Origin of the sequence: Ectothiorhodospira mobilis, assembly GCF_900114895.1 — a bacterium.
GTDB lineage: Bacteria > Pseudomonadota > Gammaproteobacteria > Ectothiorhodospirales > Ectothiorhodospiraceae > Ectothiorhodospira > Ectothiorhodospira mobilis_A.
In genome coordinates this window covers 1-208002 of the sequence record NZ_FOUO01000004.1, presented here as the reverse complement: position 1 = coordinate 208002, position 208002 = coordinate 1, and the positions used below count along the sequence as shown (strand labels likewise).

The following is a 208002-nucleotide window of genomic DNA, read 5'->3' as shown; positions in this document are numbered from 1 at the left end:
GGGGCGGGCTGGGGCCTGGCGGTTCCGGGGGGATCGCTGGGAGCGCCAGGCACCCGCTTGGCTCTGTTCTGCCGAGCTGGGGCTCGGCGTTCCCAGGGGGCGGGCTGGGGCCTGGCGGTTCCGGGGGGGGATCAGCTGGGAGCGCAAAGCCCCAGCTTGGCTCTGTTCTGCCGAGCTAGGGCTCGGCGTTCCCAGGGGGCGGGCTGGGGGCTGGCGGTTCCGGGGGGATCGCTGGGAGCGCCAGGCACCCGCTTGGCTCTGTTCTGCCGAGTTGGGGCTCGGCGTTCCCAGGGGGCGGACCCGGAGTCTGGCAGGCCCGGGGGATCGCTGGGAGCGCCAAGCCCTAGCTTGGCTCTGTTCTGCCGAGCTGGGGCTCGGCGTTCCCAGGGGCGGGCTGGGGCCTGGCGGTTCCGGGGGTCGCTGGGAGCGCCAAGCCCTAGCTTGGCTCTGTTCTGCCGAGCTGGGGCTCGGCGTTCCCAGGGGGCGGGCTGGGGCCTGGCGGTTCCGGGGGATCGCTGGGAGCGCCAAGCCCCAGCTTGGCTCTGTTCTGCCGAGCTGGGGCTCGGCGTTCCCAGGGGGCTTCTCGCGCAACATGGTGATCGGGGCCGGGACCCGGCGGGTTTGGGCGGCCGGTGGCGGTTGGCCTATACTCCCGCGGCATACTGACCTATCCACAAGGATCACTGCATGGAATACAGCCTCACCCCCGCCACCTGGTTCTGGCTTTTGGTGCCCATGCCGGCGCTGGTCCTGCTCTCCCTGATCAGCCTCCTCCTCCACGGGCTGCGGGGGATGCGGTCATGAACGCCGGGGTGGACGTGAACTTCGCGCTGCTGGCCACCCTGGTGGCCTACCTGATCCTGATGGTGCTGGTGGGCCTGGCGGCCTACCGCTTCACCCACAGCCTGGCGGACTACATCCTCGGGGGCCGCCGCCTGGGGGCGGGCACCGCCGCCCTCTCCGCCGGGGCCTCGGACATGAGCGGCTGGCTGCTGCTGGGCCTGCCGGGCGCGGTCTTCGCCTCCGGCATGAACCAGATCTGGATCGCCGTGGGACTGACCATCGGCGCCTATCTCAACTGGCAGTTCGTGGCCGACCGGCTGCGGCGCCTGACCTTCGCGGCCCGGGATTCCATCACCATCCCCGCCTATTTCGAGAACCGCTTCCGGGATGGCACCTCCGCCCTGCGGGTGGTGGCGGCGCTGGTGATCCTCATGTTCTTCACCTTCTACACCTCCGCCGGTCTGGTGGCGGCGGGCACCCTCTTCGAGGGCACCTTCGGTATCGACTACCGCATCGCCCTGGCGGTGGGGGCCGCGGTGATCCTGGTCTACACCCTGCTGGGAGGATTCCTGGCGGTGAGCTGGACCGACTTCATCCAGGGCGTGCTCATGTTCATCGCCCTCATCGTGGTGCCCGTGGTCACCCTGAGCCATGTGGGCGGCTGGTCCGGGGCCACGCAGCAGGTGGGCGAGATGGATCCCGGCGCCCTGGACGCCCTGCACAGCATGGGGGCCTTTGGCATCGTCTCCCTCATGGCCTGGGGCCTGGGCTACTTCGGCCAGCCCCATATCCTCACCCGCTTCATGGCCATCCGCAGCCCCGGGGACATCCCCCTGGCCCGGTTCATCGGCATCACCTGGATGGTGGTGGCCCTGTTCGGGGCCATCTTCACGGGCTTCGTGGGCATGGCCTATTTCGGCGAGGCGGGCCTGGACAACCCCGAGACGGTGTTCATCCTGCTGATCCAGTCCCTGTTCAACCCCTGGGTGGCGGGCGCCCTCATCGCCGCGGTACTGGCGGCCATCATGAGCACCATCGACTCCCAACTGCTGGTGTCCTCCTCGGCCCTGTCGGAGGACTTCTACAAGCGCTTCCTGCGCCCCAGGGCGAGCGATACCGAACTGGTGTGGATCGGCCGCGCCACGGTGCTGGGCATCGGTGTGGTGGCCACCCTGCTGGCCCTGGACCCGGAGGCGGCGGTACTGGATCTGGTGGCCTATGCCTGGGCCGGCTTCGGGGCCGCCTTCGGTCCGGTGATCCTCCTTTCGGTATTCTGGCGCCGGGCCACCCGCAACGGTGCCCTGGCGGGGATCATCACGGGCGCCCTGACGGTACTGGTGTGGAAACCCCTGGAGGGGGGGATCTTCGACATGTACGAGATCCTGCCCGGCTTCATCCTGGCCACCCTGGCCATGATCGCCTTCAGCTTCGTGGGTCGCGGCCCCTCGCCGGAGATGCTGCAGGAGTTCGACGGGGTGCGCAGGGACATGCGGGCCTCATAGGTCCGCTTCCACCCCTTGCGCCGGGTACCCGGCCAGGGGGCGATAACGGGGACCGTCATGGGTGTCCACCGACTCCACCAGGCAGAAGCGCCGCACCCGCCAGGTGAGCGGCGCCACCGGCGTCGGCGGCGGGGGACGACGCACACGCCGGGCCAGGGTGACATGGGGCCGGTAGGGGCGCGTCTCCGGGCGGTGGTTGCAGTCCTTCGCCAGGATCTCGGACAGTTGCCCCGCCAGGGCGGCCAGGGGGGCCTCGGGTTCGGCCTCCCCCAGCCACAGGATCCCCGGCCCTGGGAAGGACCCCAGGCCCCGAAGCTGGAACGAGAAGGGGCTGAAGACCACCCGGCGGGCGGCCGTATCCAGGCAGCGGATGCGCGCCGCGTCGGCCCGGCCCACGAAGACCAGGGTCAGGTGCAGGTTCGCCGCCGGCACGGGACGGCCGCCGTGCTCCGCCCGCCCCGGGGCCCGGGCCAGGATCTCCCGGCGCAGGGCGTCGTCGGGCCAGAGGGCGAAGAAGACCCGCCGGCCGGGTGCTCCGGCGGGCGGTACGGCATCCCCTGGGGGGCGGCTTACGTCTTCTGCCATGGTCTCGTCTCCCTATCGTGTTCGCCGGGCCTGCCCGGCCCCATGCTCCCTCAAGGAGGACCCGCATAGATGATCCGGCCCAAGCCCACCTCCCGCACATTCAATCGCCTGGCCGGCGCCGCCACGGCCCTGGTGGCCCTGGCGGCCATCGGTCTCTCCCTGTGGATGCTCGGCGCCGACACTCGGCCCCTGGACATCCGCCACACCCAGGCCCAAGGGGTGCCGCTGACGGTATTCGCCCCGCCTGGGGCGGAATCCGCCCCCGTGGCGGTCATCGGCCATGGCTTTGCCGGTTCGCGGCAGATGATGCAGCCCCTGGCCATTACCTTGGCCCGCCATGGCTACCTGGCGGTGACCTTCGACTTCCCCGGCCACGGCGGCAACGCCCGGCCCTTCGTGCCGGACTTAAGCGACGAGACAGAGCGGCGGGCGCGCCTGCGCCGGGCCCTGGATGCGGCGGTGGCCCATGCCCGCAACCTGCCCCAGGCCGGCGCAGGGCTGGCCCTGCTGGGGCATTCCATGGCCGGGGATATCCTGCTGGACTATGCCGGGGATCATCCCAGGCAGGTGGCGGCCAGTGTACTGGTGTCGCCGTACATCTCCGAGGATACCCGGCTGGAGGGGCTGTCGAACCTGCTGTTCGTGTTCGGGGAACTGGAGCCCGCCGCCCTGCGCAGGCCGGCCCTGGCCGCCTTCCCGGTGGCCCCGGAGGCGGTGCGCCCGGGGGTCACCTACGGCGATCCGAGGCAGGGGGATGCCCGCCGCCTGGCCGTGGCCCCGGATGTGGAGCACATCGGCGTGCTCTACGCCGGGGCCATGCAGGAGGAGGCCCTGTCCTGGCTGCAGGCCGCCCTGCCGGTGTCCGCCCCGGCGCAGACCGCAGGCCATGTGACCCACTGGGGGCCCTGGCTTGGGCTTTTGTTCGGCGGCATCCTGCTGCTGGCCCGGCCCCTGTCCGCCCTGCTGCCCCGCGTCGCCTCGCCGCCGGCGGGGGCGGGCCTGCCCTGGCGGCGGCTCCTGCCCCTGGCGGGGATCCCGGCGCTGCTCACCCCGCTGCTGCTGTGGCCGGTGCCCCTGGGGGGCCTGCCGCTGCTGCTGTCGGACTACCTGGCCCTGCACTTTGCGGTCTATGGCGCCATCACCTGGCTCCTGCTGATGGCGTGGCAGCGGCGCACCGGGACCGTGTTCCCCTACCGGGGACCACGGCGCAACGGGGGCCGGCTGCTGGTGGCCGCGCTCGCCGCCGGCCTCTATGCCATCTTCGCCTTCGGGCTGCCCATCCATGTCTTTGTCACCGGGTACCTGCCGGGGGCGGAGCGCCTGGCGGTCATGCCCCTGATCCTGGCGGGGACCTTGCTGTTCTTCACCGCCGATGCCTGGCTCACCCGCGGCGCCGGGGCCGCCCCCTGGGGCTACGCCGGCACCAAGGTGCTGCTCCTGATCTCCCTCATGGTGGCGGTGGCCCTGCGCCTGGAGGATCTGTTCTTCCTGGTGATCATCCTCCCGGCCATGGCGGTGTTCCTGCTGGTGTACGGCCTCATCGACCGCTGGACCTGGCGGGCCACGGGGCATCCGCTGGCGGGGGCCTTCGCCGTGGCCCTGGCCCTGGCCTGGGGCATGGGGGTGACCTTCCCCCTGGTATCGGGGTGAGGCGCGGCGGCGGGCTTTTCCCATGGGCCGGCCTGGGTTAGTTTCGATACCTGCAAGTCCGTTGCCATCGAATCCGGAGCCCCTCCATGCACAAGCGAATCGTGACCCTCACCCTCAATCCGGCGGTGGACGCCTCCTGCACCACGGACAAGGTACGGGCCGTGCACAAGGTGCGTACCACCAACGAGCGCTACGATCCCGGTGGCGGCGGCATCAACGTGGCCCGGGTGCTGAACGAGCTGGGGGCGGGGAGCTTCGCCGTCTACCTGGCCGGGGGCAGCCCCGGGGATGTACTGGACGAGCTGGTGGCGGACGCCGGGGTCATGGCCCACCGGGTGCATATCCGCGAGGACACCCGGGTGAGCCATGTGGTGTACGAGTCCAGTTCCGGCCAGGAATTCCGCTTCACCCCGGAGGGCCCCGGCATCCACCCCCAGGAGTGGCAGGCGGCCCTGGAGTTCATCGACATGCTGGACTTCGACTATGTGGTGGCCAGCGGCAGCCTGCCCCGGGGCACGCCGGTGGATGTGTATGCGCGCCTGGCGACCCTGGTGAAGCGCCGCGGCGCGCGCATGGTGCTGGATACCTCCGGCCCGGCCCTGGAGGCGGCCCTGGAGGAAGGGGTGTACATGGTCAAGCCCAGCCGCGGTGAGTTCGCCGCCCTCATGGGGCGCAGCCTGGAGGACCCCGCGGAACTGGAGGCGGCGGCCCGGTCGTGCGTTGCCGGCGGCGGCACGGAGATCCTGGCCATCACCCTGGGGCACGACGGGGCCGTACTGGCCACTGCGGACGCCTTCCTGCGCCTCGCCACCCCGAAGGTCACGGCGCGCAGCGCCGTGGGCGCCGGGGACAGCTTCGTGGCGGGCATGACCTTCGGCCTCTCCCGGGGCGAATCCATCCGCCGCGCCTTCGCCCTGGGGGTGGCAGCGGGCACCGCCACCGTCCTCACCTCCGGCACGGAGCTGTGCCACAAGTCGGACATCGATCACTTCTGGCACATGCTGTGCGAGGAATGCGGGGGCTGAGGCCCCCTCACCCGCCCCTACCCCGGTTCCGGGTGGGCACCGGTCAGGGCCTCCCGGCGTCGGTCCCAGTCCTCCATCCAGGCAGGGAAGGCATCGGCCGGCATGGCCGGGGCGATGAAATGCCCCTGGGCCCGGTCGCAGCCCATATCCCGCAGGAGTTGCCAATCCTCCGCCCGTTCGATCCCCTCGGCGGTGGTCTGCATCCCCAGCTTGCGGGCCATGCGCAGGCTGGCCTCGGCGATGGCGAGGCGGGCGGGATCGCGGGTGGCCCCGTGGACGAAGCTGCGGTCCAGCTTGAGTTCGTCGAAGGGGGCCTGCAGCAACTGGGCCAGGGAGGAGTGCCCGGTGCCGAAGTCATCGATGGACAGGCTCGCCCCCTTGAGCCGCAAGCGGGTGAGGATATCCAGGGAGAGCAGGCGGTCTCGGGCCAGCATGCGCTCGGTGAGTTCCAGGCAGAGGCAGTTGATGGGCACCCCCGCCTCCCGGGCGGTGTGCTGCACCACATCCGGAAGCCCCAGGACATGCAGGTTGGTGGCGGAGATGTTCACCGCCATGTGCAGATCCAGGCCCTGCTCCAGCCAGCCGCGGCAGGTGGCCAGGGCCCCCCGCAGCACCCGCATGGTGAGCTCGTCCATGAGGCCGTGGGCCTCCATCAGGTCCAGGAAGCGGTCGGGCATGAGCAAGCCGTGGCAGGGGTGATCCCAGCGCACCAGGGCCTCCGCCCCCACCAGGGCCCCGGTGTCCATGCGCACCTTGGGCTGGAAGTGCAGCACCAGCTCGTCCTCGTACACCGCCTGCCACAGGGCCTCCGCCTGGGGCGAGATCCGGGGATCGTCGTCGCCGCCGCCAGTGTCCTGCCCCTTGGCGGAGTCCAGCACCTCCCGCAGTTGTTCCAGATGCACGGGTTTGCTCAGCGGCGGCAGCAGGTTCAGCCCCCGGGCGGCGGCCACGTTCTGGGCCGTGCGCAGGATGCGCTCCTCCGTACCGCTCACCAGGATCACTGACCCGGTGAAGCCGATGCAGGCCAGGTTGCGCACCAGCTCAACCCCGTCCATCTCCGGCATCTGCAGGTCCAGAAAGATGAGTTCCGGCCAATCCTCCCGGGCGTCCAGGGCCAGGAGGAGCTCGTGGGGCTGGCCGAAGGCGCGCACTCGGGTATGGCCCAGCTCCCCCAACTGATGGCTCAGGAGCCGGAGCACAAAGGGATCGTCATCGACAATAAACACCTGCATCAGGGAGACTCCTTCTGGCCTCGGGGGCCGGTTCCATGGGGATGATCATCGATCCACTGCTCCAGTTCGCGCACGGCCCGGCCCAGTTCCCGGATCTGCCGGTCCAGGACAGCGCCATCACTCCCCTCCTCCAGGGATTCGATGCGTGCGCACAGATCGGCGATACGCGCCGCCCCCACGGAACGCGCCGCCGATTTGAACTGGTGGGCGGTGGCGGTGAGGGTGCGGGTGTCTCCCTGCTCCAGGGCCGCCCCGAGCCGCTCCAGGCGCTCGCGGCAGGTGCCCCTGAACAGTTGAATGAATTCCTGCAATGCGGCCGGGTCGCTGCCCACCACCGCGCGCAGCACCTCCAGATCCATCCCCGGGCCCTCCGGGGTCGGGGGTGCCGGCCCCGTCGATGGCGGCCCCGGGGGGGGGATGTTCCCCACAGGGGCGACATGCCGTTTCAATGCATCGTGCAACTGGCGCAGGGTGATGGGCTTGCGCAGATAGCCGTCGATATCGTGCTCACCGCTGGTCCAGAGGCTGGGGACACGGGCGTCGGCGGTGGTCATGAGGATCGGGGTGCGGGTGTGCCCCCCTTGGGCCTCTCGGTCACGGATGGCGCTCACCAGGGCCCAGCCCTCCATGCCCGGCATATGCAGATCGGACAGGACCGCGGCGAAACGGCCCGGGGACCAGAGCCGCAGGGCCGTCTCCCCGTCCGCCGCCACCTCGGCGGCGTAGCCCAACATGGCCAGTTGCCGCAGGAGCACGCTCTGATTGATGCGGTCGTCCTCCACCACCAGCACCAGGCGCCCTTCGCGGCGGGCCTGGGCCCGGTCGGGGATCACCGGCCGGCGCATCTCCAGGGCATCGCTGAAACCCTGGCCCTCCGCCGAACGCCCCGCCAGCAGGGTCACCGCCCGCAGCAGGGTCCGGCGCCGGGGGATGGCCCCCTCCTTCAGGGTGAGCTTCACCCCCACGCCCTGCACGTACAGGCCCTTGCCGGGCACGATCAGGACCCGTCCGGCGATGCCCCCGGCGGCGGGCATGGGGGGATGGGCAGTGGACCGCCCCCCTGGATCCAGGCGCTGCACCAGGACACGCACCCCCGCCGGGGGCGGCAGGCTCTCCAGGGTGTTCAGGTCGGGGATCACCCGCACCGCCGCCCCGGCCCGGGCCAGGACCGCCCGCTTCTCCGCCAGGGCGGTTTCGCCGGGGAAATGGAGCAGGCATTCCACCCCTTGCAGCGGTGCGCTGCCGTGGGCGTCGCCGTCCCGGGCCACCACCTCCAGGGGCAGCCCCACCCGGAACTCGGCCCCCGACCCCGGGGCGGTCTCCACCCGGATCTCCCCCTCCATGAGCCGCACCAGGCGTTCGCAGATGGCCAGCCCCAGGCCCGAGCCCCCATAGCGGCGGGTGGTGGAGGCATCGGCCTGGGTGAACATGGAGAACAGGCGCTGCACCCCTTCGGGGTCCATGCCGATGCCGTCATCCCGCACCGCGAGCAGCAGCCGGGGCCTCCCGTCCTCGCCCTGGTCCGTGTCCAGGCCCACCTTCACCCGCCCACGCCCCCCGTCCCGGCGGGCGCTGAACTTCGCCGCGTTGCCCACCAGGTTGTACAGGACCTGGCGCAGACGCACGGGATCGGACCAGATCCGGTCGGGCACCTCCGGGGCCACCGTCAGTTCCAGGTCCACGGCCTGCTTGGCCGCCACCGCGGCCATGGAGACGCAGACCCCTTCGGTGAGTTCCACCACCGCCACCGGGACACGCTCCAGTTCCAGCCGGCCCGCCTCCACCCGGGAGAAGTCCAGGATGTCGTCGATGAGACGCAACAGGGAAAAGGCGGACTCCCGGGCGGTGGCCACCACCTCCCGCTGGTCCTCGTCCAGGCGGTCCGCCGCCAGCACGTCCAGCATGCCGATGACCCCGTTCATGGGGGTGCGGATCTCGTGGCTCATGGTGGCCAGGAAGGCGGTCTTGGCCCGGTCCGCCGATTCCGCCTCGGCGCGGGCCTGTTGCAACTGCGATTCCGCGTCCTTGTGGCGGGTGATGTCCAGCACGTAACCGTCCAGGAGGGGCAGCCCGTCCTCCTCCACGCCCGCGGCGGTACCCCGTTCGTGGACCCAGCGGATGCCGCCGTCCCGGTGGTAGATGCGATATTCCAGGTCCCAGCCCTGACCCGACGCCACCGCCGCCTGGATGACCTCCTGCACCCGGGCGCGGTCCGCCTCATGGATGATTTGGGCATAGCTGAGCACACGGTTGTCGATGAAGTCCTGCGCCGCATGGCCGGTGAGTTCCCTGGCGTTGGCCGTCATCAGACGCATGGTCCAGTGGGGGTCCATGACACAACGGTAGACGACACCGGGCATATGGCTCAGCAGCGGTTCCAGCCCCTCCCGCTGGTGGCGCACCGCATCCCATAGGGAGAGCACCTGCCATGTATCCAGATGCCCCTCCCGGGCCAGGTGGGCGGCCAGATCCGGGAAGCGGGCCCGGAGATCCTCCCATAATTGCGCTGTGCGCGAGCTCTCCATCTCATCCCCTGCCCCGGGGCCCAGGACCCGGGACGGCTTGTATCCAGTGGCGGCGATGACGCCGTTCCATGATCATGATCAATTCAACCCCGGGGAGACAACCCCCGCGCGGTCCCACCATGCCCCGGGGGCCGGATCAATCCATGGCGATGCCATCCACCTGGGCCTCCAGGGCCGAGGCGTCGGCCAGGCCCAGATAGTCCGTCAGGGGCTCAGCAAGCTGCTCCCATTCGGTATAGGTCAGCCGGGTATTGTCCTCCGCCGCCAGGGCCCGCAGGGCCAGCTTCAGGGCCACCACCAGATCGGGGGCGTCGGCATGGTCCAGGGTCTCCAGGTGCGCCACACGATACTGCCCCTCGATGGCCGTGCTCACCGCCGCAGGGACATGCCATTGCCGCGTCACCAGGGCGGCGATGCGGGCATGGTGGACACCAAAGCTGGCCTGCTCCGCCTGCAGGACACCGGACCAGCCGTGCACCGCGGCCTCCCGCAGCATGGGGTCGTAGGCCTCCCCAAAGACCCCCCGCAGGGCCGGCACCCCCACCAGATGGAAGATCCCCAACAGATAGGCGTCGTCCACCAGATCCGGCCGGCGCAGGGACTGTACGGCCCTGGCGCAAGTCTCCCCCACGCGCACGCCGGTCTTCCAGAAGCCCCCCATCTCCGGCAGATGGGAGAGGGCATTGCGCAAGGCCACGGTGCGTACCACCGCACGGGTGCGCTCAAGGCCCAGGAGCAGGACCGCCTCCCGTATGGCGCTGATCTCCCGGCGGCGCCGGAACAGCGGGGAGTTGACCACCCACAGCAGACCGCCGGCCAGGCTCGTATCGGCGGCGATCCACTCCGCCACCCGGGACAGATCCACCTCCTCGCGGCGGGCCTCCTGGGCGATGCGGCGCAGCGCCTCCGGCTGCGGCGGGATGGCGAGCCGCTCCAGCAGGGCGCTTTCCTGGGGGGAGGGATCCGTTGGGTCCATAGGAATTTCTCGCTTCCAAAGGACATCCGCTTGCGCCGAATCCTGCCGGAGCCACGGGGCAATACGTCAAATATTCGTCACCGCCACCCGGCCCATCTCCGATCCCAGGGGACCGGGAGGAGGACGCGAAGATGGCCCGATTTCTGCTTGTTGATTCCGGAGTCGCCTCGCGGTACCGCCCCCGAGCAGGTACCAGTCCTTTCCGACAATCCCCTTGGACCGGCCCAAAGCCCTTGAGCCATGATGGAACGCATGCAACCCCACGACACCGAGGACGAACAGCAGTCCCACAACATCCCCCCAAACGGGGTGGTGCGCGATCAGCGCCTCATCACCCAATGCGCCCTGGAGGTAATCCAGGACATCCAGCGCCAGCGCGGGCGGGCCATGCAACCCCGGGACCGCATGGCCCTGAAGCTGCTCACCCCCAGGAACGCGGCGCTCATGGTGAAGGGTGCCCGAAGGCATCTGGGATGTCGACAGGTGAGCTTTGACATCCTCACCGACGATCCGGGACTGGGCGCCTACCGTCTGGTGCCCGTGGGATTGCACGTGCGCAACCCCGAGACCGGCTGGTGGAGCGACGATTACGGCATCGGCCGCTTCCTGTGGAACCTCTATCTGGGGGAACCCCCGGAGGATGGCATGCAGCGCATCCTGGAGCGCCTGTTCGGACTCCCCGCGAAAGAACTGGGACCGGCCTGCACGCAACTGGCGGTGCGCCGGCAGGAGCACGACATCCAGGCCGTGGTACGCCCGGACCTGGCCCTGTACATCCGCCGCCACAAGGGCAGCATCGAGACCTCCCTGAGGCGGCTGCACCGGGCCCAGGGCCTGCACCGGGCCGCGGACCTGGGCCTGGACACCGGCGGCCAGGGCCGCATGGCCCTGGTCTTTGGCAAGAGCCGGCGCTATGCCATCACCTTCAGCGTGGAGAGGGCTTGATACCGGGCCTCTCAGGGGGCATCATCCCCGCCGCAGGCGGCCCCTTTTCATGGCTTTGTCACCTCCCGGGGGCACCCTGAAGGGCACAGCGGGGCATCCCCGAAGCCGCCCACGGATCATCACTGACCCCAAACCCCAGTATCGAGGCCTATGAGCAAAGTCCTGATCATCGGCGCCGGCGGCGTCGGCGGAGTCGTCACCCACAAGTGCGCCCAGCATCCGGAGGTCTTCTCCGAGATCTGCCTGGCCAGCCGCAACGAGGACAAGTGCCGGGCCATCGCCGCCCAGCTGGACCGGCCCATCCGCACGGCCCGGGTGGACGCGGACAACGTGGAGGAACTGGTGCGCCTCATCGAGGCGGAACGGCCCGACGTGCTGGTGCACGTGGCCCTGCCCTACCAGGACCTGACCATCATGGAGGCCTGCCTGCGCACCGGCACCCCCTACCTGGACACCGCCAACTACGAGCACCCGGACGAGGCCAAGTTCGAATACCGGGAGCAGTGGGCCTTCCAGGACCGTTACCGCGAGGCAGGCCTCATGGCCACCCTGGGCTGCGGCTTCGACCCGGGCATGACCAACATCTACTGCGCCTGGGGACAGAAGCACCTGTTCGACGAGATCCACCACATCGACATCCTGGATGCCAACGGGGGGGACCACGGCTACCCCTTCGCCACCAACTTCAATCCCGAGATCAACATCCGCGAGGTGACCGCCAACGGCCGCTACTGGGAGGACGGCCAGTGGAAGGAGACCCCGCCCCTGGCCGAGAAGCGGGTGTTCGACTTCGACGGCATCGGCCCCAAGGATCTCTACCTGCTCTACCACGAGGAGCTGGAATCCCTGGTGCAGAACATCCGCGGGCTCAAGCGCATCCGTTTCTGGATGACCTTCTCGCAGCAGTACCTCACCCACCTGAAGGTGCTGGAGAACGTGGGCATGACCGGCATCGAGCCGGTGGAATACGAGGGCAAGGAGATCATCCCCCTGCAGTTCCTGCGCAAGCTGCTGCCGGACCCGGCTACCCTGGGACCGCGCACCCAGGGCAAGACCAATATCGGCGTGATCCTGGACGGCATCAAGGACGGCCGGCGGCGCAAGGTGCACATCTACAACATGTGCGACCACCAGGCCTGCTACCGCGAGGTGCAATCCCAGGCGGTGTCCTACACCACCGGCGTGCCCGCCACCCTGGGGGCCATGCTCATGGCCCAGGGGATCTGGAAGGGCGAAGGGGTGTTCAACGTGGAGCAGCTGGATCCGGACCCGTTCATGGAGCGCATCGGTGACCTGGGCCTGCCCTGGCAGGTGAAGGAACTGGATCCGGACAGCGATCCCCTGGGCTGAGACCACCATGGACCTGCCCGCCACGCCGGACTTCGATCCCCGGGACTGCCCCTCCCCCGCCTTCGTGGTGGACGACGCCCTGCTGATCCGCAACCTGGAGCGCCTCGCCCGGGTGCGCGAGGCCAGCGGGGCGCGCATCCTGCTGGCCCTGAAGGGGTTCGCCATGTGGGATACCTTCCCGCTGCTGCGCCGTTACCTGGACGGGACCACCGCCAGCGGCCAGCACGAGGCCCGGCTGGGGGCCGAGCAGTTCGGCGGCGAGGTGCACTGCTTCAATCCGGCCTTCTCCGACGCGGAGATGACGAAGGTGCTGCGCCACGCCGACCACATCAGTTTCAACTCTCCCGGGCAGTGGCTACGCTTTCGCGAGCGGGTCGCCGGCGCGGCGCGCCGCGTCTCCCCGGGGCTGCGGGTAAACCCGGAACACTCCGAAGGGGCGGTGGCCCTCTACGACCCCTGCACCCCGGGTTCCCGCCTGGGTACCCGCATCCGCGATCTGGAGGGGGTGGATCTCACGGGGCTGGAGGGGCTGCATTTCCACACCCTGTGTGAGCAGAACAGCGATGCCCTGGAACGCACCCTGGCGGCCTTCGAGGCCCGTTTCGGCCACCTGTTGCCCGCCCTGAAGTGGGTGAACTTCGGCGGCGGGCACCACATCACGCGGGAGGACTACGACGTGGACCGCCTGGTGCGCATCGTGCGCGGATTCCGCGCCCGCCACCCGCACCTGACGGTCTACCTGGAGCCCGGGGAGGCCATCGCCCTGAACGCGGGCTTTCTCGTATGCACGGTGCTGGACATCGTGGACAACGAGGGGCCCATCGCCATCCTGGACACCTCGGCCACCGCCCACATGCCGGACGTGCTGGAGATGCCCTACCGGCCGCAGGTGGTGGGCGCGGGCCAGCCCGGGGAGAGGCCCTATACCTACCGCCTGGGGGGGCAGACCTGCCTGGCGGGGGACATGATCGGGGTCTACGCCTTCGACGAACCCCTATCCATCGGACAGCGCCTGGTGTTCACCGACATGGCCCACTACACCATGGTGAAGACCACCACCTTCAACGGCATGCCCCTTCCGGCCATCTGCCGGGTGGACGCACAAAGCCGCCAACTGCGGGTGGTGAAGGCCTTCGGCTACGAGGACTACAGGAACCGGCTGAGCTAGGGCCATCCCCCGGGGGGCCGAACTCCATTCCTGTCCCGGGCGGCGGCCTCAGGCCGCCGGGGACTCCTCGATGCCCTCCAGACGGTCCTCCAGCTCCTCACCGGCACGGCGCAGGGCCTCCAGGGTCTCCTCGTCCGGATGCCAATAGTTGCGGTCGGAGGCCTCCAGCAGGCGGTTGGCCATCTTGGCCGAGGCCGTGGGGTTGAGCTTGGCCAGCCGCTCGCGCATCTCCGGGTCCAGCACGAAGGTCTCGGAGAGCTTCTGATACACCCAGGGCTGCACCTGGCCGGTGGTGGCGGACCAGCCCATGGTGTTGGTGATGTGCACCTCGATCTGCCGCACCCCCTCGTAGCCGTGCTTCAGGGCCCCCTCGTACCACTTGGGGTTGAGCATGCGGGTGCGGGTCTCCAGGGATACCTGTTCCGACAGGGTGCGCACGGTGCCGTCGCCCTTGGTCTGGTCGCCGATGTACACCGGGGTATCCTTGCCGCCCCGGGCCTGGCGCACGGCGCGGCTGATGCCGCCGAGGGTGTCGAAGTAGTTGTCGATGGTGGTCACCCCCAGCTCCACGGAGTCCAGGTTCTGGTAGGTGAGCTGCACGTCCGCCAGCATGGTCTTGAGCAGGGCGTCCTGCTTGCTGGGCCGCCCGTTGCGGCCGTAGGCAAACCCCTTGCGCTGGGTATAGGTGTTGCCCAGTTCGTCCTCGTCGTCCCAGCGCCCGTTCTCCACCAGGCTGTTGACGTTGGAGCCGTAGGCCCCGTCGGCATTGCCGTAGACCCGCAGCGCCGCCGTCTCCAGGTCACAGCCGTGGGCCTTCTGATAGGCCAGGGCGTGGGCGCGCACGAAGTTCTGCTCCAGGGGCTCGTCCTCGGCGGCCGCCGCCAGGTAGGTGGCCTCCGCCAGGAGCTTGATCTGCAGGGGCAGCAGGTCGCGGAAGATGCCCGAGAGGGTGAGCACCACGTCGATGCGGGGGCGGCCCAGCTCCTCCAGCGGGATGAGTTCCGCGCCGGCCAGGCGGCCATAGTTGTCAAACCGCGGGCGGGCCCCCACCAGGGCCAGGGCCTGGCCGATCTGGCTGCCCTCGGTCTTGAGGTTGTCACTGCCCCAGAGGACCATGGCCACGGACTCGGGCAGGCCGTTGCCCTCCTGCTGATGGCGGGCGATGAGCCGCTCCGCCTGCTGCGCGCCATCCTTGAGGGCGAAGGCGCTGGGGATACGGAAGGGATCGAAGCCGTGCAGGTTGCGCCCGGTGGGCAGCACGTCCGGCTGGCGCATGACATCCCCCCCCGGCGCGGGGCGGATGAAGCGCCCGTCCAGGGCCCGCAGGATGCCGTCGATCTCGTGGTCCCGGGACATGAGTTCGTTGGCCCGCAGCAGTTGCTGCAGGCGTTCCCGGTTCTCCTCGGTGTCCTCCAGCCCCGCCTGCTCCAGGGCCGGTGCCACCTCGCCGGTCCGCACCAGGGTCTGCACCGCCTCCCGCTCCAGACGCATGGACTGGCCGGCATCGGCCATGGCCACCAGCATATCGACGCGCTCCTCCTCGTCCGGAGGGGTGCCCACCACGTGCAGGCCATGGGGGATCAGGGTGTATTCCAGTTCCAGCACGGCCTCGCCCAGGCGACGCACCTGCTCCTCGGCCTCGCCGCTGCCCACGTCCCAGAGGGGTTCGGCGGGGGCCAGTTCCAGTTCCGCCGCCTGGGACTGGATCAGTTCCGCCAGTTCGGCGCGCTCGTGCTCGCGATCCGGTTCCAGCCCGCGCCAGCGGTCGATGGAGCTCTTGAGATCCACCAGGCCGCGATAGAGGCCGGCATGGGCCACCGGCGGGGTCAGGTAGCTGACGAGCGTGGCCGCGGAACGGCGCTTGGCCAGGGCCCCCTCCGAGGGGTTGTTGGAGGCATAGAGATACAGGTTGGGCAGATCGCCGATGAGGCGGTCGGGCCAGCAGGCGCCGGACATGCCCACCTGCTTGCCCGGCATGAACTCCAGGGCCCCATGGGTGCCGAAATGCAGCACGGCGTGGGCGGCGAAGTCCTCCCGCAGGTAGCGGTAGAAGGCGGAGAAGGCATGGGTGGGGGCAAAGCCGTGCTCGAAGAGCAGGCGCATGGGGTCCCCTTCATAGCCGAAGGAGGGTTGCACCGCCACCAGGACATTGCCGTACTGCCGACCCATGACGAAGATGGAGCTGCCATTGGTGAGCACCTTGCCCGGGGCCGGGCCCCATTGGGCCTCGATCTCCTTGAGATGCTTCTCGCGGCGCACGTGGTCCTCGGCGGGGATGAGGGTATGCACGTTGGCATCGGCGCCGTACTGCTCCCGATTGCCGTTGATGATCTCCTCCCGCAGGGCATCGGCGCTCTCGGGCAGATCCACATGGTAGCCCGCGGCCTGCATCTCCCGCAGGGTGTTGTATAGCGACTCGAAGACCCCCAGATAGGCGGCCGTGCCGGTGTTGCCGGCGTTGGGCGGGTAGTTGAACAGCACCACCGCCACCTTGCGCTCGGCCCGCTCGGCCCGGCGCAGTTCCACCAGGCGGCGCACCCGGGCCACCAGCATCTGCGCCCGCTCGCGGCAGGTGAACATGTCCTGGGTGTTGTCGCTGCCGCTGAAGGTGCAGCCCAGCTCGCAGCCCTCGCAGACACTGCCGGCCGGCCCCGGGCGGCCACCGAAGACCATGGGGGCGATGCTGCCGTCCAGTTCCGGGATGGCCACCATGATGGTGCTCTCCACCGGCAGCAGACCCCGTTCGGAGCGGCCCCACTGGTCCAGGGTCTGGAATTCCACCGGGTGGGCCGCGATGTAGGGCACATCGAGGCGGGTCAGGATCTCCTCGGCGGCGCGGGCGTCGTTATAGGCCGGCCCGCCCACCAGGGAGAAGCCGGTGAGGGAGACCACGGCGTCCACCGTGGGACGGCCGTCCTCCATGAAGAAGGCCTCGATGGCGGGGCGGGCGTCCAGGCCGGCGGCGAAGGCGGGGATCACCTCAAGCCCGGCCTCCTCCAGGCCGCGGATGACCGGATCGTAGTGTCCCGCGTTACCCGCCAGGACATAGGAGCGCAACAGCAGCAGGCCGACGCGCCCCTGCCCCTTGTTTCCCCGGCGCGGCAGGTCCTGCAGATCCGCCGAGAGCCGGGGGGTCATGTCCGGGTGGTAGACCCCCACCTCGGGGTACTCCACCGGCGACGCCACCTCCAGGCGGCCCCGCAGGCCACGGCGCGGGCCGTCGGCATAACGGTCCACCAGGAAGCGGATCATGTTGGCCATGTTTTCCTCGGACCCGCCGAGCCAGTACTGGAGGGTGAGGAAGTAGGCGCGCACGTCCTGGGCGGTGCCGGGGATGAAGCGCAGCAACTGGGGGATGCGGCGCAGCATCTTCATCTGCTGGGCACCGGCGCTGGCGGGGCTGTCCCCCTCCTTCTGCTGGCCCCGCAGCTTCTTGAGCAGGGCCATGGGACCGCTGCTGGGCTTGGACATGTCGAACTGGCCCATGCGCGTCAGCTTGGTCACGTCGCCGGCGGACATGGCGCAGATGAGGGCATCGCAGTCGTCCCGGCGCGCCTTCAGGTCCTCGAGGATCTGCTGGTACTGGTCCTCGAGAAAGAGCATGGTGACCACGAGGATGTCGGCGGCCGCCACATCGGCGCGGCATCGCTCCAGGGCCTCGGCGTCCCCCGCCCATTCGGAGGCGGCGTGGAGCGAGAGCTCCAGCCCCGGCAGCTGGCGCTGGAGCGTGGCCCTGGCCCGGTCCGTGGCACTGGCCAGATGGGTGTCCATGGTGACGATGACCACCCGGATGGGGGTTGGATCGGCTGCAGACGTGGGCTTGGATGCCATAGGATTTCGTGCCTGTAATGGGGTTTCCGGAACGGCCGGCTGGCGCCTCCCCGGGATCCGTGTCAAATTAGTTCGGCCCGGGCCGGGTGTCAACCAAGCTGGACAGGCCCTTGCGGGGGCCCCACGAGCCACCGGACACCCCGGCGCGGTGCGCCCCGAAGCGCCATGCATACCCCCATGCGGAGGTGCGGTTTGAAAGGCCTGACGCGCACATTTCTCACCGGTCTTGCGGCCATCTTGCCGATGGTGGTCACCCTAGCCCTTGTCCTTTGGCTGGGCAACACCCTGGAGGCGGTGCTCGGGGGCCTGCTCAAGCTCCTGCTCCCGGACACCCTCTACCTGCCGGGGCTGGGGCTGGTGACGGGCGTGGGCCTGATCTTCGCCCTGGGCCTGCTCATGCGGGCCTATGTGGTGCAGGGGCTGCTGCAATGGGTGGAGGGCTGGATGCAGCGCATCCCGGTGGTCAAGACCATCCACGGCATGGTGCGGGACGTGACCCGGCTCTTCTCCGGCGAGATCCACGAGCGCTTTGGCGAGGCGGTGCTGGTCACCCTCCCCGGCCTGGACGCCCGCGTGGTGGGCTTTATCACCCGGGAGGACTTCGCCGGGCTGCCGGCGGCCCTCGGCGATCGAGACACCATCGCCGTCTACCTGCCCATGAGCTACCAGATCGGGGGCTATACCCTGATGCTGCCGCGGGAGCGGGTCCAGCCGCTGGACCTGTCCCTGGAGGACGCCATGCGCTACACCCTCACCGCCGGGGTTTCGGCACGCAAGGATGAGCGGGGCGATTCCGCCCCGTCCCCGCGCCCCTGAGGACGGGGGACGGCGGCCGGGATCAGCGCACCCGCCCCTGCTCCAGCGCCTCCAGGGTGGTCGCCACGGCGACGCCCACCCCGCGGCTCAGGCGGGAGAGCAGGTCCTCCCGGGGGGTGAAGTCCACCACCTCGGGTTCTCCCACCACCTCCCGGGCCACGTCACCGGCGCTGGCCAGTCCATCCACCAGCCCCAGTTCCAGGGCCTTTTCACCGGTCCATACCAGGCCGGTAAAGAGTTCGGCATCCTCCTTCAGACGCTCGCCGCGCCCCTCGCGCACCGCTTCCACGAACTGGCGGTGGATGCCATCCAGCATGCGCTGGATATGGTCCCGCTCCTCCGGATCCACCGGCTGGAAGGGGTCCAGCAGCCCCTTGTGCTCCCCGGCGGTGAGCAGGCGCCGCTCGATGCCCAGGCGCTCCATGGCCTCGGTGAAGCCGAAGCTGTCCATGCGCACGCCGATGGAGCCGACGATGCTGGAGGGGCTGGCGTAGATGCGGTCGGCGGCCACGGCGGCATAGTAACCGCCGGAGGCGCCCATATCCGAGATGACGGCATACAGCGGCACCTCCGGATGCGCCTTGCGCAGGCGCTGGATGGCATCGTGGATATAGGCCGCCTGCACCGGGCTGCCCCCGGGGCTGTTGATCCGCAATAGGACGGCCCGTGTGTTGTCATCCTCGAATGCCTTCTCCAGCCCGGACACCACCCGGTCGGCGCTGGCCGGGGTCTCGTCGGCGATCATGCCCTTGAGATCCACCAGGGCGGTATGGGGCCCCCGGGCCGGGCCTTCCCCCGTGGGCAGGGCGCCCATGAGCACCAGCAGCAGGAACAGCAGGTAACCAAAGCCCAGGAGCTTGAAGAAGATGCCCCAGCGCCGGGCAGTGCGGCGCTCCTTGAGCCCCGCCAGGGCGATGTCCCGCAGGGCCTCGCGCTCCCAGGGCTCCGGGGTGCGGGCGTTGCCGGATTCGGATTGCGCATCGGGTGTGTCGGTCATGGTCTTTCGTTCTCCTTGGCGGGGCGGATCAGGGGGTCAGGAGGCATCGGACGGGGCACGGACCCCGCCCGTGGCCAGCCAGTGGGGTAGTTGCCGCAGGTCGTCCAGCAGGATCCGGGGGGCATGGGATGCCAGCCAGCCGGCATCATGCACCCCGGTGGTGACCCCCACGCCGTCGGTGCCGGCATTGGCGGCCATCTGCAGGTCCAGGACGCTGTCGCCGATCATGAGGGTCTCCTCCGGGGGCACCCCGGCGTAGTCCATCACCGCCTGCAGCAACGCGGGGTGTGGCTTGGAGAAGGCCTCCTCGGCGCAGCGGGTGACCAGGAATCGGGACCCCAGGCCCGTGGAGGTCAGCTTGCGGTCCAGCCCCTTGCGGGACATGCCCGTGGCCACTCCCAGCCAGTAGCCCGCCGCCTCCAGGTCCGCCAGCACCTGGGGCACCCCAGGGAACAGGGGGGAGGGGGTGGGATCATCCCCCAGGTAGCGTTCCCGGTAGGCATGGGTAAAGGCCTCGCACAGGGCCTCGTCGGCCTCGGGATAGAGCTGCAGGATGGCATCCTGCAGTCCCAGGCCGATGACATCCTTCAGGGCCTGCCGCGGGCGTTCCTCCAGCCCCAGGGCATGGATGGCCCCCTGCAGGCAGTGGACGATGCGGCCGATGGAGTCCATCAGCGTACCGTCCCAGTCGAATACGAGGAGTTGGTAATTCCGGATCTGTTTCATGTCGTGGGTCAGACGGGGATCACGGGGTTTCGGGGTCGCCCAGGCGCTCCAGCACCCGGGCGAGATCCGGGTCCAGGGGGGCATCCAGGTGGTAACTGTGCCCGCTGGACGCCAGGGTGAAGGACAGGGAACGGGCATGCAGGAAGAGCCGCCGCAGGCCCAACCGGCGCAGGCGGCGGTTGAAGGCGAAGTCACCGTAGTGCCGGTCCCCCGCCACCGGATGGCCCTCATGGGCGGCGTGTACCCGGATCTGGTGGGTGCGACCGGTGCCGATCTTCACCTCCATCCAGGTGGCCCCGTCGTAGTGGGCCAGGGGCGTGAACAGGCTGTCGGCGTCCCGCCCCTCCTCGTCCACCCGCACCAGGCGCACCTCGCCGCGGCGGGCATCGCGGGTCAGCCCCTGCTGCACCCGGCGGGGACCGCCGCGCCATGACCCGGCCACCAGGGCCAGATAGGTCTTGTCCATCCCGCCCTCCCGCAGGCAGGCATGGAAGGCCTGCAGGGCCGGACGGTTGCGGGCCAGCACCAGGCAACCGCTGGTCTCCCGGTCCAGGCGGTGGGCCAGTTCCAGAAAGGGCTCCTGGGGACGCAGGCGGCGCATGGCCTCGATGACCCCCACCGGCACGCCGCTGCCCCCGTGGACCGGAAGCCCCGCGGGTTTGTTCAGCACCAGCAGGTCCTCATCCTCCAGGAGCACCGCCCCGGCCAGGGTCTGCGCCAGCCCCTGCGGCAGGGGCAGATCCTCCAGGGGGCGGGGTGTCCCCCGGGCCACGGGGGGAAGACGCACGCAATCGCCCTGCTCCAGGCGGTAATCCGGCTTGCTGCGCCGCCCGTTCACCCGCACCTCCCCCTTGCGCAGCAGGCGGTAGATGCGGCTGCGGGGCACGCCCTTGAGCTGGCGCATCAGGTAGTTGTCCAGGCGCTGCCCGGCCTCGCCGGGGGTGATCTCCCGATGTTCAACGCCGGCCTTGGATGTGGAAGGGCTCTGCGGCATGGGCGCATCATACCAGTTCATTCAAGCATTTGATGGACTTTTACAACATTGCTATGATGACGTGTCGCGCTCGGTAGAAGCGGCCCGCCGGTGAGACCCGGAACTACCCGTTCCGGCCCACCCCGGCGCCCGGACCCCGCGACCGAAACGAACACCACCGGGGAATGCCTGCCCCGCGGCAGCGCCCGTTCCCCGTCATGGACCCTCGCTCCAGAAGCACCACACCGGTTTTGATGATTCTGAGCGGATTACTGCCCAACCCCGCCCCCACGCTCCGGCAAGCGGAAACCGAGGGCGTCGTGCTTCCATGGCTGTGCGCCTGTGCGCTGCTCCTGAGCGCCGCGCGCCCCTGGCCTGCGACACCGCAGACGCCCGTGAAACGCCCGGGCATGGCTGGGCCCTGCATTCGAGACCGTATTCATGAAACGCATCCTCATCAACGCGACGCAGCCCGAAGAGCTGCGCGTGGCCATGGTCGATGGCCAGAAGCTCTACGACCTCGACATCGAGCTGCCCTCCCGCGAACAGAAGAAGGCCAACGTTTACAAAGGGGTGGTCACCCGGGTTGAACCCAGCCTGGAGGCCGCCTTCATCAACTACGGCGCCGAGCGCCACGGCTTCCTGCCCTTCAAGGAGATCGCCCGCAGCTATCTCACGCCCGACGAGAACGGCGACCTCTCCCCCAAGACCGGACTGAAGGAGGGCATGGAGCTCATCGTCCAGGTGGAGAAGGAGGAACGCGGCACCAAAGGGGCCGCCCTCACCACCTTCGTCAGCCTGGCGGGGCGCTATCTGGTGCTCATGCCCAACAACCCCCGTGCCGGCGGTGTCTCCCGGCGCATCGAGGGGGAGGAGCGCAGCGAGATCCGCGAGGCCCTGGCCCAACTGGAGGTGCCCCAGGGCATGGGCCTGATCGCCCGCACCGCCGGGGTGGGCCGCAGCGTGGAGGAGCTGCAGTGGGACCTGGAATACCTCAAGACCCTGTGGCAGGCCATCGCTGACGCCGCCGAGAGCCACAAGGCCCCCTTCCTCGTCTACCAGGAGAGCAACGTGATCATCCGCACCCTGCGGGATCACATGCGCAATGACATCGCCGAGATCCTCATCGACGATGCCAAGGTCTTCCAGCAGGCCCAGGACTTCATGCAGCAGGTGATGCCCAACAACCTGCGCAAGCTCAAACGGTATGAAGACCCCGTTCCCCTGTTCAACCGCTACCAGATCGAGAGCCAGATCGAGGCCGCCTTCCAGCGGGAGGTGACCCTGCCCTCCGGCGGGGCCATCGTCATCGACCACACCGAGGCCCTGATCTCCATCGACGTCAACTCCGCCCGCGCCACCAAGGGCAGCGACATCGAGGAGACGGCCCTCAACACCAACCTGGAGGCCGCGGACGAGATCGCCCGCCAGCTGCGCCTGCGGGACCTGGGTGGCCTGATCGTCATCGACTTCATCGACATGGCCCCCAACCGCAACCAGCGCGAGGTGGAGAACCGCCTGCGCACCGCCCTGGAGATGGACCGGGCGCGGGTCCAGGTGGGGCGCATCTCCCGCTTCGGCCTGCTGGAGATGTCCCGCCAGCGCCTGCGCCCCTCCCTGGGGGAATCCAGCCAGATCGTCTGCCCCCGCTGCAACGGCAGCGGCCACATCCGCAGCGTGGAATCCCTGTCCCTCTCCGTCCTGCGCCTGCTGGAAGAAGAGGCCATGAAGGACAAGACCGGTCGCGTGCTGGCCCACCTGCCGGTGGACGTCTCCACCTTCCTGCTCAACGAGAAGCGCCCGGTGATCTCCAGCATCGAGTCCCGCTACGGCGTGGAGATCACCCTGGTGCCCAGCCCCGCCCTGCTCACCCCCCACTTCACCGTGCGGCGGCTGCGCAGTGACGAGACCGAGGAGGAGATCGGTGAACGCAGCAGCTACCAGCTGCTCAGCGAGGAAGAGCCGGAGCTGGTGGACCAGCCCCGCAAGATGCGTCTGGAAAAGGCCCTGGTGCAGACCATAACCCCGGCCACCCCGGCCCCCGGCGCATCCCGCGAACCGGAACAGGCGGCGCGCAACGACCACGCCTCGGTGCGTGCCGCATCGCCCGTATCCCTGCCCGGCCTGTTCAGCCGCATCTGGAACAGCCTCTTCCCCAACCCGGCCACCACCCAGGACGGGGATGGCTCCACCCAGCGGGGTGAGGGCCGCACGGAGACCCCGAAGGGGCGCGCACCGACCCGCAGGGGCAGTACCCCCCGCTCCGGCGACGACGAACAGGAGGAGAAGGACAAGGGCAACGGCCGCAGCCGTTCCCGCCGCAGCAGCAGCCGCGGCCGGCGGGGCAGTGGCCGTGGCACACCCAGCGGCGACGGCGGCGCCGAGAAGCAGGACAACCGGGAGCGGTCCTCCAGCGCCCGCGGCGAGGACAGCGACAGCGGTCAGAAGGGCCCCGAAGAACGCACCAAGGCCGGCAAGGCCTCCCCTGCCCCGGCCACAGCCGCAAAGGACAGCACTCCCGGCGAGGAAGGCGGAGAAGCGGCGGCCGGCGAGGGCAATGGCAACGGTGGCGGCAAGCCGGAAGGCGGCAACGGCAAGAGCACCGGCCGCAGCCGGGGACGCCGGGGCGGACGCCGCCGCCGGCGTACCCCCTCCAGCAACGGCGGTGAGGGGCGTTCTAGCGAAACACAATCCGAGGCAGCGGAAGGCGGCCCATCCCCGGAGGCCGGCCAGGACAAGGCGACCCAGGCAGCCTCCGCTGCCCCCTCCAAGGGGGAAGACACCTCCAAGCAGGGGGGAACGTCCCCTGGCCGGGAAGGGTCCACGGCCCCTGCCGAGGAACCGGGGACCCGCGAGGATTCCCGCAGACGCGGAGGCAGCACCTCCGCCGAGGCCAAGAAGGACGGCCAGGCGAACGCCACGTCTGCCCAGGGTGGGGAAGCAGGGGGCGATACCGGCCCCAGCGCAGGGCAGAACGCCCGCCGTAGGCCCCGGGGCGACCAGCAGGTAGACAAGAAGTCACCGGCGCCGGCCCCGTCCCCCGCAAACCAGGACGAACAGGCCGCCCCTGAAAAGGCCGCCCAAGGGAAGGCAGGTCAGCCCCCGGAGGACGGCCCGGGGGATGCAACCCCGGCAACCGAGGATCGCACCCCTTCCGGCCAGAAATCCGGGGGAGGCGGCCGCCGCCGCCCCGGCGGGGCCCCTACCTCGGGCAGCCGCAGCCTCTCCCGGGAAGAGATGGAAAAACTGCAGGCGGTCACCCGCCAGGCACGGCAGGAGCCGGATGCTCCGGACACAACGGCGGCGAAGGCCCAGGCTAAGGCAAAGGGCCAGGATCCGGCTGAAGCGACGAGGGAGCCGGCCGGCGGCGACAAGGCGGCGCAAAGCGGCGGGGATTGACCCGCCCCGGCCCCCTGAAACGAGAGGCCCCCGACCGACGCTCGGGGGCCTTTTCTTTGGGGGATCCCCTACCCCCGGACGCCCTGGCGCTCGCGGATGCGCTGCAAGAGCCCCTGGGAGGCATCCTCCACCATATCCAGCACGCGGTCAAAACCCCGATCCCCGCCATAATAGGGGTCCGGCACCTCCTGCTCCTCCCAGTTGCGGGCAAAGGCCATGAACAGTCCCAGATGACCGCGCACGGCCTGAGCCGGCGCCAGGGCCTGCAGATGGGCCAGATTCTCCCGGTCCATGGCCAGGACGTAGTCGAAACGCTCCAGATCCTCCCGTTCCACCCGCCGGGCCCGCTGCCCACTGAGATCGATGCCCCGCTGCAGCGCGGCACGGCGGGCACGGGGATCCGGCGGCTCGCCCACGTGATAGGCGTGGGTGCCAGCGGAATCCACCAGGACCCGCTGCTCCAGGCCTTCCTTGGCCAATAACCATTGCAGCACCCCCTGGGCCGTGGGGGAACGGCAGATGTTCCCCAGGCAGACCATGAGGACCGAGACCTTCTCTTCCTGCATCATGAAACGACCATCGCATTCTGGGTTGGACATCCCGGGGGGCCCCGGTGCCGGGGCATGATACACGAGCCCACAGTGCTTGACAGGCATGTCCCCGGGCGGGCATGAGCGGGTACCATCGGCAGAAACCCATCCCGGACGGGCACCCCATGAGTCTCCCCCCCCTGCGCAGTGGTGATCTGCACATCCAGCTGACCCAAGGCGGGCAGAGTGCCCTTCGGGGTCTGCAGCCGGGGCAGATCCTCCAGGCCCGGGTGCTCACCTCCGCCCAATCCGGCGGCGACACCCTGCTGCGTCTGGGGGGTACGGGGGTGGAGGCCCGCCTGCCGGTGCCCGTACGGGCAGGACAATCACTGACCCTGCAGGTGACCGCCGTCCATCCCCGGTTGCAGTTGACCCTGCTGCCGGCATCCACGGGCCAGGTCTCCATGGACGGACCTCAGGCGGGTACACCGGCCACGACATCCCCCCCTTTCTCCACCCCACAGGGCCCCGCGACCGGCTCCCTCCTCCCCGCCGGGCCGCCCGGGGGACCCACCTCCGGGGCGGCCCACGCCCCCCTGCTGCGCCAGTGGGCCCCGGTCCAGGCCTCCCAGGCCCCACTCATGGCCACCCTGGCCCGGCTCCAGGGCCAGGAGTCGGCCTCCATGCGCCAGGGGCTGCCGCCGGCGGTACGCCAGGCGATGGAGGCCCTGTGGATGAACCTGCCCCGGGTGGAGGGCATCACCACGGGGCCCGGACTGCGCCGGGCCCTGCTGGATTCGGGCCTCTTCCTGGAGGCGCGCCTGGCCCGGGCCGCCGAGGATGGGAAGCCCCCCCCCGTGGGCCGGGACCTGAAGGGACGGCTCCTTTCCCTGGCCCGGCAGTTGCGCAGCCTGCCCCCGGCCTCCCGCGGTGGCGGGGATGCCCCCGCACCGACGCGGCAGGATCCGCCGCCCCCCTTTCGGGAGGCGCAGCCCGTACCCCAGGGACGCCCCCAGGGCGCGCCGCTACAGGCGGACCAGTGGCTCGCCACCCTGCAGCGCCAGGTGGAGGGCAGCCTGGCGCGCCTGGTGATGCACCAGCTGGCCAGTGCAGAGAAGCCGGAGGAACCGGGGCAGTCCCCGCGCTGGTTCCTGGAACTCCCCCTGAAGGGGGAGGACGGGGTGGATGTGGTGCACATGCGCCTGCAGCGGGAGGGGGGACATCGCGGGGGCCGGGAGGACGCGGATCACCCCTGGCGTGCAGACCTGGCCCTGGACCTGCCGGGGCTGGGCCCCCTCCATGTGCGGGTGGTGGTGCGTGGTGATCAGGTGACCACCCAGTTCTGGGCAGAGGCGGCGGCGGGGAGCGAGCGCCTGCAACAGGCCCTGCCCCGGCTGCGGGAGCGCCTGCAGGCCCGGGACCTGGAGGTGGTGAACCTGCAGTGCCGCAACGCCCCGCCCCCGCCGGAGCCCCCCGCACGGGGGGATGGCCCCATCGTGGACGGACGGGCATGAGTAAGGACCGCAGGCCACCGCGCAGCGCCATCGCCCTGCAGTACACGGGCCGTGGCGCGCCGCGGCTCACCGCCAAGGGCCGCGGCGAGGTGGCCGAACAGATCGAGGCCCTGGCCCGGACCCACGGGGTGGCCATCCACGAGGATGCCGCCCTGACCCAGGCCCTTTCCCAGATCCCCCTGGGGGAGGAGATCCCCGAGAACCTGTACGTGGCGGTGGCAGAGGTACTGGCCTTTGTCTACTGGCTCGGCGGACGCCGCCCCGGGGATGAGAAAGACCAAGACCGCGGAGAGGCGGATACAGGGGAGGCAGAGCGGGGGGGATGAGAAGCGGGGTACGGCCTCAATTGGCCGGGGGATTGCGCCGGTGCATGGCCAGAAGCAGGTCCGCCTCCCCCCGGGAGAGGCCGCACTGCTCCATGAGTTCTTCCCGGCCCGCCCCCTGCTGCAGCATGCGCACGGCGTGGTTGTAGGCCCCCTCCTCCGGCGCCTGCAGGGTCATGCGCTCCTGCTGCTCCGTCAGGCGGCGCAGCTGGCGCTGCAACTGCTCCCGTTCCTCCTCCGCCTGCTGGGCCTGGGCGTGCAGGGCGCTCAGGGCGCCGCGCAGGGACAGCAGGCCCGCCTCCTGTTCCCGCAATGCCGCCCTCAACTGCCGCACCTGCCGCAGCAGCCCGATGCTGGCGGCCAGGGCCACCAGCCCCGCCAGCGATGCGATTGCCAAGCCGATGTATACGATCATGCGTACTCGTCGATTTGATCCGGGTCATCCGGCAGACCCGGACGCTCTCCGGGGCCCCGGTCCTGGGGCGGTTCTTCGCAGGTGGACCCGGTCTCCCCTTCCTCCCGGTCCTCCTGCGGTTCTCGCTCCTTGCGGCGCCTGGGCCCCCGGGGGAAACGCCGCGCGTCATCCCCCTCCTCGGGTACGGGGCGGCCGGGGATGGAAGGGTGGGTCGGTGGGATGGGAAGATCGGCCGCCATCGTCATCCTCCTGTCTCCGGGCCCCGGCCTAGAGGTTGGCCACCTCGGCCCATTCCTCGTCCGTCAGGAGCTTGTTCAGGTCCACGACGATGGTCAGCTCGCCGTCGCGGCTGGCCACGCCCTGGATGTACTTGGAACTCTCGTCGTTGCCCACGTTGGGGGCCGGATCCACTTCCTTGGCCGCCAGTTCGATCACCTCTGCCACGCTGTCCACCAGGATGCCGATTACCTGGCCGCTCACCTCGATGATCACCACCCGGGAGGCATCGTCGGGCTCCTTGTCGGACAGTCCCATGCGCCGCCGCGCGTCGATCACCGTCACCACGTTGCCCCGCAGGTTGATGATGCCCAGGACATAGTGGGGTGCCCCCGGCACCGGGGCGATCTCCGACACCCGCAGCACCTCCTGCACCTGCATGACATTGATGGCGTAGGTCTCTTCGGCGAGCCGGAAGGTGACGTACTGGGATGCCTCGGGGGCGGTGGACACGGATTCTTTGGCCATGAAGCTCTCACCTCCATCTAGGGAATCGAACGACCGACGTTGCCTGGCGGTTCATACCGGCCCGGCCACGGCCTGTACCCGACGCACCCCCCCTGCCCGCCTGGCGGAGTCCAAGGATACACGGGATGGGACTCAATCCCAACGACCGCTGGCCAGGGCCTGGGCCAGGTAATCCACGTCCAGGATGGCGCACAGCTGCCGCGTGACCGTGCCCGCCAGCCAGGGACGCCTGCCCTGGGGGGTGCGCCAGCGCACCGATTGGGGATCCAGGGTCAGGGTCTCCTCCACCCGGTCACAGGCCAACCCCCAGCGGGCCTCGTCGATGAGGATGAGATGCCCCGGGGACGGGCGCTGCTCAGGCAGCCGGTCGGCGGGCAGGACCAGGCGGGCGATGTCCACCACCTTGACCTGCTGCCCCTGGTGCTGGGCCAGCCCCATGAACAGGGGGCCATGCCCGGGCATGGGGGTGATCTGCTGCGGCATCTTCAGGATGCCGTTGAGCTTCACCAGGGGGACCGCCAGGGGCAGGCCGGCGACCCGGAAGATCAGACATTGAAAACGCTCCGCGGCCCATGGCGGCGGCCCATGGTCCTTCTTCTCCGGGGGGGGCGGGGCCGGCACCGGCCGCACAATGGGTTGGGGTACCCGCTCTTGCGTCTCTGGAGCCGCAGCGGGCGGCTTCTCCTCCTCGGCGATCTCCTGGAGCAGGCCATCCAGGTAGGCGGTGAGGGCCTGCTGTTCCTCCATGAGGACAGGTGGCTGGCGTCGCGCGCTCATGAGACCGCCCTGTGCCGGTAATCGTTGGTGCCCAAAAGGTCATCCAGCAGGCGCTCGTAGGCCTGGGTACCCTGGGCATCGGGGTACATGATGGGCAGGGGCTGCCCGGCGACACTGGCCTCCCGGAACAGCGGGTCCACGGTGATCACGCCGCGCCAGAGGCGGTCACGGTAACGCTCCCGCAGCTCCCACAGGGCCTGGGTGGCGGACCGGTTGCGCTGGTCATAGAGGGTGGGGATCACCAGTGCGTCCAGCTCCTGCCCCCGGGAGCGCTGCACCATCTCCAGGGTGTGCAGCATGCGGTCCAGACCGCGGATGGCCAGGTATTCCGTCTGCACGGGGATCAGAAGCCGCTCGCAGGCGGCCAGGGCGTTCACCATGAGCACCCCCAGCATGGGGGGGCAATCCAGCAGGACATGGTCGAAGCGGTCCGACAGGGCCTCGATGGCGCGGCGGATCACCAGGCCCATGCCCTGGCGGGTGCCCAGTTGCCGGTCCAGGGTGGCCTGGGCCGTGGAGGCGGGCAGGATCCAGAGGTGATCGAATGGGGTGCGGCGCAGGGCCGCCTCGGGCTGCATGGGGCGGCGGTCCCCCACCCGCTGGAAGAGGCTGTAGACGCCGCCGGTGGCCCCCTCGGGGTCGTGCCCGAAGTAGGCGGTGAGGGAGCCGTGGGGGTCCAGGTCCACCAGCAGGGTACGCCGCCCCCGCTGCGAGAGCAGTCCGCCCAGGGTGACGGTGGTGGTGGTCTTGCCCACCCCACCCTTCTGGTTGGCCACGGCCCAGGTCAGGGTGGTCATGGCACATCCTCCTCGCCGGGATCCCGCCCCCGCTGCAGCAGCAGTTCCATATCCTCCTGCAGGAGTTCCGGCGGGGCCCCCTGCCCGGTCCGCGGGCGCTGACCCGCCAGGATGACGATGTTCACCCGGCGGTTCTTCATGCGTCCCTCGGGGGTGTCGTTGCTTGCAATGGGCCGATACTCACCGAACCCGATGGCGGCCATCTGGTCCGGATCCACCCCGTTGCGGGCAAACAGGTTCACCACGGTGGCGGCCCGCCCGGCGGAGAGTTCCCAGTTGGAGGGGTACACCGAGGTGTTGATGGGCACGTCGTCCGTGTGTCCCTCCACGTGCACGCGCACGGGGAACTGGCTGAGGATCCCCGCCAGGCGCTCCAGGATGGGGACGGCATCCGGGGCCAGTTGCGCGCTGCCGCTGTCGAAGAGGATGCTGGTGTTGATCTCCACCTCGATCCACAGCCGGTCGCGCCCCACGTCGATCATGCCCGATTCGATGAGCGGGGCCATGGCCCGCTCGATCTCGTCGGCCATGGTATTGATGCCCAGGATGGCCTCGGAGAGGCCCTGCATGTCCAGGTCCCCGAGGATCTCCTCCAAGCTGCGGCTCATGGGTTCCCCCAGGTCGATGGGGGCGGACTCGGGAGTGCTCTGCACCATGGAGGGGGTGGGGGTACGGATGACCTCGCCCACCTGTACGGGATCCACGGCCTTGGGGGGGGCCTTGAAGGCGGAGATCAGGGATTCGGAGAGGATGCGGTATTTCCCCTCGTTCACCGACGAGATGGCGTACATCACGACGAAGAAGGCCAGCAGCAGGGTGAGCAGGTCCGCATAGGGGATCGCCCAGGCCTCGTGGTTCTGATGCTCCTCGTGTTTTTTCTTGCGTCCGGCCATGGCTCGGCTGGCTGCCCCCTGGCATCAGCGCTGCAGGTAGCCCTGCAGCTTGGTCTCGATATTGCGGGGATTCTCGCCCTCGGCGATGGAGATGATCCCCTCGATGATCATCTCGCGATAGGCGGCCTGGTGCTTGATGGTGGTCTTGAGCTTGTTGCTCACCGGCAGGAAAAACAGGTTGGCCGAGGAGATGCCGTAGATGGTGGCCACGAAGGCGGCGGCGATGCCCGAACCCAGGCGGCTGGGATCGGCCAGGTTCTGCATCACCGCCATCAGGCCCATGACCGCGCCGATGATGCCCATGGTGGGGGCATAGATCCCCATGCCCTCGAAGACCTTGGCCCCTTCGGTGTCGTATTCCTCCTGGGTGCCCATATCCACTTCCAGGATGGTGCGGATGCCCTCAGGTTCGGTGCCGTCCACCAGCAGCTGCAACCCCTTGCGGGCGAAGGCGTCCGTCTCCTCCTCGGCCATGGATTCCAGACCCAGCAGCCCCTCCTTGCGGGCCACCTGGCTCCAGCCGACGATGCGCTCGATGGTGGCCTCCGGTTCCAGCCGCGGCTGCCGGAACACCCAGGGGAAGATGCGGATGGCCCGCAGCATGGCCCCGGGACGGGTCTGCACCAGGGCCGCCGCCACCGTGCCCACACCGACGATGAGGAAGGCCGCCAGGTTCCACAGGGCCGCCAGACCGCTCCCCTTGGCGATGCTGCCGCCGATGATGGCCACCAGGGCCAGGAGCATGCCGATGAAGCTCAGGATATCCATGACTCAGCAGGCCTCCGCAAGGATCTTGCCGATCTGCTCCAGGGGCAGCACCCGGTCCGCCAGCCCGGCGTCCACCACCGCCGCGGGCATGCCGTAGACCACGCAGGTCTCCTCGTTCTGGGCCCAGACGGTGGATCCGCAGCGCTTGAGCAGCTTCGCCCCCTCGCGCCCATCCGCCCCCATGCCGGTGAGGACGATGGCCAGGGCGTCCCCGCGGAAGGCGGCGGCGGCGGAGTTGAAGGTGACATCCACACAGGGGCGGTAGTGCTGGTCCGGCGTGGCCTCGGTGATGCGCACCCGGCTGCGCCCGCCCCGGGACTCCACCTGCATCTGCTGCCCCCCGGGGGCCAGCAGGGCCAGACCGGGTTCCAGGGCATCGCCATCCTGGGCCTCCCGGACACGGATGGCACAGAGCTGGTCCAGGCGCTGGGCGAAGGCGGGGGTGAAGCTGGCGGGCATGTGCTGCACCATCAGCAGCGGCAGGGGGAATCGGGCCGGCAACTGCACGAGGACCTTCTGCAGGGCCAGGGGACCGCCGGTGGAGGTGCCGATGAGCACCACTCGGAAATCCCGCAGGTTCAGGGCAGGGGCACGCTCCCCCTCCGGGCGGGCCCCGTGGGCCGGCTCCGGTCGCGGCCGCGCACCGGCCCCGGGGGCCGGGCGGGTTGCGGGCGCGGTGGGGGCGGCGGGGGGAGTGGGCGTACGCCCGACGCGGCCACGACGGGCGATGTTGCGCACGCGCCGGCAGAGGACATCCTTGGCCTCCTGCTGCTCCCGGGCGATGTCCTCGAAGCGCTTGGGCAGGAAGTCCACCGCCCCCGCCTCCAGGGCATCCAGGGTGGCCTTGGCCCCCTCGAAGGTGAGGGAGGAGAACATGAGGATGGCCACGGGTTGGCGTGCCATGATGCGTCGCACGGCGGTGATGCCGTCCATCACCGGCATCTCGATGTCCATGGTGATGACATCGGGCTTCAGGGCCAGGGCCTGGTCGATGGCCTCCTGCCCGTTGGCGGCCGTGCCCACCACCTCCAGGGCGGGATCCGCATTCAGGATATCCACGATGCGGCGCCGGAAGAACCCGGAATCATCGACCACCAGAACGCGAACTGCCATCAACTCTCTCCGATCTTCACACGCGCGCGCTGCGGCGCGCCTTGGATCCCGTCCGCCAGCGGGGGCGGATGGGCCGTTCAGCCCCGGCGGGCATAGCTGTTGAGCAGACCGGGGACATCCAGGATCAGGGCGATGCCGCCGTCGCCGGTGATGGTGGCCCCGGCCAGACCGGGCACGCCGTGCAGGACATTGCCCAGGGGTTTGATCACCACCTCCTCCTGTCCGATGAGGCTGTCCACCACAAACCCCACCCGCTGGTTGCCGGAGAAGACCACCACCACATGGCCCACCCCGTCCGGCGGCGGCGCGTCCCCCGACACGAGCCAGCGACGCAGATAGTACAGGGGGATGGACCGGTTGCGCACCATGATCACCTCCTGGTCGTCCACGCGGTTGGTGCGCGACAGGTCCAGGTCGAAGATCTCACTGACATTGGCCAGGGGCAGGGCGAACCGCTGTTTGCCCAGCACCACCATGAGGGTGGGCAGGATGGCCAGGGTCAGGGGCAGGCGCACCCGCAGGGTGCTGCCCTTGCCCAGTTCGGAGCTGATCTCGATGCGGCCGTTGAGCTGGGCGATGCGGGTCTTGACCACGTCCATGCCCACACCGCGACCGGAGACGTCGGAGATCTCCGTCTTGGTGGAGAACCCGGCACGGAAGATGAGGTTGTAGGCATCGTGGTCCGACAGCCGTGCCGCGGCCTCCTCGTCCATGAGCCCCTTCTCCACCGCCTTGCTGCGCAGGATATCGGGATCCATGCCCTTGCCATCGTCGCTGATGGTGAGCAGGATGTGATCCCCCTCCTGGGTGGCGGAAAGCACCACGTGCCCGGCCCGGGGCTTGCCTGCCGCCTCGCGTTCTTCCGGGGATTCGATGCCGTGGTCCACGGCGTTGCGCACCAGGTGTACCAGGGGATCGGACAGGGCCTCCACCAGGTTCTTGTCCAGGTCGGTGTCCTCGCCCTGCAACTCCAGGTTCACCTCCTTCTTCAGGCTGCGGGCCAGGTCGCGCACCACCCGGGGGAAGCGTCCAAAGACCTTCTTGATGGGCTGCATGCGGGTCTTCATGACCGCCGTCTGCAGATCGGCGGTCACCACGTCCAGGTTGGTCACCGCCTTGGAGACCTGTTCATCCCCCATGCGCGAGCGCAGGGTAGCCAGGCGGTTGCGCACCAGCACCAGCTCCCCCACCAGGTTCATGATGTCGTCCAGGCGCTTGGTGTCGACCCGCACCGAGGTCTCGGCCGGGGCGGAACGGGCCGGGGCACCCCCCTTATCCCCTTCCTTGCCCTTGCCCTTACCCTGCTCCTTGTCCGGCCCGCCGGAGGGGGCCGCCGCCGGCTGACCCCCTCCCTGGGCGGGGGGCTGGGCACCGCCCGCGCCCCCCGGGGCAGGCTTCGGTGCCGCCTGTCCTTCCACGGGACGGGGGGGATGCCCCTTGCCATGGAGATTGTCCAGGAGTTGCTCGAACTCCTGGTCGCTGATCTCATCCCCGCCCTTGCCGGCATCCGCTCCCGTGCCGCCGGTGGTACCTGGGCCATTGCCCTTGCCCTGGAGTTCATCCAGGATCTGTTCGAACTCCTCGTCGGTGATCAGGTCGCCACCGCCGGTGGCTTGGGACGGGGCTGGGGATGCAGACGATGCGGCCCCACCGCCCCCCTGCCCTTTCTGGTCCTGCATGGCATCCAGCAGGGCCTCGAACTCCTCATCGGTGATATCCCCGCCACCGGTCTGTCCGGAGGCCTGTGCCGGGGCGGACGCGGAGGTCGCTGCAGGCTCCGGGGATGATGCCGAAGACGGCTCCGGGGCCGCGGCAGGGGCCATACCGGCGGGTTCCTCCCCCGGGGGATAGGTCAGGGGTTCCAGGGCATCCAGCAGGGCCTGGGGGGCCGGGGCGGGCTCCTCGCCGGAGCGGATCTCGTCGAACATGCGGTTGAGCACATCCAGCACCTGGAGGATGATGTCCATCAGGTTGCTGTCCACCTGCCGCTGCCCCTGGCGCAGGAGGTTGAAGACATCCTCCGAGCGGTGACAGATCTTCACCAGGTTCTCGAGATTGAGGAAGCCGGCCCCGCCCTTGATGGTGTGAAAGCTGCGGAAGACGGCGTTGAGCAGATCCTTGTCGTCCGGTGTGCGCTCCAACTCCACCAACTGTTCCCCGAGGGCATCCAATATTTCGGAGGCCTCCACGAGGAAGTCGTTCAGGATCTCGTCGTCGGTGTCCAGGCTCATGTCGATCTCTCGCGCGTCATGCGATTACCCCGTCTACCCCGAGGTTTGCGGCCGGTGCGGGAAATTCTGAATGGCCGGCCCCACCTGCGGCGGGGCGGACCGTGGAGAGCGGTCTGCTCCGCGACGGGTGCGCGGGATCAGAAGCCAAGGCTGGACAGCAGCTCGTCCACGTCGTCCTGGCCGCTGACCACATCCCCCTGGTCCGAGGTGCCGGACACCGACGGACCCGTGCCGCGGTTGTCCTTCTCGCCGTCCCGGTCGGCCGTCTCCGGATGCCCCTCCTCCGGCTTGGCCAGACGCTGCCCGGAGACCCGCACCAGCCCCACCAGGTTGTCCTCCAGATCCTGTACCAGGGTGATCACCCGGCGGATCACCTGGCCGGTCAGGTCCTGGAAGTCCTGGGCCATGAGCACCTCGGAGAGGGCCTGGCGCAGCTTCTCGGCATCCCGTTCCGTATCCTCCAGGAAGCGCCCCAGGTGGGCACTCACCTCACGGAATTCATCCAGGGACATCTCCCGCTGGCGAAAACGCGACCATTCCGCCCGCAGATGCCCCGCCCGCTGCGCCAGGGACTCGGACAGGGGCAGGCTCTCCTCTACGGCATTGAGGGTGCGGTGGGCCGACTGTTCGGTCATGGTGACCACGTAATTGAGGCGTTCCTTGGCGTCGGGGATGTCCTGCCGGGTGAGTTCCGCAAGCCGGGTATCGCTGCGGAAGGCGTTGAGGGCCTCGTGCAGATCCCGGGTGAGCTTGCCCAGCTGGGAGAAGAGCACACTCTCGTGGGTCTGGCCCAGTTCCTCGATGAGGCGTCCGGCCCCCGCTTCATCCCCCGACTCCATGAGCTGCACCAGTTCCCGGGCGCGGGCCAGCTGCTCTTCCTTGAAGATGGCGGCGGTGTCTTCGTCTGAAGGGTTCATGGCGAGTCTTCAGGCCTGCTGCTGTTCCAGGCGTTCGAAGATCTTGTCGATCTTCTCCCGCAGGGTTTCGGCGGTGAAGGGCTTGACGATGTACCCGTTCACCCCCGCCTGGGCCGCCTCGATGATCTGCTCGCGCTTGGCCTCGGCGGTCACCATGAGCACCGGCAGGTCCTTGATCCGCGGATCGGCACGCACCGCGCGCAACAGGTCGATGCCGGGCATCCCGGGCATGTTCCAGTCCGTCACGAGGAAGTCGTAGTTGCCGTTCTGCAGCATGGGCAGGGCGGTATTGCCGTCATCCGCCTCGGCGGTGTTGTTGTAGCCCAGATCCCGAAGCAGGTTCTTGATGATGCGCCGCATCGTGGAGAAGTCGTCCACGATGAGGATCTTCATGTTCTTGTTCACGAAAGCCTCCCGATTCATGCGTAGCCGATCCCCGCAAGGGCGGCGGGGGATCGATATCCCGGTGAGTGGTTGACGGTGTCCTCAGACCCGTTCCCCGTCGGCAACCCACTCGCTCATGCGGGCCTTGAGGCGCATCAGCGCCTGGCCGTGGATCTGGCAGACGCGGGATTCGCTCACCCCCAGCACCTGCCCGATCTCCCGCAGATTCAGTTCCTCATCATAATACAGGGACAGCACCAGCCGCTCCCGCTCCGGCAATCCCTGGATGTTCTCCGCCAGGGAGGACTTGAAGTCTCCCCGTTCCAGGTTCTGCAGGGGATCCGGGCCGTGATCGGGGAAGGTGGGCTCGCCCCCCGACTCGGGGTCCCCCAGATCGTCAAAGGCCAGCACACGGCTGGTGACGGCGTCCCGCAGCATGTCCTGGTAGGTCTTCATGTCCACCCCCAGGCCCTCGGCGATCTCCGCGGCGGTGGCCTCCCGCCCCTCCCGGTGCTCGATCTCCCGGATGGTCTCGCTGATGCGGCGGGAATGACGGTGCACCGAGCGCGGGGTCCAGTCGCTGCGGCGTACCTCGTCCAGCATGGCCCCGCGGATGCGGATGCCGGCATAGGTCTCGAAGCTGGCCCCCTGGGACGGGTCGTAGTGGCGGGCCGCCTCCAGCAGGCCGATGATGCCCGACTGGATGAGGTCATCCACCTGCACGTTGGCGGGCAGCCTCGCCAGCAGGTGATAGGCGATGCGCTTCACCAGCGGCACGTGCTCGTCCACCAGACGGTTTTGGTCCAACTGTGGCGTGGCGTACATGGCTAGGCTGCTTATGGCACGGGCTCCGGATCGCCCTGGCCACTGGCCACCAGGCGTTCCACGAAGAATTCGATACCCCCCCGCGCCCCGCGCGGCATGGGCCACTGCTGGATGCGCCGGCCCAGGGTGGCGAAGGCCCGGGCCGAGGGGGAGGACGGGAATGCGTCCACCACAGAGCGGCGCCGCTGCACCGCCTTGCGCAGGTAGTCGTCGTGGGGGATCGAACCCAGGTAGTCCAGCATGACGTCATCCAGAAAGCGCTCGCATACCGCCACCAGCTTGCGGAACAGGCCCCGGCCCTCGTCCTCCTGCTCGTTGCGTACCATATTGGCCAGGATGCGGAAGCGCTGGATGCCGTGGTCCCGGTACAGGACCTTGATGAGGGCATAGGCGTCGGTGATGGAGGCGGGCTCGTCACACACCACCACCAGCACCTCCTGGGCAGCCCGGCAAAAGCTGGTGACGCTATCGTGCAGACCGGCGGCGGTATCCACCACCAGCACGTCCACGGACCGGGTGAGTTCGCTGAAGGCGTGGATGATCCCCACGTGCTGCGCCGGTTCCAGGTCCGCCATGCGGGCGATGCCGGAAGCGGCGGGCACGATGGCGATCCCCCCCGGCCCGTCGATGATCACCTCCTCCAGACCGCATTCCCCCGCCAGGACATGGGAGAGGTTGAGCCGGGGTTGCAGCCCCAGGAGCACGTCCACGTTGGCCAGGCCCAGGTCGGCGTCCATGAGCATCACGTTCTGGCCGGCCTGGGAGAGGGCGGCGCTCAGGTTGACCGAGACGTTGGTCTTGCCGACCCCGCCCTTGCCGCTGGAAACGGCGATGACGCGTACCGGCTTGAGACGCTCTCCGGGCCGCGTTTCGGCGGCCCGGCCTTCAGTGGCTGGAGGCATGGGCAAACCTGGTGCTGGGTTCGTGGATCCGTTCCCGGCTCGACGGGATGCTGAAGACCGGGGCCTGTTCCTCGTCGCGGCGGGCCACACGGCTGCGCTCCCGGCGGCGATGATCCACCATCTCGGCCGCCTGATGCATCAGCCGCTGGGCCTGCGCGGGGCGCAGGTCGTCCGGGATGCGCTGCCCCTCGCTGACGAAGGACAGGGGCAATCCGGCCCGGATGAGGGCGGACAGGGCCTCGCCCAGGCTGGCCGCCTCGTCCACCTTGGTGAGGATGCAGGCGTCGGGCTCCAACCGGCTGAAGGCCTGCAGGGTCTCCCCCAGGGCCGCCTTCTGCACATTGGCCGCCAGCACCAGCAACACCCGGGCCGAGGGGATGGAGGTCATGCCCGCCAGTTCATCCAGCATGCGCATGTCCCGCTGGCTGGTGCCGGCGGTGTCGATGAAGACCATCTTCTTGGACTGGAGCCTCTCTAGCATGTCGTTGAGCTGCCGCCCTGTCTGCGCGGCGTAGACGGGGACCCCGAGCAACTGGCCGAAGGTCTGCAACTGGCGCTGGGCCCCCAGGCGATTGCCGTCGGTGGTGATCAGGGCCACGGAATCCTGACCGTGGCGCAGGGTGTAGAGGGCGGCCAGCTTGGCCACCGTGGTGGTCTTGCCCACGCCGCTGGGGCCCACCAGAGTGATGATACCACTCTCATCCAGGAGACCGTCAGTGGCCACCGGCACGCGGTCGGCAAAGGCCGACAGGGCCTCCTCCCAGCCCTCCACCGGATCGTCGGGGGTGTCCACCTGCCGGGCGATGTCCCGGGAGAGTTCCTGTTCCAGACCGATCCACTGCAGGCGGCGGGCGATGGTGGCGCGCCAGGGCTCGGCGCGGGCGAACTCCTGGTTGGCCAGGCTGCTGAGCTGTTCCTGCAGCATGCCCCGAAGCCCCTGGATCTCCTTCTGCATGGCCAGCAGGGCGGGCTCACGCATGGGATCGCGCCGGCCGCGCCCGCCACTGCCCGCGGTGGCCTGGGGCTTTTCTCCTGCCTCTGCGTCCCGCGGCGGCTCCATCACCGGGGTGAGCAGGGCCCCCAGGGGGTCGTCGTCCTCGGGGGCGGCGGCGCCGTCCGGGGCGGACGCATACGCATCCCGCTGCATGCCCGCAGCCGCGGCGGGGGCCCCGGCAGGCTCGGCCGCCGAGGCCATGCGCTGCACCTCCTCCTCGTCGTAGTCGATGGCGGCGATGAGCTCGATGCCCCCCTCCACCTTGCGGCTGGAGAGGATCACCGCGTCGGGCCCCTGGGCCTCACGCACCCGGTTGATGGCCTGGCGCATGTCGGGGGCGAAATAGCGTTTGATCTTCATATCGATACCTGTCCGTCAGCCTGGTGGGCGGAGGTCCTTGAGTCCTCCCCCGCCCCTGTGTTCGGTCACTGGTCTTCCCGGCCCACCGTGGCCACCACGCGAATCTGTTTGTTGTCCGGGATCTCCGTGTAGGCCAGCACATGCAGTCCACGCACGGCGCTGCGCAGCCAGCGGGCCATCCAGGGCCGGATATCCGGGGAGACCACCAGTACCGCAGGTTCCCCCGCCCGTTCCTGGCGGTCGGCCGCCTCGGAAATGGAGCGCTGCAGGCGTTCCGCCAGCCCCGGCTCCATGCCGAGCCCCCCTCCGGATGTCCCCTGGGCAGATTTCTGCAATATCTGTTCCAACGAGGGATCGATGGCGATCAAGGGCAGCTCCGGCGCCGTGCCGACGATGTTCTGGACGATGGACCGGGACAGGGCTCCCCGTGCGGCGGCGGTGAGGACGTCGGGATCCTGACTCCGCACGCCGTGCTCCGCCAAGGTTTCGGCGATGGTGCGCATGTCCCGGATCGGGATCTGCTCCGCCAGGAGGTTTTGCATGACCTTGAGGATGCCCCCCAGGCTCAGGGTCTTGGGCACCAGGTTCTCCACCAGCTTGGGCGAATGCTTGGCCAGGGTATCCAGCAGGTGCTGCACCTCCTCGTGGCCCAGCAGCTCGTGGGCGTGGTCCTTGAGGATCTGGGAGAGATGGGTGGCGATGACGGTGCCCGCGTCCACCACCGTATAGCCCAGGCCCTGGGCCTCCTCCCGCTGCGAGGGGGCGATCCACAGGGCATCCAGACCGAAGGTGGGGTCCTTGGTGGGGGTGCCCTTGATCTCGCCGAAGACCTGGCCGGGGTTGATGGCCAGTTCCCGGTCCGGGAAGACCTCCCCCTCCCCCACGGTCACCCCCATGAGGGTGATACGGTACTGGTTGGGACCGAGATCCAGGTTGTCCCGGATGTGTACCGGCTGGATGAGGAAACCCAACTCCTGGGAGAGCTTGCGCCGCACCCCCTTGATGCGGCCCATGAGCTGCCCCCCCTGGGAACGGTCCACCAGGGGGATGAGGCGATAGCCCACCTCCAGCCCCACCAGATCCACCGGCGGCACGTCGTCCCAGGTGAGCTCCTTGGTCTCCGGACTGGGGGGGGGTGCCGCCTCCGCCTCCATCTGCCGGGACTCGGCCAACTCCGCCGCCGCCCGTTGCTGCTGCATGAGATAGCCACTGGCCGCCATGAGGATCGCCAGGCTCAGGAACACCAGGTTGGGCATGCCCGGCACCAGCCCCAGCAGGCCGATGATGCCGGCGGCCACGTACAGGGCCCTGGAGGCGCCGAACAGCTGGGAGAGCACCTGCTGGCCCATATCCTGGGCGGTGGAGACGCGGGTGACGATGATGGCCGTGGCCGAGGACAGCAGCAGCGACGGGATCTGCGCCACCAGACCATCGCCGATGGTGAGCAGCACGTAGTTGGTGGCGGCATCCCCCAGGCTCATGTCCTGCTGCAGGGTGCCGATCACCAGACCGCCGATGATATTGATGAACAGGATCAGGATGCCGGCGATGGCATCCCCGCGCACGAACTTGCTGGCCCCGTCCATGGAGCCGTAGAAATCCGCCTCCTGAGCCACCTCATCCCGCCGCCGGCGGGCCTCGTCCTGGGAGATGAGACCGGCGTTGAGGTCGGCGTCGATGGCCATCTGCTTGCCGGGCATGGCATCCAGGGTGAAGCGGGCGCTCACCTCGGAGACGCGGCCCGCCCCCTTGGTCACCACGACGAAGTTGATGATCACCAGGATGGTGAACACCACCAGGCCCACGGCGTAGTTGCCCCCCACGACGAAGTCGCCGAAGGCCTGGATGACATTGCCCGCCGCCGCGGTGCCGGTGTGCCCTTCCAGCAGGATCACCCGGGTGGAGGCCACGTTCAGGGCCAGGCGCAACAGGGTGGCCACCAGCAGCACCGTGGGGAAGACGGCGAACTCCAATGGCCGCGGGGCGTACACGGCCACCATGATCACCACCAGGGAGAGGGCGATATTGAAGGTGAACAGCAGGTCCAGGGCCAGGGGGGGCAGCGGGATGACCATCATGGCCAGGAGGGCCATGAGCAGCAGCGGGGCCCCCAGCCCCGAACGCTTGATCGTCTGCAGGGAGTCGGCCAGGGTCGCCATTTATGCGTTCTCCGAAGGCGTGGAATCGGGATTGGCCAGATCGTCCGGCACGGGCAGGTCCGTGGGCGGCGGGGGCGGTTCCCCCCCCTGACGCTGCGCGCTGCGCAGCTGATAGACATAGGCCAGTACCTGGGCCACGGCCACGTACAGGGCCGCAGGGATCTCCTGGTCCAGCTTTGTGCCAGAGTACAGGGCGCGGGCCAGCGGGGGCGCGGAGAAGACGGCCACGCCATGGCTGCGGGCCGTCTCGCGGATCTCGGCGGCCACGAAATCGGCCCCCTTGGCCACCACCCGGGGCGCCCGCATCTTGGATTGGTCGTACTTCAGGGCCACGGCGAAGTGGGTGGGGTTGGTCACCACCACGTCCGCCTTGGGCACCTCGGCCATCATGCGCCGGCGGGAGATCTCCTGCTGCGTCTGGCGGATCTTGCTCTTGACCTCCGGCTTGCCCTCGGTCTCCTTGTATTCATCCTTGACCTCCTGCTTGGTCATGCGCAGCTGGCGCTGGTGGTTCCAGATCTGGAAGGGCACATCCACCAGGGTGACGAAGACCATGGTGGCGCTCAGGGCCACGAAGGTCCAGGCGATGAGATAGCCGGCGTGGGCCAGGCCGGGCCCCATCTCCTGCCCCCCCAGGGCGATGATGCGGTTGGCAAAGGTCCAGAGGATGATGGTGGCCACGGTGGCGATGAGACCGAACTTGGCCAAGGTCTTGCCCAGTTCCATGGCCCCCTGGGGGCCGAAGATGCGCTTGAGTCCCTTCATGGGATCCAGCTTCTCCCCCTTGAAGGCCATACCCTGGGGCCGGAAACGCCCGCCCCCCATGACCACCGGACCGATCAGCGCGGCGATGGCCAGCACCCCCATCAGCGGGGCCAGGATCAGCAGCCCCTGGGCCAGGCGATCCTCCAGGGCGGTGAGCATGTAGGCGGGATCGAAGATGCGCCCCCGGTCGATCATGAAGCTGCGGCGGAAGAGCTCCTGGATACGGTCCAGCATGGCCCCGCCGAAGGTGAGCAGGGTCACCGACCCGGCCAGCAGCACCAGCGTGGTGTTCAGCTCCTTGGAACTGGCCACCTGCCCCTTGTCCTGGGCATCCCGCAGGCGTTTCGGGGTGGGTTCCTCGGTCTTCTCCTGGGAGGATTCATTCTCCGCCATGGCCTAGGCCCCCAGGATCCGTTGAATGGCCTCGAAGGCGGCCAGGACCAGGTCCTGCACCCGGGGGGCCAGGGCCGGCAGGCTGAACAGGATGAGCAAAAAGCCCAGCAGGATCATCATGGGGAACCCCACGGCGAAGATGTTCAGCTGCGGCGAGGCCCGGGTGATGACCCCCATGGAGAGGTTCACCATGAGCATGGCGGCCACCACGGGCAGCCCCACCAGGACGGCCCCCACGTACATGGTGGAACCGAACTGCACCACCGTCCACAGATCCACGCGGGTGAGCCCGTCCACCGCCACGGGCAGCAGCGTGAAACTCTGCACCAGCATGTCCAGCATGAACAGATGGCCGTTCATGCTGAGAAAGAGCAACGTCCCCATGATGACGAAGATCTGCGACACCACCGGCACCTGCACCCCCATGCCGGGGTCCACCATGGAGGCGTAGCCCAGACCCATGGACAGGGCGATGGACTCCCCTGCCATGGTGAGGGCGCTCATCACCATCTGCAGGATGAAGCCCATGCTCACGCCGATGAGGACCTGCTGCACGGTCACCGCCAGCCCCTCCAGGCTGAAGGGCTGGATGGCCGGCGGCTCGGGCAGTAGCGGGGCCACGAACAGGGCCAGCAACATGGCCAGCACGATGCGCACCCGTACCGGGATCATGCCGGCGCCGAAGATGGGGGCCGCCAGGAACATCCCGGTGATGCGCACGAAGGGCCAGGCGAAGGACCCGACCCAGGCCATCAGCTGTGCCTCGGTGAACTGGAACATGACCGCCCTACCCGATCAGCCCCGGGATGGCGTCATAGAGCCGCAGGACGTACTCCACCAACAGGTCCAGCATCCAGCTGCCGAAGACCATCAGGGCCACGAACATGGCCAGCAGCTTGGGGATGAAGGACAGGGTCATCTCCTGGATGGAGGTGGCCGCCTGCAGCATGCCGATGAGCAGACCCACCGCCAGGCCGGTGAGCAGCACCGGGGCGGAGAGCATGATGATGATCATCAGGGCATGCTGTCCCACGTCGATGACGATGTCCTGGTTCATGGAGGCCTCCCCGGAGGGCTAGACGAAGAAACTGCTGGCCAGGGTGCCCACGATGAGGGCCCAGCCGTCCACCAGCACGAACAGCATGATCTTGAACGGCAGCGAGATGATCAGCGGCGAGAGCATCATCATCCCCATGGACATGAGCACGCTGGCCACCACCAGGTCGATGATGAGAAACGGGATCAGGATCAAAAACCCGATCTGGAACGCGGTCTTGAGCTCGCTGATGATGAACGAGGGCACCAGGATGGAGAACGGCACATCCTGCGGGGTCTCGAAGCCGTCGCGGTCGGCGATGCGGGCGAACAGGGCGATGTCCGTCTCCCGGGTCTGTTCCAGCATGAAGTCCCGCATGGGGCCCCAGGCCCTTTGCACCATCTCGTCCTGGGAGATCTCCTCCGCCATGAAGGGCTGCACCGCCTCCTCATAGACCGCCTGGAAGACCGGGGCCATGACGAACAGCGTCAGGAACAGGGCCAGGCCGATGAGGATCTGGTTGGAGGGGGTCTGGGTGGTGCCGATGCCCTGGCGCAGGATCCCCAGGACGATGATGATGCGCGTGAACGAGGTGAGCATGATGAGCGCCGCCGGCAGCAGGCTCAGCAGCGTCATCAGCACCAGGATCTGCAGCGTCACCGAATAGGTCTCGCCGCCCTCCTCCCCGGGCTCCACCGTGAGGATCTCGAAACCGTTCTGGGCCAGGGCCGCGTCCACGGGAAGCAGCGCCAGCACCGCGGCCAACAGCGGCAGGATGCGGCGCAGCGGGCTCATGACGTGCCCCCCTTGGTGCCCATGGCCGCGCGCAGGCGGGCGGTGAAGCTCTCCTCCCCCGCCGGGGCCGCCGTCCCTCGGGGCTCCAGGGGCCGCGCCAGCACATGCAGGGTACGCACCTGGCCCGGGGCCACCCCCAGCACAAGTTGCTGCTCCCCCACCTGCACCAGCACCATGCGCTCCCGTGCCCCCAGGGAGACGCTCCCAAGGACACGAAACTCCCCGGAGAGGCGGCCGCCGATCCCGCCGGTGCGGCGCAGCACGAAGCCCAGCACCAGGATGGCGGCGATCACCACCGCCAATCCCAGCAGCAGCTGCAGCAGGTAGGCCGCCCCGCCGGAGGTGATACCCAGGCCCGGCGCCGGATCGGCCCCCTCCGGGGCCGCCGCCGCCAGCCCCGCCGGCAACAGCAGGCATGCGGCCATCACACTCGCCCTGATCCTGCCCATGGCGTGCCTCACTTGAGCTTTCTCACCCGTTCCGCCGGGCTGATGACATCGGTGAGGCGGATACCGAACTTCTCGTTCACCACCACCACCTCGCCGTGGGCCACCAGGGTGCCGTTGACCATCACATCCAGGGGCTCCCCGGCCAGGCGGTCCAGTTCCACCACCGAGCCCTGATTGAGCTGCAGCAGGTTGCGGATGGGGATCTTGGTGCGGCCGATCTCCATGGAGATGGTCACCGGCACATCCAGGATCACATCCAGGTTCACATCGGGATCACCGGTGCGGTTGGACTCGTCCATCAGGTCCTCGAACTCCGCCTTGGAGACATGGGAGGCCCCCAGGGCCGAGGCGCTCTCGTCCGCCCCGCCGCCGCGCATGCGCGACTTGTCCTTCTCCGCCGCGGCCTGCGCGGCGGCGGTCGCGCCGTCCGGCTTCTGGTCCTGTGCCGCGGCCGGTTCCGCCGCCCCGTCGCCTGCGGCCTCGCCCGCCTGCTGTGCAATGGTCTCCCCCCCGGAGGCGGGGGTGGACTCGTCCTCAGACCCCTCCTCGGCCTCGGCCTGCTCCGCCAGGGCCGCGGCCCAGACATCGTCCACGGATTCGGCGTTGGGATCCTGTTCGTTCTCTTCACTCATGGGTCGCTCTCCTCGTCATCAGTTCCAGAGCTTGATGCGCCCCGTCACCTTGACGGCGTTATAACCATCGGACGTGCCGAACCGGCCGCGGTATACGGGGATACCTTCGGCCTTGAGGGTGATGGTATCGGGCATCTCGAAGGGGATGATGTCCCCGGGCTTGAGATTGATCATCTCCGCCACGGTGAGGGTGGTCTCCGCCAGCCGGGCGCTGATATCCACCTCCACCAACTTCAGCTCCTCCCGCAGGGCCTTCACCCAGCGGTCGTCCACATCCGCCCGGTCGCTTTGCAGACCGGTGTCCAATTGCTCGCGGATGGGCTCGATCATGGAATACGGCAGGGTGATGTGGAACTCGCCGCCACCGCCGTCCAGCTCCACGTGGAAGGTGCATACCACCACCACCTCCGTGGGACTGACGATATTGGCGAACTGGGGGTTCACCTCGGAGCGGCTGAACTCGAACTCCAGATCCATCACCGGCGCCCAGGCCTTGCGGTAATCCTCAAAGGCCTGCTCCAGCAGCATGCGGATCACCCGCAGCTCGGTGGGGGTGAACTCCCGCCCCTCGATCTTGGCCTGATAGCGCCCGTCCCCACCGAAGAAATTATCCACCAGGATGAACACCAGCTTCGGGTCGAGCACGAACAGGCCGGTGCCCCGCAACGGCTTGACCCGCACCATGTTGAGGCTGGTGGGGAGATAGAGGGAGTGCACGTACTCCCCGAACTTCATCATCTTCACGCCCCCCACGGAGATCTCCGAGGAACGGCGCAGCATCTCGAACAGTCCGATGCGCATGTAGCGCGCGAAACGCTCGTTGATCATCTCCAGGGTGGGCATCCGCCCCCGGACGATGCGGTCCTGGGTGGTCAGGTCATATTGCCGCGCCACCCCGTCGTGGGACAGCAGCTCGTCCTCGGCGGAGGTATCCACCGCCCCACTGTCCACGCCGTGGAGCAGTGCATCGATCTCGTCCTGGGAAAGGACATCGTTCGCGCCCATGTACCCGCCTCACTGCATCACGAAACTGTTGAAATAGATGGCCTGCACGTCCGCCGGCTCCCCCCGGTCCATGAGCACCTGCCGCACCGCCTCCAGGGCCTCCTGGCGCACCGCCTCCTTGCCCTCCGGGGTGAGCAGCACCTCATAACGCTCATCCCCGAACAGGAGCATCAGGTCGTTGCGGATGGCCGGCAGATGCTTGCGTGCGGCCTCCAGGACCTGGGGATCCCGGGCCATGAGCACGATCCCCACCTGCAGGAAACGCACCCGCCCGTTGCCCTCGAAATTCACCACCAAGGGTGGATCCAGCGCCAGGTAACCGGGCTCCTTCGGCGCCGGCTCCGAGGGGGTCTGGGCCTGCATGCCCCCCAGCAAATACCAGGCGGCGCCCCCGCCCACACCTGCGGCCAGCAGCGAACTGAGGAGGATGAGGAGGATCAGCTTCAGCCGCCCCCCCTTGGGCTTGGCATTGCCTGCCTCCAGGTTCAACTTCTTTTCGGGTCTCTTGGCCATGACTGTCCCGTCTCCGTTTTGTCCAATGTTGCAAGCCCCATGCCATACAAGGAAAGGATATTTTTTCTTTTATTTTTCTTTGAGTTACAAGGATTCTCGCCGCCGGGCGGCGGATTCTTGACATCCCGGGCCGCCGCCGTTGGTCCCGGATGGGGGACGGGCGTCGGCGATCCGGCGCGGCGGGGGCGATGGTGGGGCATTATGACGCAGATGAAGCGCCGGATCGCCCCATGGATCCATCACCCCGCCCCGCCCGTCGCCGGCACGGACCCGTTGCGCAGGGGGAAGGAGGGAGATGCCGTTGGCATGGGGGGATCCCGGACCCGCAGCGGGGTCCGGGGAGAGGGAATCGATGCAGGGGTCAGGCGTAGGCGTCCAGGAGTCCGGAATCCCGGTCGGAGGCGGATGTGGCCTGCACACGGGCACCCGGGACCGCCTCCCCTTCCCCGCCACCCGCGCCGGGATCCTGCCGGCCCCCGCCTCCCCCGGTGCCGGTCTCGCCGCCCTGGGCCTGGCGTTGGGAGACATCCACATTACCCAGATCCACACCGTTGCCGGCCAGCATTTCCCGCAGGCGCGGGATGGCGGCATCCAGGGCCTCCCGGGTGGCGGGATGATGGGCCACGAACTGCACATGGGCCCGGTCCCCCTCCATGGAGATGCGCACTTCCAGGGGACCCAGTTGCGGCGGATTGAGCTTGAGCTCCGCCCCCTGCACGTTCTGATTCACCATCCAAAGGACGCGGTTGCCCACCGCCTCGTTCCAATTGGGCTGAGCGACGGGCGTCTCCAGGGTCAGGGGGCGCAGGACCGCCCCCTGGTTCGGGGTCTGGATCAGGGACCCCGGCTGCAGTCCCCCATCAGGGGATGCGCTGGAAAGGGAGGACTGTATCCCCTCCGCAAACCGCAGGATACGTCCCGCCCCCTCCCCCTGGACCAGGGGCGAGGCCTCCCCCTGCCCCCCCACGGCACGCAGCAGCAGGGCCTGTTGCCAGCCGGCCTCCGCACGGCCCCCGTTGGCCCCTTCCTGGGCCGGGGCGGCCGCACCCGCCAGACGCTGCCCCAGGAGGAGCCCCATCAGATCATCCGCCGCGGGGGGCTTGGCGGCGCCCGCCTCCGGCCGCCCCGCCGGCAGGATCCCGCCCTCCGATGGCAGGGGCCTGCCGCCTTCCCCCCCTTCTTGCATGGCTGCGGCCAGCAGCCCCATGAGCAGACCCGCCGGCGCCTCATCCTCTGCAGAGCCTTGGGAGCCCAGCAGGGCCAGGAGGCCCTCGGGATCCAGGTCCTCGGGCAGATCCGAGTGGAGCTGGCGCAGATGATCCAGCAGGCTGCTCCAGAAATCCCCGCCTCGTCCCAGTTCCTCGCGCAGCCCGGCGGGCAGGGATTCCAAGACGGCCGCACCCCCCGGCCCGGTGGCATTCCGGGGCAAAGCGGACCACTGAGTGAAGTTCATGTCCATGCCGGCGAACCCTGTGTCATCAAAGCCTGTGAAATTCCATACAAGAAACGCACCAGAATTGCATTATTCAAGGATCCATGGGGCCGCGGCGGCGGGGCCGGTCGTCCTGCTCCGCCTGTTCCCGGCGTTCCTGCTCGTGGCGCTCCTCCTGCCGGAACCGCTCCACCAGGCGGGTGAGCACCTCCGTGCGCCCCCGGGCCTGGACCCAGGTGCCGCGGCTGCGCTCCAACTCCTCCCGGGCGGCCGCCACCAGGCGGTCCTGCTGCTCGATGGCGGTGTTGAGCCGCTCCAGGAAGATCCGGTAGTCCCGCACCGAGACCGCCGTCATGGGCCCGGCGGTCTGATCCTGGAAGCGGCGGGCGTACTCATCCCGGTAGTCGCACAATTCGTGCAGTCGTTGCAGGCGTTCCTCCAGGGTCCGTTGCCAGCCCCCCAGTTGCCGTGCCGCATCCTGCTGGCGGTGATCCGCCAGCCGCACCACCGGTTCCATGCGTCGGGAACGATTCATGCCGATTCACCCTTCGCCGCCCGCAAGGGGACACCCGTTGCGCCGGATTTGCGGCGGGCCTCCCCGGCCTCCGCGGCGGGGGTCAGTTCCTGCAGGGCGCGGACGCTGTCCTCGAGACGCACGGACTCGCCCATATCCTGCTGTAGATACCCCTCCAGGCGGGGATACAGGGCCACGGCCTCGTCCACGCGGGGATCGGCCCCCTTCTGGTAGGCCCCCACGCTGATCAGGTCCCGGTTCTGCTGATACTGGGCATAGATCTGCTTGAACCGCCGGGCGGAGCGCAGGTGACCTGGCGCGGCGATGTCGGTCATCACGCGGGACACGGAGGCCTCCACGTCGATGGCCGGGTAGCGGCCCATGTCGGCGATGCGCCGCGACAGTACCACGTGGCCGTCCAGGATGGCGCGGGCGGCATCGGCGATGGGGTCGTTGGTGTCATCCCCCTCCGCCAGCACCGTATAGAAGGCGGTGATGGAACCCTGGCCATGGTCCCCGTTGCCGGCCCGTTCCACCAGCTGCGGCAGGCGGGCGAAGACCGAGGGGGTGTAACCCTTGGTGGCCGGGGGTTCGCCGATGGCCAGGGAGATCTCCCGCTGCGCCTGGGCGAAGCGGGTGAGGGAATCCATGAGCAGCAGCACGTTGCTGCCCCGGTCGCGGAAATACTCGGCGATGCTGGTGGCCAGCATGGCGCCGTGCATGCGCATCAGCGGGGGATGGTCCGCCGGCACCGCCACCACCACGGCCCGGGCGAGCCCCTCGGGGCCCAGGCTGTTTTGCACGAATTCGTTCACCTCGCGCCCACGCTCCCCGATCAGGCCCACCACGATGACATCGGCGGTGGTGTAGCGGGTCATCATCCCCAGCAGCACGCTCTTGCCCACGCCGCTGCCGGCGAACAGGCCCATACGCTGCCCCCGGCCTACGGTGAGCAGGCCGTTGATGGCACGCACCCCCACGTCCAGGGGCTCGCGGATGGGGGCCCGCGCCAGGGGATTGACGGGACGGCCATGCAGCGACACCCGGTCCTCGCAGCGGGGCATGGGTCCACCGTCCAGGGGCTGTCCGGAACCGTCCAGGACACGTCCCAGCAGGGCCTCCCCCACCTGGGTCTCACGGGCGTGACGGGTGGGGATGACGCGGGCACCCGGGGTGAGTCCGCCCACATCCCCCACCGACATGAGATAGGTGCGTTCCCCGGAGAAGCCCACCACCTCCGCCTCCACCTCGTGTCCGCCGGCACTCACCACACGGCAGCGTCCCCCCACGGAGACCTGACAGCCCTCCGCCTCCAGGGTGAGCCCCACCATGCGCACCAGGCGGCCCTCCGCCACCACCGTACGGGTGTGCTGCACCCGCTGGCGATAGCGATTCAGGCGCTGGGCCAGGACCTTCTGGCGCACCTCGGTGCGCAGGGCGGCGGGCAGGGCATCGACGGACTCAGTCATGACGACCCTCCCCTGCGGATGCATTCTCCGGCGCGGTGGGATCCGCATCCTGCAGCAGCGCCGCCCACAGGTCCTCTTCTTCCTCGGTGGCCTCAACGGAAGCGGCACCGGCATCCGCCCCGGGGGAGGACGGGGACTGGGACTGCGGGCCGCCGTCCACACCCTGCCCGGCCGAGGGATCGGCCCCGGTGGTCTCGTTATGGGTGGGGTCCGGATCCCGGTCCCCACGGCGCTCCCCACCCCAGACCGAGGCGATGACGGCATTCAGCCGCGTCTCCAGGGTGGCATCCACCCGGGAGGTATCCGTCTCCACGCGCACCCCGCCCCGGCTCAGGGTGGGGTCCTCCACCACCGACCAGGGCCGGTTCAGTTCCTCCACCTGCAGGGCATCGCGCACCACCCGTGCATCCTGGGGATGCAGATACAGGCGCACCTTGCGCTCGGCGCTGGGCAGGGCCCCCAGGGCCTCGCGCAGCACCGCCACCACCGCCGAGGGATCGGTGCGCAACTCCCGGCGCACCAGGTGCCGGGCCACGGCCATGGCCAGCTGCACCAGTTCCTCTTCCATGGCCTGGTCCAGTTCGGCATAGGGCGTGGCCAGGCCTTGCAACAACTGCTCCAGGGCCTGGATATGCGGCCGCATGGCGCGTTCTCCGGACCTGCGCCCCCGGGCCTCGCCTTCGCGGTGGCCGGCCTCCCGGCCCTCGGCACGGCCCGCCTCGTATCCCTCCCGATACCCCTGTTCGAACCCCTCCTGGCGGGCCGCCTCACGCAGGCGTTCCAACTCCTCCGGCGTGGGTCCGTCCTGGGGATCCTGCGCCTCCTCTCCCGCGGCCTGTTGCGGCTCCTCCGCCGCAGGTGCGGGCTCGGGGGGCGGCGGCGGGGCCCCTACGTCGGGGAGGTCCCAGCGCCGGTAGTCCCCGGCCCGTTCCTGCGGTATCACCCGTTCGATCATCGCCATGGCTACCGGACCTCGTCAGACCATCTGTTCCGCGCCCTTGTTGCCAAGGACGATCTCGCCCTCCTCGGCCATGCGCCGGGCGATGCTCAGGATCTCCTTCTGCGCCGCCTCCACCTCGCTCAGGCGCACCGGGCCCTTGGCCTCCAGGTCGTCCTGCAGCATCTCGCCGGCGCGTTTGGACATGTTCTTGAAGATCTTCTCCTTGAGGGTGTCGTCGGCACCCTTGAGGGCCAGCACCAGGGAATCGGTGGAGACCTCCCGCAGCAGGGCCTGGATGCCCCGGTCGTCGATCTCCGCCAGGTTGGCGAATACGAACATGAGATCCTGGATCTTCTGGCTGAGCTGCTCGTCCACCTCCCGCACCTTGTCCAGGATGAGGCCCTCCTTGGAAGAATCGACGAAGTTGAGGATGTTGGCGGCGCTCTTGACCCCGCCCACGGAGGAGGACTTGACGTTCATGTTGCCGGCGAACTGCCGTTCCAGGATCTCGTCCAGTTCCTGCAGGGCGGAGGGCTGCACCCCGTCCAGGGTGGCGATGCGCATGAGCACGTCCGGCTGCGCCCGCTCCGGCAGGAAAGAGAGCACCGCCGCGGCATGGTCCGGATCCAGGTAGGACAGGACGATGGCGATGATCTGGGGGTGTTCCAGGCGGATCACCTCCGCCACCGCCCGCGGGTCCATCCACTTGAGGGATTCCAGGCCCTTGGAGTTGCGTCCCAGCAGGATGCGGTCGATGACCCCGTCGGCCTTGTCCTTGCCCAGGGCCGAGGTGAGCACGTTGCGGATATAGTCATCCGAGCCCATGCCCAGGGCCGTCTGTTCCTCCACCGTGGTGACGAAGTCGTCCAGGACCTCCCCCACCTCGCTCTTGGAGACATTGCTCAGGGAGGCCATGGAGGTGCCGATGCGCTGCACCTCCTTGGGTCCCATGTGTTTGAGGACCTCGGCGGCGGCCTCTTCCCCGAGGCTCATGAGCAACACCGCCGCACGATCGGGACCTGCCAGTTTGCTTTTAGGCTCCATCTTCCGCCACCCAGTTCTTCACCACTTGTGCCACCAGTTTGGGATCGTCCTTGATCAGTTCCCGCACACGTTCGAGGTTGGCCTCGTAACTGGCGGGTTTCTTCCCGGGCAGGGCCATGGCCTCCTCGCCCCCCTCGTGGGTCAGACTCAGCTGATCCTCGCCCATACCTTCCTCGCCTTCTCCTTCCGCGCCGCCTTCGGCCTCCCCGGCGCCCCCCTGGGCGGCCAGGTTGCGCATGAGCGGACGTACCACCAGGAGGATCAGCAGCAGTCCCACCAGGGCCAGCAAGCCGGTGCGCGCCAGATCCTGGAACCAGGGCTGCTCCCAGAGGGCCGGTTCCGGCTTCGGTTCGGGCTCGGGCAGACCCACGAACGGGGCGGAGACCACCTCCACCGTGTCGCCCCGGGCGGGGTTGAAGCCCACGGCCTCACGCACCAGGCCCTCGATGCGGTCCAGCTCCTCCGGGGGCACGGGTTCGCTCACCGTCTCCCCATCCTCGTTCACCCGCTCCTGGAAATCCACCACCACGGCCACCGAAAGCCGGCGGATGGCCCCGGGGGCCTCCTGCACATGACTGACGGTACGGTCCACCTCATAGTTTCGGGTGGCCTGACGGCTGGAGGAAACGGGCAGCTGACCGGCCGGCGCACCCTCGAGCATGCCCTCCCCCTCGGCGCCCAGCTCACCGCCATCCGGGGGCTGGTTGGTCAAGGCCCCGGGGATCCCCATATCCTGCGGCCCGCCGCGGCGCTTCTCCTCGGAGATCTGCTCGCTGCGCAGGGCGATGGTCTCGGGATCGTAGTTCTCCATGGTGCGCTCGATGCGGGAGAAGTCCATCTCCGTGGACACCTGAGCGCGCACACCGTCCTTGCCCACCAGGGGCGTGAGCAGGTCCTCGATGCGCTGCCGATAGTCGGCCTCCACCTGCCGCCGGAACTCCAGGTTGCGGATGGAGAGATCCATGGAGCTCCCGGCCGGATCCTCCGGGGTCAGCAGATTCCCTCGCTGGTCCACCACGGTGACCCGCTCCGGCTCCATGTCCGGGATACTGGAGGCCACCAGATGCACGATCCCCGCCACCCGGTGTTCGGACAGGGTACGGCCGGGGTGCAGGGTCAGCACCACCGATGCGCTGGGCTGGCTGCGGTCGCGCACAAAGACCGATTCTTTGGGCATGGCCAGGTGCACCCGCGCCGATTCCACACTGGAGAGGGTGGCGATGGAACGGGCCAGTTCCCCCTCCAGGGCGCGATGGTAGCGGGCCGTCTCCACCAGTCGGCTGGTACCGATGCCCTGCTCCTGCTGCATGAGTTCAAAGCCGAAACCCGAGGACTTGGGCAGCCCCTCGGTGGCCAGTTGCAGGCGTGCCTCGTGGACCTGCTCCGCGGGCACCGTCAGGGCCCCCGTGATCGGGTCCACCTTGTGGGGGATGCCCCGGGCCTCCAGGGCCTGCATCACCTCCCCGGCCTCGCGCTGCCCCAGATCGGGATACAGGATGGAGTACTCCGGCCGGGTGAGCCAGATGAACAGGCTCACCACCAGTGCAACGGCGGCGGCGATGCCGACGATCAGGCCAATCTGGCTCTGCTTCGGCAGCTGGGTGAACCCCTGCATCTGCTGGTTCAGCGTGGCGGTCAGTGAAGTGGCCATGGCGGCTTCTCAATATGTCCTCAGACCTGCATGTTCATGATGTCCTGATAGGCGGACACCAAGCGATTGCGCACCTGCATGGTGGCCTCGAAGGCGACGCTCGCCTTCTGCTTGGCCACCATGACATCCACCAGATCCGTATCCGGATCCCCCTTCTCGAAGCGGGTGGTGAGCTCACCGCTGGTCTGCTGGTATTCGTTCACCTTGTCCATGGACTGGCGCAGCATGGCCGCGAAGCTGGGCTGTGCCGTGCCCTGTTGCTGCCCCGCGCCCTGTTCCAATCCGGCGCTGGCCGCCAGTACCCGCATCTGCTGCAGCACCTGGTCGATCTGTGTATTGCTCATGGCTTGATCCTCCTGAACGGGATGCCCTAGCTCTCGTGGATTTCTACAAAGGCCCTGCCGGCAACTGCCCGGCGGGCTCAGGGGATGCTCACGCCCGCCTCCCGCAGACGCGCCAGTTTGTAGCGCAGGGTCCGGGGGCTGATGCCCAACCGGGCGGCGGCCTCCTTACGGCTGCCCGCCTCCTCCCGCAGGGCATCGAGGATGAGCTGCTCCTCCCGGGAACGCAGGGTGTCCCCCAGACGTTGGGACCGCGGGGCGGATGGCATGAGGCCGCCGAAGTCCTCCCCACGGTCGTAATTCAATGGGGAACCGGTCTCAAAACGGATGTCATCGGCGTCGATGCTGTCGCCTTCGTGCAGGATCATGGCGCGTTGGACGACATTATCCAGTTCCCGCACATTGCCCGGCCAGGGGTGATCCACCAGCCGCGCCGCCGCCGTCTGGGTGAGCCGGACCCGGTGGATCCCCCGGCCGTACCGCTCGATCATGCGCCGCGCCAGGGGCAGGATGTCCCCCGGGCGCTCCCGCAGCGGCGGGATATGCAGGGGGAAGACATTGAGACGGTAGAACAGGTCCTCGCGGAACAGGCCTTCGGCCACCGCTGCCTGCAGATTGCGGTTGGAAGTGGCCAGGACACGCACATCCATGGCCATGGGGCGGCGGCCGCCGAGACGTTCCACCTCCCGCTCCTGCAACACCCGCAGCAGCTTGGCCTGCAGGGCCTGGTCCATCTCCGAGATCTCATCCAGCAGCAGCGTCCCGCCCTGGGCCAGTTCGAACTTGCCCGGCCGGGCCTCGACGGCGCCGGTGAAGGCCCCCCGCTCGTGGCCGAACAGGATGGCCTCCAGCATGTTCTCGGGGATGGCCGCGCAGTTGACCGCCACGAAGGGTCCGTCGGCGCGATGGGAACGGGCGTGGATGAACCGGGCGAAGATCTCTTTGCCGACACCCGATTCCCCGTTGAGCATCACGGTCACGTCCGAGGCCGCCACACGGCCGGCCAACTCCAGCAACTCCCGGCTCCTGGGATCCTCGGCGACCAGTTCGGTGGCCCCGTCCTCCGGGTCCGTGGTCAGTAGGGTCGATTGGGTCATTGCACCTGCTCCGAATATGGTCCGGTTGGGCCCCGGCTGGAACGCCTTGCGCCGGTGATCCGGCGGATAAAGGGGCGTCACCCGGAAGGAAGCAGGTTGTATGCCAGATTTATAAGCCCTTCAGAATCAAGAGCTTGGAAGGAAGGGAAGGCAGGGCGTCAGGTTTCCGTCGCATCCTCGGGGCGACTGATGCCGAATTTGCGCATGCGCTCCACCAGGGTGGTGCGGCGCATCCCCAGCAACTTGGCGGCGTGGGCCACCACCCCGTCGGCCCGCTCCAGGGCCTCGCGGATGAGCCGGGTCTCCAGTGCGCCGATATACTCCTTCAGATCCACCCCATCCTCGGGGAGCCCCCCCAGGGGAAACCCTCCGTCCGGGGCACCCCCGTCGCGGGAGAGATCCTCCAGTTCGGCGGCATCGATCCCGCCCCGGAACTTGGCCGGAAGGTCCGCGGGGGCAACCGTCTCCCCGGGATGCATGATGGCCAGGCGCTCCACCAGATTGGCCAGTTCACGCACGTTGCCCGGCCAGTCATGCTGCGCCAGCACCCGCAGGGCCCCTTCGGACAGGCGCACGCTGCCCCGCCCTTCCGCCTCCATGCGGTGGATCAGTTCGCCGATGAGCAGCGGCAGGTCCTCGATGCGCTCGCGCAGCGAAGGCACCTCGATGGGGAAGACGTTCAGGCGGTAGTACAGGTCCTCGCGAAAGCGCCCCTCGCCGATGGATTCCTCCAGATTGCGGTGGGTGGCGGCGATGATGCGGGCATCGGTGGTGAGGGTCTTGGTGCCTCCCACCCGTTCGAAGGTGCGCTCCTGCAGGACCCGCAACAGCTTCACCTGCATGGGCAGGGGCATATCGCCGATCTCATCCAGGAACAGGGTACCCCCCTGGGCCAGTTCGAAGCGCCCGGCGCGGCTGCTGATGGCCCCGGTGAAGGCCCCCTTCTCGTGTCCGAAGAGTTCACTCTCCAGCAGATCACCCGGGATCGCCCCGCAGTTCACCGCCACAAAGGGTTTGTCCCGGCGCGAGGAGCAGCGGTGCACGTTGCGCGCCACCACCTCCTTGCCGGTGCCGGTCTCCCCCAGGATGAGGACATTGGCCTCCGTGGCCGCCACCTGCTCGATGAGCTCGCGGATACGGCGCATGCGGCGGTTGCTGCCCACCAGGGAACGGGACAGGGCCTGACGGCTGGCCCCGCTGCCCCTATCCGTGCCATTCACCATCAGGTGCCGGGCCCGCTGCAGGGTATCGGCCAGTTGATGAAAGCGCGGGGGATAATCCAGGCGGCGCAGCAGCCACGGCTGCAGCGCCTCCGGAAGGGGGTCGAACTCCTCCGCCGCCCCCACCAGGGCCATGGGGGGGACGGGGCCTCCATCCCCGGCCAGGGCCTCCAGCACCCCGGGATCCGGCAGCCCCAGGCAACCGCTGGCCAGGACCATGAGCCAGTCCCCCTCCTGCGCCGACACAGGCCCGTCGCCGTGGAGCACGGGGGTGCATTCCAGAAACTCCAGCACCGTCTGCAGGCGGCGGGCCCGCTCCGCATCGTCGGCCATCACCAGGACGCGGCGGGGCATCCGCGGCCAGTGGACTTCCCCTGTGGACGTGGTGCTGGATTGTTCAGGTGCCATGGATGTGATCCGGTGTGTGAAGCTCGAACGGCGCGATGCCTTCAGTCCGTTCCCCTGCGGGCACGGGATTGGGCGATGCTGCGCCGGTGACGTCGGAAGATCATCTTCTGGATGCCGTCCTCCACCTGGGGGCTGAGCCCTTCGAACCGGGCCGTGATGCCCTCTTCCGGGTTCGCACAACTGCGGGCGAAGAGTTCCAGGGGACGGGGAAAATGGGGGCACAGATACCAGTGCAGTTGCAGTCCGGTCCCCGGCGGGACCCGGTCCCGACTCTCCCAGGCCAGCCCCGTCGAGGCGATGCGCATGGATACGGCCGGGGGCAGTTGCGCCTGACTGTGCAGCAGCGAACCCACCATCTCCACGAGGACGTTGAGCTTGGACTCGATGCGCTGCAACTCGTGGGAGAGCTCCCCGGCCTCTTCCACCGGATGGGGCGCGGCATCGTCCAGACTGGCACAGACCCGCAACAGGCTCTCATTGGCCTCGTTGATCCGGGCCATCCCCTCGTCCCCGGGCGGCTCGGCCACCCACCAGCGCAGGGGCAGACGGTCGCGGATGGACAGGACACTGTCGAAAGGATCGTCTTCACCCATGGGCGCATTGGATCAGGTAGCGCAAGGGCTTGCAAGCCAAAACGCGACGAACGCACCCCCAGGGCCGGCAAAAGCCGCTTCTGCAAGATACCGGGTACCCTCCCCTTGCATCGCAAGGGGAGGGTACCGTCCACGCCGCACCGGCGGCGCCGTCTACGGGCTCTCTTGTAGGGTCATGCGCAGGCCGACGCGGGCGGCCCGCCGGATGCTCTCCACCAGGGCCCCGCGGCCGGTACCGGTGCAGGGCACCCAGGGCCGCGGCGGGTCATTCAGGGCCTCCCGCAGGGCCCGTCCCAGCAGGGTGCGCATCATGGTCATGAGCACCACGGCATCGGCCTCGGCCGCCTGGCGCGCCAGGGCATCCACCTCCCGGCCCCAGTTGGAGGACCAGCCGGTGAGGCGGAAGATCACCCGCACCCCGGGCCAGTCCGCGGCCACGGTCCGGATCACCTCCTCGGCATGGCGTGCCTGGGTCTCGTTGCCCCCCACGAACAGCACCGTCACCTCGGCCCCCTCCTGCAGCCGCCGGTCCAGGTCCGCCTCCTGTCCCGTCTCGGCGGCCTCCCCTGCGGGCAGGGAGAGGTCGGCGTAGTGCTCCGGCGAGGCCCCGTACTCCCGGAACAGGCCCAGGATCTGACCCGCCTCCACCGGGCGGGTGTCCCGCAGGGCGAAGAACAGGGCGCGCAACTGGGCAAAGGCCTCCGCGTCCTTGCCCAGGCGGCGATAGAGCCGCACCCGGGCGCGCAGCACCTCCGTCTCCGACCAGGCCGGATCCACCCGTTCCGGGGCCTCCAGCCAGGCCAGCAGGGGCTGACAGAAGCGGCTGTCCGAGGCCAGGGACTCCAGGGCGTCCAGCCCCTCCTGGGCCATCTCCACGCGCCCGGCGGACAGGGCCGCGGACACCAGGGAAGACCACAGGCGCCACTGCCCGGCCTTGTCCCGCCCCGCGCTCTCCCGGCACAGGGCCAGGAGGGCATCCAGGAGATAGGCCGAGCGGGCGATCCACTCCGGCCGCTCCACGATCCCCGGGGCCGACTCCCCGTGGCGCCGCCACACCGCCTCGGCGATCTCCGCCGCCAGGGCGGGGTCCACCAGGTCGGCACATTCCATCAGCCGCTGCACCCCCAGGCCCGCCAGGGCGGGCATCTCCCCGGCGATGGCCCGCCAGGCCTCCATGGCGGCGCGGGCCGAACCCCGGTCCAGCCGCGCCATGAGGAGCACCGACTGCATGAAACGGCAACGGTCCAACAGGGCGTGGTGTTCCGCCGCCAGGGAGGCGGCATCGCTCATCAGGCCCACCAGGGCCTCGTTGACATGATCCAGGGCCTCCTCCCGGCCGGCATCCAGGCCTTCGGCCTCCACCCAGGTGAGATAGCCCATGAAACCCAGGGCGTAATGGGCCGCCACCGCGGCGCGGCCAAAGCGCTCCAGGGCCTGCGAGAAGTAGGGGCGGCCATTGCGCAGCTGGGCCAGGAGGTTGCGCCCCTGCTCGGCGTCCTGGGGCAATTCCAGCTCCTCCAGGCTGCGGAATCCCCCCAGTACCAGCCCCATGTCCGCCAGCAGTCCCGGATCCTCGCCGCCCCCCGACTCCAGCAGCCCCTGGTAGAGGGTCCGGGCCCCGGCGAAGTTGCCCCGGGCCTGCAGGGCCTGGCCCAGCCGGCGTTCCAGCAGGGGATGGAGTTCCCGTTGTTCCTCCGCGTCCAGGGCGGCATGGGGCATCCCCTCCTTGAGTTCCACCAAGAGGACATTGGCCAGTTCCGCCTCGCCGGCGTGCAGGGCGCGCGCAGCCGATTCCAGCACCCGGCGCACGGTGCGGGCCGTCAGGTGCCGCCGCTGGCCCCGCAGCAGGCGGATGGCCTCCTGGGTGAAACCCGCCTCCAGGAGATAGGGATAGACCTCGTTCACCAGGCTGGCCCCGGCCCCGCCGGGGATGGCGGAGGCGGCGCGCAGGGCATCGGCGTGGCGGCGCAGGCAGGTCTTGACCGCCTCGTGGTCGCGCTGGCGCACATGGCCGGCCAGCAGACCCGAGAGGTACCAGTGGCGGCGGCCGTCGTTCATCTCCGGCCGGTTCATCTCCGCCGCGCGCCCCGGCAGCAGGGCATCGAGAAAGCCCAGATGGAAATAGGTGCGCTGGCGCCCGGTATCCAGGGCATGGACCGACTCCACCAGGTCCACCAGCTCGTCCGGGGTCAGGGCCCGGTCCTGGCGGGACAGGGTGGCCAGGATCTGCTCGATGATCACCCGGTCCAGCTGGGTGAAGTCCTCGGACACGTCCAGGGCGCCCCCGCCTTCCCGGGCAGGGGTGGGGGCGCAGGAAACGGGACCGGCCCCCTCCTCCGGCTTCTCCCCCTGTGCCTCTAAGTCCTGCCACAGCCCCGGCAGGACCGGCTCCAGGAACTGCCAGAGCTCCGGGTCCATGAGCCGCAGGACCCCGAAATACAAGGCCACCTCCCGTACCCCGAAGGACTCCACCAGGGTGGCGGTGACCGCCTCCATGTCCCGGGGCGGGCGGATCCGCTCATCGCCCCCCACGACGAAGCCACGCTCGTCGTGTTCCACGCCGCACAGATCCAGGAACCGGCACATGATGGCGGTCTTGTAGTCCGCAAAGTAGCCGAGGAAGAGCAGGGTCCATTCCCGCGCCCCCAGGACGGCGGGGACATGGGGCAGCAGCACCTCCGCCAGCTGGGGGTTGCCCATGCGTTTGAGGGTCTCCACACGGAAGCGCTTGCGCCGGGCCAGGGTCTTGAGGGTGGCGTCACAGACCCGCTCCAGCCGGGCCGCCGGGTCCCGCAGACGCTCCAGGAAGGCGATCACCGCACGGCTGCGCTCCGCCGCGTCCAGCTGCTCCCAGATGGTGCGCCAGGCCTCGTGGCCCTTGCGCACGGCCGGCTCGATCCCGGCCCGGGACATCACCGCCCGGCCCCCGCCAGGACGGAACCCATGGACGCCCACCTGCGGGACGCAGGAGGGCTCGAATGCGGCTTCTGGGAAGACGGAGATTGCGGCATGGCCCGATCATACTCGGGGGGAGACGATCGAGGCCAGCCACCGGCCGGCGGCACCCTACAGCCCGGGGCGCCGGAAATCCTCCGCCCCGGCCACCGGTGGCGGCAGGGCATTGAGGAAGGTGGTGAACAGGTCCCGGCTGCCGCCGGTCTGCCCGTTGCGTTCCCGCAGCAGCCCCAGGACCAGCACCAGCATCCCCGCCCGGGCGGGCCAGGCCCCCTCCCCGTCCGCCAGCAGGTCCTTGAGATGGGTGCGGATGATCTCCTCCGCCTGACCATACTGTCGGTGCATGAGCAGCAGCACCACCAGGTCGTGCAGGAGGGCCAGCAGGAGCCCCTCGTCGCCCTCGTCCACCTCCAGCCCGCGCAACAGCTCATAGCCCTCCATGAAGGTATCCCGGGCCAGCAGGTAGTTCTGCGTCGTCTTGTAGAAATAGCCCAGGTCCATGAGGCTGTTGAACACCTCCATGTGCGCCTTGCCGAACCGCTTGCGGGCCTCCTGCACCATCTCCTTGAGCCACCACTCCGCGCGGTCGTAGTCATTGCCCTGGAAATGGGCCCGGGCCAGGTCACGGATCCACAGCACCACATTGCGGTCCTCCATGCCACGGGTGTCCCGGGCGTGGGCCAGCCCTTGGTTGAGGACCTCCAGGGCCGCCTCCCGCTCCTTTTCCCTGAGCAGACCCTGGGCCACCTGATGCATGGCCTCGGCCAACATGACTGGGTCCGGCCCCCGCACCAGCCGCACCCGGCCCAGGGGATGCGCATTCCCGCCCGGCGGGGGATCGCCGTGGAGGGATACCAGCCGGGGCCGGTCCTCCTGCAGCCAGAGGTTGTCGGCACGGGTCCAGTAGGGGGCGCGGTAATCCGGGGAGAAGACCGATTCGTCCAGGACACGCTTGAACGGGACCATGGAACGCTGGAAGAGCGAGCGCAGTTCGCGCTTGCTGGGCAGGCGCCAGGGGGTCTCCCGGCCGCAGCCATAGCGGTCGTTGAAGCGCCGCGCCGCGTCCTGGGCGCGCCCGGCATCGTAGAACTCGGGATGGCCACTGAAACGGCCGTCCCGCCATTCCTCCCCCACGGAGTGGGTCATCCAGTGCAGGGCCGTGCGGGTATCCAGCACGGTGCCGTCCTGCAGGCTGATGAAACGCCGCCCGGGTCCCACCAGGACCGGCTGCAGGCCCTCGGTGCAGCCATAGGAGAAGGTCCTTGCCTCGCCTGCGCCAGGGGAGACCGCCAGGGTCACGTCGAAGGCCAGGGCCCGGCGCTGATCGGCGATCCAGCGGTCGTGCTCCCGGCGCCGCTGCGGATCGGAGAGGACGGCATAGGCATCGTTGAGGATGCGGGTGATGCGTTCCGCCCGGGCCCGCTGATCGGGGTTCTTGTCCGGATGCCATTTCTGGGAGAGGAACTTGTACGCCCCCCGGATGACCTCCTGGCTGGCGTTCTCGCTCACCTGGAGATTGTCGTAATGGGTTCTCAAGCGCTTCATGGTACCCCGGGTGCCTTGGATGAACCGTTCCCTTTCCGCCAGCCCCCTATGGTAACGCGTCCGTGGCGAAAACCACGGGACCGGTACCGGATTCCCCGTCCCGAGGAACGGACACGGATTCTTGCAATCAAAATGAACATATACCCAAAATAAGCCGTGGCAGTTTCAGCGGGCGTCTCGTTCCCGGATCTTGAAAGGCCATGAAAAGACCCTATGAATGCGGCGGATCAGCATCTTCTAATGGACCCGTGCCAGGCCTCCTTTCATGGAGGACGGCCGGGATCCCGATCCGGTTGTGGAAACCCATCGATAGAGGCCCCCGGGCCCCGGAGGTGATGACGATGACCCAGCAGCAACCCCAGCTTAGCCGCAGGCGGTTCCTCACCGCCGCCACCGGACTGGTGGGCGGGGCCGGTGTCACGGCCCTGGCCTATCCTTACCTGGCCTCCTGGTCCCCCAGCGCCCGGGCACGCCATGCCGGCGCCCCGGTGGAGGTGGACATCAGCGGCATCGAACCCGGCCAGATGATCACCGTGGAGTGGCGCGGCAAACCCATCTGGATCACCCACCGCACCCAAACCATGCTGGAACTGCTTCCCAAAAACCGCCCGCGGCTGGCGGACCCGGACTCGGAGGTGACCACGCAACAGCCCGAGTACGCCCGCAATCCCCACCGCTCCCGCAAACCGGAGATCTCCGTGCTGGTGGGGGTGTGCACCCATCTGGGCTGCACCCCCATTTACCGGCCCGAGATCAAGCCCGAGGATCTGGGTCCCCATTGGTACGGAGGTTATTTCTGCACCTGCCACGGCTCCCGTTTTGACCTGGCCGGACGGGTATGGCGCAATCAGCCCGCCCCCACCAATCTGGTGGTGCCGCGCCATATGTACCTGGACGAGCATCGCATCGTGATCGGCGAGGACGAGGACGGCATCGCCGTCTGAGGCTCCTCAGGCATCCTCCAGGATCCCCTTGAGGGGGCGGGCACAATGGGGGCAGAGCATCCCCTCCAGGGCCGCCGCCTCCAGGGCCGCCTCGGCCACATGATCGGCCATACCGGTCTCGATGCGGATGGCCCGCCCCTGGAGGATGGCCATGGCCATCTTGCGCCGGGCCGACACCAGGGTGCGTGAGAAGGTGGAACGGGAAACGCCCATGGAACGGGCCGCATCCTCGTGGTACTGTCCCTCCAGATCCGCCAAGCGGATGGCTTCCACCTCCTCCATCTGCAGCACCGACTCCTCCAGGTCCCGCAGGGGCACGCCGGCGGGCTTGAAGTAGGTGCAATGGGGATGACAGACGATCCTTCTCGGGCCTCTGGGTCTTGGCATACTCGCCCCTGTTGATTCAGTCCGGGAAAATTATGAACATATGACCGACCAAGATTCACCCCCCGAGAGGATTTGCCATGCGCATCGCGGTGACCAGCCAGAACTTCCGCACCATCACCGGCCACGCCGGCATGACCCGGCGTTTCCTGATCTATGAGGCAGGCCCCGACGGCGAACCCGTGGAGCGGGATCGGGTGGACCTGCCCAGGGACCAATCGCTGCATGCAACCCTCGGCCAGGGCACGAACCATCATCCCCTGTTTCAATCCGGTGTCAACGCCCTGGTGACCCAGAGCGCCGGGCACAAGCTGCGGCAGCGTCTGGATGCCATGGGCATCCGGGTGCACCTGACCGGGGAGACGGACCCGGTGGCCGCCGCCCGTGCCCTGTTTGCGGGGCGCCCCCTCCCCGAACCGGCCCCCCATGATCATGGCCATGGCCATGGTCATGCCCACACTCATGGCGGCTGAGGGGGAGACCGGTATGATGGCACACCCCCGCATGGCATGGGTCCTGGCGGCGGCCCTCCTCCTGGCTGGCTGCAGTGGCAACACCACACCGCAGCCGGTGCCCCTCATGGCCCTGCACGCCCAGCCCTCGAGTTTCCACGGCGAGACGGTGACCACCGAGGGGGTGGTGCGGCGTTTCGAGGACCCCCTGCACTACTGGATCGAGGATGACCAGGTCCGCCGCGTGGCGGTGGTCCCCGGAGAGGCGGTGGCGGAGCATCTGGGGCAGCGGGTGCGCCTCACCGGGCGCTTCACCCACGATGCCGAACGGGGGCGGCGCCTGCAGGTGAAGCAGGTGGAGGTCCTGGGCGACGGATCCCGGGGCTCAGATCACCACTGAGAGTTCCAGATCCCCCCGGCGCTGCTCCACGTTCACCGCCACGTCCCGGCCATGGCGGCGCACCACCAGATCCAGGCTGGCGTCGCCGCAGCCCAGGCCGGAGATGCGCAGCCATCCCAGGTAATCCGGCAGACGCGGATGCCGGAGCCGGATCTGGCGCTCCCGCGGACTGAAATCCAGCCCCAGGATGGCCTCCAGCAGCATGTAGACCGCTCCGCTGGCCCAGGCCTGGGGCGTACAGGCCACGGGGTAGAGGGTGGGGGCCTGCCCCGGCAGGCGGTCAAAGCCGCAGAACAGCTCCGGCAGGCGGTGGATGTCGAAGAAGATGGAGGCGTTGAACAGCCCCTCCAGCAGTTGCATGGCCTCCTCCTTGAAGCCGTAGCGGGCCAGGCCCGCGGCGATGAGCGAAGTATCGTGGGGCCAGACGGAACCGTTGTGATAGGACATGGGGTTGTAACGCGGTTCCCCCGCGAACACGGTACGCACCCCCCAGCCATTGCAGGCCTCCGCACTCACCAGGGCCCGCGCCAGAGAGGCCGCACGGGCCGGCTTGACCGCTCCGTTGTAAAGCAGGTGGCCGGCGTTGGAGGTGCGCACGGCGCAGGGCCGGCCCTCCCCGTCCAGGGCCAGGGCGAAGGTGCCCATGGCCTCCATCCAGAACCAGCGGTCGATGGCCTCCAGCATCTGCCGGGAACGGGCACGCCAGCGGCGGGCCAGGGCTGCCTGGCCGAGACGATCGGCCATGGCCCCCGCCTGCTGGAAGGCCTCGCAGGCATAGCCCTGCACCTCACACAGGGCGATGGGCGGATCCGCCGGGCGTCCGTCCCGGTGGAAGACCGAGTCATCGGAGTCCTTCCACCCCTGCTGCACCAGTCCCTTGTCGCCGTGCCGCGCATAGGTGAGAAAACCGCGCTCATCCGCCTTCTCCTCCATCCACTGCAGCGCCCGGCGCAGGGCGGGCCAGATCTCCCGCACAAACCCCTCATCCCCCGTCCTGCGCAGATAACGTCCCGCCAGGAGGACGAACAGGGGGGTGGCGTCCACCGTGCCGTAGTAGCGCCGGAAGGGCACCTCGTCCAGGGCGGCCATCTCGCCGCTGCGCAGCTCATGGAGGATCTTTCCCGGTTCCGCCTCGGCCGCATCGTCATGGCCCTGCGCCTGGGTGGCGGCCAGAAAGGCCAGTACGCCGCGGGCGATCTGTGGCTGCAGCCATAGGGTCTGCAAGGCGGTGATGAGACCGTCGCGGCCGAAGGGGGTGGAGAACCACGGGAGCCCGGCGTAAGGATAGAGTCCGTGACGGGTATGGGTGAGGAGCATGCGCAGGTCCGCCTCGGAGCGGTTCACCCAGTCATTGAACTGCTCGTTGTCGGTGAAGATGCGTGCGAAGGCGGGGGGTTCCGTACCCCGCCCCGGCCCCCGTGAAGGCAGCAGGTTGGGCTCCGGGCGGGGATGATCCGCGGCGCAATGCACCTGCACCTCCAGTTCGAAGGTGGCCCCGGGTCCCAGTTCCAGATGAAACACCGCCGCCCCCCCATCCAGGGTATCGGGGGCTTGGGAGAACTGGATGCGGGTCCGCCTGAGGACCCCGTCCAGACCCTGGTAACGCCGCTCCAGGGCACAGGCCTCCCGGTGCGGTTCCAGATACTCGCCGCGGCGCTGGCGTTGTACCCCCCGCACCTCGAAGACATCGCAGAAGTCGGCATCAAATCGGTATTCCAGGGGGAGCCGTGCCGCTGTGTCGTGATAGTTGGTGATCTGCAGCCGCTCGGTCAGGGTCTCATCCTGCATGGCGGCCTCCCGCCGCAGGTGCAGCGTGCCCTTGGGCAGCCACAAGGTCCCGCCCCGGAAGAGATCAGGGGTGGTCTGATCCACCAGCAACCGGCCGTTGTCCAGGCGCACCGTGGAGTTGAGCAGCATGGGCTCCCGCTCCGCCAGCAGCACCTGCCAGCGGGAGAGATGACGGGTGCCGGCGAAGTAGAGCCCCTGGTCGCCCAGCCCCACACGGCCGATCTCACCGTGGCGGCTGAATACGGCAAAGGCATCGTCGGACTTGAGGATGCGGGTACGGTCGTCCCCCCGGGGCGAGGTGGCAGGGATATACCAGCGATTGTCCACCTGGATGGCGTCTTCCATGGACCCTCCTCAGGCGCTGCGGCTCATGCCCTCGCCCAGGGGGGCGGTGGCGTCGTTGGCCGGCCGCGTGGTCTGCAGCAGCAGGCGACGATAGAGGGTGACGTACTCCTCGGCCATGCGCCGGGCGGAGAAATGCGTCTCGAAAAGCCTCCGGCAGGCATGCCGGTCGATGGCATCCAGCCGGCCGATGGCCTCCACCGCCGCATCGGGGCCATCCACCACGTAGCCGGTCACCCCATCCTCCATCACCTCCGGCACCGATCCCATGCGGTAGGCGATCACCGGCGTGCCGCAGGCCATGGCCTCGATCATGACCAGGCCGAAGGGCTCGGGCCAGGCGATGGGGAACAGCAGGGCCCGGGCACCGCCCAGGAGTTCGTTCTTGCCCCGCTCATCCACCTCGCCGATGAATTCGATGAGGGGATGATCCAGGTGGGGACGGATGCGCTCATCGAAATAATCCCGGTCCACCCGGTCCACCTTGGCGGCCATGCGCAGCCGCACCCCGGCGCGCAGGGCGATCTGGATGGCCGTCTCCGCCCCCTTCTCCGGTGACATGCGGCCGAGGAAGGCCAGGTAGTCCTGCGGATCGTCCCGGAAGGTATAGTTCTGCGCGGGGATGCCGTTGTATACCGTGCCGATCCAGCGGGCCATGGGCAGGGGCTCGCGCTGATGCTGGGCGATGGACACCACCGGCATGTCCCCGAACTCCGCGAACAGGGCCTGCAGGTCGGGCAGATCCAGGCGGCCGTGGAGGGTGGTCAATTGCGGTACGCGCATGCGGCGCCACAACGGGAAATGCAGGAAATCGGTATGGAAATGCAGGATATCGAACTGCTCCGCCTCCCGTGCCACCTGGTTCAACTGGAGCAGATGCCAGGCCAGGGGGTCCCGCCGGGTGCGGGAGAGCCGAAGGGCCTCCGGCACGATGGGCCGCAGTTCGGCGCTGGTGCGGGAATCCCCACTGGCAAACAGGGTGACCTGATGACCCTGGGCCACCAGGGCCTCGGTGAGATAGTGCACCACCCGTTCGGTGCCACCGTAGGTCCTGGGGGGAACGCTCTCGTGCAAGGGGGCGATCTGGGCGATCTTCATGGTTGCAGCCTCCAAGTACAACCGGGACGAGGGGAATGGGTCGCCGGGCACACCCCGGCTTGCTTCCAATAGGGGCAGCGGGCGGGGTTTTCAAGGGGCTGAGGTAAAGAAGGGGGAGGCCGTTGCGGGGACCGAACGGTCCCCGGGAACGCCGCCGGTGGCCCCGCGGCCGGGGCCACCGGCGGGGCGTCAGAATTCCGCCGCCAGCTGCACCACCGCGCTTTGGCCGGAATCACCGGTGCCCCCGTCGGCCCGGTCGTAGTCCTCGTCGTGGGCGTATTCGAAGGCCAGACCCAGGCGATCCATCAGTTCCACGGACACGCCGGCGAGATAACGGGTCTCGGGCAGGTCCAGGGCCCGGGCCTCGTCGCTGCCCTGCACGGCGGCGGAGAGGGTCACCGGCCGGGCCAGGTCTTCGAGGCGATAGCCCACCTCCAGGCCCCAGGCGGCGGGTTCGGCCCCCTGGCCGTCGAATGCCAGCTGGCGGGACTCGAAGGCCTCGTCGGCGGCGACGTATTCCCCCGCCAGGGTCAGATCGCCCAGGCGGGCAGTGGCGTAGACGTTGTAAGCGCCCACGCGGGAGGTATCCGCCAGATCCACCGGACCCAGGTTTTCCGCCTGTAGATCCTGCAAAGAATCCGAATCCCCCAGACTGGTGAGGTAGCCCACCCCCAGGTCCAGTCCCCCCCCGCCCAGGGGCAACAGGACCCCGGCGTTGGCGCCGCCGTTGGAGAGTTCGTCCCGGGTATCCCCGGCGAAGGCCCAGACGGAGCCATAGACCCGCTCCCCGGACCAGCCCAGCACGGCGGCGGTCTCCCGGGTCTCGGCCAGTTCCAGGGCCAGGGGATCGGAGACCAGGCCGGTGTCGAAGCGGCCGAAGGGCACGTACTGGCGGCCGGCATCCATGTAGGCCCCGGAGCCGCCGGGGAACACCATGGAGAGGACGGCCTCGTCCACCTCCACCTCCGAATCCGGGCCCTCGTCCTCATAGAGCAGCACGCCCCGGGTGGAGACCCACTCGTTCAGCCGGGCCTCCAGGGCCAGTTCGAAGGTGGCCAGGTTCAGGTCGCTCTCGGAATCCCCCGCGTAGTCCTCGGCCCAGCCGGCCTCCAGCTCCACCGTACCGCCCCAGTCCCAGTCCTGCTGGGCCTGGGCGTTACCGGCCCCCAGGGCCAGCACCCCGCCCACCGCCCAGGCCAGGGGATGCCAGGTCCATGGCCCATGATTTCCAGCTTGCATCTTCTTTTGCATGGTGTGTCCTTTATGCCATTGATCGGGAATGTTGCTTTACGATGACGAATCAACGCGGGGTCAGTATAAACAACCGGATTGTTGTTGCAAGTGATAATCGTTACTGACTTTAGTCATCGAATCCCCGTACCCCCTCCCCCTGGGGGGATCCACAACGGACCGGCGGCGGGAGATGAGCCCGTCGCTTTTTCACACCCCCACCGAGGGGTATACTCCCCCCTCTGGGTAATCCCACCCCTGCCCGGATGGCGGAACAGGTAGACGCAAGAGACTTAAAATCTCTCGGCCGCAAGGCCGTGCCGGTTCGATTCCGGCTCCGGGCACCATCGAAGACCCTCGGGACGGTTCCTGCCCAGGGCCGTCCTGTTGCCGATCAAGCCCCATCCCTCCCGGGAGACCATCCCGTCCCGCTTGCGGTCCTTGGTCGTCCCCTTCCTGCGCCACGGGACCGGCAGCGGACCCGAGGGGTGAATCCCCAATGCAATACCATCACGAAAGGATGTGGCCGATCGCCATGAAGGCCACGAACCCCACCAGCACCCCCAGCGTGGCCTGGGTCTCATGGCCCTGGCGGTGGGATTCGGGGATGATCTCGTGGCTGACCACGAACAGCATGGCCCCGGCGGCGAAGGCGAGACCCCAGGGCAGCAGGAAGGTCATGAAGGTGATGGCGGTGGCCCCCACCAGGCCGCCCACGGGCTGCACCAGGCCCGTCAGCAGGGTCACCCCCAGGGCCGTCGCCTTGCCATAGCCCAGGGAGAGGAGCGCAACGGCCACCACCAGTCCCTCCGGCATGTTCTGCAGGCCGATGGCCACGGCCAGGGTCATGCCGTCGCTGAGGTCCCCGCCAAAGCCCACCCCCACGGCCAGCCCCTCCGGCAGGTGATGCAGGGCGATGGCCAGGACGAACAGATACACCCGGCGGACCTTGCCGGGATCCGCCCCGCTCTGGGGCCCGAGGATGAAGTGCTCGTGGGGCACGCGGTGATGCAAAAGGAGCAGGAACCCGCCCCCCAAGCCCACCCCCACGGCCAGCACCACCACCGCCAGGAAGGTGGGGCCGTACTGCGCCTCCGCCCCCTCCAGGGCCGGCAGGGCCAGTTCCAGGGCCGCCGCCGCCAGCATCACCCCCGCGCCAAAACCCATCATGGCATCCTCCACCGGGCGGGAGATGTGGCGGATGAGGAGGATCGGCAAGGCCCCCACCAGGGTGAACAGGCTGGCCACGAAGCTGGCCAGCAGGCCCATCTGGATGGTGCCCATGCCGGACACCCGTGCCTCGATCCAGGGCCAGGAGGCGGCCACTCCGGCGATCACCAGCACCAGGACCGCGAAGGAAACGATCATCGGCTTTCTGGAGGACGGCTTCGCCGCCTCCCTGGGGCCCTGCCCCTGTACCTCCCTCATTGCCCATCCCCTCGATTCGTGGACTGTCGCGCACCCTAGCGCATACCGGACGCGGCGGGAACGGCGCAGCGCAATCCGCAAGCCCGGCACCGGCCCGGGGCATGCCCGGATCCCTATCCGGGCTGCCGCCCCAGCCACCGGTCCGCCGTTGCTCGGGATGCCCCCTGTCGCGGTGAACCATGCCCTGGGGCGCAGGCCGTGAGCCGGCCGGGGTCGGGTGCTAAAATCCCGTCCGCCAACCACTCCACGGGATCCGCCCATGCGCATCGCCCTCATCCAGCAGACCTGCGTTGCAGACGCCCACGAGAATCTGGACCGCAACAGGGAGGCCCTGCGCACCGCCGCACGCCAGGGGGCGCAACTGGGCATCCTGCAGGAACTGCATACCGGCCCCTATTTCTGTCAGACGGAGGACACCGGTGTGTTCGACCGGGCCGAGCCCATCCCCGGCCCCACCACCGAGGCCCTGGGTGCGCTGGCGGCGGAGTTGGGGATGGTGATCGTGGCCTCCCTGTTCGAGCGCCGCGCCGCGGGGCTCTACCACAACACCGCCGTGGTACTGGATGCCGACGGGCGTCTGGCCGGGCGCTACCGCAAGATGCATATCCCGGACGATCCCGGTTACTACGAGAAGTTCTACTTCACCCCCGGGGACCTGGGCTTCGATCCCGTGGACACCCGGGTGGGCCGCCTGGGGGTACTGGTGTGCTGGGACCAGTGGTTCCCCGAGGCGGCCCGGCTCATGGCCCTGGCGGGGGCACAGATCCTGATCTACCCCACCGCCATCGGCTGGAACCCGCAGGACGAAGCGGACGAACAGGCCCGCCAGCGGGAGGCCTGGATCACGGTGCAGCGGGGTCACGCCGTGGCCAACGGCCTGCCCCTGGCCGCCTGCAACCGGGTGGGATTCGAACCGGACCCCTCCGGGGTCACCGCCGGCAGCCGCTTCTGGGGCAGCAGCTTCGTCTGCGGCCCCCAGGGGGAATTCCTGGCCCAGGCCCCCGAGGACCAGGAGGCGGTGCTGGTGGTGGACGTGGACCTGGACCACAGCGAGGCGGTGCGGCGCATCTGGCCCTTCCTGCGGGACCGGCGCATCGATGCCTACGGGGAACTTCTGCACCGTTTCCGGGATCCCTCGTGAGGCCCGGATGGGGAAAGACCGGACATCAAACTCGGCAATGATTGATCTACGCTACGGACACGGCGTTGACATGCCTATAGGATAGGTTACGAGTGACCACCACAGCAGAAGGAGTACGTCACATGAATGCGGAAAAGAACATGGGAACCAATGACCGCCTGATCCGTCTAGTCGTCGGGGTGGTGCTGATCGCCCTGGTCTTCGTCGGTCCCCAGACCCCCTGGGGCTGGCTCGGCCTGATCCCGCTGGCCACCGCCCTGATGAGCTGGTGCCCGGCCTACACCCTGCTGAACATCCGCACCAACTCCGACGAAGAGGCGTAACCGCGCCAACCGGGGCCCGGCCGGTCTTCCGGGCCGTCCGGGCCCCATCCCCTTCCTGCATCACGGTATAATCGGCGGTCCGCACGATCCCACACGGCCCGACCGAACGCATGTCTGCAAACCATCCGACGCTCCCCTTTGCCGACCTCCCGCTGCCCGCCAGGGGAGAGACCGCCCATTGGGGGAATCTTGCCGGTTCCGCCCTGGACCTGGCGGCCAGCACCGCCCTGAGGCGTCACGACGGATTCACCCTCCTGGTCACCCCCGACGTGCAGACGGCGGAACGCCTGGAGGCCAACCTGCACTTCTTCCTCGCCGGGGAAGACCTACCGGTGCTCTCCCTGCCGGACTGGGAGACCCTGCCCTACGACGTCTTCTCCCCCCACGAGGACATCATCTCCCGGCGCCTGCAGACCCTGGCCCGGCTCCCCGGCCTGCGCCGCGGCGCCCTGATCATCCCCATGAACACCCTGCTGCAGCGCCTGCCCCCTCGGGCCTGGCTGCAATCCGAATGCCTCGACCTGAGCCAGGGTCAGTGCATCGACCGGGAGGCCCTGATCCGGGGATTCGAGCAGGCGGGGTACCGCCACGTGACCCAGGTGGTGGAACACGGGGAATACGCCGTGCGCGGGGCGCTTTTGGACGTATTCCCCATGGGCAGCGAGGCCCCCTACCGCATCGACCTGCTGGACGACGAGATCGAGACCCTGCGCACCTTCGACCCGGAGACCCAACGTTCCCGGGAGACCATTGAGCGGGTGCGTCTGCTGCCGGCCCATGAGTTCCCCCTGAACGAGGCCGGCATCAAGACCTTCCGCCGCCGCTACCGCACCCTCATCGAGGGCGACCCCCAGGCCAGCGTCATCTACCGGGAGGTGAGCCAGGGCCACGCCCCGGCAGGGGTGGAATACTACCTGCCGCTGTTCTTCGAGGGCCTGGAGACCCTGTTCGACCACCTGCCGGCCCACACCCTGGTGCTGCGCCTGGGGGACGTGGACACCCCGGCCCGTACCTTCAGCGAGCAGGTGGCCCAGCGCTACGAGCAGCGGCGCCACGACCGGGAACGCCCCCTGCTGCCCCCGCAATCCCTCTTCCTGGAGGAGGAGGAACTGCTAGCCCGCCTGGAGACCTATCCCCGGGTGGATCTCTCCCCGGAGACCCTCGCACCACCCCGCGGCCCGTCAGACCGGGAGATGGATGCCCGCCCCCTGGAGGACCTGCGCATCCAGCCGCGTCAGTCCCGGCCCGCCGCCGCCCTCGAGGACTTCCTGACGCGGTTTCACGGGCGGGTCATCCTCCTGGCCGAATCCGCCGGCCGGCGTGAGGTGCTGCTGGATACCCTGCGCAATGCCGGGATCGTGCCCACCCCCGTGGCCGACTGGCCCGAAGCCCTGGCCAGCGACGCCTCCCCCGTGTTGCTCACCGGGCCGCTGCAGGAGGGGCTGTGCCTGCCCGCGGCGGGCCTTGCGGTACTCACCGAGTCCAATCTCTTCGGCGAGCGCGCCCGCCAGGAGCGGCGTCGGCGCAAGCCCACGCGGGACGCCGATGCCGTGGTGCGCAACCTCACCGATCTGCACCCCGGGGCCCCGGTGGTGCACGAGGAACACGGCGTGGGCCGCTATCTGGGGCTGCAGAAGATCGACGTGGGCGGACAGGACACGGAGTTCCTCACCCTGGAGTACGCCGGTGGCGACAAACTCTACGTCCCCGTGGCCTCGCTGCACCTGGTGAGCCGCTACACCGGCGCCGACCCGGAACATGCCCCGCTGCACCGCCTGGGCTCGGAGGCCTGGTCCCGGGCCCGGCGCAAGGCGGCGGAGAAGGCCCGGGACGTGGCGGCGGAACTTTTGGACATCCACGCCCGCCGGGCCGCGCGCAAGGGCCACAGCTACCGCACCCAGGGCGAGGAGTACGCCGCCTTCGCCGCCACCTTCCCCTTCGAGGAGACCCCGGACCAGCAGAGTGCCATCGAGGCCGTACTGGAGGACATGGCCTCGGAGCGCCCCATGGACCGGGTGGTCTGCGGGGACGTGGGCTTTGGCAAGACGGAGGTGGCCATGCGCGCCGCCTTCGTGGCGGTGCAGGACGGGCACCAGGTGGCGGTGCTGGTGCCCACCACCCTGCTGGCCCAGCAGCACGACCAGAACTTCCGCGACCGCTTCGCCGACTGGCCCATCCGCATCGAATCCCTCTCCCGCTTCGGTTCCGGCAAGCAGCAGCAGGAGGTGCTCCGGGGCCTGGAGGAGGGACGCGTGGACATCGTCATCGGCACCCACAAGCTGCTGCAGGACAATGTCCGGTTCAAGAACCTGGGGCTGGTGATCGTGGACGAGGAACAGCGCTTCGGGGTGCGCCACAAGGAGCGGCTCAAGGCCCTGCGCGCCCAGGTGGACATGCTCACCCTCACCGCCACCCCCATCCCGCGCACCCTGAACATGGCCCTGGCGGGCCTGCGCGATCTCTCCATCATCGCCACGCCGCCGGAGGAAAGGCTCACCATCAAGACCTTCGTCGGCCAGTGGAACGACACCCTCATCCAGGAGGCCTGCCTGCGGGAGATGCGTCGTGGCGGTCAGATCTACTTCCTGCACAACGAGGTGCAGGACATCGAGAAGACCGCGGAAAAACTCGCCCGGCTGGTCCCCTCCGCCCGCATCGGCATCGCCCATGGCCAGATGCGGGAGCGGGAACTGGAGCGGGTGATGCTGGACTTCTATCACCGCCGTTACCACATCCTGGTGTGCACCACCATCATCGAGACCGGCATCGACGTACCCACGGCCAACACCATCCTCATCGACCGGGCCGACCGCATGGGGCTGTCCCAGCTGCATCAGCTACGCGGCCGCGTGGGGCGCAGCCATCACCGGGCCTATGCCTACCTCATCACCCCCCATCCCTCCGCCATGACCAAGGACGCCAGCAAGCGCCTGGAGGCCATCGCCTCCCTGGAGGACCTGGGGGCCGGCTTCACCCTGGCCAGTCACGACCTGGAGATCCGCGGCGCCGGGGAACTCTTGGGGGATGAACAGAGCGGCCAGATCCAGGAGGTGGGCTTCTCCCTCTACAACGAGCTGCTGGACCGGGCCGTCCGGGCCCTGCGGGAGGGCCGCATACCGGAACTGGAACCCGCCGGGAATGAGGCCACAGAGGTGGAGCTGGGCCTGCCCGCCCTGCTCCCGGACGACTACGTGCCGGATATCCACAACCGGCTGATCCTCTACAAACGCCTCTCCGCCTGCAAGGATCAGGATCAGGTGCGGGAGATGGAGGTGGAGATGGTGGACCGCTTCGGCCTGCTGCCGCAGCAGGCGAAGCATCTGGTGGAGGCCACACGCCTGAAGCTGCGCCTGCAGCCCTATGGTGTGCGCAAGCTGGAGCTGGGCCCCCGGGGCGGGCGGTTGCAGTTCCTCCCCGACCCGCCGGTGGATGCGGCCAGCATCATCGAACTGGTGCAATCGGATCCCCAACGCTACCGACTGGAGGGTCAGGACCGGCTGCGTTTCGAGGAGGACACCCAGACCCTGGAGCAACGGGTGCAGGCCGTGCTGCGCCTGCTGGATCGGCTGAGCCTGCGGGAGGAGACCCGGGCGGCCTGAGCGCCCGGCACCTCAGTGGCGCCCGTAGGTGTCCTCGAAGCGGACGATATCATCCTCCCCCAGATAGCTGCCCGACTGCACCTCGATCAGCTCCAGCGGGATGCGGCCGGGGTTTTCCAGGCGGTGGGTGATGCCCAGGGGGATATAGGTGGATTCGTTCTCTGAAAGGATGAACTGCTCCTCCCCCCGGGTGATGCGCGCCGTCCCCCGCACCACGATCCAGTGCTCCGCCCGGTGATAGTGCATCTGCAATGAAAGCTGCTGCCCTGGTTTCACGGTGATGCGCTTCACCTGGAAACGGGAGGCGGTATCGATCTGCTCATAGGTCCCCCAGGGGCGGGCGACACAACGGTGGTTCTCCGACTCCTCCCGGCCATCGGCCCGCAGCCGGGCGACGATCTCCTTCACGTCCTGGTGGTGGTCCTTGTGCATCACCAGCACCGCATCCTTGGTCTCCACCACCACCAGATCCTCCACCCCCACGGCGGCCACCAGGCGGGCATCGGCATGCAGATAGCAGTTGCGGGTCCCCGTAAGCAGGACATCCCCCACCGCCACGTTGCCTTCCGCGTCCCGCTCGCCTGCGGACCACAGGGCGGTCCAGGAGCCCACATCGCTCCAGTCCGCCTCCAGGGGCACCATGACGGCGCGCCGAGTCGGCTCCATCACGGCATAGTCCAAGGACTCACTGCGACAGGCCGAAAACGCCTCCGGCTCCAGCCGCAGGAAGTCCAGATCCCCCCGTGCCCCCGCCCAGGCCCGCTCACAGGCCTCCAGGATGTCCGGCGCGTGGGCCTTGAGTTCCTCCAGGAAGCTGGAGGCCCGGAAGACAAAAATCCCACTGTTCCAGTAGTACTGCCCGCTGGCCACATAGGCACGGGCCGTATCCAGGTCCGGTTTCTCCACGAATTCCCGTACCGGCGCCGCCCCTGCCCCGGCACCGGCCTCCACCCGGATATAGCCGTAACCGGTATGGGGTTCGGTGGGGGGCACGCCAAAGGTCACCAGCTCCCCCGAACGGGCCGCTTCCACGGCCAGTGCCACCGAACGGCGAAAGGCGTCCACATCCTGGATCAGGTGATCCGCCGGCATCACCAGCAACACCGGATCCTCCCCTGAGGCGCGGGCGCAGAGGGCCGCCGCCGCCACCGCAGGGGCCGTATTGCGCCCCACCGGCTCCAACAGGATGCCCCCCGGGCGTACCCCCATCTGACGCAGCTGTTCCGCCACCAGGAACCGGTGGGCCTCGTTGCAGATTATCAGGGGCGGGGCCACGTCGGCCTCGGGCAGGCGGGCCAGGGTCGCCTGCAGCAGCGTGTGCTCGGTACCCGTCAGGTTTAGGAACTGCTTGGGATACAACTGCCGCGACATGGGCCACAGGCGGGTCCCGGCCCCACCGGACAGGATCACGGGAATCAGGGTCATCACATCTCCTCTTGGTTCGAATCCATGGCCGACGCATCGGACCTTTCTTCCATCCGCCCCTGCATTTGTGATGCACTTGGGGTAGCCACTCCGCCCTTGGCATTAAGGGAGGAACGCGCCGGTCAGTATCCTTCGGGATCATATCCTCCCAAACCAACCCCCGCCAGCAGACTGGACCCCGCTCCCCAATGGTTTCGAAGGCAGAAATGACAAGGGGACCCCGAAGGGTCCCCCTGCGATACTTCCCAGCAGGGCCGGTGATCATGACCGGCCCTTTAATAGCGCCGCAGGATCAGGCGTCTGCGGCATCCTGCGCCACGTCGGCCTTGGCCTCGGTGGTGGCCGCATCCCCCTGCACGGGCGTCCAACCCTCACGACGCTCCACCCGGTTCAGCTCCGGATAATCGTTGAGCATCGGAGCGCCATCCAGGGGCAACTGCAACCCATTGTGACAGGTGGCGCAGTTGGCCTTGGGGGCATCCCCCGAGGCACCCAGACGGTTGGCCGGATACACCGGCTGCAGCGGGTTCAGATAGTCCACGTTGAGCATGCGCACCAACTCGATCCCGTGCCAGGCGGTGACACGCTGCACCGGGCTGTTGGTCCAGTCCGGGAAATTGTTGGTGTTATGACACGTGGTGCAGGTGGCACCCAGGGCGTCGGAGAAGTGGATCATCAGACCGTGCACCCACTCCGCATCCACCAGGTTGTCCGGATCCTCGGGTCCGGGCAGCGAGGTACGTGGGGTGATCCGGATGTTCTTCGGATCCTCCTGCAGGAATGCGGAGAAGACATCATTGGGCAAGGAGGAGGAGGCGACGTTGTCCCCCGCCAGGTTCTGCCCCATGCGCAGGGCTGCAAACCCGCCGGCCTGCTTCATGCCCGGATCCTCATACCAGATGTTCTCCGGTACAGGATTACCCATATGGCAGGTATAGCAGGTGACGCCGGTCTGCCCCACGTGGGCATCCCACTCGGTGTTGATGGTCTTGGTCATCTCCAGCATGTTCCGGGAGACGATCTTCGTGTAGATGTTCTCATCCGCGAAGTTCCCCGGAACGTGGCAGTAGTTACAACCCTCTTCCGGCGCCACCCAGGCGGTGATGGCGTTCATCAGACGGTTGAACTCGCCGATGCTGAGATCCCCCAGCACCTCCACGTTCTCGTAGATATCCCCGGCCTTGGGACCGCCAGTCGATGCCGGCCCTTCCACCGGAGGGATCTCCATGTCGGCCCGTTTGCGGGCCTCCAGGTGGCGCTTGGTCACCTGTTCCAGGCCCAGGCCTCGATAGCCCTTCTGGTCCGTTTCAACCCCGACTGGCAGTTCACAGCCAGTCACCATGATCGCGGCGCCCGTGAGTGCCGCCGCTGTAAACACTTTGCGCTTCATCGTTTTCATTGCGACATCCCTTACTTGACCGGATCTTCAACACCCGGATGGACATCCGGATACGACGGGGCGACGCCATGGTCGATCGCCCACAGGTACCAGTTGTCCACGACCGTACCGGTGAGCAGGATGCCGATGCCGCCGGTGACCGGCACGAGCACGGCGAACCACCAGGCCCAGCGGTGGATGGATTCCATGGTGGCGTTGAAGCCCATGGTCCAGCGCCAGAACAGGGCGGCACGGTCGGAGGCGGTGCCCCGGTCCGTGATCTGCTCGATCTCGCGCTCACCACCGTAGCGGCCCACCGCCAGCACCGTCGCACCATGCATGGCAAACAGCAGGGCCGAGCCATACAGGAAGGCGATGGACAGCATGTGGAACGGGTTGTAGTACAGGTTGCCGTACTTCAGGGAGAACGCCGTGGTCCAGTCCAAGTGCGGGAAGATGCCAAACGGCACCGCCTCAGACCAGTCCCCCATGAGCAGCGGGCGGAAGAAGCCCAGGCAGAGGAACAGGAAGATGGCGGAGGCGAACGCCCAGGCCACGTGAGTGCCCAGTTCCAGGGCCCGCGCCCGGCGGTACATGCGTACCCACCAAAGCAGCAGGGAGGTCGTCAGGAAGAACCCGGCCATGAGCCACCAGCCGCCTTCCTGCAGGGGAGGAATCCCCAGACCGTACTCCGGCTGCGGAGGCTCCAGTCCCAGCCAGAAGAACTGGCGAATGAACTGGATGACGTCGTAGTTCACCTGTGCAAGGAAGTTGAAACCAATGATCAGGATTGCAGTCAGACCAAAGACGATGGAGAGCAATCCCGTCCAGCCTAGATAGATGGGTCCGAGCTGGGCGCTACCGATCTTGCCAAACCAGTAGACCAGCGTCGGTTTGCCGATGCGCTCGCGCTTACCGCCCTCGATCGGCACGCCGGCTTCAGGCTCTGCCTGAACCTGCACCCGATTGAATATGTTCTGATATTCGGCCATTGTGGGTCCCCTTTCATTAAGCCCAGATCGGAAGGTCAAGCCACCAGTTCCACCATTCCGGCCAACTGCGGGTCCAGAAGGGGCCGCTGATGATGATGCAGACCGCGCTCCAGAAGGCCGCGTTCAGCGCCAGGAAGAGGCCCAGACGGTGGATGCCGAGGGCACCGATGGAGTAGCCGATGGTGTCGCGGAAGAAGGTGTCTTCGTATTCGGGGGTCTTGACCGCCTGTCCCTTCTTCGGATTGGTCACCGACAGGATCAGGCCGCCGTGCAGAGACAGCGCCAGGGCCGTGGTGAAGAAGAAGGTGATGGCCAGCATGTGGGCCGGATTGTAGTGGAAGTGCAGGAACTGGTAACCGACGTTGGACACCCAGTCCAGGTGGCTCATGATGCCGTACGGGAATCCGTGGCCCCAGGCGCCCAGCAGGATCGGACGGAAGACCACCAGGGTGACATAGGCGAGCACGGCGAACCCAAAGGCGATCGGCACGTGATAGCCCATGCCCAGTTTGTTGCAGATCTCCACCTGGCGCAGCCCCCAGGACACGAAGGCGCCGATGGCACACATGGTGATGAACTGCCACAGCCCGCCTTCATCCAGTGGCGCAAGGCCCAGGCCATAGCTCAGATCGGGGGGATTGATGCTGATCTGCCAGATGTTCCAGGTCGGACCCATCGCCGCGCCCCAGACGATCAGGAGCGTCCCCAACAACGCGAAGACGGCCGTTAAAACCCCGAAAAATCCGACGTAGAAGGGGCCGACCCAGAAGTCGAATAGATCTCCCCCGATCAACGTCCCCCCGCGTACGCGGTACCTCTTCTCAAAGCTCAGCATGGACATTCCTAGAACCTCCGGTCAGAAAGGCTTCGGCCGGAGATTCCGGCCGTCGCCCTATACTCTCAACACGCCAACCAGCGCGCTGCTCAAGGTGCCGGGCGGGGCCGGCATATGCGCCTTTCCCCGCCCGATACCCTTGGCTGCAGACGCTGTTACGACAGTGTTGACGTGCCCGCCTGAGCCTCCACGGCGGTCGTGTCGACCGCGGCGGTCTGCATCCAGTTGAAGCGTTCGGTGCTCAGCAGGATGAAGTGGATCAGCAGCGCCAGCACGGCGAGGAAGGTGAACAGGGCAACCAGCGCTCTGCGCGGATCGAACAGCAGCCAAATACGCCACATGTTGAATTCTCCTATGCGATTTAGGGTGTACTACTTCGGGTACTACTCATCTAGGCTGTGGGGAAGCGCCAACTTGGCGCTTCACATCACACGCCCCAGGGGCGCCACATCCAGGCCAGGACGTGGGCCACAGCGGCCACGGCCAGGAAGCCCATCATGCTGGTCATGAAGACGCCGTGGAATTCCATGGCCTCTTCTTCGTTGAGCCCAGAGAGCGAACCTTTCGTTTCGTCAACCATTTACTTACCCTCCAATTGAGCCTTGTTGGCAAACACCGCGTTGACTCAACGCGATCACGGTCGCCGCGGTCGGTCTTGCACCACGACAAAATCAACGATCACGACCCTCGCAGCTAAAGCAGCGAGCCCGCGACCGATTCCCGATCCCCCAAGCCGGGGGACCCCGTCCCGTGGAGCGGTGCCCGATACAGGCCCTCCCCATCCACGGGACGCAAAGCGATCCTCTCTGCGGGGCATCATGCCGGTGCCCCCTCGCCGTTGCGCGCCTGGTGCACGCGTTCCACTGTCACCCGCTCCTCTCCCGCCTTGCGGGCAGCGGCCTCGATCCCATCCCGCAGCCGCTTGGCGGCGGAGATGCGCGTCACCATGGGGTAACGCTCCACCATCTGGTCCAGGACCCGCTTGGCCTCTTCATCCCAGGGCAGTTCGTGATGGGAGCGGGTGGGCGTGGCATCCACCCGGTCCAGATCCGTACCCAGGGGGAGGATGTGAAACAGGGCATCAAACAGGGCGTTGCACACCTCCTGCACCAGATAGGTGGCCCCGGCATAGCCCATGAACGGGGTCCCGGTATGCCGCCGCACGATGGCCCCCGGGAAGGAGGCCGGGATGTAGGCAGCGCGCCCCCCAGCTTCGGACAGGTACATGCGTTCGTTGTAACTGCCAAAGAGCACCAGCGGGGTCTTCGCGTGCACCGCCTGACGTACCGCCTGGTTGTCCGGTTTTTTCCCTGCGCTGCGGGCAAAGGCAAAATTGCAGGGCATGCCCATCTCGTCCTCGAGGAAATGACGGATTCCCCGGGTATAGGTTTCGGTGGCACTGATGCCAAAGCTGGCCGTACCGAAGAAATCCTGGGTCACAGAACGCCACAGATCCCAAAGGGGCTTGATGGTGGTGTGCTTCTCCTGCTCGATGAAGGGTTCCGGATCCAGGTCCAGGAGCTCTCCCAGTTTTCTCAGGAAACGGGTGGTGCTATGCAGGCCGATGGGGGCCTGCAGGTAGGGCCGCTCCAGGGTCTCGCACAGCATGCGCCCGAATTCCCGGTACATGCAGATATTGACTTCCGCCTCCGCCAGGCGCGGCACTTCGGCCAAGTGGCTGCCCAAGGGAAACACCATGTTCACCTCGGCGCCGATCCCTTCCACCAGCCGGCGCACCTCGGCCAGGTCCGACGGCATGTTGAAGATGCCGTAGCTGGGTCCGATGAGGTTCACCTTGGGGCGCTCCCCCGTCTTGCGGGGCTTCACCTCAGGCACCGTGCGACTGCCGTATTGGGTCCAGAGCCAGTTCAGCGCCCGGTCCGCGGACTCCCACTGATCCTCGTCGATGGTTCGGGGCAGGAAGCGCTGGATATTGGTGCCTTCGGGGGTCACCCCGCCACCGATCATCTCGGCGATGGATCCGGTCACCACCACGGCCGGCAGCTCCGGATCCAGGGTCTCGTGGGCCCGCTTCATGGCCTGCTCCGTACCACTCTGGCCCAGCTCCTCCTCACCCAGGCCGGTGACGACGATGGGCAGTTCGTGGGGCGGCAGGGCGTCGGTATAGTGCAACACCGAGGTCACGGGCAGGTTCTCGCATCCCACGGGACCATCGATGATCACCTGCAGGCCCTTGACGGCGCTGAATACGTATACCGCACCCCAGTAACCGCCTGCCCTGTCCAGATCCTGTATCAGCATCAGGATGCACCTCCCTGGCGTTTCATGCGGCGGCGCATCTTTTCACGAAATTCCGGATGATCCTTGGGCGTTTCCTCCCAGATACCGGCGCTGGCTCCGAAGCCCACCGAGCCGAAGAAGGCCTTCATGCGGTCGAAGCGCTCCCGGTTCCCCATCGCCGTATTGATCACCTGGGCCAGGGAGCCGGCCCCCGCCGGCCCCATGAGGGGACGAGCGGAGATGAGATTGGTGAAGTACAGGGCCGGGATACCCCGTTCCTTGGCGGCATGCACCACCGGCGTGGTGCCGACCACCAGATCAGGACCGAATTCCGCCATGGCTTCCAGGTCCTGCTCCAGGGTGCCCCGATACTGTACCCGCACCCCGCGGGCCTCAAGCCATTCCCGATCCGCGTCGGACCAGGGGGTACGCGGACAGGCGGTACTCACATACGGCACCTCGGCCCCGCTCTCGATGAGCAGGCGCGCCACCAGGAGTTCGGAACCCTCGTAGCCGGACAGGGTGATCCGCCCCTTCACCGGGGCGTCCGCCAATGCCTGACGGATGGCGGGCAGGAAACGGTCCTTGGCGGCGCCCACGGCCTCTGCCTTGACCCCGCAGGCCTCGCCTACGGCCTCCAGCCACGCAGCGGTACCGTCATAGCCCACGGGGGCGGAGCCCACCACCTCGCGCCCGGCCTCGTTAAGCTCGCGAATGGAATCGGTATAGAAGGGGTGGATGGCGGCGCCTACGGCGCAGTCCAGGGCGGCATAGAGCTCGCGCCACTCACGGGTGGGCACCACCGGACCGGTATCCAGCCCCAGCGGATCCAGCAGGGCCCCCAGGGTGACCGGATCGGCGGGGAACATCTCCCCAAGGAAGGTCACCGTGGGCCGGGCCTTGCGTCCTTCCCGCGGGGCCTGTACCGGCCCCTGCTCGGCCTCGCCTCGGGCATAGCGCAGCATGGCGCCGGCAAGGATGTCCTTGGCCTCGGCATGGGTGCCCACCCCGAAACCGGGGACATCGATGCCGATGATACGTACCCCATTGATCTGTTTAGGCAGCAGCCGCAACGGGACCCCGGAGGCGGTGGGCACGCAGAGATTGATGGCCACCACCACGTCATTGATTTCGGGATCCGCCAACTGCGCCACGGCGTCGCGGATGTCCTCGAACAGCTTGCCAGTGACCAGGGTCTCGGAGTCGAAGGGCACGTAGTTCACCGTGCGCCGGGCCCCGTAGAAATGGGAGGTGAAACTCAGGCCATAGACACAGCAGGCGGAACCGCTCAGCACCGTGGCGGTGCGGCGCATGCGCAGCCCCACTCGCAGGGAGCCGAAGGCGGGGCACATGGTCTGGGGCTGATCATGGGGGCCCTTCGGCGTATCCCCATCACGGCGCTGCAACACCGCCTCCCCTTGCCCATGGGCCGCGGCCGCCTGGAGGCGCACCTGGGCGCGTTCCCCTTCACACCGGGGGGCCTGACCTGCCGGGGAACCCTGGGGATTTTCCACGGTCTTTGGTGTCATGGGGTCGTGGTGGCGGCCTGGGGTCCTGGTTGCGCCGGAAAAATGTTCCGCAACCATCCCCCCCGTGGAGGCGTCCAGGACGCCTTCCACATCACCCGGGTGCCCGCGATATCCTTCAGACATCGTCATAGATCACCTCGAGGGATGGCTTCTTCACCGCCGCGCCACCACGCATGTCTTCCGGCGTCGCCGGCTCCAGCACCACATCCCGACCCACGGCCTCGCTCTTGAACAGACCCAGGAGTTCATCCTGGCTGAGCGGATTGGGCTGCTGCGGCGGGGCCTCGGCCACCTGGGTGGCCAGCTCCCGGAACAGCGGCCCCCACTCCCCATCGGGATGGGCCACGATCTGATAGTTGGCGCTCTTGCGCCGGATGTCGTCGTTGGCCGGGATGGAGGCCAGCACCGGGATCCGGGCCGCCTCGGCATAGGCCTGGGCCTCGCCGGTGCCGTCGTCCTTGTTGATGACGATGCCGGCGACACCCACGTGGCCGCCCAGCTTGCGGAAGTACTCCACCGCCGAGCAGACGTTGTTCACCACGTAGAGGGATTGCAGGTCGTTGGAACCCACCACGATCACCTTGTGGCACAGGTCCCGGGCGATGGGCAGCCCGAAGCCGCCGCAGACCACATCCCCCAGGAAATCCAGCAGGACATAGTCAAAGCCCCACTCATGGAATCCCAGCTTCTCAAGGATCTCGAAGCCATGAATGATGCCGCGCCCCCCGCAGCCACGGCCCACTTCGGGGCCGCCCAATTCCATGGCGAACACACCGTCGCGCTTGAAGCAGACATCCCCGATCTCCAGGGTCTCGCCTGCCTCCTTCTTCTTGGCAGCGGTGTCGATGATGGTGGGGCAGGCCCGGCCCCCGAACAGCAGGGAGGTGGTATCGCTCTTGGGATCGCAGCCGATGAGCAGCACACGCTTGCCCTCGCGGGCCAGCATGTAGGAGAGGTTGGAGAGGGTGAAACTCTTCCCGATGCCGCCCTTACCGTAGATGGCAATGATCTGGGTCTGATTGGCAGCAGGGGTTTGCACGCTGGTTTCACCTCTGGGCTGTTGGCCCTCGCGGCCACTCCCTTCGCGGAGTCGGTCGCGCAGGCCTTGCATGGACACCGGAGACTGGCCGATGGTGCGATTCACCGCCCACTCCTCCAGTCCAGGATCATCTTCAGGCAACGGGGATCACCGAAGGCCGTCTGATAGGCCTGCCGGGCCTCGCTCACCGGATGGCGGTGCGTGATCAGTGCGTGCAAGGATACGCGACCTGACCCGATCAGGTTGTTGATCTCCGTCAGATCCCCGGGCTGCCATTCCGCTGCGCAGCGCAGGCGCGCCTCTCGCATAAAGGCCGGGGGGAAGGCAAAATTCAGGGGCTGGCTGTAGAACCCGGCCAGCACCACTTCACCGCCACGGGCGAGACGGGCGATGAGGGTGTCCAGCAGGCCGGCATCGCCACTGACGTCGATGATCCGACCGTAGTCCCGGCGTTCATCCCGCTCGGGATGCAGCACCTCGTACCCCTCGGCCCCCTCCTGGCGCTCCGGGTTCACCTCCCAGACCACGGGGCTCCCCCCGGTGGCCACGGCGATGCGGGCCAGCAGCCGCCCGAGGACACCGTGACCCACGATGAGTTCGGGCAGGAGGTGGCCCTGGGGCGGCTGCCCCTGGAAGATGGCGTGATAGGCGGTGGCGGCCAGGGCCAGGAGGACGCCCTCCTCTTCCAGCCCCTGGGGCAGCGGTACCACCTTGGCGCCGGGGACCACCACACGGGAGGCCGCCCCGCCGAAAAGCCCCCGCACCTCTCCGTAACAGGCGGCACCGGGCACGAAGACCATCTCTCCCTCCTGGCAGCCAGAATCCGGCCCGGCGGCGGCGATACACCCCACGGACTCGTACCCAGGCACCAGGGGATAGCCCATGCCGGGGAAGTCGGGCATACGCCCGGTCCACAGGAGGCGTTCCGTGCCGGTACTGATGCCGCTCCAGAGGATATCCACCACCACATCGGCATCCCCCGGAGGAGTCAGCTCCAGTTCGCTGACGGCCAGGTGCTCAGGCTTTTCGATGACGACGGCGGTCGCTTTCATGGTAGTCGGACCCGGGGCGGGTTACCCCTGCGAAATATGCGTGTAAGTCTAGCGTGACCCTAAAGGTTGTCAACCCAAACTCACACCCGCCCCGGGTCACGGTTCGGCCAACATGACCCGCGTCAATAAAGGATTTCGCGTGGACAAAAGGCGCACCTGGGAGAACCCTGCACGGCGTAACAGGTCCTCCAATTCATCGGGGGTGCGGGGCCGGCCGCTGCCCATGGCGAAGAGATAGACACCGAAATAGGCATCCCCCATGGGCTCGGCCCCGGGGGTCCCGGCCATGGGTTCGGCCAGGAGCAAGGCCCCGCCGGGCTCCAGGGCCTGGCGCGCGGCACGCAGCAGCCCGAGGATGTCGGCGTCGTCATGGTCATGGACCACGCGCACCAGGGAGATCAGATCGGCCCCGGGGGGGAGCGGATCACGGAAGAAATCCCCACGAACGATCCGGGCGCGTGCGCCCAGGCCCGCGGATTCCAGCCGCCGGCGGCCCTGTTCCGCCACGGCGGGGAGATCATAGAGCACCAGCTGGATCTCCGGCACCCGCGCCCCCACGGCGGTGAGGAAGGTGGCGTTGCCACCCCCCAGGTCCATGAGGCGGCGGTAGCCCCGGGGAGTAAAGGCGTCCAGGATCTCCTCCGCCACCAACTGCTGGGAGACGGACATCAACTCGGTATAGGGGGTGACCTGATCCCCTGCCAGTTCCGCCGGGGACCGGCCCCCGGCGTAGGCCCAATAGGCCCCCAGACGGGTCTCCCCGGCCTCGCCGCGGAACAGGGCCACCGGATCGCGCAGATCGTCGTAGAGCATGGCGTGATGCGCCACCATGGCGGGGATGCCGGGATGGGCCATCATCGCCGCCCCGTGCATCCCCAGGCCGTAGCGGCCACGGCCGAAGGGCTGCAGCAGCCCCAGGGCGCAGGCGGCCTTGACCAGCACCAGGGCGTTCTCCTCGGGCATCTCCATCCAGGCCGCCAGCTGTGCCGGGGTCTGCGGACCTTCGCGGTGCACATGACCCAGGACGTCCAGGCGCACGCAGACATACAGGACTTGGGAGTAGACAAACCCCGCCACCAGATCGAACAGGGCACGGGAACGCCGCCGGGCGACGGGGCGTGTCAGGGGAAAGGCGGCCGCCCAACTCTGGAAACGCCGGCTGGCCAGGATGCGGTTGCGCAGGTGGAGCAGCCCGCCCCGCCAGCGGGCCTTGGAGGGTACGTCCTGGACCCTCCCTCTTGCGGGCCGTTGCATGGGGCGGGCTTCAGGCGGCCTGCTGGGCCAGTTCCTTGGGCAGGAAGCGGGCGGCCTGTTTCAGCAGCAACACCCGCAGCTCCTCCTCCCCGGGACAGGCGGGGATGGAGGCCATGGCCTCCTCCAAGAGCCGCTTGAGCCGCTCCGTGGCCCCCTTCACGCCCAGCTGGCGCACGGCATTGGGGCGGTCCAGAGCCTCGTCCTGCCCCACGGGCTTGCCCAGTTCCTCGGGGTTGGAAACGGCGTCCCGCAGGTCATCGGCCACCTGGAAGGCCTCCCCCAGCTTCTCCCCCAGGGCGCGCCAGGGGGCGGGGTCATGGCCGGCGGCCGCGGCCCCCGCCATGGTGGCGGCGGCAAACAGGGCGCCGGTCTTGGCCCGCTGGTACTCGGCCAGGTCCACCCGGGGCTCGCATTCCCAGGCCTGGCCGGCGATGATCCCGGAGGGCACGCTCACCCCCTGACCCACCGTGGTGAGCAGGGGCGCCAGGCGTTCGGGGGCCTGCGTCGCCCCCCGGGCCAGGGCCTCCATGGCCACGACGATGAGGGCGTCTCCGGCAAGCACCGCCAGACGCTCCCCATAGGCGGCATGCACGGAGGGCTTGCCCCGGCGCAGTTCCGCCCCATCAAAACAGGGCAGGTCGTCATGCACCAGGGAGGCGCAGTGCATCAGTTCGATGGCGGCGGCGGCGGCTTCCGTCACCTCACGGGCATCGTCCCCGCAGGCCTGGGCCACCGCCAGCACCAGTTGCGGGCGGATGCGGGCACCACCGGGGAAGACCGCGTAGCGAATCGCCTCCAGCAGCAGGGGGGGGCCGGCGGGGGATTCACCATGTGCCAGCGCCCGTTCCAGTGCCTGCTCGATTCGCGTCGTGGCTTCCATGGTTTACCTAAGCCCCCTGTGTCAGGTTTACTTGTCAGTATTGGATGCTGTCCAGCATAGACACAACCCCCGGCCGAGTCAAAGGCCGCCCAGGAGACAAGGAACGCCGTGAATTCCCCTAGAATCGTGATCATCGGAGCCGGGATCGGCGGCCTCTCGGCGGCCCTGGAACTGGCCCACCGGGGCCTGGACGTGACCGTGGTGGAGAAGGCCCGGGCCCCCGGAGGCAAGATCCGCGAGGTGGCGGCCAGCGGGGCGCCCATGGATGCCGGGCCCACCGTATTCACCATGCGCTGGGTCTTCGACGAGTTGCTGGAGGCCGTGGGGGAGTCCCTGGAGGCGCATCTGACGCTCCAACCCATGGGGGTCCTGGCACGCCACGCATGGGGTCCGGAGGAACGCCTGGACCTGCATGCCGACCCGGAGCGCTCCGCCCAGGCCATCGCCGAATTTGCCGGCGCCGCTGAGGCCGCCCGCTTCCAGGCCTTCTGCCAGCGGGCGAGGCGCACCTACCACACCCTCAAGGACACCTTCATCCGTGCCCCGCAACCCAGCCCCGCCGGGCTGGTGGGCCGCGCCGGCATGCGCGGGCTGGGGGACCTTTTGCGCATCTCCCCCTACGACACCCTATGGCGGGCCCTGGGGGAGCATTTCCACGACCCCCGCCTGCGCCAGCTGTTCGCGCGCTATTCCACCTACTGCGGCTCGTCCCCCTTCCAGGCCCCGGCCACCCTCATGCTCATCGCCCACGTGGAGCAGGAAGGGGTCTGGATGGTAGAAGGCGGCATGGCCCGCATCCCCCAGGCCCTGGCGGCGCTTGCCACGCGCCGCGGGGCGCGCTTTTATTACGGCCGCGCGGTGGCCGAGATCCTGGTCCAGGGCGGCCGCGCCCGGGGGGTACGCCTGGAGGATGGCGAGGAGATCCGGGCCGACGCCGTCCTCAGCAATACCGACGTGGCGGCCCTGCAGCAGGGGCTCCTGGGGCCTGCACCGCGGCGCGCCGTGCCCGCCGAGCGGGGACGGCAGCGCTCCCTGTCCGCCGTCACCTGGAACCTGCGCGTACCGGTCCAGGGCTTTCCCCTGCTGCGCCATAATGTATTCTTCTGTCGGGATTACCAGGCCGAGTTCGAGGATGTGTTCCAGCGTGGCCGCCTCCCGACCGAACCCACGGTCTATGTCTGCGCCCAGGACCGGGGCGATCGGGACATCGATGGGACCGGCCCGCACTCAGACCGCCTGCTCTGCCTGGTGAACGCCCCGCCCCTGGGCGACCGCCCTGCCCCCAGCCCCGAGGAGATCGCACGATGCGAGGAGACCACCTTCCGCCTGCTGGAACGCTGTGGACTGCAATTGGAACCCCCGGGAACGGAGGCGGTGGTGAGCGCCCCGCCCCAGTTCGAGACCCTCTTTCCGGGAACGGGCGGCGGGCTCTACGGCCAGGCGACCCATGGATGGCGGGCGTCGTTCCAGCGCCCCGGGACCCGCAGCCGGATCCCGGGGCTGTACCTGGCGGGGGGCAGCGTGCACCCGGGGGCGGGGGTGCCGATGGCGACCCTCTCGGGGCGGCTTGCCGCGTCGGCCCTGCTGTCGGACCTGAGTTCCCGGAGGCGGTAGCCCACGGCGGCTATCTCTGGTGGTACGTGGACGCCCTCAGCGACGACGGCCGCCGGGGGCTCACCCTCATCGCCTTCGTCGGCAGCGTCTTCTCCCCCTACTATGCCCGCGCGCGGCGGCGCGGGGCGGCGGACCCGGAGCACCACTGCGCGGTGAACCTGGCCCTCTACGGCGAGGGCGGCAAGCGCTGGGCCATGACGGAACGGGGACGGGGGGATCTGGCGCGCGGGGACGGATACCTGGCCATCGGCCCCAGCCGCATCCAGTGGGACGGCGAACGCCTGGTGATGCATGTGCGCGAGATCACCGCCCCCCTGCCCTCGCGCCTCGAGGGCACCATCACCTTCACACCGGACTTCCTCACCGGCTACCGCTTCGACCTGGATGAGGGCGGCCGCCACCAGTGGCGGCCGCTGGCCCCATCGGGGCGCATCCAGGTGGAGATGAGGCATCCCGGGTTACGCTGGGAAGGGCACGCCTACCTGGACAGCAACCGGGGCGAGGAGCCCCTGGAGGCGGGTTTCCGCTACTGGGACTGGTCCCGGGCCCCCATGGGGGACGGGGGCACGGTGGTGCTCTATGAGGCGCAGACCCGCAGCGGCGCACACCGCCTGCTGAGCCTGCGTTTCGACCCGCACGGGGAGGCCGAGGCGATGGCAGCCCCCCCCCATCAGTCCCTGCCCACTGCCTCGATCTGGCGGGCCCCGCGGGGCACCCGCGCGGATGCCGGCAGCGCCCGGGTGCGCCAGACCCTGGAGGACACCCCCTTCTATGCCCGCTCACTGGTAGAGATGGGCATCCACGGGGAGACCGTCACCGCGTTCCACGAGAGCCTGTCCCTGGACCGCTTCGTCTCGCCGGTGGTGCAGTGGATGCTGCCCTTTCGCATGCCGCGGCGGGCGCGGGGCTAGGCGCGGTTCAGCCCGCCACCGGGCTGCGCGGCCGCGTCCCCCGCTGCACACCGCCGCCATCGCGCTGCTCCAGGCGCAGGAAGAGGTTGTGCAGCCACATGAGGCGATGTTCCAGGCGCCCCATGGCCAGGGCCGTGGGGCGCACAACGCCCGCCTCCACGGATTGCTGGCGCACGGCATCCACGAGGAAGCGGTTGGCCTCCAGGGGCTCCTCCGCAAGGATACGGTTCATGGCCTGCAGCTCCTCGCCGGAACAGCGTTGCAGGATGCGCGAGAGGGCGCGGATCTTGCGCCCCGGGGGCACCACCGCCCGCCGGGTCACGGAGTCCAGGCCGTTGCGTTCCACCTCCCGGCCGATCTCCGCATACAGGACCATGGCGGCCTGGATCCCCGGACGGCAGGACGGAGGCAGGGTCTGGATGCCCACGGCGCCGCGCTCATAGAGGCCGTCCGCCGCCTCCAGCAGGCGTTTCACCACCCGCCCCAGACCCGGCGTGAAGCGAGGCTCGGCCAGGAAGGCCTCCGGGTCCACCCCCTCCTCATGCATCCACTCCAAAGGCAGGTAGATACGCCCGTTGCGGGCGTCCTCCCCCACATCCCGGGCGATGTTGGTGAGCTGCATGGCCACGCCCATATCACAGGCCCGGGCCAGGGCATCGGGGGAGCGCACCCCCATCACCAGGGTCATCATGGCCCCCACGGTGCCCGCCACCCGGGCCCCGTAGGCCTCCAGCGCGGCCAGATCCGGATAGGTGCGCCCGCCGGTGTCCCACTCGAAGCCCTCCAGCAGGGCCTGGGGCAGGGCCTTGGGGATGGCGAACCGCTCCACCACCCGGGCAAAGGCCCGGTCGGCGGGGTAGTCACGCGGTTCCCCGGCATAGATGCGGTCCAGCCGGTCCTGCATGCGTTCCAGGCCATCGCCCCGCTCATCCAGGTCGATGGCATCATCCGCCAGGCGGCAGAAGGCGTACATGGCCGTGGCGGGTTCCCGGATCTGCCGGGGCAGGAAGAAGGAGGCGGCGTAGAAGGACCGCGAGCCGTCGCACAGCAATTCCCGGCAGGCGGCCAGATCCGCCGCCCGGGTGGGGCGCCCCGCCGGTGGTGCCTTGAATCGGTTCATGCAACCCCCTTCACGCGCTGGGCATCGGGGACCACCTCATCCAGCACCTTGGCCGAGGAGATGACCCCGGGAAGCCCCGCCCCGGGATGGGTCCCGGCGCCCACCAGGTAGAGCCGGTCCACATCCTCGCTGCGGTTGCGGGGGCGGAAGGCGGCGCTCTGCCAGAGCACCGGCTCCAGGCCGAACCCGGCCCCGCGGAAGGAATTGAGCTCATCCTGGAAATAGCGCGGCGTCACCACGTGGGAGACCGCCACCTGGTTCTCCAGGTCCGGCAGGAGGGTTTCGGACAAAAAGGCCTCGATCCGCCGCCGGTAGGGCTCGGCCTGGGTCTCCCAGTCCACATCCGCCTCCAGGTGGGGTACCGGCGAGAGGGCGTAGAAGGTATCGCAGCCCTCGGGGGCCATGGAGGGATCCGTCTTCGTGGGCCGGTGCAGATACAGGCTGAAGTCGTCCGCCAGCACCTTGCGCTCGAAGATGTCCTCGATCAGCTCCTTGTAGCGGGGGCCCAGGAGGATGGAATGGTGGGGCACGTCCTCGTAGCGGCGACGGGTACCGAAGTACCAGACGAACAGACCCATGGAATAGCGGGAGCGGCGGATGCGCCGGTCGGTCCAGTGGCGGCGGTCCCCGGCCGGCACCAGGTCGTGATAGGTACTGGCGGAATCGGCGTTGGAGACCACCACGTCGGCCGCGATCTCCTCACCGGATTTGAGGCGCACCCCGCGGGCGCGGCCGCCCTCCACAAGGATGCGTTCCACCTCACTGTGGTAGCGGATGGTGTTGCCCTGCCCCTGGATCAGGCCCACCAGGCCCTTGACCAGGCTGCCCGTCCCCCCCATGGCGAAGTGCACCCCGAAGCGGCGCTCCAGGAAGGAGATCAGGCAGTAGACCGAGGTGGTGCGGAAGGGATTGCCCCCCACCAACAGGGGGTGGAAGCTGAGCACCTGACGCAGTCGCGGATCCCGGATGTGCTTCGATACCAGACCGTAGACGCTGCGGTAGGCCCCCAGGCGCACCAGGTCCGGCACCACCCGGGCCATGTCCGCAAGGGAGTTGAAGGGCACATGGGCCAGGCCCTCGAAGCCCACCTTGTAGTTGGCCTGGCTGGCCTTCATGAAGGCGTCATAGCCCTCCAGATCCCCGGGGGAGAAGCGCCTCACCTCCTCGCGCACCGCCTCGATATCCGCCCAGTAGTTGAACACCTGGCCGTCGTGGAAGCGGATCTGGTAGAAGGGATCCATGGGGCGCAGGTCGATGTCCTCCTCCATGCGCCGCCCACACAGCTGCCAGAGCTCCTCCAGGACGAAGGGGGCGGTGACGATGGTGGGCCCCGCATCGAAGACGAAGCCGTCCCGCTCGTAGACATAGGCCCGCCCCCCCGGGCCGTCCCGCTTCTCCAGCACCGTGACGCGGTAGCCCCGGGCCCCCAGGCGGATGGCGGCCGCCAGCCCCCCGAAACCGCTGCCGATCACGACCGCATGGGGTCGCAGGTCATCATGGACTCGGAACATGCTGCGGGTGTCAGGCACGGTGGACACGTTTAACCCTGTCGATTGTCGGACTTGCGCGACAGTCTAGCAGGGGGGGCATACCCGTGCTAGCAGGAAACCTGATCCCGGTCATCCCCCTGCCCCGGCTCCGCATCCGGGCCATGGGAAACGCGGCGCTGCAGCAGGGAGACCACCGTCTCGGGCCGCTCCTCATGGGCCAGATGCCCCAGACCCGGCAGACGCAGGATGCGCACCGCGGGGAGCCGTGCCTGCACCCGCGCCGCCTCCGCGGGCGGCACCGTGCGGTCATTCTCCCCCACCAACAGCACCAGTTCGGTGGGCAGCCGCGGCAGATCCCGGGCCAGGGGCTCCAGATCCCAGTTCAACATCATGCGCAGGGCCCCGGCCACGTGGCCGGGGCTGCGCACCAGGCGCCCGTAGAGCTCCACGCCGCGGGCATCGGGCACCGATCCCGTGCCCCGCAGCAGGTGCTCCACAAACCCGGGCTGCGCCGCTCGCCAGGCCACCATATGGGCCACCCCGGGCAGGAAGGAGAGCATGCGGGCGGTGGTGGAGAAAAGCAGGTTCACGGCCCCGGGAAAGGGCATGAGGACGCCGTTGACGGCATACAGCGCCTGCGGGCGCATGCCCCCGTCCAGACACATGCGCGCCGCCACCGCGGCGCCGGCGGAATGGGCCACCACGAAAGAAGGTTGGACATCCACTCGTTGCAGAAGGGCGCTCAGGGCGGCGGCCATGCCCGGCAGGGTGAAGACCCGCGATCCCGGCCCCAGGGGGCGGGAGAATCCGTGCCCCGGCAGGTCCGGGACGATGACGCGAAAACGCCGTGCCAGGGCGGGGGCCACGTCCCGCCAGCTGTGGGTGGCGGCACCGGTGCCGTGGAGGAGCAGCACCACCGGGCCACTGCCCATACACTGCACATGCCAGGACACGCCCCCGGCGCGGACGAAACGGCTGGAGCGGCGATGGGGCCAGTCGGCCCCGTCCCGCGCCCAGTCCGGCCCGCCGCCGCCCATGGCCCGGGTCAGCCGGTGGCCGTCTGCACCGCGCTGGAGAGGCTGGCGGCGTCGGCGTGGGGCAAGGGGAGGTACTGGGCCTCCAGGGCCCGGGCCAGTTCCTGGGCGCTGCGCTGGGGACGGGGGGAGGTATCCACCAGGATGGTCTTCACCCCCCGGCCCGCCAGCTCCCGGGCCGCGGCCAGGGCGTCCTCGGTGGCCTTGGCGCGGCCGGTGGCGCCGTCCCGGGCGATGTTGGCACGGCCGTCGGTGAGGAACACCGCCACCGGGGAATCCCCCCGACGTTGCACCGACTCGGCCAGCTCCCGCACCGCGTCGATGGCGGCCGCCAGGGGCGTGCCCCCGCCCCCCGGCAATGCCGCCAGGCTGCGCTTGGCCCGCACCAGGGAGCGGGTGGGGGGCAGCAGCAGTTCGGCCCCCTGCCCGCGGAAGGCGATCATGCCGACGCTATCGCGGCGCACATAGCAATCCGCCAGCAGCAGTTCCACCGCCCCCTTGGCCTCCGCCAGGCGGTGCAGGGCGGCGGAGCCGGAGGCGTCCACGGCGAAGATGGTGGTGGTCTCGGTACGCTGCTTGAAACGGGTGATGCGAAAATCATCCCGGCGCACGTGCACCCGGGGTCCGCGACGGCTGCCCTCGGGATCCTCCGCCAGGGCATGGGCACGGCGCAGGGGCTGCCACGGGGCGGCGGCCCGCAGGGTCTCGATGACGTTGAGCCGGGCACCGGCGCGCAGTTCGCCGCGGCGGGTGCCCACCGGGCGGCCGCGGCGATTGCCCTGCTGCAGGGCGCCGGCCTTGCCCGGGGTGGAGGAACGGGAACGGCTCCCCGCTCCCATCTTCAACTGGGCCAGCAGGCCCGCCGGCAGGGACGCCTTGGCCGCCTCCAGCACCCGGTCCTCCAGGGGTTTGTCCATGTCGGCGGGGTCCTGATCCTCCTGCTCGGGCTGTTCCTCCTGCGGGGTGTCTTCTGGCGGCGGGGGCTCCTGCTCCTGGGGCTCCTCGTTGTCCTCTTCCGCGGCGGGCAGCATCGTGGCCCGGGGGGCCAGCACCAGCCGGCCGGCCAGGGCGGCATCCTCCTGGGAGACGGTGTCGCGGCCATCCAGGGCCGCTGCGGCGCGAGCCACCCGCAGGGCCAGGAAGGGGACGCGCAGCGAGGCGATCCCCAGGGACACGGCGGCACCGCACAGGGCCTCCAGGATCTCGTCCCCGGTCTCCACCGCGGCGAGCCGCTGGCGCGCAGCGGACACCTCCTCCGCCGTCCACAGGGGTGGGGCCACCTCCCGTGTGGACACGGGGATCAGATCCAGGTGAAAGGCCAGGCGGTCGGAGAGGACATGGGGCACCTGCTCCTCCTCGGCCACCCCTTCGTCCAGGGCCACCACACCGAAGCGGGTGGGCAGGCGCATGCCCAGACCGTCCCGCTCCAGGCGCACCTCGTGGGTGTCCATCACCGCCGCCATGCGGCCGGCGGTGGCCGGCGTCAGGCGCTCGGCCATGGCCGCCACCACGACGCCGCCGTCCGATTCCGCCAGCAGGCCGCGCTCGGCGATGGGACGGCCGGCCTTGAGGGTGGCGGCCAGGTCCAGCCCCCCCAGCAGGCGGCCGTCGGCGATGTGCAGCGGCAGGCGGCGCAGGGGGGCGGATGCGGGCAGCAGCCCCCGCAACAGTTCCAGCCAACGGTCCCGCACCGGACCCGCGTGGGCCTTCAACGCCACCCCGCCGCAACCGGCGGGGTCCACGGCGAACAGACCGGCGGCGATGCTGGCCAGCTCCCAGGGGGTCAGTTCCAGTGCCGCGGATTCGGTCATGCGCCGAACAGCTCCTCGATGGCACGGCCCACGCGGACATTGGAGCCGGCATCGTCCAGGGGATTGCGCCGCAGGCGGTGGCGCAGGGCCGGCGGGGCCACGCGCTTGAGATGGGCGTCGCTCACCTCCCGGTCGCCGTCAAAGGCGGCCAGGGCGCGGGCGGCACGGATCAGGGTCAGCTCCCCGCGCAGGCCGTCGGTGCCCAGGCTCAGGCAGAGCTGAGCGGCCCGCTCCAGGGCGGCGTCAGGCACCACCACGTCCGGCAGCAGGTCGCGGCCCGCCAGGATCTTGTCCCGCAGCGCCGCATCATGCTCCTGCCAGCGGGCGATGAAGGCCTCCGGATCCTTCTCGAATTCGTCCCGGCGGCGTACCACCTCCACCCGCGTCTTCAGATCCTCCGGGGTGCTGATCTCCACCGAAAGGCCGAAGCGGTCCAGCAGCTGCGGCCGCAACTCCCCCTCTTCCGGGTTGCCGGAGCCGATGAGGACGAACTTGGCGGGATGACGCACGCTCAGTCCCTCACGCTCCACCACGTTCTCGCCGGAGGCGGCCACGTCCAGCAGCAGGTCCACCAGGTGGTCCTCCAGCAGGTTCACCTCGTCGATATAAAGGAAACCCCGGTGGGCCCGGGCCAGCAGCCCCGGCTCGAAGGCCTTTTCCCCCTGGGTCAGGGCCCGTTCCAGGTCCAGGGCGCCCACGACCCGGTCCTCCGTCACCCCCAGGGGCATGTCCACCACCGGCACCGGCACCTTGTGGCTCTTGGGGGTCTCCCCCTCCCCCAGATGCTGGCAGGACGGGCACAGGCCGGCGGGCTGATCGGGGGCGCAGCCGTAGGGGCACTTCTCCACGGCCTCCATGGGCGGCAGCAGGGCCGCCAGGGCACGCACCGTGGTGGACTTGCCCGTGCCCCGGTCACCGAAGACCAGCACCCCACCGATGCTCTGATCGATGGCGGAGATCAACAGGGCGAGCTTCATCTCGTCCTGCGCCACTATTGCGGAAAACGGAAAGGTAAAAGCCATGTCGTTCTTGTCTGCCTTAAATCGCGGACGGACACGCGTAGGACGCCGTGCCCCTGCCGTGGTTTGAATTCGGCCCCGGAGCGCCCTGCCCCGGGCATGTGCGCCATCCCGCAGCGGCCGGGTCCTCAACGGCCCATGGTGCACGCCGCACCGGCGGGGAAGCAGGCCGCAAGGTACTTGGGACCGCCGCATAAAGCGCGTAATGATCCATGAATCGAGACAAAAAACAAAGCCCGGCCGGGCAGCGCAATTGACCGTGGTCAGCGTCGCCCCGTCACCCCTCCTCAAAGTCCCGCCGGCCCAGGCGCAGCCGCAGGACGGCCCCGCCATCGCCCCCCGCATCGATGCCATAGGGCAGGAAACCGGCCTCATAGAAGAACAGCGTGGCGGGCAGGTTATCGCTGCAGACCCGGGCATGGGCCTCACGGCAGCGGTCCTGATGGAAGGCCTGTTGCAGGAGATGCCTGAGCAGAAGGCTGCCGATGCCCCGGCAACGGCGCTGCGGATGCACCACCAGGTGCTCGATGAACGCGGCCCCTCCGGGCTGCGGGTCCCGCAGCGCCGCCAGGGCCACCATGCGCCCCCGCTCGGCACAGACGGCCACCTCCCGGCACCCGGCCAGGGCCGCCTCCAGCCAGTGGGGATCCGGGGGATAGGGGGCTCCCGGAAAGGCCCAGTCCAGTTCCCTGGAATGGGCCAGCAGGCCGGGAATCTCCCGGCTGTCCCCCTCGCGCAGGGGGCGGATCTGGCTTCCCCGCCCCCACGGGTCGGGGAATCGGTGCCGGGCGGGAGGCGCGGAACGTGCCGCGGCCCCGCCCCGGGGTGTGGCATGGGGATCCTGCCGGTGACGCTGACGTATCAGGCTCATCTCCTCCCCCTGCGCGGCTGCACGGGTGATATCGGGTGGCCTCATCCTACGCCGCAGCGCCCCCCTTGGATAGCGGGGCAGCGCAAGGCCATGGCCCGCACCCGCCGCCGCGGGTACACTGATCCCGCATCCCAACCCCCCGGCGCCATGCACCCGCTCCCCGAAGCCGTCGAACGGGCCTACGGCCAGTGCCTGCGGCAGGCCCGCAGCCATTACGAGAACTTCCCGGTGGCCTCGCGCCTGCTGCCCCCCCGGCTGCGGCGTCCGGTGGCGGCCATCTACAGCTTCGCCCGCCGCGGCGACGACCTGGCCGATGAGGGGGGGGCACCGGCCGAGGACCGGCTGCGGGCCCTGGATGATCTGGGCCGCAAACTGGACGCGGCCGCCGCTGGCGACCCTAACGAGGATGCCACCTTCATCGCCCTGGCCCATGCCATGGCGGTGCATCACCTGCCCGCACAACCCTTCCATGACCTGTTGCAGGCCTTCCGCCGGGACATCACCCAGAAACGCTATGAGGATTTCGCCGACCTGGAATCCTACTGCCGCTGCTCCGCCAACCCCGTGGGCCGGCTGCTGCTGCACCTGTGCGACCGGGCCGATCCGGAGCGCATCGCCCGCTCGGACGCCGTCTGCACCGCCCTGCAGCTGATCAATTTCTACCAGGATCTGGCCCAGGACTTCCACGAGCTGGGGCGCATCTACATCCCCCGGGAGGAGATGCGGGCCTTTGGCGTGGATGAGGACCATTTCCGCCACCGCATCACCGACGACGCCTTCCGCGCCCTGATGCATCACCAGTTCCAGCGCGCCGGGGAGCGGCTGCACCAGGGCGCGCCCCTCGGCGGCATGCTGCCGGGACGCATCGGCCTGGAGATCCGCCTGATCATCGCCGCCGGCGGGCGGGTGCTGACGCGGCTGCGCCGCCAGGAGACGGACCTGTTCTCGCGCCCCCGCCTGCGGGGGGCCGACTACGGCGTCATCCTCCTGCATGCCCTGGCCGGCCGGGCGTAAACGTCCCGCAGCGCCCCCATTACCCCCATGGCCCTGTGGTAATTTATCCCCTCAACGGCAACCTGCATCCGGATCCATGACCCCCGACCAGTACTGCCAGAAAAAGGCCGCCGCCAGCGGCTCCAGCTTCTACTACAGCTTCCTGTTCCTGCCCCCGGAGCGGCGCCGGGCCATCACCGCCCTCTACGCCTTCTGCCGGGAGGTGGACGACGTGGTGGATGAATGCCGGGACCCGGACGTGGCCCGCAGGAAGCTGGACTGGTGGCGCGAGCAGGTGCGGGAGACCTTCACGGGACACCCCAGCCACCCGGTGGGCCAGGCCCTGCAGCCCTCTCTGGAACGCTTCAACCTCCCCCAGGAGCATTTCCAGGAGGTGATCGACGGCATGCAGATGGACCTGGACTTCGACGCCTATCCCACCTTCACCGAACTCTCCCTGTACTGCTACCGCGTGGCCAGCGTGGTGGGGCTGATGTCGGCGGAGATCTTCGGCTACCAAGAACGGGAAACCACCCGTTACGCCCACGACCTGGGCATGGCCTTCCAGCTCACCAATATTCTGCGGGACGTACTCGAGGATGCCCGCCGGGGACGCATCTACATCCCCCTGGACGAACTGGAGAAATTCGGCGTGGACCCGCGGGACCTGCAACGGCCGCAGACCTCCGAACGGCTGCAGGCCCTGTTCGCCTTTCAGGCGGACCGGGCGCGGGAGTACTACCGCCGCGCCTTCGCCCATCTGCCCGATACGGACCGCTATGCCCAGCGCAGCGGCATCATCATGGCCGCCATCTACCGCACCCTGCTGGACGAGATCGCCGAGGACGGCTATCGCGTGCTGGAGCACCGCATCCACCTCACCCCCCTGCGCAAGCTGTGGATCGCCTGGCGCACCGCCCGCCGGGAACGGCGATACCACCGCCGCGGCGATCACCCATGAAACCCGCAGGGGTCTGCGTCATCGGCGCCGGCTGGGCGGGACTGGCGGCCGCCGTGCGCCTGACCCAGGCCGGCGAGGCGGTGACCCTGCTGGAGGCGGCGCCGCACCCCGGGGGGCGCGCCCGCGGCGTGGACCTGGACGGGACCCGGCTGGACAACGGCCAGCACCTGCTGCTCGGGGCCTACGGCCAGACCCTGGACCTGGTGCGTGCACTGGGGGTACAGGAATCGGCGGCCTTCCTGCGCCTGCCCATGGACCTGGGCATCCGCCGCGCCGGGGCGCCGGACATCGGCTTCTCCAGCCTCTACCTGCCCACCCCGCTGCACCTGCTGGGGGGATTGCTCACGGCCCGGGGACTGCCCGCCCTGGCGCGCCTGCGGGCCCTGCCCGGCCTGGCCCGCCTCATGCGCTGGCAGGGGCAGGAGGACTGTTCCGTGCTCGCCCTCCTGCACCGGTACCGCCAGCCCGGCTGTCTCATCGACGGCCTCTGGGCCCCCCTGTGCGTGGCCACCCTCAACACCGCGCCGGAGCGGGCCTCGGCACGGCTGTTCACGGCGGTGCTGCGCGGGGCCTTCAGCGGGCATCGCAGCCACTCCGACCTGCTCATGCCCCGGGGGTCCTTGAGCGCCGCCCTGCCGGACCCGGCCATGGGCTGGCTGCAGGCCCGCGGCGCCCGCGTGCACCTGGGCTGCCGCGTGCAGGCCCTGCGGCCACAGCCCGGTGGCGGCTTCCATCTGGCCCTGCGCGGCGGGGACACCCTGGCGGCCAGGCAGGTGGTGCTGGCCACCGCCCACCCCGAGGCGGCGCGACTGCTGGCCCCCCTGCCGGGGCTTTGCGAAACGGCGGCGCGACTGCGCCGCCTGCAGACCGAGCCCATCTGCACGGTCTATCTGCAATATGCCGAGTCGGCCCGGCTGCCCACCCCCCTGCTGGGCCTGCTGGGCACCACCGGCCAGTGGGTCTTCGACCGCCGCTTCGCCGGGGAGCCCGGGCGCATGGCCGTGGTGATCTCCGCCTCCGGGTCCCACATGGCCCTGGACCGCGCCGCCCTGGCAGGGCGCATCCAGGAGGAGCTGGCGGCCTTCTTCCCCGAATGGGGGCGGCCACGGGCAAGCTGGGTGATCCGGGAACGGCAGGCCACCTTCCGCGCCGGCGTGGGCTGTGACGCCCTGCGCCCGGAAAACGCCACCCCCCTGCCCGGGCTCTGGCTGGCGGGGGATTACACCGCCACGGGCCTGCCCGGGACACTCGAGGGTGCGGTGATCAGTGGGGTACAATGCGCCCGAGCCATGACCCAACCGACCCGAGGAACGAACCCCACCCCATGACCGCACATCCCCTGTTCGACTACCAGCCGGCCCCGGACCTGCTCAAGGACCGGGTGATCCTCATCACCGGTGCCGCCGACGGCATCGGCCGCGCCCTGGCCCTGGCCACTGCCCGGCACGGGGCCACGGTGGTGCTGCTGGACAAGGTCATCAAGCGCCTGGAAAAGGTCTACGACGAGATCGAGGCCGCCGGCGGTCCCCAACCGGCCATCTACCCCATGAACCTGGAGGGGGCCACCGCCAAGGACCACCAGGACCTGGCGGACAACCTGGACGGCGAATTCGGCCGCCTGGACGGGCTGGTGAACAACGCCGGCTGGATCGGCAGCCTCACCCCCATGCGCCACTATCCGCTGGAGCTCTGGGCTCGGGTCATGGCCACCAACCTGAACGCCCCCTTCCTCCTCACCCACGCCCTCCTGCCGGTGCTGGAGAAGGCCCCGGATCCCAGCATCGTGTTCTCCACCCACGAGTGCCAGAAGGCCTTCTGGGGCGCCTTCGGCGTGGCCAAGGCGGGGCAACTGGGGCTGATGCGCATCCTGGCGGCGGAATACCAGGGCAGCGAACGCATGCGGGTCAACGGGGTGGACACCGGCCCGGTGCGCACCCACATGCGCATCGACCACTACCCCGGCGAGGCGCCGGAAAAGAACCCCCCGCCCGAGGAGGTGATCGCCCCCTACCTCTACCTGTTGGGGCCGGAATCCCGGGGCACCACCGGCGAGAACATCCAGCGCACCTGAGTCGGTCTAGATCCCGTCCGCGGCGGGGCAATCCCGCCGCAGGATGCAATCGCCACAGCGGGGACGGGGCCGGCACACCGACTTGCCGTGGTTCACGATCAGGGCGTGCAGTTCATTGAATAGCGGCACGTCGGGTCCCAGGGCCGATTCCACGCCCGCGCGCAGGGCCTCGTAGGGCAGGTCGGCGGGGGCCAGCCCCAGGCGTGAGAACAGGCGCCGGGTGTAGGCATCCACCACGAACACCGGCCGCTCCAGGGCATAGAGCAGGATGTCGTCGGCGGTCTCCGGACCGATGCCCTTCACCGTCAGCAGCGCCGGACGCAGGCGCTCGGTGGGATGCGCGCGCAGGGCCGGCTCGCCGCCGGCATCCAGCAGCCATTGGCAGAAGGCCCGCAGACGCCGGGCCTTGACGTTGTAATACCCCGAGGGGCGGATCCGCGCCGCCAGCTCCCCTTCCGGCAGCGCCAGCAGGGCAGCGGGCTCCAGGGGCCCGGCCTCCTTGAGGGCGGCGATGGCCCGCTCCACATTGGACCAGGCCGTGTTCTGGGTGAGGATGGCCCCCACCATCACCTCGAAGGGGGTCTCCCCGGGCCACCAGTGCATGGGTCCATGGTGGTCCGAGAGCAGGCGAAAGACCCTGCGCAGGCGCTCCGGGCTCATTTGCGGGGGGCGCGGCGCGTGCGCGGGGGGCGTGCCATGCGGGGGGCGTTCCGGCGCGGCGCGGCGAGACCGGCGGCCGCGTACAGGGCCTGCATCTCACCGGGTTCCAGGGCCCGCCAGCGCCCCAGGCGCAGCCCGGTACCCAAGGCCACGGGGCCGTACCGCACGCGGATGAGGCGGCTGACGGTGATCCCCTCGGCGTTCCACAGACGGCGCACCTCGCGGTTGCGCCCCTCCCGCAGGAGGACGTGATACCAATGGTTGGCGCCGCTGCCGCCGGCGTCCCGGATGGCGTCGAAGCGGGCGGGACCGTCCTCCAGTTCCACCCCCTGGCACAGCCGCTCCAGTACCCCGGGCTCCACCGCGCCCAGGACCCGCACCGCGTATTCCCGCTCCACGCCGCCGGAGGGGTGCATGAGGCGGTGGGCCAACTCCCCATCGGTGGTGAACAGCAACAGCCCCGAGGTGTTCAGGTCCAGGCGGCCGATACTCACCCAGCGCCCCTGACGCAGCTTGGGCAGATGCTCGAACACCGTGGGCCTGCCCTCCGGATCCTTGCGCGCGGTCACCTCCCCCTCGGGCTTGTGATAGGCCACCACCTGGGCCTCGGGGGCGCGGATGGACACCGGCCGCCCCTGGACGGCGATCTCGTCCTCGGGGCCGGCCTGTTCCCCGGGCCGGGCCACGCGGCCGTTGACGGTGACCCAGCCCTGGGCGATCCAGCGCTCCACTTCACGCCGTGAACCCAGGCCCGCCCGGGCCAGCATCTTGTGGAGACGTTCGCTCATCAGGTATTCCGTATGCAGGGAAAAGGGGTCGCTCCCGCCCCTTGCCAGGCGGCGGGGGGATCCAGTTTACTGACGGCCCTATACTTGTGCCACAGGCCCGGAACCATGTCCGAGACCCCCGAGTTCATCCCCATCCCCATCGCCGTGCTCACCGTCTCCGACTCCCGGGGGACTGCCGAGGACCGTTCCGGGGCCGTGCTGGTGGAGGCCATCCACGAGGCCGGCCACACCCTGGAGGACCGCCGTCTCGTCCCCGACGACCGCTACCGCATCCGCGCCGTGGTCTCCCAGTGGATCGCCGATCCCCATGTGCAGGCCATCGTCACCACGGGGGGCACCGGAGTGACCGGGCGCGACGGCACCCCCGAGGCGGTGGCGCCGCTGCTGGACAAACCCCTGGAGGGCTTCGGCGAGCTGTTCCGCAGCCTCTCCTTCGCGGAGATCGGCGCGGCGGCGCTGCAGTCCCGTGCCCTGGCCGGGGTGGCCAACGGCACCTGGGTGTTCTGCCTGCCCGGCTCCCCGGGGGCCTGCCGCACCGCCTGGAACGGCATCCTGGGGCCGCAGCTGGACCGGCGCACGCCCCCCTGCAACCTGGCGGCGCTCCTGCCCCGGCTGAAGGAATAGTACGGCCGTTGCCACTCCCGGTTACGGGTCCCGCAGTTCCGCCAGGGTGGGCAGATCATCCAGGGAGGACAGGTTGAAATAGTCCAGGAAACCGGATGTGGTGGCGAACAGGGCGGGACGCCCGGGCACGTCCTTGTGTCCCACCACGCGGATCCACTCCCGCTCCGTGAGGGTGCGGATGATCTGGGAACTCACCGTCACCCCGCGCACCTCCTCGATCTCGGCCCGGGTGATGGGCTGACGGTAGGCGATCAGGGCCAGGGTCTCCAAGAGGGCACGGCTGTAGCGGGGCGGCTTCTCCTCCCACAGCCGCGACACCCAGGGGGCCAGTTCCTCCCGCACCTGGAAGCGGTAGCCGCTGCCCACCTGGCGCAGTGCATACCCCCGCCCCTCGCAGGACTGCTCCAGGGCCGCCAGGGCCGCCTTCAGCTCGTCCCGCCCCGGACGCTCCGCCTCCGGGAAAAGGCTCTCCATCTCCTTCAGGGAAAGGGGGCGCTGGGCGGCCATGAGGGCCCCTTCCAGGATGCGCTGCAGCGCCTGCGGCGTCATGCCCCATCCTCCGCCTGGGCCATCTCCCCTGCGGGACGCAGATAGATGGGGGCGTACACCTCTGCCTGCACCCAGTCCACCATGCGGGCCTTGATGAGCTCCAGGATGGCCAGGAAGGTGACCACCACGCCGCGGCGTCCCTCCTCCGGGGTGAACAGGGCACCGAAGGGCACCTGCCGCCCCCCCTCCAGGGCCTCCAGCACCCGGGTCATGCGCTCGCGCACGGACAGGGGCTCGCGCTGCACCTGGTGGTGGCTGAACATCTCGGCCCGACCCAGGACCTGGGAGAAGGCCCGCAGCAGTTCATCCAGTTCCACTTGAGGCAGGGGACGGACCTGGTCCATGGGGGGCGGCTGTGCCGCCACCTGGAAGATATCCCGCTCCAGGCGCGGCAGCTGGTCCAGATCCAGGGCCGCCTGGCGGATGCGCTCGTACTCCTGTAGACGGCGCACCAGCTCGGCCCGGGGGTCTTCCTCCTCCTCCGTCTCGGCGGGCCGGGGCAGCAGCATGCGCGACTTGATCTCCGCCAGCATGGCCGCCATCACCAGATACTCCGCCGCCAGTTCCAGCTGCAACTCGCGCATGAGTTCGATGTAGCGGATGTACTGGCGCGTGATCTCGGCGATGGGGATGTCCAGGATATCCAGGTTCTGGCGCCGGATGAGGTACAACAGCAGGTCCAGCGGCCCCTCGAAGGCCTCCAGGATCACCTCCAGGGCATCCGGCGGGATGTACAGGTCCTGGGGAACCCAGGTGAGGGGTTCCCCCCGGACCCGCGCCACCGGCACGGCGGGCATGTCTTCTGTTCCCTGCGCTGCGGGCGGGGGGGGATCGAGAACCCTGTGGGCGCCGGTCTCCTCCATGGCCTTCAGCGGTAGCCCAGCCCCATGGCCCGGCGCACCTCATCCAGGGTGTCCCGGGCGATGTCCCGGGCCGCCTCGCAGCCCTCGGCCACCACGGAGCGCACCAGGTTGGGATCGCTCTCGTACTCCCGCGCCCGCTCCTGCATGGGCTTGAGCTCGGCCAGGACCGCATCCACCACGGGCCGCTTGCACTCCAGGCAGCCGATGCCGGCGCTGCGGCAACCCTCCTGCACCCAGGCGTGCACCGATTCATCGGTATAGACCTGATGCAGCTGCCACACCGGGCACTTGTCCGGATCCCCCGGATCGCTGCGGCGCACCCGGGCCGGGTCGGTGGGCATGGTGCGGATCTTCTTCTCCACGTCCTCGGGCTCATCCCGCAGGGCGATGGTGTTGCCGTAGGACTTGGACATCTTCTGCCCGTCCAGACCCGGCATCCGGGAGGCCTTGGTGAGCAACGGCGCCGGTTCCGGCAGGATGATGCGACCGCCCCCCTCCAGGTAACCGAACAGCCGCTCCCGGTCCCCCAGGGAGATGTTCTGCTGCGTCTCCAGCAGGGCCCGGGCCACGTCCAGGGCCTCTTCCTCGCCCTTTTCCTGGTAGCGCCGGCGCAGGTCACGGTACATGCGGGCGTTCTTCTTGCCCATCTTGTCCGCCGCCGCCTCGGCCTTCTCCTCGAAGCCCGGCTCGCAGCCGTAGAGGTGGTTGAAGCGCCGGGCCACCTCCCGGGTCACCTCCAGATGCGAGACCTGATCCTCGCCCACCGGCACCAGGCCCGCCTTGTAGATGAGCACGTCGGCGCTCTGCAACAGGGGATAGCCGAGGAAGCCATAGGTGGCCAGGTCCCGCTCCCGTAGCCGTTCCTGCTGGTCCTTGTAGGTGGGTACCCGCTCCAGCCAGCCCAGGGGGGTGATCATGGACAGCAACAGGTGCAACTCGGCGTGCTCCGGCACCCGGGACTGGATGAAGATGCGGGAGGAACCGGGGCTGACCCCCGCCGCCAGCCAGTCCACCACCATCTCCCAGACGCTCTCCCCCAGGATGCGCGGATCCTCGTAATGGGTGGTGAGGGCGTGCCAGTCGGCGACGAAGTAGAAGCACTCGTAGGCGTGCTGCAACTCGACCCAGTTCTTCAGCACACCGTGGTAGTGGCCCAGGTGCAGGCGGCCCGTGGGGCGCATGCCCGACAGGACCCGCTGGTGTTGTGTCGGCAGGGAACTCAAGTGGACTCCTCACACGTTGCGTCAGTGGTGGATGATCTGCGTGGCCACGGGGTTACAGGCGCCAGGGCGGCAGGCCGAACAGGAGGCGGATGGCATCCGTCAGGGCCCCCGCCAGGGGGAACAATACGGCCCCCAGCACCCCCGTGAACAGCAGCCCCAGGACGATGACCAGGCCATAGGGCTCGATGCGATCATAGCCCGCGGCGAGCCGGGGCGGCAGGAAACCGGCCACCACCCGCCCCCCGTCCAGGGGCGGCAGGGGCAAAAGATTGAGCACCATCAGCAGGATGTTGACGCTGATCCCGGCGATGCCCATGTAGAACAGGGGCGCGGCCACCCAATCCAGCGTCCCCTGGAGCATCAGGGCCAGTTTCATCACCAGGGCCCAGCACAGGGCCATGAGCAGGTTGGCGGCGGGACCGGCGGCGGCCACCCAGGCCATGCCCCGGCGGGGATGGCGCAGGTTGTTCACATTCACCGGCACGGGCCGGGCCCAGCCGAAGATGAACGGCGGGGCCGAGGTGAGCACGCTCAGGATCAGCAGACCCGCCGGCACCAGCAGCGTGCCCACCGGATCGATATGCCGCAGGGGGTTGAGGGAGAGCCGCCCCAGCATGCGCGCCGTGGGATCCCCCAGCCTTCCGGCCACGAAACCGTGGGCCGCCTCGTGCAGGGTGATGGCGAACAGGACCGGCAGGGCGGCCACGGCGATCACCGGCAGGAGCTGCTCCATCAGTCGGTCCCTGTCTCCTCGACTCCCGGGGGCACCTCTCCCTTGCCCCGGCGCAGGAGGTGGGGCACCTCCCCTTCGAAGTCGATCACCGTGGTGGGCTCCAGCCCGCAGGGACCGCCGTCGATCACCAGATCCACCAGGGGGGCCATGCGCTCGCGGATATCGACGCTGTCCGCCAGCGGCAACTCGTCCCCCGGGAGCTGCAGGGTGCTGCTCATCAAAGGCTGGCCCACCGCCTCCAGCAGGGCCTGGGCGATGGGATGATCGGGCACCCGCAGCCCCACGGTCTTGCGCTTGGGGTGCTGCAGGCGCCGCGGCACCTCATGGGTGGCCTTGAGGATGAAGGCATAGGGCCCCGGGGTGATGGCCTTGAGGAAGCGGTAGGCGGTGTTGTCCACCTTGGCATAGGTGGCGATCTCGGACAGGTCCCGGCACACCAGGGTCAGGTGGTACTGATCGTCCAGCCGGCGGATGCGGCGGATGCGCTCCATGCCCTCCTTGTTGCCCAGGGCACAGCCCAGGGCGTAGCAGGAGTCCGTGGGATAGACGATGACGCCGCCCTCCCCGATCACCTCCGCCGCCTGGCGGATGAGGCGTGCCTGGGGGGTCTCCGGATGGATCTCGAACACGCGGCTCATGGGGCCCCTCCCGGGGTTTGGGTGACAGGCCGTTATCCTATCAGATCCCCGGGCCCCATTCCCCGGCCCTGTTTTCCCGGCGGACGCTGCGTTACCCTTCCAGCGCAGTAAAAAAAGACAACGCCCCGGGGAGATTTTCGATGCTGTACGCGATCATCAGTCAGGATGTGGAGGACAGCCTGGAGCGGCGGCAGTCGGCGCGCCCCGCCCACCTGGAGCGGCTGCAGGCCCTGCAGGACGCCGGCCGCCTGGTGCTGGCCGGACCCTGCCCGGCGGTGGACGCCCCCGATCCCGGTCCGGCCGGTTTCACCGGCAGCCTGGTGGTGGCCGAATTCGATTCCCTGGAGGCGGCCCGCGCCTGGGCCGACGAGGATCCCTACATGGCCGCGGGTGTCTACGCCCAGGTCACCGTCAAGCCCTTTAAAAAGGTCTTTCCCTGATCCAGAGAGGACGCACGATCCCATGACCCGATTCAGACATGCCGCCCTTGCGGCCGCCGTCACCCTTGCCCTCGGTGCCTGCTCCCAGGACCCGGAAGCGGCCCCGTCCACCGCCGATGCGGTGGCCGTGGTCAACGACGTGCCCATCACCGAGCAGGAACTGCAGGCTTTCATCGATTTCCGTGGCATGGCCGGCCATGGCACGGGTCAGGCCCCTTCCCGGGAGGCCGCCCTGGAGGAGATGGTGAACATGGAACTGCTGCGCCAGGAGGCCCTGGAGCGGGGGCTGGACGAAGACCCCGGGGTCCGGGAGCAACTGGAACGCACCCGCACCAATGTGCTGGTGAACACCCTGGTGGAGCGCTATGTGGATGACCTGGATCTCTCCGAGGAGGCCCTGCGCCAGGAGTACGAGCGCCAGGTGGAGGCCATGGAGACCCGGGAATACCGGGCGCGGCATATCCTGGTGGATGACCGGGAGACGGCCGAGGAGATGATCGCCGCGCTGGAGAACGGCGAGGCCTTCACGGACCTGGCCCGGGAGCACTCCAAGGATCCCACCGCCAAGGCGGGCGGGGACCTCGGCTGGTTCACGCCCGGGGAGATGGTGCCGGCCTTCTCCGAGGCGGTGGAATCCCTGGAGGACGGGGCCTACACCACCGAACCCGTGGAGACCCGCTTTGGCTGGCATGTGATTCTGCGGGAAGACAGCCGGGAACGCACACCGCCGGAATTCGAATCGGTACGCGGGCGCATCCAGCAGATCCTGGCCACCCGGGCCCTGCAGGACTATGTGGAGAAGCTGCGCGCGGAAGCGGACATCGAGATCCGTGACGGGGGAAGCGGCAACCCAGGAGGCGCGGCCGGGACCCCGGCGAAGGAAACGGCACCCCAGGGGGACGCGACTGCGCAGGATGGGTCGGATTCGGCCGCCGACTCCGACTGACCCTCCCTTGAACCATCGGTCCGGTCGGCCCACCTTCCCCGACGCCGACCGGGCCATGTTCCGTCCGCCCCACCGGGGCCGGACCCCCTGCGGCGGGACGCCGTGCATCCCTCCCTGAACGCTTGCGCGCCGCCTCCCCGGGACCACATGGTTTCGGCATGCCCCGCCCACCAAGGCCAAACCCCCTGCGGCGGGACGCCGTGAATCCCTCCCTGGAGGCTTGCGCGCCGCCTCCCTGCGGCGCACACCCGCCTTCGGGGGTTCGGCCCCGGTGGGCTCCTTGGGTTACTGGCTCGTTCCCGTCAGAGCTCAAGGACGATGGGGCATCCGGCTCATTCCCGGATCAACCGTTCCAGGGCTCGGGTGCGTTCCTGCAGGAGTACCGGGTCTCCCCGGGTCTCCACGTTGAGGCGCAGGACAGGTTCGGTGTTGGAGCTGCGCAGGTTGAAGCGCCAATCGGTGAAGGCCATGCTCACGCCGTCGGTCTCGTCCACTTCGGGCCCTTGGGGGGCAAAAGCGGTGCGCACCCGGGCCATGACGGCGTCCGTGTCCGTGACCCGGAAGTTGATCTCGCCGCTGCAGGGGTAGGCGCGCTGGCGCTCGGCCACCAGGGCCGAGAGGGGGCGGCCGGTGATGCTGATGCGTTCGGCGGCCAGCAGCCAGGGGATCATGCCGCTGTCGCAGTAGGAGAAGCCGCGGAAGTAATGGTGGGCGGACATCTCCCCGCCGTAGACCGCGTCCTCCCGGCGCATGCGTTCCTTGATGAAGGCGTGTCCGGTCTTGCTCATCACCGCCACGCCCCCCGCCGCGCGGACCATGTCCCGGGTGTTCCACATCAGGCGGGGGTCGTGGATGATGCGCCCGCCGGGGGCCTTCTCCAGCATCTGCGCCGCCAGCAGGCCCACCATGTAATAGCCCTCGATGAAGCCGCCGTTCTCGTCGAACAGGAAGCAGCGGTCGAAGTCCCCGTCCCAGGCGATGCCCAGGTCGGCGCCATGGACCCGGACCGCGTGGGCGGTGACCTCCCGGTTCTCCGGCAGCAGGGGATTGGGGATGCCGTTGGGGAAATGCCCGTCCGGGGCGTGATGGATGCGGGTGACCCGAAACGGCAGGTGTGCCGCCAGGGCGTCGAAGGTGGGTCCGGCGGCCCCGTTGCCGGCATTCACCACCAGGTGCAGCGGCTGCAGGCGGTCCCGCTCCACGAAACCGAGGATGCGTTGCACGTAGCCCTCGGTGACCTCCAGAGGCCGATCCTCCCCCGGTGTACCGGCACGGGCGCACGCCTCCCCGGAGGCCGCCAGGCGGCCGATGTCCGCAAGGCCGCTGTCCCCGCTCACGGGCACGGCGCCGGCGCGCACCAGCTTCATGCCGTTGTAATCCATGGGGTTGTGGCTGGCGGTGACCATGATGCCGCCCCCCATGCCTTCCAGGGAGGCGGCGTGATAGACCGTCTCCGTGCCGCACAGCCCCAGGGAACGGGTGTCCACACCGGCCTCGTTGAGGCCGCGCACCAGGGCCCGGGCCAGACCGGGGCTGGAGAGACGGATGTCCTCCCCCACGGCCACGGGCCCGGGGGGGGCGATCACCCGGGCATAGGCCTGGCCGATGCGCCGGGCCAGGTCCGCGTCCAGTTCATCGGGGACGCGGCCGCGGATGTCGTAGGCCTTGAAACAGGGGGGCATGGCGGACACGCTCAGACCCCGTAGAAATCCCGGTACCAGCGCACGAAGCGCTCCACCCCCTCCTCCACCGGCGTGGCGGGGGCATAGCCCACGTCGTCCATCAGGTCCTGCACATCGGCAAAGGTGTCGGGCACATCCCCCGGCTGCAGGGGCAGCAGGTTCTTCTCCGCCTTGCGCCCCAGGCAGTCCTCCAGCACCTGGATGTAGTGCAGGAGTTCCACCGGACGGTGGTTGCCGATGTTGTACAGGCGGTAGGGGGCGAAGCTGGTGGCGGCGTCCGGCCGCTCCCCGGACCAGGCCGGGTCGGGTTCGGCCACCTGGTCCAGGGTACGCAGCACCCCCTCGACGATGTCGTCGATGAAGGTGAAGTCCCGTTTGTGATGGCCGTAGTTGAAGACGTCGATGGGCCGCCCCTCCAGGATGTTGCGGGTGAAGAGGAACAGGGCCATGTCGGGCCGGCCCCAGGGGCCGTAGACGGTGAAGAAGCGCAGGCCCGCGGTGGGCAGGCCATAGAGGGCGCTGTAGGTATGGGCCATGAGCTCGTTGGCCTTCTTGCTGGCGGCGTAGAGGCTCACGGGGTGATCCACGTTGTCGTGCACCGTGAACGGCAGGCGGGTGTTGGCGCCGTAGACGGAGCTGGAGGACGCGTAGACCAGGTGCTCCACACCGAAGTGGCGGCAGCCCTCCAGGATATTGAGAAAGCCCACCAGGTTGGTGTCCACGTAGGCGTGGGGATTCTCCAGGGAGTAGCGCACCCCCGCCTGGGCGGCCAGGTTCACCACCCGCTGCGGCCGGTGGCGGGCAAAGACCGCCTCCATGGCCTCGCGGTCGGCGATGTCGGCGCGCACATCGGTGAAACCCGGATGGGGCGTGAGCCGCTCCAGACGCGCCTTCTTGAGGTTCACGTCGTAGTAGTCGTTGAGGTTGTCGACGCCGATCACCTCATCGCCGCGCTCCAGGAGGCGCAGGGCCAGGGCTGCGCCGATGAATCCCGCCGTGCCGGTGACCAGGACCTTCATGTCTTCCCCTCGGTGGTGGTGTTGGATGTCGCTCCGGGGCCTTCAAAGGCTCCAGTGGCGAAGGTTTTCAGGCACTTCTTGCGGCGACAGGACGGACTTCACGTCCACCAGTACCCCGCCGTCCACCAGGTGCCGGCACAGCCCCGGGGCACCCCGGTCCAGGTAGGCCCGGTGGGGCACGGCCAGGATGAGCCCGTCCAGGTCGGTGAAGGCCTCCAGGTCGGTCAGTTCCAGGCCGTACTCCTGGCGGGCCTCTGCCGGGTCCGCCAGGGGGTCGTGCACCAAAGGCTCGATGCCGAACTGGCGCAGCTCCTGGAGGATGTCGGGCACGCGGGAGTTGCGCAGATCCGGCACGTCCTCCTTGAAGGTGATGCCCAGCACCCCCACGCGGCCGCGCTTGACGGGCCGGTCCTGTTCGATGAGCAGCTTCACCAGGCGCTGGGCCACGTAGGCCCCCATGCCGTCGTTGATGCGCCGCCCCGCCAGGATCACCTGGGGATAGTAGCCCACCGCCTTGGCCTTGGCGGTGAGGTAATAGGGGTCCACGCCGATGCAGTGCCCGCCCACAAGGCCAGGACGAAAGGGCAGGAAGTTCCACTTGGTGCCGGCGGCCTCCAATACGTCCCGGGTGCGGATGCCCAGGCGGTCGAAGATCAGGGCCAGCTCGTTCATCAGGGCGATGTTCAGGTCCCGCTGGGTGTTCTCGATCACCTTGGCGGCCTCGGCCACCTGGATGCTGGGGGCCCGGTGCACACCGGCCTCGACGATGGCCCCGTAGGCGGCGGCCACCCGCTCCAGGGTGGCCGCGTCCTCACCGGCCACCACCTTGACGATGCGTTCCAGGGTGTGTTCCCGGTCGCCGGGATTGATGCGTTCGGGGGAATAGCCCAGTTTGAAGTCTACCCCCTGGCGCAGCCCGGAGGCCCGGGCCAGGGTGGGTCCGCACACCTCCTGGGTGACCCCGGGATAGACCGTAGACTCGAAGACCACCACCGCCCCCTTTGCCAGCACCCGGCCCACGGTCTCGCAGGCACGGACCAGGGGGCCCAGGTCCGGCTGACGGTTCTCGTCGATGGGGGTGGGCACGGTGACCACGAGGAAGGTGCAGCCGGACAGATCCCCCGGGTCGTCGGTGAGGTGCAGATCCGCCTCCCGCAACTCCTGGGACGTCACCTCCCCGGTGTAATCGTGGCCGTCCCGCAGGGTGCGGATGCGGCGCGGACTGATGTCGAATCCAACGGTGCCCGGAGCGCGCCGCGCAAAGGCCAGGGCCACGGGCAGGCCCACGTACCCGAGGCCGATGACACCGATCTTCTCGTTCATGGGGATCCCTCGCCTTGCCGGTTCCGGGCCGCCCCGGGCCCTGTCGGAGAACTGGCGCCCCGGGCAGGATTCGAACCTGCGACCTTCCCCTTAGGAGGGGGATGCTCTATCCAGCTGAGCTACCGGGGCATATCCCGCCCGCGATGGCCCACGATGGCACCGCGGCGGGGGCATAGGATAGCCCACTTCCCCGCCCCCCCGAAAGGCATCCCCAAAGCGCGGCCCCGGAACCCGGACCCGGGATCAGGCCTCCGCCTCCGGGGCCGTGGGGTCCCCCATCATGGTCTGCTCCCAGCGGGCCACGCCGATGCGGTCCATGAGCTCCAGCTGGGTCTCGATCCAGTCGATATGCCCCTCCTCCTCGGTGATGATCTCCGTGAGCAGGTCCCGGGTGACGTGATCCCCCACCTCGTGGGCGTGGGCGATGCCGCGCTTGTACACGGCGTGGCCCTCCAGCTCCAGCTTCAGGTCGCATTCCAGGCATTCCCGGGCATGCTCGCCGATGTAGAGCTTGCCCAGGTCCTGCAGATTGGGCAGTCCCTCCAGGAACAGGATGCGTTCGATGAGCCGGTCGGCATGCTTCATCTCGTCGATGGACTCCCGGTACTCGTAGGCATCCAGCCGGCTCAGCCCCCAGTTCTTGAACATACGGGCATGCAGGAAGTACTGGTTGATGGCAGTCAGCTCCCCCTTGAGGGCCTGATTCAGGTGTTCGATGATCTGATGGTCGCCTTTCATGATCTCTCCCTCCCGCTGCGTGGGCGTTTCCCATGGGCCGGATCGATCCGGCCCCGGATCTGACTTAGATCGAGTCTAAATCAAATCCGGAAAAATGCCACCCTCGGGAGGGATTCAGCGCGGGGGACTGGCAGGGATCGACATCCCCTCCCCTTGCCCTTCCGGTCGCCGCTGCTCCCGTGCCTCCTGAAGAAGGGCCTCCACCTGGGCGGTGCAACGCCCGCACTCGAGGCACACCCCCAGTTGCGCCTGCAGGGCCTCCAGGCTGTCCGCCCCCTCGGCGATGGCACGGCGGATGGCCCGGTCGGTCACCTGCCGGCACAGGCAAACGTACATCACACCACCTCAATTGTTGATCCTGGTACTGCGAAATTAGGCCGCCCCCCTCCCCCTGTCAAACGCCGGCCAGGCGATCCCCCTCGGGATATTCTCTGGCATAATGGTCGGATTCATGCCCGCCGGCCCCGTCGAAACCCCGAGGAAGGCAGCCTTTGCGGGCCAGGAACATGGACGCCGGGTGCTGCAACGCAATACAGTGCAGTCCGGTTCCCGGCGTGGGCGCATCGGACATGGCGGATACGTACACCGCCCCGGGACGACCCCTTTTTCAGCACAACGGATGACGAGGAATTCCCCATGACATCCCGTACCGTCACGGTCATCGACAACGCCACCGGCAAACAGGTGGAACTGCCCGTCCTCGAGGGGACCCTGGGGCCGGCCACGGTGGACATCCGCCCCCTGTCCAGGGAGCTGGGCTACTTCACCTACGATCCCGGCTTCATGTCCACCGCCAGCTGCCGCAGCGACATCACCTTCATCGACGGGGAGAAGGGCATCCTGATGTACCGCGGCTACCCCATCGAGCAGCTGGCGGAACACAGCACCTATCTGGAGACCTGCTACCTGCTGCTCTACGGCGAGCTGCCCACGGCCACGGAGTTGGAGACCTTCACCCGCATCATCCAGAAGCACTCCATGCCCCATCAGGCCATCCGCCGCTTCTATGACGGCTTCCGCCACGACGCCCATCCCATGGCCATCATGGTGGGGGTCTTCGGGGCCCTGTCGGCCTTCTTCCACGACAGCACCGATGTGCACAACCCCCATCACCGTGAGATCGCGGCCCACCGCATGATCTCCAAGATGCCCACCATCGCTGCCTGGTCCTACAAGTACGCCATCGGCCAGCCCTTCCTGTATCCGGACAACGAGCTGGGCTACAGCGAGAACTTCCTGCGCATGATGTTCGGCGTGCCCACCGAGCGCTACGAACCCAACCCCATCTTCGCCAAGGCCCTGGACCTGATCCTGATCCTGCACGCGGACCACGAGCAGAATGCCTCCACCTCCACGGTGCGCCTCTCCGGCAGTTCCGAGGCCAACCCCTTCGCCGCCGTCTCCGCCGGTATCGCCTCCCTGTGGGGGCCGCTGCACGGCGGCGCCAACGAGAAGGTGGTGCGCATGCTGGAGGACATCGTCGAGAGCGGGCAGAAGGTGGAGCACTTCGTCGACCGCGCCAAGGACAAGGATGACCCCTTCCGGCTCATGGGCTTTGGCCACCGCGTCTACAAGAACTACGACCCCCGCGCCAAGATCATCCGCAAGATGTGCCACGAGCTGCTGCGGCAGATGGGGGCGGAGAACCAACCCATGTTCGAGGTGGCCATGGAACTGGAGCGCATCGCCATGGAGGACGACTACTTCAAGGAACGCAAGCTCTACCCCAATGTGGACTTCTACTCGGGGCTGATCCTGCGGGCCATGGGCATCCCGCTGAACATGTTCACCGCCATCTTCGCCCTGGCTCGCATCGTCGGCTGGAACGCCCACTGGTGCGAGATGATGCAAGACCCCGAATCCCGCATCGGCCGCCCGCGCCAGCTCTACACCGGAGCCGCGCCCAGGGACTACGTGCCCATTGAGAAGCGCTGAACCCAGGACTATATTGGCCTTACCGAAACTTCAAGGAGAGGAGAAGGAGCATGAACAACATGAGCATCGACCGCGCGGTCCTGGTGGTCGCCGGCAGCATGATCCTGCTGAGCCTGCTGCTGTCCCTGGCCAGCCCCCTGTGGCTGTGGCTCACCGCCTTTGTTGGGGTGAACCTGATCCAGTCGGCCTTCACGGGCTTCTGCCCCGCGGCCATCATACTGAAGAAGTTCGGCTTCAAACCCGGCCAGGCCTTCAACTGAGCCGGCGCAACACGGGGCGGCCCCGCTTCGGCGGGATCGCCCCGTGTCTTCTCATCCCCCACGCCTGCCGGAGTCCCCATGCCCGATACCCCCGGCCACCGCATCCACACCCTGCGACTCGGTCCCATGGACAACCTGGTGTATGTCCTCGAGGACCGGACCACGCACCATGCCGCCGTGGTGGACCCGGCCTGGGATGCCGACGCCATCATGGACTGCGTCGGCCGCAACGGGCTCACCCTCACCGACATCCTGCTCACCCACAGCCACACGGACCACATCAATGCCCTGGAACCCCTGCGGGCCCGGGCCCAGCTGCGGGTGCATCTTACGGCGGCGGAGGCCGAGGCCTGGGGACATGCCCCCGGCGACGCCATCCTGCACCGCGACGGGGATACCTTCCACCTGGGCGGCACCCCCATCCACGTGCTGCACACCCCGGGGCATAACCCGGGCGGTGCCTGCTATCTCGTGGGGGACGACCTGATCACCGGGGACACCCTGTTCGTCTACGGCTGCGGCCGCTGCGATCTCCCCGGCGGCGACCCGCGGGCCCTGTACGCCAGCCTGCAACGGCTGAAGGACACCCTCCCGTCCCGCACCCGCATCCACCCCGGCCATGACTACGGCGTGGAACCCTCCACCACCCTGGAACAGCAGATCCAGGGCAATCCCTTCCTGCGGTTCGAGGATCCCGAGGCCTTCGTGCATTACCGCATGGAGGTCCACGACCGGGTGCGCAGCGGCCCCTACGGTCCGGAACCGGCCCCCGCCGGCTAACGGCCCACCCCCGCGCCTTCAGGAGGCCATCAGGGCCTCCAGCCAGGCCCGCTGGCAGGCCTTGCGGCGGCGTTTCTCCAGTTGGGTGCGGATGCGCCCCCGCACCTGATCCAAAGGCACCGTCCCCGCCGGGATCACCTCGTCGCAACGCAGCAGGTGCAGCCCCACCTCCGTCTCCAGGACCGGGCTGATCTCCCCCGGCTGCAGGGTAAACAGGGCCCGCTCCAGCTCGGGGAAGAGGGTCCCCCGGGGGACGCGCCCCAGCAGACCGCCATGGAGGGCGCTGGGACACTCGGAATGGCGTGCCGCCAGGTCCTCGAAGCGGGCCTCGCCCCGGCGCAGCGCCCGGACCATGCGGGTAAGGCGACGACGCGCGGCCTTGGGGGTGTTCTCCGGGAAGTCGGGATTCACGGTCACCAGGATCTGACGCACGCCGCGGGTCTCGGGGCGGTGGAAACGCTCCAGGTGCAGATGGTAGAAGAGTTCCACCTCCACCTCGGTCACGGGGTCGGCGCGGTGGGCCACCCGGTCCAGCACCGCCTCCAGGCGCAGGTCCCGCTCCAGGGCACGGCGAAAGGCCGGCTCATCGAAGCCCTGGGCGTGCAGGTCCCGCAGGAAGGCCGCCGCGTCGGGATAGCGCCCCCGGATCTCCGCCAGGGCGTGGTCCAGGGTCTCTTCCGGCACGTGCACGCCAAAGGCCTGGGGCGAGGCCAGGACCCGGGCGCCGATGGCCCGGGCACGATGGGCCCGGGTCCGCACCGTCTCCCGCTGGCCCTCGTCCAGATCCCCCCAGGGTTTTTGAAAGCACTCCAGGGCCGTGCGCAGGCGCAGGTAGGTCAGATCCGGATCCTGCGCCGGGGATTGCATGTTCATCCTCATGTCTCCTCTTCTTCCGGGGCGGCCAGGGCCGTCTCCGGCACCTCCAGGATCCGCCCGTGAAAATCCACGTGATAGGCCACCCCGCCGGGGGCATCCCGCAGCACCTGCAGCACCTCCCCCGGGGTCCCGGCGGGGGCCACCACCTCTCCGCGGATGCCCAGGGGGATGCGGGGGTGCACCCGGTCCCTGGGCTCGAAGCGGCTGGGCACCCAGGGGGCATCGGCGGGGATGAGTTCCCTGTCCCGGCAACCCACCACACGGTCCACGTCCAAAAAGTGCACGCTGTAGATCACCTGATCCTGCAGGAAGGTGCCGCGGCCGATGACCACCCCCACGGCCCCGCGCCGCACCAGCAGATCCCCCCGGTCCAGCCCCGGGTAGGTGCCGTCATTGCGCAGGCTGCGGACCACCCGCACCCGGGTGCCGTAGTCATATCCCTCGTCCATCCCCGGCTCAGGCATCGCCATGACCCGGCCCCCGATGCACAAAGGCCTGCTCCAGGGGGATGCGGGTGACCCCCGGCGGGGACCGGCGGAAGACCGCGAATACCTGTTCCGTGCGGGCGTCGGAATGGACGAAGTCCGTGTAGGCCCGCAGCAGCAGGGCCCGGCCATGGTCCCGCTGCACCTGCAGGTCCCCTTGCGGGAAGGTGGCGGCGTTCAGGTAGTCGTGGAAGCGCTGCAGGATATGCAAGCGGTGGACCCCGACCACATCGGGGTCGTAGGGGATGGCGAAATGCCCCAGGAAGTCCTCGGCGGATTCCAGGGCGCGGAGTTCATCGTGCAGGGCGGTGTGCATGCGGGGTCCTCCTCGGGGATGGGACAAGCCTTCAGGAACAGGCCACGGTGGGGGCGACGGGGGCCTCCAGGGCCCGGTACCAGGACATCAGTTCCGAGGGCGTGGGGGCACGCTTGTGGGCGCAGGCGTGGCGGCGCACCCGGGAAAGCAGCAGCAGGGCCCGCTCCCGATCCAGGGGGATGCCCAGGCGGGCGTAGGCCTGGATGACGGCGCCGCTGCCGGAGTGCTTGCCCAGCACCAGGCGGTGTTCCCGCCCCAGCAGGGCCGGATCCACCCCCTGGTAGTTGGCCGGGTCCTTCATCAACCCGTCCACATGGATGCCCGCCTCGTGGGTGAACACCCCCTCCCCCACCAGGCTCTTCTGCCAGTGCACGGGGCGCCCGGAGGCGGTCTCCACCAGGCGGGACAGGGCGGGGAAGGCCTTCAGATCCACCCCGGTGTCGATGCCGTGGAGCTGGGCCAGGGCCAGGACCACTTCCTCCAGGGCCGCGTTGCCCGCCCGCTCGCCGATGCCGTTCACCGTGGTATTGGCATGGGTGGCGCCCCCCAGGGCCGCCGCCAGGGTGTTGGCCGTGGCCAGGCCCAGGTCATCGTGGGCGTGCATCTCCAGTTCCAGGTCCGAGGCGGCGGCCAGGCGGCGGAAGCGTTCCAGGACCCCGAAGGGCTCCAGGATCCCCACGGTGTCGGCGAAGCGGAAGCGCCGCGCCCCGGCGGCCTGGGCCGTCTCCAGCACCTGGCAGAGGAAATCGGGATCGGCGCGGGAGGCATCCTCCCCGCCCACCCCCACCTCCAGCCCCAGGGCCCGGGCCTCGGCCACGTGGCGGCGGATGCAGGCCAGCACCCAGCCCCGGTCCCGGCCCAGCTTGCGGCCGATCTGCTGATCCGACACGGGGATGGAGAGATCCACCATCCAGACCCCCAGGTCGCGGCAGGCGGCCAGGTCATCCCCGCGCATGCGGGCCCACACCAGCAACCGCGCCCGCAGGCCCAGGGCGGCGATCATGCGGATGGATTCCCGTTCTTCGGGCCCCATGGCGGGGATGCCCACCTCCAGTTCCGGCACCCCCAGGCCATCCAGGCCGCGGGCGATGGCGGCGCGCTCCACGTTGCTGAAGGCCACCCCGGCGGACTGTTCACCGTCGCGCAGGGTGGTATCGTCGATCACGAGCGCCGGTTGGCTGCACATGGCCTGTTCTCCAAGGGGTCTTCCATTATCCCTAGCGAACTCCGTGCCATGATCTCATCCGATTGATTTCAAAGAAAAAGAAAACCAAAGTTATGGGGCTGGCAAGGGGGCTTGTGGCACACCCGGGCCCCGCCTGTGGCATGTGCGACATCCCCGGCCGGGACATCAGCAGGCCGGGGCGTGTTCATGGCACTGCTTGGGACAGACCCGGGCGCAGGCCCCGCAGCCGATGCAGTCCATGGGATCGGCGAGGCGCATCACCATGCCGGCCTCGTCCAGATCATCCTCATCTTCGTCCTCGGGCTCCCGCTCCACCAGTTCGAAGCAATGGCGGGGACAGACCTTGTAGCAGCGGCCACAGCCGATGCAGTGGTCCTCGTTCAGGGCCGTGATGAAGGCGGGGGTCCAGGGGGTGCCGCCCCGGGTCAGGCCGGTGATGGGTTCCACGATGCAATTCCTCTTACGGGATGCCCGTCCCGGCCCTTTAACCAGGACGGGGATCGTTGTCGGTTCAGATCCCGGCGGCCTTGGGGTGATCGCCGAGGATGTTCAGGGCCACGGAGAGCTGTTTGTCCGCCTCCGTCTTCATGCGCGACAGACTCTCGAAACCGAAGCGATGGACATCCCGCAGGGTCCGGTCCAGCACCAGCAGCTTGCCCACGGAGACGATCACCCGACCGAAGCCCTCGGCGTTCACCTGGATCATGGGCGTGGCCATGCGGCCGCACTCCCGCTCGATCAGCGCCGCCAGGGCGTTGTAGAAGACCCGCAGGCGGGTCAGGGCCTCGGCATCCGGCGTCCCCACCATGGGGATCTCCCGCAGCCGCTCCCGGGTGAGCAGGAGGCGCTCCAGGAGCTGGTGGTCGGACATCCCATCCCGTGCGCCGAAGGTGTCCAGGGCCCGCAACTGGCGGATCACCTCCTGCACGAAATCGGTCTCCAGGATCGGGTCTTTTTCCAGGGTCTCGCTAGGCATGGGTCTTGTCTTCCTCGCTGTGGTCTTGGCTTGCGTTGGGTGTCATGCGGGTAAGGCCACCGGGGCTCATTCCCCGTCCCAGGGGAGATCCGCCAGGGCCTCGAAGCCCTGCGGTGACTCCTTGCGCCGCAGGGCGGCCCGGCGCATCCAGGCGGGAGGACGGCCTGCCCGCAGGCAGGCCTGCAGCTCCAGCAGCAGTTCCCGGATCGGGCTCCCGGGAGGCACCTTCACCGGCTGCACCCCCACCGCCAGGAGTTGTTGTACCGCGCTCACCCCGGCGGCCTCGCAGTACACGGCGGCGCAGCCTTCCAGGGCGCGGATGCGCGGGCTCAGCCGGTCCGTCTCGGTCTCCCCGTGGCTGGGCATGGGCGTGAACTGGGCCACCACCACCCGCCGGGGGCCGTCCGGATCCAGGCGATGGATCACCAGGGCCGGGGTGTCGCCGAAGTGGCGATCCACCCGTTCCAGGTCGCTGCTGGCGAAGGCCAGGCGCAGGTCGGCCCCGTCCGGGGCCCCATCAGGCGGGGCAACCAGTCGCAGGCGGCGTTGCAGGGCCATGTTCCGGTGCCTCCGCAGGGGGATGGTCATGAAGGGGACGGTAGGGCGCCACGGCCTGGTGCCCCGCCGATTCCAGTTGCAGGTTGGCCAGGTCAAACAGGGTCTGGCGGGTGCCGGCGTAGCCGATCCAGGTGCGCTGGAAGCCCCCCAGTCGGTCGTGCTGGGGATAGCCCGCCCGCAGCAGCGGGATCCCCAGGCGCCGGGCGGTCTCCACGCCGTGGGCGTTGGTGATCAGGCAACCGGCCCTGCCCTGACGCGCCAGGGTCTCGAGATCCTCCAGATCCCCCACCCGCACCTGGGCGGCGGGGACCCGCCCCAGGATGGGGGCCTTGCGGGTGGCCACCGCGGCCACCACCTCCCCGCCCATCTCCTGCACCAGGCGGGCCAGGGCGTAGACCCGGTCCGGCTCGCCGGCCACGGCCACCCGCTGCGCCCCCAGCATGAAATGGCTGTCCAGCATGGCGTCCTGCAGCCGGCTGCGCTCCCGCCGCAGCCGGGACGGGACCGGACGCCCGCTCAGCCGGGACAGGGCCACCAGCAGTTCATCCACCGCCGCCAGACCCATGAGGGTGTCCAGGCGCAGGTCGGGCACGCCGGTACGTGCCCGCAGCCGGTCCGCCGCCGGGGCCAAAGCGTCCCCGATCACCAGGGTCAAGGCGGACTCGCCCATGCGTTGCAGGGCCTCCACGGGGGTGCCGCCGGTGGTGGTGGCGGCAAGGCGGGCCGGCGCCAGATGGCCATCCAGGGAACCGGAGAGGTCCGGAAGGATCACGGCCTCCAGGCCGAAGGCCTCGATCACATCCCGCAGGGCCTCCACATCCCCCGGGGTGAGGTGCTGCCCCGCCAGCACGTTCACCTGACGGGGGCTTGCGCCAGCACGATCGGACACAGGCACCAGGGTATCGATGAGGGCCGTCACCGCCCGGGTGAAACCGGCCTCGGCATCCCCGGTGAAATCGGGGGTGGCCACGGGGACGATGGCCACGTCGTCGTACTCGGGGTGATCCGCCCGGAAGCGGCGGATCACCCGCTGCACATCCGCCCCCTCCGTCTCGCTCAGGGCGGTGGTGAGCACGCCGATGAGGGCCGGGCGGGTCTTCCCGCAGAGGGTCGCCAGGGCCTCCTGCAGCGGGTCATCGCCCCCCATGACGGCGCTCACCTGATCCATGGCCGTGGTCTGCAGGGGGATGGGCTCACGGAAATGCTGCACCAGGAAGACCTTGGCAAAGGCGGTACACCCCTGGGCCCCATGCAGCAGGGGGATGGACCGGTCCATCCCCAGCATCGCCAGGGCCGCCCCCAGGGGCGGACTGGCCTTGAGGGGGCCAACGGATAGGGGACGGGCGCGCTGGGTGACCTCGGCCATGTCAGCGCACCTCCGCCGCGGACGGGGCGGTATGGGGCCATCCCTGTGCATCCCAGGGGGCCTCGCCCCGCACCCAGGGCCAGATGGGGCTCTCCAGGGTGAGGGCCAGTTGCCGCGCCAGCTCCAGCATCCCTTCATAACCGGCGTAGGCGTGCTCCCGCTCCTGGTTGATATCCAGAAAGGGGATGCGGGCCTTGAGGGCCGTGTAGAGATTGCGTCCCCCGGCGATGAGCACATCCGCCCGGGTCTGCTCGAAGACCTCCAGCAGGGCGCCGGGATTGCCCTCCTCGATCATACGGGCGTCCTCGCCCATGAGGTCACGGATGCGGGCCTTGTCCGCCTCGGTGGACTTGCGCGTACCCGTGGCCACCACCTCCATGCCCAGGTCCTGCAGGGCCGAGACCACGGACCAGGACTTCACCCCGCCGGTATAGAGCAGCACCCGCCGCCCCTTCAGGCGCTCCCGCCAGGGGGCCAGGCGCGCCCGGATGCGATCCTCCTCACGCCGGATGAGGGCCTCGGTGCGCTGGGTCAGATCCGGATCCCGCAGCAGGCGGGCGAACCCCCGCAGGGCCGCGGACATGTCGGTGATGCCGTAGAAGCTGCCCTCGAACCAGGGGATGGCGTAGCGTTCCTCCAGCTTGCGGGCCACATTGAGCATGGCCTTGGAGCACACCACCATGCTCGCCCGGGCCCGGTGCATGGTGCGCACCTGGTGGAAACGGGCATCCCCCGAGAGGGTGCACAGCACCCGCAGCCCCAACTCGTCCAGCAGGGGCAGCACATGCCAGAACTCCCCGGCGATATTGTACTCGCCGATGAGGTTGATGTCGTGGACCCGCCCCCCGTGTCCCGCCTGCCGCGGGGGCGGCGGCTCGCCGGTGCCCACCACCTGCTCCACCATGGCCTCGCCGGCGATGCGGTTGCCCAGGTTCTTGGAGCCGTAGAACCCGGCCGCATCCACGCACACCACGGGCACGCCGAAGCGGGCCTGGGCCGCGCGGCACACCGCCCCCACGTCGTCCCCCACCAGGGCCGGCACGCAGGTGTTGTAGACGAACACGGCCGGGGGATCGAAGGTCTCGATGGCCTGGCGGATGGCATGCAGCAGGCGCTTCTCCGAGCGGCCCATGATCACGTCCTGCTCCGTCAGGTCCGTGGTCAGCCCCCGCCGGAAGAGATCCGGCCCGGAGGAGCGGGTACCGCGGTTGTCCCAGGAATTGCCGGCGCAGGCGATGGGACCGTGGACCACATGGGCCACGTCCGCCACCGGCAGCAGGGCGATCTGGGCCCCGTCGAAGGCGCACCCCCCGGCGGCGGCCCCCGGCTTGGGCCGGGCGCAGCCGGACTTGGCGGCGGTGTTGTGCCCGCAGGCCGGTTCGTCCATCAGCGCCTTGATCTCGCCCGCCTTCATGTCCGCTCCCCTTGCCGCGTGTGTCTTGGGGGAAGGATTAGCAACTTGCGGGCCAGGGTGGATCCGGCGCGGTGCGGTGCCCCCGGGAGGATAGGGGTGTCGCAAAGGCGACAATGGCAACGGGTCTGTGGGAAACCGCCCCTTCAGGGCAACGGGCGATGCTGGCAAGCCGACCGGTTTTCCTCCATCATTTCACGCCATCATTCCGGCATCCGAGAATACAGGCACGCGACATGCGCGACGGCGACTACCTCACCCACCTCCAGCGCCTGGAGGCGGAGAGCATCCACATCATGCGGGAAGTGGTGGCGGAGACCGAGAACCCGGTGATGCTCTACTCCATCGGCAAGGACAGCTCGGTGATGCTGCACCTGGCCATGAAGGCCTTCCATCCGGCCAAGCCCCCCTTTCCCCTGCTGCACGTGGACACCCGCTGGAAGTTCCGGGAGATGTACGCCTTCCGCGACCGCATGGCCCGGGAGCTGGGGCTGGATCTGATCGTGCACGTCAATCCCGAGGGGGTGGAGCGGGACATCAACCCCTTCACCCACGGCTCGGCGCTGCATACCGACATCATGAAGACGGAATCCCTGAAGCAGGCCCTCAATGCCCACGGCTTCGACGCCGCCTTCGGCGGTGCGCGCCGGGATGAGGAAAAATCCCGGGCGAAGGAGCGCATCTTCTCCTTTCGCACCGCCCAGCACCGCTGGGACCCCAAGAACCAGCGCCCGGAGTTGTGGAAGCTCTACAACGCCCGCAAGCACAAGGGGGAATCCATCCGTGTCTTCCCCCTCTCCAACTGGACCGAACTGGACATCTGGCAGTACATCTACCTCAAGGACATCCCCATCGTGCCCCTGTACTTCGCCGCCGAGCGGCCGGTGGTGCGGCGGGACAACGCCCTGATCATGGTGGATGACGAGCGCATGCCCCTGGAGCCGGGGGAGAGGCCCGAGATGAAAAAGGTGCGCTTCCGTACCCTGGGCTGCTATCCCCTCACCGGGGCCATCGAATCCGAGGCGGACACCCTGCCCGGCATCATCCAGGAGATGCTGCTCACCCGCACCTCCGAGCGCCAGGGCCGCGTCATCGACCACGACAGCGCCGCCTCCATGGAGAAGAAGAAGCAAGAGGGGTATTTCTGATGTCCCACGTCCAGGACGAACTCATCGCCTCGGACATCGAGGCCTACCTCAAGCAGCATGAACACAAGGGCCTGTTGCGGTTCATCACCTGCGGCAGCGTGGACGACGGCAAGAGCACCCTCATCGGCCGCCTGCTGTTCGACTCGCAGATGCTCTTCGAGGACCAGCTGGCCGCCATCGAGAAGGACTCGAAGAAATGGGGCACCCAGGCGGACGCCATGGACCTGGCCCTTTTGGTGGACGGTCTGGCGGCGGAGCGGGAACAGGGCATCACCATCGACGTGGCCTACCGCTTCTTCTCCACGCAGCAGCGCAAGTTCATCGTCGCCGATACCCCCGGCCACGAGCAGTACACCCGCAACATGGTCACCGGCGCCTCCACGGCGGACGCCGCGGTGATCCTGGTGGACGCCCGCAACGGTGTACTCACCCAGACCCGGCGCCACAGCTACCTGGTGCACCTGCTGGGGATCCGCCACATCATCCTGGCCATCAACAAGATGGACCTGGTGGACTACGACGCCGGGGTCTTCCGGCGCATCGTGGACGACTACCGCGCCTTCGCCGATCTCATCGGCATGGAGGACTTCACCGCCATCCCCGTCTCCGCCCTCAAGGGGGACAACATCCTCCACCCCAGCCCCGCCATGCACTGGTTCCACGGCCCCACCCTCATGGGCTGTCTGGAGACGGTGGAGGTGGACGAGACGCGCATGCAGCGGGCCCCCGTGCGCCTGCCGGTACAGTGGGTCAACCGCCCCAACCTGGACTTTCGCGGCTTCTGCGGCACCCTGGCCGGCGGCGTCCTGCACCCCGGGGACCGGGTGCGGGTCCTGCCCTCGGGCAAGGAGAGCCGGGTGGCGCGCATCGTCGGCGACGAGGGGGACCGGCCCCGGGCCCTGGCGGGGGAATCCATCACCCTCACCCTGGAGGACGAGATCGACGTCTCCCGGGGCTCGGTGATCTGCGGCGCCGACGCCCCCGCCCAGGTGGCCGACCAGTTCGAGGCCAGGATCGTCTGGATGCACGAGGAACCCCTCTACCCCGGGCGCACCTACCTGATGAAGGCCGGGGCGCAGACGGTGCAGGCCACGGTCACCGACATCAAGTACCAGGTGAACGTGAACACCCTGGAGCGCCTGGCCGCCGACACCCTGGAACTCAACGGCATCGGCGTGTGCAACATCAGCCTGGACCGGCCCATCCCCTTCGATCCCTATGAAGAGAACCGGGACATGGGCAGTTGCATCTTCATCGACCGTTTCGAAAACCACACCGTGGGCGCCGGCATGATCGAATTCGCCCTGCGCCGCGCCCACAACATCCACCTGCAGCACGTGGACGTGGACAAGGCCGCCCGCGCCGCCCTCAAGGGGCACCGCCCGGGGGTGATCTGGTTCACCGGACTCTCCGGATCCGGCAAGTCCACCGTGGCCAACCGGGTGGAGAAGAAGCTCCACGCCCTGGGGGTGCACACCTACCTGCTGGACGGGGACAACGTCCGCCACGGCCTCAACCGCGACCTGGGCTTCACCGAGGAGGACCGGGTGGAGAACATCCGCCGCATCGCCGAGGTGAGCCGGCTCATGGTGGATGCCGGGCTCATCGTGCTCACCGCCTTCATCTCCCCCTTCCGCTCCGAGCGCCGCCTGGCCCGGGACCTGCTGGAGGACGGGGAGTTCGTGGAGGTGTACATGGACACCCCCCTGGAGGTGGCCGAGCAGCGGGATCCCAAGGGGCTCTACCGCAAGGCCCGCAAGGGAGAGCTGAAGAACTTCACCGGCATCGACTCCCCCTACGAACCCCCCGAGGCCCCGGAGGTGACCCTGGAAGGCGCCCGCCTGGACGTGGAGGCGGCCGCCGACCGGGTCATCGAGGCCCTGCGGGACCAGGGCATGATCCCCCGCTAGGCCCCGGCCATGACCCTGCCCATGGATGCCGGGCTCACCGCCCTGGTGGTGGCGGGCATGCTCGCGGTGCTCACCCTCACCCGCACCGCCCCGGACCTGGTGTTCCTGGGGGGCGTGGTGGTGCTGCTGCTGACCGGGGTCATCACCCCCGCAGAGGCCTTCTCCGGGTTCGCCAACGAGGGGGTGATCACCATCGCCGCCCTCTACGTGGTGGTGGCCGGGCTGCGGGAGACCGGCGGCATCCAGTGGATCGTGCATGCCCTCCTGGGACGGCCCCGTTCCCTGCGCCGGGCCCAGTGGCGGCTCACGGCACCGGTGGCCTTCCTCAGCGCCTTCCTCAACAACACCCCGGTGGTGGGCATGCTCATCCCCGCGGTAAACGAATGGGCGCGCAAGCTGGAACTGCCCGTCTCCCGGCTCATGATGCCCCTGTCCTACGCCGCCATCCTCGGCGGCACGGTGACGGTGATCGGCACCAGCACCAACCTGGTGGTCAACGGCCTGCTCATCCAGGACGGCGGCGAGGGCCTGGGCATCCTCGACATCGCCTGGGTGGGCGTTCCCGTAGCCCTGGCCGGCCTGCTCTTCATGCTGGTGTTCAACCGCCACCTGTTCCCCGACCGGCGCCCGGTCATGGACAAGATCGACGATCCACGGGAATACACCCTGGAGATGCTGGTGGAACCGGGCGGCCCCCTGGTGGGGCGCACCATCGAGGAGGCGGGCCTGCGCCACCTGCCCGGCGGCTTTCTCATGGAGCTGGACCGCCAGGGCACCCTGCTGCCCGCCGTCTCCCCCCAGGAGAGGTTACAGGCCGGCGACCGCCTCATCTTCGTGGGGGTGGTGGACTCCATGGCGGACCTGCAGCGCATCCGCGGCCTGTCCCCGGCCACCGGTCAGGTGTTCAAACTGGACGGCCACCGCGCCGACCGGGTGCTGCTGGAGATGGTGGTCTCCGACACCTGCCCCATCGCCGGCATGACCATCCGCGACGGCCAGTTCCGCAACCGTTACAACGCCGTGGTCATCGCCGTGGCCCGCAACGGCCAGCGCCTGCACGGCAAGATCGGCGACATCACCCTGCGCCCCGGCGACACCCTGCTGGTGGAGGCCAGCTCCGGCTTCCTGGCCCAGCACCGCAACCGGCGGGACTTCTTCCTCATGACCCAGATCCAGGACTCGGCGGCCCCGCGCCACGACCGCGCCCTGGTGGCCCTGGGCATCCTGATCGCCATGGTGGCCACGGCCGCCTCGGGGCTTTTGAGCATGCTGGAGGCGGCCCTGGCCGCGGCGGGGGGGATGATCCTCAGCGGCTGCGTGGGCATGTTCAACGCCCGCGCCAGCCTGGACTGGTCCGTGCTGCTCACCATCGCCGCCGCCTTCGGCATCTCCGCGGCCATGGAGAACACCGGCCTGGCCCGGGACCTGGCCCTGGGCATCACCGCCCTGGCGGGGGAGCTGCCCTGGATGAACCTTCTGGGGGTCTACCTGGCCACCGCCCTGCTCACGGCCCTGATCACCAACAACGCCGCCGCCGTACTCATGTTCCCCGTGAGCCTGTCGGTGGCCCAGGACCTGGGGATGAGCGTGCTGCCCTTTGCCGTCACCATCATGTTCGCCGCCTCCGCCAGCTTCGCCACCCCCTTCGGCTACCAGACCAATCTCATGGTCTTCGGCCCCGGCGGCTACCGCTTCAGCGACTACCTGCGCGCCGGCATCCCCATGACCCTGCTCACCGGCGCGGTGGCCCTGGCCCTCATCCCCCTGATCTGGGGGTGATCATTCCTCAAGCCACCCTCGGGGAGACCGTTCGATGGATTTTATCGGCCAGGCTCTGTCGCGCCCGGCGCAGTTCATACTCGGACTGAAGGCGCATCCAGAATTCCGCGGTGGTGCCGAAATAACGCGCCAGCCGCAGGGCCGTATCCGCCGTCACGCCACGCTCCCCCTTGAGGATGGCCGTAATCCGGTTGGCCGGGACATCCAGTGCCCTTGCCAATGCGGCCGCTGAGAGTTCCAGGGGCTCCATGAAGTCCTCACGCAGGATCTCCCCCGGCCCTATGGGGTCATCCCGATCCAGCGCGTCCGCCTCATCGTAAGCCAGACTGGAGACCGTATGCCGATCGATACTCATCATCATCCCCACCTCTAATGGTAATCACAAAACTCCACATCCCAAGCATGCCCGCCCTCAAAGCGGAAGCACAGACGCCACTGGGCATCCACTCGAATACTCCACTGGCCTGATCTTCGGCCGCTGAGCTTCTCCAGGTGATTGCCCGGCGGGACACGCAACGCATCCACATCATCCACCGCATCCAGTTGCATGAGCTTGCGACGAACCTTCCTTCGCAGCGCAGGCGCAACAGACCGCACGGCTCGATCATCGAACAGCGCGGCCGTCCTTTTATCCGCGAACGTCTTGATCATCCATTCATTTTGTACATTTTACGTAATGCGTAAAGACCGAATACGTCCAGATGACCGGCCGGAATTCGACCGCGTAAGCCCCCACGGCAAGGCCCCACCCCCAAACCATCAGCAATCCTTGATGAACACCATCATGAAGATTGATTTTAATTAATGAGAAAGCGGGCGTAGGCTTTCCCACGTCGAACACGACTACATTCATTTCGACCGCCCAGCGGCGGGATGAACAGAATCCGAACCCAAAGGAGTCGACGATGGCCGCAAAGACCTACAGCGCTGGTGTGAAGGACTACCGCCAGACCTACTGGACCCCCGAATACACCCCCCGCGACACGGACATCCTGGCCGTGTTCAAGGTCACCCCCCAGCCCGGCGTGGACCGGGAAGAGGCCGCCGCCGCCGTGGCCGCCGAATCCTCCACCGGCACCTGGACCACGGTGTGGACCGACCTGCTCACCGACCTGGACTACTACAAGGGCCGGGCCTACAAGATCGAGGACGTGCCCGGCGACGACGAATGCTTCTACGCCTTCATCGCCTACCCCATCGACCTGTTCGAGGAAGGTTCGGTGGTGAACGTCTTCACCTCCCTGGTGGGCAACGTCTTCGGCTTCAAGGCGGTGCGCACCCTGCGCCTGGAGGACGTGCGCTTCCCCATCGCCTATGTCAAGACCTGCGGCGGCCCGCCCCACGGCATCCAGGTGGAACGGGACGTCATGAACAAGTACGGCCGTCCCCTTTTGGGCTGCACCATCAAGCCCAAGCTGGGCCTCTCCGCCAAGAACTACGGCCGCGCCGTGTACGAGTGCCTGCGCGGCGGCCTGGACTTCACCAAGGACGACGAGAACGTCAACTCCCAGCCCTTCATGCGCTGGCGGCAGCGTTTCGACTTCGTCATGGAGGCCATCGAAAAGGCCGAGGCGGAGACCGGCGAGCGCAAGGGCCACTACCTGAACGTCACCGCCCCCACGCCGGAGGAGATGTACAAGCGCGCCGAGTACGCCAAGGAGATCGGCGCCCCCATCATCATGCACGACTACATCACCGGCGGCTTCTGCGCCAACACCGGCCTGGCCAACTGGTGCCGCGACAACGGCATGCTGCTGCACATCCACCGCGCCATGCACGCGGTCATGGACCGCCATCCCCGCCACGGCATCCACTTCCGGGTGCTGGCCAAGATCCTGCGCCTCTCCGGCGGCGACCACCTGCACACCGGCACCGTGGTGGGCAAGCTGGAGGGGGACCGGGACGCCACCCTGGGCTGGATCGACCTGCTGCGGGACGACTACATCAAGGAAGACCGCTCCCGGGGGATCTTCTTCGATCAGGACTGGGGCTCCATGCCCGGCGTCTTCGCCGTGGCCTCCGGTGGCATCCACGTCTGGCACATGCCCGCCCTGCTCTCCATCTTCGGTGACGACGCCGTGTTCCAGTTCGGCGGCGGCACCCTGGGCCATCCCTGGGGCAATGCCGCCGGGGCCACGGCCAACCGCGTGGCCCTGGAGGCCTGCGTCCAGGCCCGCAACGAGGGCCGCGAGACCGAGAAGGAAGGCAAGGAGATCCTCACCGCCGCCGCCCAGCATAGCCCCGAACTCAAGGTCGCCATGGAGACCTGGAAGGAGATCAAGTTCGAGTTTGACACCGTGGACAAGCTGGACGTGCAGCACCGCTGAGGTCCGCACCCACTCTGGGGCGCCCGCCGGGCGCCCACAGGCCCCGATTTCAGGTTTTCAGGAGGGATGACCCATGTCCGACATCCAGAGCTTCAAGCAGTCGCAGAAATACGAGACCTTCTCCTACCTGCCGGAGATGAACCCCGAACAGGTCCGCAAGCAGGTGGAGTACATCATCGAACAGGGCTGGAACCCGGCGGTGGAACACAGCGAGCCGGAAAACGCCTTCGGCCACTACTGGTACATGTGGAAGCTGCCCATGTTCGGCGAGCAGTCGGTGGACACCGTACTGGCCGAGGTGGAGGCCTGCCGCCAGGAGAACCCCGGCCACATGGTGCGCCTGATCGGCTACGACAACTACGCCCAGAGCCAGGGCCTGGCCTTCGTGGTGCACCGGGGCTGACCCGCTGCCCCCCTCGCGGGCAAGGGGTCTTCCCCTTGCCCGGCCCCGCGGCGACCTTGCGGGGACGAGGGATCGGCCACATCCCCGGGCCCGTGCGCGCGGGCCCGGATCCTGACGCAGGTGCCTCCGGCGGTGCCCGGAGGTCCCGGAGGAGTGATCATGCAAGACGATATCCGCGACTACCGCATCCCCGAGGAACCCTATTACCGTGCCGTCGGGGAGGAAGTGGAGCTGTACGAGGCGGCCTACGCCGTACGCATGCCCATGATGCTCAAGGGCCCCACCGGCTGCGGCAAGACCCGGTTCGTGGAATACATGGCCTGGAAGCTGGACAGACCCCTGATCACCGTGGCCTGCAACGAGGACATGACCGCCTCGGACCTGGTGGGCCGCTACCTGCTGGATGCGGACGGCACCCGCTGGCAGGACGGGCCCCTGACCCTGGCGGCGCGCCATGGCGCCATCTGCTACCTGGACGAGGTGGTGGAGGCCCGCCAGGACACCGTGGTGGTGATCCATCCCCTCACCGATAACCGCCGGGTGCTGCCCCTGGAGAAGAAGGGCGAGCTGGTCAAGGCCCATGCGGACTTTCAGCTGGTGATCTCCTACAACCCCGGCTACCAGAGCCTGATGAAGGACCTGAAGCAGTCCACCAAGCAGCGCTTCGGGGCCCTGGACTTCGGCTATCCGGAGGCGGAGGTGGAGCGGGAGATCGTCACCCACGAGACCGGCGTGGATGGCGATACCGCTGGCAAGCTGGTGAGCGTGGCGGAGCGGGCCCGCAACCTCAAGGGACACGGGCTGGACGAGGGCATCTCCACGCGCATGCTGGTGCATGCCGGCTCCCTCATCCAGCGCGGTGTGCCTCCCCTGGCCGCCTGCCGCATGGCCCTGGTGCGGCCGCTCACCGACGACCCGGACATGCGCGATGCCCTGGACGCGGCGGTGACCACCTTCTTCTGAGGCCCAGCACCGGACCGGGTGCCCGCCACCGGGCGCCGTACCCTTGGACGCAGTAGGGGATTGCCATGAGCATCGACCTGGAAGACTACCGCGAACTGCTGGACGACCTGGGGGATCATGCCGCCGAGGTCATGGCCTCCGCCTGGCAGGACGCGGTACGCACCTTCAGCCGCCAGGGCCTGCAGGCCTACTACCTGGAGGGGGCGCGCACCCTGCAGAACCTGGGGCGCGGCAGCGAACCCGTGGTGGCCTTCATCCAGGAGGCCCCCTCGGTGGCCCGGGAACTGGGGGAGGACGCGGTGCGGGATCTGCTGGAGGCCGTGGCCCGTCTCACCTCCCGCACCAGCGGGGCGGTGGTGAGCCTGGTGATCGCCACCAGCCCGGTGGCCGCCCGCAGGCTCAATGACCCCACCCTCTTCGGCCATTACCTGAACCTGCTGGACACCCTGGTGGCCCAGGCACCCCGGGGGATCCGCCCCATGCTGGAGCACCTGGACGTGCTGCTCACCCACCTCACCCTGGGGGGACTGCGCCGCTGGGCCCTGTGGGGGGCGAAGGTGCACGGCCGTGACTTCAAGGCCCAGGTGGCCTATTTCGGCCTGGAGACCCCCGAATCCCGCTCCGTGTTCCAGAAGGAGCGCCGCGGCACCCTCTTCGTGGACGTGCACCGGCGCCTCAACATGTACCTGCGGGCCCTGTGGGGACGGGACTTCTTCCTGCGCCCCACCAGCGGAGACTTCGAATCCCGGGAGGGCATCCGCCCCTTCATCGACGGCTTCACCATCCACGTCCCCGATGCCTATGACGCTCATGCGGGGGTGGACGGGCTCAAGATCTACCGCGCCGCCACCGCCCACGCCGCCGCCCACGTGGTGCACAGCCGCAGCCCCATGCCCGGCGGCGATCCCGGGGGCCTCACCGGCATGCTCATCGGGCTGATGGAGGACGCACGCATCGAGGCCCTGGCCATGGCCGCCTTCCCGGGTCTGCGCCAGATCTGGGCCCCCCTGCACACCACCACGCCGGCGGACGGCGAAGGGGTCACCGCCCTGCTGGGCCGCACCGCCCGCGCCCTGCTGGACCCGGACTACGCGGATGACCATGCCTTCATCACCCGGGCACGGGAGGCCTTCGCCGCCCGGGAGGGGAACCTGGAGCACCACGGCCTGGCCTGGGAACTGGGTCACGAGCTGGCCCCCCACTTCCCCGGCGGCGACCGCTTCCATGCCGTCCACGACCGCATCCCCGTGCTCTACCGGGACGACAACCGCTACCTCTGGTCCCTGGGCACCGGCGAAGGAGCGCAACGGGTGGACTTCCTGCAGGCCCCCCAGGAGCGCATCCAGGTCTCCCTCATGGAGATGGTCAATGAACTGGACGTGCCCGGCGCCGGCGATGACGCCCAGCAGATCCTGATCCTCTCCACCGAGTTCTTCCGGGACTCGGAGGACACCAGCCTCAACCAGCAGGAGGGCCGCCCCCCGGTCTCCCTGCCCTACCACTATCCGGAATGGGACTACCAGATGCAGCTGGAGCGCCCCCACTGGTGCACCCTGCTGGAACGGCGCCCGGGCAAGGGGGATCCGGCCGTGGTGGACGCGGTGGTGGACAAGTACCGCCCCCTGGTGAGCCGCCTGAAATACCTCATCGAGGCCCTGCAGCCCCAGGGGATGCAGCGCCACCGGCGCCAGCCGGAGGGGGACGAACTGGACCTGAACGCCCTGGTGGAGGCCATGGTGGATCAGCGCTCGGGGCGCCAGCCGGACCCGCGGGTGTACATCCGCAACGAGCGCCGGGTGCGGGACCTCTCGGTGCTGGTGCTCATCGACCTGTCGGAATCCACCAACGACACCGTCCACGGCACCGACAGCACCGTGCTGGAACTGGCGCGGGAGGCCACCACCCTGCTGGCCGGGGCCATGGACCGCATCGGCGACCCCTTCGCCCTGCACGGCTTCGACTCCGATGGCCGTCACGACGTGGAGTATTTCCGCTTCAAGGACTTCGACGAGCCCTATGACGAGCAGGCCCGGGCCCGTCTGGCGGGGATGCGGGGGCAGCTATCCACGCGCATGGGCACCGCCATCCGCCACGCCGGCCAGTTGCTCCGGCAACGGCCCACGCGCAAGAAGCTGCTGCTCATCATCACCGACGGGGAGCCCTCGGACACGGACGTGCGCGACCCGCAGTACCTGCGCCAGGACGCCCATCACGCCGTGGAGGAGATGGCCCGCCTGGGGGTGGACACCTTCTGCCTGAGCCTGGACCCCCACGCCGACGACTATGTGGAACGCATCTTCGGACCCCGGGGCTACCGGGTGGTGGACCACGTGGAGCGGCTGCCGGAGACCCTGCCCATGCTCTACGCGGGGCTGACCCGGTAGCGGCCGTTCAGGAGGAGGCCTTGCCCCCGGTCCGGCCCCCGCGCGCCCGGGCCGCCTCATTGCGCCGGCGCAGGTCCCGCAGCTTCTCCCCGATGCGGATCTCCAGCCCCCGTTGCACCGGCTCATAGTAGCGCGGCTCCCCCATGGCCTCGGGGAAGTAGCACTCGCCGGCGGCGAAGGCGTCCGGTTCGTCGTGGGCGTAGCGGTAACCCTTGCCGTGCTCCAGGGCCTTCATGAGACGCGTCGGGGCGTTGCGCAGGTGCAGGGGCACTTCCTCCGTGCCCCGGGCGCGCACGTCCTTCATGGCCGCCTTGTAGGCCGTGTAGACGGCGTTGCTCTTGGCGGCGCAGGCCAGGTAGATCACCGCCTGGGCCAGGGTCAGTTCCCCCTCGGGGCTGCCCAGACGGTCGTAGGTGTCCCAGGCCTGCAGGGCCAGGGTCAGGGCCCGGGGATCGGCGTTGCCGATGTCCTCGCTGGCCATGCGCACGATGCGCCGCGCCAGGTAGGCCGGGTCCGCCCCGCCGTCCACCATGCGGCAGAACCAGTACAGGGCGGCGTCGGGATCGCTGCCCCGCACCGACTTGTGCATGGCCGAGATCTGGTCGTAGAAGAGATCGCCCCCCTTGTCGAAGCGGCGCGAGTCCTCACCCAGCACCTCCTGCAGCACGGAGGCGTCGATGACCGGACCCTCGGGCCCCTCCACCGCCAGGTCGGCGGCGATCTCCAGAAGGTTCAGGGCACGGCGGGCATCGCCGTCCGCCACCCGGGCCAGCAGGTCCCGGTGCTGCGCCTCCATGTGCAGCCCCCGCGCCCCCAGCCCGTTCTCCGTATCCGCCAGGGCCCGATCCAGGACGGCGCGGATATCCGCCGCCTCCAGGCGCTTGAGCACGTAGGTGCGCACCCGGGACAGCAGGGCGTTGTTCAGCTCAAAGGACGGGTTTTCCGTGGTGGCGCCGATGAAGGCGATGGTGCCGTCCTCCACATGGGGCAGGAAGGCGTCCTGCTGGGACTTGTTGAAGCGGTGCACCTCGTCCACGAAGAGCAGGGTCGGGCGGTCCTCCTCCTGGCGCACCCGCCGCGCCGTCTCCACCGCCTCGCGGATGTCCTTCACCCCCGCCAGGACGGCGGAGAGGGTGAGAAAGCGCGCCCCGCAGGAAGCGGAGATGAGCCGCGCCAGGGTGGTCTTGCCCGTCCCCGGGGGGCCCCAGAAGAGCATGGAGTGGAGCCGGTCCTCCTCGATGGCCCGGCGCAGGGGCTTGCCGGGGGCGAGCAGATGGGCCTGACCGGCGAACGCCTCCAAGCTGCGGGGACGCATCCGGTCCGCCAGGGGGCGGTCCGGATGAGGCGCGGGATCCATGGTGATCATCCGTTCTGCATCACGTCCACATCCGCCGGCGGCTCGAAGCGGAAGCGGCTCTCTGGGATGCCGGGGTTCATCTGCCGCTGGCTGAAGCGGATGCGGGTGCGCTGGCCGAACTGGTCCTCCAGCACCATCTCGCGCACGGCGCGGCCGTCCAGACCGATGCGCAGGCGCTCGAAATCCGTGCCCCCCTCCCGCGGGATCAGTTCCACCCAGGCCAGATCGCCCTGCGTCCCCGCCTCCTCCAGGCGGAAGGCCTCCTGCAGATCCCCGTCCCCGGTGAGCAGCAGCGTGGGGGTGCGTCCCAGGGCCTCGCCCATGGGCTGCACCGTGGCCTGGGCCAGGTCCGCGTCGTAGGTCCACAGGGACTCGCCGTCGGCGATGATCTGCTGCCGATAGGGGGTCTCGTAGTCCCAGCGGAAGCGTCCCGGGCGTTTGAGATAAACCCGGCCCTCGGAGCGCTGCATCACCTCCCCCGATTCATCGGTGACCACCTGCTCGAAGGCGGCGCGGAAGGTGTCCATCTCCTGGAAGAAGGACTCCAGGCGCTGGCGGCCCTCCCCGGCCAGGGCCGGCGTCACCGCCAGGGCCAGAAGGAGGGGCAACAGGGTCAGGATTCTACACATGGGGGCTCGTCTCATGGTTTCGGGAGTGGGATCAGACGAAGCGGCCCAAGTTCCCGGGGGCGTTCAATCCTCCCGCGCCGGGGCCGGGGCCAGCACCTCGCGGTTGCCGTTGGACTGCAGCGGGCTCACCACCCCGGCATGCTCCATGTCCTCGATCATGCGGGCGGCGCGGTTGTAGCCGATCTTCAAGCGCCGCTGCACATAGGAGATGGAGGCCTTGCGGGACTCCAGCACGATGGCCACGGCCTGGTCGTAGAGGGGATCGGATTCCTCGCCGCCCTCCACCGGCTCCAGGCCGGGCACCGTGGCCCCGCCGGCCTCCGGTTCCTCCAGCACCTCGTCCAGGTAATGGGGTTCCCCCTGGGCCTTGAGGAAATCCACCACGGCGTGCACCTCGTGGTCCGCCACGAAGGCCCCGTGCAGGCGCACGGGATGGCCGCTGCCCGGGGGCAGGTAGAGCATGTCCCCGTGGCCCAGGAGTTGTTCCGCCCCCATCTGGTCCAGGATGGTGCGTGAGTCCACCCGGGAGGACACCTGGAAGGCGATGCGGGTGGGGATGTTGGCCTTGATCAGGCCGGTGATCACATCCACGGACGGCCGCTGGGTGGCCAGGATCAGGTGGATACCGGCGGCCCGGGCCTTCTGCGCCAGACGGGCGATGAGTTCCTCCACCTTCTTACCCACCACCATCATCATGTCGGCGAACTCGTCCACCACGATGACGATGAACGGCAGGGGCTCCAGCAGCGGCGGCGGGGCCTCCGGGTCCAGGGCCCCCTGGGGATTGTAGAAGGGATCGGGGACGGGCTCGCCCCGGGCCGTGGCCTCCCGGATCTTGCGATTGTAGCCGGCGATGTTGCGCACCCCCATATGGGACATGAGCTTGTAGCGCCGCTCCATCTCCGCCACGCCCCAGCGCAGGGCGTTGGAGGCCTCCTTCATATCGGTCACCACCGGCGCCAGCAGATGCGGGATGCCCTCGTAGATGGACAACTCCAGCATCTTCGGGTCGATGAGGATCAGGCGCACCTCCTCAGGCCGGGATTTGAACAGCAGGGAGAGAAGCATGGCGTTGATGGCCACGGACTTGCCCGATCCGGTGGTGCCCGCCACCAGCAGGTGGGGCATCTTCGCCAGGTCCGCCACCACCGCCTGGCCGCCGATGTCCTTGCCCAGGGCCAGGGTCAGGGCCGAACCGGCGCCGTCGAACACCGGGGCGCGGAAGATCTCCGAGAGGCTCACCAGTTCGCGCTTCTGGTTGGGGATCTCCATGCCCACGGTGGACTTGCCGGGGATCACCTCCACGATGCGCACGCTGATCACCGACAGGGCACGGGCCAGGTCCTTGGAGAGACCGGAGATGCGGCTCACCTTGAGCCCCGGGGCCGGCTGCAGCTCGAAGCGGGTGATCACCGGCCCCGGATGCACCTCCACCACCTCCACCTGTACGCCGAAGTCCCGCAACTTTTCCTCCACGAGGCGGGACATGGATTCCAGGTCCTCTTCCGAGAATCCCCCCTCCTGGGGTTTGGGCTCATCCAGGAGGGTCACCGGCGGCGGGGTGCCCGGCTCCACCTGGGCTGGGGTCCCGGAGGAGGTCCTTGCTGGGGGCTCGGGTTTCTCCGGCACCGGCAACGTGGCCTCCTGGATGGCCGCGTCACCGGGGTCCCTCTCCGCCGCCGGCGCCCCGGTATGGGCCTCCTCCGGGGCCTCCATCAGCACCGGCTCCAGGCGCGCGGACGGGGACGGGGTCTCCCCCCCCTTCTTCCCGGCCTTGGCCTCCTGGCGCGCCTCGGCCTGACGCCGTTTCTCCGCCCGGCGGCGCTCGGTCTCCCGGCGTTTCTCCTCTCGGCGTGCGTCCTTCTCCTCCGCCATCCGGGTCCGGCTGGCCCGGCGCTCGCGGTAACGGGCCCGGGCCTGGGCCAGCCGGTCCCCTGTCCGCTGCAACAGCCACAGGGTCCAGTGCCCCGTACGGTCCATGAGCACGAACCAGGAAAGCCCGGTGAACCAGGTGAATCCGGTGAGGAACAGCGCCAGCAGGAAGAGGGTGACCCCCACCAGGTCAAACATGGGCAGCAATCCCTTGCCGGTCACCTCCCCCACCAGCCCGCCTGCGCTCAGGGGCAATCCCCCCGGCAGGAAGTGCAGGGCCGCCAGGCCGCAGCCGGAGACCAGGGTGAGGGAGAACCCCAGCCAGCGCACCCCCAAGAGGTGCAGATCCAGTTCCCCGCTCTCCCGGCGCCCGCGGAATACCAGCCAGCCGCTGTAGGCCACCATCACCGGGGCCAGATAGGCGAGATAACCGAACAGATACAGGAACAGGTCCGCGAACCAGGCCCCGACACGTCCGCCCAGGTTGTTCACCCCGTCGCGCATCCCGGTCCGGGACCACCCGGGATCCCCGGGATCGAAGGTGGCCAGGGCGATGAACAGATACACCGCCGCCGCCGTGAGGACCAGCAGGGCCCCCTCCCGCAGTCCCCGCCGCAACTGGACGCTCAGGGTACGGCGCGGACGCGGTGCTTCGGCATCCCCGGCGGAACGGTCTGCGGGTTTGCGTTTCTTCGGGCGAGCCTGGGCCAATGGCGGATCGGGGTTGGGCGGATGAACATGCGGATACGCCCGGGAGGACCTCACCTCCAGGGCCAATGCGATCAGTGTAACCCAGGAGAGCCCTTGGGCGCATTTGCACCCGGGGATGCGCGCTGGCGCGGCTAACCCGGGATCAGCACCAGCTTGCCGCGCATCCCCCCCGCCTCCAGCCGGCGATGGGCCTCCGCCGCCTGTTCCAGGGGGTAGGTCCCGGCCACGAGCAGCTCCAGCCGGCCGTCGGCCATGCGGGCGGCACACTCGCCCAGGATGGCGGTCTGATGCAGGCGGTGGTCCTCGCGGCCCAGGAGCATGGGGCTGAGCATCCACTCCTGCGCCACGCTGAGGTTATGCAGCCGGGCGTACTGCCAGTCCATTTCCCCGGGCAGGGCGAGGATGGACACCAGCCGCCCGTAGGTGGCCAGGGCATGGAGCGAGCGGGTACAGGTCTCGCCGCCCACGGTGTCCAGGACCACGGCCACCCCCTCACCGCCGGTCCGGCGCCTGGCCGATTCGACGAAGTCCTCTTCCCGGTAGCGCAGGACGGCCTCGGCACCGAGCGCCTGCGCGATACCCGCCTTCTCCGCATCGCCGACGGTGGTCATGACCCGGGCGCCGGCCTGCCGGGCCAGCTGGATGGCCACATGCCCCACGCCGCCGGCGCCGCCATGGATCAGCACCCATTCCCCCGCCTCCAGGCGGGCGCGGTCGAACAGCGCCTCCCAGGCGGTGATCGCCACCAGCGGCATGGCCGCCGCCTCCACATCCTCCACCCCCTCGGGGATGGGGACGACGAAGCGGGCATCCACGGTGGCGTACTCGGCATAGTTGCCCGGCGCCAGACCGATGCCGCCGTTCATGAACAGCACCCGCTGCCCCGGCTCGATCCCCGTCACCCCCTGGCCGAGGGCATCCACCGTGCCCGCGCCATCGCAGCCCAGGATCGCCGGCAGGGCGGCCTGGGGATCCAGCAGCCCCTTGGCGCGCACCTTGGTGTCCACGGGGTTGACCCCGGCCGCCGCCAGGTGCACCCGCACCTGGCCGGGACCCGGTTCCGGGCGGGGAAGGTCGGCGATCCGGAGCACCTCCGGTCCACCGACTGCAGTCATTTGCACGCATCGCATGGCATCCCTCCTGCTGCTCGCTGATCTGGTCACGGATGCTTCCCGGCCATGATATCCCCGCCCGCGGGGGCGCTGAAAAGGCATGGGCACCGCGGCGACAGCCCATCCGATGCGGCGCTATTAGGAGGAGATGGGGATCTAGGGATCATCCCCGGCTGCGCCAGCAGCCCCGGCCAAGCGCTCGGTGAGCCAGCCGCTGACCAGGGCGGTGAGAGCCATCAGCAGGGTCAGCACCACCACATAGGTGGCGCCGAAATAGTGCGCCAGCAGGGGCAGCAACGGCAGCTTGATGGCGCGGGCATAGAGCACCACCGCCACCAGGGCGGTGCGCATGCCCTGGGCCCGCAATTGGGCCAGCAGACCGTACCAGGCGTAGACGGGACCGGTGGAGAAGACCCCCGCCGCCAGGGCCAGGAACCATCCCCACCCCCCGGAGCCGAGACCCAGCCAGGCCCGGGTGCGCCGGGGATCCAGCAGCCGCTCCACCAGGTACATGAGGGCGAAGACCAGCACCAGCACCGGGGCCACCGCCCGGGCCATTTGCAGGAAGGCCTCCAGGGCCTGACGCGTCACTTGCGGATCCATCAGGGCACTGCCGGCCCAGGCCAGCAGCACCAGCCCGAGAAAGACCCATCCCCCATGACGGCGCAACCAGGAGAAACGCCCGGCCATCAGTAGCCCCCCGCCAGGGCCAGGCCGGCCACGGTGAGATAGGCCAGGACCACGGCCAGTACAAGACACACCAGGTTGCGCACCAGGGCGAAGCGCCGCCCCAGGGTCAGGGCCTCGGCCGGCAGCTGCACCACCCCCACAGTAACCCAGGCCGTGATCAGGGCCGTGACGGTGATCAGACCCACGCCCCCGGCCCGTAATTCCCCGCCCAACACATATCCCGCAGAGGGATGGCCTGCGGCGACACTCCCCAACAGGGTCCCCAGGAGCACGTCCACCGGCCCATCCCCGGCCAGGGCAGAGGCCAACCCCGTCATGGGCAGCCAGGCCAGAACCAGACTGGTGAGCAGGAGCATGGCCGTAAGTACGGGCAACAGCCGCGTAAAGGCCTTCAGGGCACGCTCCAGTGGGGGCCTGGCGGGCCCGGCGACGGGCTTCGGCCCCGCCGATGCCGTCCTATACTTCATCATGGATCTCCTCGATTCATTTCAGGATATGGGATATGCACCCCAACTCAGGCAGATCCGGAGGGAATTCCGCAGGCATCGGGCCCGCTTCCGGCATGGATTCCCCCTTGGCCTTCCCGGAGTAAAAGTGCATTCTAATATAGAAATATATCAATATAAGCGCAGAATCACCTGCCACCCGGGGATTCGCCCGGCAACGGCTAAAGACGGAGGCAGCAGGCAATGGCACATGTGGTTGTTCTCGGTGCAGGCCTTGGAGGCACGCTTCAGGCCTACGAACTCAAGGAGAACCTGGGCAAGGACGATCGGCTCACGGTCATCTCCGACAAGCCCTACTTCCAGTTCACGCCCTCCAACCCCTGGGCGGGTGTGGGTTGGCGGAAAAAAGAAGACATCACCATCGACCTGGCCCCCGTCATGGCCCGCCGGGGCATCGAATTCCTCTGCGACGGGGCCCGGCGCCTGCATCCCGGGGAGAACCGCATCGAGCTGCACAGCGGCCGCTCGGTGGAGTACGACTACCTGGTCATCGCCACCGGGCCCGAGCTGGCTTTCGACGAGATCGAGGGGTTCGGCCCCGGACAGTACACCCATTCGGTCTGCCAGGTGGAACATGCCACCGTTTCCGGGGAGCGGTGGGAGGCCTTCTGCGCCGATCCCGGCCCCATCGTCGTCGGCGCGGTTCAGGGAGCCTCCTGCTTCGGGCCTGCCTACGAATACGTCATGATCCTGGACACCGACCTGCGTCGGCGCAAGATCCGCAACCAGGTGCCCATCACCTTCGTCACTTCCGAACCCTACGTCGGTCATCTGGGCCTGGGGGGCGTGGGAGACACCAAGGGCATGCTGGAATCCATCATGCGAGACCGGGACATCCAGTGGGTCACCAACGCCCGGGTGGACCGGTTCACGGCGGATGCCGTCCATTTCACGGAATTCGATGAGGAAGGCCAGGAGAAAAAGGCCCATGAACTGCCCTTCAAGTACAGCATGATGCTGCCTGCCTTCCGCGGCATCCCGGCATTGCGGGACATCGAGGGCCTGGTCAATCCCCGGGGATTTGTGATCACGGATGAATTCCAGCGCAATCCCACATACCCCAACATCTTCGCCATCGGCGTATGCATCGCCATCGCCCCGCCCAAGCCCACCCCCGTACCCACGGGGGTGCCCAAGACCGGATTCATGATCGAAAGCATGGTCACGGCCACCGCCCACAATATCCCCCGCCTGATCCGGGGTCAGGACCCCGTGGAGGAACCTACCTGGAACGCCCTCTGCCTGGCGGATTTCGGGGACCGCGGCGCGGCCTTTCTGGCCATGCCCCAGAACCCGCCCCGGAACGTGAACTGGTCCTCCGAGGGGCGCTGGGTACACTGGGGCAAACTGGCCTTTGAGTGGTATTTCATGCGCAAGATCCGCAACGGTGTCAGCGAACCCTTCTACGAGAAGTTCATCATGAACCGCCTGAAGATCTCCAAACTCAAGGAGGCCAAGAACGGGTAACCCATCCCTCGCCACGGGTTCCGGGCCACGGCATCGACCCGGCAACACTCAGACCGGCCCCTCCCGGAAGGCCCTGGCCCCATGGAGGAACAGGGCCAGGGCCTGTTGCAGGGCCCGCTCGCGCTCGGCCTGCCCGGGCGGGTCCCCGAAGAGCAGACGGTAGTAGAACGGCGCACGGGTCATGTCGATGAACTGACAGGCGGCCATATCGCAGTCCATGGCCCGCAGCCGGCCCTTTTCCACCTGGGTGCGCAGATAATCCGCCAGCAGCCGCTGGCCGCGGCGGGGACCGGCGTCGTAGAAGAAGGACTGGATGCGCTCCCGGTCCTCCCCCCGCTCCGAGACCACCAGGCGGAAGATCTCCACGGCATCCCCCTCCACCAGCCGGGACTGGATATGGCGACCGTAGGCCAGGAGGGAGGCCTCCACGTCATCGGTCCAGACCCCGTCCGCCTCGAAGGGGGCGAAGACCGCCTCCGTACGCTGGGCGATCATGGCCTCGAACAGGCCGAGCTTGCTGCCGAAGAGGCGATAGAGGGTGCTCATGGAGCCCCCGGCCCGGCGCACGATCTCGTTCACGCTGGCCCCGGCATAGCCCTGCTCCATGAACACCTCCGCCGCTGCATCCAGCAACCGCTGACGGCGCGCCTCCCCCCTGCGGGTGCGGCAGGGGGGCGGATTTTCGAACCACTGCGGCATCAGCGACCTCGGAACCGGTGGATGGGAAGGCGGGGTTGAGAATTCGCTTGAAAGTGTAACGTATGTTACGTTATCTTTCATCGCCTATGCTCCCGGCAGTGCCCCGTATTCCCCTGCTGCCGGATATTCCGGAACCCGTAATGGTCCAAGATGGTCCCCGGCGCCCGAATCAACCCGGCGCCGGGACCTTCAGACCCCAGTCCCCGGCCTTGCCGGATAGCGATCGGTGAATCCCATGTCGATGCCCCTGCGCTCCCTACTCCATCCCCTGCGCCTCGGCCTGGTGGCCCTGCTGGCCCTGCCGGCCGTCTCTCCCGCCGCACCGGAAGGCCCGCCGCCGCCCCCGGTCCCGGTGATCACCGTGGAGCCCGGCCCGGCCGTTGTGTATAAGACCTACACCGGTCGCACCGAGGCCCATCGCCACGTGGAGGTACGGGCCCAGGTGAGCGGCATCCTCGAGGAGCGGCGCTACGTGGAAGGCGAGCGCGTGGAGGCCGGAGACCCCCTGTTCCGCATCGATCCCCGGGCCTACCGGGCGGCGGTGCATCAGGCGGAGGCGGACCTGATCGCCGCCCGCACCACCCTGTCGGCGGCGCGACGGGACTGGGAGCGCATCGGCTCCCTGTATGAACGGGATGTGGCCAGCGAGAAGGCCCGGGACGATGCCCGCTCGGCCCTGGAACAGGCCCAGGCCGGTGTGGAGGTGGCCGAGGCCAAGCTGGAGGCGGCGCGCATCGACCTGGACTACACCTCGGTTACCGCCCCCATCGCGGGGTTCGCCGGCCTGCGGGCCGTGTCGGTGGGGAACCTGGTGGACGTGGGCGACCGCCTGGTGACCATCCAGGAGGTGAATCCCATCCAGGTGATCCTTCCCATGCCCGTAAACGATCCCTTCACCGATTCCCCGGCCCTGAATCCCTCCCCCGACCGCCCCACCCCGGCCGAGATCGCCGGGATCCGTGGCCCCGGGGGGAAGCCCCTGCGGGGCGAACTGAACTACCGCGCCGCCGACATCGACCGGCGCACCAACACCATCCGCCTGCGCGGCGTGTTCGACAACCCCGGCAATGCCCTGCGCCCCAACGAGTACGTGCGCGTGCGCCTGAAGGTGGCCGAACCCCAGGATGCCCTGTTGATCCCGCAGACGGCCGTCACCAGTGGTCCCGAACCGGATTCCACGGCGGTCTTCGTCGTGGACGGGGAGGACCGCGCCCACCTGCGGGTGGTGGAACTGGGGCCGGAGACCACCGATGGGGTCATCGTACGCTCCGGGCTCGAGGCGGGGGACCGGGTGGTGACCGACGGCCTCATCAACGTCCGCCCCGACGCCCCGGTGAAGCCAAAGCCACAGCAAGGACAGGACGAACAGGGGGCGTGATCCACCGCCCCCCGCGACGGAACCCCTAGAGACCTGCCCGCCCTCCCCCGCCAGGGGAGGGCCTGGAGCCTGCGATGTTTTCCAGATTCTTCATCGATCGACCCATCTTCTCCACGGTGCTGGCGATCGTCATCCTGATCGCCGGCGGCACGGCCTTCACGGCCCTGCCGGTGGAACAATACCCGCAGATCGTGCCGCCGGAGGTGGAGGTGCAGGCCACCTACCCCGGGGCCGATGCCAAGACCATCGCCGAATCGGTGGCCGCCCCCCTGGAGCAGGCCATCAACGGCGTGGACAACATGCTCTACATGAAGTCGGGCAGTTCGGACGCGGGCAGCATGAACCTGACGGTGACCTTCGCCAACGGCACCGATCCCGACCAGGCCACCATCGACGTCAACAACCGCGTGCAGCAGGCCATCGCCCAGCTGCCCCAGGCGGTGCGGGACCAGGGCGTGGTGGTGAACAAGAAGAGCAGCTCCCTGCTCATGGTGGTCACCCTGCTCTCGGAAAACGAGCGGTTCGACACCAAGTTTCTCAGCAATTACGGCCTGATCAACATCATCGACGCCCTCAAGCGGGTGGACGGGGTGGGGGACGCCACCCTCTTCGGGGCTCAGGACTATTCCATGCGGGTGTGGTTCGATCCGGCGCGGCTGGCCCATTTCGATCTCACCCCGGAAGAGGTGGCCCAGGCCATCCGCGAGCAGAACGCCCAGTTCGCCGCCGGCAAGTTCAACGCCGCCCCCAACGCACCCGGTGAGCCCTTCACCTTCACCATCTCCCCCGAGGGGCGTTTCAGCGAGGTGGAGGAATTCCAGAACATCATCCTCCGTTCCTCGGAGGACGGCGGCACCCTGCGCCTGAAGGATGTGGCCCAGGTGGAGCTGGGCAGCAAGCGCTATGGCTTCAACGCCACCTACAACGGCATGCCCACGGTGCCTATCGGCCTCTACCTGGCCCCGGGCGCCAACGCCCTGGAGACGGTGGACCAGGTGCGCGAGCGCATGGCGGAGCTGGCACGGCAATTCCCCGGGGACATGGACTACCGCATCCCCCTGGACACCACCGATTTTGTGCGCATCTCCATCAAGGAGGTGCTCAAGACCTTCGTCGAGGCGCTGATCCTGGTGGTCCTGGTGATCTTCGTCTTCCTGCAGAAACCCCGGGCCACCATGGCCCCCCTGGTGGCGATTCCCGTGGCCCTCATCGGCGCCCTGGCGGGGCTGTACCTCACCGGGATGTCCATCAACCTGCTCACCCTGTTCGGCCTCGTCCTGGCCATCGGTATCGTCGTGGACGACGCCATCATCGTCATCGAGAACGTGGAGCGCATCATGCGCGAGGAGGGACTGGGGGCCCGGGAGGCCTCCATCAAGGCCATGGAGCAGGTGACCGGACCCATCGTCGCCACCACCCTGGTACTCCTGGCGGTGTTCATCCCGGTGGCCTTCGTGCCCGGGCTGGCGGGGGAGATGTACCGCCAGTTCGCCGTGGCCCTGTCGGTGTCCGTGGTGCTCTCGGCGGTGGTGGCCCTCACCCTCACCCCGTCCATGACGGCCCTGCTGCTGGCGGGCCACAAGGAAAAGGAACCGGCCCTGCCCTTCCGGGTCTTCAACCGCGGCTTCGACGCCCTGCGCACGGGCTACCTGGGGGCGGTGCGCTTCTTCCTGCGGGCCTGGCCCCTGGGCCTTGGCCTCTTCGCGGTGGTGGTCATCGGCACCGTGATCTTCTTCCGGGTCACCCCGTCGGGGCTGGTGCCGGACGAGGATCCGGGATACTTCATCTCCGTCATCGACATGGCCCCCAGCACCAGCCTGGAGCGCACCTCGCAGGTGCGGGACGAGTACTCCAGCCTGGTACGGCAGAACCCGAACGTGGAGATGCAGGTGGCCTTCGCCGGCTTCGACCTGCTGGCGGGCACCCAGCGCTCCTATAAAGGGGTGGCCTTCACCCGGCTTAAGGACTGGTCCGAACGCCCCGATGCGGATCAGAGCGTGCAGGCCATCGTGCAGCAGTCCATGGGCCTGGGCGGGCGCATCGAGGAGGGGCGGATCTTCGCCTTCGTGCCGCCCCCCATCCGGGGCCTTTCCACCACCGGCGGCTTCGAGGCCTACCTGCAGCAACGCGGCTCAGCGGACGTCAACCGGCTGGCCCAGGCGGCCCAGGCCCTGGTGGCGGCCGCCAACCAGCGCCCGGAGCTGGCCGGGGTGCGCTCCACCTTCGTGGCCGACACGCCCAAGTACCACATGCGGGTGGACCGGGAACAGGCCTATGCCCTGGATGTGCCGGTGGCGGCCATCTACCGCACCATGCAGGCCACCTTCGGCACCCTCTACGTCAACGACTTCAGCCTCTTTGGACGCAACTTCCAGGTGAACATGGCGGCCCATGCCCCCTACCGCGCCGGCCCCGAGGACCTGCAGGACGTGTTCGTGCGCAGCAGCGACGGCGATCTGGTACCCATCAGCTCCGTGGTCTCCCTCACCCGGGCCCCGGGGGCGGACGTCATCGACCGCTTCAACATCTTCCCGTCGGCCAAGATCATGGGCAATCCCGCCCCCGGCTACTCCTCCGGCCAGGCCCTGGCGGCCCTGCAGGAGGTGGCGGAACAGACCCTGGGCGGGGAGGATTACAGCCTGGGCTGGGTGGGATCCGCCTTCCAGGAGCTCTCCACGGGCCAGGCCGGCAGCATCGCCTTCCTGCTGGGGGTGGTGATGGTGTTCCTCATCCTGGCGGCGCAGTACGAACGCTGGTCCCTGCCCCTGGCGGTGATCACCGCCGTGCCCTTCGCCGTGCTCGGGGCCCTAGTGGCCATCTGGCTGCGGGGGATGAACATCGACATCTACTTCCAGGTGGGGCTGCTGGTGCTCATCGCCATGTCGGCCAAGAACGCCATCCTCATGGTGGAATTCGCCGCCAAGATGCATCAGCAGGACGGCCTGCCCATCAAGGAGGCCGCCCTGCGGGCCGCCCGTATCCGCTTCCGACCGGTGATCATGACCTCCATGGCCTTCATCCTGGGGGTGCTGCCCCTGGCCCTGGCCACCGGCGCCGGTGAGGGGGCACGCAACGCCCTGGGCACCCCCATCGTGGGCGGGATGATCGTGGCCACCTATGTGGCCATCCTGTTCATCCCCATGTTCTACGAACTGGTGGAGACCGGTACCGAGCGGCTGCGGCGCCTGGGCAAGAAGGGCTGAGGCCCCGGTCCCGCCGCGCCCCTGTCAGCGGACGCGGCGGGACCCGGGGAGGGCCGTTTCCAGCCCCGGGATACGATCCCCCACCCGGATGCCGTGGCGGGCGAACCAGCCGGCGTTCACCTCCAGGGCGTAGCGCACCGGCTCCGGTGCCTGGTGCAGCCGCGTGGTGTGGGGGACCATGGTAGCGATATGACGGATGCGCAGATCCCCGGTGATGAAGGCCACGTCCAGGGGGATGCGTGTATTGCGCATCCACATCCCGTAGCGGCCGGCCTGAGGCCAGACAAAGAGCATGCCCTGGTCCTGGGGCAGATGCTCCCGGAACATGAGCCCGCGCCTTCGGCTGGCCGCGTCCGCGGCCACCTCCAGCGTAAGCGTCTGTCCGCCGATGCCGATGCGAATCCGGGGCAGTTCAGCCACCGCATCCCCCGGGGGATCCCCGGCCCAGAGCAACGGCCCCAGCCCCAATCCCAGAGCCGACCCCGCCAGGAGACACAAAAAGCGCCGGCGAGCACCCGCATCAGCCCCCTTGCGAACCAGCGATCCCCTTCCCGACACAAGCAACCCCCCTTCCCTTGCCAACATCCTAGCGGATGAACCCGTCCCTATGGCAGCAGGTCCGTTCCAGCCGGGTAAGACGCCCCCACCCTGGCGACGCCGGCCAGGGCCGATGCGGCGAATCGGGGCATGCAGGCGGATTTGAGAAATTCGATTTCCCAGAATGAAGGTAGGATATACACTCAAAGACCTTGCTTCCCCTTTCCAGCGGCACAGGAAGAACCCCATGCACACCCCCCGCCTGACCGTCTGCTTCGACAACTATCCCGGCGAGCCCGGCCTGCGCACCCTATGGGGCTTTGCCGCCGTGCTGGACCTGCCGGGGCAAAAGATCCTGTTCGACACCGGCAGCAACGGCCGCATCCTGCTGGAGAACATGGACCGCCTGGGACAACGCCCCGAGGACCTGGACATGCTCTTCCTCTCCCATCCCCACTGGGATCACATCGGCGGGCTGGATTCCGTGCTGGAGCTCAACCCCCGCCTGCAGGTGGTGGTCCACGAGGGCTTCTCCAAGCACCTGCTGCGGGATCTGGAAGAGATGTGCGCCCAATTGACGGTGATCGGCCGTGACGTGACCCCACTGGCCCCGGGCGTATTCTCCACCGGCCTGTTCGACAGCGATCCGCCGGAGCATGCCCTGATCCTGGACACGGGAGACGTGACCGCGCTCATCACCGGTTGCGCCCATCCGGGCATCGACACCCTGGTGGGCGCCGCCGCGCAGCGCCTGGGGCGACCCGTTCGCTGGGCCATTGGCGGCTTTCACCTCATGTACAGCGACGAGGCGAAGATCCAGCAGACCCTGCGGGCCCTGCGGGATCTGGGGGTGACGGACGTGGTCCCCACCCACTGTACCGGGGACGCGGCCCGCGCCGCCTTCCAGGAGGCCTACGGCCCGCACTGTCATGACGGCGGCGTGGGTCAGGTGATCGAGATCGCGTGATCTGCACCCCACCCGGATGGGCAGGGTTCCACACGGTTTTCATGGATCTCCCGTCGCCCTCCTGGGTTCCACTTCATTTCCGCCGGGGCGGTGGGGCGGATGCGCGGCAGAACGGATACCAAGAGACCGGCACACAGGGTGCCGAAGTGTGCCCAGGGGACTGGGGGGCGGAGCCGGGTGTGTGCCGCAGGGATGCGGCATGCCAGTCTCCATGGAGGGATTCACGACGTCCCGGCGCAGCCCCCTGGGCACGCATCCCCGTAGCCGCACCCCGGACGCCACGCAGTCGCATCCGTCATGGCGCAGGTGGAGGCCTTCCCCCCGGGTCCAGGGCCGGAGACAGACCACGGATCCCGGAGGACCGGCCCGGCCCTCACCTCCCGAAACGGGCCTCCAGATGGGACGAGGCCTTGGCCACCACCGCCCCGGTCTCCACCCCCAGATCGTCGGCGATCACCCCGCACTTGGCCTGGAGCAGGAAGAACACCGGGGCATCCGCATCGCTCAGGGTCTCGTAGTTGGCCTGACCCTTGGCGATGATCAGCCCCGCACCCTCGAAGCGTTCCCGGAAGGCAGGCGAGCACAGCGCCAGCGGGGCCCCCATGGCATCGCAACCGGTGTCGGCGATCTCCGCCACCTCCTGGATCCCCGCCTCCCGGGCCTCCTCCAGGGTGGCATCGTTGAGCACGGGGCCCCCCTTGACGACATAGGTCACCGGACGCCCCAGGGCCTGGATCAGTACCCGGTCGAACACCGTCTCCCCGGCGTTGTCCGCCAGGTAGAGCACCCGGTCCACCCGTTCCAGGGCGCGGCGCAGCACCGGCATCCCGTCGATGCCGAAGGGGGCCTGCAGCACCCGCTCCAGGGTGGCCTCCAGATCGAAGGTCTCGGCGGCGCCGTAGTCGATGATATTGCCGGTGATGGCGATGCGCGCCGCCGTCTCCAGGGGATCGGCGGCCTCCTGCATCGCCGTCTCCAGGCGGGGGACCATGGCCAGGGCAGCGGCGGTGGCCTCCTGCTTGGCATCGGAATAAGGATCCCGGTGTCCGGTGATCTCCCGCACCCGGCGATGGATGCGATTGCCCATCTCCGGGGGCGTGGCCTCCCGGGCCAGGGTCTTGAGCTGTTCCAGGGTGTCCAGCAGCACCTCCCGCTGCTGTTCGTCCGAGGCCCCGGCACGGCGCGCGGCGCTCAGGGCCTGACGCAGGAAACAGGGCCAGCAATCCAGGTAGATGCGCATGGTGACTCCGCTCGGGCCGCCGTAGCGGCCATGGGTGGGCCATGATATCCGGCTGATCAACTGGGAATTATCCCCCGGGACGGCAGCGGGGGCATTGATCGCGCGCAGCGCCTGCCGCAGCGACCGGGGCATGGGCAAAAAGGGTCGGCTCGCGACCTGGTTTGTCGCATGACCGCGGCAGAATCCCCCCGACGCATGACCGGAGCGGGAGATCCCCCATGCCACAGGGTCCAGGAAAGACGACCAGGAGAAGCGCCGAGGACGAGATGCTGCTGCGCACGCAGCGGGGCGTCTGGGAGGGCGATCGCGGAGTATGGGAACGGGAGCAGCCGATGACGGCGGACCTGGCCACACACCTGATGCTGCAACCCGTGATCGACGACCGCCTGTCCACGGCCCTGTGCGACGGGCGCCGCATCTTCTTCAATGCCCGCACCAGCGCCGGCCTCGACGGGATCCGGCGCCATCACCTGCAGGCCCACCTGGTCTGGCATTGCGCCCTGGGCCACCTGCGTCCCTCCCCCCTCCCGGACCTGCGCCGCTGGCACCTGGCCTGCGACCAGGAGGTGAACGCCATCCTCCTTCTACTGGGGTTCCGGCTCCCGGACGACGCGGTGCTCTTCCCCGCGTGCATCGGCCGTTCCCTGGAACAGATCTATGCCTGGCTCGACGGTCACCCGGACCCGTCCCTGGAATCCCCCCCCGATCTTTCCGGGGGGGCGCTGGCGGATCCCATGCCGGACGGGGTACGGGATCCGCAGCTGGACCCGCGGCCGCCGGATTCCGGCCTGCTCCTGGCATGGGAGCAGCGCCTGCAGCACAGCCTGCAGCGGCACGCCGGCAGCCCGCATCTGACGGGACCGGTTGCGGCCCTGCTGGCCTCACGTCCATGATGCCGGGACGTCTGGCATGTCCTTCTCAAGACCCGCCAAGACCGACAGGGATCGTCCATGACCGAGCTGCGTGAAACCCTGTTCCGTCATCTCACCCTGCTGCAGTTGATCCCGCGGCATCCGGGGCGGATCTCCACCCCGGTCCTGCTGGAGAAACTGCGGGAGCGGGGGTTCCAGGTGGACATGCGCACCCTGCAACGGGACCTGCGCGACAAGCTGGCCCTGCACTTCCCCCTGGCCTGCGATGACAGCCGCCGCCCCTACCGCTGGTACTTCGACCGGGAATTCCACCGCAACCTGCCGGCCATGGACCCGTCCAGCGCCCTGGCCCTGGTGCTGGCAGAGGACCATCTGCGGGGGCTGCTGCCCCCGGTGGTGATGGCGCAGCTGACCCCCCACTTCGACGGGGCCCGCCGGCTGCTGGACGAGATGAAGGAGAACCGCTTCCACCAATGGGCCCGCCGCGTGCGCGCCCTGCCCGACGGCAAGACCCTGATCCCCGCGGCCGTGCCCGAGGGTATCTGGCAGACGGTGGCCCTGGGGCTGCTGGAGGCGCGGGCCCTGGAGGTGGTCTATCTCTCCCGCAGCCGGCAGATGGAACGCCCCCTGGTGCTGCATCCCCAGGGGCTGGTGGACCGCCAGCGGGTCACCTACCTCATCGCCACCGCCAACGACCATGATGACGTGCGCCATTTCGCCCTGCACCGCATCCGCAGCGCCCGGATCAGCGATACCCCCTGGCGGGAGGTGCCCGATTTCGACCTGGACGCCTACATCGCCGGCGGTGCCTTCGGCTATCCCCAGGGCCCCGACCAGGTGCGGCTGGTGGCGGAGGTGACGGACCAGACGGCCTGGCTGCTGTCGGAGACGCCGCTGTCGCAGCGGCAGCGGCTCGAACCCCTGCCGGACGGGGCCTGGCACCGGCTGGAGGCCTGGGTGCCCGATGACCGGCAGACCCTGTGGTGGCTCATGGGAATGGGCTCGCGGATCCACGTGCTGGAGCCGGCCTGCTGGCGCGAGACCATCCTCGGACACGCCCGGGCGCTGTTATCCCGCTGGGAGGCCTGATCCCTCAGCTGGGATAAAGCAGGAACAGCAGCACCCCCCCGAGCAACAGGCGGTAGAGGACGAAGGGGAACAGCCCCAGGCGGTCCAGCAGCTTCAGGAACCAGTGGATGCAGGCATAGGCGCTGAGGGCGGACAGGACCACCCCCGCCCCCATGGCCGCCCAATGCACGGGATGATCCTCGAAGATCAGCTCCCAGGTGCTCAGCCCCCCGGCCAGCAGGATCACCGGGATGGACAGCAGGAAGGAGAAGCGGGCGGCGGCGGCCCGGGACAGCCCCAGCAGCAGCCCCGCGGTCATGGTGATGCCGGAGCGGGAGGTGCCCGGGATCAGGGCCAGGGCCTGGGCGCAGCCGATGAGCAGGATGTCCAGCCGCGTCAGGCTGTGCTCATCCCGGGGCCGCGGCACCCGCCGCGCCACCCCGTCGGCAAGCCACAGCAGCAGACCAAAGCCGATGGTGGTCCAGGCGATCACCAGCGGCGAGCGCAGGGCCTGGGCGATGACATCGTTGAACAGCAGGCCGCACAGCCCCACCGGCACGGTGCCCAGGAGCACGGCCCAGGCCAGGCGGCTGTCCCCCACCCGCCGGCGCAGCCACAAAGACCTTCCCCAGTCCCGGCCCATGGCCAGCACATCCCGCCGGAAATAGCCCACCACGGCCAGCAAGGTGCCCAGGTGCACCGCCACGTCGAAGGCCAGCCCCTGGTCCTCCCAACCCGCCAGCCGCGGAAAGAGGATCAGATGGGCCGAACTGGAGATGGGCAGGAACTCGGTGATCCCCTGGACGATGGCGAGGACGATGATGTGCAGCGGATCCATGGACGGGTCCCGGGAATGGAAGGCCGAAGGGGGACTGCGAAGGTCCCCGGCAGTGTAGGGACGCCCCCGGGGAAGTCAAGGCGCGGGCCGCCGCGTTGACCCCGTACCACCGGGGGACTATATACCCCGAGAGGCAGCACACCGCGGTCCGCCCCGGGTTCCGGCGCGCGGGCCCTCATGGCCGCCGGAGGCGGCCTTCGGCAGAGGAGTGGGATCATGGCGGGATGGTACGAACTCAGCAGGGGCAACCAGGGTCAGTACCGCTTCACCCTCAAGGGGGAAGATGGCAGGACCCTGCTCACCAGCGAGACCTACAAGGAAAAGGCCTCCGCCGAGAACGGCATCGAGTCGGTGCGCAAGAACTGCGGCAGCGATGAGCGCTACGAGCGCAAGACCGCCTCCAACGGCCGCTTCTACTTCAATCTCAAGGCCGGCAACCACCAGATCATCGGCACCAGCCCCATGCACGGGACGGAGGCCGACCGCGAGGCCGCCATCACCGCCACGCGGACCGCGGGGACGTCCATGGAGGTGAGGGCACAGGACTAGTCCCGGTCCATCCCCTCACGGGCCCCGGCCAGTTGCAGCAGCCGCGGCGTCTGCCATTGGATCTCCCGGCGCACCCCCGGGTCCAGGGCATCGGACCAGCGGGCCGGGATCGCCCCGGCGCCGTGCAGGGCCCCGGCGATCATGCCGGCGATGGCGCCGGTGGTGTCGGCATCCCCTCCCCGGTTGACCACGTCCACCAGGCAGTCCTCGAAGCCGTCGCTGTCGAACACCGCCTGGAACACGGCCCGCAGGGTATGGACGATGAAGGGGCTGGGATTCTCCTCGCGGCGGGTGCGGAAGCGGAATGCCGGATGCACCCGCACCAGCTCCGCCACCGGACCGTGGATCAGTTCGCGGCGCCCGGCCCCGGCCAGGGCCTGCTGCACCATGCGGGCAACGCATAGGGTGCCGGCATCGGACAGGGGGTGATGATGGGTGACACGGGCCTGGCGGCGGCAGGCGGCCGCCATCGCCGGGGGCGGCCGCCCCAGGGTGGCCAGGGCCGCGGGCAGGACCCGCATGCAGGCCCCGTTGCCGGCATCCTGTTCATTGAAGGGGGTCTCGGTCTCGCCGGTGCGCCGGTAGCGCAGGATGCCCCGGCGCACGGTGTTGCCGATATCCGGAGGCCGGGTGCGCATCCAGGCGCTGAAGGCCTCGGCGGCGGCCCGGGCCTCCACGACCCCCACCTGCAGGATGGCCCGGCCCAGGGCCAGGCTCATGGCGGTGTCGTCGGTGATCGCCCCGGGGCGCAGACGCAGCCAGCCGCCGCCGATGATGCGATCGTGCACCCCATGGCGGGCGCGGATCTCCCCGGGGGTCATGAACTCCACCGTGGCCCCCAGGGCATCCCCCACCGCCAGCCCCAGGTAGGCCCCCAGGGCCCGGCCGTGCAGGTCAAGGTCCCCGGCGGCCCGGGAAAGCCGCGCCTCCAGGCTCGACAGGGCATCCCGGGGCACCCCCGGGTGCAACGACATCACCGACCCCGCCCTCAGGATACGTCCGCCAGCAGACCCGCCGGCGACGGCTGCAGACGCCCCGCCTTTGCCATGGCCTCATATACCGCCCGCACACCGTCCTCGATGCAGGCCATGGCATGCCCCACATGGGGCTGGATGCCGGCGGCCTCCAGGGCCTTCCAGGGGCCGATGCCCACGCGGGCACAGAGCAGGGCCTCGCAGTCCTCCAGGGCCCGCAGGGTGCTCTGCAGCACGGCCTCGCGGTCGCCGCAGTCCTGAGGCCCGCTGCAGTACAGATCGGCGCGGCGGTGGCCCTCGAAACGCACCCCCTGCGGCGAGGCGCGATACACGAGGAATTCCCGGGCATGGCCGAAGTGCTCGTTGATGAGCCCGCCGCCGCGGGTGGCCACGGCCATCCGCACCGGCCTGAGGGACGGATCCATCGTTTCCGGAGCCCTCCCCGGCCGGGATTCCATGCCCCGCAGGATGGCCGCCCGCGCCGCCTGGCGCCGCAGGCCCGCAGCCCCGGCCCGCTCCCGCAGCGCCGGCGGGGGCGGTTCCCGTTCGAAACGGGGCCCCAGATCCTCCCCCAGGCGTCCCACGGCATCGGCGCGGCACTGGCGGCAGTGGCGCATCATGCGCACATCCCCGCCGCAGGCGTCGCGCACCGCGGCCAGCTCCGCCGGGGTGGGCTCCCGCCGGCCGTCCAGGCCGAAGCGGGTGCCGTGCTCGGGGCGGGCGATGAGGGGCATGATGTTGTGCAAGAACACCCCCTGCCCCCGCAGCGCCCGGGCCACCTCCCGCAGATGGCGGTCGTTGATCCCCGGGATGAGCACCGAGTTCACCTTCACCAGCGCCCCCCGCTCCACCAGGCGGCGGATGCCCTCCTGCTGCTGGCGGATGAGCCGCTCCGCCGCCGCCTCCCCATGGAGCCGGCACCCCGGCCCGCGCACCCAGGGATGGATGCGGGCCCCCACCTCCGGGTCCACGGCGTTGACCGTGACCGTGACATGCTCCACCCCCAATTCCATCAGGGTATCCACATGCTCCGGCAGGGCCAGGCCGTTGGTGGACAGGCAGAGCTTGAGATCCGGGGCGTGGCGGCGGATGCCCTCCAGGGTCTGAAAGGTGCGCTCGGGATTGGCCAGGGCATCGCCGGGACCGGCGATGCCCACCACCGACAGCTCCGGCACCTGTTCGGCCACCCACAGGACCCGGTCGATGGCCTCTGCCGGCGTGAGCCGCCGGGAGACCACCCCGGGCCGGGACTCGTTGGCGCAGTCGTACTTGCGGTTGCAGTAATGGCACTGGATGTTGCAGGCGGGGGCCACCGCCACGTGCATGCGGGCGAAGTGGTGATGGGCCTGCTCGGAATAGCAGGGATGGTCCTGTATCCGCCGGCGCACCCCCTCGGGCAGGTCATCCGCCTCTTGGACGGGCTGCGGGCGGCCCGTGGGGCCTCCCTCCAGGGGGACGACGGGGATGTCGCAGAGTCTCTTGGGCTGTGGGGCCATCGTGTTCCTCCCGTTGGGGCGCCCCGCCGGTGCGCGGCGGCCATGGATCGCTCGGGAAAGATTTTGCAAACCCCATGCCAGCCCCTGATCCTTTTTATCTATCTGTTTTAATTAGTTTTTAATAAGACTCACCGGGATTTTGTGGGAGATGCGACACCCCCGTTGCCCGCCCTGTGGCGAAGGGGACAGGCCCTCAGATCTGGCGAACGTGGATCTTCAGGGTCTGGATGCGGTAGGCGATCTGCCGCGGCGTCATGCCCAGCAGGCGGGCGGCCTTGGCCTGGACCCACCCGGCCCGCTCCAGGGCGGCGATCACCCGTTCCCGTTCGTCCAGTGAAGGGTCATCCAGATCCACCCGGGTTTCAGGCTCCTGCCGCCGCGTCAGGGGCAGGCGCTCCTCCAGGCCGGTGAGATGGATGGCATCCAGGTCGATGCTCCCCGTCTCGCTCATGATGGCGGCCCGCTCCAGGCAGTTTTCCAATTCGCGCACGTTGCCCGGCCAATCGTGGCGCATGAGGGTGCGGATGGCGCCGTCGGTGATCTCCAGGGGACGCCCCTGGGCCCGGGCCAGCTTCTCCACCAGGAACCGGGCCAGATCGGGGATGTCCTCGCTGCGGTGGCGCAGGGCCGGAATCTGGATGGGCATGACGTTCAGGCGGTAGTACAGGTCCTCGCGGAAATCCCCCCGTTCCACCGCCTCCTCCAGATGGCGATGGGTGGCGGCGATGACGCGCACGTCCACGTTCAGGGTGCGGTTGCCCCCCACCCGCTCGAACTCCCCCTCCTGCAGCACCCGCAACAGCTTCACCTGGAAGGCCGGGGAGATCTCGCCGATCTCGTCCAGGAACAGGGTGCCGCCGTCGGCCTGTTCGAAACGGCCCTTGCGCTGGGCCACGGCGCCGGTGAAGGCCCCCTTCTCGTGGCCGAAGAGCTCGCTCTCCAGCAAGTTGTCCGGCAGGGCCGCGCAGTTGAGCTTGATGAAGGGGCCGTTGGCCCGGGAGGAGTTGTAATGGATGGCGTGGGCGATGAGCTCCTTGCCGGTGCCCGTCTCCCCGCGGATGAGCACCGTGGTGTGCCATTTGGCCACCTGGCGCACCTGATCGAAGACCCGGCGCATGGCCTTGGAATGCCCGGCCACGTTGTCCAGGTGATAGCCGCCGCGCACCTCCCGGCGCAGGCGGTCGCGCTCGTCGGTGAGAGCACGGCGCTCCCGCTCCACCTCCCAGGCCCGGCGCACGCTCTGGGCCAGCAGGTTGGCCACCATCTCCAGAAAGCGGGCCCGCTCCCCCAGCAGGGCCTCGTCGGCCCGGGCGGGCTGGGCCGCCAGCACCCCCACGGGGCGCTCGTCCCCGGCGCGGATGGGCACGCCGATGAAGGGCAACTCCGGGGCATAGAGGCCGGTGCGGTCCAGGAAGCGGGGTTCGTCGGCGATGCACCGCACCACCACCGTCTCCGGCTGCGCCAGGATGGCCCCCAGGACCCCCTCGCCGGGCCGGTAGCGCACCTTCTGCAACCGCTCGGGGACCCCGTCGTGGGCGGCCCCCACCATGAGCTCGCCGCTCGCCGGGTCCAGCAGGGAGACCATGCCCCGGTGCATCCCCGAGGCCTCGTGGAGCACCCGCAGGACGCCGTCCAGGATCTCCCGCAGGCCCTGGGAGGCACTCAAGACCTGGCTCACCTGGTAGAGGGTGTCCAGATGGATGCGGCTCAGTTCGGATTGGGAATCGGCCATATCTTGCATCGCTGGGATGGGTTCACCATGGGTTCCGTGAAAAGGGATTCTGCCGGGCACAACCGGCTTCAACCGGCCGCGGTGGGCTGCACGGGGAACTGCAGGCGCACACAGCAGCCCGGCGGCGGCGCAGGGTCGATGGCGATGAGGCCGGCGTGCCGGTTCACCACCTCCTGCACCATGGGCAGGCCCATGCCCGCGCCGTCGCCGCTGCGTCCCTTGGTGCTGAAGAAGGGCTCGAAGACCCGCAGGCGCAGGGCCTCGGGGATGCCGGGACCCGTATCCCGGATCTCCACCTGCACGGCATCGTCCCGGGCGCGGGTGCGGATGTGGAGTTCGCGGCGGTCGCCGCCGGATTCCAGGGCATCCAGGGCGTTGTCCAGGAGTTGCTTGAACAGCCCCCGCAGCGGCTCCTCGTGACCCAGCACCGGGGGCAGCACCGGCGCCGGATCCCATTCCACCACCACCCCGGCCGCCAGCAGGCGGCGGGTGAACAGCCCCAGCACCTCCCGCAGCACGGCGTTCAGGTTCACCGGCGCCGCCGGCCCCTCGCGCCGCTCGGGGATGCATGCCTCCAGGGTGCCAAGGGCCCGCCGGCCGGAGTCCAGGGCATCGTTCAGGACCCGCATCAGGGCCTCATCCGGGCCGCCCTCCCGGCGCCGCTGCAGCAGCTGCACCGCGGCCTGGATCAGGTTCACCGGCTCCTGCATACGGTAGGCGGCCGCCTCCAGGGTCTCGCGCATGCCCTCCACCCGCTCGCTCTCGGCGGTGAGGGCGCGCAGGGCATGGACCCGCATCTCCTCCTCGCGCCGGCGCAGGGTGGTCACCTCCTTGGCCATCAGCAGGAGATAGTCCACCCGGCGGGGAGCGAAGAAGGCATCCGCCGCGGCGTCCTGCTCGGTGATCCAGGTGCCGGAGCAGGAGAACCAGCGCGCCCCGCGCCCGCCACCGGGGTCGACGCGCACCTCCCGGTCGCTGAATCCGCCTTCCCCCCGCATCGCCGCCAGATCCCCGGCCCCGCCCGGGCCGTGGATGCCCTCCAGCAGCAGCCGTGCCGGCTCCCGGGCGCGCAGGTCCCCGGCCAGCTTCTTGTATTCCTGGTTGTCCAGCACCACCCGCCCGCCGGTATCCAGCAGGGCGATGGCCACCGGCTCGGCATCCACCACCGACTCGATGAGGGCCTTCTGATTGCGCACCTGGTGTTCCAGGCGGTGCATCTCGGTGATGTCCCGGTGCATGCCCAGGTAGTGGGTGAGCCGGCCCCCGGCATCCAGCACCGGGGCGATGTTCAGCTCCGCCAGATAACGGCTGCCGTCCCGGCGCCGGTTCACCAGGCGCCCGCTCCAGGGCTGCAGTTGGCGCAGACGCCCCCAGAGGGTCTCGTACACCAGGGCCGGGGTGTGTTGGTCGGAGAGGATGGACTCGTTGCGGCCGATGACCTCCCCGGCGGGATACCCGGTGACCCGGGTGAAGGCCGGGTTGGCGTACAGGATCCGGGCCCGGTCATCGGTGATGGAGATGGCCATGGAGGATTGCTCCACCGCTTCGTAGAACAGCCGCGGCGGCAGGGTGCGGCCCGGGGCCTGCGGTGGGGACTCGTCCTCATCTGCGGCGCCGAAGGGGGGATCGCTGCGGGGCATGGGGCTTCACCTGAAGGGGCTCTGGGAATCCCCTTGCAAGAAACAGGCCTTTTGGGCGGGACTCCGCTACCCCTGCCATGGGGACGCGCCTCGGGGCGGGTTTGAACACCTGCCCGGGGGATGGGCGGGGCGATCCTGTGCGCTTTCCTACATCCACGCCCCCATTCCACCGCCCTGTCGTGATCCATACAGACCCACAATGCACCGCGCCGGTGCATTCCGCGGCGCATCCCCCGGGGGCAAGGGATCCGGGCCTTTGGCCACCTCCTGGCACGCAAGATGCAATTCCCCCAGCAACCCAAGGGAGGTGAAGGCGTGTCCGAATTCCTGCTGCTGTTGCTGGGGGCGGCCCTGGTGAACAACGTGGTACTGGTGCAGTTTTTGGGGCTATGCCCCTTCATGGGGGTGTCCAACCAACTGGACACCGCCCTGAGCATGGGCCTGGCCACCACCTTCGTCCTCACCCTGGCCTCGGCCGCCGGCTGGGTCCTGGAGCACGCCGTGCTGGCCCCCCTGGGGCTGGAGTTTCTGCGCATCCTCTCCTTCATCCTGGTGATCGCGGCGGTGGTGCAGTTCACCGAGATGGTGATCCGCCGCCTGAGCACGCCGCTGCACCGGGTGCTGGGGATCTTCCTGCCGCTCATCACCACCAACTGCGCCGTGCTGGGCGTGGCCCTGCTCAGCGTCCAGGAGCGCCACGGTTTCCTGCACAGCCTGGGCTTTGGCTTCGGCTCGGCCCTGGGGTTCACCCTGGTGATGGTGGTCTTCGCCGCCCTGCGGGAACGCCTGGCGGTGAGCCGGGTGCCGGCCGCCTTCGCCGGGGCGCCCATCGGCTTCATCGTCGCCGGCCTCCTGTCCCTGGGATTCCTGGGCTTTGCCGGACTCGACTTCGCCTAAGGGGAGGATCCGACCATGTATACCGCCATCCCCGTGCTCACCCTGATGGGACTCGCCCTGGGCTATGCCCTGGGCATGGCCGGGCGCTATCTGAAGGTGGAGGAGGATCCCATCACCGGGGAGATCGAGGCCCTGCTGCCGGGGACCAACTGCGGCCAGTGCGGCCTGCCCGGCTGCAGCGCCGCCGCCCAGGCCCTGGCCCAGGGCCAGGCCCCGGTGACCCTGTGCCCCCCAGGGGGACGGGAACTGGCGCGGCAGCTGGCGCAGAAGCTGGATGTCCAGGCCGATCTCTCCGCCCTGGAGGCGGACACCGGACCGGTCTTCGCCCATATCGACCCGGAGCGCTGCAACGGCTGTACCCGCTGTTTCAAGGTCTGCCCCACCGACGCCATCGTCGGCGCCAACCGCCAGATGCACGCCGTCTTCCCCGAGGCCTGCAACGGCTGCGGCCAGTGCGTGGCGGTGTGCCCGTTGCAGGGCATCACCCTGCAGCCCCCGGCCCCCAGCCTGCAGAGTTGGCGCTGGCCCCTGCCCGAGACCCATTGAGGTGACGTCCATGTGGTCCTTTCCCCGATCCCCGAGTCTCCGCGGCGGCGTACACCCGCAGCCGCGCAAGCAGGCCACCCGGCACCTGGCCATCGAGCCCCTGCCCCTGCCCCGGCGGCTCTACCTGCCGGTGCAGCAGCATATCGGCGCCCCGGCGCGGCCGCTGGTGGCCCCCGGCGACCGGGTGCTCAAGGGCCAGATGGTGGCCAGCGGCGACGGCGCCGTGTCCGCGGCGGTGCACGCCTCCACCTCCGGCCAGGTGCTGGCCATCGAGCCCCATCCGGCGCCGCATCCCAGCGGCCTGCCGGTGCTGACCCTGGTGATCGCCCCCGATGGGGACGACCGCTGGGTGGACCTGCCGGAGCCAGACCATGCCCTGAGCCTCTCCCGGGAGGAGATCGCCCGGCGGGTGGCCGCCGCCGGGGTGGTGGGCATGGGCGGGGCCACCTTCCCGGCGGCGGTGAAGCTGAACCTGGGGACCCGGCATGCCATCGACACCCTGATCCTCAACGGTTCCGAGTGCGAGCCCTATCTCAGCTGCGACGACCGCCTCATGCGCGAGCACCCGGGGGAGATCATCGACGGGGCCCGCATCCTGCGCCAGGCCCTGGGGGCCCAGCGCACCCTCATCGTCGTGGAGGACAACAAGCCCGAGGCCCTGGCGGCCCTGCGGGAGCGCCTCTACGTGGCCGATGCCATCCAGGCGGTGGCGGTGCCCACCCGCTACCCCATGGGGTCGGAGCGGCACATCATCCGGGCGGTCACGGGGCGGGAGATCCCCGCCGGCAAGCTCGGTGCCGACGTGGGGGTGATGGTGCACAACGTGGCCACCGCCCGGGCCGTGCACCGGGCCGTGCGTCATCACCAGCCGCTGGTGTCACGCATCGTTACCGTGGGCGGCGGCGCCGTCGCCCGGCCCGCCAACCTGGAGGTGCCCCTGGGGGCGCGGGTGCAGGACCTGCTGGAGCACTGCGGCGGCACCCCCACGGCCCCGGCGCGCCTGCTCATGGGCGGCCCCATGATGGGCCAGGTGATCCCCCATGCCCGGGTGCCCGTGGTCAAGGGCAGCAACGGCGTCATCGCCCTCACCGCGGCGGAGGCCCGCAGCGCCGACCCCGGCCCCTGCATTCGCTGCGGCCGCTGCGTAGCCGCCTGCCCCAGCGGCCTCACCCCCCTGGAGATGGCGGCCCGCATCCGCGCGGGGGACCTGGACGGGGCGGCGGCGCGGGGCCTGTCCGACTGCGTGGCCTGCGGCGCCTGCGCCTATGTCTGTCCCGCCCACCTGCCCCTGGTGCAGTACTTCCAGCATGCCAAAGGGGCGCTGGCGGACCGGCGCGAGCAGGGCCAGCACCAGGAGCGCATCCGCCGCCTGGCGCAACGCCGCCGGGAGCGCCAGGAGGCGGAGGCCCGGGCCAAGGCCGAGGCGGCGGCGCAGCGCAAGGCGGAGCGGGCCGCCCGGCGCCAGCGCAAGACCGCCGGCAAAGAGCACAAGACGGAGGCCTGACCCATGACCACCCCAACCCCCGTCAGCGGCCCCCACACCCATGCCCCCGGCGGTATCGCCACGGACATGACCTGGGTGGCCCTGGCCCTGGCACCGGCCACTGCCTTTGGCGTGTACCTGTTCGGCTGGCCGGCCCTGAACCTGCTGCTGGTCACCGTGACCTCGGCCCTGGCCTTCGAGGCCCTTTGCCTTAAGCTGGCCCGGCGGCCCCTGCGCCCCGCCCTCGGCGACGGCTCGGCCCTGGTCACCGGCCTGCTCCTGGCCCTGACCCTGCCCCCCTGGGCCCCCTGGTGGATCGGGATGCTGGGGGCAGGCTTCGCCCTGGTGGTGGGCAAGCATGTCTTCGGCGGCCTGGGGCAGAACCTGTTCAACCCGGCCATGCTGGCGCGGGTGGCGCTGCTCATCTCCTTTCCCCTGGAGATGACCACCTGGGTGATGCCCCAGCCCCTGTCCGGCGCCGGGGTCCCCGGTTTCCTGGAGGGGCTGGCCATCACCTTCGCCGGGGCGCCCACCCCCGATGCCCTCACCGGGGCCACGGTCCTGGGCCAGGCCCAGACCGGCCTCAGCCAGGATCTGGGGCTCTCCCAGAGCCTGGACGGGGTCTACGACCCCCTGCAGCAGACCCTGGGCTGGGTCCCCGCCAGCCTGGGGGAGGGTTCCGCCCTGCTCCTGCTGGCGGGTGGGGGGCTGCTCCTGGCCCGCCGGATCATCGGCTGGGAGATCCCCCTGGCCCTCCTGGGCACCCTGGCCCTGCTGGCCACCGCCTTCATGCTGGTGGACCCCGAGCGCCACGCCGGCCCGGGCCTGCACCTGATCTCCGGCGGGGTGCTGCTGGCGGCCTTCTTCATCGCCACGGACCCGGTCACCTCCCCCGCCACCCGCGCGGGGCGGCTGCTGTTCGGGGCCGGCTGCGGCCTTTTGGTGTTCGTCATCCGCACTTGGGGCGGATACCCCGAGGGGATCGCCTTCGCCATCCTGCTGATGAACGCCATGACCCCCCTCATCGACCACTATGTGCGCCCGCGGGCCTTCGGCCGCAACCGCCGCGGCCAACCCCTGGAGCCTGCCGTCCCGGAAACGGCGCCGGATGGTGCCGGGAGACGCCCATGACCACGCTGACCCAACCCGGCTACCGGCAACGGGTGGGCTATCACGCCACCCTGCTGGGGGGCATCGCCCTGCTGGCCAGCGCCGTGCTGGTGATCGCCGACCTGCAGACCCGGGGGCCCATCGCCCATCAGGAGGCGGCGGAATTGCGGCGCACCCTGGAACAGGTGCTGCCCCCCTCGATGCACGACAACCGCCCCGGTGAGGACGTCGTCGAGCTGGAGAGTGAAGACGGTCCTATCACCGTCTATCGCGCCCGGGAGGACGGACACATCACCGGCGTGGCCTTCCGGGTCACGGGGCAGGGCTACGCCGGCCCCATCCACCTGCTCATGGGCGTGGACCCCGAAGGCGAGGTGCTGGGGGTGCGGGTCCTGGAACACCGGGAGACCCCCGGTCTGGGGGACCGCATCGAGGTGGAACGCGACCCCTGGATCACCTCCTTCGACGGCCGCAGCCTGGGGGACCCACCCCCGGCGCAATGGGCGGTGGAGAAGGATGGCGGGGTCTTCGATCAGTTCACCGGCGCCACCATCACCCCCCGGGCCGTGGTGCAGGCCGTTGGCGACGGGTTGCGCTGGTTCGACGACCACCGCGACCGCCTGCTGCAACCGGACACGCCCCCCAACCGGCCGGTGACGGAACCGCCCGCCTCGCCCGTACGGCATCCGGGCGGCGGCAGCGGCCAGGCCGGACCCGTCTGGCAGGCCCGCGCTGCGGCCATCCACCCCCCATCGGTACGGGAGGACCTTGCATGAACCTCGCCATCCGCCCCCTGCTGCAGGACTACCGCCGCCTGTTCCGGGACGGCCTCTGGGACAACAACGTGGTCACGGGCCAGCTGCTGGCCCTGTGCCCCCTGCTGGCGGTCACCTCCACCGCCACCAATGGCCTGGGTCTGGGCCTGGCCACCACTTTCGTCCTGGTGGCCTCCGGGCTGCTGGTGTCCCTGTTTCGCGGCATCATCACCCCGGAGGTGCGCCTCCCCGTCTTCATCCTGCTCATCGCCAGCCTGGTCACCCTGGTGGACCTGGTGATGCACGCCTACCTCTACGAGATGCACAAGGCCCTGGGCCTGTTCATCCCCCTGATCGTCACCAACTGCGCCATCCTCGGCCGCGCCGAGGCCTTCGCCTCGCGCCAGCCGGTGCACCGGGCGGTGGCGGACGGACTGGCCATGGGACTGGGCTTCACCCTCATCCTGGTGTTGCTGGGGGCGGTGCGGGAGATCCCCGGCCAGGGCACCCTCTTCGCCGACGCCCGCCTGCTGCTGGGGGAGGGCTTCGCCTGGATGGAGCTGACCCTGATCCCCGACTACCGGGGCCTGCTGCTCATGATCCTGCCCCCCGGGGCCTTCCTGGCCCTGGGCTTCATCCTGGCGGGGAAACGCGTGCTGGATGCCCGCCTGGCGGCCCATACGGCCCCCGAAGGGGCGACTCCGGCCACCCCCTGAGCCGGCTCCCCGAAACACCCCCCATGCACAACCGTTCCGGGAGGGAGCATGCACATCGAGATCGCCTACAGCGGCCCCCGGGGCCAGGCCTGGATCCAGGTGGAGGTGCCGGAGGGCACCACCGCCGCGGAGGCCATCCACCGCTCCGGGTTACTGGAACGCTTCCCGGAGATGGACCTGACCACCCAGAAGATCGGCATCTTCGGCCGCTTCTGCCAACCCGATCACCCCGTACAGGAGGGCGACCGGGTGGAGATCTACCATCCGGCCCGGGCGGTGGATGAGGACGAAGACGACGAGGAGGACGACTGAAACCGCCCCGAAGCGGCCGTCCCCTTGCGGCCCTCACGGCCCATTGGACCCTGGATGCCGGCCTCGCCCGACATGGGCCGCAGACCCCGCATGCGGTATCCTCATGCAAGACCTTCGATCGCCAACGCACCGGAAGGGAAAACAGCCGCATGCAGATCGTCCTCATCGGCGCCTCGGGCGGCATCGGGGCCGCCTTCACCCGGGCCCTGGCCCAGCGGGACAGCACCACCCGCATCATCGCCACTCATCACCGCCACCCGCCCGCCTGGGACCATCCCAAGGTGCACTGGCATGCCCTGGACGCCAGCGACGAGGGGGCCGTGGCGGCCCTGGCGCAACAGACCGGGGACATCGATTGGGTGATCAACGCCGCCGGTTTCCTGCACGATGCCCAACATGGGCCGGAGAAGACCATCCGCCAGGCGGATGCGGCGTTCTTCATGAAGAACATGGAGCGCAACGCCCTCCCCACCCTGCTGCTGGCCCGGTACCTGACGCCCCGCATGCGCCACGGCCGGCCGGCGGTATTCGCCGCCGTCTCGGCACGCCTGGGGAGCATCGGCGAGAACCACATCGGCGGCTGGTACAGCTACCGCGCCTCCAAGGCCGCCCTCAACATGGTGCTCAAGACCCTCTCCATCGAACTGCGCCGCACCCATCCCCAGCTGACGGTGGCGGCCCTGCATCCGGGCACCACCGACACCCCCCTGTCCCGCCCCTTCCAGGGACGGGTTCCCGAGGGGGCCCTGTTCACGCCCCACTACAGCGTGGCCTGCATGCTGAACGTCCTGGATGGGCTGACCCCGCAGCAATCGGGAGGGTTCTGGTCCTTCGATGGCGAGGCCCTGCCATGGTGAGGCAGAAACAAAAAAACCGCGACAGGGCGCGGTTTAGGGACACGTAGGGATGGGGTGAAAAGAGTAAATGGAGGCTGGGGTCGGAATCGAACCGGCGTCCACGGCTTTGCAGGCCGCTGCATAACCACTCTGCCACCCAGCCTTGGGGGAGGCTTGTCCGGCGGCTTCGCCGCTCAAACAAAAAACCCCGGCTTCGCCGAGGTTTCAAAAGAAACTGGAGCGGGAAACGAGACTCGAACTCGCGACCCCAACCTTGGCAAGGTTGTGCTCTACCAACTGAGCTATTCCCGCGTCGTTGAATGCGTCCTATTGTACGCATCCGCTTTCGAGTGTCAACCCCTCGACGCCTCGCCGGGGATCCTGGACGATGCCGGGGGAAATCGATCAACCCATCCAGATAGAATCGTAAGTCCCACCCACGCCGCATGCAAGCATCTGCATCCACCCTGTGAAGCGGGTCAACTCCAGCCGGAGCGGTTACACGGCCATGGGGGATCTCCCGGGCCCGGAGATACCCGAATCGACTATGATGAGGAGGCACGCCATCGGCATGGGGCATGTCGTCTGCCGAGGGTGTTGCACGATCCCAACGCTTGACCGAATGGAGGCTCTCATGAAAGTGCGCAAAACGATTCCCTTGTGGCTCGCCGGCGCGGCATTGGTGGCGGTGACGGGCTGTTCGGACCCGGATCAGGGGCCCGCCGAGGAGGCGGGGGAACAGGTGGACCAGGCCGTGGAACAGGCCCGGGAGGAGTTGCAGGAGGCCGGCGAGGCCGCCGGGGAGATGACCCAGGAGGCCCGGGAGCGGGTGGAGGACATGATCGACGAGCCCGGCCCCGCGGAGGAGGCCGGAGAGACCATGGACGAGGCGGTGGAGGCCGCCAAGGAAGAGATGGAACAGGCCGCCGAGAAGGCCGAGGAGACCATGGAAGACAACTGACCGGCCCGGCCTGTCCGGATCCGCCGGACAGGCCCTCCCCCATCGCTCAACGGGACCCCGGTCCCGGTCCTGCCTGTATCTTGCTTTTCCGAGCCCAGCCCATGGACCTGATCGACCAATTGGTGGAAAGCCGCGTGCGCGAGGCCGAGCGCGACGGGGTCTTCGATGACCTGCCGGGACAGGGGCGTCCCCTGGAACTGGAGGACGACACCATGGTGCCGGAGGCGTTGCGGGCCGCCTACCGGCTGCTGCGCAACAGCGGCTTCGTGCCTGAGGAGGTACGCCTGCGCCGGGAGATCCGTGAGGCGGAGGATCTGTTGCGGGCCTGCGAGGACGAGACCCTGCGGCGGCAACAGGCCCATCGCCTGCGCCTGCTGCTGGACCGGCTCGGGCAGCAGCGCGGCGTGACCCCGACCCTGGCGGCGGAGTATCTGGACCGGGTCCGCCAGCGCATGGATGGTTCCGACGAATGAGATCGCCGCAGATGACGGCATGGTTTACAATGTGATCCAGTTCTCATGAGCCCGCCCCCCAGTCCAGCCACTCCGGGAGCATGCCTTGGTCGAAATCACCCGGCCCCTGAACCTCGACACCCGGCAGGAAGCCCTGGTGGACATGCACAGCTTCCTGAATGTGCTCAATGTGCTCGCCTCGGAGATGGACCTGATGGACTATGCCCTGGGCGGATCAACGGCCCTGCAGGAGGCCCTCTCCCTGGTGCATGACATGGCCCGGGGGCTGGGGGATGCCGAACAGGTACATGTCTGGCTCGCCGATCCCGGGGGGCTGCGGGCGCGGATCCTGCGGGGAGTGGAGGCAGCCGCGACGGATGCCCCGCCCACGCTGGAACTGCAGGAATCCGTGGAGAACATCCAATCCATCCTGGAGGTGTTCGAGGTGCGCGCCCGGGAACTGGCGGCGCGCCAAAGCCGTGCCCTGGCCTGGACCTGGTTCCCCCTGGAGGAACTGGAGACGCGCTTCATCCACCTGTTCCAGGCCATCGAGCGCAACAGCAAGGGGCGCTTTCGCATCATCCGCAACATCGCCGATCAGGAGCCCCGGGACTACCTGGTGAAGCTGGACCTGAGCAGCGTGGACGGGGATCGCATCCGCATGCCTGCCGTGTTCCAGGACGTGATCCGCGATCTGTTGGCCAACGCCCGCAAGTACACCCCGCCCGGCGGGCGCATTCTGGCCGGCCTCAGGGACTCCGGGGAGGAGATCCGGTTCGTGGTGGAGGATTCAGGCATGGGCATCCCCGAGCACCAGATCCAGGACGTGGTGGAGTTCGGCTTCCGGGCGGACAACGCGCGTGACCGCCGCACCCAGGGGGGCGGCTTCGGCCTCACCAAGGCCTACTGGGTCACACGCAAGTGCGGCGGGCGCATGTGGATCGACTCCGCCGAGGGGCTGGGTACCCGCATCCGCATCCACCTGCCCCGGCCCAGGGCGGCCTGAACCGCCCGATCCCCCTCAGCGGTTCACGTCCACCACGGTGCGGCCCCGCACCTGCCCCGCCAGGATGCGCTCCGCCAGGGGGATCACCTGCGCCAGGGCCACCTCCGTGGTCACCGCCTCCAGTTTGTCCGGATCCAGTTCCCGGGCCAGGCGGCGCCAGGCCGTCTCCCGGCGCTCCAGGGGGGCCTGCACGCTATCCACCCCCAGCAGGCTCACCCCCCGCAGGATGAAGGGGGCCACGGTGGTGGGCAGATCCATGCCCTGGGCCAGACCGCAGGCGGCGACGCTGCCGCCGTAGCGGGTGGTGGCCAGGACATGGGCCAGGGTATGACTGCCCACGGTGTCCACCGCGCCCGCCCAGCGGGCCTTGCCCAGGGGTTTCACGGGGGGTTCGGCCAGGGCGGCGCGGTCCATCACCTCGGCCGCCCCCAGGGCCTTGAGGTGGTCCGCCTCCGCCATGCGCCCGGTGGAGGCCACCACCGTATAGCCCCGGCCCGCCAGCAGCGCTACCGCCAGACTGCCCACGCCGCCGCTGGCGCCGGTCACCAGGACCTCCCCCTGGGCCGGATCCAGACCCTTCTCCTCCAGGGCCATGACACAGAGCATGGCGGTGTAGCCGGCGGTGCCAATGGCCATGGCCTGGCGCGGGGTAAAGGCCTCCGGCAGGGGCACCAGCCAGTCCCCCCGCAGGCGCGCCTTCTGCGCCAGACCGCCGGGGTGGTCCTCCCCCACCCCCCAACCGTTGAGGATCACCCGGTCCCCCGGCCGCCAGCGGGGATGCTCGCTGGCCTCCACGGTACCGGCCAGGTCCACCCCCGGCACCATGGGATAGCGGCGCACCACGGGGGCGCGGCCGGTGATGGCCAGTCCGTCCTTGTAGTTCAGGGTGGAGTAGTCCACGCGCACGGTGACATCCCCGGGGGGCAGGCCCTCCTCGTCCAGCTCCTGCACCCGGGCCTGCACGCCCGCGTCCGTCTTGTCGAGTACGATGGCTCGGTACATGGGGATCTCCCGGTGATGGGATGGTCTCAGGGGCGCGGTCCACCGTCGAGGCAAGGGGCCTGTGCCGGATGGTCGTCCCGCAGCCGTGTCTCCAGGTGGGTCAACACCCGGCCCAGGGCGCGGGAGAGTCCCGCCGCCAGGGTGCGCGCGCGGTCATCCTCCAGGGGGACCCGCGCCTTGAACTCCAGCGGCCTCACCGCGCGTTCACGGGCGCAGGGACGCAGATCGCCGACAAAGACCTGCAGCCCCGCCACGGCCTCGGGCCGCGCCGGATCGGCAAAATCACCATACAGGTCCGTGACCACCAGATCCAGGCGGAAGTCCGCCTGGCGCAGGAGGCTGCGGGGCAGCACGGCGGCGAAGACGCCGCCCCGGCGCAGCCAGTCCCCGGTGGCGGTATCCACCTGGTCGCGCACCGGGGTGAACCATTCATGGTAGAAATCGGACCGGTAGCGCCCCTGCCCCAGGCGCCGCACCAGGCCCCGGCCGGAGAACGCGGGGGCCACCCGCACGCCGGCGATCACCGCCTGGCCCGTGCCCGGCCCCTGTTCGGCCCCGGCCGGGCGATGGGGCTCCAGGAGATAGCTGGACTTCACCGGGGCGTCCCGCTGGGGGGCCACGGAGCAGCCCGCCAGCAGCAACGCCAGGGCAAGGCCCAACCACAGGGTGGCGGGGTTCCAGGGGGGATTCATCGTGCAGGCTCCCGGGGGTCGGGTTCACGGCTCCAGATCATACCGGGATGTCGCCGCAGGTCCTCGGTAAAGGCGCGGAGCTCATCGGTGATCCTGCGCAGGTTGTCCAGGGTCACGGCCACGTCCTCCTCCTGGGCGGCCATGAGGGCGTCGGTACGCCCCAGGGTGCGTTCCAGGGTCTCCAGGGTGGACGCCATGTCCGCCACGGCATCCTGCAACTGCGGATCCTCGCTGAATTCGCGCAGATTATGGGCGGCCACCCCCAGATCCTCCGGGATACGGGCCAGTTCTGGGGAATCGGCCAGGGACTGCACCCGGATCAGCAGTTGATCCAGGCGCCCCAGGGTGTCCCCCAGCTGACGCCCCAGATCCTGATCGTCCAGTTCCTCGGCCATGGTGTTGAGATGCACCAGGAACTCGTCGAAGTGGGTGAGGATGGACTCCACATCCAGCCGGTTCACCCGGCGCATGATGTTGTCGGCATATTGCAGGAACTGGGTCATGGTACTGGGGGCCGAGGGCACGTAGATATGCTCCGGTTCCCAGGAGACCCGGATGGGTTCCGCCCCCTTCGCGTCCAGGTAGTCCAGTTCCAGGAAGTTCATCCCCGTCACCCCCTGGGCCGTCATGCGCACCCGCAGCCCCCGCTCCACGAACCGCTCCAGCCCCTCCCCCGCCGGCGTCTCCGGGGTGCTGAGCAGGTCCGGCCGCAGCCAGGCCCGCACCATGACGTAGTGGTCCCGTTCGGCCACCGGCCGATCCTGCTGATAGTGGGCATAGGTGAAGGTGATCTCGCTCACCTCGCCGATGGTCACCCCCCGCAGCTTCACCGGGGACCCCACCTCCAGGCCCTGGACCGATTCATCGAAGTAGGTCTCCATCATCATCTTGGGCTGGAACAGGGCGCCGATGCCCAGCACCAGCAAAAGGGCCACCCCCGCGCTCACGGTGGCGACGATGAAGAGTCCCAGGCGGAAATATCCGGCGCGTGTGCTCAAGCGGCCTCCGTGGCTTCGCGGTTGAAGAATCGCCGCACCCAGGGGTGTTCGGCGTGGTCCCGCAACTGCACGGGCGGTCCCTGGGCGATGATACCCCGGCTCTCCCGGTCCAGCATGATCACCCGGTCGGCGATGGCGAAGATGCTGGGCAGTTCGTGGGTCACCACCACGAAGGTCATCCCCAGGATGTCCTTCAGGCGCAGGATCAGCCGGTCCAGATCCGCCGAGGTGACGGGATCGAGACCGGCGGAGGGCTCGTCCAGGAAGAGGATGCCCGGGTCCAGGGCCATGGCCCGGGCGATGGCGGCGCGCTTTTGCATGCCGCCGGAGATCTCGGCGGGCATGTGGTGTTCGAACCCGGCCAGGCCCACCAGTTGCAGATTGAGGCGCGCCACCAGGTCCATGGCCTCCCGGGACAGTCGGGTGTAGGCCTCCAGGGGCAGACGCACGTTCTCCAGCAGGGTCATGGAGCCGAACAGGGCACCGGACTGGTACGTCACGCCGAAACGCCGCAGGATACGCCGGCGCGCCGCCCCCTCGCTGCCGGTGAGGACCTCGCCGCCGATGCGCACCTCTCCGGCCATGGGCTCGTACAGTCCGATCATATGCTTGAGCAGGGTGCTCTTGCCGCTGCCGGAACCGCCGAGGAGGACGAACACCTCCCCGGCCTGGACCTGAAAGTTCAGCCGCTCCAGCAGCGGCCGGCCGCCGAAGCCCAGGGTCAGATCCCGCACCTGGATCACCGGGTCATTCTTGGACGGGTCCACGGGCATTCAGATCCCCAGGTGGAAATAGATCACGGCGAACAGGCCATCCACGGCGACGATGAGCACGATGGCGCTCACCACCGCCCGGGTGGTGGACTCCCCCACGGCGGCGGCACCGGTGCGGGTCTGCAGGCCCCGCAGGCAGCCCACCCCGGCCACCAGCAATCCGAAGACGACGGCCTTCACCAGTCCGCCCGCCAGATCGGTGAGGCTCACCGATTGGGACACCTGGTTCACGAAGGTGACCAGGGGGATATCGAAGGTGAGCAGCACCAGGGCCGCCCCCGCCAGCCCCACCAGGTCGGCGAACAGGGTGAGCAGGGGAGTGACCAGCACCGCCGCCAGGATACGGGTCACCACCAGAAAGCGCAGCGGGTCCAGGCCCATGGTGGTGAGGGCGTCCAGCTCCTCGTTCACCTTCATGGTGCCGATCTCGGCGGCGAAGGCCGAGGCGGAACGGCCCGCCAGCAGGATGGCGGTCATCAGGGGCCCCAGCTCCCGCAGCAGGGACAGGGCCACCAGGTTGGCCACGAAGATCTCGGCGCCGAACTGCTTCATGGCCACCGCCGACTGGAAGGCCAGGATCACCCCCAAAAGCAGGGCGATGAGGCCGACGATGGGCAGGGCGTCGGCCCCGGCGCGGCGGGCGATCAGGATGGCATCGGCCCAGCGCACCTGGCGCGGATGCAGCAGGGCGTGCACCAGGGCCGCCGTGGTCTCGCCGATGAAGGCCACCTGGGCGTGCAGCCCCTGCCCCAGCCCCTGGATGGCCTCTCCCAGGCGCCGCCCCACCCCCTGGCGCGGGGCCCGGGGCGGAGGCGGCGCGGCCAGGGCAGCCGCATCGAAGGGAGCCAGCAGACGCTGCACCTTATCGGGGACGTTCACCAGGGTCACGGGGGCGGTGCGCGGGCGGCGCAGCAGATCCAGGATCAGGGCCACGCCGGCCCCGTCGCAGTAGGTGACCCCCTCCGCATCCAGTTGCAGCGGGGTCTGCCCATGGTCCTCCAGCACCTGCAGGGCCCGGGGCCAGAGATCGGCCACGGTGTAGGCATCCAGGCGCCCGCCCAGGCGCAGGGTGCAGCCCCCCTCCCCGGTGGCCGCCGTTTCCAGATACCCCTCCTGTTGCTGCAACGTGCGTCTCCTCTCGCGGCGCCCACGCGGGCATTGAAGCCGCAGGGATAGCTTGCCAGACTGGGACACACTTCAACAGCCGGGGCGGAACCTCCCGTGAACACCGCCAGCAGCCCTCCCCCTTCCGCCGCCGCCCTCATCGACGGCATCCTGGATCAGCTCAATACCGTGGTCTTTGGTAAGAAAGGGGCCGTGCGCCTGGCCCTGACCTGCCTGCTGGCCCGGGGGCACCTGCTGGTGGAGGACCTGCCGGGGGTGGGCAAGACCACCCTGGCCCACGCCCTGGCCCGCACCCTGGGGCTGGGCTTCCAGCGCATCCAGTTCACCAGCGACCTGCTGCCGGCGGACATCCTGGGGTTATCCATGTACAACACCGGCGCCCAGCGATTCGAGTTCCATCCTGGCCCCATCTTCTCCCAGGTGATCCTGGCGGACGAGATCAACCGCGCCACGCCCAAGTCCCAGAGCGCCCTGCTGGAGGCCATGGAGGAGCAGCAGGTCACCGTGGAAGGGACCACACGCCCGCTGCCGGATCCCTTCTTCGTCATCGCCACTCAGAACCCCCAGGAACAGATCGGCACCTTCCCCCTGCCGGAGTCGCAGCTGGACCGCTTCCTCATGCGCATCCATCTGGGGTACCCGGACCACGACGCCGAACGGGCCCTGCTCCAGGGCCGGGACCGGCGGGAACTGCTGGAGGATCTCACACCCCGTATCACGGAGACCCAGTTGCTGGACCTGCAGCGGGAGGTCCTGCGCGTGCATGTCTCCGAGGCCCTGCTGGACTATCTGCAGGCCCTGATCGCGCACACCCGGGAACCGGGACGCTATCAGACGGGCTTTTCCCCCCGGGCGGGCCTGGCCCTGATGCGGGCCGCCCAGGCCCGGGCCCTGGTGGATCATCGCGATCACGTCCGGCCTGAGGACGTACAGGCGGTGCTGCCCGCCGTGGGCGGCCACCGCCTGCGCCCGGTGGAGGCCCCCACCCTGCCCGCGGCGGAGGTGATCCAGGCCCTCGTCGAGGCGGTACCGGTGCCCTGAGATGCCGACCTTGACCCCACCGGGCCGCATGCGTACCGCCCTGCGGGAGCGGGCCATCGCCTGGATCACCCGGCGCCAGCCCGCCGGGGTGCGCCAGGTCACCCTGGACCGGCGCTGCATCTACATCCTGCCCACCCGCTACGGCTACACCTTCGCCGGGGTGCTGGTGGTGATGCTGCTGGGGGCCATCAACTACAGCAACAGCCTGGCCTTCCTGCTCACCTTCCTGCTGGCGGCCCTGGGGTCCAACGCCATGTGGCACACCCACCGCAACCTCCTGGGGCTGCGCATCACCCGTCTGCCGGCCGAACCGGTCTTCGCCGGGGAGACGGCCCGCCTGGCCTACAGCGTGGCCAACCCCGGACGCGTCCCCCGGCGCGGACTCACCCTGGAGGCCCCGGGGCACCCGGGCCGGGACCTCGCCGTACCGGCCCACGGGGATACGCGGGTGACCCTGACGATCCCCGCCCGCCGCCGGGGCATCCTGCGCCCGGGGCGGCTGCGGCTGCACACCCGCTACCCCCTGGGCCTGTTCCGGGCCTGGTCCTGGCTCCACCTGGAGGGGGACGTGCTGGTCTATCCCCGCCCGCTGCCGGTGGAGGATGCCGCGGGCGGCGGGGCGCCGGATAAGGACGAGGCGCGCACCAGCCGCCAGCCCGGCGGCGAGTTCACGGGGCTGCGGGGCTATACCCCCGGGGATTCGCCCCGGCGGGTGGACTGGAAGGCCCTGGCGCGCACGGGGAACCTGTACGTAAAGGAGTTCCACGAACCCCGCGGCGGGCGGCTCTGGCTGGACTGGGATGACCTGCTGGCGGGGGATGTGGAGACCCGCCTGTCCATGCTCTGCCACCAGGTGCTGCGGGCCCACGGGGCGGACCTGGAGTTCGGCCTGCGCCTGCCCGGCATCGAGGTGGCCCCGGCCCGGGGCGAGGTCCACCGGCGGCGCTGCCTGGAGCATCTGGCCCGTTTCCATTCCCCCGGGCGGGAGGGGGCATGAGCGCGCCGCTCCCGGAGGACCGCCTGCCCCCCCACGCCCTGCCGGCCCTGGCGGCGGCCCTGTTCATCGCCCTGGCACCCCACGGGTGGCATCAGCCCCCCTGGGTGCTCTCCCTGGCAGGAGTGGCCCTGGGCTGGCGGCTGCTGGTGCACGCCGGACGCGTCCCGGCCCCCGGACGCTGGCTGCTGGGGGGGCTCACCCTGGCGGCCACGGGGCTGGTGCTGGCCCGCTACGGCACCCTGGCGGGGCGCGACCCGGGGGTGGCCCTGCTGGTGCTCATGACGGGGTTGAAGTTCCTGGAGACGCGGCGCTTCCGGGATGCCATGCTCGTGGTCTTCCTGGGCTACTTCGTGGTCATCACCAACTTCTTCTACTCCCAGGAGATCCCCCTGGCCCTGTATATGGTGCTGGCGGTGTTCGCCACCACCGCCGCCCTGGTGCGGGTCAACGCCGGGGACAACGGCCCGCCGTGGGGGGAATCCCTCCGCCTCACGGGGCTGATGCTGGCCCAGGCCCTGCCGCTGATGGTGATCCTGTTCTTCCTGTTCCCGCGCATCCCGGGCCCCCTGTGGAGCATGCCCGAGGAGGAACCCGCGGCCACCACGGGCCTGTCGGATCACATGCGCCCGGGGTCCGTGAGCCGCCTGCTGCAGTCCGAAGCCCCGGCCTTCCGGGTCACCTTTGCGGGGGAGATACCCGGGGCCGCCCAGCGCTACTGGCGCGGACCGGTGTTCTGGGCCTATGACGGGCGCACCTGGCGGGCCGGTGCGGTGCCCCCGGCGCCACCGGCGATCCCCCCGCAGGCGGACACCCTGGAACACACCGTGAGCCTGGAGCCCCACGGCCAGCGCTGGCTGCTGGCCCTGGATGTCCCCGTTTCCGCGCCCCGGGACGCGCGCCTCACCGACGATGGCTACCTGGTCTCCCGGGAGCCGGTGCGGCAGGTGATCCGTTACAGCGTGCGTTCGCGCCCCGGCGCGGCCCTGGAGCCCCTGCTCTCCGGGGCGCGGCGCGAAGCGGCCCTGGACCTGCCCGGGGACGCCGCGCCCCGGGCCCGGGCCCTGGCCCGGGCCTGGCGGCGGGTCCACGGGGGCGACGATGCCGCCGTAGTACAGGCGGCCCTGGGGCATTTCCGGCAGGCGCCCTTCCGCTACACCCTGTCCCCGCCCCCGCTGCGCCGGGATGCGGTGGACCAGTTCCTGTTCGAGACCCGAGCGGGCTTCTGCGAGCACTATGCCGGGGCCTTTACGGTACTCATGCGCGCCGCCGGGATCCCGGCGCGGGTGGTCACCGGCTATCAGGGCGGGACCTTCAACCGGGCGGGGGACTACCTGCTGGTGCGCCAGTCGGACGCCCACGCCTGGACGGAGGTCTGGCTACAGGGGCGGGGCTGGACGCGGGTGGATCCCACCGGGGCGGTGGCCCCGGAGCGCATCGAGTCGGGGGTGGGGGCGGCCTTCTCGGGGGACACCACGGTGCCGGCATTCCTGCGCCGGGGGGGCGATTGGTTCGGCGACCTGCGTCTGCAGCTGGGCCTGTGGCAGGACAGCCTCAATTACTACTGGAACGGCTGGGTGCTGGCCTTCGGCCCGGAGCGCCAGCGGGAACTGCTGGCGCGTCTGGGTCTGGACGGGACCGATTGGCGGGCCCTGGTGGGGCTGATGGCCGTCGCCACCGGCCTCGTGCTGACCCTGTTCGCCGGCATCTTCCTGTGGCGCAACCGTCTGCCGATGAGAGATCCCCTGGGACGCCTGCAGACCCGTTTCGACCGCCGCCTGGCCCGGCTCGGGGTGCCGCGGGCACCCCACGAACCCCTGCCGGATTTCGCCCGGAGGGTGACCCGGGAACGCCCGGAACTGGCCGGTCCGGTGGCGGGCTTTGCCGAGGAGTACAACCGCCTGCGTTACGGGCCGCAGCCCGATCCCGCCCGCTTTGCCCGCCTGCGCGGGCACCTGCGGGCGCTTCCGGGACGGGGTGCGGCCCTATACCGCCAATTCCGGCGCCCGGGTTGATCCGGGATCGCCGCCCAGGATCCAGACGGATCCATGGGCGCCTCCTCAGGCGGCGTTGCGTCCCAGTGGGAGCCCCTGTGCTGGACGTGCCGGACGCCGGTGACGGACTTCGTTGCGGGCGGCCGTCTGCACCTCGGGACGGTCGGCGAACTGGTCCAGGGTCATGCCATCCAGGAAGGCATACAGCTGCCGGCTCAGGTCCTCCCATAGTTCGTGGGTAAGGCAGCGCTCGCCGTGCTGGCAATCCCCCCGGCCCTCACAGCGGGTCATCTGCACGCTGTCATCCACCGCCTGAATGATGCGGGCCACGCTGATCTGATTCGCGGGGCGGGAGAGACGATACCCCCCGCCGGGCCCGCGCACGCCCTCCACCAACCCGTCCCGGCGCAGCTTGGCGAAGAGTTGTTCCAGGTAGGACAGGGAGATCCCCTGGGACTGGGAGATGTCCGCCAGGGTCACGGGCCCGGTCTCGTCGTGGATGGCCAGGTCCAGCATGGCCGTGACGGCATATCGGCTCTTGGTCGAGAGTTTCATGATGTCCCTCCTGGGGTGTTCGGCTCGCATCCCGGCCCGTTCACCGGGCGGGTTTAGACTCGTTTTACAATTCCCTATCCGATTAGTCAAGTATGCAGACACAAAATTCCGCAGGGATCCTTGGGGTTCCTGGTGGCGGGTCCTGGTGGCGGGTTGGGCCGGGGAGGCTCCCCTCCAGGGGACGCCGTGCATCCATCCATGGAGGCTTGCGCGCCGCTTCCCTGCGGCGTGCACCCCTTCCGGGGATACCTCCCCGGGCCAACGTGGCATGGCGGATCCCTAGTCGAAGCGGTGTCCCTGGCGCAGGCAGTAGCCCAGCCACTTGTACAGGAAGCGGTTGAAGCGCCAGCGCATCTGCAAGGTCTTCCAGTCGGGATGATCCACCAGGCTCAGTTCCTCGCCGCTGCGGCTATGACGGCCCAGGACCTCCGCCTGGCGGGCGTCGTGGTACATGCGCACCCGCAGGTTGGGGCTGCGCCGGGCCGGGCGTTCGCCGTCGGCCTCGAAGCGGTAGGTGAGACACAGGGTGGTGGTATAGGGGCAGCATTCCAGGACCTGGAGATGCAGGTCCATGGCCCCCGGGACGCGGGAGACGCGGGGGCCCTGGATGGACCGGGGATCGGGGCACAGCTGCCGCAGGCGGATGTAGTTCGCCTCGTACAGATCCATCAGCGCCGCGAAGCTGCTGGGCAGCGGGTCCAGATAGGCGGGTGTGTGGGCTTCGACCAGCATGGCGGGATGGTAGCACAGGGACAGGCCGGGCCGTCTTTGCTAAGTTAGACGGGTTTGCGCGGCCCTGTCCCGGTGGGAAGCCGCAGCCCGTCCATCCGATCCAGAGGCGTTGCATCGAGCATGAAGATCCATCGCGTCCAGACCACCCCCTTCACCGATCAGAAACCCGGCACCTCCGGCCTGCGCAAGAAGGTGTCGGTGATGCGCACGCCCCATTACCTGGAAAACTTCGTGCAGGCGGTATTCGACGCCCGCCCGGATCTGCACGGCGGCACCCTGGTGCTGGGGGGGGACGGTCGCTACTACAACCGCGAGGCCATCCAGGTCATCCTGCGCATGGCGGTGGCCAACGGCGTCTCCCGGGTGCTGCTGGGACGCGGCGGGATCCTGTCCACACCGGCCGCCTCCTGTCTGATCCGCAAGTACCGCACCCAGGGGGGGATCATCCTCTCCGCCAGCCACAACCCCGGCGGCCCCGACGAGGACTTCGGCATCAAATTCAACACCCCCAACGGCGGGCCCGCTCCGGAGCGGGTGACCGAGGCCATCCATGCCCGGGCCTGCGAACTGGAGCACTACCGCATCGCCGAGATGCCGGAGGTGGACATCGACCGCTTGGGGAGGATCCAGGTGGGCCCCATGACCGTCTCGATCGTGGATCCGGTGGACGACTATGCCGAGCTCATGCAGTCCCTGTTCGATTTCGACCGCATGCGCGCCCTGTTCACGGAGGGGCGCTTCTCCATGCGCTTCGATGCCATGCAAGCCGTCACCGGGCCCTACGCCCGGCGCATCCTGGAGGAGATGCTGGGGGCACCGAAGGGCACGGTGGTGAGGGCCGATCCCCTGCCGGATTTCGGCGGCGGGCATCCGGACCCCAACCTGGTCCATGCCCAGGACCTGGTGCAGGCCATGGCGGCGCCGGACGGGCCCGACTTCGGGGCTGCCTCCGACGGTGATGGGGACCGCAACATGATCCTGGGTCGGAACTTCTTCGTCACCCCCAGCGACAGCCTGGCGGTGCTGGCGGCCAATGCCCACCGGGTGCCGGGGTATGCCCGGGGCATCGCCGGTATCGCCCGTTCCATGCCTACCAGCCGCGCGGCGGACCGGGTGGCCCGGGCGCTGGGGGTGGAGGCCTTCGAGACCCCCACCGGCTGGAAGTTCTTCGGCAACCTGCTGGATGCCGGGCGCGTCACCCTCTGCGGTGAGGAGAGCTTTGGCACCGGCTCGGACCATGTGCGCGAGAAGGACGGCCTCTGGGCCGTGCTCTTCTGGCTCGACCTGCTGGCGGCGCGGCGGGAGTCGGTGGAGGCCATCGTGCGCGACCACTGGCGCCGCTTTGGCCGCGACTTCTACACCCGGCACGACTACGAGGGCCTGCAGGAGGACGGGGCCCGGGCCCTGATGCAGGCCCTGCGCCGGCGCCTGGATACCCTGCCGGGGCAGCGCCTGGGGGATTACACGGTGACCCACGCCGACGATTTCGCCTACACCGATCCGGTGGACGGCAGCCAGGCCCGGGGCCAGGGCATCCGGCTGTTGTTCGGGGACACGGCGCGGCTGGTCTTTCGCCTCTCCGGCACCGGCACCTCCGGCGCCACCCTGCGGGTCTATGCCGAGCGCTTCGAGGCGGATGCCGCAAGACACGGCGACACGGCCCAGACGGCCCTGGAGCCGCTGCTGGCGGTGGCCCGGGAGGTGGCCGACATCCCGGGCCACACCGGACGGGAGGCCCCGGACGTGGTCACCTGAACCCCCGGGCCGCGGCGGGCAATCCGGCAAAACCTTATAATGAAAAGTAAAATCAAGGCCTTGCCTTGCAGGTTAAGGACAGACCTGATATCTATAAGACCGCTTGATGCACCGCGACAGGCCACCCCGGTACCACCGGGGCCCGGCGCGCCTAGGTCCAACCGACCCGAGACACCCCATGGTCCCCCGGCAGCCGCCCCGGGACCCCGTTGACGTTCACCCGCCCCGGGGCGGGACACCCAAGCGGAGCACACGATCCATGCCCAAGCATCCACGGCCGCTTTCACCGCATCTGCAGGTCTACCGCCCACAGCTCACCTCCGTCCTGTCGGTGTTCCACCGCGGCACCGGCGGGGCGTTGAGCGTGGCCAGCGTGATCCTGATCTACTGGCTCTGGGCCGTGTCCGCCGGACCGCAGGCCTACGCCACGGCCCAGGGCCTGCTGCATAGCTGGTTCGGGGTGTTGGTGGTGGTGGGCATCAGCGGATCCATCTTCTATCACCTGTGCACCGGCGTGCGTCACCTGGTCTGGGACACGGCCTGCGGGCTGGACATCCGCTCGGTCTACCGCAGCGGCGGCATCGCCTTGTTCATCGCCCTGCTGCTCACCCTGGCCTTCTGGTTCGTGGCGCTGTGGAGTGTGGGTCTGATCCAATCGCTTTGGAAGGGGGTGCTGTCATGAGCAGTCTGCGTTCACCGCTGGGCCGGGCCCGGGGTTGGGGCTCCACCGGGGAGGGTTCCCATCACTGGTGGGTCATGCGTCTGAGTTCCGTGGCCATGGTGCCGCTCATGCTGTGGCTCATGTTCAGCCTGGCCGCCCTGGCCGGGGCAGATCACGCCACCGTGACCGCCTGGCTGGCCTTCCCGCTGAACACGGCCCTGATGATCCTGGCCGTGGCCACCCTCTTCTTCCACGCCAACATGGGCCTGCAGGTGATCATCGAGGACTACGTGCACCACGCCGGGCTGAAGTTCGCGACGCTCATCGCCGTGAAATTCGCCCTGATCCTGCTGGCGGTGACCGGGATCGTCGCCATATTCCGCATTGCTTTCGGGAGCTGATTTGATGAAGGGCGACTACAAGATCATCGACCATGCCTACGACGTGGTGGTGGTGGGGGCCGGCGGCGCCGGCCTGCGCGCCACCTTCGGCATGGCGGAAAAGGGCCTGAAGACCGCCTGCGTCACCAAGGTTTTCCCCACCCGCAGCCACACCGTGGCCGCCCAGGGGGGCATCTCCGCGGCCCTGGGCAACATGGGCGAGGACGACTGGCGCTGGCACATGTACGACACCGTCAAGGGCTCCGACTGGCTCGGTGACCAGGACGCCATCGAGTACATGTGCCGCGAGGCGGCCCCGGCCATCATCGAGCTGGAGCACTACGGCGTGCCCTTCTCCCGCACCGACGACGGGCGCATCTACCAGCGGCCCTTCGGCGGCATGACCACCCACTTCGGCGAGGGCCGCGCCCAGCGCACCTGCGCCGCCGCCGACCGCACCGGCCACGCCATCCTGCACACCCTCTACCAGCAGGCCCTGCGCCACCAGGCGGAGTTCTTCGTGGAGTACTTCGCCACCGACCTGATCATGGACGGGGAGACCTGCCGCGGCGTCATGGCCCTGAACCTGCTGGAGGGGACCATCCACCGCTTCAACGCCCACCTGGTGGTGCTGGCCACCGGCGGCTACGGGCGCAGCTACTTCTCCTGCACCTCGGCCCACACCTGCACCGGCGACGGCAACGGCATGGTGCTGCGCGCCGGCCTGCCCCTGCAGGACATGGAGTTCGTGCAGTTCCACCCCACCGGTATCTACGGCGCCGGCTGCCTCATCACCGAGGGGGTGCGCGGCGAGGGCGGCTATCTCACCAACGCCAAGGGGGAGCGGTTCATGGAACGCTACGCCCCCAACGCCAAGGACCTGGCCTCCCGGGACGTGGTCTCCCGCTCCATGACCATCGAGATCAACGAGGGCCGCGGGGTGGGCCCGAAGCAGGACCATATCCATCTGCACCTGGAGCACCTGGGGCCCGAGGTGATCCACGAGCGTCTGCCGGGCATCGCCGAAACGGCCAAGATCTTCGCCGGTGTGGACGTCAGCCGCGAACCCATCCCGGTGCTGCCCACGGTGCACTACAACATGGGGGGCATCCCCACCAACCACCACGGCGAGGTGCTCACCCTCAAGGACGGGGACCCCGACCGCGTGGTGCCGGGGCTCATGGCCATCGGCGAGGCGGCCTGCGTGTCCGTGCACGGCGCCAACCGCCTGGGCTCCAACTCCCTGCTGGACCTGGTGGTCTTCGGCCGCGCCGCCGCCCACCGCGCCGCGGAGATCGTCTCCGGCATCGGCGCCGATGTGCGGCCGCTGCCGGACGGGGCCGCCGACCCCGCCCTGGAGCGCCTGGACCGGCTGCGCAACGCCAACGGCAACCGTCCCACCGCCAGCATCCGCAAGGACATGCAGCACACCATGCAGCGTTACGCCGCCGTGTTCCGCACGGGCGAGACCCTGAAAGAGGGCTGCGAGCGCATGGACGAGATCATGGACTCCTTCGCCGAGGTCCACGTGAGCGACCGCTCCCTGGTGTGGAACCTGGACCTGATGGAGACCCTGGAACTGGAGAACCTGCTGGGCTGCGCCGTGGCCACCATCCGCTCCGCCCTCAACCGCGAGGAGAGCCGCGGGGCCCACGCCCGGGAGGACCACCCGGAGCGCGATGACGAGCACTGGATGAAGCACACCCTCTCCTGGGTGGATCACCAGGGCCGGGTAAAACTGGACTACCGCCCGGTGCACATGTACACGCTCAGCGACGATGTGGACGTCGTCCCGCCCAAGGCGCGGGTCTACTGATCCGCCGACTCAGGAGAACGCAAGACCATGGCCCAGTTCGTACTGCCGATCCAATCCCGCGTCAAGGAGGGCATGACCTTCAAGGCCGAGGGCGCCTCCAGCGAGAACATCAAGCGCTTCAAGATCTACCGCTGGAACCCGGAGACCGAGGACAACCCGCGCATCGACACCTACGAGGTGGACATGGACAGCTGCGGGCCCATGGTCCTGGATGCCCTGATCAAGATCAAGGAGGAGATCGACCCCACCCTGGCCTTCCGCCGCTCCTGCCGCGAGGGCATCTGCGGCTCGTGCGCCATGAACATCGATGGCACCAACACCCTGGCCTGCACCAAGCCCATCGCCGAGATCAAGGGGGATGTGCGCATCTACCCCCTGCCCCACATGGAGGTGGTCAAGGACCTGATCCCGGAGATGACCCACTTCTACGCCCAGTACGCCTCCATCAAGCCCTGGCTGCAGACCGAGACCCCGGCGCCGCCGGACCGGGAACGGCTGCAGTCCAAGGAGGACCGGCTCAAACTGGACGGGCTCTACGAGTGCATCCTCTGCGCCTGCTGCTCCACCAGCTGCCCCAGCTACTGGTGGAACGGGGACCGTTACCTGGGCCCCGCCACCCTGCTGCAGGCCTACCGCTGGATCGCCGATTCCCGGGACGAGGCCACGGGTGAACGACTGGATGAACTGGATGACGCATTCAAGGTCTTCCGCTGCCACACCATCATGAACTGCACCCGCACCTGCCCCAAGGGCCTGAACCCCGGTCTGGCCATCGCCGAGATCAAGAAGCAGTTGGTGCTGCGCAAGTGACGCAAAGAGCCAGGCCATGAACGCCCCCTCCGTCCTATTGTGGCGCTGCCGGCGGGGCACCAAGGAACTGGACCTGATGCTGGAGCGCTTCCTCCACGCCCACTGGGCGGGGCTGGATGCCCACCAGCGCCGGGCCCTGGAGGCCCTGCTGCAGCGGGAGGACGCCGACCTGCAGCGCTGGCTGCTCTATGGCGAGGAGGTGGAGGTGGCGGAGCTGGCCCCCATCGTGGCGCGGGTGCGCTCCGCCTTCGTACGGGGTAGCTCCGCCCCCTGAGGCCTACCCCGGGTCCTTCGGGGCGGCCCCCTCAGGATCCCCCCCACCGCCGCCCGTACGCAGACGCCCCCGCAACCGGCGCAGTGCATGGCGCTCAACGGCATCCGCCAGGAGCGGGCAGCGCCGGTGGCGTCCGCGGGCGTCCCGCAGGCACAACAGCACACACCCCGGGAGCAGGGTGGTCTCCGGCAGCACCGCAACCTCCTGGCGGCGACCGCCCCTCTCCAGCCACCAGCCCCCGCTGGGGTCATGGCCGATGGCGGTGATACGCCCCGGCCCCGCATGCCGTAGCCACTCCCGCACCAGGCTCACCGCCACCAGGGCAAGCCCCACCGCGCGCAGCCAGGCCGGAAGGGCACTTACCCCCAGGGCCAGCGCGGCGCCCACATGCAACGCGCACAACCCCGCCAGCAGGACCCGGGAGATCCCCACGTCCACCCTCAGCCCCGCCGGATACGCTGCCACCGCCATCCCCCCGCCTGCATCACCGCCCCATTCCTTAGCGTTTCAGTCAGAGAAACAGACAGTTATTGATCCAGACCATACAGCATGCAGGGACGTTATTGTGCATAATACGCATGCGGGATAGCATCAAGGCATCCATCTCGACGCAGTGGAGCAACCAACAAGGTGCGGCCGTCACCCGGCGCCGCGGGGCACGTAACGCCATGTCCGCGTTCGCCGGGACCGGCGGCGGCCAACATGCAGCAGGAGATCACCCTATGTCATCAACAGAATTAGCCGCAAACATGCGGGATCTGGTCATGGTGGGAGGGAATATCCTCACCATCGCAGGATTCATCGGCGCGGGCCTTCTGGGGTTCTGGTTCGGCCGCCAGCAGGGGGACGCCGGCCGCGTCCTGGAGCTGGAATCGGAGGTGGAGAACCAGCGGCGCAAGCTGGAGAGCTACCGCTCCCAGGTGAACCGCCACTTCGAGAAGACCGCCACCCTGTTCACCGGCATGGCCCATTCCTACCGCGAACTCTATGAGCATCTGGTGGACAGCTATGACCGGCTGGGCAACGGTCCCTCCAGCCGCTTCCTGCCGCGCCGCGCCTCCGCCCTGCTGGAGCTCTCCCGCGAGGAGCAGCGCCGCGCCATCCCGGGCAGGGCCCGGCCGTCCGAGGCGGAACCGGCCAAGGCCCCCGACCCGCGGGGCGCCACTGCATTCAAGCCGGAGGCCAAGCCCCAGCAGGCCGCCACCGCCAAGCCCGCCGCGCAACAGAAGCCGGCCCCCGCCGCCAAGGCCACCGACCCGCGGGGTCCCACGGCGTTCAAGCCCGAGGCCAAGCCCCAGCAGACCGCCGCCGCCAAGCCCGCTGCCGGCCGGCCCCAGGCGGCCACCTCCGCCAAGGCCGCCACCCCGGCACAGAAACCGGATCCCCGCGGCGCCACCGCCTTCAAGCCGTCCACCCAGGCCCAGAAGCTGACCACCCAGGCCCGCAGCGCCACCCCGGCGCAGAAGCCGGTGCAGAAGCCTGCCGCGCAGCGGCCCGCCGTGGCGGCCCCGCGTCCCACCACCCCCCTGCGGCCCGCCAAGGCCAACGGCGGGCGCACCATCCCCGGTGCCAACACCGTGGTGAAGCAGCCCGGGCAGCCGGACCGCATCCGTGTGACCCCCAAGGGGGGCAAGGGGAGCCGGGCGGCGCAGAAGCGCTGATACCACCCCTGCGGATCGCTGCGGACCATGGGTCCGCCACCCAAAGGCCCCGCCAAAGCGGGGCCTTTTCGTATCTGCGGGCCTTGCACCCTGCCGTGCGGCCCAACCGGCCCCCGATGGCCCCGGGCGCCCACCTCTTGTAAGATGCCTCCAACCACGCCGATACGGAGGCGCTGATTGCCATGAAACCCGAGTGGAGCAAGATCCTTCTGGAGGCGGGCGCGGAACTGGAGGGGGAGCGCGTCCTGGACTACGGCAACCCGGAGCTGGAACGGAGCGTGGCCCTGACCGGGGACGTCCTCTGCGACCTGTCCCATCAGGGCCTCATCGGTGCCTACGGCCCCGAGACCGCGGAGTTCCTCCAGGGACAGCTCACCGTCGACGTGCCCGCACTGGATCCCGCCCACAGCCACCTGGGGGCCTTCTGCAACGCCAAGGGCCGCATGCTGGCGGACTTTCGCATCTTCCGCCGCGGTGAGACCTGGTTCCTGCGCCTGCCCCGGGAGCAGGTGCAGCCCACCCTCAAGCGTCTGTCCCTGTTTGTATTGCGGGCGAAGGTGACCCTGGAGGATGCCGACGACGCCCTGGTGCGCTTCGGCCTGTCCGGCCCCCATGCCGCCGAACACCTGGGCGCAGCCCTGGGGGGGCCGGTGCCGGGGGCGGTGGACGACGTGGTGCACCATCAGGGGGCGACCCTGATCCGCGTGCCGGGCGTCCATCCCCGCTTCGAGATCTACGGCGAGCTGGAGGCCCTCACCCACCTATGGGAGGCCCTCAACGTGCGCGCGGCCCCGGTGGGTGCGGCCCAGTGGGCCCTGCTGGACATCCTCGCTGGCGTGCCCCAGATCCATGCGGAGAACGCCGAAGCCTTCGTGCCGCAGATGACCAACCTGCAGCTCCTGGGGGGCGTGAGTTTCAACAAGGGGTGCTACCAGGGGCAGGAGGTGGTGGCCCGCATGCACTACCTGGGCCGCCTCAAGCGGCGCATGTACCGGCTGCACCTGCCCCTGGAGGCGCCCCCGCCCCCGGGCACGGCCCTTTTTGATCCCCAGGTGGAGGCGGAGCAGCCGGTGGGCCGCATCGTACAGGCCCAGCCCCATCCCGATGGCGGGGTGGAGGCCCTGGCGGTGCTGCAGATCGCCAGCGCCGAGGGGGGACATCCCCGCCTGGGGGCGGCCCAAGGGCCCGCGGCGGAGATCCGGCCCCTGCCCTACGCCTTCGAGGCCGGCGCGGGGGAGGGATGATTCCCCGGGGGGCAGTGCCGACGTCCGGGGCATCCCTCTGCGGCCAACGGCGTCTACGGTCCATAGGCTTGGGGATGCCCCTATGAGATACCTGTTCTTCCTCTTCGTCCTTGAACTGCTGCTGCTCTGGGGGGCCTTCTTCAGCCGCCCCAACCGGCGCGCCCTCTCCAACGCACTCTACATCGCGGCGGCGGTGCTGGGGGCGCTGCTGCTGGCGGGCTACCTGCGCCTGGTGTAGAGGGCTGGCTCAGCGCCCCTTCTTCTTGATGTGACGCATCAAGCGCTTGCGTTTGTGCTGCTGCCGCGGGGTGAGGGTGTTGCGCCGGTCGGCATAGGGGTTCTCGCCGGTACGAAACTCCATGCGGATGGGGGTCCCCACCAGCTGCAACTGCTGCCGGAAGAAGTTGCTCAGATAGCGCTTGTAGCTCCCCGGGAGCCGTTCGGTCTGGTTACCGTGGATGACGAAGACCGGGGGATTGCGGCCCCCCTGGTGGGCATAGCGCAGCTTGATGCGCCGACCCCGCACCAAGGGGGGCTGATGCTCCGACACCGCCCGCTCCAGCAGGCGGGTGAGTTCCCCGGTGGACACCTTAACCGCGGCGGCCTCATGGGCGCGCTGCACGGCGCCGAACAGATCCCCCACGCCGGTGCCGTGCAGGGCAGAGATGAAGCGGTACTCGGCGAAGTCCAGAAAGGGCAGCTTCAGGGCCACGTCCGCCCGCACCCGGTCCCGGGCCTCCGGCGTCAGGCCATCCCACTTGTTCACTGCCACCACCAGGGCACGTCCCGCCTCCAGCACCATGCCCAGCAGGTGGGCATCCTGCTCGGCCACCCCCTGCCTGGCGTCCAGCAGGAAGATCACCACATGGGCCGCCTCCACCGCCTGCAGGGTCTTGACCACGGAGAACTTCTCCACGGTCTCCTTCACCCGCGCCCGGCGGCGCACGCCGGCGGTGTCGATGAGGGTGTACACCTGTCCGTCCCGCTCGAAGGGCACGTAGACGCTGTCCCGGGTGGTGCCGGGGATGTCGCTGGCCAGCAGCCGCTCCTCCCCCAGGATGCGGTTCACCAGGGTGGACTTGCCGGCGTTGGGCCGCCCCACGAAGGCGATGCGGATCCCCGGCCAGCGCTCCTTCTCCTCATCCTCCGGATCCTCCAGATGGGGCAGGTGCCCTTTCACCGTCTGCATCAGACCGGCGATGCCGCGCCCATGGGCGGCGGCGATGGGCAGGGGATTCCCCAGGCCCAGGGCATGGAACTCCGCGGCCGCTGCGTCCGGATCCACACCGTCGGTCTTGTTGAGCACCAGGAGCACGGGCTTGCCAAAGCCCCGCAACTCCGTAGCGATGGCCTCGTCAGCGGCGGTGAGGCCGTCCCGCCCATCCACCAGGAACAGCACCAGATCCGCCTCCTGGATGGCCTGGCGGGTCTGGCGGGCCATGAGGGTGTCCAGGGTCTCCGCCTCGCCACTGAGGCCGCCGGTGTCCACCAGCATGTAGCCAAAGCCCCCCACCCGGCCAGTGCCGTACTGGCGGTCCCGGGTCAGGCCCGGCAGGTCCGCCACCAGGGCGTCCCGGGAACGGGTGAGCTGGTTGAACAGGGTGGATTTGCCCACGTTGGGCCGCCCCACCAGGGCGATCACCGGCTTCATCGAATCATTTCTCCGCGGGCAGGCGCACGGCCGTCAGCTCACCGCCGCGCCCCAGTGCATAGAGGGTCCCGTCCCGGACCCGGAGGGTGCCCATGATCCCCGCAGAATCCCCGCGCACACGTCCCAGCAAGCGGCCATCCTCCAGGGAGAGCCAGTGCAGATAGCCCTCGGCATCCCCCACCACGGCGTGGCTGGCCACCACCGCGGGCACGGTCACGCCGCGCCGCTGCAGGCGGTCCTGCTGCCACAGGGACCCCCCGGTGTTCCGGTCCAGGGCCCAGACCCGCCCCTGGGCATCGGTCACCAGCACCCGGTCCCCGGACAGGGTGAGCCCCCGATGGGAGGAGAGGTCCCGCTGCCAGAGGGTGCGGCCATCGGAGATGGACAGGGCCATCACCCGCCCCTGGTAACCGGCCACGTACAGCACCCCATCGGCATAGGCCATCCGACCATCCACATCCGCCATGCGATCCAGTTCCGTACGGCCGCTGGGCACGGCGGCCCGGGTCTCCCAGAGGACATTCCCCCGGGCCAGGCCCAACAGGGTGACACGCCCGTCATCGAAACCGGCGGCGACACGCCCCGGGAGCAGCAGGGGCACGGCGGCGCCCCGCAGGCTCAGGGCCGGGGTGGTGCGTCCGGCCATCCAGCCGGTCTCGCCGGTTTCGGCATCCAGGGCGTACAGGTGCCCGTCGTTGGTGCGCACCACCACCACCCCCTGATCCACGCCGGAGACCGCCATCACCTCACTGGAAAGGCGCTGACGCCACAGGATCTGGCCGTCCTCCAGGTCCAGGGCAACGGCCCGGCCCTCGCCGGTACCGACGACCACAACCCCCTCGCCGCCGCCCACGCCGGCGGTGATTTCACCCTCGAGGCGGGTCTCCCAGAGGCGTTCACCCGCCTCCAGGGTCCAGGCACTGACGCGTCCGTCGGCACCGGCGGCAACGACCCGGTCCTCCGCCAGATGGGGCGAAAGCTGCAGATAGTGCCCCCCGGAGCCGCTCCCCGTATCCCGGCTCCACACCGCCTGCGGGTGCACCATGGCCTCCAGTTCCGGCAGCGGCGACGGGGGCGGGGTCGTATCCCGGGTCCACAAACCGCAGCCCGAGACCAGGGCGGCCAAGGCCAACAGGGCCAGTAGCCTTGGCAGGGCCCGGAGGTGAAGCGATGCAGCCATCACGGCGCCTCCCTCCCTGCCGGGTCGGGTTCACCCAGGGCATCCCGTTTCATCATCAGGTAGTCGGAGGGCCGCACCGCCACCATCATGGCCTCATCGTAGGCCGTGCGGGCCTCGGCCTCCCGCCCCAGGGCGAGCAGGGCATCCCCGCGCAGCTCCCGAGCCAGGGCGAGGAAGGCGTCGGGGGTCTCCGCCTCCAGCAGGGTCAGCGCCTCCTCGGGGCGGTCATCCGCCAGCAGGACCCGGGCCAGGCGCAGGCGCGCCAGCTGGGCCTGATCCTCGTGGTGCGCCGACTCCATCACCCGGCGTAGCTGCGCCTCGGCCGTCTCCAGATCCCCCTGGTCCGCTGCCAGACGGGCCCATTCCAGGGCGGCCAGCGTGGCATAAGGGGTCCCCGAGGCGTCCTCGGACAGGGACCGCGCCTGCTCCAGGGCGGCCTCGGGATCGCTTTGCGCCGTATCCCGCAGGGCCTCGTAGCGGTCCGAGGCCTGCAACACACGGTTCTCCGTATAGCCGCTCCACAGGCGCCAGCCCACCAGCAGGGCGATCCCCAGGAGCAGGCCGATGATCACTGCGACCCCATTCTCCTGCCACCAGCGCTGGATGGACTCGATGCGTTCCTCATCGGTGGTCACGGACATACAGGGGACTCCTTTGCGTCATGCGGGGATGGGGAAATCTCGAGGCAGCGGGCGAGACGCGCCACCAGCGCGTCCCGTTGCAGGGTTTCCTGCTCGCCGGCCTGGCGCAGGGGTTTGAGACCGACGCCGCCCGCAGCCAGTTCGGACTCCCCCAGGATCAGGGCCCAGTCGGCGCCGCTGCGGTCGGCGCGGCGCAACTGGGCCTTGAAGCCGCCGCCCCCGCAGTGCATCTGCAGGCGCAGCCCGGGGAGCGCATCCCGCAGCGCCTCCGCCAGTTGCACCCCGGTCTCGAGGGCGCCCTCGGCGGCCATCACCAGATAGACATGGGGGGGGTGGAGTCCGGGCAATCCGCCCCGGGTCTCCAGCAGGCTCAGCAGACGCTCCACCCCCATGGCAAAGCCGGCCGCCGGGGTGGGACGCCCCCCCAGCTGTGCCACCAGACCATCATAGCGGCCGCCGGCGCAGACGGTGCCCTGGGCCCCCAGGTCCTCGGTGATCCACTCGAATACGGTGCGGCAGTAGTAATCCAGCCCGCGCACCAGCCGCGGGTTGACGGTGAACTCCACCCCGGCGGCCCGCAGCAGGGCCTGGAGCTGCTGGAAGTGCTCGCGGGAGGCCTGGTCCAGGTGATCCAGCAGGCTCGGGGCCCCGGCGATGATCTCCCTCAGGGCCGGATTCTTGCTGTCCAGGATGCGCAGGGGATTGGTGTGCAGACGCTGCCGGGCCTCCTCGTCCAGGGCCTCGGCGTGGCCGCTCAGATAGTCCACCAGCAATTGCCGGTAAGAGGCCCGGGCCTCGGGGGAGCCCAGGCTGTTGATCTCCAGGCGCAGGTTGTCCAGGCCCAGGCGGCGCCACAGGCGGGCGGTGACCAGGATCAGCTCCGCGTCGATATCCGGACCCTCCAGGCCGAAGGCCTCCACCCCCACCTGGTGGAACTGGCGGTAGCGGCCCTTCTGCGGGCGCTCGTGGCGAAACATGGGCCCGGCATACCACAGACGCTGCTGCTGATTGTGCAGTAGGCCGTGTTCCACCCCGGCGCGCACACAGCCGGCGGTGCCCTCCGGGCGCAGGGTGAGGCTGTCGCCGTTGCGGTCCTCGAAGGTGTACATCTCCTTTTCGACGATGTCGGTGACCTCGCCGATGGAACGGGCAAAGAGCTCCGTCTGCTCCAGGATGGGCAACCGGATCTCCTGATAGCCATAGGCCGCCAGGGTGTCCCGTACCCGGGCCTCCAGCCACTGCCATGCGCCGGATTGCTCCGGCAGGATGTCATGCATCCCGCGGATGGATCGGATTTGCCTGCTCATGCGTTATCCAGTTTTGACGGGTCGGGCGGGGGATTCAGGGGGAACCCAGGGTGAAACGGGCGGTGCGGTCGTCCCGGGCACGACTGGCGGTATCCACGCGGCGGCCGTTGAAGGTGAGTTCCACCCCCGGGGCATTGCCCAGAAAGACGCGGATGGGTGCCTTACCCTCCAGGCGGTGCTCCCTGCCGGCACGGATCAGACCGGAGAGCAGATCCTCCCCGTCCGCGTCCGTGATCTGTACCCAACAGTCCTCACGAAAGACCATACGCATACGTACCGGCCCCGGGGAGGCCTCCCCCTCCCGTTCCTCGCGCCCTGAGGTGGTTGCAGGGACGCCATCCCCCGAGGCGTCATCGCCCCGGGCATCGGTGCCAGACTCGTGTGGTTCGCTGCCGGGGGCTTGAGCGGCTCCCGTGCCGCTGCCCTCCGGGGCCAGGGGGCCATCGTCCCCGGCCCCGGAGGCCTGCAGGGGGATCGGTCCCGGCAGGGCGTCGGTGGGGGCAACGGATCCCGGAACCTCCTGGGTGACCGCAGGGGCCTCCTCCCGGTCTTGAACCCCGGTCGTGCCTGTGGATGCCGGGGCATCCTCATCCGTACCGCCCCCGGTGACCAGGGACCAGGTACCGGCGATCACCAGGGCCAGGATCGCCCCGAAGATGGCGATCCGCAGGAGTCCCGGAGAGAACCTGCGCAGGCCCGCCGGGGACTCGATGCGCCCGCGCACCGGGCCCGGCGGCTGTTCCTCCTCGGGCCCGGCGGGCTGGCCGCTGGCCCGGAAGGCCTGCAGCAGGGGTTCGGGCTCCATCTCCAGGGCCTTGGCACAACCCCGCAGGTAGCCGCGCACGTAGGGCGGCTCGGGAAGATCCCCGAACCGGTCCTCTTCCAGGGCCTGCAGGGTGGCCTTATGCAGGTGCAGACGGTCGGCCAGGGCCTCCAGGCTCATGCCCGCGGCCTCGCGGGCCTCTCGCAGGAGGCGGCCCGGGGAGGAATTCACACCTTCCGGGAGTTCGGTGTCCGGATTGTCCTGGCGGTCATCGGTTGCCACGGTTCTCCAGCTTCCTCAATCGCGCGGTCTCTTCGCTGTCAGGGAAATCGTTCTTCAGGCCCAGGGCACAGCGCCCCGCCTCGTCCCGGTTACCCAGGGCCAGTTCGGCCTGATGGCACAGCCAGAGCATCTCCGCCGTGGGGCGCGTCTGTTCCCGCAGACGCTGGAAATAGGCCCGCACCTGCAGATGATGCCCGGCTTCGGCGCTCAGGCGCAGCATCTCCAGGAGCGCCGGCACATGCTGCGGGTCCTCCTTCAAGGCGCGGCGGAACAGGCGCTCGGCCTTCTCCTTGTCCGGAACCTTGAGGGCACAGATGCCGGCGTTGGTCCAGGCCATCTCCGGTGTCGGGTAGAGGGGATCCCGGGCGGCCCGGGCGAAGGCCTCCTCGGCCTCCTCGAGCCGCCCCTGGCGGCAGAGGAAGGTGCCGTAGTTGTTCCAGAGCATGCCGGCATCCTCGGAGGAGGCCAGGGACAGGGCACGCCGATAGTGCCCGTCCGCCCGGTCGATACGCCCCAGGCGTTCCTGGAGCATGGCCTGGGCCGCCTGGACCTGGGGGGAATCCGGATCCTGTTCCAGGGCCCGGTCCAGGTTCTCCTTGGCGTGGCGCAACTCTCCCCTTCTCAGGTAATGCTGCCCCAGCTCCACGTACACCCGCGCCGCCTGACCGCGCCGGTCCTGCAGTTCCGTCGTGCTCGCACACCCCGTCAGCAGGAGCACTGCTCCCGCCACCACCAGTGGGATCAGGGTGCGCTTGCACAGCATCAGGCCGCCGTCCCGGAGGGCACCCTCTCCCCTCCCGCAGACGGGCCCCGCCGGGCCCGCTCCGCCACCCGGCCCACCAGCTGGCCACAGGCGGCATCGATGTCGTCCCCCCGCGGGCGGCGCGTGATGGTGGTGTAGCCCGCCTGCACCAGGATATCCCGGAAACGGGCGATGGCGGCCTCCCCAGGGCGACGGTAGGGGCTGCCCGGATAGGGATTGAAGGGGATCAGGTTGATCTTGCAGGGCACATCCCGCAGGCGCCGGGCCAGGGCACGGGCCTGATCCGGGCTGTCGTTGACCCCCTCCAGGAGTACATATTCCATGGTGATGCGGTCATGGTGTCCGCCCCGTCCCACATAGCGCCGGCAGGCGGCCAGGACCTGGTCCAGGGGGTACTTGCGGTTCAGGGGCACCAACTGGTTTCGCAGGGCGTCGTCCACGGCGTGCAGGCTCAGGGCCAGGGCCACCGGCTCGGTCTCCCGCAGGCGGTCGATCCCGGGCACCACGCCCACGGTGCTGACGGTGACCCGGCGACGGCTGAGGCCATAGGCATGGTCCTCCAGCATCAGGGACACCGCCGCGGCCACGGCATCGAAGTTCAGCAGCGGCTCGCCCATGCCCATGAGCACCACGTTGGTCACCACCCGGCTCTGCCCCTCACTGGGCTGGAGGCGCTGGCGGGCCACCTGCAGCTGGCCGATGATCTCCGCCGCGGTGAGGTTGCGGTTGAATCCCTGCCGGGCGGTGGAACAGAAGCTGCAGCCCAGGGCACAACCCACCTGGGAGGAGACGCACAGGGTCCCCCTGCCCTCCTCGGGGATGAACACCGTCTCGATGCAATTGCCGTCGTCCAGGCGCAGCAACCACTTGCGGGTGCCATCCGCCGCCGACTGCTCCAGCACCACCTCGGGGGCGCGGATCTCCGCCGCCTCGGCGAGCCAGGCCCGGGCGCTCTTGGCCAGATCGGTCATCTGTTCGAAGTCGCCGCAGCCCCGCTGGTGCATCCACTTGAGCACCTGCACGGCGCGGAAGGGCTTCTCCCCGCGCTGCGCGAAGAAGTCCGCCAGTTGCGGTCGGGTCATCCCCAACAGGTTGAGCCTAGCCTGGTCAGTCATGATTCGGTCCAGCGGCCCGGGGAGGAGATGGCGACCGTCCCCGGGCCCGGGGCACCCACGGACCCGCGGGCATCAAAGGGTGCGTTTGCAGATCTCTTCGGGCCGGAAGAAGAAGGCGATCTCCTCGCGGGCGGTGTCGGCGCCATCGGAGCCGTGCACGGCGTTGGCATCGATGCTCTCGGCGAAATCGGCGCGGATGGTCCCCGGGGCGGCCTCCTTGGGGTTGGTGGCGCCCATGAGTCCCCGGTTTTTGGCGATGGCGTCCTCGCCCTCCAGCACCTGCACCATCACCGGACCGCTGATCATGAAGGACACCAGATCATTGAAGAAGGGGCGTTCCTTGTGCACGGCATAGAAGCCTTCGGCCTGCTCGCGGCTGAGCTGCATCATGCGCGCGGCGACGATGCGCAGGCCGGCCTTCTCGAAGCGGCTGTAGATCTCACCGATGGCGTTCTTGGCCACGGCGTCGGGCTTGATGATGGAAAGGGTCTGTTCAACGGCCATCCGGCGTCTCCAGAAGATCGGGGGTTGCAAAGTGGTGCGGGGCGCGCTGGGAACGCGCCCCGTATCGGAAGAAGGAGGCAATCTTACCCCGTGGTGGGGGGGAGAAACAATCAGTCGTGCTCTTCCATCCAGGCCAGCTGCACCGCTTCCAGGATGCGCTCGCCGCTGTGGGCGGGGTCATCGTCGAAGTCCGGCAGCGCCAGGATCCAGTTGCGCAGGTCGACGAAGTTCACCCGCCGCGGGTCCACGTCCGGGTGGGCATCCTCCAGGGCCATGGCGATCTCCTGGGTGTCGGTCCACTTGAGGCCCATGGGCATCTCCTTTTAGTGCTGTTCGGAAACCTGGTTGATGGTGTAGCGGGGGATCTCCACCACCAGGTCCTCCTCCCCCACCCGTGCCTGGCAGGACAGGCGGGAGTCGGGCTCCAGGCCCCAGGCCTTGTCCAGCAGGTCTTCCTCCGCCTCGGAGGGCTCGTTCAGGGAATCCAGGCCCTCGCGCACGTAGACATGGCAGGTGGTGCAGGCGCAGGACTTCTCGCAGGCATGCTCGATCTCGATACCGTGCTCCAGGGCGGCATCGCAGATGCTGATGCCCGGTTCCACCTGGATGGCGGCCCCCTCCGGGCAGAGTTCCTCGTGGGGAAGAAAGACGATGCGTGGCATGGCGGGGCTCCTGAAAGGATCAGTCGAACTCTTCAACGCGGTGGCCCGACATGGCCTGGCGCACGCTCTCGTTCATACGCCGGGCCACGAAGGACTCACTGGCCTTCTCCAGGTGGCGGATGGCGTCGGCGATGGCCTGGGGGTCGCCTTCGCCGCGCACCGCCTCCAGCCGGCTGCGGGCCGCGTCGATGGTGGCGCGTTCCTCGGGGGTGAGCAGATGGGCATCCGCCTCCAGGGCGGCGTCCAGGGCCTCCAGGACGCGGTTGGCCTCCACCTGCTGCTCCCGCAGGCGGCGGGCCTCCATGTCTTCCTGGGCGTGGCTGCGGGAATCGGTGAGCATGTGTTCGATCTCGCCGTCGGTGAGGCCGTAGGAGGGCTTGACCTCGATGCCGGCCTGGACCCCGCTGACCATCTCCCGGGCGGTGACACTCAACAGGCCATCGGCGTCCACCTGGTAGGTGACCCGCACCCGGGCCGCCCCGGCCACCATGGGGGGGATGCCGGAAAGGGTGAAGCGGGCCAGGGAGCGGTTGTGATCCACCAGGTCCCGCTCCCCCTGCACCACATGCAGGGACATGGCGCCCTGTCCGTCCTTGAAGGTGGTGAATTCCTGGGCGCGGCTCACGGGGATGGTGGTGTTGCGGGGGATGATGTGCTCCACCAGGCCGCCCATGGTCTCGATGCCCAACGACAGGGGGATCACGTCCAGCAGCAGCATGTCGTCCCCGGGCTGGTTGCCCGCCAGCACGTCCGCCTGCAGGGCCGCCCCCACGGCCACCACCTGATCCGGGTCGATATCCACCCGGGGATCCCGGCCGAAGAACTCGCCCACCCGCTGGCGCACCCGGGGCACGCGGGTGGAACCGCCCACCATGACCACGTCCAGGATCTCGTCGGCCTGGACCCCGGCATCCCGCAGGGCCCGGCGGCAGGCGGTGAGGGTCTTGTCGATGAGGGGGTCGATGAGTTCATTCATCTGCCGGCAGGTCATGCAGCCGGACCAGTATCCGGAGTCGGACACGGCCACCTTCAGTTCGGTCTCGTCCTGCTCCGTCAGGGCCTCCTTCACCTTACAGGCATCCATCATCAGCTGGCGCATGCGGTGATGCCCGGTATCCCCCTCGATGCCCGCCTCCTGCATCATCCAGGCGGCGATGGCGCGGTCGAAGTCATCCCCCCCCAGGGCGCTGTCCCCGCCGGTGGCCAGCACCTCGAACACCCCCTGGTTCAGCCGCAGGATGGAGATATCGAAGGTGCCGCCCCCCAGGTCGTAGACGGCGATCACCCCCTCCTGGCCCCGATCCAGGCCGTAGGCGACGGCGGCGGCCGTGGGTTCGTTGAGCAGGCGGTAGACGTTCAGCCCGGCCAGACGGGCGGCGTCCTTGGTGGCCTGGCGCTGGGCGTCGTCGAAGTAGGCGGGCACGGTGATCACCGCCCCGTTCAGATCCCCACCCAGACGGGCCTCGGCCCGCTCCCTGAGCACCCGGAGGATCTCGGCGGAGACCTCCACCGGCGTCACCTCGCCACCCCGGGTACGGATGCGGGGCACCCCCCCTTCGCCAGCAACGAAGTCGTAGGGTATATGCCCGGCCACGGTCTTGAGGTCGGCCACGCCCCGGCCCATGAGGCGTTTGATGGAGGAGAGGGTGTTGAGCGGGTCCAGGGCCGCGCGCCGGCGCGCCTCGTGGCCCACCAGGGGCGCCCCGTCCTCGCCGTAATGCACCACCGAGGGCAGCAGCATGCGCCCCTCGGCGTCCCTGAGGACCTGGGGCTCACCGTCGCGCACCGTGGCCACCAGGGAGTTGGTGGTGCCCAGATCGATGCCCACCGCCAGCCGGTGCTGGTGGGGATCGGGGGACATGCCCGGTTCACAGATCTGCAATAGCGCCATGGCGTCGTGGTATCCGTCGATGGGTGCGTGTACGCGGGATCAGGGCAGATCCCGGTCCTCCAGGCGCTCGGCCAGGGCCGTCGCCTCCTGCCGCAGGCGTTCGAAGAAGCGGATCTTCAGCACCTCGGCCTTGGCCGCCGCCAGGTCCCCGGCCTCGAAGGCCTGCTCGAAGGCCTGCAGCAGGGCCTTGTGGCGGGCGCCGATGTCGGCCCTCACCCGCTCCACCGCCTCCAGGGGCCTGGGGTCCTGCTCCGCCGCCTCCAGGGCCTCGCGCAGTTCCATCTGCTCCATGAGGAATTCCGGATCCTGGGCCGTATCCCGTTCCTCGTCCACGGCCACCCCGTGCAACTCCAGCAGGTAGCGGGCGCGGCGTCCGTCATCCCGGAGCACGGCATAGGCCTCGTTCACCTGGGCCGCACCCTGCACCGCCAGGCGCCGGGCCTGGTCCCCCGCCCGGGCGAACCGGTCGGGATGCAGGGCGGACTGCATGTGCCGATAGGCCTGGGACAACGCCCCGGGGTCGATGCGAAAGCGCTGCGGCAGACCCAGCAGCTCGAAATGGTTCTGCTTCAGATCCAGTTCCAGCGTCGCGCGGTCTCCTTCGGTCATGGGATGCCTCCGGGGGACGGATCCCTCAGACCGCGAAGCTCTCGCCGCAACCGCAGCGGGAGGCTTCGTTGGGGTTGTTGAAGCGGAAGCCCTCGTTGAGGCCCTCACGGGTGTAGTCCAGTTCCGTGCCATCCAGGTACACCAGGCTGCGGGGACTGACCACCAGCTGCACGCCCTTGTCCTCGAACACGGTGTCCCCTTCCTCCAGTTCGTCGGCGAACTCCATGACATAGGCCATGCCCGAACAACCGGTGGTCTTCACCCCCAGGCGCAGGCCGATGCCCTTGCCCCGGGCCTCCAGGGCGCTTCGGGCACGCTGCGCCGCCGTGTCGGTCAATGTGATCCCCATGTCGTTCCTCCTGTCAGGATGGGGGGCGGCTCAGGCCGCCCCGGTCTCCCCGTCCACCGGGGCAATGGTCTCGGCGGCCCCGCCGCCCTTCTTGCGGTAGTCGTCGATGGCCGCCTTGATGGCGTCCTCCGCCAGCACCGAACAGTGGATCTTCACCGGCGGCAGCGCCAGTTCCTCGGCGATCTCCGTGTTCTTGATGGAACCCGCCTCCTCCAGGGTCTTGCCCTTCACCCATTCCGTCAGCAGGCTGGAACTGGCGATCGCCGAGCCGCAGCCGTAGGTCTTGAACTTGGCATCCTCGATCACGCCGGCATCGTTCACCCGGATCTGCAGCTTCATCACGTCTCCGCAGGCGGGCGCACCCACCATGCCCGTGCCCACGCTACGGTCGCCCTTGTCCATGGACCCCACATTGCGCGGGTTCTCGTAATGGTCAATCACCTTGTCACTGTAGGCCATGTCTCTACCCTCCGGTTCGCTCTCTATTGGACCGCGCTCAGTGCGCCGCCCATTCCACGCTCTTGAGATCCACACCCTCCTGGTGCATCTCCCAAAGCGGCGACAGCTCCCGCAGCCGCCCCACCGCCGCGCGCACCAGCTCCACCGTATGGTCGATCTCCGCCTCGGTGGTATAGCGCCCCAGGGAGAAGCGGATGGAGCTGTGCGCCAGCTCGTCGTCCCGCCCCAGGGCGCGCAGGACATAGGACGGCTCCAGACTGGCGCTGGTGCAGGCCGATCCCGAGGACACGGCGATGTCCCGCAGGGCCATGATCAGGCTCTCCCCCTCCACGAAATTGAAGGAGCAGTTGAGGATCCCCGCCACACGCCGATCGGGATGACCATTCAAGTAGACCTCCTCCATCTGCGCAAGCCCGGACCACAGCCGCTGCCGCAGGGCCTGCAGGCGGGCGGTCTCGGCCTCCATCTCCTCGCCGGCGATGCGAAAGGCCTCGCCCATGCCCACGATCTGGTGCGTCGGCAGGGTCCCGGAGCGCAGGCCCCGTTCGTGCCCGCCCCCATGCATCTGCGCCTCCAGGCGCACCCGGGGCTTGCGCCGCACATACAGGGCGCCGATGCCCTTGGGACCGTAGATCTTGTGTCCGGAAAAGCTCATCAGATCCACCGGCAGCGCGCCCAGGTCGATGGGCAGCTTGCCCGCCGATTGCGCCGCGTCCACGTGAAACACGATGCCCCGCTCCCGCGTCAGCCGCCCGATGGCTTCCAGGTCCTGGATCACGCCGATCTCGTTATTGACATGCATGATCGAGACCAGGATGGTGTCATCCCGCAGGGCCGAGGCCAGGCGTTCCAGGTCCAGCAGGCCATCCGGCTCCGGTTCCAGGTAGGTGACCTCAAAGCCTTCCCGCTCCAGCTGACGGCAGCTGTCCAGCACCGCCTTGTGCTCGGTCTTCATGGTGACGATGTGACGCCCCTTCTTCTGGTAGAAGTGCGCCGCACCCTTGAGCGCCAGGTTGTCGGATTCCGTCGCGCCGCTGGTCCAGATGATCTCCCGCGGGTCCGCGCCCACCAGCGAGGCCACCTGCTCCCGGGCACGCTCCACCGCCCGTTCCGCCTCCCAACCCAGGGCGTGGGAGCGTGAGGCCGCGTTGCCATAGCAGCCCCCGCGGGTGAGATAACGGCACATCTCTTCCGCCACCCGATCGTCCACCGGCGTCGTCGCCGCATAGTCCAGGTAGATGGGTAATTGGATCTCGCTCATTGTGTCCTCCTCGGGCCCACGGCCCACCTGGTCCCGGCGTTGCAAGCCCGGGGGCTATTTCACCCTACTCCACCGATTCCTGTGCCGCGCTCAGGACAGTCCCCGCGCTACTGCGGCTGGGGGCGCTGGACCGGGCCACCTCCCGGTCCTGACGCGCCGCCACCTCGCGCACCCCCTTGCGCTGCATCACGTCCGCCAAGGTGATGTTGGCCAGGAAATCATAGATCTGCCGGCTCAGATCCGACCACAGGTCGTGGGTGAGGCAGCGCTGACTGTTCTGGCAATCCACCGTGCCGCCGCAGCGGGTGGTGTCCACCTTCTCGTCCACGGCGGAGATGACGTCGGCAATGGCCACATCCCCCGGCGGGCGGCTCAGGGTATAGCCCCCCCCCGGACCGCGGGTGCTGAGCACCAACCCCCGCTTGCGCAGGCGCGCAAAGAGTTGTTCCAGGTAGGATAATGAGATACCTTGCCGGTTGGAGATATCCGCAAGGGATATCGGGCCCTGATCGTTATGCAGGGCCAGGTCCAGCATGGCCGTCACCGCGTAACGCCCCTTCGTTGTCAGTCTCATCTGCCCTCTCTCCCGAATCAGCCGCCGGGATATAGTACCTATACCCGATAAAAACGGTCAAGTATTGTCGGTGCCGGTCCCGGAATCCGTCCCTGCCGTCTCCGCTGCGGGTTCCTCCGCCCTCAGCCCCAGATCCCGCAGGTCCCCGGCCTCGACCTCCCGGATACGGGAATCGTCCACCGCCGCCCCCAGGGTGCGCAGGGCATGGCTGTTCTCATCCAGGCGCTGGTCTACGGTGTGCAGGTGGTCCAGGATGCGGTGGATGGCCACGGCCACCGGGTCGGGCATGTCGCGGGTGGTACCGTAGGCATCGAAGCCCATGCGCCGGGCCATGCGCTCGCGCCGGGCCTCGTCCTCGCCGCGCTGGGTGACGACCCGCCCGGGGATGCCCACCACCGTGGCCCCGGCGGGGACCTCCTTGAGGACCACGGCATTGGAGCCGATGCGGGCCCCCTCGCCCACGCAGATGGGGCCCAGGATCTTGGCCCCGGCCCCCACCACCACGTTGTTCTCCAATTGTGGATGGCGCTGCCCCCGGCCCCAGGTGGTGCCCCCCAGGGTGACACCGTGATACAGGGTGCAATCGTCGCCGATACGCGCCGTCTCGCCGATGACCACCCCCATGCCGTGGTCGATGAAGAAGCGGCGGCCGATGCAGGCCCCCGGATGGATCTCGATGCCGGTGAGCCAGCGGCCGAAATAGGCCAGAAACCGGGCCGGCCAGCGCAGGCCATGGTGCCATAGGCAATGGCTGATGCGATGGATCAGCAGGGCATGCACCCCGGGATAGGTGGTGAGCACCTCGAAGGTGTTGCGGGCTGCCGGATCCCGCTCGAAGACACAACGCACATCCTCGCGCAGACGTTGCAACATAGGGGGCCTCTTACCCGACCGGTTCGCTATGTCTTACCATTCTAATCCCTTTCCGGGTTCCCGCGTCCAACGGGACCCCGGGCGGCATGGGTGAGGATCCCCCGCAGGATGTTCACCTCGTTGACGCTGGGGTGGGCCCGGGCGAAGAGCCGGCGCAGGCGGCGCATGAGGTGACGGGGGTTGTCCGGATCCAGAAAGTCCAGCACCTGCAGGGTCTCCTCCAGGTGGGCGTAGAACCGCTCCAGCTCCTCGTGGGGCGCCCCCACCTCGCCGCCTCCCGGGGACTCCACCGGCGCGGCGTCACCCTGCCCGGCCTCCAGGGCCGCCAGGCGCAACTCGTAGGTGAGCACCTGCACCGCCGCCGCCAGATTGAGGGAGCTGTAATCCGGATGGGTGGGGATCGTCACCAGGGCCTGGCAGCGATCCAGTTCTTCATTGGTCAGGCCCGTGCGCTCGCGCCCGAAGAGCAGGGCCACGGGCCCCGAGGAGGCCGCCTGCAGGAGATCCGCGGCGGCGGCCCGTGGGGTGAGTTCCGGCCAGCGCAGGGTACGCTGGCGGGCACTGGTGCCCAGCACCCGGCAACAGCCCGCCAGGGCCGTATCCAGATCGTCGTGGACCCGGGCCCGGGCCAGTAGATCGTGGGCCCCGGAGGCCCGGGCGGTGGCCTCGGCGCTGGGATAGCCCTGGGGGTTGACCAGGCGCAGATCCGAGAGCCCCATATTCTTCATGGCCCGGGCCACCCCGCCGATATTGCCGGGATGGGTGGTGTTCACCAGGACGATGCGCACGGCCCCGAGGGCCCCGGTGGGTTCATTTGTCATCTTGGGTTGTGTATCTTTCGCCATCTTCCCGTGCCCCAGGGGCACGGCCGTCGTTCTTTACCGGATCCGGACACCTGCTCATGAATCCCTTGTTGAACATCGCCGTCAAGGCCGCCCGGGCCGCGGGTCAGGTCATCGCCCGCAACGCCCACCGGCTGGACACCCTCACCATCCAGGACAAGCAGCCCAACGACTTCGTCACGGAGGTGGACCAGGCCGCGGAGCGGGAGATCATCCGCGTCATCCGGCGGGCCTATCCGGACCATGGCATCCTCGCCGAGGAGAGCGGGGCCCGGGACACGGACCATGACTTCGTCTGGGTCATCGACCCCCTGGACGGCACCACCAACTTCATCCACGGCATCCCCCAGTTTGCCGTATCCATCGCCGTCCGGCACCGCGGGCGACTGGAACAGGCGGTGGTCTATGACCCCATCAAGGAGGAACTGTTCACCGCCAGCCGCGGCGGCGGGGCCTTCCTCAACAGCCGCCGCATCCGCGTCACCGGCCTCAAGGATCTCTCCGGGGCCCTGCTGGGCACCGGCATCCCCTTCCGGGAGGAGCAGGATCTGGATCACTACCTGCGCACCCTGCGCGTGCTGCTGCCGGGCACGGCGGGGGTGCGCCGCCCCGGCGCCGCCTCCCTGGACCTGGCCTATGTGGCCTGCGGCCGCCTGGATGGGTTTTGGGAGATGGGCCTGAACGAGTGGGACATGGCCGCCGGGGTGCTGCTGGTGCAGGAGGCCGGGGGGCTGGTGAGCGACCTGCGCGGCGGTAACGATTACCTGGAGCACGGCAACGTGGTGGCGGCCGGACCCAAGGTGTTCAAGGCCATGCTGCAGCGATTGCACCCGGTGGTGAACCGCAGCGCCGAATGACCCCCCGCCGGCGCCCCTGGCGCCGGTCCGGCCGGCCCCGGACTCAGGGCCGGTCGTCCAGCCCCTCCCCTTCCTTCTTCACCGGCAGCATCACGCCCCGGTCCACGCCCATCACCAGGGCCAGGGCGGAGGCCACGTAGATGGAGGAGTAGGTGCCCACCAGTACGCCGATGATCAGGGCCAGGGCGAAGTTCTGGATCACCGCGCCGCCAAAGACATACAGACACACCAGCACCAGCAGCGTGGTGAGGCTGGTCATGAGGGTACGCGCCAGGCTCTGATTCACCGAGATATTCATCACCCGCGCCGTGGCCTCCTTGCGCAGGCGGCGGAAGTTCTCACGGATGCGGTCGTAGACCACGATGGTGTCGTTGAGGGAGTAGCCGATCACGGCGAGCACGGCCGCCAGCACCGACAGGTCGAATTCCAGCCACAGCAGGGAGAAGATTCCCAGGGTGAGGGTAACATCGTGCACCAGGGCGGCCACCGCCCCCAGGGAGAAGCGCCATTCAAAGCGCAGGGCCACGTAGATGAGGATCCCCAGCAGGGCGTAGAGCATGGCCAGACCGCCCTGCTCCCGAAGCTCATCCCCCACCTGGGGGCCCACGAACTCCACCCGGCGCATCTCTACGTCCGAAGCGGCGGTACGCAACTGGGTGAGCACCTGCTCGGAGAGCTGCGCGCTGTCCTCCCCCTCCCGCGGGGCCAGGCGGATGAGCACATCGCTGGAGGTGCCGAAATACTGCACGCTGGCCCGTTCAAACCCCCCTTCCTGCAGGGTCTCCCGTACCGCATTCAGTTCCACCGCCTCGGGATAGCCCACCTCGATGAGGGTGCCGCCGGTGAAGTCGATCCCCAGGTTCAGGCCGCGGAAAACCAGCAGCAGGATGGAGAGCACGACCAGGACGGTGGAGATGGACAGGGCGATGCGCCGCTGACCCAGAAAATCGATGTTGGCGTTGGCGAAGTTCAGCTGCATGGCGGGAACGCCTTCAGATGGCCAGCGTCTTGAGGCGACGCCGGCGTCCGTAGATGAGGTTGATCAGCGCACGCGTGACCATCAGGGCCGTGAACAGGGACACCAGGATGCCCAGGGAGAGGGTCACGGCAAAGCCCTTGATGGGTCCGGTGCCGAACATGAACAGCACCACCGCGGCGATGAGGGTGGTGATATTGGCATCGGCGATGGTGGACAGGGCACGGGCATAGCCGGCCTGGATGGACGCCTGGGGGGAGTTGCCGTTGCGCAATTCCTCGCGGATGCGCTCGAAGATGAGCACATTAGCGTCCACCGCCATGCCCACGGTGAGTACGATCCCGGCGATCCCCGGCAGGGTCAGGGTGGCCTGGAGCATGGACAGCAGGGCCACCAGCAGCACCAGATTGAGGGCCAGGGCCAGGTCGGCTACCAGGCCGAAGACCCGGTAATAGAGGGCCATGAACACCAGCACCAGGACAAAACCCAGCACCACGGACTTGAATCCGGCCTCGATGTTGTCCCGGCCCAGGCTCGGGCCCACGGTGCGTTCCTCGACGATGCTCATGGGCGCCGCCAGGGCCCCGGCCCGCAGCAGCAGGGCCAGGTTGTGGGCCTCGCGGGAGCTATCCAGGCCGGTGATCTGGAAACGGCGCCCCAGCTGCTCCTGAATGCGGGCGATACTAATCACCTCCTCGCTGCGGGTCGTGCGGCGCACCAGCTCACCGTCCTCACGCACGGTCTCGGTGGCGGTCTCGATGAAGACCACGCCCATGAGCCGGCCCACGTTGTCCCCCGTGGCCTGACTGAAGAGCCGCGCCCCCTGACCATCCAGGTTGATGAATACCGCCGGACCCCCGGTGTCCTGGGCAATGCCGGAGGTGGCGTCCTGGATGTAGTCCCCGGTGAGCATCACACGGCGCTCCAGCAGGACGGGATTACCGTTGCGCTCCCGGTACAGCCGGGATCCGGCCGGGGCACGACCCCGCTCGGCGGCGGCAAAGGGATCGTGCTCCTCGTCCACCAGACGGAACTCCAGGGTGGCCGTGGCCCCCAGGATCTCCTTGGCCCGGGCGGTATCCTGTACCCCGGGGAGCTGCACCACGATGCGCCGCTCCCCCTGCTGCTGGATCACCGGCTCGGCCACCCCCAGCTCATTCACCCGGTTGCGCAGCGTGGTGATGTTCTGTTGCAGGGCCAGGCGGCGCTGGGTCTGCAACTGCTCCTCGGTCACCCGGGCGCGGATGCGCGGGCTGCCGCTGCCGCCCACGGCCTCGAATTCCAGATCGCCGCGATAGTCATCCCGCAGCCGCTCCAGGGCCCGGTCCCGGACCTCGGCATCATCGAAGCGCAGGTGGATCCCTTCCCCATCCCGCTCCACGCTGAGGTAACGGATGTCCGCCTCCCGCAGGCGGGTGCGGAATTCGCTGGCGTAGCGTTCATGGACGTTGTCCACCACGGCGTCCATATCCACCTCCATGAGGAAGTGGATACCGCCGCGCAGGTCCAGCCCCAGGTTCATGGGACGGGCATTGAGGGCCTGCAGCCAGCCCGGCGTGGCCGGGGCCAGGTTCAGGGCCACGGAGTATTCATCCCCCAGGGCGGTGCGCAGTACATCCGCGGCCCGCAACTGGGCATCCGGGGACGAGAAGCGCACCATCAGCCCGGTCTCGCCCCGTTCCATGGCCTTGACGGGGATGCCCCGCCCCTCCAGCACGGCCCGCACCTGCCGTTCCACTTCGGGCCCCACCTCGCCGGCAGTGTCATGGGCCACCTGCACCACCGGATCCTCCGGGAAGAGATTGGGCAGGGCGTAGACGAGGCCCACCACAAGGGCGACCACGATGAGCAGGTATTTCCAGGCGGGGTACTGGTTCATGACACAACCGGGTTGATCGTGAGATCGGCGGGGCGGATCACAGGTCCTTGAGGGTGCCCTTGGGCAGCACGGCGGCCACGGACTGGCGCTGGACCACCAACTCCACCCCGTTGGAGGCCTCGACCTTGAGGAAGTTCTCGTGCACCTGGGTGATCCTGCCCACCAGGCCGCCGTTGGTGACGATCTCATCCCCCTTGGAGAGATTGTCCACCATGTTCTTGTGTTCCTTGGCGCGCTTGCTCTGGGGTCGGATGATGAGGAAGTACATGATGGCGAAGAAGACGCCGATCATGATGAGGAATTCGATCATGCCACCGCCGGCCGGCGGCTGACCCTGCTGGGCGTAGGCGTCGGAGATGAGGAAGTTCATGGCAGGTCTCCTTGAGACGTCACTGGGATTCGGCGCGGGGCCCGCTGCGGGAGGCGGACACGAAAGCCACGCATTATGGCACAGACTACGGGGTTTTCGCGCGGCGGCGGTGGAAGTCCAGGGCAATCGCACATAGAGATTGATTCTTATTTGAGTCCGAGTAAGTGAGCACGGTACTCGTCAGATGTTGCCGCGATGATCCGTTTGGTCTT

At 69.0% G+C, this 208002-nt stretch carries 199 protein-coding genes and 4 tRNA genes; 67 read left to right on the top strand and 136 right to left on the bottom strand.

The window, feature by feature from the left end:
- Positions 1 to 812 precede the first annotated feature (812 nt).
- Positions 813 to 2285: a sodium/proline symporter PutP gene (gene putP / locus BM214_RS04970; RefSeq protein ID WP_090484137.1), complete on the top strand. Its 1473-nt coding sequence runs from the start codon at positions 813 to 815 to the stop codon at positions 2283 to 2285.
- Here putP and thpR read toward each other — a convergent pair.
- Positions 2280 to 2870 (bottom strand): RNA 2',3'-cyclic phosphodiesterase, encoded by a 591-nt coding sequence (gene thpR / locus BM214_RS04965; protein WP_090484109.1) that lies wholly within the window; start codon positions 2868 to 2870, stop codon positions 2280 to 2282. The two genes, putP and thpR, sit on opposite strands and share 6 nt — an antisense overlap.
- 69 nt (positions 2871 to 2939) lie before the next feature.
- Here thpR and BM214_RS04960 point away from each other — a divergent pair, with 69 nt between their 5' ends.
- Positions 2940 to 4520 (top strand): alpha/beta hydrolase, encoded by a 1581-nt coding sequence (locus BM214_RS04960; RefSeq protein WP_090484107.1) that lies wholly within the window; start codon positions 2940 to 2942, stop codon positions 4518 to 4520.
- 86 nt (positions 4521 to 4606) lie between these two features.
- Positions 4607 to 5545 (top strand): 1-phosphofructokinase family hexose kinase, encoded by a 939-nt coding sequence (locus BM214_RS04955; protein ID WP_090484105.1) that lies wholly within the window; start codon positions 4607 to 4609, stop codon positions 5543 to 5545.
- Positions 5546 to 5562: 17 nt separating this feature from the next.
- On the opposite strand, the gene BM214_RS04950 is transcribed toward BM214_RS04955, so the two are convergent.
- From BM214_RS04950 to BM214_RS04940, 3 genes are all read right to left on the bottom strand, one after another.
- On the bottom strand, positions 5563 to 6777 hold the full coding sequence (locus BM214_RS04950) for an EAL domain-containing response regulator (protein WP_090484103.1): 1215 nt from the start codon (positions 6775 to 6777) through the stop codon (positions 5563 to 5565).
- On the bottom strand, positions 6777 to 9302 hold the full coding sequence (locus BM214_RS12965) for a PAS domain-containing hybrid sensor histidine kinase/response regulator (protein ID WP_090484100.1): 2526 nt from the start codon (positions 9300 to 9302) through the stop codon (positions 6777 to 6779). The genes BM214_RS04950 and BM214_RS12965 overlap by 1 nt, the downstream gene beginning before the upstream one ends.
- Before the next feature lie 136 nt (positions 9303 to 9438).
- Positions 9439 to 10278, bottom strand: coding sequence for an HDOD domain-containing protein (locus tag BM214_RS04940; RefSeq protein ID WP_090484098.1), 840 nt, complete (start codon positions 10276 to 10278; stop codon positions 9439 to 9441).
- 252 nt (positions 10279 to 10530) lie between these two features.
- Here BM214_RS04940 and BM214_RS04935 point away from each other — a divergent pair, with 252 nt between their 5' ends.
- The 3 genes from BM214_RS04935 to nspC all read left to right on the top strand — a co-directional run bounded on the left by BM214_RS04935 (position 10531) and on the right by nspC (position 13741).
- Positions 10531 to 11223, top strand: coding sequence for a hypothetical protein (locus BM214_RS04935; RefSeq protein ID WP_090484135.1), 693 nt, complete (start codon positions 10531 to 10533; stop codon positions 11221 to 11223).
- A gap of 150 nt (positions 11224 to 11373) precedes the next feature.
- Entirely contained in the window at positions 11374 to 12573 is a 1200-nt protein-coding gene (locus BM214_RS04930) for a saccharopine dehydrogenase family protein (protein WP_090484096.1), read from the top strand.
- A 7-nt stretch (positions 12574 to 12580) separates the two neighbouring features.
- Complete coding sequence (nspC, locus tag BM214_RS04925; RefSeq protein ID WP_090484094.1) at positions 12581 to 13741, top strand: carboxynorspermidine decarboxylase; 1161 nt, start codon at positions 12581 to 12583, stop codon at positions 13739 to 13741.
- 48 nt (positions 13742 to 13789) lie between these two features.
- On the opposite strand, the gene BM214_RS04920 is transcribed toward nspC, so the two are convergent.
- A complete protein-coding gene (locus tag BM214_RS04920; RefSeq protein ID WP_090484093.1) occupies positions 13790 to 17572 on the bottom strand; it encodes a magnesium chelatase subunit H in 3783 nt (1260 codons plus the stop codon).
- 243 nt (positions 17573 to 17815) lie between these two features.
- On the opposite strand from BM214_RS04920, the gene BM214_RS04915 reads away from it, so the two are divergent.
- Entirely contained in the window at positions 17816 to 18388 is a 573-nt protein-coding gene (locus tag BM214_RS04915) for a DUF502 domain-containing protein (protein WP_425319157.1), read from the top strand.
- 22 nt (positions 18389 to 18410) lie between these two features.
- Here BM214_RS04915 and sppA read toward each other — a convergent pair whose 3' ends face one another.
- The 3 genes from sppA to BM214_RS04900 are packed head-to-tail and all read right to left on the bottom strand — an operon-like array spanning position 18411 to position 21105.
- Positions 18411 to 19385, bottom strand: a complete 975-nt coding sequence (gene sppA, locus BM214_RS04910) for a signal peptide peptidase SppA (protein ID WP_090484091.1) — start codon at positions 19383 to 19385, stop codon at positions 18411 to 18413.
- A gap of 36 nt (positions 19386 to 19421) precedes the next feature.
- Positions 19422 to 20111, bottom strand: coding sequence for an HAD family hydrolase (locus tag BM214_RS04905; RefSeq protein ID WP_090484090.1), 690 nt, complete (start codon positions 20109 to 20111; stop codon positions 19422 to 19424).
- Positions 20112 to 20130: 19 nt separating this feature from the next.
- Positions 20131 to 21105, bottom strand: a complete 975-nt coding sequence (locus BM214_RS04900) for an RluA family pseudouridine synthase (protein WP_218149032.1) — start codon at positions 21103 to 21105, stop codon at positions 20131 to 20133.
- Positions 21106 to 21525: 420 nt separating this feature from the next.
- On the opposite strand from BM214_RS04900, the gene BM214_RS04895 reads away from it, so the two are divergent.
- Positions 21526 to 24483: an Rne/Rng family ribonuclease gene (locus tag BM214_RS04895; protein ID WP_090484088.1), complete on the top strand. Its 2958-nt coding sequence runs from the start codon at positions 21526 to 21528 to the stop codon at positions 24481 to 24483.
- A 68-nt stretch (positions 24484 to 24551) separates the two neighbouring features.
- Here the strand turns inward: BM214_RS04895 and BM214_RS04890 are convergent, their stop codons facing one another.
- The gene (locus BM214_RS04890; RefSeq protein WP_244887846.1) at positions 24552 to 25082 is read right to left on the bottom strand and encodes a low molecular weight protein-tyrosine-phosphatase; all 531 of its coding nucleotides are present in this window, start codon (positions 25080 to 25082) and stop codon (positions 24552 to 24554) included.
- Between the two features lie 116 nt (positions 25083 to 25198).
- Between BM214_RS04890 and fliK the strand changes: the two genes are divergently transcribed.
- Positions 25199 to 26527, top strand: coding sequence for a flagellar hook-length control protein FliK (gene fliK / locus BM214_RS12960; protein ID WP_177217581.1), 1329 nt, complete (start codon positions 25199 to 25201; stop codon positions 26525 to 26527).
- Positions 26524 to 26853 (top strand): EscU/YscU/HrcU family type III secretion system export apparatus switch protein, encoded by a 330-nt coding sequence (locus BM214_RS04880; protein ID WP_090484085.1) that lies wholly within the window; start codon positions 26524 to 26526, stop codon positions 26851 to 26853. Before fliK ends, BM214_RS04880 begins: the two co-directional genes overlap by 4 nt.
- 16 nt (positions 26854 to 26869) lie before the next feature.
- Here the strand turns inward: BM214_RS04880 and BM214_RS04875 are convergent, their stop codons facing one another.
- From BM214_RS04875 to BM214_RS04705, 35 genes are all read right to left on the bottom strand, one after another.
- Positions 26870 to 27247: a DUF2802 domain-containing protein gene (locus BM214_RS04875; RefSeq protein ID WP_244887845.1), complete on the bottom strand. Its 378-nt coding sequence runs from the start codon at positions 27245 to 27247 to the stop codon at positions 26870 to 26872.
- Positions 27248 to 27261: 14 nt separating this feature from the next.
- Complete coding sequence (locus BM214_RS04870) at positions 27262 to 27504, bottom strand: hypothetical protein (protein ID WP_090484083.1); 243 nt, start codon at positions 27502 to 27504, stop codon at positions 27262 to 27264.
- Positions 27505 to 27532: 28 nt separating this feature from the next.
- Positions 27533 to 28009 (bottom strand): chemotaxis protein CheW, encoded by a 477-nt coding sequence (locus tag BM214_RS04865; RefSeq protein WP_090484082.1) that lies wholly within the window; start codon positions 28007 to 28009, stop codon positions 27533 to 27535.
- Positions 28010 to 28141: 132 nt separating this feature from the next.
- Positions 28142 to 28786: a chemotaxis protein CheW gene (locus tag BM214_RS04860; protein WP_090484081.1), complete on the bottom strand. Its 645-nt coding sequence runs from the start codon at positions 28784 to 28786 to the stop codon at positions 28142 to 28144.
- The gene (locus BM214_RS04855; protein WP_090484080.1) at positions 28783 to 29583 is read right to left on the bottom strand and encodes a ParA family protein; all 801 of its coding nucleotides are present in this window, start codon (positions 29581 to 29583) and stop codon (positions 28783 to 28785) included. Before BM214_RS04855 ends, BM214_RS04860 begins: the two co-directional genes overlap by 4 nt.
- Positions 29580 to 30476 carry a flagellar motor protein MotD gene (gene motD / locus BM214_RS04850; protein WP_090484079.1) on the bottom strand — a complete coding sequence of 299 codons (897 nt, stop codon included), beginning with the start codon at positions 30474 to 30476 and terminating at the stop codon, positions 29580 to 29582. Before motD ends, BM214_RS04855 begins: the two co-directional genes overlap by 4 nt.
- A 24-nt stretch (positions 30477 to 30500) precedes the next feature.
- Positions 30501 to 31244, bottom strand: a complete 744-nt coding sequence (locus tag BM214_RS04845) for a flagellar motor protein (protein WP_090484078.1) — start codon at positions 31242 to 31244, stop codon at positions 30501 to 30503.
- 3 nt (positions 31245 to 31247) lie between these two features.
- Positions 31248 to 32357 (bottom strand): protein-glutamate methylesterase/protein-glutamine glutaminase, encoded by a 1110-nt coding sequence (locus tag BM214_RS04840; protein WP_090484133.1) that lies wholly within the window; start codon positions 32355 to 32357, stop codon positions 31248 to 31250.
- A 77-nt stretch (positions 32358 to 32434) separates the two neighbouring features.
- The gene (locus BM214_RS04835; protein ID WP_090484077.1) at positions 32435 to 34588 is read right to left on the bottom strand and encodes a chemotaxis protein CheA; all 2154 of its coding nucleotides are present in this window, start codon (positions 34586 to 34588) and stop codon (positions 32435 to 32437) included.
- 137 nt (positions 34589 to 34725) lie between these two features.
- Complete coding sequence (locus BM214_RS04830; protein WP_090484076.1) at positions 34726 to 35505, bottom strand: protein phosphatase CheZ; 780 nt, start codon at positions 35503 to 35505, stop codon at positions 34726 to 34728.
- Between the two features lie 9 nt (positions 35506 to 35514).
- Positions 35515 to 35898 carry a chemotaxis response regulator CheY gene (locus BM214_RS04825; protein ID WP_177217582.1) on the bottom strand — a complete coding sequence of 128 codons (384 nt, stop codon included), beginning with the start codon at positions 35896 to 35898 and terminating at the stop codon, positions 35515 to 35517.
- Positions 35899 to 35991: 93 nt separating this feature from the next.
- Positions 35992 to 36714: an RNA polymerase sigma factor FliA gene (locus BM214_RS04820; protein ID WP_090484075.1), complete on the bottom strand. Its 723-nt coding sequence runs from the start codon at positions 36712 to 36714 to the stop codon at positions 35992 to 35994.
- 11 nt (positions 36715 to 36725) lie between these two features.
- Complete coding sequence (locus BM214_RS04815) at positions 36726 to 37616, bottom strand: MinD/ParA family protein (RefSeq protein WP_090484074.1); 891 nt, start codon at positions 37614 to 37616, stop codon at positions 36726 to 36728.
- On the bottom strand, positions 37600 to 38970 hold the full coding sequence (flhF, locus tag BM214_RS04810) for a flagellar biosynthesis GTPase FlhF (RefSeq protein WP_090484073.1): 1371 nt from the start codon (positions 38968 to 38970) through the stop codon (positions 37600 to 37602). Before flhF ends, BM214_RS04815 begins: the two co-directional genes overlap by 17 nt.
- 65 nt (positions 38971 to 39035) lie before the next feature.
- Positions 39036 to 41129 carry a flagellar biosynthesis protein FlhA gene (flhA, locus tag BM214_RS04805; RefSeq protein WP_090484072.1) on the bottom strand — a complete coding sequence of 698 codons (2094 nt, stop codon included), beginning with the start codon at positions 41127 to 41129 and terminating at the stop codon, positions 39036 to 39038.
- Positions 41130 to 42287, bottom strand: coding sequence for a flagellar biosynthesis protein FlhB (gene flhB, locus BM214_RS04800; RefSeq protein ID WP_090484071.1), 1158 nt, complete (start codon positions 42285 to 42287; stop codon positions 41130 to 41132). It lies immediately after the preceding gene.
- A 3-nt stretch (positions 42288 to 42290) separates the two neighbouring features.
- Complete coding sequence (gene fliR, locus BM214_RS04795) at positions 42291 to 43067, bottom strand: flagellar biosynthetic protein FliR (protein WP_090484070.1); 777 nt, start codon at positions 43065 to 43067, stop codon at positions 42291 to 42293.
- Positions 43068 to 43074: 7 nt separating this feature from the next.
- Positions 43075 to 43344, bottom strand: a complete 270-nt coding sequence (fliQ, locus tag BM214_RS04790; protein WP_090484069.1) for a flagellar biosynthesis protein FliQ — start codon at positions 43342 to 43344, stop codon at positions 43075 to 43077.
- An 18-nt stretch (positions 43345 to 43362) separates the two neighbouring features.
- The gene (fliP, locus tag BM214_RS04785; protein ID WP_090484068.1) at positions 43363 to 44118 is read right to left on the bottom strand and encodes a flagellar type III secretion system pore protein FliP; all 756 of its coding nucleotides are present in this window, start codon (positions 44116 to 44118) and stop codon (positions 43363 to 43365) included.
- Positions 44115 to 44543 (bottom strand): flagellar biosynthetic protein FliO, encoded by a 429-nt coding sequence (gene fliO, locus BM214_RS04780; RefSeq protein WP_238618927.1) that lies wholly within the window; start codon positions 44541 to 44543, stop codon positions 44115 to 44117. The genes fliP and fliO overlap by 4 nt, the downstream gene beginning before the upstream one ends.
- A 32-nt stretch (positions 44544 to 44575) precedes the next feature.
- Positions 44576 to 45199, bottom strand: coding sequence for a flagellar motor switch protein FliN (gene fliN / locus BM214_RS04775; RefSeq protein WP_090484066.1), 624 nt, complete (start codon positions 45197 to 45199; stop codon positions 44576 to 44578).
- 18 nt (positions 45200 to 45217) lie between these two features.
- Positions 45218 to 46204, bottom strand: a complete 987-nt coding sequence (gene fliM / locus BM214_RS04770) for a flagellar motor switch protein FliM (protein WP_090484065.1) — start codon at positions 46202 to 46204, stop codon at positions 45218 to 45220.
- Between the two features lie 9 nt (positions 46205 to 46213).
- Positions 46214 to 46717 carry a flagellar basal body-associated FliL family protein gene (locus BM214_RS04765; protein ID WP_090484064.1) on the bottom strand — a complete coding sequence of 168 codons (504 nt, stop codon included), beginning with the start codon at positions 46715 to 46717 and terminating at the stop codon, positions 46214 to 46216.
- Between the two features lie 361 nt (positions 46718 to 47078).
- A complete protein-coding gene (locus BM214_RS12735; RefSeq protein ID WP_143096348.1) occupies positions 47079 to 48107 on the bottom strand; it encodes a flagellar hook-length control protein FliK in 1029 nt (342 codons plus the stop codon).
- A gap of 136 nt (positions 48108 to 48243) precedes the next feature.
- On the bottom strand, positions 48244 to 48684 hold the full coding sequence (fliJ, locus tag BM214_RS04755) for a flagellar export protein FliJ (protein ID WP_280521881.1): 441 nt from the start codon (positions 48682 to 48684) through the stop codon (positions 48244 to 48246).
- The gene (fliI, locus tag BM214_RS04750; protein WP_090484061.1) at positions 48681 to 50132 is read right to left on the bottom strand and encodes a flagellar protein export ATPase FliI; all 1452 of its coding nucleotides are present in this window, start codon (positions 50130 to 50132) and stop codon (positions 48681 to 48683) included. Before fliI ends, fliJ begins: the two co-directional genes overlap by 4 nt.
- Positions 50125 to 51093: a flagellar assembly protein FliH gene (gene fliH / locus BM214_RS04745; protein ID WP_244887844.1), complete on the bottom strand. Its 969-nt coding sequence runs from the start codon at positions 51091 to 51093 to the stop codon at positions 50125 to 50127. Before fliH ends, fliI begins: the two co-directional genes overlap by 8 nt.
- 15 nt (positions 51094 to 51108) lie before the next feature.
- Positions 51109 to 52116 (bottom strand): flagellar motor switch protein FliG, encoded by a 1008-nt coding sequence (gene fliG / locus BM214_RS04740; protein ID WP_090484059.1) that lies wholly within the window; start codon positions 52114 to 52116, stop codon positions 51109 to 51111.
- Entirely contained in the window at positions 52106 to 53767 is a 1662-nt protein-coding gene (fliF, locus tag BM214_RS04735) for a flagellar basal-body MS-ring/collar protein FliF (RefSeq protein WP_090484058.1), read from the bottom strand. The genes fliG and fliF overlap by 11 nt, the downstream gene beginning before the upstream one ends.
- 20 nt (positions 53768 to 53787) lie before the next feature.
- The gene (fliE, locus tag BM214_RS04730; protein ID WP_090484057.1) at positions 53788 to 54111 is read right to left on the bottom strand and encodes a flagellar hook-basal body complex protein FliE; all 324 of its coding nucleotides are present in this window, start codon (positions 54109 to 54111) and stop codon (positions 53788 to 53790) included.
- 77 nt (positions 54112 to 54188) lie between these two features.
- Positions 54189 to 55205 carry a sigma-54 interaction domain-containing protein gene (locus BM214_RS04725; protein ID WP_090484056.1) on the bottom strand — a complete coding sequence of 339 codons (1017 nt, stop codon included), beginning with the start codon at positions 55203 to 55205 and terminating at the stop codon, positions 54189 to 54191.
- A 158-nt stretch (positions 55206 to 55363) separates the two neighbouring features.
- Complete coding sequence (locus tag BM214_RS04720; protein WP_280521880.1) at positions 55364 to 56833, bottom strand: sigma-54 dependent transcriptional regulator; 1470 nt, start codon at positions 56831 to 56833, stop codon at positions 55364 to 55366.
- Between the two features lie 41 nt (positions 56834 to 56874).
- Positions 56875 to 57426 carry a PilZ domain-containing protein gene (locus tag BM214_RS04715; protein ID WP_090484054.1) on the bottom strand — a complete coding sequence of 184 codons (552 nt, stop codon included), beginning with the start codon at positions 57424 to 57426 and terminating at the stop codon, positions 56875 to 56877.
- A 153-nt stretch (positions 57427 to 57579) separates the two neighbouring features.
- Positions 57580 to 60339, bottom strand: a complete 2760-nt coding sequence (locus BM214_RS04710; protein ID WP_090484053.1) for a hypothetical protein — start codon at positions 60337 to 60339, stop codon at positions 57580 to 57582.
- 153 nt (positions 60340 to 60492) lie between these two features.
- Complete coding sequence (locus BM214_RS04705; RefSeq protein ID WP_090484052.1) at positions 60493 to 61926, bottom strand: DnaJ domain-containing protein; 1434 nt, start codon at positions 61924 to 61926, stop codon at positions 60493 to 60495.
- Between the two features lie 341 nt (positions 61927 to 62267).
- Here BM214_RS04705 and petA point away from each other — a divergent pair, with 341 nt between their 5' ends.
- Complete coding sequence (gene petA / locus BM214_RS04700) at positions 62268 to 62870, top strand: ubiquinol-cytochrome c reductase iron-sulfur subunit (RefSeq protein ID WP_090484051.1); 603 nt, start codon at positions 62268 to 62270, stop codon at positions 62868 to 62870.
- A 6-nt stretch (positions 62871 to 62876) separates the two neighbouring features.
- Here petA and BM214_RS04695 read toward each other — a convergent pair whose 3' ends face one another.
- A complete protein-coding gene (locus BM214_RS04695) occupies positions 62877 to 63257 on the bottom strand; it encodes a DUF134 domain-containing protein (RefSeq protein ID WP_090484050.1) in 381 nt (126 codons plus the stop codon).
- 77 nt (positions 63258 to 63334) lie between these two features.
- Between BM214_RS04695 and BM214_RS04690 the strand changes: the two genes are divergently transcribed.
- On the top strand, positions 63335 to 63727 hold the full coding sequence (locus BM214_RS04690) for a NifB/NifX family molybdenum-iron cluster-binding protein (protein WP_090484049.1): 393 nt from the start codon (positions 63335 to 63337) through the stop codon (positions 63725 to 63727).
- 13 nt (positions 63728 to 63740) lie between these two features.
- Positions 63741 to 64106, top strand: coding sequence for a hypothetical protein (locus BM214_RS04685; protein WP_244887843.1), 366 nt, complete (start codon positions 63741 to 63743; stop codon positions 64104 to 64106).
- On the opposite strand, the gene BM214_RS04680 is transcribed toward BM214_RS04685, so the two are convergent.
- The 3 genes from BM214_RS04680 to BM214_RS04670 all read right to left on the bottom strand — a co-directional run bounded on the left by BM214_RS04680 (position 64092) and on the right by BM214_RS04670 (position 68585).
- The gene (locus BM214_RS04680) at positions 64092 to 66239 is read right to left on the bottom strand and encodes an amylo-alpha-1,6-glucosidase (RefSeq protein WP_090484048.1); all 2148 of its coding nucleotides are present in this window, start codon (positions 66237 to 66239) and stop codon (positions 64092 to 64094) included. The genes BM214_RS04685 and BM214_RS04680 overlap by 15 nt on opposite strands.
- Positions 66240 to 66248: 9 nt before the next feature.
- The gene (locus tag BM214_RS04675) at positions 66249 to 67334 is read right to left on the bottom strand and encodes a glycosyltransferase family 4 protein (protein WP_090484047.1); all 1086 of its coding nucleotides are present in this window, start codon (positions 67332 to 67334) and stop codon (positions 66249 to 66251) included.
- 189 nt (positions 67335 to 67523) lie between these two features.
- A complete protein-coding gene (locus BM214_RS04670; protein ID WP_090484046.1) occupies positions 67524 to 68585 on the bottom strand; it encodes an LbtU family siderophore porin in 1062 nt (353 codons plus the stop codon).
- Positions 68586 to 68824: 239 nt separating this feature from the next.
- On the opposite strand from BM214_RS04670, the gene BM214_RS04665 reads away from it, so the two are divergent.
- Positions 68825 to 68911 (top strand) — tRNA-Leu (locus tag BM214_RS04665).
- Between the two features lie 163 nt (positions 68912 to 69074).
- Here the strand turns inward: BM214_RS04665 and BM214_RS04660 are convergent.
- Positions 69075 to 69992 carry a ZIP family metal transporter gene (locus BM214_RS04660; RefSeq protein WP_090484045.1) on the bottom strand — a complete coding sequence of 306 codons (918 nt, stop codon included), beginning with the start codon at positions 69990 to 69992 and terminating at the stop codon, positions 69075 to 69077.
- Between the two features lie 259 nt (positions 69993 to 70251).
- Here BM214_RS04660 and BM214_RS04655 point away from each other — a divergent pair, with 259 nt between their 5' ends.
- From BM214_RS04655 to mfd, 3 genes are all read left to right on the top strand, one after another.
- Positions 70252 to 71133 (top strand): carbon-nitrogen hydrolase, encoded by an 882-nt coding sequence (locus tag BM214_RS04655; RefSeq protein WP_090484044.1) that lies wholly within the window; start codon positions 70252 to 70254, stop codon positions 71131 to 71133.
- Positions 71134 to 71273: 140 nt separating this feature from the next.
- Positions 71274 to 71456, top strand: a complete 183-nt coding sequence (locus BM214_RS04650) for a YgaP family membrane protein (RefSeq protein ID WP_425319156.1) — start codon at positions 71274 to 71276, stop codon at positions 71454 to 71456.
- A 110-nt stretch (positions 71457 to 71566) separates the two neighbouring features.
- Positions 71567 to 75055 (top strand): transcription-repair coupling factor, encoded by a 3489-nt coding sequence (mfd, locus tag BM214_RS04645; RefSeq protein ID WP_090484042.1) that lies wholly within the window; start codon positions 71567 to 71569, stop codon positions 75053 to 75055.
- 12 nt (positions 75056 to 75067) lie between these two features.
- On the opposite strand, the gene BM214_RS04640 is transcribed toward mfd, so the two are convergent.
- The 12 genes from BM214_RS04640 to BM214_RS04585 form a co-directional block, all read right to left on the bottom strand.
- Positions 75068 to 76480, bottom strand: coding sequence for a mannose-1-phosphate guanylyltransferase/mannose-6-phosphate isomerase (locus tag BM214_RS04640; protein WP_177217580.1), 1413 nt, complete (start codon positions 76478 to 76480; stop codon positions 75068 to 75070).
- A gap of 292 nt (positions 76481 to 76772) precedes the next feature.
- Positions 76773 to 77822: a photosynthetic reaction center cytochrome PufC gene (pufC, locus tag BM214_RS04635; RefSeq protein WP_218149031.1), complete on the bottom strand. Its 1050-nt coding sequence runs from the start codon at positions 77820 to 77822 to the stop codon at positions 76773 to 76775.
- Positions 77823 to 77890: 68 nt separating this feature from the next.
- Entirely contained in the window at positions 77891 to 78850 is a 960-nt protein-coding gene (gene pufM / locus BM214_RS04630) for a photosynthetic reaction center subunit M (protein ID WP_090484039.1), read from the bottom strand.
- A gap of 16 nt (positions 78851 to 78866) precedes the next feature.
- Entirely contained in the window at positions 78867 to 79691 is an 825-nt protein-coding gene (gene pufL / locus BM214_RS04625) for a photosynthetic reaction center subunit L (RefSeq protein WP_090484038.1), read from the bottom strand.
- 149 nt (positions 79692 to 79840) lie between these two features.
- Positions 79841 to 80026, bottom strand: coding sequence for a light-harvesting antenna LH1, alpha subunit (gene pufA / locus BM214_RS04620; RefSeq protein ID WP_090484037.1), 186 nt, complete (start codon positions 80024 to 80026; stop codon positions 79841 to 79843).
- An 86-nt stretch (positions 80027 to 80112) separates the two neighbouring features.
- Positions 80113 to 80265 (bottom strand): light-harvesting antenna LH1, beta subunit, encoded by a 153-nt coding sequence (gene pufB / locus BM214_RS04615; RefSeq protein ID WP_090484036.1) that lies wholly within the window; start codon positions 80263 to 80265, stop codon positions 80113 to 80115.
- Positions 80266 to 80501: 236 nt separating this feature from the next.
- Positions 80502 to 81947: a chlorophyllide a reductase subunit Z gene (gene bchZ, locus BM214_RS04610; RefSeq protein WP_090484035.1), complete on the bottom strand. Its 1446-nt coding sequence runs from the start codon at positions 81945 to 81947 to the stop codon at positions 80502 to 80504.
- The gene (gene bchY, locus BM214_RS04605) at positions 81947 to 83455 is read right to left on the bottom strand and encodes a chlorophyllide a reductase subunit Y (RefSeq protein ID WP_090484034.1); all 1509 of its coding nucleotides are present in this window, start codon (positions 83453 to 83455) and stop codon (positions 81947 to 81949) included. Before bchY ends, bchZ begins: the two co-directional genes overlap by 1 nt.
- Positions 83456 to 83570: 115 nt before the next feature.
- On the bottom strand, positions 83571 to 84494 hold the full coding sequence (locus BM214_RS04600; RefSeq protein ID WP_238618952.1) for a chlorophyllide a reductase iron protein subunit X: 924 nt from the start codon (positions 84492 to 84494) through the stop codon (positions 83571 to 83573).
- 101 nt (positions 84495 to 84595) lie between these two features.
- On the bottom strand, positions 84596 to 85546 hold the full coding sequence (gene bchC, locus BM214_RS04595; protein WP_090484033.1) for a chlorophyll synthesis pathway protein BchC: 951 nt from the start codon (positions 85544 to 85546) through the stop codon (positions 84596 to 84598).
- A gap of 96 nt (positions 85547 to 85642) precedes the next feature.
- Complete coding sequence (locus BM214_RS04590; RefSeq protein WP_143096347.1) at positions 85643 to 86800, bottom strand: methyltransferase; 1158 nt, start codon at positions 86798 to 86800, stop codon at positions 85643 to 85645.
- 10 nt (positions 86801 to 86810) lie between these two features.
- Positions 86811 to 87680, bottom strand: a complete 870-nt coding sequence (locus BM214_RS04585) for a polyprenyl synthetase family protein (protein WP_090484032.1) — start codon at positions 87678 to 87680, stop codon at positions 86811 to 86813.
- Positions 87681 to 87788: 108 nt separating this feature from the next.
- Between BM214_RS04585 and crtD the strand changes: the two genes are divergently transcribed.
- Together crtD and BM214_RS04575 are read left to right on the top strand one after the other, a co-directional pair.
- Entirely contained in the window at positions 87789 to 89294 is a 1506-nt protein-coding gene (crtD, locus tag BM214_RS04580; RefSeq protein ID WP_090484031.1) for a 1-hydroxycarotenoid 3,4-desaturase CrtD, read from the top strand.
- Between the two features lie 26 nt (positions 89295 to 89320).
- A complete protein-coding gene (locus BM214_RS04575; protein WP_090484030.1) occupies positions 89321 to 90205 on the top strand; it encodes a carotenoid 1,2-hydratase in 885 nt (294 codons plus the stop codon).
- 7 nt (positions 90206 to 90212) lie between these two features.
- On the opposite strand, the gene BM214_RS04570 is transcribed toward BM214_RS04575, so the two are convergent.
- From BM214_RS04570 to BM214_RS12955, 6 genes are all read right to left on the bottom strand, one after another.
- Positions 90213 to 91325, bottom strand: coding sequence for a phytoene/squalene synthase family protein (locus BM214_RS04570; RefSeq protein ID WP_090484029.1), 1113 nt, complete (start codon positions 91323 to 91325; stop codon positions 90213 to 90215).
- On the bottom strand, positions 91322 to 92836 hold the full coding sequence (locus BM214_RS04565) for a phytoene desaturase (protein WP_090484125.1): 1515 nt from the start codon (positions 92834 to 92836) through the stop codon (positions 91322 to 91324). Before BM214_RS04565 ends, BM214_RS04570 begins: the two co-directional genes overlap by 4 nt.
- 86 nt (positions 92837 to 92922) lie before the next feature.
- Positions 92923 to 93852, bottom strand: coding sequence for an alpha/beta fold hydrolase BchO (gene bchO, locus BM214_RS04560; RefSeq protein WP_090484028.1), 930 nt, complete (start codon positions 93850 to 93852; stop codon positions 92923 to 92925).
- 8 nt (positions 93853 to 93860) lie between these two features.
- Positions 93861 to 95660 (bottom strand): magnesium chelatase subunit D, encoded by a 1800-nt coding sequence (locus BM214_RS04555; RefSeq protein ID WP_090484027.1) that lies wholly within the window; start codon positions 95658 to 95660, stop codon positions 93861 to 93863.
- Complete coding sequence (gene bchI, locus BM214_RS04550; protein WP_090484026.1) at positions 95657 to 96682, bottom strand: magnesium chelatase ATPase subunit I; 1026 nt, start codon at positions 96680 to 96682, stop codon at positions 95657 to 95659. The genes BM214_RS04555 and bchI overlap by 4 nt, the downstream gene beginning before the upstream one ends.
- Positions 96683 to 96956: 274 nt before the next feature.
- Complete coding sequence (locus tag BM214_RS12955) at positions 96957 to 97550, bottom strand: GNAT family N-acetyltransferase (protein WP_177217579.1); 594 nt, start codon at positions 97548 to 97550, stop codon at positions 96957 to 96959.
- Positions 97551 to 97697: 147 nt separating this feature from the next.
- Here BM214_RS12955 and hpnC point away from each other — a divergent pair, with 147 nt between their 5' ends.
- The 4 genes from hpnC (at position 97698) to BM214_RS04525 (ending at position 101575) form a co-directional block, all read left to right on the top strand.
- On the top strand, positions 97698 to 98564 hold the full coding sequence (gene hpnC, locus BM214_RS04540) for a squalene synthase HpnC (RefSeq protein ID WP_090484025.1): 867 nt from the start codon (positions 97698 to 97700) through the stop codon (positions 98562 to 98564).
- Positions 98565 to 98640: 76 nt separating this feature from the next.
- Positions 98641 to 99504, top strand: coding sequence for a presqualene diphosphate synthase HpnD (gene hpnD / locus BM214_RS04535; protein ID WP_090484024.1), 864 nt, complete (start codon positions 98641 to 98643; stop codon positions 99502 to 99504).
- Entirely contained in the window at positions 99501 to 100832 is a 1332-nt protein-coding gene (gene hpnE, locus BM214_RS04530; protein WP_090484023.1) for a hydroxysqualene dehydroxylase HpnE, read from the top strand. The genes hpnD and hpnE overlap by 4 nt, the downstream gene beginning before the upstream one ends.
- Positions 100829 to 101575, top strand: coding sequence for a YciK family oxidoreductase (locus tag BM214_RS04525; protein WP_090484022.1), 747 nt, complete (start codon positions 100829 to 100831; stop codon positions 101573 to 101575). The genes hpnE and BM214_RS04525 overlap by 4 nt, the downstream gene beginning before the upstream one ends.
- Before the next feature lie 6 nt (positions 101576 to 101581).
- Here the strand turns inward: BM214_RS04525 and BM214_RS04520 are convergent, their stop codons facing one another.
- A complete protein-coding gene (locus BM214_RS04520) occupies positions 101582 to 102235 on the bottom strand; it encodes an endonuclease III domain-containing protein (RefSeq protein ID WP_090484021.1) in 654 nt (217 codons plus the stop codon).
- Positions 102232 to 103023 carry a 23S rRNA pseudouridine(2605) synthase RluB gene (gene rluB / locus BM214_RS04515; RefSeq protein ID WP_090484020.1) on the bottom strand — a complete coding sequence of 264 codons (792 nt, stop codon included), beginning with the start codon at positions 103021 to 103023 and terminating at the stop codon, positions 102232 to 102234. The genes BM214_RS04520 and rluB overlap by 4 nt, the downstream gene beginning before the upstream one ends.
- Positions 103024 to 103128: 105 nt before the next feature.
- Here rluB and moaB point away from each other — a divergent pair, with 105 nt between their 5' ends.
- Entirely contained in the window at positions 103129 to 103647 is a 519-nt protein-coding gene (gene moaB, locus BM214_RS04510) for a molybdenum cofactor biosynthesis protein B (RefSeq protein WP_090484019.1), read from the top strand.
- Positions 103648 to 103668: 21 nt separating this feature from the next.
- On the opposite strand, the gene scpB is transcribed toward moaB, so the two are convergent.
- The 5 genes from scpB to BM214_RS04485 are packed head-to-tail and all read right to left on the bottom strand — an operon-like array spanning position 103669 to position 107653.
- The gene (gene scpB / locus BM214_RS04505; RefSeq protein WP_090484018.1) at positions 103669 to 104196 is read right to left on the bottom strand and encodes an SMC-Scp complex subunit ScpB; all 528 of its coding nucleotides are present in this window, start codon (positions 104194 to 104196) and stop codon (positions 103669 to 103671) included.
- Positions 104193 to 105059 carry a segregation and condensation protein A gene (locus tag BM214_RS04500; RefSeq protein ID WP_090484017.1) on the bottom strand — a complete coding sequence of 289 codons (867 nt, stop codon included), beginning with the start codon at positions 105057 to 105059 and terminating at the stop codon, positions 104193 to 104195. The genes scpB and BM214_RS04500 overlap by 4 nt, the downstream gene beginning before the upstream one ends.
- Positions 105060 to 105064: 5 nt before the next feature.
- Entirely contained in the window at positions 105065 to 106282 is a 1218-nt protein-coding gene (locus BM214_RS04495) for a tryptophan--tRNA ligase (protein ID WP_090484016.1), read from the bottom strand.
- Between the two features lie 52 nt (positions 106283 to 106334).
- On the bottom strand, positions 106335 to 107015 hold the full coding sequence (locus BM214_RS04490; protein ID WP_090484015.1) for a site-2 protease family protein: 681 nt from the start codon (positions 107013 to 107015) through the stop codon (positions 106335 to 106337).
- Entirely contained in the window at positions 107015 to 107653 is a 639-nt protein-coding gene (locus BM214_RS04485; RefSeq protein WP_090484014.1) for an L-threonylcarbamoyladenylate synthase, read from the bottom strand. The genes BM214_RS04490 and BM214_RS04485 overlap by 1 nt, the downstream gene beginning before the upstream one ends.
- 140 nt (positions 107654 to 107793) lie before the next feature.
- Between BM214_RS04485 and BM214_RS04480 the strand changes: the two genes are divergently transcribed.
- Positions 107794 to 108093 carry a YciI family protein gene (locus BM214_RS04480; protein ID WP_090484013.1) on the top strand — a complete coding sequence of 100 codons (300 nt, stop codon included), beginning with the start codon at positions 107794 to 107796 and terminating at the stop codon, positions 108091 to 108093.
- Positions 108094 to 108115: 22 nt separating this feature from the next.
- Positions 108116 to 109039, top strand: coding sequence for a peptidylprolyl isomerase (locus BM214_RS04475; protein WP_090484012.1), 924 nt, complete (start codon positions 108116 to 108118; stop codon positions 109037 to 109039).
- A gap of 332 nt (positions 109040 to 109371) precedes the next feature.
- On the opposite strand, the gene BM214_RS04470 is transcribed toward BM214_RS04475, so the two are convergent.
- The 6 genes from BM214_RS04470 to BM214_RS04445 form a co-directional block, all read right to left on the bottom strand.
- Positions 109372 to 110721 (bottom strand): phosphohexomutase domain-containing protein, encoded by a 1350-nt coding sequence (locus tag BM214_RS04470; RefSeq protein ID WP_090484121.1) that lies wholly within the window; start codon positions 110719 to 110721, stop codon positions 109372 to 109374.
- A gap of 11 nt (positions 110722 to 110732) precedes the next feature.
- Positions 110733 to 111740 carry an NAD-dependent epimerase gene (locus tag BM214_RS04465; protein WP_090484011.1) on the bottom strand — a complete coding sequence of 336 codons (1008 nt, stop codon included), beginning with the start codon at positions 111738 to 111740 and terminating at the stop codon, positions 110733 to 110735.
- 42 nt (positions 111741 to 111782) lie between these two features.
- Positions 111783 to 113063 (bottom strand): nucleotide sugar dehydrogenase, encoded by a 1281-nt coding sequence (locus BM214_RS04460; protein ID WP_090484010.1) that lies wholly within the window; start codon positions 113061 to 113063, stop codon positions 111783 to 111785.
- Between the two features lie 52 nt (positions 113064 to 113115).
- Positions 113116 to 113192: transfer RNA gene (locus BM214_RS04455), tRNA-Arg, on the bottom strand.
- Positions 113193 to 113306: 114 nt separating this feature from the next.
- Positions 113307 to 113801 carry a bacterioferritin gene (bfr, locus tag BM214_RS04450; RefSeq protein WP_090484009.1) on the bottom strand — a complete coding sequence of 165 codons (495 nt, stop codon included), beginning with the start codon at positions 113799 to 113801 and terminating at the stop codon, positions 113307 to 113309.
- Positions 113802 to 113915: 114 nt separating this feature from the next.
- Positions 113916 to 114137 carry a (2Fe-2S)-binding protein gene (locus BM214_RS04445; protein WP_090484008.1) on the bottom strand — a complete coding sequence of 74 codons (222 nt, stop codon included), beginning with the start codon at positions 114135 to 114137 and terminating at the stop codon, positions 113916 to 113918.
- Between the two features lie 300 nt (positions 114138 to 114437).
- On the opposite strand from BM214_RS04445, the gene BM214_RS04440 reads away from it, so the two are divergent.
- From BM214_RS04440 to BM214_RS04430, 3 genes are all read left to right on the top strand, one after another.
- The gene (locus BM214_RS04440; protein ID WP_090484007.1) at positions 114438 to 115736 is read left to right on the top strand and encodes a citrate synthase; all 1299 of its coding nucleotides are present in this window, start codon (positions 114438 to 114440) and stop codon (positions 115734 to 115736) included.
- Between the two features lie 59 nt (positions 115737 to 115795).
- Entirely contained in the window at positions 115796 to 115996 is a 201-nt protein-coding gene (locus BM214_RS04435; RefSeq protein WP_090484119.1) for a YgaP family membrane protein, read from the top strand.
- A gap of 78 nt (positions 115997 to 116074) precedes the next feature.
- On the top strand, positions 116075 to 116776 hold the full coding sequence (locus tag BM214_RS04430; protein WP_090484006.1) for an MBL fold metallo-hydrolase: 702 nt from the start codon (positions 116075 to 116077) through the stop codon (positions 116774 to 116776).
- An 18-nt stretch (positions 116777 to 116794) separates the two neighbouring features.
- Here BM214_RS04430 and nifM read toward each other — a convergent pair whose 3' ends face one another.
- The 9 genes from nifM to nifE all read right to left on the bottom strand — a co-directional run bounded on the left by nifM (position 116795) and on the right by nifE (position 123953).
- Positions 116795 to 117649, bottom strand: a complete 855-nt coding sequence (gene nifM, locus BM214_RS04425) for a nitrogen fixation protein NifM (protein ID WP_177217578.1) — start codon at positions 117647 to 117649, stop codon at positions 116795 to 116797.
- Positions 117650 to 117651: 2 nt separating this feature from the next.
- Positions 117652 to 118122: a nitrogen fixation protein NifZ gene (locus tag BM214_RS04420; RefSeq protein ID WP_425319155.1), complete on the bottom strand. Its 471-nt coding sequence runs from the start codon at positions 118120 to 118122 to the stop codon at positions 117652 to 117654.
- Positions 118109 to 118453, bottom strand: coding sequence for a nitrogenase-stabilizing/protective protein NifW (nifW, locus tag BM214_RS04415; RefSeq protein ID WP_090484003.1), 345 nt, complete (start codon positions 118451 to 118453; stop codon positions 118109 to 118111). Before nifW ends, BM214_RS04420 begins: the two co-directional genes overlap by 14 nt.
- Before the next feature lie 31 nt (positions 118454 to 118484).
- Positions 118485 to 119639: a homocitrate synthase gene (gene nifV, locus BM214_RS04410; protein ID WP_090484002.1), complete on the bottom strand. Its 1155-nt coding sequence runs from the start codon at positions 119637 to 119639 to the stop codon at positions 118485 to 118487.
- A gap of 165 nt (positions 119640 to 119804) precedes the next feature.
- Entirely contained in the window at positions 119805 to 120086 is a 282-nt protein-coding gene (gene fdxB / locus BM214_RS04405; RefSeq protein ID WP_090484001.1) for a ferredoxin III, nif-specific, read from the bottom strand.
- Positions 120087 to 120150: 64 nt separating this feature from the next.
- A complete protein-coding gene (locus tag BM214_RS04400; protein WP_090484000.1) occupies positions 120151 to 120615 on the bottom strand; it encodes a NifX-associated nitrogen fixation protein in 465 nt (154 codons plus the stop codon).
- 66 nt (positions 120616 to 120681) lie between these two features.
- Positions 120682 to 121173, bottom strand: coding sequence for a NifB/NifX family molybdenum-iron cluster-binding protein (locus BM214_RS04395; RefSeq protein ID WP_090483999.1), 492 nt, complete (start codon positions 121171 to 121173; stop codon positions 120682 to 120684).
- On the bottom strand, positions 121133 to 122539 hold the full coding sequence (gene nifN, locus BM214_RS04390; protein WP_090483998.1) for a nitrogenase iron-molybdenum cofactor biosynthesis protein NifN: 1407 nt from the start codon (positions 122537 to 122539) through the stop codon (positions 121133 to 121135). Before nifN ends, BM214_RS04395 begins: the two co-directional genes overlap by 41 nt.
- A gap of 1 nt (position 122540) precedes the next feature.
- Entirely contained in the window at positions 122541 to 123953 is a 1413-nt protein-coding gene (gene nifE / locus BM214_RS04385; RefSeq protein ID WP_090483997.1) for a nitrogenase iron-molybdenum cofactor biosynthesis protein NifE, read from the bottom strand.
- A gap of 233 nt (positions 123954 to 124186) precedes the next feature.
- Between nifE and cysD the strand changes: the two genes are divergently transcribed.
- The 3 genes from cysD to BM214_RS04370 are packed head-to-tail and all read left to right on the top strand — an operon-like array spanning position 124187 to position 128787.
- A complete protein-coding gene (gene cysD / locus BM214_RS04380; RefSeq protein ID WP_090483996.1) occupies positions 124187 to 125098 on the top strand; it encodes a sulfate adenylyltransferase subunit CysD in 912 nt (303 codons plus the stop codon).
- The gene (cysN, locus tag BM214_RS04375) at positions 125098 to 127008 is read left to right on the top strand and encodes a sulfate adenylyltransferase subunit CysN (RefSeq protein WP_090483995.1); all 1911 of its coding nucleotides are present in this window, start codon (positions 125098 to 125100) and stop codon (positions 127006 to 127008) included. The genes cysD and cysN overlap by 1 nt, the downstream gene beginning before the upstream one ends.
- A 9-nt stretch (positions 127009 to 127017) precedes the next feature.
- A complete protein-coding gene (locus tag BM214_RS04370; protein WP_420797031.1) occupies positions 127018 to 128787 on the top strand; it encodes an SLC13 family permease in 1770 nt (589 codons plus the stop codon).
- 7 nt (positions 128788 to 128794) lie between these two features.
- Here BM214_RS04370 and BM214_RS04365 read toward each other — a convergent pair whose 3' ends face one another.
- Together BM214_RS04365 and BM214_RS04360 are read right to left on the bottom strand one after the other, a co-directional pair.
- On the bottom strand, positions 128795 to 129145 hold the full coding sequence (locus BM214_RS04365; protein ID WP_090484115.1) for a HigA family addiction module antitoxin: 351 nt from the start codon (positions 129143 to 129145) through the stop codon (positions 128795 to 128797).
- Between the two features lie 11 nt (positions 129146 to 129156).
- Positions 129157 to 129438, bottom strand: a complete 282-nt coding sequence (locus BM214_RS04360) for a type II toxin-antitoxin system RelE/ParE family toxin (RefSeq protein ID WP_090483994.1) — start codon at positions 129436 to 129438, stop codon at positions 129157 to 129159.
- Between the two features lie 254 nt (positions 129439 to 129692).
- Between BM214_RS04360 and BM214_RS04355 the strand changes: the two genes are divergently transcribed.
- The 4 genes from BM214_RS04355 to BM214_RS04340 all read left to right on the top strand — a co-directional run bounded on the left by BM214_RS04355 (position 129693) and on the right by BM214_RS04340 (position 134864).
- The gene (locus BM214_RS04355; RefSeq protein ID WP_090483993.1) at positions 129693 to 131114 is read left to right on the top strand and encodes a form I ribulose bisphosphate carboxylase large subunit; all 1422 of its coding nucleotides are present in this window, start codon (positions 129693 to 129695) and stop codon (positions 131112 to 131114) included.
- Positions 131115 to 131187: 73 nt separating this feature from the next.
- Positions 131188 to 131517, top strand: coding sequence for a ribulose bisphosphate carboxylase small subunit (locus tag BM214_RS04350; RefSeq protein WP_090483992.1), 330 nt, complete (start codon positions 131188 to 131190; stop codon positions 131515 to 131517).
- Positions 131518 to 131676: 159 nt separating this feature from the next.
- Entirely contained in the window at positions 131677 to 132480 is an 804-nt protein-coding gene (locus BM214_RS04345) for a CbbQ/NirQ/NorQ/GpvN family protein (protein ID WP_090483991.1), read from the top strand.
- 65 nt (positions 132481 to 132545) lie between these two features.
- A complete protein-coding gene (locus BM214_RS04340; protein ID WP_090483990.1) occupies positions 132546 to 134864 on the top strand; it encodes a nitric oxide reductase activation protein NorD in 2319 nt (772 codons plus the stop codon).
- 7 nt (positions 134865 to 134871) lie between these two features.
- On the opposite strand, the gene BM214_RS04335 is transcribed toward BM214_RS04340, so the two are convergent.
- From BM214_RS04335 to BM214_RS04310, 6 genes are all read right to left on the bottom strand, one after another.
- Positions 134872 to 136221 (bottom strand): replication-associated recombination protein A, encoded by a 1350-nt coding sequence (locus BM214_RS04335; RefSeq protein ID WP_280521879.1) that lies wholly within the window; start codon positions 136219 to 136221, stop codon positions 134872 to 134874.
- A gap of 5 nt (positions 136222 to 136226) precedes the next feature.
- Positions 136227 to 136850, bottom strand: coding sequence for an outer membrane lipoprotein periplasmic chaperone LolA (gene lolA / locus BM214_RS04330; RefSeq protein ID WP_090483988.1), 624 nt, complete (start codon positions 136848 to 136850; stop codon positions 136227 to 136229).
- Positions 136851 to 136913: 63 nt separating this feature from the next.
- Positions 136914 to 139433, bottom strand: coding sequence for a DNA translocase FtsK (locus BM214_RS04325; protein WP_090483987.1), 2520 nt, complete (start codon positions 139431 to 139433; stop codon positions 136914 to 136916).
- A gap of 131 nt (positions 139434 to 139564) precedes the next feature.
- Complete coding sequence (locus tag BM214_RS04320) at positions 139565 to 140548, bottom strand: zinc-binding dehydrogenase (RefSeq protein ID WP_244887840.1); 984 nt, start codon at positions 140546 to 140548, stop codon at positions 139565 to 139567.
- Between the two features lie 153 nt (positions 140549 to 140701).
- Complete coding sequence (locus BM214_RS04315; RefSeq protein ID WP_090483985.1) at positions 140702 to 141235, bottom strand: hypothetical protein; 534 nt, start codon at positions 141233 to 141235, stop codon at positions 140702 to 140704.
- A complete protein-coding gene (locus BM214_RS04310; protein WP_143096346.1) occupies positions 141235 to 141705 on the bottom strand; it encodes a hypothetical protein in 471 nt (156 codons plus the stop codon). The genes BM214_RS04315 and BM214_RS04310 overlap by 1 nt, the downstream gene beginning before the upstream one ends.
- Before the next feature lie 219 nt (positions 141706 to 141924).
- Here BM214_RS04310 and BM214_RS04305 point away from each other — a divergent pair, with 219 nt between their 5' ends.
- Positions 141925 to 143208, top strand: a complete 1284-nt coding sequence (locus tag BM214_RS04305) for an NAD(P)/FAD-dependent oxidoreductase (RefSeq protein ID WP_090483983.1) — start codon at positions 141925 to 141927, stop codon at positions 143206 to 143208.
- A 48-nt stretch (positions 143209 to 143256) separates the two neighbouring features.
- On the opposite strand, the gene BM214_RS04300 is transcribed toward BM214_RS04305, so the two are convergent.
- A complete protein-coding gene (locus BM214_RS04300; protein WP_177217577.1) occupies positions 143257 to 143907 on the bottom strand; it encodes a TetR/AcrR family transcriptional regulator in 651 nt (216 codons plus the stop codon).
- A gap of 235 nt (positions 143908 to 144142) precedes the next feature.
- Between BM214_RS04300 and BM214_RS04295 the strand changes: the two genes are divergently transcribed.
- Together BM214_RS04295 and BM214_RS04290 are read left to right on the top strand one after the other, a co-directional pair.
- Positions 144143 to 145285, top strand: a complete 1143-nt coding sequence (locus BM214_RS04295) for an efflux RND transporter periplasmic adaptor subunit (protein ID WP_090483981.1) — start codon at positions 144143 to 144145, stop codon at positions 145283 to 145285.
- A gap of 74 nt (positions 145286 to 145359) precedes the next feature.
- Positions 145360 to 148488, top strand: a complete 3129-nt coding sequence (locus tag BM214_RS04290) for an efflux RND transporter permease subunit (RefSeq protein WP_090483980.1) — start codon at positions 145360 to 145362, stop codon at positions 148486 to 148488.
- Between the two features lie 24 nt (positions 148489 to 148512).
- Here BM214_RS04290 and BM214_RS04285 read toward each other — a convergent pair whose 3' ends face one another.
- Positions 148513 to 149073 carry a DUF192 domain-containing protein gene (locus tag BM214_RS04285; protein WP_090483979.1) on the bottom strand — a complete coding sequence of 187 codons (561 nt, stop codon included), beginning with the start codon at positions 149071 to 149073 and terminating at the stop codon, positions 148513 to 148515.
- 199 nt (positions 149074 to 149272) lie between these two features.
- Here BM214_RS04285 and BM214_RS04280 point away from each other — a divergent pair, with 199 nt between their 5' ends.
- The gene (locus tag BM214_RS04280) at positions 149273 to 149992 is read left to right on the top strand and encodes an MBL fold metallo-hydrolase (RefSeq protein WP_090483978.1); all 720 of its coding nucleotides are present in this window, start codon (positions 149273 to 149275) and stop codon (positions 149990 to 149992) included.
- A 373-nt stretch (positions 149993 to 150365) separates the two neighbouring features.
- On the opposite strand, the gene BM214_RS04275 is transcribed toward BM214_RS04280, so the two are convergent.
- Positions 150366 to 151232, bottom strand: a complete 867-nt coding sequence (locus BM214_RS04275) for a damage-control phosphatase ARMT1 family protein (protein WP_090483977.1) — start codon at positions 151230 to 151232, stop codon at positions 150366 to 150368.
- 266 nt (positions 151233 to 151498) lie between these two features.
- Here BM214_RS04275 and BM214_RS04270 point away from each other — a divergent pair, with 266 nt between their 5' ends.
- Positions 151499 to 152125, top strand: a complete 627-nt coding sequence (locus BM214_RS04270) for a DUF2201 family putative metallopeptidase (protein WP_177217576.1) — start codon at positions 151499 to 151501, stop codon at positions 152123 to 152125.
- 57 nt (positions 152126 to 152182) lie between these two features.
- Positions 152183 to 153193 (top strand): helix-turn-helix transcriptional regulator, encoded by a 1011-nt coding sequence (locus tag BM214_RS04265; protein ID WP_090483975.1) that lies wholly within the window; start codon positions 152183 to 152185, stop codon positions 153191 to 153193.
- 4 nt (positions 153194 to 153197) lie between these two features.
- Here the strand turns inward: BM214_RS04265 and BM214_RS04260 are convergent, their stop codons facing one another.
- Entirely contained in the window at positions 153198 to 154010 is an 813-nt protein-coding gene (locus BM214_RS04260; RefSeq protein WP_090483974.1) for an undecaprenyl-diphosphate phosphatase, read from the bottom strand.
- Positions 154011 to 154226: 216 nt separating this feature from the next.
- Here BM214_RS04260 and BM214_RS04255 point away from each other — a divergent pair, with 216 nt between their 5' ends.
- A complete protein-coding gene (locus tag BM214_RS04255) occupies positions 154227 to 154559 on the top strand; it encodes a YegP family protein (RefSeq protein ID WP_090483973.1) in 333 nt (110 codons plus the stop codon).
- Here BM214_RS04255 and draG read toward each other — a convergent pair.
- The 4 genes from draG to nifL all read right to left on the bottom strand — a co-directional run bounded on the left by draG (position 154556) and on the right by nifL (position 160401).
- Positions 154556 to 155533, bottom strand: a complete 978-nt coding sequence (gene draG, locus BM214_RS04250) for an ADP-ribosyl-[dinitrogen reductase] hydrolase (protein ID WP_090483972.1) — start codon at positions 155531 to 155533, stop codon at positions 154556 to 154558. The genes BM214_RS04255 and draG overlap by 4 nt on opposite strands.
- A 14-nt stretch (positions 155534 to 155547) precedes the next feature.
- Complete coding sequence (gene nifB / locus BM214_RS04245) at positions 155548 to 157029, bottom strand: nitrogenase cofactor biosynthesis protein NifB (protein ID WP_090483971.1); 1482 nt, start codon at positions 157027 to 157029, stop codon at positions 155548 to 155550.
- A gap of 193 nt (positions 157030 to 157222) precedes the next feature.
- Positions 157223 to 158761: a nif-specific transcriptional activator NifA gene (gene nifA, locus BM214_RS04240; RefSeq protein ID WP_244887839.1), complete on the bottom strand. Its 1539-nt coding sequence runs from the start codon at positions 158759 to 158761 to the stop codon at positions 157223 to 157225.
- 68 nt (positions 158762 to 158829) lie between these two features.
- Positions 158830 to 160401 (bottom strand): nitrogen fixation negative regulator NifL, encoded by a 1572-nt coding sequence (gene nifL / locus BM214_RS04235; protein ID WP_090483969.1) that lies wholly within the window; start codon positions 160399 to 160401, stop codon positions 158830 to 158832.
- Positions 160402 to 160716: 315 nt separating this feature from the next.
- Between nifL and rsxA the strand changes: the two genes are divergently transcribed.
- From rsxA to BM214_RS04195, 8 genes are all read left to right on the top strand, one after another.
- On the top strand, positions 160717 to 161298 hold the full coding sequence (rsxA, locus tag BM214_RS04230) for an electron transport complex subunit RsxA (RefSeq protein ID WP_090484113.1): 582 nt from the start codon (positions 160717 to 160719) through the stop codon (positions 161296 to 161298).
- Positions 161299 to 161313: 15 nt separating this feature from the next.
- Positions 161314 to 161844, top strand: coding sequence for an RnfABCDGE type electron transport complex subunit B (locus BM214_RS04225; RefSeq protein ID WP_090483968.1), 531 nt, complete (start codon positions 161314 to 161316; stop codon positions 161842 to 161844).
- Between the two features lie 10 nt (positions 161845 to 161854).
- A complete protein-coding gene (rsxC, locus tag BM214_RS04220) occupies positions 161855 to 163348 on the top strand; it encodes an electron transport complex subunit RsxC (RefSeq protein ID WP_090483967.1) in 1494 nt (497 codons plus the stop codon).
- A 3-nt stretch (positions 163349 to 163351) separates the two neighbouring features.
- Positions 163352 to 164458 (top strand): RnfABCDGE type electron transport complex subunit D, encoded by a 1107-nt coding sequence (locus BM214_RS04215; protein ID WP_090483966.1) that lies wholly within the window; start codon positions 163352 to 163354, stop codon positions 164456 to 164458.
- Positions 164455 to 165213, top strand: coding sequence for an electron transport complex subunit RsxG (gene rsxG / locus BM214_RS04210; protein ID WP_090483965.1), 759 nt, complete (start codon positions 164455 to 164457; stop codon positions 165211 to 165213). Before BM214_RS04215 ends, rsxG begins: the two co-directional genes overlap by 4 nt.
- On the top strand, positions 165210 to 165908 hold the full coding sequence (locus BM214_RS04205; RefSeq protein ID WP_090483964.1) for an electron transport complex subunit E: 699 nt from the start codon (positions 165210 to 165212) through the stop codon (positions 165906 to 165908). Before rsxG ends, BM214_RS04205 begins: the two co-directional genes overlap by 4 nt.
- Positions 165909 to 165956: 48 nt before the next feature.
- Positions 165957 to 166220, top strand: a complete 264-nt coding sequence (locus BM214_RS04200) for an RnfH family protein (RefSeq protein WP_090483963.1) — start codon at positions 165957 to 165959, stop codon at positions 166218 to 166220.
- A 149-nt stretch (positions 166221 to 166369) separates the two neighbouring features.
- Positions 166370 to 167077, top strand: coding sequence for an SDR family NAD(P)-dependent oxidoreductase (locus BM214_RS04195; RefSeq protein WP_090483962.1), 708 nt, complete (start codon positions 166370 to 166372; stop codon positions 167075 to 167077).
- Positions 167078 to 167145: 68 nt separating this feature from the next.
- Here BM214_RS04195 and BM214_RS04190 read toward each other — a convergent pair.
- Together BM214_RS04190 and BM214_RS04185 are read right to left on the bottom strand one after the other, a co-directional pair.
- Positions 167146 to 167219, bottom strand: a tRNA-Cys gene (locus tag BM214_RS04190).
- 73 nt (positions 167220 to 167292) lie between these two features.
- Positions 167293 to 167368, bottom strand: a tRNA-Gly gene (locus BM214_RS04185).
- Between the two features lie 322 nt (positions 167369 to 167690).
- On the opposite strand from BM214_RS04185, the gene BM214_RS04180 reads away from it, so the two are divergent.
- From BM214_RS04180 to BM214_RS04170, 3 genes are all read left to right on the top strand, one after another.
- The gene (locus tag BM214_RS04180) at positions 167691 to 168017 is read left to right on the top strand and encodes a F0F1 ATP synthase subunit B family protein (protein ID WP_090483961.1); all 327 of its coding nucleotides are present in this window, start codon (positions 167691 to 167693) and stop codon (positions 168015 to 168017) included.
- A 101-nt stretch (positions 168018 to 168118) separates the two neighbouring features.
- Entirely contained in the window at positions 168119 to 168490 is a 372-nt protein-coding gene (locus BM214_RS04175) for a DnaJ family domain-containing protein (protein ID WP_090483960.1), read from the top strand.
- An 85-nt stretch (positions 168491 to 168575) separates the two neighbouring features.
- Complete coding sequence (locus BM214_RS04170; protein ID WP_090483959.1) at positions 168576 to 169475, top strand: ATP-binding protein; 900 nt, start codon at positions 168576 to 168578, stop codon at positions 169473 to 169475.
- Between the two features lie 15 nt (positions 169476 to 169490).
- On the opposite strand, the gene acuI is transcribed toward BM214_RS04170, so the two are convergent.
- From acuI to BM214_RS04145, 5 genes are read right to left on the bottom strand one after another with little or no spacing between them, the layout of a single operon-like run.
- Complete coding sequence (gene acuI / locus BM214_RS04165) at positions 169491 to 170477, bottom strand: acrylyl-CoA reductase (NADPH) (protein ID WP_090483958.1); 987 nt, start codon at positions 170475 to 170477, stop codon at positions 169491 to 169493.
- Between the two features lie 26 nt (positions 170478 to 170503).
- Complete coding sequence (locus BM214_RS04160; protein WP_090483957.1) at positions 170504 to 171169, bottom strand: PqiC family protein; 666 nt, start codon at positions 171167 to 171169, stop codon at positions 170504 to 170506.
- Complete coding sequence (locus BM214_RS04155; protein ID WP_090483956.1) at positions 171166 to 172167, bottom strand: MlaD family protein; 1002 nt, start codon at positions 172165 to 172167, stop codon at positions 171166 to 171168. Before BM214_RS04155 ends, BM214_RS04160 begins: the two co-directional genes overlap by 4 nt.
- Positions 172164 to 172940, bottom strand: coding sequence for an ABC transporter ATP-binding protein (locus BM214_RS04150; protein ID WP_090483955.1), 777 nt, complete (start codon positions 172938 to 172940; stop codon positions 172164 to 172166). Before BM214_RS04150 ends, BM214_RS04155 begins: the two co-directional genes overlap by 4 nt.
- Positions 172941 to 174065 (bottom strand): ABC transporter permease, encoded by a 1125-nt coding sequence (locus BM214_RS04145; RefSeq protein WP_090483954.1) that lies wholly within the window; start codon positions 174063 to 174065, stop codon positions 172941 to 172943.
- 96 nt (positions 174066 to 174161) lie between these two features.
- On the opposite strand from BM214_RS04145, the gene BM214_RS04140 reads away from it, so the two are divergent.
- The 3 genes from BM214_RS04140 to BM214_RS04130 are packed head-to-tail and all read left to right on the top strand — an operon-like array spanning position 174162 to position 178115.
- Positions 174162 to 175106 carry an AAA family ATPase gene (locus BM214_RS04140; protein WP_425319154.1) on the top strand — a complete coding sequence of 315 codons (945 nt, stop codon included), beginning with the start codon at positions 174162 to 174164 and terminating at the stop codon, positions 175104 to 175106.
- Between the two features lies 1 nt (position 175107).
- On the top strand, positions 175108 to 176103 hold the full coding sequence (locus BM214_RS04135) for a DUF58 domain-containing protein (RefSeq protein WP_177217575.1): 996 nt from the start codon (positions 175108 to 175110) through the stop codon (positions 176101 to 176103).
- Positions 176100 to 178115 carry a transglutaminase TgpA family protein gene (locus BM214_RS04130; RefSeq protein ID WP_090483952.1) on the top strand — a complete coding sequence of 672 codons (2016 nt, stop codon included), beginning with the start codon at positions 176100 to 176102 and terminating at the stop codon, positions 178113 to 178115. The genes BM214_RS04135 and BM214_RS04130 overlap by 4 nt, the downstream gene beginning before the upstream one ends.
- A 45-nt stretch (positions 178116 to 178160) precedes the next feature.
- Here the strand turns inward: BM214_RS04130 and BM214_RS04125 are convergent, their stop codons facing one another.
- Positions 178161 to 178649 carry a Fe-S cluster assembly transcription factor gene (locus BM214_RS04125; protein WP_090483951.1) on the bottom strand — a complete coding sequence of 163 codons (489 nt, stop codon included), beginning with the start codon at positions 178647 to 178649 and terminating at the stop codon, positions 178161 to 178163.
- Between the two features lie 279 nt (positions 178650 to 178928).
- Positions 178929 to 179381: a DUF1249 domain-containing protein gene (locus BM214_RS04120; RefSeq protein WP_090483950.1), complete on the bottom strand. Its 453-nt coding sequence runs from the start codon at positions 179379 to 179381 to the stop codon at positions 178929 to 178931.
- A gap of 120 nt (positions 179382 to 179501) precedes the next feature.
- Between BM214_RS04120 and BM214_RS04115 the strand changes: the two genes are divergently transcribed.
- The 6 genes from BM214_RS04115 (at position 179502) to BM214_RS04090 (ending at position 185077) form a co-directional block, all read left to right on the top strand.
- Positions 179502 to 181136 (top strand): alpha-D-glucose phosphate-specific phosphoglucomutase, encoded by a 1635-nt coding sequence (locus BM214_RS04115; protein ID WP_090483949.1) that lies wholly within the window; start codon positions 179502 to 179504, stop codon positions 181134 to 181136.
- 259 nt (positions 181137 to 181395) lie between these two features.
- Positions 181396 to 181818 carry a succinate dehydrogenase, cytochrome b556 subunit gene (sdhC, locus tag BM214_RS04110; protein ID WP_090483948.1) on the top strand — a complete coding sequence of 141 codons (423 nt, stop codon included), beginning with the start codon at positions 181396 to 181398 and terminating at the stop codon, positions 181816 to 181818.
- Positions 181815 to 182198: a succinate dehydrogenase, hydrophobic membrane anchor protein gene (gene sdhD / locus BM214_RS04105; RefSeq protein WP_090483947.1), complete on the top strand. Its 384-nt coding sequence runs from the start codon at positions 181815 to 181817 to the stop codon at positions 182196 to 182198. The genes sdhC and sdhD overlap by 4 nt, the downstream gene beginning before the upstream one ends.
- A 4-nt stretch (positions 182199 to 182202) precedes the next feature.
- On the top strand, positions 182203 to 183993 hold the full coding sequence (gene sdhA, locus BM214_RS04100; RefSeq protein WP_177217574.1) for a succinate dehydrogenase flavoprotein subunit: 1791 nt from the start codon (positions 182203 to 182205) through the stop codon (positions 183991 to 183993).
- A gap of 27 nt (positions 183994 to 184020) precedes the next feature.
- A complete protein-coding gene (locus BM214_RS04095; RefSeq protein ID WP_090483945.1) occupies positions 184021 to 184803 on the top strand; it encodes a succinate dehydrogenase iron-sulfur subunit in 783 nt (260 codons plus the stop codon).
- 16 nt (positions 184804 to 184819) lie between these two features.
- Entirely contained in the window at positions 184820 to 185077 is a 258-nt protein-coding gene (locus BM214_RS04090; RefSeq protein WP_090483944.1) for an FAD assembly factor SdhE, read from the top strand.
- A gap of 3 nt (positions 185078 to 185080) precedes the next feature.
- On the opposite strand, the gene BM214_RS04085 is transcribed toward BM214_RS04090, so the two are convergent.
- Positions 185081 to 185548, bottom strand: a complete 468-nt coding sequence (locus BM214_RS04085) for a protein YgfX (RefSeq protein ID WP_090483943.1) — start codon at positions 185546 to 185548, stop codon at positions 185081 to 185083.
- 251 nt (positions 185549 to 185799) lie between these two features.
- On the opposite strand from BM214_RS04085, the gene BM214_RS04080 reads away from it, so the two are divergent.
- From BM214_RS04080 to BM214_RS12490, 3 genes are all read left to right on the top strand, one after another.
- Positions 185800 to 186738, top strand: a complete 939-nt coding sequence (locus BM214_RS04080; RefSeq protein WP_177217573.1) for a Z-ring associated ZapG family protein — start codon at positions 185800 to 185802, stop codon at positions 186736 to 186738.
- Between the two features lie 182 nt (positions 186739 to 186920).
- Positions 186921 to 187982 carry a CAF17-like 4Fe-4S cluster assembly/insertion protein YgfZ gene (gene ygfZ, locus BM214_RS04075; protein WP_090483941.1) on the top strand — a complete coding sequence of 354 codons (1062 nt, stop codon included), beginning with the start codon at positions 186921 to 186923 and terminating at the stop codon, positions 187980 to 187982.
- An 82-nt stretch (positions 187983 to 188064) separates the two neighbouring features.
- On the top strand, positions 188065 to 188220 hold the full coding sequence (locus BM214_RS12490) for a hypothetical protein (protein WP_177217572.1): 156 nt from the start codon (positions 188065 to 188067) through the stop codon (positions 188218 to 188220).
- A 9-nt stretch (positions 188221 to 188229) separates the two neighbouring features.
- Here BM214_RS12490 and der read toward each other — a convergent pair whose 3' ends face one another.
- The 18 genes from der to BM214_RS03985 form a co-directional block, all read right to left on the bottom strand.
- Positions 188230 to 189633: a ribosome biogenesis GTPase Der gene (der, locus tag BM214_RS04070; protein ID WP_090483940.1), complete on the bottom strand. Its 1404-nt coding sequence runs from the start codon at positions 189631 to 189633 to the stop codon at positions 188230 to 188232.
- Between the two features lie 4 nt (positions 189634 to 189637).
- Positions 189638 to 190813: an outer membrane protein assembly factor BamB gene (gene bamB, locus BM214_RS04065; RefSeq protein ID WP_090483939.1), complete on the bottom strand. Its 1176-nt coding sequence runs from the start codon at positions 190811 to 190813 to the stop codon at positions 189638 to 189640.
- A complete protein-coding gene (locus BM214_RS04060; RefSeq protein ID WP_090483938.1) occupies positions 190813 to 191454 on the bottom strand; it encodes a YfgM family protein in 642 nt (213 codons plus the stop codon). The genes bamB and BM214_RS04060 overlap by 1 nt, the downstream gene beginning before the upstream one ends.
- Positions 191445 to 192761, bottom strand: coding sequence for a histidine--tRNA ligase (gene hisS / locus BM214_RS04055; RefSeq protein WP_090483937.1), 1317 nt, complete (start codon positions 192759 to 192761; stop codon positions 191445 to 191447). Before hisS ends, BM214_RS04060 begins: the two co-directional genes overlap by 10 nt.
- A 34-nt stretch (positions 192762 to 192795) precedes the next feature.
- Positions 192796 to 193806, bottom strand: coding sequence for a RodZ domain-containing protein (locus BM214_RS04050; protein WP_090483936.1), 1011 nt, complete (start codon positions 193804 to 193806; stop codon positions 192796 to 192798).
- On the bottom strand, positions 193793 to 194569 hold the full coding sequence (gene pilW, locus BM214_RS04045) for a type IV pilus biogenesis/stability protein PilW (RefSeq protein ID WP_090483935.1): 777 nt from the start codon (positions 194567 to 194569) through the stop codon (positions 193793 to 193795). Before pilW ends, BM214_RS04050 begins: the two co-directional genes overlap by 14 nt.
- Entirely contained in the window at positions 194569 to 195684 is a 1116-nt protein-coding gene (rlmN, locus tag BM214_RS04040; RefSeq protein WP_090483934.1) for a dual-specificity RNA methyltransferase RlmN, read from the bottom strand. Before rlmN ends, pilW begins: the two co-directional genes overlap by 1 nt.
- A gap of 72 nt (positions 195685 to 195756) precedes the next feature.
- Positions 195757 to 196188: a nucleoside-diphosphate kinase gene (gene ndk, locus BM214_RS04035; protein ID WP_090483933.1), complete on the bottom strand. Its 432-nt coding sequence runs from the start codon at positions 196186 to 196188 to the stop codon at positions 195757 to 195759.
- A gap of 110 nt (positions 196189 to 196298) precedes the next feature.
- Entirely contained in the window at positions 196299 to 196499 is a 201-nt protein-coding gene (iscX, locus tag BM214_RS04030; protein ID WP_090483932.1) for a Fe-S cluster assembly protein IscX, read from the bottom strand.
- A 12-nt stretch (positions 196500 to 196511) separates the two neighbouring features.
- Positions 196512 to 196850 carry an ISC system 2Fe-2S type ferredoxin gene (gene fdx / locus BM214_RS04025; RefSeq protein WP_090483931.1) on the bottom strand — a complete coding sequence of 113 codons (339 nt, stop codon included), beginning with the start codon at positions 196848 to 196850 and terminating at the stop codon, positions 196512 to 196514.
- A gap of 19 nt (positions 196851 to 196869) precedes the next feature.
- The gene (gene hscA / locus BM214_RS04020) at positions 196870 to 198741 is read right to left on the bottom strand and encodes a Fe-S protein assembly chaperone HscA (protein ID WP_090483930.1); all 1872 of its coding nucleotides are present in this window, start codon (positions 198739 to 198741) and stop codon (positions 196870 to 196872) included.
- A 39-nt stretch (positions 198742 to 198780) separates the two neighbouring features.
- Entirely contained in the window at positions 198781 to 199350 is a 570-nt protein-coding gene (gene hscB, locus BM214_RS04015) for a Fe-S protein assembly co-chaperone HscB (RefSeq protein WP_090483929.1), read from the bottom strand.
- 25 nt (positions 199351 to 199375) lie between these two features.
- A complete protein-coding gene (gene iscA / locus BM214_RS04010) occupies positions 199376 to 199699 on the bottom strand; it encodes an iron-sulfur cluster assembly protein IscA (protein WP_090483928.1) in 324 nt (107 codons plus the stop codon).
- A 30-nt stretch (positions 199700 to 199729) separates the two neighbouring features.
- Positions 199730 to 200158 carry a Fe-S cluster assembly scaffold IscU gene (gene iscU / locus BM214_RS04005; protein ID WP_090483927.1) on the bottom strand — a complete coding sequence of 143 codons (429 nt, stop codon included), beginning with the start codon at positions 200156 to 200158 and terminating at the stop codon, positions 199730 to 199732.
- Between the two features lie 37 nt (positions 200159 to 200195).
- Positions 200196 to 201419, bottom strand: coding sequence for an IscS subfamily cysteine desulfurase (locus BM214_RS04000; protein WP_090483926.1), 1224 nt, complete (start codon positions 201417 to 201419; stop codon positions 200196 to 200198).
- A gap of 64 nt (positions 201420 to 201483) precedes the next feature.
- Positions 201484 to 201993 (bottom strand): Fe-S cluster assembly transcriptional regulator IscR, encoded by a 510-nt coding sequence (gene iscR / locus BM214_RS03995; RefSeq protein WP_090483925.1) that lies wholly within the window; start codon positions 201991 to 201993, stop codon positions 201484 to 201486.
- A gap of 57 nt (positions 201994 to 202050) precedes the next feature.
- A complete protein-coding gene (cysE, locus tag BM214_RS03990) occupies positions 202051 to 202866 on the bottom strand; it encodes a serine O-acetyltransferase (protein WP_090483924.1) in 816 nt (271 codons plus the stop codon).
- 41 nt (positions 202867 to 202907) lie between these two features.
- Positions 202908 to 203687, bottom strand: coding sequence for an RNA methyltransferase (locus BM214_RS03985; protein WP_090483923.1), 780 nt, complete (start codon positions 203685 to 203687; stop codon positions 202908 to 202910).
- Positions 203688 to 203767: 80 nt separating this feature from the next.
- Here BM214_RS03985 and BM214_RS03980 point away from each other — a divergent pair, with 80 nt between their 5' ends.
- Positions 203768 to 204565 carry an inositol monophosphatase family protein gene (locus tag BM214_RS03980; RefSeq protein WP_090483922.1) on the top strand — a complete coding sequence of 266 codons (798 nt, stop codon included), beginning with the start codon at positions 203768 to 203770 and terminating at the stop codon, positions 204563 to 204565.
- A 43-nt stretch (positions 204566 to 204608) separates the two neighbouring features.
- Here BM214_RS03980 and secF read toward each other — a convergent pair whose 3' ends face one another.
- From secF to yajC, 3 genes are read right to left on the bottom strand one after another with little or no spacing between them, the layout of a single operon-like run.
- Positions 204609 to 205544 carry a protein translocase subunit SecF gene (secF, locus tag BM214_RS03975; RefSeq protein WP_090483921.1) on the bottom strand — a complete coding sequence of 312 codons (936 nt, stop codon included), beginning with the start codon at positions 205542 to 205544 and terminating at the stop codon, positions 204609 to 204611.
- Positions 205545 to 205557: 13 nt separating this feature from the next.
- A complete protein-coding gene (gene secD / locus BM214_RS03970; RefSeq protein ID WP_090483920.1) occupies positions 205558 to 207420 on the bottom strand; it encodes a protein translocase subunit SecD in 1863 nt (620 codons plus the stop codon).
- 37 nt (positions 207421 to 207457) lie between these two features.
- Positions 207458 to 207790, bottom strand: a complete 333-nt coding sequence (gene yajC, locus BM214_RS03965) for a preprotein translocase subunit YajC (RefSeq protein ID WP_090483919.1) — start codon at positions 207788 to 207790, stop codon at positions 207458 to 207460.
- Positions 207791 to 208002 lie beyond the last annotated feature (212 nt).

Bases quoted from the DNA above. Each gene is read 5' to 3' on its own strand.
- thpR (WP_090484109.1), bottom strand. From the start codon at position 2,870: ATGGCAGAAGACGTAAGCCGCCCCCCAGGGGATGCCGTACCGCCCGCC.
- BM214_RS04960 (WP_090484107.1), top strand. From the start codon at position 2,940: ATGATCCGGCCCAAGCCCACCTCCCGCACATTCAATCGCCTGGCCGGC.
- BM214_RS04955 (WP_090484105.1), top strand. From the start codon at position 4,607: ATGCACAAGCGAATCGTGACCCTCACCCTCAATCCGGCGGTGGACGCC.
- BM214_RS04950 (WP_090484103.1), bottom strand. From the start codon at position 6,777: ATGCAGGTGTTTATTGTCGATGACGATCCCTTTGTGCTCCGGCTCCTG.
- BM214_RS12965 (WP_090484100.1), bottom strand. From the start codon at position 9,302: ATGGAGAGCTCGCGCACAGCGCAATTATGGGAGGATCTCCGGGCCCGC.
- BM214_RS04940 (WP_090484098.1), bottom strand. From the start codon at position 10,278: ATGGACCCAACGGATCCCTCCCCCCAGGAAAGCGCCCTGCTGGAGCGG.
- BM214_RS04935 (WP_090484135.1), top strand. From the start codon at position 10,531: ATGCAACCCCACGACACCGAGGACGAACAGCAGTCCCACAACATCCCC.
- BM214_RS04930 (WP_090484096.1), top strand. From the start codon at position 11,374: ATGAGCAAAGTCCTGATCATCGGCGCCGGCGGCGTCGGCGGAGTCGTC.
- nspC (WP_090484094.1), top strand. From the start codon at position 12,581: ATGGACCTGCCCGCCACGCCGGACTTCGATCCCCGGGACTGCCCCTCC.
- BM214_RS04920 (WP_090484093.1), bottom strand. From the start codon at position 17,572: ATGGCATCCAAGCCCACGTCTGCAGCCGATCCAACCCCCATCCGGGTG.
- BM214_RS04915 (WP_425319157.1), top strand. From the start codon at position 17,816: ATGGTGGTCACCCTAGCCCTTGTCCTTTGGCTGGGCAACACCCTGGAG.
- sppA (WP_090484091.1), bottom strand. From the start codon at position 19,385: ATGACCGACACACCCGATGCGCAATCCGAATCCGGCAACGCCCGCACC.
- BM214_RS04905 (WP_090484090.1), bottom strand. From the start codon at position 20,111: ATGAAACAGATCCGGAATTACCAACTCCTCGTATTCGACTGGGACGGT.
- BM214_RS04900 (WP_218149032.1), bottom strand. From the start codon at position 21,105: ATGCCGCAGAGCCCTTCCACATCCAAGGCCGGCGTTGAACATCGGGAG.
- BM214_RS04895 (WP_090484088.1), top strand. From the start codon at position 21,526: ATGAAACGCATCCTCATCAACGCGACGCAGCCCGAAGAGCTGCGCGTG.
- BM214_RS04890 (WP_244887846.1), bottom strand. From the start codon at position 25,082: ATGTCCAACCCAGAATGCGATGGTCGTTTCATGATGCAGGAAGAGAAG.
- fliK (WP_177217581.1), top strand. From the start codon at position 25,199: ATGAGTCTCCCCCCCCTGCGCAGTGGTGATCTGCACATCCAGCTGACC.
- BM214_RS04880 (WP_090484085.1), top strand. From the start codon at position 26,524: ATGAGTAAGGACCGCAGGCCACCGCGCAGCGCCATCGCCCTGCAGTAC.
- BM214_RS04870 (WP_090484083.1), bottom strand. From the start codon at position 27,504: ATGGCGGCCGATCTTCCCATCCCACCGACCCACCCTTCCATCCCCGGC.
- BM214_RS04865 (WP_090484082.1), bottom strand. From the start codon at position 28,009: ATGGCCAAAGAATCCGTGTCCACCGCCCCCGAGGCATCCCAGTACGTC.
- BM214_RS04860 (WP_090484081.1), bottom strand. From the start codon at position 28,786: ATGAGCGCGCGACGCCAGCCACCTGTCCTCATGGAGGAACAGCAGGCC.
- BM214_RS04855 (WP_090484080.1), bottom strand. From the start codon at position 29,583: ATGACCACCCTGACCTGGGCCGTGGCCAACCAGAAGGGTGGGGTGGGC.
- motD (WP_090484079.1), bottom strand. From the start codon at position 30,476: ATGGCCGGACGCAAGAAAAAACACGAGGAGCATCAGAACCACGAGGCC.
- BM214_RS04845 (WP_090484078.1), bottom strand. From the start codon at position 31,244: ATGGATATCCTGAGCTTCATCGGCATGCTCCTGGCCCTGGTGGCCATC.
- BM214_RS04840 (WP_090484133.1), bottom strand. From the start codon at position 32,357: ATGGCAGTTCGCGTTCTGGTGGTCGATGATTCCGGGTTCTTCCGGCGC.
- BM214_RS04835 (WP_090484077.1), bottom strand. From the start codon at position 34,588: ATGAGCCTGGACACCGACGACGAGATCCTGAACGACTTCCTCGTGGAG.
- BM214_RS04830 (WP_090484076.1), bottom strand. From the start codon at position 35,505: ATGAACCCTTCAGACGAAGACACCGCCGCCATCTTCAAGGAAGAGCAG.
- BM214_RS04825 (WP_177217582.1), bottom strand. From the start codon at position 35,898: ATGAAGATCCTCATCGTGGACGACTTCTCCACGATGCGGCGCATCATC.
- BM214_RS04820 (WP_090484075.1), bottom strand. From the start codon at position 36,714: ATGTACGCCACGCCACAGTTGGACCAAAACCGTCTGGTGGACGAGCAC.
- BM214_RS04815 (WP_090484074.1), bottom strand. From the start codon at position 37,616: ATGCCTCCAGCCACTGAAGGCCGGGCCGCCGAAACGCGGCCCGGAGAG.
- flhF (WP_090484073.1), bottom strand. From the start codon at position 38,970: ATGAAGATCAAACGCTATTTCGCCCCCGACATGCGCCAGGCCATCAAC.
- flhA (WP_090484072.1), bottom strand. From the start codon at position 41,129: ATGGCGACCCTGGCCGACTCCCTGCAGACGATCAAGCGTTCGGGGCTG.
- flhB (WP_090484071.1), bottom strand. From the start codon at position 42,287: ATGGCGGAGAATGAATCCTCCCAGGAGAAGACCGAGGAACCCACCCCG.
- fliR (WP_090484070.1), bottom strand. From the start codon at position 43,067: ATGTTCCAGTTCACCGAGGCACAGCTGATGGCCTGGGTCGGGTCCTTC.
- fliQ (WP_090484069.1), bottom strand. From the start codon at position 43,344: ATGAACCAGGACATCGTCATCGACGTGGGACAGCATGCCCTGATGATC.
- fliP (WP_090484068.1), bottom strand. From the start codon at position 44,118: ATGAGCCCGCTGCGCCGCATCCTGCCGCTGTTGGCCGCGGTGCTGGCG.
- fliO (WP_238618927.1), bottom strand. From the start codon at position 44,543: ATGGCCGCATGCCTGCTGTTGCCGGCGGGGCTGGCGGCGGCGGCCCCG.
- fliN (WP_090484066.1), bottom strand. From the start codon at position 45,199: ATGAGTGAAGAGAACGAACAGGATCCCAACGCCGAATCCGTGGACGAT.
- fliM (WP_090484065.1), bottom strand. From the start codon at position 46,204: ATGGGCGCGAACGATGTCCTTTCCCAGGACGAGATCGATGCACTGCTC.
- BM214_RS04765 (WP_090484064.1), bottom strand. From the start codon at position 46,717: ATGGCCAAGAGACCCGAAAAGAAGTTGAACCTGGAGGCAGGCAATGCC.
- fliJ (WP_280521881.1), bottom strand. From the start codon at position 48,684: ATGAATCGTTCCCGACGCATGGAACCGGTGGTGCGGCTGGCGGATCAC.
- fliI (WP_090484061.1), bottom strand. From the start codon at position 50,132: ATGACTGAGTCCGTCGATGCCCTGCCCGCCGCCCTGCGCACCGAGGTG.
- fliH (WP_244887844.1), bottom strand. From the start codon at position 51,093: ATGGCGATGATCGAACGGGTGATACCGCAGGAACGGGCCGGGGACTAC.
- fliG (WP_090484059.1), bottom strand. From the start codon at position 52,116: ATGGAGCCTAAAAGCAAACTGGCAGGTCCCGATCGTGCGGCGGTGTTG.
- fliF (WP_090484058.1), bottom strand. From the start codon at position 53,767: ATGGCCACTTCACTGACCGCCACGCTGAACCAGCAGATGCAGGGGTTC.
- fliE (WP_090484057.1), bottom strand. From the start codon at position 54,111: ATGAGCAATACACAGATCGACCAGGTGCTGCAGCAGATGCGGGTACTG.
- BM214_RS04725 (WP_090484056.1), bottom strand. From the start codon at position 55,205: ATGACCCAATCGACCCTACTGACCACGGACCCGGAGGACGGGGCCACC.
- BM214_RS04720 (WP_280521880.1), bottom strand. From the start codon at position 56,833: ATGGCACCTGAACAATCCAGCACCACGTCCACAGGGGAAGTCCACTGG.
- BM214_RS04715 (WP_090484054.1), bottom strand. From the start codon at position 57,426: ATGGGTGAAGACGATCCTTTCGACAGTGTCCTGTCCATCCGCGACCGT.
- BM214_RS04710 (WP_090484053.1), bottom strand. From the start codon at position 60,339: ATGTCCCGGGCCGGGATCGAGCCGGCCGTGCGCAAGGGCCACGAGGCC.
- BM214_RS04705 (WP_090484052.1), bottom strand. From the start codon at position 61,926: ATGAAGCGCTTGAGAACCCATTACGACAATCTCCAGGTGAGCGAGAAC.
- petA (WP_090484051.1), top strand. From the start codon at position 62,268: ATGACCCAGCAGCAACCCCAGCTTAGCCGCAGGCGGTTCCTCACCGCC.
- BM214_RS04695 (WP_090484050.1), bottom strand. From the start codon at position 63,257: ATGCCAAGACCCAGAGGCCCGAGAAGGATCGTCTGTCATCCCCATTGC.
- BM214_RS04690 (WP_090484049.1), top strand. From the start codon at position 63,335: ATGCGCATCGCGGTGACCAGCCAGAACTTCCGCACCATCACCGGCCAC.
- BM214_RS04685 (WP_244887843.1), top strand. From the start codon at position 63,741: ATGATGGCACACCCCCGCATGGCATGGGTCCTGGCGGCGGCCCTCCTC.
- BM214_RS04680 (WP_090484048.1), bottom strand. From the start codon at position 66,239: ATGGAAGACGCCATCCAGGTGGACAATCGCTGGTATATCCCTGCCACC.
- BM214_RS04675 (WP_090484047.1), bottom strand. From the start codon at position 67,334: ATGAAGATCGCCCAGATCGCCCCCTTGCACGAGAGCGTTCCCCCCAGG.
- BM214_RS04670 (WP_090484046.1), bottom strand. From the start codon at position 68,585: ATGCAAAAGAAGATGCAAGCTGGAAATCATGGGCCATGGACCTGGCAT.
- BM214_RS04660 (WP_090484045.1), bottom strand. From the start codon at position 69,992: ATGAGGGAGGTACAGGGGCAGGGCCCCAGGGAGGCGGCGAAGCCGTCC.
- BM214_RS04655 (WP_090484044.1), top strand. From the start codon at position 70,252: ATGCGCATCGCCCTCATCCAGCAGACCTGCGTTGCAGACGCCCACGAG.
- BM214_RS04650 (WP_425319156.1), top strand. From the start codon at position 71,274: ATGGGAACCAATGACCGCCTGATCCGTCTAGTCGTCGGGGTGGTGCTG.
- mfd (WP_090484042.1), top strand. From the start codon at position 71,567: ATGTCTGCAAACCATCCGACGCTCCCCTTTGCCGACCTCCCGCTGCCC.
- BM214_RS04640 (WP_177217580.1), bottom strand. From the start codon at position 76,480: ATGACCCTGATTCCCGTGATCCTGTCCGGTGGGGCCGGGACCCGCCTG.
- pufC (WP_218149031.1), bottom strand. From the start codon at position 77,822: ATGGTGACTGGCTGTGAACTGCCAGTCGGGGTTGAAACGGACCAGAAG.
- pufM (WP_090484039.1), bottom strand. From the start codon at position 78,850: ATGGCCGAATATCAGAACATATTCAATCGGGTGCAGGTTCAGGCAGAG.
- pufL (WP_090484038.1), bottom strand. From the start codon at position 79,691: ATGTCCATGCTGAGCTTTGAGAAGAGGTACCGCGTACGCGGGGGGACG.
- pufA (WP_090484037.1), bottom strand. From the start codon at position 80,026: ATGTGGCGTATTTGGCTGCTGTTCGATCCGCGCAGAGCGCTGGTTGCC.
- pufB (WP_090484036.1), bottom strand. From the start codon at position 80,265: ATGGTTGACGAAACGAAAGGTTCGCTCTCTGGGCTCAACGAAGAAGAG.
- bchZ (WP_090484035.1), bottom strand. From the start codon at position 81,947: ATGCTGATACAGGATCTGGACAGGGCAGGCGGTTACTGGGGTGCGGTA.
- bchY (WP_090484034.1), bottom strand. From the start codon at position 83,455: ATGACACCAAAGACCGTGGAAAATCCCCAGGGTTCCCCGGCAGGTCAG.
- bchC (WP_090484033.1), bottom strand. From the start codon at position 85,546: ATGAAAGCGACCGCCGTCGTCATCGAAAAGCCTGAGCACCTGGCCGTC.
- BM214_RS04590 (WP_143096347.1), bottom strand. From the start codon at position 86,800: ATGCAACGGCCCGCAAGAGGGAGGGTCCAGGACGTACCCTCCAAGGCC.
- BM214_RS04585 (WP_090484032.1), bottom strand. From the start codon at position 87,680: ATGGAAGCCACGACGCGAATCGAGCAGGCACTGGAACGGGCGCTGGCA.
- BM214_RS04570 (WP_090484029.1), bottom strand. From the start codon at position 91,325: ATGAACCGATTCAAGGCACCACCGGCGGGGCGCCCCACCCGGGCGGCG.
- BM214_RS04565 (WP_090484125.1), bottom strand. From the start codon at position 92,836: ATGTTCCGAGTCCATGATGACCTGCGACCCCATGCGGTCGTGATCGGC.
- bchO (WP_090484028.1), bottom strand. From the start codon at position 93,852: ATGGGCGGCGGCGGGCCGGACTGGGCGCGGGACGGGGCCGACTGGCCC.
- BM214_RS04555 (WP_090484027.1), bottom strand. From the start codon at position 95,660: ATGACCGAATCCGCGGCACTGGAACTGACCCCCTGGGAGCTGGCCAGC.
- bchI (WP_090484026.1), bottom strand. From the start codon at position 96,682: ATGGCTTTTACCTTTCCGTTTTCCGCAATAGTGGCGCAGGACGAGATG.
- BM214_RS12955 (WP_177217579.1), bottom strand. From the start codon at position 97,550: ATGAGCCTGATACGTCAGCGTCACCGGCAGGATCCCCATGCCACACCC.
- hpnC (WP_090484025.1), top strand. From the start codon at position 97,698: ATGCACCCGCTCCCCGAAGCCGTCGAACGGGCCTACGGCCAGTGCCTG.
- hpnD (WP_090484024.1), top strand. From the start codon at position 98,641: ATGACCCCCGACCAGTACTGCCAGAAAAAGGCCGCCGCCAGCGGCTCC.
- hpnE (WP_090484023.1), top strand. From the start codon at position 99,501: ATGAAACCCGCAGGGGTCTGCGTCATCGGCGCCGGCTGGGCGGGACTG.
- BM214_RS04525 (WP_090484022.1), top strand. From the start codon at position 100,829: ATGACCGCACATCCCCTGTTCGACTACCAGCCGGCCCCGGACCTGCTC.
- BM214_RS04520 (WP_090484021.1), bottom strand. From the start codon at position 102,235: ATGAGCCCGGAGCGCCTGCGCAGGGTCTTTCGCCTGCTCTCGGACCAC.
- rluB (WP_090484020.1), bottom strand. From the start codon at position 103,023: ATGAGCGAACGTCTCCACAAGATGCTGGCCCGGGCGGGCCTGGGTTCA.
- moaB (WP_090484019.1), top strand. From the start codon at position 103,129: ATGTCCGAGACCCCCGAGTTCATCCCCATCCCCATCGCCGTGCTCACC.
- scpB (WP_090484018.1), bottom strand. From the start codon at position 104,196: ATGACGCCGCAGGCGCTGCAGCGCATCCTGGAAGGGGCCCTCATGGCC.
- BM214_RS04500 (WP_090484017.1), bottom strand. From the start codon at position 105,059: ATGGAGGAGACCGGCGCCCACAGGGTTCTCGATCCCCCCCCGCCCGCA.
- BM214_RS04490 (WP_090484015.1), bottom strand. From the start codon at position 107,015: ATGGAGCAGCTCCTGCCGGTGATCGCCGTGGCCGCCCTGCCGGTCCTG.
- BM214_RS04485 (WP_090484014.1), bottom strand. From the start codon at position 107,653: ATGAGCCGCGTGTTCGAGATCCATCCGGAGACCCCCCAGGCACGCCTC.
- BM214_RS04480 (WP_090484013.1), top strand. From the start codon at position 107,794: ATGCTGTACGCGATCATCAGTCAGGATGTGGAGGACAGCCTGGAGCGG.
- BM214_RS04475 (WP_090484012.1), top strand. From the start codon at position 108,116: ATGACCCGATTCAGACATGCCGCCCTTGCGGCCGCCGTCACCCTTGCC.
- BM214_RS04470 (WP_090484121.1), bottom strand. From the start codon at position 110,721: ATGCCCCCCTGTTTCAAGGCCTACGACATCCGCGGCCGCGTCCCCGAT.
- BM214_RS04465 (WP_090484011.1), bottom strand. From the start codon at position 111,740: ATGAAGGTCCTGGTCACCGGCACGGCGGGATTCATCGGCGCAGCCCTG.
- BM214_RS04460 (WP_090484010.1), bottom strand. From the start codon at position 113,063: ATGAACGAGAAGATCGGTGTCATCGGCCTCGGGTACGTGGGCCTGCCC.
- bfr (WP_090484009.1), bottom strand. From the start codon at position 113,801: ATGAAAGGCGACCATCAGATCATCGAACACCTGAATCAGGCCCTCAAG.
- BM214_RS04445 (WP_090484008.1), bottom strand. From the start codon at position 114,137: ATGTACGTTTGCCTGTGCCGGCAGGTGACCGACCGGGCCATCCGCCGT.
- BM214_RS04440 (WP_090484007.1), top strand. From the start codon at position 114,438: ATGACATCCCGTACCGTCACGGTCATCGACAACGCCACCGGCAAACAG.
- BM214_RS04435 (WP_090484119.1), top strand. From the start codon at position 115,796: ATGAGCATCGACCGCGCGGTCCTGGTGGTCGCCGGCAGCATGATCCTG.
- BM214_RS04430 (WP_090484006.1), top strand. From the start codon at position 116,075: ATGCCCGATACCCCCGGCCACCGCATCCACACCCTGCGACTCGGTCCC.
- nifM (WP_177217578.1), bottom strand. From the start codon at position 117,649: ATGAACATGCAATCCCCGGCGCAGGATCCGGATCTGACCTACCTGCGC.
- BM214_RS04420 (WP_425319155.1), bottom strand. From the start codon at position 118,122: ATGGCGATGCCTGAGCCGGGGATGGACGAGGGATATGACTACGGCACC.
- nifW (WP_090484003.1), bottom strand. From the start codon at position 118,453: ATGCACACCGCCCTGCACGATGAACTCCGCGCCCTGGAATCCGCCGAG.
- nifV (WP_090484002.1), bottom strand. From the start codon at position 119,639: ATGTGCAGCCAACCGGCGCTCGTGATCGACGATACCACCCTGCGCGAC.
- BM214_RS04400 (WP_090484000.1), bottom strand. From the start codon at position 120,615: ATGCCTAGCGAGACCCTGGAAAAAGACCCGATCCTGGAGACCGATTTC.
- BM214_RS04395 (WP_090483999.1), bottom strand. From the start codon at position 121,173: ATGGCCCTGCAACGCCGCCTGCGACTGGTTGCCCCGCCTGATGGGGCC.
- nifN (WP_090483998.1), bottom strand. From the start codon at position 122,539: ATGGCCGAGGTCACCCAGCGCGCCCGTCCCCTATCCGTTGGCCCCCTC.
- nifE (WP_090483997.1), bottom strand. From the start codon at position 123,953: ATGAAGGCGGGCGAGATCAAGGCGCTGATGGACGAACCGGCCTGCGGG.
- cysD (WP_090483996.1), top strand. From the start codon at position 124,187: ATGCGCGACGGCGACTACCTCACCCACCTCCAGCGCCTGGAGGCGGAG.
- cysN (WP_090483995.1), top strand. From the start codon at position 125,098: ATGTCCCACGTCCAGGACGAACTCATCGCCTCGGACATCGAGGCCTAC.
- BM214_RS04370 (WP_420797031.1), top strand. From the start codon at position 127,018: ATGACCCTGCCCATGGATGCCGGGCTCACCGCCCTGGTGGTGGCGGGC.
- BM214_RS04365 (WP_090484115.1), bottom strand. From the start codon at position 129,145: ATGATGAGTATCGATCGGCATACGGTCTCCAGTCTGGCTTACGATGAG.
- BM214_RS04360 (WP_090483994.1), bottom strand. From the start codon at position 129,438: ATGATCAAGACGTTCGCGGATAAAAGGACGGCCGCGCTGTTCGATGAT.
- BM214_RS04355 (WP_090483993.1), top strand. From the start codon at position 129,693: ATGGCCGCAAAGACCTACAGCGCTGGTGTGAAGGACTACCGCCAGACC.
- BM214_RS04350 (WP_090483992.1), top strand. From the start codon at position 131,188: ATGTCCGACATCCAGAGCTTCAAGCAGTCGCAGAAATACGAGACCTTC.
- BM214_RS04345 (WP_090483991.1), top strand. From the start codon at position 131,677: ATGCAAGACGATATCCGCGACTACCGCATCCCCGAGGAACCCTATTAC.
- BM214_RS04340 (WP_090483990.1), top strand. From the start codon at position 132,546: ATGAGCATCGACCTGGAAGACTACCGCGAACTGCTGGACGACCTGGGG.
- BM214_RS04335 (WP_280521879.1), bottom strand. From the start codon at position 136,221: ATGGATCCCGCGCCTCATCCGGACCGCCCCCTGGCGGACCGGATGCGT.
- lolA (WP_090483988.1), bottom strand. From the start codon at position 136,850: ATGTGTAGAATCCTGACCCTGTTGCCCCTCCTTCTGGCCCTGGCGGTG.
- BM214_RS04320 (WP_244887840.1), bottom strand. From the start codon at position 140,548: ATGACTGCAGTCGGTGGACCGGAGGTGCTCCGGATCGCCGACCTTCCC.
- BM214_RS04315 (WP_090483985.1), bottom strand. From the start codon at position 141,235: ATGGCCGGGCGTTTCTCCTGGTTGCGCCGTCATGGGGGATGGGTCTTT.
- BM214_RS04310 (WP_143096346.1), bottom strand. From the start codon at position 141,705: ATGATGAAGTATAGGACGGCATCGGCGGGGCCGAAGCCCGTCGCCGGG.
- BM214_RS04305 (WP_090483983.1), top strand. From the start codon at position 141,925: ATGGCACATGTGGTTGTTCTCGGTGCAGGCCTTGGAGGCACGCTTCAG.
- BM214_RS04300 (WP_177217577.1), bottom strand. From the start codon at position 143,907: ATGCCGCAGTGGTTCGAAAATCCGCCCCCCTGCCGCACCCGCAGGGGG.
- BM214_RS04295 (WP_090483981.1), top strand. From the start codon at position 144,143: ATGTCGATGCCCCTGCGCTCCCTACTCCATCCCCTGCGCCTCGGCCTG.
- BM214_RS04290 (WP_090483980.1), top strand. From the start codon at position 145,360: ATGTTTTCCAGATTCTTCATCGATCGACCCATCTTCTCCACGGTGCTG.
- BM214_RS04285 (WP_090483979.1), bottom strand. From the start codon at position 149,073: ATGTTGGCAAGGGAAGGGGGGTTGCTTGTGTCGGGAAGGGGATCGCTG.
- BM214_RS04280 (WP_090483978.1), top strand. From the start codon at position 149,273: ATGCACACCCCCCGCCTGACCGTCTGCTTCGACAACTATCCCGGCGAG.
- BM214_RS04275 (WP_090483977.1), bottom strand. From the start codon at position 151,232: ATGCGCATCTACCTGGATTGCTGGCCCTGTTTCCTGCGTCAGGCCCTG.
- BM214_RS04270 (WP_177217576.1), top strand. From the start codon at position 151,499: ATGCTGCTGCGCACGCAGCGGGGCGTCTGGGAGGGCGATCGCGGAGTA.
- BM214_RS04265 (WP_090483975.1), top strand. From the start codon at position 152,183: ATGACCGAGCTGCGTGAAACCCTGTTCCGTCATCTCACCCTGCTGCAG.
- BM214_RS04260 (WP_090483974.1), bottom strand. From the start codon at position 154,010: ATGGATCCGCTGCACATCATCGTCCTCGCCATCGTCCAGGGGATCACC.
- BM214_RS04255 (WP_090483973.1), top strand. From the start codon at position 154,227: ATGGCGGGATGGTACGAACTCAGCAGGGGCAACCAGGGTCAGTACCGC.
- draG (WP_090483972.1), bottom strand. From the start codon at position 155,533: ATGTCGTTGCACCCGGGGGTGCCCCGGGATGCCCTGTCGAGCCTGGAG.
- nifB (WP_090483971.1), bottom strand. From the start codon at position 157,029: ATGGCCCCACAGCCCAAGAGACTCTGCGACATCCCCGTCGTCCCCCTG.
- nifA (WP_244887839.1), bottom strand. From the start codon at position 158,761: ATGGCCGATTCCCAATCCGAACTGAGCCGCATCCATCTGGACACCCTC.
- nifL (WP_090483969.1), bottom strand. From the start codon at position 160,401: ATGCCCCGCAGCGATCCCCCCTTCGGCGCCGCAGATGAGGACGAGTCC.
- BM214_RS04225 (WP_090483968.1), top strand. From the start codon at position 161,314: ATGTATACCGCCATCCCCGTGCTCACCCTGATGGGACTCGCCCTGGGC.
- rsxC (WP_090483967.1), top strand. From the start codon at position 161,855: ATGTGGTCCTTTCCCCGATCCCCGAGTCTCCGCGGCGGCGTACACCCG.
- BM214_RS04215 (WP_090483966.1), top strand. From the start codon at position 163,352: ATGACCACCCCAACCCCCGTCAGCGGCCCCCACACCCATGCCCCCGGC.
- rsxG (WP_090483965.1), top strand. From the start codon at position 164,455: ATGACCACGCTGACCCAACCCGGCTACCGGCAACGGGTGGGCTATCAC.
- BM214_RS04205 (WP_090483964.1), top strand. From the start codon at position 165,210: ATGAACCTCGCCATCCGCCCCCTGCTGCAGGACTACCGCCGCCTGTTC.
- BM214_RS04200 (WP_090483963.1), top strand. From the start codon at position 165,957: ATGCACATCGAGATCGCCTACAGCGGCCCCCGGGGCCAGGCCTGGATC.
- BM214_RS04195 (WP_090483962.1), top strand. From the start codon at position 166,370: ATGCAGATCGTCCTCATCGGCGCCTCGGGCGGCATCGGGGCCGCCTTC.
- BM214_RS04180 (WP_090483961.1), top strand. From the start codon at position 167,691: ATGAAAGTGCGCAAAACGATTCCCTTGTGGCTCGCCGGCGCGGCATTG.
- BM214_RS04175 (WP_090483960.1), top strand. From the start codon at position 168,119: ATGGACCTGATCGACCAATTGGTGGAAAGCCGCGTGCGCGAGGCCGAG.
- acuI (WP_090483958.1), bottom strand. From the start codon at position 170,477: ATGTACCGAGCCATCGTACTCGACAAGACGGACGCGGGCGTGCAGGCC.
- BM214_RS04160 (WP_090483957.1), bottom strand. From the start codon at position 171,169: ATGAATCCCCCCTGGAACCCCGCCACCCTGTGGTTGGGCCTTGCCCTG.
- BM214_RS04150 (WP_090483955.1), bottom strand. From the start codon at position 172,940: ATGCCCGTGGACCCGTCCAAGAATGACCCGGTGATCCAGGTGCGGGAT.
- BM214_RS04135 (WP_177217575.1), top strand. From the start codon at position 175,108: ATGCCGACCTTGACCCCACCGGGCCGCATGCGTACCGCCCTGCGGGAG.
- BM214_RS04130 (WP_090483952.1), top strand. From the start codon at position 176,100: ATGAGCGCGCCGCTCCCGGAGGACCGCCTGCCCCCCCACGCCCTGCCG.
- BM214_RS04125 (WP_090483951.1), bottom strand. From the start codon at position 178,649: ATGAAACTCTCGACCAAGAGCCGATATGCCGTCACGGCCATGCTGGAC.
- BM214_RS04120 (WP_090483950.1), bottom strand. From the start codon at position 179,381: ATGCTGGTCGAAGCCCACACACCCGCCTATCTGGACCCGCTGCCCAGC.
- BM214_RS04115 (WP_090483949.1), top strand. From the start codon at position 179,502: ATGAAGATCCATCGCGTCCAGACCACCCCCTTCACCGATCAGAAACCC.
- sdhC (WP_090483948.1), top strand. From the start codon at position 181,396: ATGCCCAAGCATCCACGGCCGCTTTCACCGCATCTGCAGGTCTACCGC.
- sdhD (WP_090483947.1), top strand. From the start codon at position 181,815: ATGAGCAGTCTGCGTTCACCGCTGGGCCGGGCCCGGGGTTGGGGCTCC.
- sdhA (WP_177217574.1), top strand. From the start codon at position 182,203: ATGAAGGGCGACTACAAGATCATCGACCATGCCTACGACGTGGTGGTG.
- BM214_RS04095 (WP_090483945.1), top strand. From the start codon at position 184,021: ATGGCCCAGTTCGTACTGCCGATCCAATCCCGCGTCAAGGAGGGCATG.
- BM214_RS04090 (WP_090483944.1), top strand. From the start codon at position 184,820: ATGAACGCCCCCTCCGTCCTATTGTGGCGCTGCCGGCGGGGCACCAAG.
- BM214_RS04085 (WP_090483943.1), bottom strand. From the start codon at position 185,548: ATGGCGGTGGCAGCGTATCCGGCGGGGCTGAGGGTGGACGTGGGGATC.
- BM214_RS04080 (WP_177217573.1), top strand. From the start codon at position 185,800: ATGTCATCAACAGAATTAGCCGCAAACATGCGGGATCTGGTCATGGTG.
- ygfZ (WP_090483941.1), top strand. From the start codon at position 186,921: ATGAAACCCGAGTGGAGCAAGATCCTTCTGGAGGCGGGCGCGGAACTG.
- BM214_RS12490 (WP_177217572.1), top strand. From the start codon at position 188,065: ATGAGATACCTGTTCTTCCTCTTCGTCCTTGAACTGCTGCTGCTCTGG.
- der (WP_090483940.1), bottom strand. From the start codon at position 189,633: ATGAAGCCGGTGATCGCCCTGGTGGGGCGGCCCAACGTGGGCAAATCC.
- bamB (WP_090483939.1), bottom strand. From the start codon at position 190,813: ATGGCTGCATCGCTTCACCTCCGGGCCCTGCCAAGGCTACTGGCCCTG.
- BM214_RS04060 (WP_090483938.1), bottom strand. From the start codon at position 191,454: ATGTCCGTGACCACCGATGAGGAACGCATCGAGTCCATCCAGCGCTGG.
- hisS (WP_090483937.1), bottom strand. From the start codon at position 192,761: ATGAGCAGGCAAATCCGATCCATCCGCGGGATGCATGACATCCTGCCG.
- pilW (WP_090483935.1), bottom strand. From the start codon at position 194,569: ATGCTGTGCAAGCGCACCCTGATCCCACTGGTGGTGGCGGGAGCAGTG.
- rlmN (WP_090483934.1), bottom strand. From the start codon at position 195,684: ATGACTGACCAGGCTAGGCTCAACCTGTTGGGGATGACCCGACCGCAA.
- ndk (WP_090483933.1), bottom strand. From the start codon at position 196,188: ATGGCCGTTGAACAGACCCTTTCCATCATCAAGCCCGACGCCGTGGCC.
- iscX (WP_090483932.1), bottom strand. From the start codon at position 196,499: ATGGGCCTCAAGTGGACCGACACCCAGGAGATCGCCATGGCCCTGGAG.
- fdx (WP_090483931.1), bottom strand. From the start codon at position 196,850: ATGCCACGCATCGTCTTTCTTCCCCACGAGGAACTCTGCCCGGAGGGG.
- hscA (WP_090483930.1), bottom strand. From the start codon at position 198,741: ATGGCGCTATTGCAGATCTGTGAACCGGGCATGTCCCCCGATCCCCAC.
- hscB (WP_090483929.1), bottom strand. From the start codon at position 199,350: ATGACCGAAGGAGACCGCGCGACGCTGGAACTGGATCTGAAGCAGAAC.
- iscA (WP_090483928.1), bottom strand. From the start codon at position 199,699: ATGGGGATCACATTGACCGACACGGCGGCGCAGCGTGCCCGAAGCGCC.
- iscU (WP_090483927.1), bottom strand. From the start codon at position 200,158: ATGGCCTACAGTGACAAGGTGATTGACCATTACGAGAACCCGCGCAAT.
- BM214_RS04000 (WP_090483926.1), bottom strand. From the start codon at position 201,419: ATGAGCGAGATCCAATTACCCATCTACCTGGACTATGCGGCGACGACG.
- iscR (WP_090483925.1), bottom strand. From the start codon at position 201,993: ATGAGACTGACAACGAAGGGGCGTTACGCGGTGACGGCCATGCTGGAC.
- cysE (WP_090483924.1), bottom strand. From the start codon at position 202,866: ATGTTGCAACGTCTGCGCGAGGATGTGCGTTGTGTCTTCGAGCGGGAT.
- BM214_RS03985 (WP_090483923.1), bottom strand. From the start codon at position 203,687: ATGACAAATGAACCCACCGGGGCCCTCGGGGCCGTGCGCATCGTCCTG.
- BM214_RS03980 (WP_090483922.1), top strand. From the start codon at position 203,768: ATGAATCCCTTGTTGAACATCGCCGTCAAGGCCGCCCGGGCCGCGGGT.
- secF (WP_090483921.1), bottom strand. From the start codon at position 205,544: ATGCAGCTGAACTTCGCCAACGCCAACATCGATTTTCTGGGTCAGCGG.
- secD (WP_090483920.1), bottom strand. From the start codon at position 207,420: ATGAACCAGTACCCCGCCTGGAAATACCTGCTCATCGTGGTCGCCCTT.
- yajC (WP_090483919.1), bottom strand. From the start codon at position 207,790: ATGAACTTCCTCATCTCCGACGCCTACGCCCAGCAGGGTCAGCCGCCG.